This is a genomic window from Kitasatospora sp. NPDC086009, assembly GCF_044540385.1.
Taxonomy (GTDB): domain Bacteria; phylum Actinomycetota; class Actinomycetes; order Streptomycetales; family Streptomycetaceae; genus Kitasatospora.
Genome location: NZ_JBITSA010000003.1, coordinates 55,731 through 282,010, shown reverse-complemented (window position 1 = coordinate 282,010; position 226,280 = coordinate 55,731). Strand labels below are relative to the sequence as shown.

The 226,280-nt window shown below is 74.5% G+C and carries 196 protein-coding genes, 1 tRNA gene, 1 pseudogene and 3 riboswitches (2 of these 201 cut by a window edge); of the genes and pseudogenes, 120 read left to right on the top strand and 78 right to left on the bottom strand.

Annotation, left to right across the window (positions count from 1 at the left end):
- Positions 1–96, top strand: partial view of a YjbQ family protein gene (locus tag ACIF6L_RS10430; protein ID WP_329490552.1) — the 3' end only. 342 nt of this gene lie to the left of the window's left edge; 96 of the gene's 438 nt are visible here — the last part of the coding sequence; its start codon lies beyond the left edge, outside the window; the stop codon is at positions 94–96.
- A gap of 174 nt (positions 97–270) precedes the next feature.
- Here the strand turns inward: ACIF6L_RS10430 and ACIF6L_RS10425 are convergent, their stop codons facing one another.
- Complete coding sequence (locus ACIF6L_RS10425) at positions 271–873, bottom strand: DUF1990 family protein (RefSeq protein WP_396487824.1); 603 nt, start codon at positions 871–873, stop codon at positions 271–273.
- A gap of 251 nt (positions 874–1,124) precedes the next feature.
- On the opposite strand from ACIF6L_RS10425, the gene ACIF6L_RS10420 reads away from it, so the two are divergent.
- Entirely contained in the window at positions 1,125–1,346 is a 222-nt protein-coding gene (locus tag ACIF6L_RS10420; protein ID WP_396487822.1) for a hypothetical protein, read from the top strand.
- 67 nt (positions 1,347–1,413) lie between these two features.
- On the opposite strand, the gene ACIF6L_RS10415 is transcribed toward ACIF6L_RS10420, so the two are convergent.
- Both ACIF6L_RS10415 and ACIF6L_RS10410 read right to left on the bottom strand, forming a co-directional pair.
- Entirely contained in the window at positions 1,414–4,464 is a 3,051-nt protein-coding gene (locus ACIF6L_RS10415) for an AAA family ATPase (RefSeq protein ID WP_396487820.1), read from the bottom strand.
- Complete coding sequence (locus ACIF6L_RS10410) at positions 4,461–5,630, bottom strand: exonuclease SbcCD subunit D (protein ID WP_396487818.1); 1,170 nt, start codon at positions 5,628–5,630, stop codon at positions 4,461–4,463. The genes ACIF6L_RS10415 and ACIF6L_RS10410 overlap by 4 nt, the downstream gene beginning before the upstream one ends.
- A 570-nt stretch (positions 5,631–6,200) precedes the next feature.
- Here ACIF6L_RS10410 and ACIF6L_RS10405 point away from each other — a divergent pair.
- The 4 genes from ACIF6L_RS10405 (at position 6,201) to ACIF6L_RS10390 (ending at position 9,604) form a co-directional block, all read left to right on the top strand.
- Positions 6,201–7,130 carry a hypothetical protein gene (locus ACIF6L_RS10405; RefSeq protein ID WP_329490557.1) on the top strand — a complete coding sequence of 310 codons (930 nt, stop codon included), beginning with the start codon at positions 6,201–6,203 and terminating at the stop codon, positions 7,128–7,130.
- A 204-nt stretch (positions 7,131–7,334) separates the two neighbouring features.
- Positions 7,335–8,138, top strand: coding sequence for a hypothetical protein (locus tag ACIF6L_RS10400; protein ID WP_396487816.1), 804 nt, complete (start codon positions 7,335–7,337; stop codon positions 8,136–8,138).
- Positions 8,139–8,142: 4 nt separating this feature from the next.
- Positions 8,143–8,505, top strand: coding sequence for a glyoxalase (locus ACIF6L_RS10395; RefSeq protein ID WP_359804284.1), 363 nt, complete (start codon positions 8,143–8,145; stop codon positions 8,503–8,505).
- Between the two features lie 298 nt (positions 8,506–8,803).
- The gene (locus tag ACIF6L_RS10390; protein ID WP_380384441.1) at positions 8,804–9,604 is read left to right on the top strand and encodes an SGNH/GDSL hydrolase family protein; all 801 of its coding nucleotides are present in this window, start codon (positions 8,804–8,806) and stop codon (positions 9,602–9,604) included.
- Between the two features lie 132 nt (positions 9,605–9,736).
- On the opposite strand, the gene ACIF6L_RS10385 is transcribed toward ACIF6L_RS10390, so the two are convergent.
- From ACIF6L_RS10385 to ACIF6L_RS10375, 3 genes are all read right to left on the bottom strand, one after another.
- Complete coding sequence (locus ACIF6L_RS10385; protein WP_329490560.1) at positions 9,737–10,615, bottom strand: nitroreductase/quinone reductase family protein; 879 nt, start codon at positions 10,613–10,615, stop codon at positions 9,737–9,739.
- A 322-nt stretch (positions 10,616–10,937) separates the two neighbouring features.
- Entirely contained in the window at positions 10,938–12,086 is a 1,149-nt protein-coding gene (locus ACIF6L_RS10380; protein WP_396487813.1) for a polysaccharide deacetylase family protein, read from the bottom strand.
- Positions 12,087–12,299: 213 nt separating this feature from the next.
- Positions 12,300–14,129, bottom strand: coding sequence for an AMP-dependent synthetase/ligase (locus ACIF6L_RS10375; RefSeq protein WP_352291134.1), 1,830 nt, complete (start codon positions 14,127–14,129; stop codon positions 12,300–12,302).
- A gap of 590 nt (positions 14,130–14,719) precedes the next feature.
- Between ACIF6L_RS10375 and ACIF6L_RS10370 the strand changes: the two genes are divergently transcribed.
- The 6 genes from ACIF6L_RS10370 to ACIF6L_RS10345 all read left to right on the top strand — a co-directional run bounded on the left by ACIF6L_RS10370 (position 14,720) and on the right by ACIF6L_RS10345 (position 20,881).
- Positions 14,720–17,677 carry a nitrate- and nitrite sensing domain-containing protein gene (locus ACIF6L_RS10370; protein WP_396487811.1) on the top strand — a complete coding sequence of 986 codons (2,958 nt, stop codon included), beginning with the start codon at positions 14,720–14,722 and terminating at the stop codon, positions 17,675–17,677.
- Entirely contained in the window at positions 17,674–18,093 is a 420-nt protein-coding gene (locus ACIF6L_RS10365; protein ID WP_329490565.1) for a roadblock/LC7 domain-containing protein, read from the top strand. Before ACIF6L_RS10370 ends, ACIF6L_RS10365 begins: the two co-directional genes overlap by 4 nt.
- An 8-nt stretch (positions 18,094–18,101) precedes the next feature.
- Positions 18,102–18,569, top strand: a complete 468-nt coding sequence (locus ACIF6L_RS10360) for a DUF742 domain-containing protein (protein WP_396487808.1) — start codon at positions 18,102–18,104, stop codon at positions 18,567–18,569.
- 70 nt (positions 18,570–18,639) lie between these two features.
- Positions 18,640–19,188, top strand: a complete 549-nt coding sequence (locus tag ACIF6L_RS10355; RefSeq protein ID WP_329492336.1) for an ATP/GTP-binding protein — start codon at positions 18,640–18,642, stop codon at positions 19,186–19,188.
- 660 nt (positions 19,189–19,848) lie between these two features.
- Positions 19,849–19,977, top strand: a complete 129-nt coding sequence (locus tag ACIF6L_RS10350; protein WP_329490566.1) for a hypothetical protein — start codon at positions 19,849–19,851, stop codon at positions 19,975–19,977.
- An 82-nt stretch (positions 19,978–20,059) separates the two neighbouring features.
- Positions 20,060–20,881, top strand: a complete 822-nt coding sequence (locus tag ACIF6L_RS10345; RefSeq protein WP_396487806.1) for a winged helix-turn-helix domain-containing protein — start codon at positions 20,060–20,062, stop codon at positions 20,879–20,881.
- A 76-nt stretch (positions 20,882–20,957) separates the two neighbouring features.
- Here the strand turns inward: ACIF6L_RS10345 and ACIF6L_RS10340 are convergent, their stop codons facing one another.
- A complete protein-coding gene (locus ACIF6L_RS10340) occupies positions 20,958–21,740 on the bottom strand; it encodes an IclR family transcriptional regulator (RefSeq protein ID WP_359835623.1) in 783 nt (260 codons plus the stop codon).
- Between the two features lie 555 nt (positions 21,741–22,295).
- Between ACIF6L_RS10340 and ACIF6L_RS10335 the strand changes: the two genes are divergently transcribed.
- From ACIF6L_RS10335 to ACIF6L_RS10310, 6 genes are all read left to right on the top strand, one after another.
- Positions 22,296–23,378 carry an ABC transporter substrate-binding protein gene (locus tag ACIF6L_RS10335; RefSeq protein ID WP_359804291.1) on the top strand — a complete coding sequence of 361 codons (1,083 nt, stop codon included), beginning with the start codon at positions 22,296–22,298 and terminating at the stop codon, positions 23,376–23,378.
- Between the two features lie 127 nt (positions 23,379–23,505).
- The gene (locus tag ACIF6L_RS10330) at positions 23,506–24,534 is read left to right on the top strand and encodes an ABC transporter substrate-binding protein (RefSeq protein ID WP_396488180.1); all 1,029 of its coding nucleotides are present in this window, start codon (positions 23,506–23,508) and stop codon (positions 24,532–24,534) included.
- A gap of 128 nt (positions 24,535–24,662) precedes the next feature.
- Positions 24,663–25,469 carry an ABC transporter permease gene (locus tag ACIF6L_RS10325; protein WP_396488178.1) on the top strand — a complete coding sequence of 269 codons (807 nt, stop codon included), beginning with the start codon at positions 24,663–24,665 and terminating at the stop codon, positions 25,467–25,469.
- Positions 25,466–26,239 carry an ABC transporter ATP-binding protein gene (locus tag ACIF6L_RS10320; protein WP_396487803.1) on the top strand — a complete coding sequence of 258 codons (774 nt, stop codon included), beginning with the start codon at positions 25,466–25,468 and terminating at the stop codon, positions 26,237–26,239. Before ACIF6L_RS10325 ends, ACIF6L_RS10320 begins: the two co-directional genes overlap by 4 nt.
- A gap of 56 nt (positions 26,240–26,295) precedes the next feature.
- A complete protein-coding gene (locus tag ACIF6L_RS10315; protein ID WP_352291142.1) occupies positions 26,296–27,201 on the top strand; it encodes an ABC transporter substrate-binding protein in 906 nt (301 codons plus the stop codon).
- A gap of 4 nt (positions 27,202–27,205) precedes the next feature.
- Complete coding sequence (locus ACIF6L_RS10310) at positions 27,206–28,282, top strand: LLM class flavin-dependent oxidoreductase (protein ID WP_329490573.1); 1,077 nt, start codon at positions 27,206–27,208, stop codon at positions 28,280–28,282.
- Between the two features lie 249 nt (positions 28,283–28,531).
- Here the strand turns inward: ACIF6L_RS10310 and ACIF6L_RS10305 are convergent, their stop codons facing one another.
- The gene (locus ACIF6L_RS10305) at positions 28,532–29,521 is read right to left on the bottom strand and encodes an aldo/keto reductase (protein WP_396487801.1); all 990 of its coding nucleotides are present in this window, start codon (positions 29,519–29,521) and stop codon (positions 28,532–28,534) included.
- A 398-nt stretch (positions 29,522–29,919) separates the two neighbouring features.
- Between ACIF6L_RS10305 and ACIF6L_RS10300 the strand changes: the two genes are divergently transcribed.
- From ACIF6L_RS10300 to ACIF6L_RS10285, 4 genes are all read left to right on the top strand, one after another.
- Positions 29,920–30,939, top strand: coding sequence for an LLM class flavin-dependent oxidoreductase (locus tag ACIF6L_RS10300; protein ID WP_359835612.1), 1,020 nt, complete (start codon positions 29,920–29,922; stop codon positions 30,937–30,939).
- Between the two features lie 339 nt (positions 30,940–31,278).
- On the top strand, positions 31,279–31,899 hold the full coding sequence (locus ACIF6L_RS10295; protein WP_396487799.1) for a DUF4865 family protein: 621 nt from the start codon (positions 31,279–31,281) through the stop codon (positions 31,897–31,899).
- A 14-nt stretch (positions 31,900–31,913) separates the two neighbouring features.
- Positions 31,914–32,330, top strand: a complete 417-nt coding sequence (locus ACIF6L_RS10290) for a carboxymuconolactone decarboxylase family protein (protein ID WP_359804297.1) — start codon at positions 31,914–31,916, stop codon at positions 32,328–32,330.
- Positions 32,327–33,286, top strand: a complete 960-nt coding sequence (locus tag ACIF6L_RS10285; protein WP_396487797.1) for a phosphotriesterase — start codon at positions 32,327–32,329, stop codon at positions 33,284–33,286. The genes ACIF6L_RS10290 and ACIF6L_RS10285 overlap by 4 nt, the downstream gene beginning before the upstream one ends.
- A gap of 425 nt (positions 33,287–33,711) precedes the next feature.
- Here ACIF6L_RS10285 and ACIF6L_RS10280 read toward each other — a convergent pair whose 3' ends face one another.
- The 3 genes from ACIF6L_RS10280 to ACIF6L_RS10270 form a co-directional block, all read right to left on the bottom strand.
- A complete protein-coding gene (locus tag ACIF6L_RS10280) occupies positions 33,712–34,104 on the bottom strand; it encodes a hypothetical protein (RefSeq protein ID WP_329490579.1) in 393 nt (130 codons plus the stop codon).
- A gap of 41 nt (positions 34,105–34,145) precedes the next feature.
- The gene (locus ACIF6L_RS10275; protein ID WP_396487795.1) at positions 34,146–35,243 is read right to left on the bottom strand and encodes an FHA domain-containing protein; all 1,098 of its coding nucleotides are present in this window, start codon (positions 35,241–35,243) and stop codon (positions 34,146–34,148) included.
- A gap of 162 nt (positions 35,244–35,405) precedes the next feature.
- A complete protein-coding gene (locus ACIF6L_RS10270; RefSeq protein WP_396487794.1) occupies positions 35,406–36,170 on the bottom strand; it encodes an SDR family NAD(P)-dependent oxidoreductase in 765 nt (254 codons plus the stop codon).
- A gap of 336 nt (positions 36,171–36,506) precedes the next feature.
- Between ACIF6L_RS10270 and ACIF6L_RS10265 the strand changes: the two genes are divergently transcribed.
- Together ACIF6L_RS10265 and ACIF6L_RS10260 are read left to right on the top strand one after the other, a co-directional pair.
- Positions 36,507–37,127, top strand: coding sequence for a TetR family transcriptional regulator (locus ACIF6L_RS10265; protein ID WP_329490582.1), 621 nt, complete (start codon positions 36,507–36,509; stop codon positions 37,125–37,127).
- 299 nt (positions 37,128–37,426) lie between these two features.
- Positions 37,427–38,569, top strand: coding sequence for an alpha/beta hydrolase (locus ACIF6L_RS10260; RefSeq protein ID WP_396487792.1), 1,143 nt, complete (start codon positions 37,427–37,429; stop codon positions 38,567–38,569).
- Between the two features lie 91 nt (positions 38,570–38,660).
- On the opposite strand, the gene ACIF6L_RS10255 is transcribed toward ACIF6L_RS10260, so the two are convergent.
- Positions 38,661–38,990 carry a MoaF-related domain-containing protein gene (locus tag ACIF6L_RS10255; protein WP_329490584.1) on the bottom strand — a complete coding sequence of 110 codons (330 nt, stop codon included), beginning with the start codon at positions 38,988–38,990 and terminating at the stop codon, positions 38,661–38,663.
- A 468-nt stretch (positions 38,991–39,458) separates the two neighbouring features.
- A riboswitch (cyclic di-AMP (ydaO/yuaA leader) is annotated at positions 39,459–39,582 on the top strand.
- A 4-nt stretch (positions 39,583–39,586) separates the two neighbouring features.
- On the opposite strand from ACIF6L_RS10255, the gene ACIF6L_RS10250 reads away from it, so the two are divergent.
- Positions 39,587–40,861, top strand: coding sequence for a hypothetical protein (locus tag ACIF6L_RS10250; RefSeq protein ID WP_396487791.1), 1,275 nt, complete (start codon positions 39,587–39,589; stop codon positions 40,859–40,861).
- A gap of 66 nt (positions 40,862–40,927) precedes the next feature.
- On the opposite strand, the gene ACIF6L_RS10245 is transcribed toward ACIF6L_RS10250, so the two are convergent.
- Positions 40,928–41,428 (bottom strand): hypothetical protein, encoded by a 501-nt coding sequence (locus tag ACIF6L_RS10245; RefSeq protein ID WP_396487789.1) that lies wholly within the window; start codon positions 41,426–41,428, stop codon positions 40,928–40,930.
- Between the two features lie 224 nt (positions 41,429–41,652).
- Complete coding sequence (locus ACIF6L_RS10240; protein ID WP_329490588.1) at positions 41,653–42,450, bottom strand: IclR family transcriptional regulator; 798 nt, start codon at positions 42,448–42,450, stop codon at positions 41,653–41,655.
- A gap of 202 nt (positions 42,451–42,652) precedes the next feature.
- On the opposite strand from ACIF6L_RS10240, the gene aceB reads away from it, so the two are divergent.
- Positions 42,653–44,305, top strand: a complete 1,653-nt coding sequence (gene aceB / locus ACIF6L_RS10235) for a malate synthase A (protein ID WP_396487787.1) — start codon at positions 42,653–42,655, stop codon at positions 44,303–44,305.
- 145 nt (positions 44,306–44,450) lie between these two features.
- Positions 44,451–44,837, top strand: coding sequence for a gamma-glutamylcyclotransferase (locus ACIF6L_RS10230; protein ID WP_329490590.1), 387 nt, complete (start codon positions 44,451–44,453; stop codon positions 44,835–44,837).
- A gap of 226 nt (positions 44,838–45,063) precedes the next feature.
- On the opposite strand, the gene ACIF6L_RS10225 is transcribed toward ACIF6L_RS10230, so the two are convergent.
- The 7 genes from ACIF6L_RS10225 to ACIF6L_RS10195 form a co-directional block, all read right to left on the bottom strand.
- The gene (locus tag ACIF6L_RS10225) at positions 45,064–46,449 is read right to left on the bottom strand and encodes an 8-oxoguanine deaminase (RefSeq protein ID WP_396487785.1); all 1,386 of its coding nucleotides are present in this window, start codon (positions 46,447–46,449) and stop codon (positions 45,064–45,066) included.
- Between the two features lie 70 nt (positions 46,450–46,519).
- Positions 46,520–47,983, bottom strand: a complete 1,464-nt coding sequence (locus ACIF6L_RS10220) for a nucleobase:cation symporter-2 family protein (protein ID WP_380384500.1) — start codon at positions 47,981–47,983, stop codon at positions 46,520–46,522.
- 265 nt (positions 47,984–48,248) lie between these two features.
- Positions 48,249–49,163, bottom strand: coding sequence for a factor-independent urate hydroxylase (gene pucL, locus ACIF6L_RS10215; RefSeq protein ID WP_329490592.1), 915 nt, complete (start codon positions 49,161–49,163; stop codon positions 48,249–48,251).
- Positions 49,164–49,189: 26 nt separating this feature from the next.
- Positions 49,190–49,525, bottom strand: a complete 336-nt coding sequence (gene uraH / locus ACIF6L_RS10210) for a hydroxyisourate hydrolase (RefSeq protein WP_329490593.1) — start codon at positions 49,523–49,525, stop codon at positions 49,190–49,192.
- A gap of 76 nt (positions 49,526–49,601) precedes the next feature.
- Entirely contained in the window at positions 49,602–50,105 is a 504-nt protein-coding gene (uraD, locus tag ACIF6L_RS10205) for a 2-oxo-4-hydroxy-4-carboxy-5-ureidoimidazoline decarboxylase (protein ID WP_396487782.1), read from the bottom strand.
- Between the two features lie 225 nt (positions 50,106–50,330).
- A complete protein-coding gene (locus ACIF6L_RS10200; RefSeq protein ID WP_329490595.1) occupies positions 50,331–50,711 on the bottom strand; it encodes a helix-turn-helix domain-containing protein in 381 nt (126 codons plus the stop codon).
- Positions 50,708–50,953 (bottom strand): thiamine-binding protein, encoded by a 246-nt coding sequence (locus tag ACIF6L_RS10195; RefSeq protein ID WP_387887521.1) that lies wholly within the window; start codon positions 50,951–50,953, stop codon positions 50,708–50,710. Before ACIF6L_RS10195 ends, ACIF6L_RS10200 begins: the two co-directional genes overlap by 4 nt.
- Positions 50,954–51,190: 237 nt before the next feature.
- Here ACIF6L_RS10195 and ACIF6L_RS10190 point away from each other — a divergent pair, with 237 nt between their 5' ends.
- The 17 genes and pseudogenes from ACIF6L_RS10190 to ACIF6L_RS10110 all read left to right on the top strand — a co-directional run bounded on the left by ACIF6L_RS10190 (position 51,191) and on the right by ACIF6L_RS10110 (position 67,782).
- Positions 51,191–52,033, top strand: coding sequence for a TIM barrel protein (locus ACIF6L_RS10190; protein WP_329490597.1), 843 nt, complete (start codon positions 51,191–51,193; stop codon positions 52,031–52,033).
- A gap of 58 nt (positions 52,034–52,091) precedes the next feature.
- Positions 52,092–52,979, top strand: coding sequence for a 2-hydroxy-3-oxopropionate reductase (locus ACIF6L_RS10185; protein WP_329490598.1), 888 nt, complete (start codon positions 52,092–52,094; stop codon positions 52,977–52,979).
- Between the two features lie 349 nt (positions 52,980–53,328).
- Positions 53,329–54,471, top strand: coding sequence for a glycerate kinase (locus tag ACIF6L_RS10180; RefSeq protein WP_352295113.1), 1,143 nt, complete (start codon positions 53,329–53,331; stop codon positions 54,469–54,471).
- 114 nt (positions 54,472–54,585) lie between these two features.
- A complete protein-coding gene (gene allB / locus ACIF6L_RS10175) occupies positions 54,586–55,965 on the top strand; it encodes an allantoinase AllB (RefSeq protein ID WP_396487779.1) in 1,380 nt (459 codons plus the stop codon).
- Positions 55,962–57,014, top strand: a pseudogene (gene alc, locus ACIF6L_RS10170) (allantoicase); the annotation flags it as partial. The gene allB and the pseudogene alc, both read left to right, overlap by 4 nt.
- 267 nt (positions 57,015–57,281) lie before the next feature.
- Positions 57,282–58,742 carry a catalase gene (locus tag ACIF6L_RS10165; RefSeq protein ID WP_396487777.1) on the top strand — a complete coding sequence of 487 codons (1,461 nt, stop codon included), beginning with the start codon at positions 57,282–57,284 and terminating at the stop codon, positions 58,740–58,742.
- A 265-nt stretch (positions 58,743–59,007) separates the two neighbouring features.
- A complete protein-coding gene (locus ACIF6L_RS10160) occupies positions 59,008–59,787 on the top strand; it encodes an IclR family transcriptional regulator C-terminal domain-containing protein (RefSeq protein WP_329490603.1) in 780 nt (259 codons plus the stop codon).
- A gap of 204 nt (positions 59,788–59,991) precedes the next feature.
- A complete protein-coding gene (locus ACIF6L_RS10155) occupies positions 59,992–60,906 on the top strand; it encodes a metal-dependent hydrolase (RefSeq protein WP_329490604.1) in 915 nt (304 codons plus the stop codon).
- Positions 60,907–60,925: 19 nt separating this feature from the next.
- Positions 60,926–62,014 carry a PDR/VanB family oxidoreductase gene (locus tag ACIF6L_RS10150; protein WP_396487773.1) on the top strand — a complete coding sequence of 363 codons (1,089 nt, stop codon included), beginning with the start codon at positions 60,926–60,928 and terminating at the stop codon, positions 62,012–62,014.
- Between the two features lie 14 nt (positions 62,015–62,028).
- Entirely contained in the window at positions 62,029–62,913 is an 885-nt protein-coding gene (locus ACIF6L_RS10145; RefSeq protein WP_329490606.1) for a M24 family metallopeptidase, read from the top strand.
- On the top strand, positions 62,910–64,631 hold the full coding sequence (locus ACIF6L_RS10140; RefSeq protein WP_396487770.1) for an SDR family oxidoreductase: 1,722 nt from the start codon (positions 62,910–62,912) through the stop codon (positions 64,629–64,631). Before ACIF6L_RS10145 ends, ACIF6L_RS10140 begins: the two co-directional genes overlap by 4 nt.
- A 78-nt stretch (positions 64,632–64,709) precedes the next feature.
- Positions 64,710–64,907: a type II toxin-antitoxin system VapB family antitoxin gene (locus ACIF6L_RS10135; protein ID WP_359804315.1), complete on the top strand. Its 198-nt coding sequence runs from the start codon at positions 64,710–64,712 to the stop codon at positions 64,905–64,907.
- Positions 64,900–65,316, top strand: a complete 417-nt coding sequence (locus ACIF6L_RS10130; RefSeq protein ID WP_396487768.1) for a PIN domain nuclease — start codon at positions 64,900–64,902, stop codon at positions 65,314–65,316. The genes ACIF6L_RS10135 and ACIF6L_RS10130 overlap by 8 nt, the downstream gene beginning before the upstream one ends.
- A gap of 177 nt (positions 65,317–65,493) precedes the next feature.
- On the top strand, positions 65,494–66,408 hold the full coding sequence (locus tag ACIF6L_RS10125; protein ID WP_396487766.1) for an SDR family oxidoreductase: 915 nt from the start codon (positions 65,494–65,496) through the stop codon (positions 66,406–66,408).
- 98 nt (positions 66,409–66,506) lie between these two features.
- Positions 66,507–66,710, top strand: coding sequence for a cold-shock protein (locus ACIF6L_RS10120; RefSeq protein ID WP_396487765.1), 204 nt, complete (start codon positions 66,507–66,509; stop codon positions 66,708–66,710).
- 48 nt (positions 66,711–66,758) lie between these two features.
- Positions 66,759–67,379 (top strand): LysE family translocator, encoded by a 621-nt coding sequence (locus tag ACIF6L_RS10115; RefSeq protein ID WP_329490612.1) that lies wholly within the window; start codon positions 66,759–66,761, stop codon positions 67,377–67,379.
- Positions 67,380–67,488: 109 nt separating this feature from the next.
- Positions 67,489–67,782: a hypothetical protein gene (locus ACIF6L_RS10110; RefSeq protein ID WP_329490613.1), complete on the top strand. Its 294-nt coding sequence runs from the start codon at positions 67,489–67,491 to the stop codon at positions 67,780–67,782.
- 24 nt (positions 67,783–67,806) lie between these two features.
- On the opposite strand, the gene ACIF6L_RS10105 is transcribed toward ACIF6L_RS10110, so the two are convergent.
- The 5 genes from ACIF6L_RS10105 to ACIF6L_RS10085 form a co-directional block, all read right to left on the bottom strand.
- Positions 67,807–68,991 carry an XdhC family protein gene (locus ACIF6L_RS10105; protein WP_396487762.1) on the bottom strand — a complete coding sequence of 395 codons (1,185 nt, stop codon included), beginning with the start codon at positions 68,989–68,991 and terminating at the stop codon, positions 67,807–67,809.
- Positions 68,992–69,074: 83 nt separating this feature from the next.
- The gene (locus ACIF6L_RS10100) at positions 69,075–70,559 is read right to left on the bottom strand and encodes an NCS2 family permease (protein WP_359835590.1); all 1,485 of its coding nucleotides are present in this window, start codon (positions 70,557–70,559) and stop codon (positions 69,075–69,077) included.
- A 319-nt stretch (positions 70,560–70,878) separates the two neighbouring features.
- Complete coding sequence (gene pucD / locus ACIF6L_RS10095) at positions 70,879–73,251, bottom strand: xanthine dehydrogenase subunit D (RefSeq protein ID WP_396487760.1); 2,373 nt, start codon at positions 73,249–73,251, stop codon at positions 70,879–70,881.
- On the bottom strand, positions 73,248–73,733 hold the full coding sequence (locus ACIF6L_RS10090) for a (2Fe-2S)-binding protein (protein ID WP_396487758.1): 486 nt from the start codon (positions 73,731–73,733) through the stop codon (positions 73,248–73,250). The genes pucD and ACIF6L_RS10090 overlap by 4 nt, the downstream gene beginning before the upstream one ends.
- Positions 73,730–74,617, bottom strand: coding sequence for an FAD binding domain-containing protein (locus ACIF6L_RS10085; RefSeq protein ID WP_329490618.1), 888 nt, complete (start codon positions 74,615–74,617; stop codon positions 73,730–73,732). Before ACIF6L_RS10085 ends, ACIF6L_RS10090 begins: the two co-directional genes overlap by 4 nt.
- A 424-nt stretch (positions 74,618–75,041) precedes the next feature.
- Between ACIF6L_RS10085 and ACIF6L_RS10080 the strand changes: the two genes are divergently transcribed.
- Entirely contained in the window at positions 75,042–76,634 is a 1,593-nt protein-coding gene (locus tag ACIF6L_RS10080) for a PucR family transcriptional regulator (RefSeq protein WP_396487755.1), read from the top strand.
- Positions 76,635–76,697: 63 nt separating this feature from the next.
- On the opposite strand, the gene ACIF6L_RS10075 is transcribed toward ACIF6L_RS10080, so the two are convergent.
- Positions 76,698–77,789, bottom strand: a complete 1,092-nt coding sequence (locus ACIF6L_RS10075; RefSeq protein WP_329490621.1) for an alpha/beta hydrolase-fold protein — start codon at positions 77,787–77,789, stop codon at positions 76,698–76,700.
- A gap of 356 nt (positions 77,790–78,145) precedes the next feature.
- Here ACIF6L_RS10075 and ACIF6L_RS10070 point away from each other — a divergent pair, with 356 nt between their 5' ends.
- From ACIF6L_RS10070 to ACIF6L_RS10040, 7 genes are all read left to right on the top strand, one after another.
- Entirely contained in the window at positions 78,146–79,165 is a 1,020-nt protein-coding gene (locus ACIF6L_RS10070; protein WP_396487753.1) for a substrate-binding domain-containing protein, read from the top strand.
- On the top strand, positions 79,162–80,193 hold the full coding sequence (locus ACIF6L_RS10065; protein WP_359804323.1) for an ABC transporter permease: 1,032 nt from the start codon (positions 79,162–79,164) through the stop codon (positions 80,191–80,193). The genes ACIF6L_RS10070 and ACIF6L_RS10065 overlap by 4 nt, the downstream gene beginning before the upstream one ends.
- Positions 80,190–81,032, top strand: a complete 843-nt coding sequence (locus ACIF6L_RS10060; RefSeq protein ID WP_396487751.1) for an ATP-binding cassette domain-containing protein — start codon at positions 80,190–80,192, stop codon at positions 81,030–81,032. The genes ACIF6L_RS10065 and ACIF6L_RS10060 overlap by 4 nt, the downstream gene beginning before the upstream one ends.
- A 41-nt stretch (positions 81,033–81,073) precedes the next feature.
- Entirely contained in the window at positions 81,074–82,135 is a 1,062-nt protein-coding gene (locus tag ACIF6L_RS10055; RefSeq protein WP_329492339.1) for an ROK family glucokinase, read from the top strand.
- Between the two features lie 94 nt (positions 82,136–82,229).
- The gene (gene ggt / locus ACIF6L_RS10050; protein WP_396487749.1) at positions 82,230–84,017 is read left to right on the top strand and encodes a gamma-glutamyltransferase; all 1,788 of its coding nucleotides are present in this window, start codon (positions 82,230–82,232) and stop codon (positions 84,015–84,017) included.
- A gap of 131 nt (positions 84,018–84,148) precedes the next feature.
- Positions 84,149–84,952 carry an exodeoxyribonuclease III gene (locus tag ACIF6L_RS10045; RefSeq protein WP_359804325.1) on the top strand — a complete coding sequence of 268 codons (804 nt, stop codon included), beginning with the start codon at positions 84,149–84,151 and terminating at the stop codon, positions 84,950–84,952.
- Between the two features lie 170 nt (positions 84,953–85,122).
- Positions 85,123–85,737: a hypothetical protein gene (locus ACIF6L_RS10040; RefSeq protein WP_396487746.1), complete on the top strand. Its 615-nt coding sequence runs from the start codon at positions 85,123–85,125 to the stop codon at positions 85,735–85,737.
- Between the two features lie 80 nt (positions 85,738–85,817).
- Here ACIF6L_RS10040 and ACIF6L_RS10035 read toward each other — a convergent pair whose 3' ends face one another.
- On the bottom strand, positions 85,818–86,582 hold the full coding sequence (locus tag ACIF6L_RS10035; protein ID WP_396487745.1) for a lysoplasmalogenase: 765 nt from the start codon (positions 86,580–86,582) through the stop codon (positions 85,818–85,820).
- A gap of 225 nt (positions 86,583–86,807) precedes the next feature.
- On the opposite strand from ACIF6L_RS10035, the gene ACIF6L_RS10030 reads away from it, so the two are divergent.
- Complete coding sequence (locus ACIF6L_RS10030; protein ID WP_396487743.1) at positions 86,808–88,499, top strand: DUF2398 family protein; 1,692 nt, start codon at positions 86,808–86,810, stop codon at positions 88,497–88,499.
- 121 nt (positions 88,500–88,620) lie between these two features.
- On the opposite strand, the gene ACIF6L_RS10025 is transcribed toward ACIF6L_RS10030, so the two are convergent.
- From ACIF6L_RS10025 to ACIF6L_RS10010, 4 genes are all read right to left on the bottom strand, one after another.
- Positions 88,621–88,800, bottom strand: coding sequence for a hypothetical protein (locus tag ACIF6L_RS10025; RefSeq protein WP_352294182.1), 180 nt, complete (start codon positions 88,798–88,800; stop codon positions 88,621–88,623).
- Positions 88,801–88,920: 120 nt separating this feature from the next.
- A complete protein-coding gene (locus ACIF6L_RS10020; protein WP_396487741.1) occupies positions 88,921–90,558 on the bottom strand; it encodes a BCCT family transporter in 1,638 nt (545 codons plus the stop codon).
- A gap of 243 nt (positions 90,559–90,801) precedes the next feature.
- Positions 90,802–91,188, bottom strand: a complete 387-nt coding sequence (locus ACIF6L_RS10015; RefSeq protein WP_329490632.1) for a MerR family transcriptional regulator — start codon at positions 91,186–91,188, stop codon at positions 90,802–90,804.
- Between the two features lie 60 nt (positions 91,189–91,248).
- Positions 91,249–92,040: an alpha/beta fold hydrolase gene (locus ACIF6L_RS10010; protein WP_396487739.1), complete on the bottom strand. Its 792-nt coding sequence runs from the start codon at positions 92,038–92,040 to the stop codon at positions 91,249–91,251.
- 388 nt (positions 92,041–92,428) lie between these two features.
- Here ACIF6L_RS10010 and ACIF6L_RS10005 point away from each other — a divergent pair, with 388 nt between their 5' ends.
- A complete protein-coding gene (locus tag ACIF6L_RS10005; protein ID WP_396487737.1) occupies positions 92,429–93,814 on the top strand; it encodes a sulfite oxidase in 1,386 nt (461 codons plus the stop codon).
- A 6-nt stretch (positions 93,815–93,820) separates the two neighbouring features.
- Here ACIF6L_RS10005 and ACIF6L_RS10000 read toward each other — a convergent pair whose 3' ends face one another.
- Both ACIF6L_RS10000 and ACIF6L_RS09995 read right to left on the bottom strand, forming a co-directional pair.
- Positions 93,821–94,471: a TetR/AcrR family transcriptional regulator gene (locus ACIF6L_RS10000; RefSeq protein WP_396487735.1), complete on the bottom strand. Its 651-nt coding sequence runs from the start codon at positions 94,469–94,471 to the stop codon at positions 93,821–93,823.
- A 115-nt stretch (positions 94,472–94,586) separates the two neighbouring features.
- Complete coding sequence (locus tag ACIF6L_RS09995; RefSeq protein ID WP_329490636.1) at positions 94,587–95,498, bottom strand: acyl-CoA thioesterase II; 912 nt, start codon at positions 95,496–95,498, stop codon at positions 94,587–94,589.
- Between the two features lie 147 nt (positions 95,499–95,645).
- On the opposite strand from ACIF6L_RS09995, the gene ACIF6L_RS09990 reads away from it, so the two are divergent.
- The 3 genes from ACIF6L_RS09990 to ACIF6L_RS09980 all read left to right on the top strand — a co-directional run bounded on the left by ACIF6L_RS09990 (position 95,646) and on the right by ACIF6L_RS09980 (position 100,834).
- Positions 95,646–97,031 carry an SWIM zinc finger family protein gene (locus ACIF6L_RS09990; RefSeq protein ID WP_396487733.1) on the top strand — a complete coding sequence of 462 codons (1,386 nt, stop codon included), beginning with the start codon at positions 95,646–95,648 and terminating at the stop codon, positions 97,029–97,031.
- A complete protein-coding gene (locus ACIF6L_RS09985; protein ID WP_396487731.1) occupies positions 97,028–99,727 on the top strand; it encodes a DUF6493 family protein in 2,700 nt (899 codons plus the stop codon). The genes ACIF6L_RS09990 and ACIF6L_RS09985 overlap by 4 nt, the downstream gene beginning before the upstream one ends.
- Before the next feature lie 159 nt (positions 99,728–99,886).
- The gene (locus ACIF6L_RS09980; RefSeq protein ID WP_359809908.1) at positions 99,887–100,834 is read left to right on the top strand and encodes a DUF389 domain-containing protein; all 948 of its coding nucleotides are present in this window, start codon (positions 99,887–99,889) and stop codon (positions 100,832–100,834) included.
- A 51-nt stretch (positions 100,835–100,885) separates the two neighbouring features.
- On the opposite strand, the gene ACIF6L_RS09975 is transcribed toward ACIF6L_RS09980, so the two are convergent.
- The 3 genes from ACIF6L_RS09975 to ACIF6L_RS09965 all read right to left on the bottom strand — a co-directional run bounded on the left by ACIF6L_RS09975 (position 100,886) and on the right by ACIF6L_RS09965 (position 103,408).
- Positions 100,886–102,079, bottom strand: coding sequence for an MBL fold metallo-hydrolase (locus ACIF6L_RS09975; RefSeq protein ID WP_359809959.1), 1,194 nt, complete (start codon positions 102,077–102,079; stop codon positions 100,886–100,888).
- Positions 102,080–102,365: 286 nt separating this feature from the next.
- Positions 102,366–102,818, bottom strand: coding sequence for a MaoC family dehydratase (locus tag ACIF6L_RS09970; RefSeq protein ID WP_329490640.1), 453 nt, complete (start codon positions 102,816–102,818; stop codon positions 102,366–102,368).
- 158 nt (positions 102,819–102,976) lie between these two features.
- Positions 102,977–103,408 (bottom strand): pyridoxamine 5'-phosphate oxidase family protein, encoded by a 432-nt coding sequence (locus tag ACIF6L_RS09965; protein ID WP_329490641.1) that lies wholly within the window; start codon positions 103,406–103,408, stop codon positions 102,977–102,979.
- 259 nt (positions 103,409–103,667) lie between these two features.
- Between ACIF6L_RS09965 and ACIF6L_RS09960 the strand changes: the two genes are divergently transcribed.
- From ACIF6L_RS09960 to ACIF6L_RS09890, 15 genes are all read left to right on the top strand, one after another.
- Entirely contained in the window at positions 103,668–104,519 is an 852-nt protein-coding gene (locus tag ACIF6L_RS09960; RefSeq protein ID WP_396487729.1) for a hypothetical protein, read from the top strand.
- Positions 104,520–104,801: 282 nt separating this feature from the next.
- Positions 104,802–105,281 carry a hypothetical protein gene (locus tag ACIF6L_RS09955; RefSeq protein ID WP_329490643.1) on the top strand — a complete coding sequence of 160 codons (480 nt, stop codon included), beginning with the start codon at positions 104,802–104,804 and terminating at the stop codon, positions 105,279–105,281.
- Positions 105,282–105,352: 71 nt separating this feature from the next.
- Positions 105,353–106,216 (top strand): hypothetical protein, encoded by an 864-nt coding sequence (locus tag ACIF6L_RS09950; protein ID WP_359809913.1) that lies wholly within the window; start codon positions 105,353–105,355, stop codon positions 106,214–106,216.
- A gap of 134 nt (positions 106,217–106,350) precedes the next feature.
- A complete protein-coding gene (locus tag ACIF6L_RS09945; protein WP_396492500.1) occupies positions 106,351–107,094 on the top strand; it encodes an SAF domain-containing protein in 744 nt (247 codons plus the stop codon).
- A gap of 1 nt (position 107,095) precedes the next feature.
- A complete protein-coding gene (locus ACIF6L_RS09940) occupies positions 107,096–108,424 on the top strand; it encodes a hypothetical protein (RefSeq protein ID WP_396487725.1) in 1,329 nt (442 codons plus the stop codon).
- Positions 108,414–110,024, top strand: a complete 1,611-nt coding sequence (locus ACIF6L_RS09935; RefSeq protein WP_396487723.1) for an ATPase, T2SS/T4P/T4SS family — start codon at positions 108,414–108,416, stop codon at positions 110,022–110,024. Before ACIF6L_RS09940 ends, ACIF6L_RS09935 begins: the two co-directional genes overlap by 11 nt.
- A complete protein-coding gene (locus ACIF6L_RS09930) occupies positions 110,021–111,010 on the top strand; it encodes a type II secretion system F family protein (RefSeq protein WP_359809920.1) in 990 nt (329 codons plus the stop codon). The genes ACIF6L_RS09935 and ACIF6L_RS09930 overlap by 4 nt, the downstream gene beginning before the upstream one ends.
- Complete coding sequence (locus ACIF6L_RS09925; RefSeq protein WP_329490649.1) at positions 111,007–111,885, top strand: hypothetical protein; 879 nt, start codon at positions 111,007–111,009, stop codon at positions 111,883–111,885. The genes ACIF6L_RS09930 and ACIF6L_RS09925 overlap by 4 nt, the downstream gene beginning before the upstream one ends.
- A 57-nt stretch (positions 111,886–111,942) precedes the next feature.
- Positions 111,943–112,227 (top strand): hypothetical protein, encoded by a 285-nt coding sequence (locus ACIF6L_RS09920; protein ID WP_329490650.1) that lies wholly within the window; start codon positions 111,943–111,945, stop codon positions 112,225–112,227.
- Complete coding sequence (locus ACIF6L_RS09915) at positions 112,224–112,637, top strand: TadE/TadG family type IV pilus assembly protein (protein ID WP_329490651.1); 414 nt, start codon at positions 112,224–112,226, stop codon at positions 112,635–112,637. Before ACIF6L_RS09920 ends, ACIF6L_RS09915 begins: the two co-directional genes overlap by 4 nt.
- Positions 112,638–112,693: 56 nt before the next feature.
- Positions 112,694–113,140, top strand: coding sequence for a TadE/TadG family type IV pilus assembly protein (locus ACIF6L_RS09910; protein WP_396487720.1), 447 nt, complete (start codon positions 112,694–112,696; stop codon positions 113,138–113,140).
- 170 nt (positions 113,141–113,310) lie between these two features.
- Positions 113,311–113,805 carry a hypothetical protein gene (locus ACIF6L_RS09905; protein WP_352294152.1) on the top strand — a complete coding sequence of 165 codons (495 nt, stop codon included), beginning with the start codon at positions 113,311–113,313 and terminating at the stop codon, positions 113,803–113,805.
- Entirely contained in the window at positions 113,805–117,641 is a 3,837-nt protein-coding gene (locus ACIF6L_RS09900; RefSeq protein ID WP_396487717.1) for a BTAD domain-containing putative transcriptional regulator, read from the top strand. Before ACIF6L_RS09905 ends, ACIF6L_RS09900 begins: the two co-directional genes overlap by 1 nt.
- 159 nt (positions 117,642–117,800) lie before the next feature.
- A complete protein-coding gene (locus tag ACIF6L_RS09895) occupies positions 117,801–118,235 on the top strand; it encodes a VOC family protein (RefSeq protein ID WP_329490655.1) in 435 nt (144 codons plus the stop codon).
- A gap of 499 nt (positions 118,236–118,734) precedes the next feature.
- Entirely contained in the window at positions 118,735–120,867 is a 2,133-nt protein-coding gene (locus ACIF6L_RS09890; RefSeq protein ID WP_396487715.1) for a hypothetical protein, read from the top strand.
- A 112-nt stretch (positions 120,868–120,979) separates the two neighbouring features.
- Here ACIF6L_RS09890 and ACIF6L_RS09885 read toward each other — a convergent pair whose 3' ends face one another.
- The 4 genes from ACIF6L_RS09885 to ACIF6L_RS09870 form a co-directional block, all read right to left on the bottom strand.
- Positions 120,980–122,341, bottom strand: coding sequence for a S8 family serine peptidase (locus ACIF6L_RS09885; protein ID WP_396487713.1), 1,362 nt, complete (start codon positions 122,339–122,341; stop codon positions 120,980–120,982).
- 196 nt (positions 122,342–122,537) lie between these two features.
- Positions 122,538–123,296: a 3-oxoacyl-ACP reductase FabG gene (gene fabG, locus ACIF6L_RS09880; RefSeq protein WP_329490658.1), complete on the bottom strand. Its 759-nt coding sequence runs from the start codon at positions 123,294–123,296 to the stop codon at positions 122,538–122,540.
- A 119-nt stretch (positions 123,297–123,415) separates the two neighbouring features.
- A complete protein-coding gene (locus tag ACIF6L_RS09875; protein ID WP_396487711.1) occupies positions 123,416–124,603 on the bottom strand; it encodes a thiolase family protein in 1,188 nt (395 codons plus the stop codon).
- A 44-nt stretch (positions 124,604–124,647) separates the two neighbouring features.
- Positions 124,648–125,796 (bottom strand): acyl-CoA dehydrogenase family protein, encoded by a 1,149-nt coding sequence (locus ACIF6L_RS09870; RefSeq protein ID WP_359809935.1) that lies wholly within the window; start codon positions 125,794–125,796, stop codon positions 124,648–124,650.
- A gap of 133 nt (positions 125,797–125,929) precedes the next feature.
- Here ACIF6L_RS09870 and ACIF6L_RS09865 point away from each other — a divergent pair, with 133 nt between their 5' ends.
- Entirely contained in the window at positions 125,930–126,637 is a 708-nt protein-coding gene (locus ACIF6L_RS09865) for a TetR/AcrR family transcriptional regulator (protein ID WP_396487709.1), read from the top strand.
- On the opposite strand, the gene ACIF6L_RS09860 is transcribed toward ACIF6L_RS09865, so the two are convergent.
- The 7 genes from ACIF6L_RS09860 to ACIF6L_RS09830 form a co-directional block, all read right to left on the bottom strand.
- The gene (locus ACIF6L_RS09860) at positions 126,580–127,683 is read right to left on the bottom strand and encodes a nitric oxide synthase oxygenase (protein WP_396488175.1); all 1,104 of its coding nucleotides are present in this window, start codon (positions 127,681–127,683) and stop codon (positions 126,580–126,582) included. The genes ACIF6L_RS09865 and ACIF6L_RS09860 overlap by 58 nt on opposite strands.
- A 456-nt stretch (positions 127,684–128,139) precedes the next feature.
- The gene (locus ACIF6L_RS09855; protein ID WP_396487708.1) at positions 128,140–129,570 is read right to left on the bottom strand and encodes a sugar porter family MFS transporter; all 1,431 of its coding nucleotides are present in this window, start codon (positions 129,568–129,570) and stop codon (positions 128,140–128,142) included.
- 118 nt (positions 129,571–129,688) lie between these two features.
- Complete coding sequence (egtD, locus tag ACIF6L_RS09850) at positions 129,689–130,672, bottom strand: L-histidine N(alpha)-methyltransferase (RefSeq protein WP_329490663.1); 984 nt, start codon at positions 130,670–130,672, stop codon at positions 129,689–129,691.
- 52 nt (positions 130,673–130,724) lie between these two features.
- Entirely contained in the window at positions 130,725–131,462 is a 738-nt protein-coding gene (gene egtC / locus ACIF6L_RS09845) for an ergothioneine biosynthesis protein EgtC (protein ID WP_359809943.1), read from the bottom strand.
- Positions 131,462–132,880 (bottom strand): ergothioneine biosynthesis protein EgtB, encoded by a 1,419-nt coding sequence (gene egtB, locus ACIF6L_RS09840; RefSeq protein WP_396487705.1) that lies wholly within the window; start codon positions 132,878–132,880, stop codon positions 131,462–131,464. Before egtB ends, egtC begins: the two co-directional genes overlap by 1 nt.
- Positions 132,877–134,130, bottom strand: a complete 1,254-nt coding sequence (gene egtA / locus ACIF6L_RS09835; RefSeq protein ID WP_396488174.1) for an ergothioneine biosynthesis glutamate--cysteine ligase EgtA — start codon at positions 134,128–134,130, stop codon at positions 132,877–132,879. Before egtA ends, egtB begins: the two co-directional genes overlap by 4 nt.
- A gap of 219 nt (positions 134,131–134,349) precedes the next feature.
- Positions 134,350–135,558: an aminotransferase class I/II-fold pyridoxal phosphate-dependent enzyme gene (locus ACIF6L_RS09830; protein ID WP_396487703.1), complete on the bottom strand. Its 1,209-nt coding sequence runs from the start codon at positions 135,556–135,558 to the stop codon at positions 134,350–134,352.
- A gap of 211 nt (positions 135,559–135,769) precedes the next feature.
- Between ACIF6L_RS09830 and ACIF6L_RS09825 the strand changes: the two genes are divergently transcribed.
- Entirely contained in the window at positions 135,770–136,384 is a 615-nt protein-coding gene (locus ACIF6L_RS09825) for an antibiotic biosynthesis monooxygenase (protein WP_359809949.1), read from the top strand.
- A 3-nt stretch (positions 136,385–136,387) separates the two neighbouring features.
- On the opposite strand, the gene ACIF6L_RS09820 is transcribed toward ACIF6L_RS09825, so the two are convergent.
- Positions 136,388–136,879 carry an SRPBCC family protein gene (locus tag ACIF6L_RS09820; RefSeq protein ID WP_396487701.1) on the bottom strand — a complete coding sequence of 164 codons (492 nt, stop codon included), beginning with the start codon at positions 136,877–136,879 and terminating at the stop codon, positions 136,388–136,390.
- Positions 136,880–136,960: 81 nt separating this feature from the next.
- Positions 136,961–138,742 (bottom strand): glycoside hydrolase family 15 protein, encoded by a 1,782-nt coding sequence (locus tag ACIF6L_RS09815; RefSeq protein WP_359809953.1) that lies wholly within the window; start codon positions 138,740–138,742, stop codon positions 136,961–136,963.
- Between the two features lie 163 nt (positions 138,743–138,905).
- Between ACIF6L_RS09815 and ACIF6L_RS09810 the strand changes: the two genes are divergently transcribed.
- From ACIF6L_RS09810 to ACIF6L_RS09760, 11 genes are all read left to right on the top strand, one after another.
- Positions 138,906–139,712 (top strand): SAM-dependent methyltransferase, encoded by an 807-nt coding sequence (locus tag ACIF6L_RS09810; protein ID WP_396487699.1) that lies wholly within the window; start codon positions 138,906–138,908, stop codon positions 139,710–139,712.
- A complete protein-coding gene (locus tag ACIF6L_RS09805; RefSeq protein ID WP_329490672.1) occupies positions 139,709–141,820 on the top strand; it encodes an EAL domain-containing protein in 2,112 nt (703 codons plus the stop codon). The genes ACIF6L_RS09810 and ACIF6L_RS09805 overlap by 4 nt, the downstream gene beginning before the upstream one ends.
- A gap of 461 nt (positions 141,821–142,281) precedes the next feature.
- Entirely contained in the window at positions 142,282–143,154 is an 873-nt protein-coding gene (locus ACIF6L_RS09800) for a glycosyltransferase family 2 protein (protein WP_396487697.1), read from the top strand.
- Positions 143,151–144,473: a glycosyltransferase family 2 protein gene (locus ACIF6L_RS09795; protein WP_396487695.1), complete on the top strand. Its 1,323-nt coding sequence runs from the start codon at positions 143,151–143,153 to the stop codon at positions 144,471–144,473. Before ACIF6L_RS09800 ends, ACIF6L_RS09795 begins: the two co-directional genes overlap by 4 nt.
- Positions 144,470–145,762 carry a glycosyltransferase family 2 protein gene (locus ACIF6L_RS09790; RefSeq protein ID WP_396492498.1) on the top strand — a complete coding sequence of 431 codons (1,293 nt, stop codon included), beginning with the start codon at positions 144,470–144,472 and terminating at the stop codon, positions 145,760–145,762. Before ACIF6L_RS09795 ends, ACIF6L_RS09790 begins: the two co-directional genes overlap by 4 nt.
- Positions 145,762–147,132 carry a lipopolysaccharide biosynthesis protein gene (locus tag ACIF6L_RS09785; RefSeq protein WP_396488326.1) on the top strand — a complete coding sequence of 457 codons (1,371 nt, stop codon included), beginning with the start codon at positions 145,762–145,764 and terminating at the stop codon, positions 147,130–147,132. Before ACIF6L_RS09790 ends, ACIF6L_RS09785 begins: the two co-directional genes overlap by 1 nt.
- Entirely contained in the window at positions 147,132–148,163 is a 1,032-nt protein-coding gene (locus ACIF6L_RS09780) for a glycosyltransferase family 2 protein (RefSeq protein WP_396488325.1), read from the top strand. Before ACIF6L_RS09785 ends, ACIF6L_RS09780 begins: the two co-directional genes overlap by 1 nt.
- A complete protein-coding gene (locus ACIF6L_RS09775; protein WP_329490678.1) occupies positions 148,160–148,972 on the top strand; it encodes a polysaccharide deacetylase family protein in 813 nt (270 codons plus the stop codon). The genes ACIF6L_RS09780 and ACIF6L_RS09775 overlap by 4 nt, the downstream gene beginning before the upstream one ends.
- Entirely contained in the window at positions 148,965–151,052 is a 2,088-nt protein-coding gene (locus ACIF6L_RS09770; protein WP_396488323.1) for a glycosyltransferase, read from the top strand. The genes ACIF6L_RS09775 and ACIF6L_RS09770 overlap by 8 nt, the downstream gene beginning before the upstream one ends.
- Positions 151,052–152,332 carry a family 16 glycosylhydrolase gene (locus ACIF6L_RS09765; protein ID WP_396488321.1) on the top strand — a complete coding sequence of 427 codons (1,281 nt, stop codon included), beginning with the start codon at positions 151,052–151,054 and terminating at the stop codon, positions 152,330–152,332. The genes ACIF6L_RS09770 and ACIF6L_RS09765 overlap by 1 nt, the downstream gene beginning before the upstream one ends.
- A gap of 14 nt (positions 152,333–152,346) precedes the next feature.
- Positions 152,347–153,606, top strand: coding sequence for an ATP-grasp domain-containing protein (locus tag ACIF6L_RS09760; protein WP_396488319.1), 1,260 nt, complete (start codon positions 152,347–152,349; stop codon positions 153,604–153,606).
- Positions 153,607–153,697: 91 nt separating this feature from the next.
- Here ACIF6L_RS09760 and ACIF6L_RS09755 read toward each other — a convergent pair whose 3' ends face one another.
- The 5 genes from ACIF6L_RS09755 to ACIF6L_RS09735 all read right to left on the bottom strand — a co-directional run bounded on the left by ACIF6L_RS09755 (position 153,698) and on the right by ACIF6L_RS09735 (position 159,873).
- The gene (locus ACIF6L_RS09755) at positions 153,698–154,915 is read right to left on the bottom strand and encodes an FAD-dependent oxidoreductase (protein WP_396488318.1); all 1,218 of its coding nucleotides are present in this window, start codon (positions 154,913–154,915) and stop codon (positions 153,698–153,700) included.
- A 110-nt stretch (positions 154,916–155,025) separates the two neighbouring features.
- The gene (ribA, locus tag ACIF6L_RS09750) at positions 155,026–155,691 is read right to left on the bottom strand and encodes a GTP cyclohydrolase II (RefSeq protein WP_396488316.1); all 666 of its coding nucleotides are present in this window, start codon (positions 155,689–155,691) and stop codon (positions 155,026–155,028) included.
- A 208-nt stretch (positions 155,692–155,899) separates the two neighbouring features.
- Positions 155,900–157,567 carry a trypsin-like serine protease gene (locus ACIF6L_RS09745; RefSeq protein ID WP_396488314.1) on the bottom strand — a complete coding sequence of 556 codons (1,668 nt, stop codon included), beginning with the start codon at positions 157,565–157,567 and terminating at the stop codon, positions 155,900–155,902.
- A 98-nt stretch (positions 157,568–157,665) separates the two neighbouring features.
- Positions 157,666–159,294, bottom strand: coding sequence for a trypsin-like serine protease (locus ACIF6L_RS09740; protein ID WP_396488312.1), 1,629 nt, complete (start codon positions 159,292–159,294; stop codon positions 157,666–157,668).
- 90 nt (positions 159,295–159,384) lie between these two features.
- Positions 159,385–159,873: a hypothetical protein gene (locus ACIF6L_RS09735; protein ID WP_396488310.1), complete on the bottom strand. Its 489-nt coding sequence runs from the start codon at positions 159,871–159,873 to the stop codon at positions 159,385–159,387.
- 321 nt (positions 159,874–160,194) lie between these two features.
- On the opposite strand from ACIF6L_RS09735, the gene ACIF6L_RS09730 reads away from it, so the two are divergent.
- The 4 genes from ACIF6L_RS09730 to ACIF6L_RS09715 all read left to right on the top strand — a co-directional run bounded on the left by ACIF6L_RS09730 (position 160,195) and on the right by ACIF6L_RS09715 (position 165,885).
- Positions 160,195–163,752, top strand: a complete 3,558-nt coding sequence (locus tag ACIF6L_RS09730) for an ALF repeat-containing protein (RefSeq protein WP_396492496.1) — start codon at positions 160,195–160,197, stop codon at positions 163,750–163,752.
- Positions 163,725–164,186: a hypothetical protein gene (locus tag ACIF6L_RS09725; protein WP_396488306.1), complete on the top strand. Its 462-nt coding sequence runs from the start codon at positions 163,725–163,727 to the stop codon at positions 164,184–164,186. Before ACIF6L_RS09730 ends, ACIF6L_RS09725 begins: the two co-directional genes overlap by 28 nt.
- Positions 164,187–164,431: 245 nt before the next feature.
- Positions 164,432–165,301, top strand: a complete 870-nt coding sequence (locus ACIF6L_RS09720; protein WP_396488552.1) for a GyrI-like domain-containing protein — start codon at positions 164,432–164,434, stop codon at positions 165,299–165,301.
- Between the two features lie 80 nt (positions 165,302–165,381).
- Positions 165,382–165,885, top strand: a complete 504-nt coding sequence (locus ACIF6L_RS09715) for a DinB family protein (RefSeq protein ID WP_352292511.1) — start codon at positions 165,382–165,384, stop codon at positions 165,883–165,885.
- Positions 165,886–165,922: 37 nt separating this feature from the next.
- On the opposite strand, the gene ACIF6L_RS09710 is transcribed toward ACIF6L_RS09715, so the two are convergent.
- Positions 165,923–167,155 (bottom strand): amidohydrolase, encoded by a 1,233-nt coding sequence (locus tag ACIF6L_RS09710; protein WP_396488304.1) that lies wholly within the window; start codon positions 167,153–167,155, stop codon positions 165,923–165,925.
- A gap of 251 nt (positions 167,156–167,406) precedes the next feature.
- Between ACIF6L_RS09710 and ACIF6L_RS09705 the strand changes: the two genes are divergently transcribed.
- Positions 167,407–168,330, top strand: coding sequence for an NADP-dependent oxidoreductase (locus ACIF6L_RS09705; protein ID WP_396488302.1), 924 nt, complete (start codon positions 167,407–167,409; stop codon positions 168,328–168,330).
- A complete protein-coding gene (locus ACIF6L_RS09700) occupies positions 168,327–169,094 on the top strand; it encodes a VOC family protein (RefSeq protein ID WP_352292507.1) in 768 nt (255 codons plus the stop codon). Before ACIF6L_RS09705 ends, ACIF6L_RS09700 begins: the two co-directional genes overlap by 4 nt.
- A gap of 110 nt (positions 169,095–169,204) precedes the next feature.
- On the opposite strand, the gene lnt is transcribed toward ACIF6L_RS09700, so the two are convergent.
- Positions 169,205–170,767 (bottom strand): apolipoprotein N-acyltransferase, encoded by a 1,563-nt coding sequence (gene lnt, locus ACIF6L_RS09695; RefSeq protein ID WP_396488299.1) that lies wholly within the window; start codon positions 170,765–170,767, stop codon positions 169,205–169,207.
- A gap of 136 nt (positions 170,768–170,903) precedes the next feature.
- The gene (cobN, locus tag ACIF6L_RS09690) at positions 170,904–174,518 is read right to left on the bottom strand and encodes a cobaltochelatase subunit CobN (RefSeq protein ID WP_352292502.1); all 3,615 of its coding nucleotides are present in this window, start codon (positions 174,516–174,518) and stop codon (positions 170,904–170,906) included.
- Between the two features lie 161 nt (positions 174,519–174,679).
- Positions 174,680–174,750: riboswitch (cobalamin riboswitch) on the bottom strand.
- 144 nt (positions 174,751–174,894) lie between these two features.
- Here cobN and ACIF6L_RS09685 point away from each other — a divergent pair.
- The 5 genes from ACIF6L_RS09685 (at position 174,895) to ACIF6L_RS09665 (ending at position 181,133) form a co-directional block, all read left to right on the top strand.
- The gene (locus tag ACIF6L_RS09685; protein ID WP_396488297.1) at positions 174,895–176,106 is read left to right on the top strand and encodes a hypothetical protein; all 1,212 of its coding nucleotides are present in this window, start codon (positions 174,895–174,897) and stop codon (positions 176,104–176,106) included.
- Positions 176,103–176,729: a precorrin-8X methylmutase gene (locus ACIF6L_RS09680; protein WP_359806975.1), complete on the top strand. Its 627-nt coding sequence runs from the start codon at positions 176,103–176,105 to the stop codon at positions 176,727–176,729. The genes ACIF6L_RS09685 and ACIF6L_RS09680 overlap by 4 nt, the downstream gene beginning before the upstream one ends.
- The gene (locus ACIF6L_RS09675) at positions 176,726–178,240 is read left to right on the top strand and encodes a precorrin-2 C(20)-methyltransferase (protein WP_396488295.1); all 1,515 of its coding nucleotides are present in this window, start codon (positions 176,726–176,728) and stop codon (positions 178,238–178,240) included. Before ACIF6L_RS09680 ends, ACIF6L_RS09675 begins: the two co-directional genes overlap by 4 nt.
- 102 nt (positions 178,241–178,342) lie before the next feature.
- On the top strand, positions 178,343–179,461 hold the full coding sequence (locus ACIF6L_RS09670; RefSeq protein ID WP_396488293.1) for a cobalt-precorrin-5B (C(1))-methyltransferase: 1,119 nt from the start codon (positions 178,343–178,345) through the stop codon (positions 179,459–179,461).
- 142 nt (positions 179,462–179,603) lie between these two features.
- Positions 179,604–181,133: a UDP-N-acetylglucosamine 1-carboxyvinyltransferase gene (locus ACIF6L_RS09665; RefSeq protein WP_396488291.1), complete on the top strand. Its 1,530-nt coding sequence runs from the start codon at positions 179,604–179,606 to the stop codon at positions 181,131–181,133.
- A gap of 21 nt (positions 181,134–181,154) precedes the next feature.
- On the opposite strand, the gene ACIF6L_RS09660 is transcribed toward ACIF6L_RS09665, so the two are convergent.
- From ACIF6L_RS09660 to cbiE, 5 genes are read right to left on the bottom strand one after another with little or no spacing between them, the layout of a single operon-like run.
- Complete coding sequence (locus ACIF6L_RS09660; RefSeq protein WP_396488289.1) at positions 181,155–181,661, bottom strand: protein phosphatase; 507 nt, start codon at positions 181,659–181,661, stop codon at positions 181,155–181,157.
- A 28-nt stretch (positions 181,662–181,689) separates the two neighbouring features.
- Entirely contained in the window at positions 181,690–182,193 is a 504-nt protein-coding gene (locus ACIF6L_RS09655) for a DinB family protein (RefSeq protein ID WP_352292491.1), read from the bottom strand.
- Between the two features lie 40 nt (positions 182,194–182,233).
- The gene (locus ACIF6L_RS09650; protein WP_396488287.1) at positions 182,234–183,034 is read right to left on the bottom strand and encodes a cobalt-precorrin-6A reductase; all 801 of its coding nucleotides are present in this window, start codon (positions 183,032–183,034) and stop codon (positions 182,234–182,236) included.
- Complete coding sequence (gene cobM, locus ACIF6L_RS09645) at positions 183,031–183,792, bottom strand: precorrin-4 C(11)-methyltransferase (RefSeq protein WP_329490702.1); 762 nt, start codon at positions 183,790–183,792, stop codon at positions 183,031–183,033. Before cobM ends, ACIF6L_RS09650 begins: the two co-directional genes overlap by 4 nt.
- The gene (gene cbiE / locus ACIF6L_RS09640; protein ID WP_396488285.1) at positions 183,789–185,027 is read right to left on the bottom strand and encodes a precorrin-6y C5,15-methyltransferase (decarboxylating) subunit CbiE; all 1,239 of its coding nucleotides are present in this window, start codon (positions 185,025–185,027) and stop codon (positions 183,789–183,791) included. Before cbiE ends, cobM begins: the two co-directional genes overlap by 4 nt.
- Between cbiE and ACIF6L_RS09635 the strand changes: the two genes are divergently transcribed.
- A complete protein-coding gene (locus ACIF6L_RS09635) occupies positions 184,957–185,523 on the top strand; it encodes a catalase (protein WP_396488284.1) in 567 nt (188 codons plus the stop codon). The genes cbiE and ACIF6L_RS09635 overlap by 71 nt on opposite strands.
- Entirely contained in the window at positions 185,469–185,798 is a 330-nt protein-coding gene (locus ACIF6L_RS09630; RefSeq protein ID WP_396488282.1) for a catalase-related domain-containing protein, read from the top strand. Before ACIF6L_RS09635 ends, ACIF6L_RS09630 begins: the two co-directional genes overlap by 55 nt.
- Here ACIF6L_RS09630 and ACIF6L_RS09625 read toward each other — a convergent pair.
- Positions 185,708–186,199, bottom strand: a complete 492-nt coding sequence (locus ACIF6L_RS09625) for a gamma-glutamylcyclotransferase family protein (protein ID WP_396488280.1) — start codon at positions 186,197–186,199, stop codon at positions 185,708–185,710. The genes ACIF6L_RS09630 and ACIF6L_RS09625 overlap by 91 nt on opposite strands.
- A gap of 168 nt (positions 186,200–186,367) precedes the next feature.
- Here ACIF6L_RS09625 and ACIF6L_RS09620 point away from each other — a divergent pair, with 168 nt between their 5' ends.
- Entirely contained in the window at positions 186,368–187,357 is a 990-nt protein-coding gene (locus ACIF6L_RS09620) for an EamA family transporter (protein WP_396488278.1), read from the top strand.
- Here the strand turns inward: ACIF6L_RS09620 and ACIF6L_RS09615 are convergent.
- Positions 187,311–187,913 (bottom strand): dihydrofolate reductase family protein, encoded by a 603-nt coding sequence (locus ACIF6L_RS09615; RefSeq protein WP_396488276.1) that lies wholly within the window; start codon positions 187,911–187,913, stop codon positions 187,311–187,313. The two genes, ACIF6L_RS09620 and ACIF6L_RS09615, sit on opposite strands and share 47 nt — an antisense overlap.
- 105 nt (positions 187,914–188,018) lie before the next feature.
- Here ACIF6L_RS09615 and ACIF6L_RS09610 point away from each other — a divergent pair, with 105 nt between their 5' ends.
- On the top strand, positions 188,019–188,594 hold the full coding sequence (locus ACIF6L_RS09610) for a TetR/AcrR family transcriptional regulator (RefSeq protein ID WP_396488274.1): 576 nt from the start codon (positions 188,019–188,021) through the stop codon (positions 188,592–188,594).
- Positions 188,595–188,709: 115 nt separating this feature from the next.
- On the opposite strand, the gene ACIF6L_RS09605 is transcribed toward ACIF6L_RS09610, so the two are convergent.
- From ACIF6L_RS09605 to ACIF6L_RS09580, 6 genes are all read right to left on the bottom strand, one after another.
- On the bottom strand, positions 188,710–189,783 hold the full coding sequence (locus ACIF6L_RS09605; protein ID WP_329490708.1) for a PhlD: 1,074 nt from the start codon (positions 189,781–189,783) through the stop codon (positions 188,710–188,712).
- A gap of 318 nt (positions 189,784–190,101) precedes the next feature.
- Positions 190,102–190,626 (bottom strand): hypothetical protein, encoded by a 525-nt coding sequence (locus tag ACIF6L_RS09600; protein ID WP_329490709.1) that lies wholly within the window; start codon positions 190,624–190,626, stop codon positions 190,102–190,104.
- Positions 190,627–190,711: 85 nt separating this feature from the next.
- Positions 190,712–192,373, bottom strand: coding sequence for an ABC transporter ATP-binding protein (locus ACIF6L_RS09595; protein WP_359836455.1), 1,662 nt, complete (start codon positions 192,371–192,373; stop codon positions 190,712–190,714).
- Between the two features lie 16 nt (positions 192,374–192,389).
- Positions 192,390–193,382: an ABC transporter permease gene (locus tag ACIF6L_RS09590; protein WP_329490711.1), complete on the bottom strand. Its 993-nt coding sequence runs from the start codon at positions 193,380–193,382 to the stop codon at positions 192,390–192,392.
- Positions 193,383–193,498: 116 nt separating this feature from the next.
- Positions 193,499–195,253 carry an ABC transporter substrate-binding protein gene (locus ACIF6L_RS09585; RefSeq protein ID WP_396488270.1) on the bottom strand — a complete coding sequence of 585 codons (1,755 nt, stop codon included), beginning with the start codon at positions 195,251–195,253 and terminating at the stop codon, positions 193,499–193,501.
- A gap of 78 nt (positions 195,254–195,331) precedes the next feature.
- A complete protein-coding gene (locus ACIF6L_RS09580; RefSeq protein WP_396488268.1) occupies positions 195,332–196,315 on the bottom strand; it encodes an ABC transporter permease in 984 nt (327 codons plus the stop codon).
- Positions 196,316–196,610: 295 nt separating this feature from the next.
- A riboswitch (ZMP/ZTP riboswitch) is annotated at positions 196,611–196,707 on the top strand.
- Positions 196,708–196,736: 29 nt separating this feature from the next.
- Here ACIF6L_RS09580 and ACIF6L_RS09575 point away from each other — a divergent pair.
- Entirely contained in the window at positions 196,737–198,239 is a 1,503-nt protein-coding gene (locus ACIF6L_RS09575) for a glycine hydroxymethyltransferase (protein WP_396488267.1), read from the top strand.
- Positions 198,240–198,288: 49 nt separating this feature from the next.
- Here the strand turns inward: ACIF6L_RS09575 and ACIF6L_RS09570 are convergent, their stop codons facing one another.
- Entirely contained in the window at positions 198,289–199,728 is a 1,440-nt protein-coding gene (locus ACIF6L_RS09570) for an aldehyde dehydrogenase family protein (RefSeq protein WP_352292460.1), read from the bottom strand.
- Between the two features lie 534 nt (positions 199,729–200,262).
- Here ACIF6L_RS09570 and ACIF6L_RS09565 point away from each other — a divergent pair.
- Positions 200,263–201,252 carry a class I SAM-dependent methyltransferase gene (locus tag ACIF6L_RS09565; RefSeq protein WP_329490715.1) on the top strand — a complete coding sequence of 330 codons (990 nt, stop codon included), beginning with the start codon at positions 200,263–200,265 and terminating at the stop codon, positions 201,250–201,252.
- Positions 201,253–201,336: 84 nt separating this feature from the next.
- On the opposite strand, the gene ACIF6L_RS09560 is transcribed toward ACIF6L_RS09565, so the two are convergent.
- Together ACIF6L_RS09560 and ACIF6L_RS09555 are read right to left on the bottom strand one after the other, a co-directional pair.
- Entirely contained in the window at positions 201,337–203,007 is a 1,671-nt protein-coding gene (locus ACIF6L_RS09560; RefSeq protein ID WP_396488265.1) for an APC family permease, read from the bottom strand.
- A 308-nt stretch (positions 203,008–203,315) separates the two neighbouring features.
- Positions 203,316–203,403, bottom strand: a tRNA-Leu gene (locus tag ACIF6L_RS09555).
- A 373-nt stretch (positions 203,404–203,776) separates the two neighbouring features.
- Between ACIF6L_RS09555 and ACIF6L_RS09550 the strand changes: the two genes are divergently transcribed.
- The gene (locus ACIF6L_RS09550; protein WP_396488550.1) at positions 203,777–204,250 is read left to right on the top strand and encodes an ATP-binding protein; all 474 of its coding nucleotides are present in this window, start codon (positions 203,777–203,779) and stop codon (positions 204,248–204,250) included.
- 9 nt (positions 204,251–204,259) lie between these two features.
- On the opposite strand, the gene idi is transcribed toward ACIF6L_RS09550, so the two are convergent.
- Entirely contained in the window at positions 204,260–204,913 is a 654-nt protein-coding gene (idi, locus tag ACIF6L_RS09545; RefSeq protein ID WP_359806928.1) for an isopentenyl-diphosphate Delta-isomerase, read from the bottom strand.
- Between the two features lie 467 nt (positions 204,914–205,380).
- Here idi and ACIF6L_RS09540 point away from each other — a divergent pair, with 467 nt between their 5' ends.
- The 15 genes from ACIF6L_RS09540 to ACIF6L_RS09470 all read left to right on the top strand — a co-directional run bounded on the left by ACIF6L_RS09540 (position 205,381) and on the right by ACIF6L_RS09470 (position 223,062).
- Positions 205,381–206,136 carry a phosphocholine cytidylyltransferase family protein gene (locus tag ACIF6L_RS09540; RefSeq protein ID WP_329490718.1) on the top strand — a complete coding sequence of 252 codons (756 nt, stop codon included), beginning with the start codon at positions 205,381–205,383 and terminating at the stop codon, positions 206,134–206,136.
- Positions 206,124–207,185 carry an iron-containing alcohol dehydrogenase family protein gene (locus ACIF6L_RS09535; RefSeq protein ID WP_352292456.1) on the top strand — a complete coding sequence of 354 codons (1,062 nt, stop codon included), beginning with the start codon at positions 206,124–206,126 and terminating at the stop codon, positions 207,183–207,185. The genes ACIF6L_RS09540 and ACIF6L_RS09535 overlap by 13 nt, the downstream gene beginning before the upstream one ends.
- Before the next feature lie 91 nt (positions 207,186–207,276).
- Positions 207,277–208,014 carry a CDP-alcohol phosphatidyltransferase family protein gene (locus tag ACIF6L_RS09530; protein ID WP_396488549.1) on the top strand — a complete coding sequence of 246 codons (738 nt, stop codon included), beginning with the start codon at positions 207,277–207,279 and terminating at the stop codon, positions 208,012–208,014.
- Positions 208,015–208,079: 65 nt separating this feature from the next.
- Positions 208,080–208,925, top strand: a complete 846-nt coding sequence (locus tag ACIF6L_RS09525) for a glycosyltransferase family 2 protein (protein WP_396488547.1) — start codon at positions 208,080–208,082, stop codon at positions 208,923–208,925.
- Positions 208,926–209,113: 188 nt separating this feature from the next.
- On the top strand, positions 209,114–210,055 hold the full coding sequence (locus ACIF6L_RS09520) for an ABC transporter permease (RefSeq protein WP_396488262.1): 942 nt from the start codon (positions 209,114–209,116) through the stop codon (positions 210,053–210,055).
- Entirely contained in the window at positions 210,048–210,857 is an 810-nt protein-coding gene (locus tag ACIF6L_RS09515; protein ID WP_329490721.1) for an ABC transporter ATP-binding protein, read from the top strand. Before ACIF6L_RS09520 ends, ACIF6L_RS09515 begins: the two co-directional genes overlap by 8 nt.
- A gap of 360 nt (positions 210,858–211,217) precedes the next feature.
- Positions 211,218–212,150, top strand: coding sequence for a squalene synthase HpnC (gene hpnC / locus ACIF6L_RS09510; protein WP_396488260.1), 933 nt, complete (start codon positions 211,218–211,220; stop codon positions 212,148–212,150).
- A 41-nt stretch (positions 212,151–212,191) separates the two neighbouring features.
- On the top strand, positions 212,192–213,049 hold the full coding sequence (gene hpnD / locus ACIF6L_RS09505; RefSeq protein WP_329492348.1) for a presqualene diphosphate synthase HpnD: 858 nt from the start codon (positions 212,192–212,194) through the stop codon (positions 213,047–213,049).
- A gap of 145 nt (positions 213,050–213,194) precedes the next feature.
- Entirely contained in the window at positions 213,195–214,628 is a 1,434-nt protein-coding gene (hpnE, locus tag ACIF6L_RS09500; protein WP_396488259.1) for a hydroxysqualene dehydroxylase HpnE, read from the top strand.
- A 134-nt stretch (positions 214,629–214,762) separates the two neighbouring features.
- Positions 214,763–215,851, top strand: coding sequence for a polyprenyl synthetase family protein (locus ACIF6L_RS09495; protein ID WP_396488257.1), 1,089 nt, complete (start codon positions 214,763–214,765; stop codon positions 215,849–215,851).
- Positions 215,852–215,858: 7 nt separating this feature from the next.
- Positions 215,859–217,949: a squalene--hopene cyclase gene (gene shc, locus ACIF6L_RS09490; protein WP_380384649.1), complete on the top strand. Its 2,091-nt coding sequence runs from the start codon at positions 215,859–215,861 to the stop codon at positions 217,947–217,949.
- The gene (locus ACIF6L_RS09485) at positions 217,946–218,638 is read left to right on the top strand and encodes a 1-hydroxy-2-methyl-2-butenyl 4-diphosphate reductase (RefSeq protein WP_359806916.1); all 693 of its coding nucleotides are present in this window, start codon (positions 217,946–217,948) and stop codon (positions 218,636–218,638) included. Before shc ends, ACIF6L_RS09485 begins: the two co-directional genes overlap by 4 nt.
- A gap of 2 nt (positions 218,639–218,640) precedes the next feature.
- Positions 218,641–219,666, top strand: a complete 1,026-nt coding sequence (gene hpnH, locus ACIF6L_RS09480; RefSeq protein WP_329490725.1) for an adenosyl-hopene transferase HpnH — start codon at positions 218,641–218,643, stop codon at positions 219,664–219,666.
- 92 nt (positions 219,667–219,758) lie between these two features.
- Entirely contained in the window at positions 219,759–221,669 is a 1,911-nt protein-coding gene (dxs, locus tag ACIF6L_RS09475) for a 1-deoxy-D-xylulose-5-phosphate synthase (RefSeq protein ID WP_396488254.1), read from the top strand.
- Positions 221,659–223,062 (top strand): aspartate aminotransferase family protein, encoded by a 1,404-nt coding sequence (locus tag ACIF6L_RS09470; RefSeq protein ID WP_396488253.1) that lies wholly within the window; start codon positions 221,659–221,661, stop codon positions 223,060–223,062. The genes dxs and ACIF6L_RS09470 overlap by 11 nt, the downstream gene beginning before the upstream one ends.
- A 67-nt stretch (positions 223,063–223,129) precedes the next feature.
- On the opposite strand, the gene ACIF6L_RS09465 is transcribed toward ACIF6L_RS09470, so the two are convergent.
- Positions 223,130–223,402, bottom strand: a complete 273-nt coding sequence (locus ACIF6L_RS09465; RefSeq protein ID WP_329490728.1) for a DUF6343 family protein — start codon at positions 223,400–223,402, stop codon at positions 223,130–223,132.
- A gap of 75 nt (positions 223,403–223,477) precedes the next feature.
- On the opposite strand from ACIF6L_RS09465, the gene ACIF6L_RS09460 reads away from it, so the two are divergent.
- Entirely contained in the window at positions 223,478–223,666 is a 189-nt protein-coding gene (locus ACIF6L_RS09460) for an I78 family peptidase inhibitor (protein WP_329490729.1), read from the top strand.
- Here ACIF6L_RS09460 and ACIF6L_RS09455 read toward each other — a convergent pair.
- Positions 223,617–224,402: a phosphatase PAP2 family protein gene (locus tag ACIF6L_RS09455; RefSeq protein ID WP_329490730.1), complete on the bottom strand. Its 786-nt coding sequence runs from the start codon at positions 224,400–224,402 to the stop codon at positions 223,617–223,619. The two genes, ACIF6L_RS09460 and ACIF6L_RS09455, sit on opposite strands and share 50 nt — an antisense overlap.
- Before the next feature lie 232 nt (positions 224,403–224,634).
- Complete coding sequence (gene fabG, locus ACIF6L_RS09450) at positions 224,635–225,402, bottom strand: 3-oxoacyl-ACP reductase FabG (protein ID WP_329490731.1); 768 nt, start codon at positions 225,400–225,402, stop codon at positions 224,635–224,637.
- 393 nt (positions 225,403–225,795) lie between these two features.
- On the opposite strand from fabG (ACIF6L_RS09450), the gene ACIF6L_RS09445 reads away from it, so the two are divergent.
- Positions 225,796–226,280, top strand: partial view of a MarR family winged helix-turn-helix transcriptional regulator gene (locus ACIF6L_RS09445; protein ID WP_396488250.1) — the 5' portion only. 412 nt of this gene lie beyond the right edge of the window; the window shows 485 of its 897 coding nt (coding positions 1–485); its start codon is at positions 225,796–225,798; its stop codon lies beyond the right edge, outside the window.

Below are 226,280 nucleotides of genomic sequence, written 5' to 3'. Positions count from 1 at the left end.
GGCCAACTGGCGCTCGGCGTCTGGCAGTCCGTCGTCCTGATCGACACCAATCGAGACAACCCGCGCCGGACGGTCCGGCTCTCCTTCCTGGGATGACCGGCCCGTACCCCGGCCCGGCCGTCCCGCCGGGGGCCCGTGGCGTGGCTTCCGGTGGGGTGGCCGGCTGCGGTCGTGGTCGGCGGGTCGGCCATCGGGTGGCTGCGCGGTCGTCGGCCCGGCCGGGTGCGGGGAGGATCGGTGCGGTCGTCGGCCCGGCCGTCCTGCCGGGGCCTATGGCGTGGCTTGCGGTGGGGTGGCCGCCCCGGCGGGGGAGGCCGCCGTGGCGACGGCGGCGAGGTAGCGCTCGATGGCCAGGTACTGGCAGAGCACCGCCACCGGGCGGCCGAGCCGCGCGTACCAGGAGGCGAGCCGGGCGAACGCGGTCACCTCGAACCAGACCTCGCCCGCGGTGTCCATGGTCACCAGGAACGCCTCCTCGCCGCACTCCGGGTGCCCGGGGAGGGTGCCGTAGGCGAAGCCGATCCGGTCCGGCTCGTCCACCGTCCACACCACCCGGCAGGGGATCACCAGCCGGGGCCGCCGCAGCCCGGGCAGGCTCAGCCGCAGCAGGACGGTCGCGCCCTCCTCGGCCGGCGCGTACGGATGGACGGCGAAGCCGCTGCCCAGCTGGCAGCCCCAGCCGAGCACGTACCGCCCGGCCCGCTCCAGGACGTCGGGACCGTGCCCGAGGTGGATCCGCCGCCGCAGCTGGGCGTAGCCCTCGGGGAGCCGGGCCTCGCGGGTGGCGCCCACCTCCGGATAGGTCGGGGCGGCGGCGCGAGCGGCGAGCAACCGCCGGTGGAGCGAGGCGGGGGAGGCGGAGGAGGCGGGCATGGGCCTCACGGTAACCGGGCCCGGCCGTCGGGACGGGGGTGGGGTGGGCGGACGGGTCGCCCGTCGTGGCACTCGCGGCGCCTCGGGCCCGGCCGGCCGGGCCTGGGCGGCGCGGGTACTGGCTCGGTAGCTCCGCCCGCCCGGCCGCCGGTGCCTCGGCCTCGCCGGCGGGGCCGCCCGCCCAGCGCTCCGGGACCGTCCGGCCGGGGCCGGCCTTGCCGAGGGGTGGGGGCGCGGAGTATCAAGGCGGCATGAGCGAAGCGGTGAAGAACGAAACGGACCCGGTCTGCGTACTCGCCCCCGGTGGCGCCGGGCCGGAGGCCGCCCTGACGCACGACCCGGAGCTGACCGGGCCGCGCGCGGACTGCGTGCTGTGCGGGGAGCCGACCGAACTGCCCGCCGACCACCCCGGTGTCACGCTCTGCCCGGTCTGCACCTGGCAGCAGGCGCAGCGGATCGCCTGCTCCGGCTGACGGAGCGCACCCGACCGGGCCCGGCGCGGCCGTGGCGCCCCGGGCCCCGCGGCCCCCGGGCCTCCCCTCAGGCGTCCTCCCGCCCGGCGAGCGCGAGGGTGGAGCCCCGGCGGCCCTTGCGGACCATCAGCTGCGCCGGGATCCGGCTCCTCAGATCGGCGACGTGACTGACGATGCCGACCGCGCGGTCCCGCTCGCGCAGGCCGTCGAGGACGTCCATCACCTCTTCCAGTGCCTGCTCGTCCAGCGTGCCGAAGCCCTCGTCGATGAAGAGCGTGTCCAGCGGCATGCCACCGGCCTCGTCGGTGACCACGTCGGCGAGACCGAGCGCCAGGGCGAGCGAGGCGAAGAAGCTCTCGCCGCCGGAGAGCGTCGAGGTGTCCCGCTCGGTCCCGGTCCAGGCGTCCACCACCCGCAGTGCGAGGCCCGAGCGCTTGTTGCCGGTGCCCCGGCCGTCGCTGTGGACCAGGGTGTACCGGCCGCCCGACATCCGTACCAGGCGGGCGCTCGCCGCCGCCGCCACCTGCTCCAGCCGGGCCGCCAGGACGTACGACTCCAGCCGCATCCGCAGCCGGTTCTCGGTGGAGGTGCCGGCGGCGACGGAGGCCAGCCGGTTGATCCGGGCGTACCGGTCCAGGGCCGGGGCCAGTGACGCGGCCAGCTCCGCCAGCTGCCGCCCGATCCCGGCCAGTGCCGTGCAGCGCGCCTGCGCCGCCTCGTGGCCGGCGTGCGCCCGGCGGAGCCGGTCGGTGGCCGCCAGCAGCTCTGCCTGGGTGCCGGGCAGATCGGCCGGCGGGCGGCCGGCGGCCTCGGCCAGCTCGGGCCGGGCCAGCTCCCGCTCCGCCGCGGCCAGTGCCGAGCGGTGCCGGGTCAGCCGGGCCTCCAGCCGCTCGCGTTCCTCCCGGGGCAGCAGGACGGCCGTCGCCTCCTCCGGGCTCGGGAACCCGGCCGCGACGGCTGCCCTGGCCAGCTCGTCCTCGGCCTTCTTCCGTTGCAGCGCCGCGTCCGTGCAGGCCCGGGCCGCTCCGGCGAGTGCCGCCACGCTCCCGGCGAGGCCGGCCAGCGCCGAGGCCCGGGCGGACACCGACGCCGCGTCGCCCCGGGCCGCGGTCACCCGGCGGGTCAGCTCCTCCTGCTCGCTGCCGAGGGTCTGGATCCGGGCGGTCAGCGCGGCGGTGCGCTCACCGGCGTCGCGCAGTGCGGCGAGCTGGCGGGCCTGGTCCTGGGCCAGGCGTTCCAGCTCCCGGGTGACCGGGTCGAGGCCCTCCGCGGCCCGCAGCGCCTCGCGGTGCTCGCGCTCCAGCGCGCCCAGCGCCTCGGCCAGGGCCGCGACGCTCTCCGGCCCGGCCGCCCCGGCGGCGGTCGCCTCGCTCACCCGCAGGCCCGCCAGCTCCCGCTCGGCGGTGTCGGCCGCCTGCTCGGCCCGCGCCTGGGCGGCCCGGGCGGCGTCCTCCTCCTCCGCGCCGACCTGGCCGCTCGCCGGAAGGGCCGGCTCCGGGTGCTCGGGCGATCCGCAGACCCGGCAGGCCTCGCCCGACCGCAGCTGCGCCGCCAGCTCGGCGGCCATGCCGGTCAGTCGCCGCTCGCGGACGTTCTGGCTGTGCTCGCGGGCGTCGAGCGCCTCGGTGCGCAGGGCGAGCGCCCGGGGCTCGGCCACGGCGATCGATGCCCGCAGCTCGTCCCGGCGGCGGGCGGCGGCCAGCCGCCCGGCCAGCTCGGCCTGCCGGACGTCCAGCTGCTCGACCCGGGCACCCGCGGCCCGGGCGGCGGACTGCTCCTCCTGGAGCGTGGCGAGCCGGCCGTCGAAGTCGGCCAGCCAGTCGGCGGCCTCCTCGGCCAGCTCCTCGGCGCGCCGCCGGTCGGCCTCCAGCGACGCCTGCTCGCGGCGGAACTCCGCGCAGCGCCGCTCGTCGGCCCGGGCCGTCTCCAGCCGGACCACCTCGGCCCGCAGCCGGTGCTCGGCCGCCGCCAGCTCCTCGGCCTCCGCGCGGGCCAGCGCCGGGCCCTCGCCGTCCGGGGCGCCGGCCAGCGCGGCGCGCTGGCGGCGCTCCTCCTCGTGGGCCGCCCGGTGGGCGGCCTCGGCGGCCTCGCGCAGGTGCAGCAGCGACTCCACCCCGACGGCCGCCCGGGCGGCCGTCAGCCTGGCGGAGTCACGCTCCATCGCCGGTGCGCCCTCGGCGAGGCGGGCCGCCTCCAGGGCGGCCTCGCGGTGGCGGCGCTGCCGGCCGGCCAGCTCCTCCGCGTTCCCCCGGTCCGCCTGGGCCCGGCGATGGCCGGCCTCGGCGCCGGCCAGCGCGGACTCGGCGACGGCGAGCTGCTCGGCGGCGCCGCCGCGCAGGATCGCGGCCCAGCCGAGCACCCCGGCGGTGAGGTCCGCGGCGGGGTGCGCCGACTCCTCCTCGGTGGGCACCCAGCCGGCGGCGGGCTCGGCCTGCGGCCCGGCCGCCTGCTCGGCCTTGCTGGCCAAGTCCCGCAGGCGCCGGCGGCCGGACTGGACGGCGGCCTCCTGGGAGCGCCGCTGCTCGGCCAGCCAGGCCTCGACGTGCTGGAACCGCTCGGTGTCGAACAGTCGCCTGAGCAGCTTGCCGCGCTCCTCGGAGTCGCCGCGCAGGAAGCGGGCGAAGTCCCCCTGCGGGAGCAGCACCACCTGGCAGAACTGCTCCCGGCTCATCCCGATCAGCCGGTGGATCTCCTCCCCGGCCTCCTGGTGCGACTTGCTGACCGCCCGCCAGCCCGGCGTGCCGTCGCCGCTGTCGGCGGCCCACTCGCGCAGCAGCGTCTGGGCGCGTTCGACGGTCGTCCCCCGGCCGACCTTCTTGGGGCGCAGTTGCTCGGGCAGCCGGGTGATCTCCAACCGCCGCCCGCCGAGCGTCAGCTCCAGGTGGACCTGGGTGAGCCGCAGCGGTTCGGCGTGGTCGCTGCGCAGCCGGCTGGCCCGCCTGGCGCCGGGCACCTCGCCGTAGAGGGCGAAGCAGACGGCGTCCAGCACACTGCTCTTGCCCGCGCCGGTGGCCCCGCGCAGCAGGAAGAGACCGCCGGAGGCGAGCGCGTCGAAGTCCACCGTCTCGGTGCCGGCGAACGGTCCGAAGGCGGTGACGGTGAGGCTGTGGAGTCTCATCGGGGCAGCTCCGCCTTGCGGTCGTCGCTCTCCCGGACGGTCTCGAAGCCCTCGCGCAGCCAGCCGAGCTCGTCCGCGTCCGGCTCGGCGCCGGGGCGCACGTGCCGCAGGAAGCCCTCGGCGATCTCCAGGTCCGCCCGGCCGCTGACCCGGGCCGCGTACGAGGGGGAGGCGGTGGCCTCGCTCTCCTCGGGATCGAAGAGCAGCTGCAGGGTGTGCGGGAAGCGCCGGCGCAGCTGCTCCATCGGCTCGGCCGGGCGGCCGGGGTCGGTCAGGGTGGCCTGGACCCAGGACCGCTCGTGCTCGGCGTGCTCCGGGGCGGTCAGCAGCTGGTCGAGGCGGCCGCGCAGGCGGGCCAGCGGTCGCGGCTGCGGGCAGTCGATCCGCTCGGCGGCGACCGAGCCGTCCGCCGCGAGGTCGACCAGCCACATGGTCTTGCGGTGGGTGGCCTCGGAGAAGGAGTAGGCGAGCGGCGAGCCGCTGTAGCGCAGGTGCGGGGCGAGCGTCTGGCAGCCGTGCAGGTGGCCCAGCGCGGCGTAGTCCACACCGTCGAAGACGGACGCGGGGACGGAGGCGACTCCGCCGACCGCGATGTCCCGCTCGCTGTCGCTGGGTGCGCCGCCGGTGACGAAGGCGTGGGCCAGCACCACCGACCTGGTGCCCGCGGGGCGGCTCGCGAGGTCGGCCCGGACGGCGTCCATCGCCGCGCCGAGCACCGCCGCGTGGCCGCCGCGCGCGAGCCCGAAGCGCTCCCGGACCAGCGTCGGCTCCAGGTAGGGCAGCCCGTAGACGGCGACCGGCCCGTGCTCGTCGGCCAGCAGGACCGGCACCGCGCACTCGCCCGGGTCGGTCCGCAGGTGGACGCCGGCCCGGCCGATCAGGCCCGCGCCCACCCCGAGCCGGCGGGCCGAGTCGTGGTTGCCGCTGATGAACACCGTCGGCACGCCCAGGTCGGCCAGCCGGTGCAGCACGTCGTCGAACAGGGCGACCGCCTCCAGACCGGGCAGCGCGCGGTCGTACACGTCGCCGGCGACGAGCACGGCGTCGACGCGCTCGGCCCGGACCACCGCCACGAGGTGGTCCAGGAAGGCGCGCTGGGCGTCGTGCAGGCTCTCCCGGTGGAAGGAGCGCCCGAGATGCCAGTCGGAGGTATGCAGCAGTCGCATGGTCCCCGACCATAACGTCCGGCACTGACAACGCGGGCCGGATCGGACGTCACACCCGTCCTCGGGGGCTCCGGCCGATCGCTCAGGGTGCGTTGTCAGTGACGGTGTGTATGTTCTCGATCGCCGGCCGCTCCGAGCCCGGGGCGGCGGCACGAGCCCCTGGGAGGGCCCATGTCCGTGCAGTCCCCGAATGTCGACGGCCGCCGCGCGGTCGGGTCCGTCGTGCCCGGGTCCGTGCCCGTGCCTGTCGTGTCGGCGTCCGCCGTGCCCGAGCCGGTCGGGCGGGACCGGCCCGGGCGCCCGGCGGCCGGTGGGCGCGCCCGGCGCGCGATGCGGCGCGTGGCGGCTGCGGGAGCGCCGCCGCCGGCGCGTGTTCGGTCCGGGCCGGGGCCGGGCGGCCCGTTCGCCGGCGGCCCGCCCGGTGGTCCCTCCGGCGGTCCGCCGGGTGGCCCCTCGTCGGGCGGCCGGGGCGGTGGCCGCGGCCCGGGGGGTCGGGCGGCCGGTGGGGGAGGCGGGGCCGGGCCGGGCGGCCCCGGCGTCCGGGCGCGGCAGCGGGGCGGCTCGCGCGGTGTGCCGCCGCAGCCGGTGGCGCTGGCGCTGGCCGTCCACGCCGCCGACTTCGCCGAGCTGGCCCGGCTCGGGCTGTTCGGCCCGCTCGGCTTCCGGGACTACCTGTGGCGGACGCAGGCCCGGCTCCGGGCCCTGCGCGGGCAGGGCATCGAGGTGCACCTGAGGGTGTTCGAGCCGGCCGACTACCGGGACTACTGCGAGGCCTTCGGCCTCGACCCCGGATCGGCGGCGGCACGCGTCGCCTACGCGGCCGACCCCGAGCTGGCCGGCGAGCCCTTCGTCTACGGCGGGGAGCAGCTGACCGAGCTGCTCCCGGTCCTGGTCGACGACCACCTGGCCCGGGTGCGGATCTCGATCGCCTGCGCCGCGTTGCTGGACGCGGTCGGCGACGGCCCGTCCGGGCAGTCGCGGCTGGTGGCGGTGATGCACCACGTCACCGGGGTGTACCTGGCGCTGGCCGAGGGCGCCGGGGAGGGCGGCCACCTGCTGACCCTGCGCTGCCACGGCCCGGAGGACGGCGAGCACCTCACCGCGGCGGCGGACGTGCGCGGCGACGGCGGGCGGGTCCTCCTCGGCGGCCGGGACGCCGAGGCGTTCTGCGCCACCCTGGCGGCGGGGGTGGCACTCGGCGGCGCGGGCGCCCTCCTGCTGCACGGGGACCCTGCGGCGCCCGGTGGTCCGGTGGTGCGCGGCTGGGCCCTGGCGGCCGGCCGGCTGAGGCCGATGACCGCCCGGGAGGTGGTCGACGCGCTCGCCGACGATGCCGCGCTGGGGGTGCCGTTCCCGCCCGGAGCCGTACCGCTGCCCGGCTTCCCGCTGCCCGCCGCGCCGCCGCCGGGGGCCGCGCCGCCCTCCGGCGCGCCGCCGTGGCCCGGCGGGGCGTCGGACCCCGGCGACCGGGGTCCGGAGGGGGGTGGGCCGCTGGGCTGACCACCCGGGCGAGGCCTCCGTGTCCACCAAGCGGCGCTGGGGACTGTTCATCGACCGCCTGTTCGGGGAAGATTTCGGGGAAGATCAACAGGAGAAGCGCGCGGTGCCCCACACCGCCGCCTCCGCCGCTCCGCCCTGTACCGCGCACGCAGGTCCTCCCCGCGCACCGTCGGTCCGGCGAGCCCGACACCGAAAGGGGGACGCATGAGCCGGATCGAGTACAGCGCGGAGATCGCCGAGCTGCTGGGCAAGGTGCGGCGGCGTCCCACGGCAGGCTGGCCGTGGCGGCCGGGCGAGCGGGTGCCGGCCGGGCTGTCGGTGAAGCAGTCGTGGGGCTGGCTCTTCGCGCCCGACGGCCGGGTGCTGACCCTGGTCAACCCCAAGGACGGCATCGTCTCGCTCCCCGGCGGTTCGCTGGAGCCCGAGGACGACGGCGACCCGGGCTCCGCTTTGGCCCGCGAGGCGGCCGAGGAGGCCCAGGCGGTGATCGGCACGCCCCACTACCTCGGCTACCTCTACGACCGGGTCGGCTCGGCGAACGGTGGCCACGAGTGCGCCCGGGTCCGGATGGCGGCCGCTTTGCGGGCCGTCGGTCCCAGCGCGGCGGACCCGGCGTCGGGGCGGCACTACCGGCGGCTGCTCGTCGCGCCCGGTCTCGCGGTCGAGCTGCTCGGCTGGGGTGAACCGGGGCTGCGCCAGGCACGAGCGGCGGTCGCGGCGGGCGTCCGGTGGCTCGGGGTGCCCTCGGCCGCCAACGAGGCGATCGAGGAGCTGCCGGCCGAGGGTTGCGAGGTCTTCCCCGGCGCCGCCCACCCGGGCCCGGCGCCCCTCCGGCTGAGCGCCGCCACGGGTGACCCGGGCCCGGGCTCGGGGTTCGGGGCAGGCCCCTGCGCGGGCCCACGCCCCGGTCGGGGTGCCGGAGCCGCCCCCGCCGACGCCCCCGGCCCCGACGCCCCGGCCCCCCGCCCCGCCTCTCCCGCCCCCGGCCGTCGTGCGAGCGGGGGGTGACCGAGTGACGGTGCCGCATCCGGCAGGGCTCTTCCACCACGTCGAGCTCTGGGTGGACGACCTCGCCGCCGCCGAGGCGCAGTGGTCCCCGGTGCTGCTCGCCCTCGGCTGCGAGCCGTTCCAGCAGTGGCCCCGGGGCCGCAGCTGGCGTCTGGGCACCGCCTACCTGGTGATCGAGCAGTCGACCGCGCTGCTCCCCGGCGGTCATCAGCGCCTGCGCGCCGGGCTCAACCACCTCGCCGTGCACGGCTCGCGCGCGGCGGTGGCCGCCGCCCTCGCGGCCGGGTGGACGGTCCGGGTGGACACCGGCGAGGCGGTGCACCTGATCAACGGTCAGGGCTTCGAGCTGGAGATCGTCTGCGCCTAGCGGCAGGCCTCGGTGTCCGCTCCCGCGCGGCGTCCGGCGGCCGTCCGCCCCGGATTCCCGGCCCCGGCACCGGCGGGTGAGTGCGCGACGGCCTCGTGACCGTCCCTCGATCGGGGTACCCCGACACCGGCGCCGCCGACGGCGCCGCCGGGGCCTGACCAGCGCACTTGCCGTATCCCGCCGCCGAGTTCACTCCACCGTCGTCAGACTGCCCGTCAATTGTCTTGGCATGACCACTTACCGAGCACCCTACTGCCTGGTATCACAGATGTGACTCACGTCACTCCCTGGAGGTGTCATGCTACGCCCCACCCGTGCCATGTCCATGGCCGCCCTCGCGGCTCTCCTCACGATGACCACCCTCTTCACCGCCTCGTCCGCCCACGCGGCCGGCGTGAACTACGCCGCCCTCGGCGACTCCTACGCCTCCGGCCTCGGCTCCGGCAGCTACACGAGCGAGAGCGGTAGCTGCAAGCGCAGCACCAACGCCTACGCCTACCTCTGGAAGAACGCGCACGCGCCGTCGTCCTTCTCCTTCGTCGCCTGTTCCGGTGCCAGAACCGGTGACGTCCTCAACAACCAGCTCTCGGTCCTGAACTCCGGCACGACGCTCGTCAGCATCAGCGTCGGCGGCAACGACGCGGGCTTCGCCAGCACCATGCAGACCTGCGTGCTGGACTCGGAGAGCGCCTGCCTCAACGCCGTCGCCGCCGCGAAGACCTACGCCAACAACACCCTGCCCGGCCAGCTCGACCAGGTCTACGCGGCCATCCACGCCAAGGCGCCCAACGCCCGCGTGGTGGTGCTGGGCTACCCGCACCTCTACAAGGTCGGCGGCAGCTGCATCTTCGGCATCGGCGACACCAAGCGCGCCGCCATCAACAGCGCGGCGGACGTCCTCGACGGTGTCATCGCCAAGCGGGCGGCCGACGCCGGCTTCGCTTTCGGTGACGTCCGGAGCGCCTTCACCGGGCACGAGATCTGCGCTTCCGGCACCACCTGGCTGAACAGCACGACCCTGCCCATCGAGGAGAGCTACCACCCGAAGGCCGCCGGGCAGTCGGGCGGCTACCTCCCGGTGTTCTCCGCGCAGGTATAGCCGGCGCGGCAGCCGGTGCGCAGGCCGGTCCCGCCCACCTCCGGGGCGGGACCGGTCGGCGCCTCGCTCAGCGCACCGGCTCAGCGCACCGGCTCAGCGCACCGGCTCAGCGCACCGGCTCAGCGCACCTGCTCACCGCCCCGGTGGGAAAGGGATGCCGGCGAGCACCGGCAGCAGCTCCCGCTCCTCGTGGTCCAGGTGCGCCTCCAGCTCGGCCGACATCCGGGCCAGCTCCGCCCGGAACCGCTCGGGTTCGGCCACCCCGATCCCGGCGAGCAGCTTCACCAGCCCGTCCTTGATCCGGCCGACCGAACGGTGCTCCTCGCCCAGCCGGGCGAGCGTCTCCCGCAGGTGCGGGTGGCTCCGCGCCAGCGCGGGGAAGATCGCGGCGTCCTCCCCGGTGTGGTGGTGGGTCAGCCCCGCGCAGAGCGCGAGGCAGTGCTGCCGGATCTGCAGCCCGAGGCCCGGCGGCCGGCCGTCACCGGCGGGCCCGGCCGCGAAGTGGGCCTCCGTCTCGGCCCGGACGTGCCGCAGCTGGGCACGCAGCCAGGTGTGCACCTCCAGCAGTTTCCCCGCCAGGTCGGCCACCTCGCGCGGCTCGGCCCCGGACCGTTCCAGTGCCACCACCGGCAGCACCCGTGCGGTGTGCGCCTGGTAGTCGCCGTACCCGGGGGCCGCCCGGACCACCGCCTCGAACAGTCGGTCCCGCCGGGCGCCCTCGGCCGGCACCGCTACGGCCTCGAACACCTCGGTGCCGAGCTCCACCCGGACCACGGGGTGGGCGAGCAGATTGCGGTACCACTGGGGGTGGTCCGGCGCCCCGGCCGCCGAGGCGACGACCAGCAGCAGACCGTCCGCGCGGACGTACCCGAGCGGCACGGTGTGGTCCTGTCCGGTCCGTGCGCCGGTGGTGGTGAGCAGCAGCAGGTCGCCGCCCTCGAAGGGGCCGCCGACCTCGCCGCCGTTGGTTCGGAATTCCTCGATGATCGCTTGGTTGAAAGACATGGGCATACGCCTGTGGAGTCTCCGGTGCATGGGGAGTGGAGGCCACGGCGCCGCATCGCACGAGCGCAACGGACCGAAGCGGGCGTGCGGGCAGCGCCGCGGCCGCTTGGGTCAGATCAGGGAAGCGGAGTGAGAACTCATCGCGCATCGTCCCTCGGTCGAAGGTGCCCGCCCGGTCGCCGGCCGGCCCAGTTCTCTTTGGCCGACACCGCGCTGCACGCCCCCCATTACAGTCATCCGCCCACCCCGTGTCAACGAGCTCGATCAGGATCGAGGGCGGCGCGCGCCGCCGCTCTTCCCTCGGGGGAGCGGCGACGCGGGCTCGGGGCTAGCGCAGGTAGGAGGCCAGGCCGGCCGGCTTCAGCCCGGCGGTGTCGGCGGCGGCGAGGGCGCGCTGGAGGTCTCCGGCGAGGGTGTCGGTCCAGTGCATCAGGACGACGTCGCCGGGGGACAGGGTGCCCTCGTGCCAGATGTTCGAGGCACCCCAGCTGAAGTCGGCGTCGGCGGTCAGCACGTGCTGGATGCCGCAGTTGGCGGCGGCCTGCAGGGTGTCGGCGTTCCAGGCGAAGAACGGCGGGCGGAAGACGGTCGGGGCGGTGCCGAAGGTGCGGACCTGGGCGTCGCGGGCGTCGCAGATCTCGACCTGCTGCTCGGCCGGGCTGAGCGTGGTCAGATCCGGGTGGGAGACGCTGTGGTCCTGGATGGAGGAGCCGGGCACGGCGGTGACGCGGCGGAAGAAGTCGGGGTCGGTGGCGGCCGGCATGGGCAGCGGGAACGCGGTGATCGGCAGCTGGTGGTCGGCGATGAACCGCTCCGCCTCGGGGGTGCGCTGCCAGCCGTCGTCCACGGTGAAGAAGACGACCCGGTCGCTGGTCGGCACCGAGCCGGCGGCGGTGGCCGGAGCGGGCGCCGGACCGTCCACCCGGACGTCGTCGACGGCGAACGGACCCTGCTGGTACCAGCCGTGGACGTACAGCCGGACGGTGCGCGCGTCGGGACCGGTGGTGAACCGGGTGGTCAGCCTCTGCCAGCCGCCGTTGGTGGTCGCCGTCCAGGCCGGGGCGACATCGCGCCCGGTGCCGGTGACGCCGAGGTGGACGAAGGCGCCGCGGACCCAGGCCGAGGCGGTGTACGTGGTGCCGGGCCGGACGGAGACGGTCTGCGCGCACTCGCCGTTGGAGTCGTCGTTCGCCGGGGTGACGGCGAGGGCGGAGCCGCCGGAGTGCGGGGCAGTGGTGGTGGCGGACGCCTCGGCGGGGCCGCCGGTGCAGCGCCAGCCGGGGACGCTGCCCCAGTCGGCGAGCGAGGAGGCGGGGATCTCGAAGCCCGGGTTGGTGGCCAGGTTGACGGCGGGCGCCGCGGTCCCGGCGGGTCCGGCGGAATCGGCTGAGGTAGAGGTCGAGGCCGACGCCGGGGCCGCGAGACCGCAGACGGCGAGCAGCGTGCAGGCGGCGAGCGCCGACAGGCGTGAGGACATGGACACGTGAGGACTCCTGCGTGGGGGCAGTGGAGGACACGCCCGTGGGGAGGGCGTGTGGAACGGGGTGGAGCGCTCCCCGAGGGGCGGGAGCCGTGGGCGTGCCGCACTCAGACCGAGGCAAAACAATGGACTGGACCACTCGGATCGTCAAGGGAGTGACGTGCCGTGAGCACACTGTCATCCGTGCTGCAGACGGAACGAGACGGACCGTCAGGAGCTGTACAGCTCGTCGATGTCCGGCCGGTAGTACTCCGTGATCGCCGCCCGGCGCAGCTTCAGCGAGGGCGTCATCAGGCCCTGGTCGACGCCGAACTCGCGCGGCAGCAGCCGGAACGCGCGGATCGACTCGGCGCGGGAGACGGCGGTGTTCGCCGCGGCCACCGCCCGCTGGATCTCCGCGTGCAACTGCTCGTCGGAGAGCACCGCCCACGGGTCCAACTGCTCCCGGCCGTGCGACTTCAGCCAGTGCGCCAGGGCGGCCGGGTCGAGCGTGATCAGCGCGGCCACGTACGGGCGGTCGTCGCCGACCACCAGGCACTGCGAGACCAGCGGATGCGCCTGCACCCGCTCCTCCAGCGTGGCCGGGGCGAGGTTCTTGCCACTGCTGGTAACGATCAGGTCCTTCTTGCGCCCGGTGAGGGTGAGGTAGCCGTCCTCGTCCAGCCGGCCGAGGTCGCCGGTGCCGAACCAGCCGTCGTACAGCGACTCCTCGGTGCAGCTCGGGTGGTTGAGGTAGCCGCCGAAGACGCCGGAGCCGCGCACCCACACCTCGCCGTCGTCGGCGATGGCCACCGAGGCCCCCGGGACGGGGCGGCCGACCGTGCCGAGCTTCTGCCGGCCGGCCGGGTTGGCGGTGATCGCGGCGGAGGTCTCGGTGAGGCCGTAACCCTCGTACAGGCTGAGGCCGATGCCGGTGAAGAAGAGGGCGAGCTCCCGGTTGAGGGCCGAGCCGCCGCACATCACGCCGCGCACCCGGCCGCCGAGCACGGCCCGCAGTCGCGGGTAGACGGTCCGCTCGTACGCCAGGTGGCGCAGCCGCAGCCGGGGGCCCGGTCCGGGGCCGTGGCCCAGCGCGCGCTGCTCGCGGGCGGTGGCCCACTCGACGGCCACCTGCCGGGCCTGCTCGAAGAGTTCGCCCCGCCCGGCTTCCTCGGCCGCCCGCCGGGCCTGCTGGAACACCTTCTCGAAGACGTAGGGGACGAGGTGCAGGAAGGTCGGCCGGTACGCGGCGAGTGCGGGCAGCAGGGCCTCGGTGGAGACCTCGGGGATGTGCCCGATCCGGAAGCCGCCGCGGATCGCCGCGATCTGCACCATCCGGCCGTAGACGTGCGCCAGCGGGAGGAAGAGCAGGGTGGACGGCTGGCCGCCGCCGGTGTCCGCGAAGACCTCGGCCCAGCCGTCCAGCAGGGCGTCGGCCGCCGAGGCCAGGTTGGCGTGGGTGAGCATGCAGCCCTTGGGGCGGCCGGTCGTCCCGGAGGTGTAGACGATGGTGGCGACGTTCTCGGCCGCGACGCCGAGCCGCTGGCGGTGGACGAGCGAGTCGGGCACCCCGCGGCCGTCCTCGGTGATCGAGTCGACGCAGCCCCGGTCCAACTGCCAGATGCCGGTGAGGTCGGGGAGCGCGTCGCAGACCGCGCCGACCGTCATGGCGTGGTCCTCGTCCTCGACCAGGCAGGCCACCGCCTGGGTCTCGGCGAGGATCCAGCGGACCTGCTCGGGCGCCGCGGTCGGGTAGATCGGGACGGTGATCGCGCCGATCGACCAGAGCGCGTAGTCGAACAGCGTCCACTCGTAGCGGGTGCGGGACATCAGCGCGACCCGGTCGCCGTACCGGACGCCCCGGGTCAGCAGGCCCTTGGCGAGCGCCAGCACCTCGTCCCGGAAGGCGGTCGCGGTGACCTCGTGCCACTGCGGGTCGCCGTCCGTCCGGCGGGCCAGCTGGACCAGGCCGGACATGCGTTCGGCGGTGTCGTAGAGCGAGTCGGCCAGCCCGCCGGTGGCCGGTGGTCCGGTCGGTGCGGGGGAGCTGAACTCGCGCACATTGCCCCCGATCCCGTTGTGGCCCCTGCCTGCCGGGCCCGTACGGGCGTCCGGATCGGCGGCGCGCTGAACGGTCGGGCAGGTGGAGCGAAACTATCGGATTGCTCTGTCACTGCCCAGGGGTGTGACCGTGACGCGACGAGATCGGCACCGGCCCGTAGGGAAAGTGCCGCGGCGGGGGATGGCCGGGGGTGGGCGGCCGAGGGGTGAATCCGGGATGACACGGATCATTCGGACATCATCGGGCCGGGGGTCGGGAGAGGGCGGGTTCGACCCTCGAACGAGTGGTCAGGGCGTAGTAGGCTCTCGCAGACCTGCGGCCGAGGCCTCGCCGACCGGCCTGGTCCGACCGCCGGAAACCAGGACGAAAGCCCTGGTTGACAGCCGTGAGCCACCCTGGTCCACAGCCCCGAACAACGACCCCGAACGACAGCCCCACCCGAAGGCCTCGCCCGAGGTCGCGCCCGAGGTCGCGCACCACCCCGCACCACCGCCGCCGTACCGTCACCGCCACCCGCCAGCCCGCCTCTGCCGACCGCCCCTTCGAACCGCTCCCCGTCCGCGCCTGGCACTTCCCGACCGAGGACTCCATGCGTCTGCGCAGCAGCTCGATCCGCGCGAAGATCATCGCGCTGCTCCTGGTGCCCATCGTCGCGCTCACCGCCCTGTGGGTGTACGCGACGCTCGCCACCACCGGTGACGTCTGGAGCCAGTTGGCGGTCAGCAGTACGTACAAGGAGTTCGGCAAGCCGGTCGACCAGTACGCGTACGACCTGCAGAACGAGCGCCGCGCCGCCGTCCAGCGGCTGGCCGACCCGAGCTCGCGGGCTGCCCGGGACGCCTTCGAGCAGGCCCAGGCCGTCACCGACCGGGACCTCGTGACGCTGCGGCTGAAGAAGACCGACGACGGGGGCAAGCTCGACGCGGCGCAGCGCGGCCGGTACCTGCAGATCCTCGCGGCCGCCGACCAGCTGACCCCGCTCCGCAGCCAGATCAACCGCTCGTCGCTCAACTGGGAGTTCGCGCTCGGGCAGTACAGCGACCTCGTCAAGCCCACCTTCGGCTTCCGGTCCGCCTTCGTCGCCCGCCAGAGCGGCCAGCTGCCGCGCCAGGGGACGATCCTGATCGAGCTGGCCCGGGCCCGCGAGTACCTCTCCCAGGAGGACGCGGCGATGGAGGGCCTGAGCACCGCCTCCGGTCGGCCCACCGCCGAGCAGTACCAGGTCGCGATCGACGCCCTGCACAACCAGCAGGCGCTGTTCACCGTCTACATCGCCGAGCTCGACCCGGCCGACCAGAGCGACTACATCGCGCTGCGCGGCGGCGAGGCCTGGGCGGCGCTGTCCCGCGCCGAGGCCGACTTCGTGGGCGCGGGCGGGCCGGAGCGGGTGGTCCAGGCGATCAACGGCGACTCCTGGCGGGAGACCGCCGACCGGGCGCTGGGGGACCTCGCCGCCATCAACACCCGGCTGGCGGGGGCGATCGGCGACCGCGAGCGCTCGTACGCGATCGGGCTGCTCTGGCGCGGCGGCATCGCCGGTGCGATCGGCCTGGTCGCGGTGGTGCTGTCGGTGATGATCTCCTACCGAATAGGCCGGGGCCTGGCCCGCGAGCTGATCGGCCTGCGCAACGCGGCCAACGAGCTGGCCGGCACCCGGCTGCCCTCGGTGATGCTGCGGCTGCGCAAGGGCGAGGCGGTGGACGTCGCGACCGAGGCGCCGGAGCTGCAGTTCGGCTCGGCCGAGATCGGCCAGGTCGGGCGGGCGATCAACGCCGTCCAGCGGGCCGCCGTCGAGGCCGCCGTCGAACAGGCGGACCTGCGGCGCGGCGTCTCCGCGGTCTTCGTCAACCTGGCCCGCCGCAGCCAGGTGCTGCTGCACCGCCAGCTGACGCTGCTGGACACCATGGAGCGCCGCACCGAGGACCCGGCGGAGCTGGAGGACCTCTTCAAGGTCGACCACCTCACCACCCGCATGCGCCGCCACGCCGAGGGCCTGATCATCCTGGCGGGCGGTTCCCCGGGCCGGGCCTGGCGCAAGCCGGTGCGGATGGTGGACGTCGTCCGTGCCGCCGTCGGCGAGGTCGAGGACTACGCGCGGGTGATCGTCCGGCCGTTCCCCGGCACCGGGCTGCTCGGCAGCGCGGTCGCGGACGTCACCCACCTGATCGCCGAGCTGGTCGAGAACGCCGCGGTGTACTCCCCGCCGAGCACCCAGGTGACCGTTCAGGGCGAGGTGGTGGCCCACGGCTTCGCGCTGGAGATCGACGACCGGGGGCTCGGGCTGAGCGAACTCGCGCTCGCCGAGATCAACGAGCGCCTCGCGGTGGAGCAGGAGTTCGACCTCGCGGACACCGACCGCCTGGGCCTCTTCGTGGTCAGTCGGCTGGCCCGCCGGCACGGCATCCGGGTCCACCTGCGGCCGTCGCCGTACGGCGGGACGACCGCGGTGGTGCTGATCCCGCGCGAGCTGCTGGCGGAGGCGTCGGACGGGCCGCCGGCCGGGGCGGCTCCCGGCCGGCGTGCGGTGCCGGCCGGGCAGGGCGAGCGCGATCTGGTCGTGGTGCCGCCGCCGGGCGGCGCGGGTACGGCGGGCGGTGCGAGCGGCGCGGCCGACGGCGGGCCGGGGCCGGAGGCCCGCCGGGCCGCCGGGACCGCGTCCGACCAGGGCGGACGCCACCGGGGGAGCGGCGGCCCGCGGCCGTCGGCGCCCGACACCACCCGTACCCCGGGCGGTCTGCCGCGGCGGGCGCGGAACAGGACCGGGCCGACGCTGGTCACGGCCTCGCCGGACGAGGCGGTCCGGGGCCCGGGCCGTCACCGCCGGGAGGGCCTGGCCGCGCCGGAGGGCGCCGAGGCCGGACCGCAGGACGCCGGTGCCGCCGGTGGGCCGGACCGCACGCCGGTCGGGCAGCAGCCGCCGGCCGCCTTCCCCTCCGCCAGGCTGTCCTCGGTCGGTCGGCCCCCGGTCGGGCGGCCGGAAGCCGGGCTGCCCGAGGCCGGGCGATCCATGGCAGCGCAGCCCTCGGCGGAGCAGCCCTCCGCCGGGCAGGCGGCCGACGGTCCTCCCGCCGGCGGACCCGGTCCGCTGCCGCGCCGCGTCCGGCAGGCCAGCCTCGCGCCCCAGCTCCGGGAGCGCGCCGTCCAGGAGCCCGGGCGGTCGGCCGCCGAGACCGCCCGCGAGCGCTCGCCGGAGGAGGCGCGGGCGACGTTCGCCTCCTTCCAGCGCGGCTTCACCCGGGGCCGCGGTTCGGCCGCCCCCGTCCCGCCCGCCCGGCCGGCCGCCGTGCCCGCGTGGCAGCCGCCGGACCCGACCCGGCGCGCGATCGCACCGGCCCCGGCCCCGGCGGCCCTGCCCGCCCCGCCGCCCGGCGACCGGGCCCCGCTCGCCCGCTGGGTGCCGGGCGCGTCGCCCGCCCCGCGCTCCGCACAGACAGCACCCTCGACACCCGCGGTACCGGCACCACCTGCAGCATCCGCAGTGAAGGCACCACCCGCAGTGAAGGCACCACCCGCACCACCCGCTCCAGCGGAAGGAAGAGATTCATGACCACTTCGACGCAGTCGTCCGGGGACCTCAACTGGCTTCTCGACGATCTCGTGGGGCGCGTCGCGGCCCTGCGGCACGCGGTGATCCTGTCCAGTGACGGGCTGGCCACCGGGGCCTCCCGCGACCTCGACCGCGAGGACGCCGAGCACCTGGCCGCCGTCGCGGCCGGCTTCCACAGCCTGGCCAAGGGCGCCGGCGGGCACTTCAAGGTCGGCGGCGTCCGCCAGACCATGGTCGAGCTGGACGAGGCCTTCCTCTTCATCACCGCGGCCGGCGACGGCAGTTGCCTGGCGGTGCTGAGCGAGGCCGAGGCCGACATCGGCCAGATCGCCTACGAGATGGCCCTGCTGGTCAAGCGGGTCGGCGAGCACATGGCCGCCGAGCCGCGCACCGAAGCCGCCCCGCCGGGGAGATGAGCGGCCCGATGGCGGAGGAGGAGCCCGAGCTGGAACAGGACGACCCGGCCGGGGACGAGTCCGGGGTCGACCTGTTCCAGCCGCGCACCCCGGTCGACGACCGGTGGTTCGACGACGAGGCCGGTCCGGTGGTGCGGCTGTACTCGATGACCCGGGGCCGTACCCGCCCGGTCGAGGACGGCCTGTTCGACCTGATCTCGCTGATCACCGTCGCCGAACCCGGGCCCCGGGCCGGGGCGGTGCCCGCGCTGGTGCTCGACCCGGAGCACCAGACCATCCTGACCTGGTGCCGCCGCGAACCGCTGTCCGTCGCCGAGCTCGGCTCGTACACCGACCTGCCGGTCAGTGTGGTCCGCGTGCTGCTCGGCGACCTCTACGACGCCGAGCTGATCAGCGTCACCCGACCCGTTCCGCTCGCCGAGCTGCCGGACGAGCGCCTGCTGCGAGACGTGATCAATGGACTCCGTGCGCTCTGACCACCACGAGAACGCCGCCGCCGGTGCCACGGCCAACGACCCGCCCTGGCGGGGTGGTCCGGCGGTCGCGGTGAAGATCCTGGTCGCGGGCGGCTTCGGCGCGGGCAAGACCACGCTGGTCGGCTCGGTCAGCGAGATCCGCCCGCTGCGCACCGAGGAGGAGCTGAGCGAACTCGGCCGCCCGGTGGACGACACCGCGGGGGTGGAGGCCAAGCGGACCACCACCGTGGCGATGGACTTCGGCCGGATCGACCTGCGCGCCGGGCTGGCGCTCTACCTGTTCGGCACCCCGGGGCAGGACCGGTTCTGGTTCGTCTGGGACGAACTGGCGCGCGGTGCGCTCGGTGCGGTGGTGCTCGCCGACACCCGCCGACTGGCGGACTGCTTCCCCTCGGTGGACTTCTTCGAGCAGCGCGGCATCCCCTTCGTGGTGGCCGTCAACTGCTTCGACGGCACCGAGCTGTTCGCCGCCGAGGAGGTCCGGGACGCGCTCGACCTGGACCCGGGGATCCCGGTGCTGCTCTGCGACGCCCGCCGACGCGAGGACGGCAAGGACGTGCTGGTCGCCCTGGTCGAGCACGTCGGCGCACAGCGAAGGGGCGGCGCGGGCCGGTCCTGACCGGTGCACTGCCGATCAGGCCCGGCGCAGACGCCGGGGAGCCCGGGCGGTCGCCGGCGGCCGCCCGGAGCCGTCGTCTCATTCGGGCGTCCGCATGCCGGACGTCCACCGGTCGGAAGGTTGCCTAGACCGGGTCCGGCGTGGAAGGCTCTGGATGAAGGCCGCCCGGCCCTGCGGTTCGGGATGCCTCGGAGCACACCGGAACGCCGCGGGAAGCCCGGCGGCGCACCACGACGCACCGCTCACGCGACCGCGTCCAGGACCAGGGGGAGGGCAGTACCGTGACCGTCGACCACCGCCGCGCCGCGGCCGCGCCGGCCCCGGCCACGCCGGCCCTGACGATCCGCCGGTACATCGACCACGCGCTGATCTGCAGCGCCTGCTGTCGGTGACGGACCGGCCGGCCTCCCGGTAGCCCGACGGGCTTCGCGGCCCACCCGGTCGTGAAGCGCGCCTCTGACGCTTCGTCAATCCGTAGGCCCGGCCGCACCGGACGCCGGTGTCCGGCCGTGCCGCCGTTTCCCATGCCCGCTCTCGCGGAGACCACCAGTGAACCTCGCCAGCCACATCACCACCCCTGCTGCCGCCGTGACCGTCGGCGTGCCGGGAGCGTCGCACCGCGTGCGGTGCAACGGTCCGTTCACATGGTTGAATGGGCGCATGAGCAACGTCGTGGACAGCAGCCGAGGTCACCTCGACCTTGAGCCGTTCTGGCCGTCCCGGCAGCCGCACCTGTTCGACCAGACGTGTCCGGGCTCGCCCAGCGCGTCCCGGCCCGCCGTCCGCTGACCTCGGTTCAGCCCCCGGCAGTACACCCGGTCGACGCGCAGACGACTCCACCCCGTCCGTCACGCGCGAAATGAGCGGCACCATGTCTTCCTCCTCCACGGCCACCCTTCCCCTTCCCGCCGCGACCCCGCACCTGCGCGCGGTCCGCTCCGTCCCGTCGAGCGCCGAACGATGGCACGGCGCCACGATCCCGCCGCACCCCGCCGCCCCCCAGCACCAGTCGGGGCCGCACCACCAGGTCGGCCAGGCGCCGTCGCACTTCGTGGCGCCCGCCCCGGTCGCGGCCCCGGCGCCGCAGGGCGGCCAGGTCGCGCAGGCCCTGCTCGCCGCGCTGCCGGAGGGGGCCACCGTCGTCGCCGCGCTCCCGCAGGGGGCGCTGCCGCAGGCCCTGCTCGCCCAGTACGGCGCGCAGTTCGGCGCCTCGGCCGGCCATCCGATGGTCGGCTACCTGGTGCTGGTGCCCGCCGAGGGCGGCGCGCCGCTCGGCGGCGCTGCCGCCGCGGTCGGCCCCGGTCAGCACGTTCCGGGCGCCCCGCTCCTCGCCGCGCAGGCGCCGGACCCGACCCAGCCCCGCGCTCAGGTCCAGCCGCAGGCCGCCCGCCCGGTCCGGCCCGCCGGTCACGGCATCTCGGTCGACACCGAGCGGCGCAACGCCTATGTCGACGGGCGGTTGCTCGACCTCACCTACCTGGAGTTCGAGCTGCTGGCGCACCTGACCGAGCACCCGCAGCGGGTGCACACCCGTGACCACCTGGTCTCCGCCGTCTGGGGCTACGGCCACGTGGGCGACGGCCGCACGGTGGACGTGCACGTGGCGCGCCTGCGCCGCAAGCTCGGCGCGGCCTACCGCGACAGCATCGTCACGGTCCGCCGGGTCGGCTACAAGTACACCCCGGTGGCGTGACCCGCTGCTGAATCCCGTCGTCACGGGCCGGGCGTTCCTTGGAACGCCCGGCCCCTGACGCATGAATGACGGCCGATCAGGCTCGCTGGTCGGGCGGCAGCAGCAGGACGGCCAGTGCGGCGGCGCAGGTCCGCGCGTGCCCCAGGAACCAGTCCAGCCGGTCGTCGGTCAGGTGCGCCGGAGTCGAGCGGACGGCCAGTGCGAACCGGGCCTGCCCGGCGCCGTCCAGCACCGGGACGGCCACAGTGCGGACCCCGGCCGCCGACTCGCCGTCGTTGAGCGCGTAGCCGGCGGCCCGTACCTTCGCCAACTCCGCGTCCAGCCGGGCGGGTTCGGTGATCGTCCGGTCGGTGAACGGCAGCAGCGGGCCGATCGTCGAAGGCTGCGGCTCGCCGGGGCGCGGCCAGCCCAGCAGGACCTTGCCCAGCGCCGTCGAGTGCAGCGGGCGCCGCAGTCCGAGCCCGGTGTCCGGGCGCACGGAGGCGCCGACCAGGATGACCGCGTGCGGGCCGCTGCGGATCGCGAGGTCCGCGGTGGCCCCGGTGCGCTTGGCGAGCAGGTCCAGTTCGGGTGCTGCCAGGTGCAGCCCCCGCTGGTGGAAGCTGAGTTGGCCGAGTTCGGCGACGGCCGGGCCGAGCCGGTACCGGGCGGTCTGCTCGTCCTGCTCCAGGAAGCCGGCGCTGACCAGGGTGCGGGCCAGTCGGTGCGCGGTGGAGACCGAGAGGTCCATCCGGCGGGCCAGGTCCGAGGCGCTCAGGTCGGGGCCGTTGTCGTGGAAGCAGTGCAGGAGCCCGAGGGCCCGCTGGACGGCCTGTGCACCGGCCGGCGGGCTCTGGACGGCGGTGGCGGCCTCGGCCATGGCACCTCGCGTTCGGTCCGGCGCCCCGGCGGGTCCACCGGGGTCGGTTCCAGACTATGGCAGCCGCTGCTGCGGAATTGTGTCGGTGGCATTGCAATGGGATGGCGTTGATGAACAAGTGATCCCACGATGTGGCAAAAGCTTGCTTCGCGCTCCCTCGCCGTGGAACGCTCGGCACATCGCCCCGGACGGCCCCGTCCGGAGCCCGAGTTGTCGCCCGGGCCACCCAACCGGCAGGAAGGAGCAGCGCCGTGACGACCCACCGGAGCTCCGCCCCCTGCACCTGTTGTCGCTGACCCGCCGTAGCCCCCGAGCCGGTCGAACCGCCGCACCGCGCCCCGGGCCCTCCCGGGTCGGTGCCCTCCCGCACCGCCATGGGCCCGTCGCCCGGCCGCGTCACGGCCGGACCGCCCGCCCGCTCCCCACCCGCTTCCCCGGTCGGCCCCCGTGCAGCCCGCTGCTCAGCCCTCCGCTCAACCCTCTCCCTCCGACCGACCACGTCCGGTGCCGCGCCCCGCCGCTGCCCGCATCCGCCCAGCCAGAGGACCCGCCACCGTGCCCAGCCACGCCCGCTCCACCGCCGATGCCGCCCCCTCCGACGCCGCACCCGCCGCGGCGGCCGGTGTCGCAGCCGACGCCCCGGACACGCTCTGGTTCACCCGCTGCCCCGTCCCCACCGCCACCGGCATCGCCGCCGACCAGGGCCGCTTCGCCCGGGAGTTCGCCGCCGACGGCATCACCGTCCGCTCGCTCCAGGACGCCCCGCCGGAGGTGGCCGCCGACCACCACTACACCCACGCCCTCACCGGCCTGTTCCGCGAAGGCGGCAACGTGCCCGCGCTCTGGGCCCGTTCGCGCGGCGAGCGGACCCGGCTGATCGGTCTCACCTGGATCGAGGAGCGTCAGGTCGTCCTGGTCCGGGCCGGCAGCGGGATCGACTCGCCCGGGCAGCTGCGCGGGCTGCGACTGGCCGTCCCACGCCATGGGATCGGCATCGACTTCTGGCGGGCGATGGCCCTGGCCGGTCTGCACGGCGCCCTCGCCACGGCCGGACTCACCCTGGACGACGCCGAGTTGGTCGACGTCCCGGCCGCCCCGGGCGGGGGGCAGTGGGCCGCCGAACTGGCCGCGCTGCGCGACGGCGTGGTGGACGCGGTGTACGTCAAGGGTGCGCTGGCCGTCGAGGCGGCCCGCCGGTTCGGCGCCGAGGTCGCGATCGAGCTGGACGCCGTGCCGGACCGCCGCCGCCGGGTCAACAACGGCACACCGCGCCCGGTCACCGTCCACCAGCGGCTGCTGGACGAGCGTCCGGACCTGGTCGTCCGCTTCCTGGCCGTCCTGCTGGAGGCCGCCGACTGGGCCGCCGGGAACCCCGCCGAGGTGGCCCGGATCCTGCGGGCCGAGACCGGCGCCGGCGCCGAGGGCGTCGCCGGGGCCTACGCGGCGGGCGGTCACCGCACCCTGCACCTCGACCTCTCGCAGGAGCGCCTCGGCCTGTTGGAGCAGCAGGAGCGCTTCCTGCGCCACCAGGGCTTCCTCGCCGCCCCCGTCGACGTCGCCGCCTGGGCGGACCCCGAGCCGCTGCGCGCCGCCCGCGCCCTGCTCGCCGCCCGCCGCGCCGCGGCCGGGCCGGCCTGAGGCCGCTCACCCCCCCGCCGCCCCGCCCGCCGCGCCTGCTCTGTCCGCGTCGCTGTCCTGCCCCCCCGCCGCCCCCGCCGCTGTCCTGCCCCCCGCCGCGCCCGCCGGCCTGCCGATTCCCCTGGAGCTGACCGTGAAGACCCGCCGCCTCGCCCTCGCCGCCACCGCGCTGCTCACCACCACCGCCCTGGCCGCCTGCGGTTCGTCCGCCGGTGGCGCCAAGGCCTCCGCCGACGGGGGAGGCAGGGCCGAGGTGGTGCTGCGCCTGCCGGACCCGGGCAACAGCGGCTTCCTCGCCCTGGGCAAGAAGGACGGCTCGCTCGACCGGGCCCTCGCCGCCGTCCACGCCAAGGTCGCCTGGACGGGGAGCGCCGGCCCGTTCGCCCCCGCCGCCCAGGCGCTCTCCGCCGACCAGCTCGACGTCGCGCTGGGGTCGATCACCTCGGCCGTCGCCGCCCTGGCGCAGAAGCCAGGCTTCAAGCTGTTCGCCCAGACGGCGCCGGACGGCGTGGGCGAGGGCATCCTGGTGAAGAACGACTCGCCCATCAAGTCCGTCCAGGACCTGGCCGGCCGGAAGGTCGCGGTGAGCCAGGGCGGCACCAGCGAGTACCTGTTGCTCAAGGCCCTGGAGAAGAGCGGCGTGCCGGCCGACCGGGTCGAACGCGTCTACCTGCGCGCCGACCAGACCTCGGGCGTCTTCAACTCCGGCCAGGTGGACGCCTGGGCGACCTGGAACACCTTCTCCACCCCGTCGATCGCCAACTCCGGCGCGCACTTCCTGGTCAACGGCAAGGAGGTCGGCTCCGACAACTACGCGGTCTGGGCGGTGCGCAACGGCTTCGCCGAGAAGCACCCCGAGGTGGTCAAGGCCTTCTACGCCTACCTGCACGAGGGCGGCCTGAAGGAGAAGGCGGACCCGGCGGGCTACCTCAACGTGTTCACCGACTCCGGGCCGACCGCCGTCACCCCCGCCGAGAAGGAGATCGCGGTCGCCGTCACCCGGCAGAGCGCCACCGCCGACGTCATCACCGAGGCCGACACCGCCCGTTTCGCCACGGTGGCGGCGTTCTTCGCCGACCAGAAGGTCACCAAGCAGCTGGTCGACGTCAAGCCGTACCTGATCGACATCGCCACCCTCGCGGACGGTGCCAAGTGAGCACCGTGACCGACGCGCCCGCCGTCACCCGGGAAGCCACCGGGGACGCCACCGTAGGCGCCACCGGGGACGCCGCCACCGGGGCCGCCACCGCCGACGACGGCACCGTTGCGGCCCTCGAAGCCGGTCTGGTCGCCCCGCGCACCCGGCTGTCCGCGCCCCGCCCCCGCGCCGTCGCGCTGATCCTGCGCACCATCGGCCCGCTCGCCCTGCTCGGCGGCTGGGCGCTGGCCTCCGCCACCGGGGCGCTCACCCAGGACGTGCTGGCCTCGCCCGCCCAGGTCGCCGACGCGGTCGGCGAGCTCTGGGGCAACGGCCAGCTCACCGACGCGCTCACCGTCTCGCTCACCCGGGCCGGCCTCGGCCTGGTCTTCGGGGCCGGCGCCGGGCTGGTGCTCGGCGTCGTCACCGGGTTCTTCCGGCTGGGCGAGGAGCTGCTGGACTCCGCGGTGCAGGTCCTGCGCACGGTGCCGTTCCTCGCCCTGGTCCCGCTCTTCATGGTCTGGTTCGGCATCACCGAGACGGCGAAGATCGCCCTGATCGGGGTCGCGACCAGCTTCCCGATGTACGTCTCCACCTCCGGGGGCGTGCGCAACACCGACCGCAAGCTGATCGAGGCGATGCGCAGCTTCGGTCTCGGCCGCTGGGCGATCGTCCGCACCGTGGTGCTGCCCGGTGCGCTGCCCTCGCTGCTCTCCGGGCTGCGGCTCTCGATGACGCTCAGTGTGATCGCGCTGATCGCCGCCGAGGAGATCAACTCCACCGAGGGCATCGGCTATCTGATGGCCCAGGCGCAGAACTTCTCGCGCACCGACGTCCTCGCCGTCTGCATCCTGATCTACGGGCTGCTCGGCCTCACCGCGGACGGTGTGGTCCGCCTCCTGGAGCGCTTCCTGATGCCCTGGCGCAAGGCCACCCAAGGAGCAGGCCGATGAGCACCCCGACCACCACCGCGACCCCGACCGTCGCCGCCGTGCCCCCGACCACCGGCGCCGTCGCGGCCGGGGACGGCGCCCCCGCCGTCCACCTGCGCGGCCTGCGCCGGGTCTTCGGCACCCGGGCCGTCCTCGACGGGGTGGACCTGTCCATCGCCCGGGGCGAGTTCGTCGCCCTGCTCGGCGCCAGCGGAACCGGCAAGACCACCCTGCTGCGAATCCTCGGCGCCCTGGACAGGGCCGACGCCGGTACGGTGCTCGTTCCGCCGGTCCGCACGGTGGTCTTCCAGGAGCCCCGCCTGGTGCCGTCCAAGCGGGTGCTCGCCAACGTCACCGTCGGGCTGCCGCGCGGCGCCGCGACCCGGGAGACCGCCCTACGGGCACTCGCCGAGGTCGGGCTGGAGAAGCACGCCGACGCCTGGCCGGCCACCCTCTCCGGCGGTGAGGCGCAGCGGGCGGCGCTCGCCCGGGCGCTCGTCCGGGAGCCGCAACTCCTCCTCCTGGACGAGCCGTTCGCCGCCCTGGACGCCCTCACCCGGCTACGGATGCAGGACCTGGTCGGTGACCTCGTCCGCCGCCACCGCCCGGCCGTCCTGCTGGTCACCCATGACGTGGAGGAGGCCGTCCGGCTCGCCGACCGGGTCGCCGTCCTGCGGGGCGGCAGGCTGGTCCGCGACGAGCGGGTCGCCGTCGAGCGCCCGCGGGACCCGGCCGACCCGGCCTTCGCCGAGCTGCGCCGCCGCCTGCTCGCCGACCTCGGCGTCCACTGACCCCGTACTCCGCATTCCCCGCCCCCCAAGTCCCCGCCAGTACACCGGAGATCACCATGGCCATCACCCTCGGCGTCCATGCCAGCAACCCCTCGCTCTACTACCTCTCCCGGCTGGACCACCTGGCCGAGGAGCTGGCCCCGCTCGGTGAGACCGGCGTCTTCCACCACTACGCCGACGGCACCCGTACGGGCGCCCTGCTGGCCGACGGCACCATCGACTTCGGCGGCACCGGTTCCACCCCGCCGGTCACCGCCCAGGCCGCCGGCCACGACCTGGTGTACGCGGCGGTCTCCGCTCCCCGCCCCGACCACGGTGCGCTGCTGGTGCTCGCCGACGGCCCGGTGGCCTCCGTCGCCGACCTGAGGGGCGGCACCGTCGTGCTGGCCGTCGGCTCCTGGCAGACCCACCTGCTGGCCAAGGCGCTGCACGCCGAGGGCCTCTCCTACGCGACCGACATCACCCCGGTCCGCCCGGCCGCCGACGAGGACCAGGCGCAGCGGCTGCGCGACGGCGAGATCCTCGGCTGGATCGCCCAGGGCGCCGAACTGGCCGCCGCCCGCCGGAGCGGGCGGTTCCGCGAGCTGATCCGCACCGGTGACGTCATCACCGACCGCTCGGTGTTCTTCACCCGCCGGGACTTCGCCACCGAGCGCCCCGAGGTGGTGGCGGCGATCGCGGCCGCGCTGCGCCGGGCCGATGCCTGGGTGGCCGCCCACCCGGCCGAGGCGGCCGCGATCGCCGCCGCCGACCTGGGCGGGGCGGTGGAGGACTGGGAGCAGGCACTGACCGCCCTGCCGTGGCGGCTGGAGCCCGCCACCGCCGGGTTCGTCGCCGAGCAGCAGGAGGCCGCGGACATCTTCCACGGCGTCGGCTTCATCGACCGCGCGCTGACCGTCGCCGACGCCCATCTGCCCGCGCTGGAGGCCCCGGTGGCCGCCGCACTCGCCAAGGCGGTCTGAACCGATGGCCTCCGAAGTCCTCTGGTACATCATCCCGCGCGAGGGCCACTACCCCTGGGAGCCGGCCGGCCGACGCCCGGTCGACCTCCGCTACCTCCAGCAACTCGCGGGCAGCGTCGAGCGCCTGGGCTACACCGGCGCGCTGCTGGCGACCGACCTCTACGACGTCTGGGACCTCGGCAACGCGCTGGCCGCCGCCACCACCCCCGCGTTCAAGCCGCTGCTGGCCGTCCACCCCGGGCTCATCTCGCCCACCCTGCTGGCGAAGATGGCGCTCAGCTTCGACCATCTGCACGGCGGCCGGCTCCGGTTCAACGTCGTGAACGGCTCCACCGCGCAGCTGCGCGAGTACGGCCTGGACGTCGAGCACGACGACCGGTACCGGCTGAGTGCAGAGTACTGGTCGATCGTCCGGCGCCTCACCTCCGGTGAAGTCTTCGACCACAAAGGCGAGTTCTACGACCTGAAGAACGCCGGCGCGAGCCTGCGCGAACTCGCTCCGGTCCAGCCGGGCGGCATCCCGCTCTGGTTCGGCGGCAGTTCGGCGGCCGGTATCGAGATGGCCGCCGAGCACGTGGACGTCTACCTGACCTGGGGCGAACCGCCCCAGCAGCTCCGGGAGAAGCTGGACCTGGTCCGCGAGCGCGCCGCCGCGTACGGGCGCACCCTGCGGATCGGCCTGCGGCTGCACCTGATCGTCCGCGACACCGAGGACGAGGCCTGGGCCGCCGCCGACCGGCTGCTCGACGTCACCAGCGAGGCCACCTACGCCCGGCAGCTCGGCGGGGCGACCGGTGAGGACGGGGTCGGCTGGCAGCGCCAGTTCCGCCAGCACGGGGGCCGAGTGCCCGCGCGGGCAAGGGAGTTGGAGAGCCACCCGAACCTGTGGCCCGGAATGAGCCTGTTCCGCCCGGGCCCCGGTACGGCGGTGGTCGGTTCGACCGCCCAGGTGGTCGAGCGTCTCCAGGAGTTCGAATCGCTCGGTGTGGACACCTTCATTCTCTCCGGCAACCCGCTGCTCGAAGAGGCGCACCGGGTCGCCGAGACGGTGCTACCCGCGCTCGGCGTGGGCCGCCGTTAGCGGAGGGGCGAAGGTGCCCGGCAGCACGGGGAACGGCACCGGCGAGGTCAGTGCCAGCTGTCGGGCGAAGCGCGCGAGAGTGCGCAGGAGGAGCGTCCGCACGGGGACTCCAGGGTCTCGAAGGACGTGTGCGGACGGTACAACGCCCGAAGTCCCGGCAGGTCACGCGGTGTCGCCCGAGGAAGCTCGGGGCGGCACTGTACGGACTGCCGGGACTTCGGGCCGGCCGGATCAGGCGGCCGGGACGGCTCAGCGGCTGAGCGCGTCGATCTCCGCGAGGTCCTCGGCGGTCAGCGGGCCGCCGTTCAGCGCGTCGATGTTCTGGTCGAGCTGGGCGACGCTGCTCGCGCCGATGATCACCGATGCCACCCGGTCGTCGCGGAGCACCCAGGACAGCGCCATCTGGGCGAGGGTCTGCCCGCGCCGCTCGGCGACCTTGTTCAGCGAGCGCAGCTGCTCCAGCTTCGGGCCGGTCAGCGCCTCCTTGTTCAGGAACCGCCCGACCGACATCCGCGACCCGGCGGGCACCTCACCCGAGAGGTAGCGGTCCGTCAGCAGCCCCTGCGCGAGCGGGGAGTAGGCGATCAGACTGGTCCGGGTGTCGCCGACCGCGTCCAGCACCCCCTCCTCCACGGAGCGGTCGAGGATCGAGTAGGCGGACTGGTTCAGCAGGACCGGGGTGCCCAGCTCGCGCAGGATCGCGACGGCCTCCCGGTGCTGCTCGGCCGGGTAGTTGGAGATCCCCGCGTACAGGGCCTTCCCCGAGCGGACGGCCGAGTCCAGCGCGCCCATCGTCTCTTCGAGCGGGGTGTCCGGGTCGTGGCGGTGCGAGTAGAAGACGTCCACGTAGTCCAGGCCCATCCGGCCCAGCGACTGGTCCAGGCTGGCCAGCAGGTACTTGCGGCTGCCGCCGTCGCCGTACGGGCCGGGCCACATGTCCCAGCCCGCCTTGCTGGCGATGAACATCTCGTCCCGGTACGGGCGGAAGTCCTGCGCGAACAGGTAGCCGAAGTTGCGCTCGGCGCTGCCGTACGGCGGGCCGTAGTTGTTCGCCAGGTCGAAGTGGGTGACGCCCCGGTCGAAGGCGCGGCGCAGCACCGCCCGCTGCACCTCCAGCGGCTGGGCGTCACCGAAGTTGTGCCACAGGCCGAGCGAGACGGCGGGCAGCTGGACGCCACTGCGGCCGGCCCGGCGGTAGGTCATCGAGGCATAGCGGTCATCCGCGGCGAGGTACGTCATGCCGGACATCCTGCCAGGACCGTCGCCCCGATCAAGCTCTTGCCCCGCCCCTGACCGGTGCATATGCTCGCGGTGGATCGTGTGGGTGCGAGGCGAAGGGGAGCCGGTATGACCATCTGCGCAGCTCTCCCGCGCTGTTGTCGCCCCGTCCGCGGCTCGCGCTGACGCCGCCGCCCAAGCTCCCCTCCCGTCCCGCCGCCGCTCCCGTGTGAGCGCGATCGGCCCCTGGGCGCGGGGCCGCCGGGGCCCGGGTGCGCCGCGCCGCCGTTCCCCCCCGGGATCCCCGTTCCTCCCGGATCCCCGGTTCCCTCCGGATCCCCGGACCTCCCCGGTGGATCCCCGCCGAGCGCCGGCGCACCCCGCCGAGCGACCACCGAACGCCCCACAAGGAGACCGCCATGCGGTTCACCGTCTCGTCCCTCGTCTCCAACGGACCCGACCCCGTCACCGGAGTGCGGCGCACGACCTACGAGAAGCTGCACAACGTCATCGACCAGGCCGTCACCGCCGAACGGCTCGGCTACGACGGCTACGGCGTGGGGGAGCGGCACGGCGAACCGTTCCTCTCCCCGGCGCCCCCCGTGCTGCTCAGCGCCATCGCCGCCCGTACCTCCACGATCCGGCTCTTCACCACCGTCACGGTGCTCAGCATCCTGGACCCGGTCCGGGTCGCGGAGGACTACGCGGTGCTCGACCAACTCTCCGGCGGCCGCCTCGAACTGATCATCGGCAAGGGCAACGACCCGCGCCACTTCGACCTGTTCGGGCTGCCGGAGGACCGCCAGTGGGACGCACTGGCCGAGAACTACGGACTGCTGCACCGGCTCTGGCGGGAGGAGAAGGTCAGCTGGGAGGGGAGCACCCGCCCGCCGCTCAGGGAGGTCACCACCTCGCCGCGTCCGTACCAGGACCCGATCCCGGTCTGGCACGGCAGCGCGACCAGCGAACAGTCCACCGACCTCGCCGCCCGCTTCGGCGACCCGCTGTTCTCCGCCAACTCCTTCCATCCGCTGGCCAAGTACAAGGCGCTGGTCGACCACTACCGCGAGCGCTGGGAGCACTACGGCCGCGACCCCAAGGATGCCCGGGTCGGGACGAGCTTCGGCGGCCTGTTCGTCGCCAAGCGCTCGCAGGACGCGATCGAGGGCTTCCGCCCGTACTGGGACGCCCTGCTCGGCTCGGCGGCCGGCAGGCACAACAACTCGCCGTTCGAGTCGCTGGAGGACGCGCTGGAGCGCGGCTCGGCGCTGGTCGGCAGCCCGCAGCAGGTGATCGAGAAGATCCACCGCTATCACGAGGCGTTCGGCAACGAGGTGGTGGGCATCGGCGTGGACGCCCTCACCGAGGACGTCCAGCACGAGCAGCTGGAGCTGTTCGCCGCCGAGGTCGCCCCGGTGATCCGCCGCGAGCTGCCCTGACCGGCGACCCCGCGCGCACCACCGTCACCCGGTGAGGCTCCCGCTTCCCGGGGCTCCGGCAGCCGCCATCGCGGCTCTGTACCTACTGGTATGTACATTGGACGTACCAGTAGGTACAGTCGCCGCATGGCAACGGCAACCCGGCCGACACCGCCGCGGCCATGGTCGCCGTCGTCCAGGGCGGCTACGTGCTCGCCCGCGCCGCCGGTACGGCCGGGCCGGTCGAACGGCCCGGCCGGGACGCGCTCAGGCTGCTCGCCGCGTACCGCACCGGCCGAGACCGCCTACCGGCCGAGGTGAGCCGCCCCGCCCTGTCCGAAGCCCCACCAGGAGCCCGACGTGCACGCCATGCAGTACGAGATCACCCTCCCCGCCGACTACGACATGGGGATCATCCACCGGCGGGTCGCCGAGAAGGGCCACCTGCTCGACGCCTACCCCGGCCTCGGCCTCAAGGCGTACCTGGTGCGCGAGCGCGGCCGCGACGACTCGCCCGTCAACCAGTACGCCCCGCTCTACCTCTGGCGGACCGCCGAGGGCATGAACAGCTTCCTCTGGGGCCCGGGCTTCCGGGGCCTGAGTGCCGACTTCGGCCGTCCGGCCGTCCGGCACTGGCTCGGCGCCGGTCTGCGCCACGGAGGTCCGCGCCGGGACGGACCGCCGCGCGGCGGTCTGCTGCGCGGTGACGCGGACGGGTCCGCCGGCTTCGCCAGCCGCCACCTCGAACTACTCCCGGACGGCGCCGACCCGGCCGAGGCCGTCGAGGCCGCCCTCGCGTCCCTGCCCGACCACCCGGCGCTGCACACGGCGGCCGTCGCCGTCGACCCCGACCGCTGGGAACTGCTGCGTATCGCGCTCTGGAGCGGCCCGGTCCCGGAGGACGCCCCGGGCACCCGCTACCGGGTGCTGCACCTGTCGACCCCCGAACTCGACCGGCTGCCCGCCGGCCGCCACTGGTGAAAGGACCACACCCCGTGAACCCCGCCGACCTCGTCCCCGCCCCGCTCGACCGCGCCGCCGGCTACGCGCTCCTGGACGAACTCGCCGGGCCGCAGACCCAGGCCGCCACCCTGACCGGCCTGGACGCGCTGGCGCCCGGCTTCGCCGACTGGATCGTCACCAGCCTCTTCGGCGGCACCTACCAGCGGCCCGGGCTGGCGCTGCGCGACCGCCAGGTGGCCAACCTGGCCGCGCTCACCGCCCTCGGCGGGGTGGAGCCGCAGCTCGCCGACCACGTCCGCAACAGCCTGCGGGTCGGGCTGAGCAGAGAGGAGATCACCGAGGTGCTGGTCCACCTCGCGCCCTACGTCGGCGTGCCCAAGGCCCTGGCCGCCCTGCGGGTGGCGAAGACCGCCTTCGCCGAGGCGGAGACCGGGGGCCGGGCCGCGTGAGTGCTTCTGTCGACAGTGCCGCCGAGGTTGCCGCCGGCGCCGGGGGCGGTGCCGTCCGCACCGTTCTGGGTGACCTCGACCCGGCCGAGTTCGGCGTCTGTGACGCCCACGACCACCTGTTCCTGCGCAGCCCCCGGCTGCCCGGCGAGGAACTGGACGACCCGGCGGCCGCCGAGCGGGTGCTGCGCGACTTCGCGGCGGCCGGTGGCCGGGCGATGATCCAGTGGACCCCGCACGGCATGGGCCGCGGCGCCTTCGCGCTCCCCGGTCTCGCCCGCGCGACCGGCGTCCACCTGGTCGCGGCCACCGGCCTGCACCAGGACGTCCACTACGACCCGCAGTGGCTGGCCGAGCGCTACGAAGGGCTCGCCGAGCTGTTCACCGCCGAGCTGACCACCGGTCTGCGCGCCGCGCCCGCGGGCGTCCGGGCCGGACTGATCAAGGTGGCGGGCGACTACCACGGCCTCGGCCCGCACACCCGCCGGGTGATGGCGGCCGCGGCCGAGGCGCACCACGCCACCGGCGCGCCGATCGCCGTCCACCACGAACTCGGGACCGCCGCCTCGGACGTCCTCGACCTGCTCTGCGGGCAGCACGGCGTGCCGGCCCACCGGGTCATCCTCGGCCACCTCAACCGGCTGCCCGACCTGCGGCTGCACCGGCACCTCGCCGGCTCCGGCGCCTACCTGGCCCTGGACGGTCCCTCCCGGGCCCATCACGCCACCGACCACCACCTGTTCGACACCGTCGCCGCGCTGGTCGAGGCCGGCCACGCCGACCGGCTGCTCCTCGGCGGTGACACCACCACCCGCACCGCCCGGCACAGCCCCGGGCCCACCCACCTGCTCACGGCCCTCGCTCCGCGCCTGGACCGCGAGTTCGGCCCGGACCTGGCCCGACGCCTCCTCGTCACCAACCCCGCCCAGGCCCTGACCGTCCGCTGGGCGCCCCACTGAGCGCCCCACTGAGCGCTCTGCGCCGCCGGGCCGCAGTGGCCGCCACCCCGCCGGGGTGGGGCGGTCCGAGCCGATGACAGGTGCACCGGCTGTTCCGCGGGCTGCTCCCCGACCCGCTGCGTTGCCTGCCCGGCGGGGCCGCTCGACCGGGACTCGGGTGGGCTGCCCGGTGGGCCGGGCAAACCGATACCGGTCGCGGCGAGCGCGGCGGCCGGCTCGTGGGCGTTCGTCGAGGGCTTTGCTGCCGGGCCGGTGGGGTCGGCGCGTTCGGCACAGCCGTCCGCAGCGTCGAGCCGTTCGCCGGGGTGGAGCGCGGTCCGAGTAGGCCGGTCAGGGCTGCGGAGAGGGTACTGGTCGTCCCGTCGGCCCTGTGCTGCGGGCCACGCGGCGCCGCGTTGGCGGGCGTCCGCCCGGCCGGGGCCGGGTCAGCCGCCGAGTGCCCGGAGGATCGGCTGTCCCAGTGCGCCGAGCCAGCCCGCCAGGGCCGAGAGGGGCCCGAGCAGGCCGGTACCGGCGGCGACGAGTGCACCGGCCGAGCCGAGCAGGCGGGTGATCCTGGTGAGCCGGCCCGCGACCGCCTCGCGGTCCGGCTCCGGTCGCGCGACCTCCGTGTCCAGCGCGTCGAGCTCGGTCCGGACCTCGGGGGCGACCGCCGGGGGCAGCTGCGCCCGCTCGGCGGCGGAGCGGAGTTCGCCGACCAGCGCGCGGACGTCCTGCCCGGCCGCCGTGAAGTGGCCCGTCTGGCCGCCCCGGACCGTCTGGTCACCGGCGACGTTGTTGATCACGCCGCCCTGCTGGTTGCCGATGTTGAAGACCATGGCGTCCCTCCGGGGAGTCGGTCCTTGGACGCTGGGGAGTCTCAGCGGGGCGGTGGCGCCTGGAGCCGCTGCGCTTCCGCCGACTCGAAGCGCCGCCGACGGGAGGTGACCACGATGTGCAGGACGATTCCGACGAGGATCAGAACACTGCCGATCGCGGCCGCCCCGAAGCCGATGGCGCCCACCGGCATACCGCCGATCTCCGGGCCGAGGACATTGGGCACGGTCAGGTCGGGGCTGTCGGTGTTGGCCGCGTCGTTGGTCTCGGCGATGAAGCGGATGATCGCCCAGCCGTAGACCGCGCCGCCGACCACGAAGAGCAGGAAGCCCGCCACCACCAGGTGCCGTGCCCTGGTCCGGGTGGCCGCGATCTCGCGGAAGAAGCTCTCCCGCCGGGCCTGCGTGACGTAGTTGTACTGGTCGCCCGCGACGTTGCTGAGGTTGCCCGCCTGCTGCTGCCCCACCTCGAACCGGCGCTCCGCCCCGTACGGCGGTGCCGCCGGGCGGTCGGGCGGCCCGGGCGGGGGCGGCCGGCGGCCCGGCGGGGGCGGCCGCCCCGACGGGTACTGCGGCGGCGGAGGGTACTGCTGTGGTGGGTACTGCTGCTGCGGCGCCGACGGCGGCACGAGCGGACCCCGCAGCCCGCGCGGCTGCTCCTGCGGTTGCCGGTACTCCTGGCGTTCCTGGTACTCCTGGCGCTCCGACGGCTCCGGCTGGAGCGGCAGCGCGGCGGTCCGGGTGACATCGGCGGGCCGCTCCGCCGGGCTCTGCGCCGGGTCCCCCGTGCCGGGGCCGGGAAGGATGGCGGTGGCGGCCTCCCACGGGTCCTCGTAGTGCACCTCGAAGGGGCCGAAGTCCAGGACGTCCCCGGCGTGCAGCTCCTCCTGTCCGTGCACCGGGTGGCCGTTGAGCCGGGTGCCGTTGGTGGAGGCCAGGTCCTCGACGGTGGTGTGACCGGCCGACCGCTGCACCACGGCGTGGCGCCGGCTGACGCCGGGCTCGCCCACCCGGATCTGGCAGGTGGCGTCCCGGCCGACGAGCAGCGGCCGGTCGGTCAGTTCGAAGACCTCGCCCCGGAGCCGGCCGGGGGTGTCGACGACGAGACGGGGTAAGGCTTGTTCCCGCGACGGTGAGCTCATGGCACGGCCTCCTGCCGGGCGGGCTGCTGAACCACCGGCGGCGGCGACACGGTGCGGCGTCCGTCCGCCGGCTCGGGTGCCCTCACCTCCAGTAAAGGCCACCTCGGCGCCCCGGGACAGCCCCCGGGGCCCACCGGGTCGGCCAGCCGCCCGGTCGGGGGGTCACATGTGGGTGCCGCCGTCGATCCGGATCTCGGTGCCGGTGACGAAGGCGCCGTCGTCCGAGGCCAGCATGGCGATCACGCCGGCCACCGTCTCCGGCCCGGCGAAGCCCTGGCCGAGCGCGGGGGAGAGCTTGGCGAGCAGGCTGAAGTCGGCGTCGGCGGGCAGGCCCGGGTTGTTGGTCATGCCGCTGTCGATGCTGCCCGGGGCGACGCAGACCGCGCGCAGTCCCCGCTTGGCGTACTCCGAGGCGATCGCGTGGGTGAACGACTGGATGCCGCCCTTGGTCGCGGCGTACGCGGCCATGTAGGGGTGCGCGAAGGTCGCGGAGGTGGAGCTGAAGTTCACCACCACGCCCCGCCCGTCGGCGAGCAGGGCCGGCAGCGCCTCGCGGGTCATCAGGAAGGTGCCAGTCAGGTTGACCGCGATCAGCGTGTTCCAGAACTCCAGGCTGGTCTCGTGGGTGTGTGAGGAGCGCAGGATCCCGGCCGCGTTGACCAGGACGTCGAGCCCGCCGAGTCCGGCCACCGCCTCGGCCACGCCCGCGCGGACGGCGGCCTCGTCCGAGATGTCCACGACCGAGGTCGTCAGCCGGTCGGCGGTCCCGTCACCGGTCGCCCGGTGCAGGGTGGCCTTCAGGCCGTCCTCATTGACGTCGACCGCGACGACCCGCCCGCCCTCGGCGAGGATCCGGTGCACGGTGGCCTGGCCGATCCCCGAGCCGCCGCCGGTGATCAGGACGTTCCGTCCGCTGAAGCGCTCCATGGTGGTTCTCCGTTCGTTCGTGGTCTCGCGACCTCGATTGACACGGTACGACGAAGTGGCACATCGTGCCAATGAGTCGCGCCGGGCCAAAGTGGCACGATGTGCCATACGGATTCGGTTGGACGTCACACCGCTGACGACCGCCCGGCGCGGAACGGCGCCGAGGCACGCCGCGCCACCCGGGCGTGTCGCGCCACCCCGGCACAACACGCCACCCCGACACGCCGCGCCACCCCGACACGCCGCGCCACCCCGGCGTGTCGCGCCACCTCGGCACAACACGCCATCCCGGCACGTCGCGCCATCGCGTGCGTCGGTCCGCGTACGCTGAGTGCTGTGATCGGACGCCCCACCCTGAACCAGCGCCGCCGTGACACCACCCGGCTGGAGATCGCCCGTACCGCCGCCGCGCTCTTCGCCGAGCGCGGGGCCGAGGCGACCACCGCCGAGGAGATCGCGCTCGCCTCCGGCATCTCAGTGCGCACCTTCTACCGCTACTTCTCCGTGAAGGAAGACGCCGTCGCCCCGCTGCTGGCGGCCGGCGGCCGGCGGTGGGTGCTGCTCTTCGCGGAGAGCTCGGCCGATCTGCCGGTCCGCGAGGCGCTGGAGCGTTCGGCGGTCGAGTCGCTGACGCCCACCGACACCCCGGGCGTGGAGGCCATGCACTGGACCCGCGACCTGCTTCGCGATCCCCGGCTCGACTCGGTCTGGCAGCGCGTGCACGCCGACTCGGAGGAGCGGCTGCGCGCGGTGCTCACCGCCCGCTGCCCCCGGGGCACCGACGAGCTGGAGATCCGGCTCGCGGCCGCCGCCGCGACCACCGCCATCCGGGTGGCCCTGGAGGAGTGGGCCTTCTCCGACGCCCCCGCCGCCGGGCCGGGCTCGCCCCAGGAGCTGGGCGCCCGGTGCATGCGCGAACTGACGGCCGGCCTGCGCCTCTGGAGCAGCGTCAGCTGACGCGAGGTCAGCCCGGCCCGCCCGTCGCATCGCCCGCCACGCCGCCTGCCACGCCGCTCGTCACACTGCCCGTCACTCCGCTCGTGCCAGCCCGCTCTCCCGCGGTCCCGGCACCGCCCGGCCGCCATACCCGCTGGTCGGCGGGTCCACGGGGGCCCGGCGGGCCGCTAGGGTTGTTGATCGCGCCTCGGTGCTGGCTTCCGTGGTGGACGGGGGAACCGGGGCGGCCGTTCCGGTTGTCCTGACAGTTGTCCTGACAACGGGGACGGGGGAGTTCGAGGCGTGGGAGCAAGTAGGACATGGGTCTGACGAGCCACAAGGTGCTGGCGCTGACCGTATTGATCGCCGTCGTGATGATGGCCGGCACGGTCTGGCTGTGGCCGAGACTGTCGAAGACGACCTGGCAGGCGGTGCTCGGCCGGATCGGCGCGCTGCTCGCCACCCAGCTCACCGTGCTCGCCGCGCTGGGCCTGGTGGCCAACAACTACTTCGCCTTCTACAGCAGCTGGGACGATCTGCTCGGCACCGGCGACAACGGCCCGGTCGTCATCCAGAACAAGGCGGACGCCTCCGGGCGCCTCCAGGTGGAGACCATCGGGCACGCGTCGGTTCAGGGCGGCGGGGCGCTCGGTCGCGACCCCAAGCAGTCCGGCGAGATCCGCGAGGTCCGGATCGACGGCGCCGGCACCCGGCTCTCCACCGACGGGTACGTCTACCTGCCGCCGCAGTACTTCCAGCCGGAGTACGCGCAGAAGCAGTTCCCGGCGGTGATCGTGAGCACCGGCTTCCCCGGGATCGCCAAGAACCTGGTGACCCGGCTGAACTACCCGGGCGCGGCGCTCAAGCTGCTCCAGGAGGGTCGGATGCAGCCGACCGTGATGGTGCTGATGCGCCCCTCGCCCGCCCTCCCGCAGGACACCGAGTGCGAGGACATCCCGGGCGGCGCGCAGTCGGAGACGTACTTCACCAAGGACGTCCCGGCCGCGATCCAGGCGACCTACCGGGTCTCCTCGGATCCGCAGGCCTGGGGCTTCATGGGCAACTCGACCGGCGGCTACTGCGCCCTCAAGCTCGCCATGCGGCACCCGGAGGTCTTCCCGACCGCCGTCTCGCTCTCCGGCTACTACCAGGCCGCCGACGACCCGACCACCGGCGACCTCTTCCGGGGCAGCCAGCAGCGTCGCAACGAGGCGGACCTGATGTGGCGGCTGAAGAACCTGCCGCAGCCCGGGGTGTCCGTCCTGCTGGCCGGGACCAGGGAGGGCGACGGCGACTACCGCCGGGACACCGAGGCCTTCGTGGCCGCCGCGCACGCGCCCATGAAGGTCTCCTACAGCATGATGAAGACCGGCGGCCACAACTTCGAGACCTGGAGCAGGCTGCTGCCGTCCTCGCTGGAGTGGCTCTCCCAGCACCTCAAGGTGCCGAGCCACACGGTCTGACCACCGCCGGGCCCGCCCGCCCGGCCAGAACGCCCGGATACCAGCGCGCCCGGTCACCAGGACGCCAGGACACTGGCGCCCCGGACCGGTCTCAGGCCACCGGCTCCAGCGTCCCGGTGTGCAGCTCGCCGACCCGGCCGCCCTCGCCCTCGTACGTCCAGAACGCGCGCACCGTCAGCCTGCCGAGGTCCATCACGTGGCTGACGGTGATGCCGCTCTGCTCGGTCCAGCTGACGAAGTACAGCTCCGGCCCGATCTCGGCGATGTGCAGCGCGACGTCCTCCCACTGGCCCGCCGACTCGCCGAGGCCCTCCCAGCGCAGCCGCTTGCCGTCGGGCGAGTAGGCGTTGCGGAAGGCCGCGCCGTTGTCGACCTGGAAGAGGTAGGTACGGCCGGCGAAGGCGGGCAGGGGCGCGGTCATGGCGGAGCGGGTCCTCGTCTCTCGTCTGTGCGGTACGGCTGGACTCCCAACCTATCCGACCGGCCGACCTTCGCGGCGGACATGCGGGCACCCGGCCCCGGAGCGGACACCGGGCCGGCGCCGCGCCCACCCCGGCGCCGCGCCCACCCCGGCCGGACCTCCGCCACCCGCTCGCCGGCCCGCCGCCGACCCCGTCGGCCGCCCCGCGCCCGCCCCACGCCCGCCCCCACGCTCGCCCCACGCCCCGCCCCGTCTCCAACTGATCAACTTCCCCGGTGACTTGATCCACTCCGGACGGCTCGCACTGTGAGCTGCGCGACAACACCCCCCGTCGGCTTGTCGACATTCGAGCGGCCTGCCTAGCCTGCACGAGTCCGTCTTCGCGGACCCCGCCGTCGGGACGCCGAGTCCTGTCCACCCGCCGGTCGGCAGTCGAGCACCGCAGCGGACGGGAGCGGGGGACCCAGGTCAGTGCCCGGCCCACGCGCTCGCGCGTGCGGACCGAGGCTAGGGGTGAAGCCGCTCCCACAGGCGGCCGGGCAACCTCAGCCCGAACCCGACAGCTCACCTCGCAGGCGTCTACAGAGGACTCCGCCATGCAGAAGCCTGCCCGGCGCGCGACCCCGCGCCACGCCCGCCCCTCCCACCGAGGCCGCAAGGCCGCCTTCGCCGCCACCGGAGCGCTCGCCATCAGCGGCGCCGGCCTGCTCGGCGTCCCGGCGCTCACCGGCGCCCAGGCGGCCACCGCGCCGACCGTCACCCAGGACAGGCTCGCCCCGGCCACCATGGTCGCGGGCAAGGCCACCACGGCCGCGCTGACCGTCCACTCCTCGTCCTGCTTCACGGCCAAGACCGTCGGCGTCGGCGTCCGCGACGCGGCCGGGCGCAACCTCGACTTCCCCGGCAACGTCTCCAACGCGCAGATCTGCCCCAGCGGCCTGTCGATCACCACCGGTGCCCGCACCCTGCCCGCCGGGACGTACACCCAGTTCGGCTTCTGGCAGGACCTCGGCGGTACCTGGCACAACCTGCCCTCGCGCCAGCTCGCGGTCTCCGACGCGACCGTCGCCCCCGCCCCGAGCCCGACCGCCACCCCCAAGCCCACCCCGACGCCGTCACCCACCGCGACCGCCACGCCGTCGCCCACCGCCCCGGCCCCCACCGCGCCGGCGACCGGCGCCCCGGTCGCCGGGAAGTCGCTGACCTGGTCGGACGAGTTCAACGGCCCGATCGCCTACGGCTCGCGCTGGACGGGTGACAAGAGCAGCGCCTACCACTACGGCAACCACAACCCGGACGACAACAAGCTCGACTGGCTGAACAAGAACAACGTCTCGGTGGCCGGCGGCGTCGCCACGTTCACCGCCAAGCCGGGCGCCAACACGCTGGAGAACGGCAAGAAGTCCTGGGACACCGGGCTGCTCACCACCGAGTACTCCAGCGAGGGTTTCCAGGTGAAGACCGGCGACTACGCCGAGACCCGGGTCAAGCTCCCGGCCGGCACGGGCGCCTGGCCGGCCCTGTGGACCTGGAAGAACGGCAACGGGGAGATCGACTCCTTCGAGTACCACCCCGACAACCCGAACCTGCTGGAGCTGACCAACCACGTCAACCCGGGCCACCTGTACTACACCGACGCCAAGGCGATCGCGAAGGACGGCTGGGTCACCATCGGCACCCACTACGGCGCCACCTCGGTCGACTGGTACGTCAACGGTACGAAGGTGTTCTCGGACGGCAAGGGCGTCGGCGCCAACTGGTCCGCGTACCTGATCCTCAACCTGTCCCTGAGTGCAGGGCAGTACCACGCCGCGCCGCAGGGCACGGCCCCGATCACCTTCGCCGCGGACTACGTCCGGGTCTACCGCTAGGAAGCCACGCGCGGGGGCCGCCTGGACGGGATCCGGGCGACCCCCACGCGGCTCCGGTGGCCCCGCTCAGCCGCGGGTGCTCTCCACGACGTGGACCGTGAACGGCTGGCGGTTGTTCGCCTCGTTCCGGTCGTCGTCGCTGCGCACCGCCACGTAGCCGCCGTCCAGATCGCCGAGGGGGACGGTGGAGGCCACCCGGAGCGGGATCAGTGCGGTCGCGGTCCGGTACCGCTTCAGCCCGGCCGGGAAGGTGCAGCGCACCCGGTGGCCGTTCTGGAACTCGTAGCAGTTGTCCGGGAAGAACGGGGCCTCGGCCGTCACGCCCTCCGGCAGGGTGATCACCACGGTGAACGCGGAGGCGGTCCGGTCCGGCCCGTCGTTGGCGATGAAGGCGTGCAGCGTCGTGGTACCGCCGGGCGCGACGGGGTCCGGGTCCAGCCGGATCACCTCCAGGTCGGAGTCGGACGGCTTCGCCGCCGCGACCGCCGGTTCGGCGCTCGGTGCGGGCTCGTCGGTCGGACACGCCAGGGCGGTCCCGCCGACCATCGCCACCAGGGCGCATCCCACCGTCAGTGACCTGCCCAGAATTCCCCGTACGGACGTACTACGCGACATCGCGCTCACCCTGCCCTTGTCTTCCGGCGCCCCGCACCGTCGCGGGGCGCGCACGGACTCAGCGTGAGCGATCGGTACTCCCAGGCAGGTCCGACCCGCCCTCGGGCCGCCCGAACGGGCGAACTCCGGGCGAGCCGCGCCGGTGTCCCTTGCGGGGCGGTGGTGATGACGCCGCGTCAGGGGGCGAGGACCTGCCCCAGCCGGGCCGCGATCTGGTGCATCACGGGGACGAGCGAGGCCGCGCCGGCCTGCTCCTCCAGCGCCCGGATCCGGGCCTCCGGGCCGGAGACGGAGAGCGCCGTCGGCGTCGGCGCGCCGGGTACCGCGAGCGCGATGCAGCGCACCCCGATCTCCTGCTCCTGGTCGTCCACCACGTAGCCGCGCTCACGCGCCTGCGCCAACTGGACCAGCAGCTCCTGCGGGTCGGTCACGGTGTAGGAGGTGTGCGCCGGCAGCGGGTTCGGGCCGAGCACGGCCCGCGCCTCCTCCTCGGGCAGCTGGGCCAGCAGCGCCTTGCCGACGCCCGTGCAGTGCGGCTGCACCCGGCGGCCGACCTCGGTGAACATCCGCATCGAGCGCCGCGACTGCACCTGTCCGACGTACACCACCTCGCCGCCCTCCAGCACGGCCAGGTTCGCCGTCTCGCCGGTGGCCTCCATCAGTTCGGCCAGGTAGGGGCGGGCCCAGCTGCCGAGCAGTCGCCCGGCCGTCTCACCGAGCCGGATCAGCCGGGGGCCCAGGGTGTAGCGGCGCGCGGTGTCCTGGCGGACATAGCCCTGCTGCACGAGGGTACGAACCAGGCGGTGGATCGTGGGCATCGGCAGCCCGGAGGAGGTGGAGAGCTCACTGAGCGTCGCCACGCCGCCGGAGTCGGCCAGCGCCTCCAGCAGCAGGAAGGCGCGCTCGACGGACTGCACGCCGCCGCTCGCGCGGTCCGGACCCGTCGTCGATGCTGTGTCGGGGGTCGCAACCACCGGCGTTCCCTTCGCTGTCGGGGGAGGAGTAGAGTCCCAGCGATCACCTCAACAAACCGTTGAAATTCTGTATCGCGGAAACTAGTCTCCACCTTACAGAATCGAACCCTCCGACAGGTGGGGTTTCCCCTCGGTTCAGATCAAGGACGTTCCCACCGGAACTGCCTTCGCCATGCTCAACCGTCTTAGGAGTGTCCTGCTCATGGCTACAGATCAGGGACCCGCCGGCGCCTCCCCCGCCGCTCCGGTCGTCACTGTCGCCGGTCCGCGAGTCCACCGGGCCGAGGAGGTGCTCACTCCGGAGGCGGTCGCCTTCGTCGTCGGCCTCCACCGCGCGTTCGAGGACCGCCGGCAGGAGCTCCTGGTGCGCCGCAGGACCCGCCGTGCCGAGATCGCCGAAGCCGGCACCCTGGACTTCCTCCCCGAGACGGCCGCCGTGCGGGCGGGCGACTGGACGGTGGCCGAGGCCCCCCGCGCCCTCCAGGACCGCCGGGTCGAGATCACCGGCCCCACCGACCGCAAGATGGTCATCAACGCCCTCAACTCCGGCGCCCGGGTCTGGCTGGCGGACTTCGAGGACGCCACCTCGCCGACCTGGGAGAACGTGGTCGGCGGCCAGATCAACCTGATCGACGCCTTCGAGGGCCGGATCGACTTCACCTCCTCGGCCGGCAAGGCCTACACCCTCAGGCCGGCCGCCGAGCTGGCCACCGTGGTGGTCCGCCCGCGCGGCTGGCACCTGGACGAGAACCACCTGCTGGTCGACGGCCGGCCGGTCGCCGGGGCCTTCCTCGACTTCGGCCTCTACTTCTTCCACAACGCGGCGCGGCTGCTCGCGCGCGGCGCGGAGGACCCGAACTCCGGCCCCTACTTCTACCTCCCGAAGACGGAGAGCCACCTGGAGGCCCGGCTCTGGAACGACGTCTTCACCCACGCCCAGGCGGCGCTCGGCATCCCGCACGGCACCGTCCGGGCCACCGTGCTGATCGAGACCATCACCGCGGCGTTCGAGATGGAGGAGATCCTCTACGAGCTGCGGGACCACGCCGCCGGGCTCAACGCCGGCCGCTGGGACTACCTGTTCTCGATCGTCAAGAACTTCCGCGACGCCGGCGAGCACTACATCCTGCCGGACCGCAACTCCGTCACCATGGCCTCCCCGTTCATGGCCGCCTACACCCGGCTGCTGGTGCAGACCTGCCACCGGCGCGGCGCGCACGCGATCGGCGGGATGGCCGCCTTCATCCCCAGCCGCCGCGACCCCGAGGTCAACGCGGCCGCCCTGGAGAAGGTCAGGGCCGACAAGGACCGCGAGGCCGGCAACGGCTTCGACGGCTCCTGGGTCGCCCACCCGGACCTCGTCCCGGTCGCCCGTGCCTGCTTCGACGCCGTCCTCGGCGAGCGCCCGAACCAGAAGGACGACCCGGGCCCGGCCGAGCCCGTCACGCCCGCCCAGCTGCTCGACATCGCCGGCGCCGGCGGCCACTGCACCCACGCCGGCCTGCACAACGCCGTCCAGGTCGGGGTCCGCTACATCGAGGCGTGGCTGCGCGGCCTCGGTGCCGTCGCCATCTTCAACATGATGGAGGACGCCGCCACCGCCGAGATCTCCCGCTCGCAGATCTGGCAGTGGATCCACAACGGCGTGGTGCTCTCCGACACGGGCGAGAAGGCCACCGCCGACCTGGTGCGCCGTCTGGTGGCCGAGGAGCTCGCCGCGCTCCGGGCCGAGCTGGGCGACGAGGCCTACGCCGGTGGGCGCTGGCGCGAGGCCGCCAAGCTCTTCGAACAGGTCGCCCTGGCCGAGGAGTTCGCGGACTTCCTGACCCTGCCCGCGCTGCCCCTGCTGGGCTGAGTCCAATCTATCCGCGCGTGCGCCCGCTGCCGCCTGCCGGCTTGTAGCAGTCGCCGCGCCCCATTGCTCCGTTCCGTACGGCGACGAATCCAGCTGTCCTCATCGTCGCCGTGCGGAACGGCCGTTTCCGGAGGCATCGATCCCCGTGGCACGCATCTTCTTCAACGGCCAGGCCATGGTCGGCGGCCCCTTCCACCCCTCGGTGGCCGACGCGCTGGTCGGCCCGGTCCGCACCGCGCCGGGCTACCGCTTCTTCTCCATCGGGGACGTCTGCCCCGGACTGCTCGCCGACCCGTCCGTCGACACCGCCATCGAGGGCGAGCTGTACGACATCACCCTCGAACACCTGCGTGACGTGATCCTCCCCGGCGAGCCTCGTGAGCTCGAACTCGGCGTCATCACGCTGGCCGACGGCTCGCCCTGCCTCTCCATGCTGCTCGCCCGCGGCGAGGCCGACCGCGGCGTCCACCGCGAGATCACCCGCTACGGCGGCTGGCGCCGCTACCTCGCCACCCTGGGCCGCACGGCCTGACACCCCACCACGCCCGGAGGGCCTGCGCCGACCGGCGCAGGCCCTCCGTCGTGTCCGGATCCCGATCGGGCCGGCCCGCCGACGCGGAGGGGCCGCCTCCGCCCGGGCACGCCACAGCCCCGGACCCTCGCCGTGGGCCCGGGGCTGGGGTCCGTGCGCCGTCCTGAGCGGTGGCGCACGGAGTCCGGGTGACGCACCGTCCCTGGGCGGCCCGGAGTTCAGGGGGTTACACGGGGCGGGCGGCGAGCTCCTTGGCGGCGCGGGCGCAGGCCTGCGCGATCCGGTCCTCGTTCACCGTGGTCAGCTGCCCCTTCTCCACGACGGCGTTGCCGTTGACGAAGAGGGCGGCCAGCGGCGGCAGGGCGCCGAGGGTGAGCGCGGCGACCGGGTCGGCGATCGAGGAGTGCATGATGCCGTCGATCTTCCACAGCGCGAGGTCGGCCAGCTTGCCGGCCTCGATCGAGCCGATCTCGTTCTGCCGGCCGAGCACCCGGGCGCCGCCCATGGTGCCGAGGCGCAGCGCCTGGCGGCCGGTGAGCGCGGTCGGGTAGCCGTGCAGGCGGTTGATCAGCAGGGCGTTGCGCAGCTCGGTGCCCAGCTCGCCGGACTCGTTGGAGGCGGTGCCGTCCACCCCGAGGCCGACCGGGACGCCGGCCTTCAGCATGTCGGGGACGCGGGCGATGCCGGCGGCGAGGCGGGCGTTGGAGGACGGGCAGTGCGCGACACCGGTGCCGGTCTCGGCGAACTTGGCGATGTCCGAGTCGTTCATGTGGACGCAGTGCGCCATCCAGACGTCCTCGCCGAGCCAGCCCACCGACTCGAAGTAGTCGGTCGGGCCCATCCCGAACAGCTCCTTGCAGAACGCCTCCTCCTCGGCGGTCTCGGAGCCGTGGGTGTGCAGCCGGACGCCCTTGCGGCGGGCCAGCAGGGCGGCCTCGCGCATCAGCTCGGTGGAGACCGAGAAGGGCGAGCAGGGCGCGATGGCGATCTGCAGCATCGCGTCGGAGGAGGCGTCGTGGTACCTGTCCACGGCCGCCTCGGAGGCGATCAGGATCTCCTCGGTGTTCTCGACCGCGTGGTCCGGCGGCAGGCCGCCGTCCTTCTTGCTGCGGTCCATGGAGCCGCGCAGCGCGGTGAAGCGCATGCCGAGCTCCTGGACGGCCTCGATCTCGGCGCCGAGGATGTCGCCGCCGTCCTTCGGGAAGACGTAGTGGTGGTCGGCGGCGGTGGTGCAGCCGGACTTGAGCAGTGCGGCGGCCGAGCCCTGGGCGGCGGCGTGCACGAGCTTGTCGTCGATCCGGGCCCAGGTCGGGTAGAGGGCGACCAGCCAGTCGAAGAGGATGTTGTCCTGGGCGAGCCCGCGGGTGATCCACTGGTAGAAGTGGTGGTGGGTGTTGACCAGGCCGGGGGTGACGAGGTGACCCTCGCCGTTGATCCGGCGTACCACGTTGTCCAGCCACTGCGGGGCGGGGCCGTCGCCGACCGACTCGATCCTGTTGCCGAGGACGACCACGTGGCCGCGGGCGTACTCGGTGTCGTTGGCGTCGACCGTCGCGATCGCGACGTTCTCGATCACGATCCGCTGGTCGGCGGGTGGGGGCTGGACTGCCATGGTGTTACTCCTATGGGGGGAGGGTTGACGAGGAGCGCGCGATGAGCGGCACGCGCCCCCCGTCAACCGGTCAGGACGGTGTCGCCGTCGGCACCGTCGTGGCGGGGTTCCCGTCGGCCGGCGACCGGCGGGCGACCCCGACGTGGTGGAAGAGCAGGTTGAGCAGGACGGCCATCACGCTGCCGGCCGATATCCCGGAGTGCAGCAGGGTGCGGACGGCCTCCGGGAAAGCGTCGTAGAAGGTCGGTACCGCGATCGGGATGATTCCGACCCCGAGCGCGACCGACACCAGGATGGTGTTCGAGCTGGACTCCATGCCGGCCTCCGCGAGGGTGCGGATGCCGCTCGCCGCGACCGTGCCGAAGAGCACGATCCCGGCGCCGCCCAGGACGGGCTGCGGCACCAGCGAGACGACCGACCCGAGCACCGGGAAGAGCCCGAGCAGGATCAGGATCCCGCCGCCGGCCGCGACCACGAAGCGGCTGCGGATCTTCGTCAGCGCCACCAGCCCGATGTTCTGGGCGAAGGCACTGGCGGCGAAGCCGTTGAAGACCGGGCTCAGCGCGGTGGCCAGGCCGTCCGCCCGCAGGCCGGCGGCGAGGGTGGCCTCGTCGGCCTGACGGTCGACGATCTTGCCGAGCGCCAGCATGTCGGCGGTGGACTCGGTCATCGAGACCACCATGACGATGCAGAGCGACACGATCGCGGCCGCGTCGAACACGGGGGCGCCGAAGTGGAACGGGGAGGGGAGCGCGAAGACCTTCGCGTCCTGTACCGCGCCGAAGTCGGCCAGGCCCAGCGGGAAGGCGAGCAGGGTGCCGAACGCCAGCCCGACGAGCAGCGAGAGCTGCTGCCAGAAGCCGCGCAGCAGCCGGTTGCAGAGCACCACCGCGAGGAGGGTGATCGCGGCGAGGCCGATGGCCCGCATGGAACCGAATCCCGGGGCGCCCGGCGATCCGCCGCGCGCCCAGTTCACCGCCACCGGCAGCAGGGACACCCCGATGAGGGTGATCACGGTGCCCTGGACGACCGGTGGGAAGAACCTGATCAGCTTGCAGAAGTACGGCGCCGCGAGGAAGCACAGGAGCCCCGCGACGATCACCGCTCCGAAGATCACCGGGAGGGCGTCCTTCGGTCCGTGCTCCTTGGCTATGGCGATCATGGGCGCGACGCCCGCGAACGACACGCCGTTCACGAACGGGAGCCGCGCGCCGATCTTCCAGATGCCGAGGGTCTGCAGGAGGGTGGCCAGTCCGGCGGTGAACAGGCTGGCCGAGATGAGCAGGGCGAGTTCGGTGGGGGAGAGCCCCACGCCGGCGCCGACGATGAGTGGAGGAGCTACGACTCCCGCGTACATCGCGGCGACGTGCTGCAGACCGGTGGAGACCAGCTTCACCGTCGGCAGCATCTCGTCCACGGGGTGGACTCCCGGCCCGGAAGGGGTGTCGGGGAGGTGGGTTGACACACCGTCCGGACCGGGTGGTCTTTCTGGGGTGGAACCGCCGTCTGTGGTGCGGGTGGAACGGAGTGCCATGTCGAGCCCCTCTTGTGCCCTGGCTCTCGGCGCGCCCGCGGCGCTGGAGATCCCCCGAGGGCGGGACGGCGGAGCAAGGATCCCTCGGGACGCTTCTCCAGCACCCCGGGCCGGCCGCCGTGAGGCGGGCACGATCTCCGGTGGGTGGGGGGTGGAGAAACTGCTGGTGCAGGAGTTGCGGGTACTGCGAACCGCCCGGTGCCGGCCGGCCCTGGGAGGCCGGGGGGTGCGGTGGTGCCGGGCGGGGTCCATGGGTGGGGAACGGTCAGGCGACCGGGATCACCGGGACGACGCCCTCGCGGTGCACGGTGCCCTCGATCAGGCCGTACATCCGGTCGGCGGCGTAGTAGACCTCGTTGTCGTTCTTGAGGCCGAACGGCTCCAGGTCGACCAGGAAGTGGTGCTTGTTGGGCAGCTCCAGGCGGACCTCGTCCACCTCGGCGCGGTTGTTCAGGACCCGGGTGCCCATCGAGTGCAGGGTCTGCTGCAGCGAGTAGGAGTAGGTCTCGGCGAAGGCCTCCAGGAGGTGGCGCCGCACATGGGTGTAGGAGCGGTTCCAGTTGGGCTGGGGCTCCTCGTCCCGGCCGTCGAAGCCGTACTTCCAGCGGGCCGTCACCTGGGTGGCGAGGATCCGGTCGTACGCCTCCTGGAGGGTGGTGTACTTGTCCTTGATGTAGCCCCAGAACTCCGAGTTGGTGGAGTTCATCACCACGAGGTCCTTGAGGCCCGAGATCACCTGGACGGTCTCACCGTCGTAGACGACCTCGCAGGTGCGGGTCTCGCCGCCGTTGCGGACGAACGAGTGGCCGACCTCCTCCGAGCCGATGAAGCGCGCGGAGTTGTCCGGGGTCTTGATCCGGTCCCAGGTGTACTCCTCGATCCGGATCCGGGCCCGGTGGATCGGCTCGTTGTTGTCCACGAAGTGCTTCGCCAGCGTGATGCCGAACTGCTCCGCGGACTCGATCCCGTACTCCTTCGCGAAGGCGAAGACGGTGTTCTTGGTGGTGTCGGTGGGCAGGCAGTTGGCGTTGGAGCCGGTGAGGTGGACGTCGTCGAGGTCGCCGGAGAGGGCGACCGAGACGTTCAGGTCCTTGATCTCGTGACGGGTGCTGTCACGGTAGACGCGGACGATGCGGTTCTCCGCCTTGCCGTACTGGTTCTGACCGAGCACGTGGGCCATGACAGGCTCCCAATCAATCAAGCGGTCTAGCTTCCGCGGTAGACCGAGTATCCGAACGGGTTCAGCAGCAGCGGCACGTGGTAGTGGTGCTGCGCGGGTGCGACCGTGAAGACGATCGCGACCTCGGGGAAGAACGGCGGCTCCGCGGAGGTGCGCGCGTAGTACGCGGCGGTGTCGAAGAGCAGCCGGACGACCGAGCCCGCCTCCGCGGCCGGCAGGTCCTTGGCCCGGCCGTCGGAGTCCGTGGCGGAGGTGCCGAGCACCTTCCAGCCACCCTCGGTGTGCAGTGCGAGCTCGACCGGGACACCCTCGGCCGGGCGGCCGAGGCTGGTGTCGAGCACGTGGGTGGAGATGCCAGTCATGGGTGAAGTGACCTTACTGATGGCAGATGTGACGGTACGTCGGTACGTCGGTACGTCGAAGGTAACTGACGACGGGTCAGTTCTCGTCGAGCAGTCGGTTGATCCGAATGTCGTTGATCTTGCGCAGCTCGCCCCGGACGATCTCCGCCTCGGTGGCGGCGTCGTTCGGGAAGCGCTCCCGCAGGGCGGCGAGCATGGTGTCCGCGGTGCGGCCGGTCGCGCAGATCAGGAACACATGGCCGAACTTGGCCTCGTAGGCGGTGTTGGCCCGGTGTAGTTCGTCGAGGAGTGCGGTGTCCACTCCCCGGATGCCGGCCTGTTCGCGCTCGGAGGTGGCGTCGCCCGCCTTGGGCGTGCCGATCCGGGCGTGGCCGGCCATCGCGTCGTGCAGGTCGGCGGCCGTCAGTGCGGCCATGGCCGCCGCGTTGGCGTCGAGCAGGGCCGCGCGGTCCGGCCAGGGCCGGGCCGATGCCACGGCGTCGGCCCAGGTGGGGCTGGAGCAGACCTCCAGCAGGAGCTCTCTCAGCTCGGCGGCGTCGGCCGCCGCCAGGGCGTCAAGGGCGTGGGGGTGGTTGGTCACGGGTGGACCTCCTGAAGAGTGGTGCCACCCGCACAAGCTAGATCCACCCAACCGGGCCGTCAACACTTTGTTGAACGGTTGGTGGTTACGTTTTGAACCGGCCCCGGTTGCCGGGCCGTTTCGTGTGCGATGAGACAAGTGTGCCCCGCCGGGGGCTGATGAAGACTGGCCGGGCCGGCGGGGCACACCCGGTCGGCCGACGCGGCCGACCGGGGTGTCGCAGGCTCAGCCGGACTTCGTGCCGTCCTGGCGGTTGAGGTAGTTGTACACGGTGAAGCGGCTCACGCCGAGCGCCGAGGCGACCGTCTCCACCCCGTGGCGGACGGTGAAGGCGCCCCGCTCCTCCAGGAGGGCGACCACGCGCTGCTTCTCCCAGCGGTCCAGCTCGGCCAGCGGCCGGCCGTCGAACTGGCGGGCCATCTCGGTCAGCAGCCGGTCCAGCGCACTGCTCAGGTGGGGCAGCCGGACGGCCAGGGCCGGGGTGCCCTCCCACTCCAGCAGGACGTCCTCGGCCTTCGCCTCCGCCAGCGGCACGGGCGTCGCGCCGACGGCCTCCAGCAGCGGCTTTATCGCGGCGGCGAGGGGGTGGTCCACGTGCTCGGTCACGGCGTACCGCCCTCCTCGCCCAGCACGCTGACCTGGACCGAGATCCGGGTCGCGCCGGCGTCCAGGGTCTCCCGGAGCAGCTTGGTCACGGCGGCCAGGACCTGGTCGGCCTCGCCCTCGGCGCCGGTTCCGAAGGGGCCGACCGCGACGGCCAGGCCGGCCTCGTCGACCACCTTCCGGGCCGCCACGGCGTGCTCCGGGAACGTGTCCAGTTCGAACGGTTCTGTCGTGAACTCCACCATCAATCGCACCCGCTCACTGTAGCGAGCGGGAGCGCGGCCGGTCATCGGGCGGTGGGCCGCCGGGGGGCGGCTGGTCGATCGAACAGCGCGGACCCGGGGTGGGGGATCGGTTTCGGCCTCTTCAACAAATTGTTGCGACGGTCTTGACACTCGCTCGGCGCGGCGGACATGCTTCCACCAAGCAGAATCCCTCTTCCGGATCGTGGAAGTTGCGGATAGACGGAAGAGAGATGAGAGGTGATTGACGTGACTGCCGCCTCCGCGCACAGCTTCACCGTCAACCTGTCGATCCTGTTCGGCGAGCTCCCGCTCCTGGAGCGCCCGGCCGCTGCCGCCGCCGCCGGCTTCACCGCCGCCGAGCTGTGGTGGCCGTTCGGCGAGGAGCACGCCCCGTCCGAGGCCGAGCTGGACGCGCTCCGCAAGGCCTTCGGCGACGCCGGCGTGCGGCTGACCGGTCTCAACTTCCTGGACGACCTCAGCAAGGGCGCCCGCGGCACCGTCTCGGTCCCGGCCGAGAAGGAGCGCTTCCGGGCCAACGTGCCGGTCGCCGCCGGGCTGGCCGCCTCGCTCGGCACCACGGCGCTCAACGCGCTCTACGGCAACCGGATCGAGGGCGTGGACCCGGCCGAGCAGGACGCGCTCGCGCTGGAGAACCTCGTCGTCGCCGCGCGGGCCGCCCACGAGATCGGCGCCGTCCTGCTGATCGAGGCGCTGAACAAGCCCGAGTCCCCGGACTACCCGCTGGTCTCCGCGGCCGCCGCGGTCGAGGTGGTCGACAAGGTCAACGCCGCGACCGGCCTGGGCAACGCCAAGTTCCTCTGCGACCTCTACCACCTGGCCATGAACGGCGAGGACCTGGCGGCCGTGATCGACACCTACGCCGACCGCTTCGGCCACGTGCAGATCGCCGACAACCCCGGCCGCAACGAGCCGGGCACCGGCGGGCTGGACTTCGAGGACCTCTTCGCCCGGCTGACCGCCGCCGGCTACACCGGCCGGATCGGCCTGGAGTACCGCCCGGCGGGCGGCGTCAGCGCCGACAGCTTCGAGTGGCTCCCGCGCGAGCACCGCGCCGGCTAGCGCACCGCGCTCCGGCAGCCACCGCACCCCACCCCACCACGGACAAAGGAACGACGCGATGAGCCGCAAGATCGCCTTCATCGGCCTCGGCATCATGGGCAGCCCGATGGCCGCCAACCTCGTCAAGGCCGGCCACCACGTCACCGGCTACAACCTCACCCAGCCGCAGATCGACGCGCTGGTCGCGGTCGGCGGCCACGGTGCGAGCAGCATCGCGGACGCGGTGAAGGACGCCGAGGTCGTCATCACCATGGTCCCGGCCGACCCGCACGTCGAGCAGGCCGTCCTGGGGGAGGGCGGGGTGCTGGAGAACGTGCGGCCCGGCACGCTCGTCATCGACATGTCGAGCATCACCCCGCAGACCTCGATCAAGGTCGAGGCCGCCGCCAAGGAGAAGGGCGTCCGCACCCTGGACGCGCCGGTCTCCGGCGGCGAGGCCGGGGCCGTCGAGGCGGTGCTGTCGATCATGGTCGGCGGCGCGGCCGAGGACTTCGCCGAGGCGAAGCCGCTGTTCGACGTGCTGGGCACCACGGTCGTCCACGTCGGCCCGGCCGGCGCCGGCCAGACCGTCAAGGCCGCCAACCAGCTGATCGTCGCCGTCAACATCCAGGTGCTGGCCGAGGCCGTGGTGTTCCTGGAGAACGCCGGCGTCGACCTCGCGGCCGCGCTGGACGTGCTCGGCGGCGGCCTGGCCGGCTCGACGGTGCTGAACCGCAAGAAGGCGAACATGCTGAACCGCGAGTTCGCGCCGGGCTTCCGGATCGACCTGCACCACAAGGACATGGGCATCGTCACCGACGCCGCCCGTGCCGTGGGTGCCGCGCTGCCGGTCGGTGCGGTGGTGGCCCAGCTGGTCGCCTCCGCCCGCGCCAACGGCGACGGTTCGCTGGACCACTCGGCGCTGCTGCGCGGCGTCGAGCGGCTCTCCGGCCGCGAGCTCGCGTGACGCTCGCGGGACCGGCGGTACCCCCGCGGTACCTCTGAGACTCCTCCTGGTGGCGTGTACCTCACCGGTCGTGCCCGCGCCACCAGGAGGCCAGACCCGATCGGCAGGCGGGCCGGGGCTCATCCGCCTCCTGCCGATCGACCAAACCGGCGGCGCGCACTCCCTGTCGGGGGCACTTCGGTCGTGCCCGCGCGCCGCCCGGCCCCCTCCCTCGCCGAGGGGAGCCCCTCGTACGTCGGAAGCGGGACGAGGGGAACGGCGGGGAGGGGGCCGCACCCCGCGTCCCGGCCTCCCGGGGCACATGCTTGACGAACCAGCGCCAGAACCGTCCGGAAGTGAGGCCCGCACCATGCCCGCCACCCCCACCCAGGGCCATGTGGTCGTAGCTCCCGACAAGTTCAAGGGCACCCTGGAGGGCGCCGAGGTCGCCGCCCGGATCGCCGCCGGCATCCGCCGTGCCGCGCCCGGGGTCGAGGTCCGCGAACTGCCCGTCGCCGACGGCGGCGAGGGCACCCTGGCCGCCGCGCTGGCCGCCGGGTTCAGCAGGATCCCGGCCAAGGTGGCCGGCCCCACCGGCCTGCCGGTGGACGCCGCGCTCGCCGTCCGGGGCGACACCGCCGTGGTCGAGCTGGCGCAGTCCTCCGGGCTCGCCAGGCTCCCCGGCGGCCGGACCGCCCCGCTCGCGGCCGGCTCCTACGGGGTCGGCCAGCTGATCGGCCGGGCGGTGAGCCTGGGGGCCAAGCGGATCGTGCTCGGCCTGGGCGGCAGCGCCTGCACCGACGGCGGCGCGGGCATGGTCCAGGCGCTCGGCGCCGGGCTGCGGGACGCCGACGGCGCCGAACTGCCGCCGGGCGGCGCCGCACTGCGCAAGCTGGCCCGGCTCGACCTCGGACCGCTGGCCGACGTGCTCACCGGCGTCGAGGTCGTGGTGGCCTGCGACGTGGACAACCCGCTGCTCGGCCCGCGCGGCGCGACCGCCGTCTACGGGCCGCAGAAGGGCGCCGACGGTGACGACCTGGTCGTACTGGAGGAGGGGCTGACCCGCTTCGCCGACGTGGTCGGCGAAGCGGTCGGCCGCGACGTCCGGGAGGCCCCCGGCGCCGGGGCCGCGGGCGGGGTGGGCTTCGCCGCCCTCGCCCTGCTCGGCGCCACCATGCGACCCGGCATCGAGTTGATGCTCGAACTGCTGGGTTTCGACGAGGCCGTGCGTGGGGCACGCCTCGTCGTGACCGGCGAGGGCTGCCTGGACGCTCAGACGCTCCACGGCAAGGCGCCCGCCGGAGTTGCCGCGGCGGCCACCCGGGCGGGGGTTCGGGTGGCCGCTGTGGCCGGACGGCTGGAGCTGTCGGAGCGCGAGTGGCGGGCGGCCGGCTTCACCGCGGCCTACGCGCTCACGGACCTGGCGGAACAGCCGGGGGACAGCATGACCCGGGCCGGGGAGCTGGCCGAGGTCGCGGGGGAGCGCCTGGCGAGGGCGCTGCTGCGCGGCTGAGCGGTCCGTCCGGCTCTCGTACCTTCCTACATTGACGTTTTGTTGAAGGCGGCCCTAGGCTCCGGGCATTCCTTCGGCACACCCCACTCGTACCCAGGTTTTCGGAGGTCCCCCATGCCCCCCAGCGAGGCGTCCTTCAGCGAGACGGTGGTGATCCGCTCCCGCCGGGTCGTGCTGCCGGACGGCGAACGTCCCGCTGACGTGCTGATCCGCAACGGCACGATCGAGCGGATCGCCGGGCACGGCGCGCTCACGGCCGGCGGCGGCGGACTCACCGACCTCGGCGACACCGCCCTGCTCCCCGGTCTGGTCGACACCCACGTGCACGTCAACGAGCCCGGCCGGACCGAGTGGGAGGGGTTCGCCACCGCCACCCGGGCCGCCGCCGCCGGCGGGGTCACCACGATCATCGACATGCCGCTCAACTCCATCCCGCCCACCACCACGGTGGACGGCCTGGAGGCCAAGCGGAAGACCGCCGAGGGCCAGGCCTGGGTCGACCTCGGGTTCTGGGGCGGGGCCGTCCCCGGCAACGTGCCGGACCTCGAACCGCTGCACCGCGCGGGCGTGTTCGGCTTCAAGAGCTTCCTGGCGCCGTCCGGCGTGGACGAGTTCCCGCACGTCGAGCAGGCCGACCTGGAGGCCGCGCTGGCCGAGCAGGCCCGGATCGGCGCGCTGGCCATCATCCACGCCGAGGACCCGGCCGTGCTCGCCGCCGCCCCGCAGCAACCCGGCGTCCACTACCGCGACTTCCTCGCCTCCCGGCCCGCCGACGCGGAGACCGCGGCCGTCGCCCGGCTGCTCGACACCGCCCGCCGGACCGGCGCCCGGGTGCACATCCTGCACGTCTCCTCCGCCGCGGTGCTGCCGCTGCTGCGGCAGGCCCGCGCGGACGGCGTCCGGGTGACCGCCGAGACCTGCCCGCACTACCTCACGCTGGCCGCCGAGGAGGTGCCGGACGGCGACACCGCGTTCAAGTGCTGTCCGCCGATCCGCGACGAGGCCAACCGCGACGCGCTCTGGGCCGCGCTGGCCGCCGGCGAGTTCATCGCGATCGTCTCCGACCACTCGCCGTCCACCCCGGACCTCAAGCTGCTGCCCGAGTTCGGCGGCAGCGGCGACTTCGCGGCGGCCTGGGGCGGCATCGCCTCCCTCCAGCTCGGCCTGCCGGCGATCTGGACCGAGGCCCGTCGCCGCGGCCACACGCTGTCCGACGTGGTCCGCTGGATGGCGAGCGGGCCGGCCGCCCTGGTCGGCCTCACCGGCACCAAGGGCGCCATCGCCGTCGGCCACGACGCCGACCTGGTGGCCTTCGACCCGGACGGCGCGTTCGCGGTGCACGCCGCCGAGCTGCACCACCGCAATCCCGTCACCCCCTACGCGGGCCGCACGCTGACCGGCGCCGTCCGCACCACCTGGCTGCGCGGCCGGGTGGTCGACACCGCCGCCGAGCCCTTCGGCCGCCGGATCACCCGTCACCAGGAGACCCAGTGAGCACCGTCAACACCCCGAGCGCCCCGTTCACCGAGCTGGTCGACCTGGCCTCCCGGCGGCTCGGCGCGGGCGTCGTCGCCACCAACGAGGACACCTTCGCGGACGCGGAGAACCTGCTGGTCGCCAAGCCCGCGGAGTTCCGCGCGCACACCTTCGGCCACAAGGGCCAGATCATGGACGGCTGGGAGTCCAGGCGCCGCCGCGGCGCCGGCCCCGAGCAGCCGCACCCCACCGACGAGGACCACGACTGGGCGGTCGTCCGGCTCGGCGTCGGCGGAGTGATCCGCGGCCTCGTCGTGGACACCGCCCACTTCACCGGCAACTACCCGGAGAGCGCCTCGGTCGAGGCCGCCGCCGTTCCCGGGCACCCGTCGCCGGCGGAGCTCGCGGCCGCCGAGTGGGTCGAACTGCTGCCGCGCACCCCGCTCCGGGGCGACACCGCGCACGAGTTCGCGATAGCCGACGGCACCCGCTACACCCACGTACGCCTCAACATCTTCCCGGACGGCGGGGTCGCCCGGCTGCGGGTGCACGGCGAGGTGCTGCCCGACCCGCGCGAGCTGGACGGCCTCACCTTCGACCTGGCCGCCCAGGAGTTCGGCGGCGTGGCCGAGGCGGCGTCCGACCGCTACTTCTCCTCCCCGCACAACCTGAACGCTCCCGGCCGCGCCACCGTCATGGGCGAGGGCTGGGAGACCCGGCGTCGGCGCGACAAGGCCAACGACTGGGTGCAGATCGCCCTGGCCGGGGGCGGCGAGGTCCTTGCCGCCGAGGTGGATACCACCCACTTCGTCGCCAACGCCCCCGGCTGGGCCGACCTGACCGGCTACGACGCCACCGACGGCGGGGACCCGGCCACCGACCCCGACGGCTGGTTCGAGATCCTGCCCCGCACCCGACTCCAGCCTGACACCAGGCACCGCCTGCGGCTCGACGTCGGCCGCCCGGCGACCCACGTCCGGATCAACGTGTACCCGGACGGCGGCCTCGCCCGGCTGCGCCTCACCGGCCGGCTGACCGAGTCGGGCCGCGCGGCCCTCGCCCTGCGCTGGTTCAACGCCGTTCCCGCCGCCGAGGCCGCCGCCGCGCTCACCGAGGCCGGTCTCACCGGCGCGGAGGCCGCCGACCTGGCCGCCGCGCGCCCGTTGGCGGACCGGGCCGCGGCCACCGCCGCCGTGGCCGCGCTGCGGCCGGGTGACGGCCCGGACGGCGAGCACTCCTCCCGCCGCCGCTCGGCCGTCTGGCGCCTGCTCGGCGTCTGAGGCGCCGTCAACCTCCTCTCCACGCACGTCTTTGTCGACCCTGAAGGACCCTCCATGTCCAAGATCCTGACCACGGAGTCGGGCGCGCCCGTCGCCGACAACCAGAACTCGGCCTCGGCCGGCGAGTACGGCCCGCTGCTCATCCAGGACCAGCAGCTCCTGGAGAAGCTGGCCCGGTTCAACCGCGAGCGCATCCCGGAGCGCGTCGTGCACGCCCGGGGCTCCGGCGCCTACGGGTACTTCGAGGTCACCGACGAGGTGTCGCAGTACACCCGGGCGGCCTTCCTCTCCGAGGTCGGCAAGCGCACCGAACTGTTCCTGCGCTTCTCCACCGTGGCGGGCAACCTGGGTGCCAGCGACGCGGTGCGCGACCCGCGCGGCTTCGCGCTGAAGTTCTACACCGAGGAGGGCAACTACGACCTCGTCGGCAACAACACCCCGGTGTTCTTCATCAAGGACCCGATCAAGTTCCCGGACTTCATCCACTCGCAGAAGCGCGACCCGTACACGGGCGTCCAGGAGGCCGACAACGTCTGGGACTTCTGGGCCCACTCGCCGGCCTCCACCCACCAGATCACCTGGCTCTTCGGCGACCGCGGCATCCCGGCCTCGTACCGCCACATGAACGGCTACGGCTCGCACACCTACCAGTGGGTCAACGAGCAGGGCGACGCCTTCTGGGTGAAGTACCACTTCAAGACCAACCAGGGCATCCGCTCGCTGGACGGCGGCCAGTCCGCCGAGGTGCTCGGCGCCGACGCCGACAGCCACCAGCGCGACCTGCACCAGGCCATCGAGCGCGGCGTGTTCCCGAGCTGGACGCTGTACGTCCAGCTGATGCCGGTCGCCGAGGCCGCGGACTACCGCTTCAACCCCTTCGACCTGACCAAGGTGTGGCCGCACGCCGACTACCCGCTGGTCAAGGTCGGCCGCCTGGTGCTGAACAAGAACCCGGAGAACGTCTTCGCCGACGTCGAGCAGTCGGCGTTCTCGCCGAACAACTTCGTGCCCGGCATCGGCCCGTCCCCGGACAAGATGCTCCAGGGCCGGCTGTTCGCCTACGCGGACGCCCAGCGCTACCGCCTCGGCGTCAACCACACGCTGCTCGCCGTCAACGCCCCCCGGGCGACCGAGGCGAACAACTACGGCCGCGACGGCTTCGCGGCCGTCAACAAGTCCGGCCGCGGCAAGAACTACGAGCCCAACTCGTACGACGGCCCGGCCCAGACCGACAACGCGCTCGCCGCGCCGGTCGCGCTGAACGGCCACACCGGCACCTACACCACGCCGGCGCACACCAAGGACGACGACTTCTTCCAGGCCGGTGAGCTCTACCGGCTGATGTCGGCCGGCGAGAAGACCCGCCTGATCGACAACATCGCGGGCTTCCTGGCGCAGGTGACGCGCGACGACATCGTCGAGAAGAACCTCGCCCACTTCCACGCGGCCGACGAGGAGTACGGCAGCCGGCTGGAGGCCGCCGTGGCCAAGCTCCGCGCCGGCGACGAGGGCTGACCCGGCGTCCCTCCGGTCCGCTGTGAACCACCCTCACCGGCCGCCGGGGCCCGCACCCCGGCGGCCGCACACCGAGCCTCTCCCCCCAGGGCAGTGGGGGAGGGGCCGTTGTGCTGTCCGCGCAGAGCACCCGACACCGGCGCCGGTCAAGTTCTTTACCGTACCTGCACGAATATCCGCGGAGCGGCACCGGCCGACGTCCCGGGGTGGTTAGGCTGGAGAACACCCGCGGGTAACTCCCTGGGGGACATCGGAAGGGGACGACATGTCGACACCAGCCCCGGGTCGCCACGCCATGCTGGACGAGGGCGTGCCCGGTCCGTTCACCTCCCTGCAGCACGCCCTCAGACTGCTGGAGGCCGTCGACCGGCACCCCGGCGGTGCCACCCTGGTCTCCCTCGCCCGGGAGACGTCCCTGGCCCTGCCGACCGTCCGCCGGCTGGCCGAGATCCTGGAGATCGAGGGCTACCTCCAGTGCCAGGACGGCGGTTGGGTGCTCGGCGGCACCTTCGCGCTGCTCGGGCAGTACAACCGGGAGCAGCTGGTCCGGGCCCGGCTGGACCGCAAACTCGCGGAGCTGCGGGACGAGTTGGGCGCGGCGGTGTACTTCACCCGGTACCACGACGGCGAGCTGTCGGTCGAGGCGGTGGCGGCCGCCGAGCACGCCCCGGCGGTGCAGGAGTGGGTGGACTTCCGGGCCACCGCGCACGCCAGCGCGATCGGCAAGTGCCTGCTCAGCCAGCTCGACCACGACGCCCGCCGGGACCACCTGTCCCGCCACCCGGTGGCCCGGCTCACCTCGCGGACGGTCGTCGACGCCGACCAGTTGATGCACCGGCTGGAGCGCCAGCCGGCCACCGTGCCGGTGCTGGACATTCAGGAGTACGCGCTCGGCACCGTCTGCGCCGCCGTGCCGGTGACGGCGGGGAGCACGGTCGGCTGCCTGGCCACCTCGATGCCGCTCGACAACGTGCACCGGCTCAAGGCGGCCGCCGAGCTGCTGGCCGCCCGGGCCGCGCCGCTGATGCTCGCGATGGCGGTCTGACCCTTCGGGGCCGCCCCCGTCCACGAGCCCCGCCGGATCCCGGCGGGGCTCGCGGGTTTCCCGGGCCGCCGTCCGGTGCACACCGCCTATTAGACTCGATGTCGATAAGGGTTGCCGAAACCCTTGTAGCGGGCGCTACCCGCGAGTAAGTTGCCTGGTGCCGCGCGAGCCGAGCCGCCCCGCCCCCAGGTCAGGAGGGCCTCCATGCCCCGCACCACCACACCCGTTCCCGCCGTCGCCGCCCCGGCCGCCCGGGTCCACGACAGCCTCGTCCTGGAGCCCCGGGACGTCCGCTTCGACTGGTCCGGGCTGCCGCTGCACTGGATCCCCGACGAGCCGATGGCCACCCACGTCATCAACGTCCTGCACCTGCTGCTCCCGGAGGGCGAGCGCTGGTTCGTCAAGGTGTTCAAGGAGGCGCTGCCGCTGATCCGGGACGACCGGCTGCGCGAGGAGGTGCTGGGCTTCATCGGCCAGGAGGCCATCCACGCCGAGGCCCACCAGGAGGTGCTGGACCACCTGCTCGGCCAGGGCCTCGACCCGCGTCCCTACGTCCGCCAGGTCACCTGGCTGTTCCAGCGCGTCCTCGGGGACAAGCCCGGCCTCCCGCCCGTCCGGCGGCGCGAGAACATCGTCGAGCGGGTCGCCTTCGTCGCCGCGATCGAGCACTTCACCGCCTTCCTCGGCGACTGGGCGCTCAACTCCCCCGGCCTGGACCGGGCGAAGGCCGACCCGACGATGCTGGACCTGCTGCGCTGGCACGGCGCCGAGGAGGTCGAGCACCGCAGCGTCGCCTACGACCTGATGGTCCACCTCGACCCCGGCTACGCCCGCCGGATCCGCGGCATGGCCGTCTCCGGGCCGCTGCTGGTCCACCTCTGGGTGCGCGGCGCCCGCTTCCTGCTGGCCGCCGACCCCACCCTGGACGGCCGGATCCGGCCCAGCTGGCGGGAGGCCCGGCGGCTCGCCCGGCGCGGCCTGCTGCCCGACCCGGTCCGCTCGCTCCGCTCCGGCCTGCGCTACCTGCGCCCCGGCTACCACCCCACCCAGGAGGGCTCCTCCAGCCAGGCCCTCGGCTACCTCGCCACCTCCCCGGCCGCCCGCGCCGCCGCCCACTGACGCCAGGAGAGTCGCCCGGATGGACCTGCACAACCCGCCCCCGGACCTCTACGGCCGCCCCCGCGCGGACCGGTTCATGCGAGGCCTGACTGCCTTCGGCGACCGCTACACCCCCGCGCTGGGCGGCCCGCTGCTGCGCCGCAGCCCCCGGCGCCCGTTCGGCCGCCCCACCCCGGCGCTGCAGCTGGTGGTGACCGCCCGTCGGACGATCGCCACCGACGTCGTCGAGCTGCTGCTCGGCGACCCCTCCGGCGGGGCGCTCCCGCCCTGGCAGCCCGGCGCGCACCTGCGCCTCGCGCTGCCCTCGGGCCGCGAGCGGCACTACTCGCTCTGCGGCGACCCGGGCGACCGGCGGGCCTACCGGATCGCGGTCCGCCGGCTGCCCGGGGGAGGCGGCGGGTCGGAGGAGATCCACCGCGAGCTGCACCCCGGCACCCGGCTGACCGCCCGCCGCCCGCGCAACGGCTTCGCCTTCTGCGCCGAGCCGGCCGTCCTGCTGCTGGCCGGCGGCATCGGGATCACCCCGCTGCTGCCGATGGTCCACGAGGCCCGGCGGCACGGCCTGGACTGGCACCTCGTCCACGTCGGCCGCAGCGCCGACACCCTCCCCTACGCGGAGCTGCTGCGCGGCCTCGACCCGGGCCGGGTCCACCTGCGCACCGACGACGAGCACGGCGGGGTGCCCACCGGCGCCGAGCTGCTGGCCCACGCCCCGCGCGGCGCCGCCGTCTACTGCTGCGGCCCGGCCCCCATGCTGACCGCCGTCCAGCGCGCGCTGGACGGATCGCCGGCCCGGGCTCTGCACTTCGAGCGGTTCGGCGCCGCCCCGGTCACCGGCGGCGAGCCGTTCGCCGTCCAGCTCGGCACGGACGGCCCGGTGCTGGGCGTCCCCGCCGACCGGTCGGCCCTGGACGTGCTCCGCGAGGCCCGTCCGGACCTGCCGTACTCCTGCCACCAGGGCTTCTGCGGAACCTGCGAGGTCCGGCTGGTGGCCGGCGCCGCGGACCACCGCGACCGCCGCCTCACCCCCGAGCAGCGCGCCGCCGGCGCCCTGCTGCCCTGCGTCTCCCGGGCCGCCGGGGGCGAGACCCTCGTCCTGGACCTCTAGCACTGGAGCCCGCCGTGCTGCTTCGCCCCCCGGCCGTGCCCCGCACCCCGGCCTTCCCGTTCACCGACCACGACCTGGACCGCTTCCGCGAGGTCCAGCAACTCGCCTACCACTGCGCCGAACAGGTCGCCGCCTGGATCGAACCGGGGGTGACCGAGCGGCAGGCCACCGCCGAGCTGCGCCGGTGCCTGGTCGCCGCCGGCGTGCAGGACTTCTTCCACGTCCCCTTCGCCTGGTTCGGCGACCGCACCGCCTTCCGGCACTTCCGCACCCCGCTGCAGTTCTTCGCCGGCGACCGCCGGCTGGAGGACGGCATGCCGTACGTCCTGGACTGCGCGCCGATCGTGGACGGCTACACCGCCGACATCGGCTACGGCGGCAAGGTCGGCGAGAACCCGGTCTGGGACCGGCTGGCCGCCGACCTCCGGGTCTACCGCGAGCTGATCCTCACCGAGGTCCGCGCCCGCCGCCCGCTCGACGAGGTGTACGCGGCGGTGGACGCGCAGATCGCCGCGCACGGCTACGACAACCGCCACCGGGTCTACCCGGGCCGGGTGATCGGCCACCAGGTCACCCGGACCACCAGCCGCGGCCCGGCCGGGGTGAACGTCCTCGGCTTCGGGGTGCGTACACTCCAGACGCTCGGCCGCGAGCTGATCGGCGAGCGCCTCCAGGGCCGCTCCCCGCTCTGGGCGGACGGCCGGTCCTCCCGGCACGCGCCGACCCCGGGCCTGTGGGCGGTGGAGCCGCACATCGGGTTCCGCGCGGTGGGCATCAAGTTCGAGGAGCTGCTGGTGGTCACCGAGGACGACGCGTACTGGCTCGACGACGACCTGCCGCACGTGCGGCGCTGGACCGCTGCCCACGCCGAGGCGACCGCCCAGGAGGCGACCCGATGACCACCACCCGCCGCCGCACCGTCCACTCCGGCGGGCTGCCGCTCGCCGTCTTCGAGGACGGCGACCCCGACGCGCCCACCGTCCTGCTGGTGCACGGCTACCCGGACACCCACGTGGTCTGGGACGACATCGCCGCCGACCTCGCCCGCGACCACCACGTGGTCCGCTACGACGTACGCGGCGCCGGCGAGTCCGGAGCGCCCGCCTCGCGCGAGGGCTACCGGCTGGAGCACCTGGCCGCCGACCTCTTCGCGGTCGCCGACGCGGTCAGCCCGGACCGCCCGGTACACGTGGTCGCCCACGACTGGGGCTCGCTGCAGTCCTGGGAGGCCGTCACCTCGCCCGGCGCCGAGCGGCGGCTCGCCTCCTACACCACGATGTCCGGCCCCTGCCTGGACCACATCGGCCACTGGATGCGCGAGCGCTACCGCCGCCCCACCCCGCGCCACCTGCGGCAACTGCTCGCGCAGGGCGTGCACTCCTGGTACATCACGGCCTTCCACCTGCCCTACCTCGCCCCCGGCATCTGGCGGCTCGGCCTGGCCCGCGCCTGGCCCCGGGTGCTGCGCGACCTGGAGGCCGTCACCCCGCGGCCCGGCCACCCGCAGCCCACCCTGCGGCGGGACGCGGTGCGCGGCATCGAGCTCTACCGGGCCAACATGCGCCCCACCCTGCGCAATCCGCGCGAGCGGCCCACCGAGGTGCCGGTCCAGCTGATCACCCTCACCCGGGACCACTACGTCGGCGAGTACCTCTCCGAGGGGCTGGAGCGCTGGGTGCCCAGGCTGACCCGCCGCTCCCTGCACGCCACCCACTGGTCCGCCCTCCTGGAGACGGGAACCGCCGTGGCCGGGATGGTCCGCGAGTTCACCGCCGGTGTCGACGCCGGACAGGCCCCCGACCCGGCCGGCGACGGCCCGCTGGTCGTCATCACCGGCGGCGGCAGCGGCATCGGCCGGGCCACCGCGCTCGCCTTCGCCGAGGAGGGCGCCCGGGTGGTGGTCTGCGACCTCGACCACGACGCCGCCCGGCGCACCGCCGAACTCGCCTCCCTGCTCGGCCCCCAGGCGCACGCCTACCGGGTCGACGTCAGCGACGGCGCCGCCGTCGACGCCTTCGCCGAGGCGGTCGCCGCCGCGCACGGCGTCCCCGACGTGGTGGTCAACAACGCGGGCATCGGCCACTCCGGGACGTTCCTGGAGACCACCGAGAAGGAGTGGCAGCGCGTCCTGGACGTCAACCTCTGGGGCGTGATCCACGGCTGCCGCGCCTTCGGGTCGCTGATGGCCGACCGCGGCCGGGGCGGGCACATCGTCAACCTCGCCTCGGCCGCCGCCTACCTGCCGTCCAAGGCGCTCACCGCCTACGCCACCAGCAAGGCGGCCGTGTTCATGCTCTCCGACTGCCTGCGCGCCGAACTGGCCGGGCACGGCATCGGCGTCTCGACCATCTGCCCCGGCATCGTCAACACCAACATCACCCGCACCTCCACCTTCTCCGCCACCAGCGCCGACCAGCAGGCGGCCAAGCAGGCCCGCGCCGCGAAGCTCTACGCCCGCCGGGGCTTCCCGCCGGAGAAGGTCGCCACCGCGATCCTGCACGCCGTCCGCACCGGCAAGCCGGTCGTCCCGGTCACCCCCGAGGCCAAGGCCGCCCGCTTCCTCAGCCGCCTCTCCCCGGGCCTGCTGCGCCTGGCGGCCCGCCTCAACGTGACCTGAGGGACCGGCCGGTGGGCCTGTGATATCGGGTAGGCTGGAAATCGATATCACAGGCCCAGCTCGCTCGGGAGGCCCGCCATGGCTCGCACCGTGATAGACGTCAACGACACGCTCCTCGCCGAGGCCGCGGAGATCTTCGGGACGACCACCAAGGTCGCCACGGTCAACGCGGCCCTGGAGGACGCGATCAAGCGCCGCAAGCGCGAGTCCTTCTTCACCTGGCTCTCCGAGGGCGGACTGCCCGACCTCACCGGCCAGGCGCACCCGGGTGAGTGAGCGCTTCCTGATCGACAAGTCGGCCTTCGCCCGGTACCCGAAACCTGCCGTACGCGCCGCGATCGAGCCGCTGCACAACGCCGGACTCCTCGCCGTCTGCGGGGCCGTCGAGCTGGAGGTCATGCACAGCGCCCGCTCGAAGGCCGATGCCGAGCGCATTCGCGAAGGAATGCGCGGCTTCGACTGGCTTCCGACGCCGGACGAGGTCTGGGACCGGGCGATCGAGGTGCGGGCACGACTGACGGCCGCCGGCAACTGGCGGGCCCTGTCGGTCGCGGACCTCGTCATCGCCGCCACGGCCGAGCGTCACGGCGCGACCGTCCTGCACTACGACGGTGACTACGACATGATCGCCGCCGTGACCGGTCAATCCACCCGCTGGGTCGTTCCGCCGGGTACGGCCGACTGACCCGCCCCCCGCGGCGCCGGGAGCCTGCCGCGTGCGCTCGTACGTCGTCGCGGGTGGCCGCATCGACGGGCCGGCGGCGAAGACATGATGCCGCCGCCCGACGGCACGGCGCGGTAAGTCCCGGATTCCCGGGGCAGCATCCATGGTGTCGGAGGAAGCACGAGGGAAGGACGGGACATGGCGCAGCCGCTCACGGGCAAGGTCGCCCTGGTCGCCGGGGCGACCCGGGGGGCCGGGCGGGGGATCGCGGTGCAGCTGGGGGCCGCCGGGGCGACGGTCTACGCGACCGGGCGCAGTGCCGGCGGGCACCGCTCGGAGTACGGGCGGGCGGAGACCCTGGAGGAGACGGCGGCACTGGTCACCGCGGCCGGCGGCCGGGGGATCGCGGTCCGCGCGGACCACCTCGTCCCCGCCGAGGTCGAGGCCGTGGCGCGGCGGATCGAGGCCGAGCAGGGCGGGCTCGACGTCCTGGTGAACGACATCTGGGGCGGCGAGAACCTCTTCGAGTGGGAGAGCCCGGTCTGGGAGCACGACCTGGACAACGGGCTGCGCCTTCTGCGCCTGGCCGTCGAGACGCACGTGATCACCAACCACCACCTGCTGCCGCTGCTGCTGCGCCGCCCGGGCGGTCTGGTGGTGGAGATGACCGACGGCACCGCCGACTACAACGCCACCCGTTACCGGAACTCGCTCTGCTACGACCTCGCCAAGTCCTCGGTGCTGCGGATGGCCTTCGCGCTGGGCCACGAGCTGGCCCCGCGCGGGGCGACGGCGGTCGCGCTGACCCCCGGCTGGCTGCGCTCCGAGATGATGCTGGAGCACTTCGGCGTCACCGAGGAGAACTGGCGCGACGCGACCGCGAAGCAGCCCGGTTTCGGCGTTTCGGAGTCGCCCGGCTACGTCGGCCGCGCCGTGGTGGCGCTGGCCTGCGACCCCGGGGTGGCGCGCTTCAACGGCAGCTCGCTCTCCAGCGGCGCCCTGGCGAAGGAGTACGGCTTCACCGACCTGGACGGCAGCCGCCCGGACGCCTGGCGCTACCTGGTCGACCAGGAGACGGCGGACGGCCCGCTGGACCCGGCCGGCTACCGCTGAGCGAGGCCGCGGCGCGCGGCCGGGCGCGCCGTGGCCGCTCCGGGCCGGGCATTTGGTACCCAGGAGTTCCATCACCCAGCGGAAGCGAGGGAACCCCCATGGCCACCGGCACCGTGCAGTCCTACCACGCCGACCACGGCTACGGCCTGATCACCCCCGACGAGGACGGCCCCGCCCTCTTCGTCTACTTCGACTCGATCCTGGCCGAGGGCGACCGCGTCCTCACCGAGGGGCGGCGGGTGGAGTACGAGCCGATGGAGCAGGAGGGGCGCTGGGTGGCCGAGCGGGTGCGCCCGCTCTGACCCGCGGTCGGCCCGCTCCGGCCGGCCGAGGCCCTACGATCAGGGCCCATGGAGATGACGACCGCCCTGTGGTCCTTCGCCCTCGTGGTGGGACTGCTCACGCTCACGCCCGGGATCGACACCGCGCTGGTGCTGCGCACCTCCGCCCTGGGGGAGCGCCGGCAGGCCTGGGGCGTGGTGCTCGGCATCCAGACCGGGACCCTGATCTGGGGCACCCTCACCTCGGCCGGGGTGACCGCCCTGCTGACCGCCTCCCACCTGGCGTACGAGGTCCTGCGCTGGACCGGGGCCGCGTACCTGGTCTGGATGGGGATCGGCCTGCTGCGCAACCGGGGCGGCGGGGCCGAACCGGAGCGGCTGCCGACCGGCGGCGGGGTCCGGTCCGGCTGGCGGCGCGGCACGCTCACCAATCTGCTCAATCCCAAGGTCGGCGTCTTCTACGTCGCCGTGCTGCCGCAGTTCATCCCCGCGGGGGCCCCGCACTTCGCCGCCGGGGTGGCCCTGACCTGCGTCCACGTCGTGGAGGGGCTGCTCTGGTCGGCCGTGCTGGTGGGCTTCGCCAGGGCGGTGCGCGGCTGGCTGAGCCGGCCCGCCGCGCGCCGGCTGCTGGACCGGGTGACGGGTGCGGTGGTGGTGGGCTTCGGGGTGCGGCTGGCGCTCTCGGAGTAGCCCGCCCGGCGCGCTGCCCGACGTCACCCGGGTGGTGGCGCCGGATGGCCGGGCGGGCGGGGGCGGGGCTGCATGGGAGGCGACGGAGCCCATCCGACGGGAGCAGCGCATGGCCATCATCGTGATGTTCGAATTTCCCGGTACCACCCGGGACCAGTACGAGGAGGCGGTGGACCGGCTGACCGGCGGCACCGGGCTGAACGCGCCCTCGGACTGGCCGGTGCGCGGGCTGGTCCTGCACGTGTCCGGTCCGACGCCGGGCGGCGGCTGGCACGTCACCGAAGTGTGGGAGTCCCGGGAGGCCTTCGAGCACTTCTCGGCGGTGCTGCTGCCGATCCTCCAGGAGGTCGGCATCCCGGCCGCACCGCCGCTGATCCGCGAGGTCCACGACGTCGTGCGGTGACGGCGGGGCCGGGCCGCGCCGCGGTCAGGCCGCGTGGGACCGCGCGTCCCCGGTGGCCGGACCGGCCGCCCGCGCCAGGTCGTGGTGGATCGGCCCCTCGCCGCGGCTCAACGGCAGGCAGCTGCCGCCGCGCCGGTGGGCGACGATCTCGGCGGCGACCGAGACGGCGGTCTCCTCGGGGGTCCGGGCACCGAGGTCCAGGCCGATCGGCGAGCGCAGCCGGCCGATCTCGGCGTCGGTCAGGCCGACCTCGCGCAGCCGGGTGTCGCGGTCCCGGTGGGTGCGGCGCGAGCCCATCGCGCCGATGTAGCCGACCGGCAGCCGCAGCGCGCGCTCCAGCAGGGGGATGTCGAACTTGGCGTCGTGGGTGAGGACGCAGAGCACCGTCCGCCCGTCGATCCGGTCCAGCTGGGAGTCCAGGTAGCGGTGCGGCCAGTCGACCACCACCTGGTCGGCCTCGGGGAAGCGCCGCTCGGTGGCGAAGACCGGCCGGGCGTCGCAGACGGTGACGTGGTAGCCGAGGAACTTGCCGATCCGCACCACGGCGGCGGCGAAGTCGATCGCCCCGAAGACGATCATCCGCGGCGCGGGGACGTAGGACTCGACGAAGAAGGTGACGGTGCCCTGCTCCCGGTCGTCGCAGGGGCGTCCGTCGAGGCCGAGGACCAGGCGGCCGGTGCGCCCCGCGTCCAGCATGGCGCGGGCCTCGGCGACCACGGCGCGCTCCAGCGGGGCCACGGTGGTGGGCGCGGGGGAGAGGGCCCCGTGGTGGGTGTCGGCGGTGACGGCGACGGTGGCGCCGACCAGCGCGGCGGGGCCGTCGATCACCCGGGCCAGGGCGACCGGGGTGCCGGAGGCGAGGTAGGTGATGCCGGCGTCGAGTGCGGGGTCGGTGCCGGGGACGACCGGCTGGACGAAGACGTCCAGCACGCCGCCGCAGGTCAGGCCGACCGCGAAGGCGTCCTCGTCGCTGTAGCCGAAGCGTTCCAGCACCGGCCGGCCGGACTCGATGGCGGCCTGGCAGAGCTCGTAGACGGCTCCCTCGACGCAGCCGCCGGAGACGCTGCCGATCGCCTCGCCGGCCGCGTCGACGGCGAGCGCGGCACCCGGGTCGCGCGGCGCGCTGCCGGAGACCCCGACCACCGTGGCCACGGCGAAGGAACGCCCGGACGCGTGCCAGGCCTGCAGCTGCTCGGCGATGTCGTGCATGTCGGGGAGCTCCTTAACACCTCGGAAGACGGAACGGGAGGTGCCGCCGTACGGGAAACGATTCCTGTACGGCGGCGGTGCTGCTAGTGGACGCCCAGCCAGGACTTGATCGGAGTGAGCGCGAAGTAGACCACGAACACGCCGGTGAGGATCCACATCAGCGGGCCGGGCTCGCGCCACTTGCCGGTTCCGGCCTTGATGACGGTGTACGAGATGACGCCCGCGGCGACACCGGCGGTGATGCTGTAGGTGAACGGCATCAGGGTGCAGGTGAGGAAGGCCGGGATGGCGACCTCGCGGTCCGACCAGTCGATGTGCCGGGCCTGGCTCATCATCATCGAGCCGATGACGACCAGGGCCGCGGAGGCGACCTCGGTGGGGACGATCGCGGCGAGCGGCGAGAAGAACAGCATGAGGGCGAACACGCCGCCGGTGACGGTCGAGGCGAGGCCGGTCCGGGCGCCGTCGCCGACGCCGGTGGCCGACTCGACGAACACGGTCTGGCCGGAGGAGCCCGCGACGCCGCCGATGGCACCGCCGGCGCCGTCGATGAACAGCGCCTTGGACAGGCCGGGCATCCGGCCCTGCTTGTCGGCCAGGCCCGCCTCGGTGCCGACGCCGATGATGGTGGCCATCGCGTCGAAGAAGCCGGCCAGGACCAGGGTGAAGACGGCGACCGAGGCGCTGATCGCGCCGAGGCCGTGGCTGCCGAAGGCCCCGAAGACGTCGATGTGACCGAAGAGGCCGAAGTCGGGTGCGGAGACCGGGCCGCCGCTCGGCCACACCGGGGCGGAGCTGACCCAGGTCTTCGCCGGGAGGTCGGCGACCGCGTTGATGACGAAGGCCACCACGGTGCCGCCGGCGATGCCGATCAGGATCGCGCCGCGGACGTTGCGGGCCAGCAGGACGAAGATCGTCAGCACCGTGAGGCAGAAGACCAGCACGGGCCAGCCGGCGAGTTCGCCGAAGGGGCCGAGCGCGAGCGGGGTGGGACCGCCGGTGTGCACGAAGCCGGCCTTGACCAGGCCGATCAGCGAGACGAAGAGGCCGATGCCGATGGTGATGGCGTGCTTGAGCGGCAGGGGGATGCCGTTCATGATCTTCTCGCGCAGTCCGGAGACCACCAGCAGGACGATCAGCAGGCCGTAGACGACGCAGAGGCCCATCGCCTGGGGCCAGGTGGTGTGCGGTACCACCAGGGCGGATATCACGCCGGAGACGGAGAGGCCGGCGGCGACCGCGAGGGGGACGTTGCCGACCACGCCCATCAGGATCGTGGTGACGGCGGCGGCGAGCGCGGTGGCGGTCGTGAGCTGGGCGTGGTCCAGCTTGAGGCCGTTGACGTCGGCGCCGCTCAGGATGATCGGGTTGAGCAGGACGATGTAGGCCATCGCCATGAAGGTGGTGAGGCCGCCGCGGATCTCGTTGCCGAAGGTCGATCCCCGGGCCGTGATCTTGAAGTACGCGTCCATGGCGTTCTTCGGCGGTGTGACCGGGGCCGACGTGGGGGTGTCGTCCTCGGTGGGTCTGTCTTCAGTGGTGCCGGGCTCCGTGGGGATCCTGGTCATGTCCACTCCCAAGTGTCAAAGGGGGTTGGGGTGGGCGAGCCGACCTGACAGCCAGTCAACGAAGTTGGCACAGGGGGACGATTCGACTCACTGGGCGCACTCTGTGGCAGTGCTGCGGTGCAGTGCGTTCCACCGGCCGTCGGCCGGGGGTGGGTGGTGCGCACCGCTGCAGAACCCCGGCGTGGGAGAGGCAGCGGGAGGATGCGTTCGCTTTGCTTCGGCTGGTGCATGTGTGGTGCCCGTACTTCGGGGTGGAACTGCCCCGGGGCGGCGGGGAAGACGGTCGCCGCCCCGGGGAGGTGCGGGGGAGACCCGGTGGCTACGTCGGTCCGGGGGCCTCGGTGGTCAGGTGCTCGGGCCGGACGGGGATCCGGTTGAGCGCCAGACCGGTGGCGTTGCGGATGGCGGCCACGATCGACGGCGTCGCGGAGACGGTCGGGGCCTCGCCCACCCCGCGAAGCCCGTACGGGGCGTGCGGGTCGGGGAGTTCGAGGATCTCCACCGGGATCGGCGGGGTGTCCAGGATGGTGGGGATCAGGTAGTCGGTGAAGGACGCGTTGCGGACCTTCCCGTCCTTGACGATGATCTCCTCCATCACGGCCAGGCCGAGCGCCTGGGTGCAGCCGCCCTGGATCTGGCCCACCACCGAGAGCGGGTTGAGCGCCTTGCCGACGTCCTGGACGGCGGTCAGCTCGACCACCTTGACCAGGCCCAGCTCGACGTCCACGTCGACCACGGCGCGGTTGGCGCAGAAGGTGTACTGGACGTGGCCGAAGCCCTGCCCGGTCTCCTTGTCGAACGGGACGGTCGGGCGGTGGTGGTGCTCGCGGGTGAGGTCGATCGCCTCGTCGCCGAGCAGGTCGACCATGGAGACCAGGGCGCCCGTCGACGGCGAGACCACCTTGCCGCCGGCCAGCGTCAGGTCGTGCTGGGTCCAGCCGTAGCGCCGGCGGCCCTTCTCGATCAGCGCCTGCTTGACGGCCTCGGCGGCGAGCTTCACCGCACCGCCCGTCATGTAGGTCTGCCGGGAGGCCGAGGTCGAACCGGCCGAGCCGACCTCGGTGTTGGCCGGGTGGATGGTGACCTGCTCGACGCCCAGCTCGGTGCGCGCGATCTGGGCGTGCACGGTGACGCCGCCCTGGCCGACCTCGGCCATCGCGGTGTGCACCATGGCGACCGGCTCGCCGCCGATCACCTCCAGGCGCACCCGGGCGGTGGAGTAGTCGTCGAAGCCCTCGGAGAAGCCGACGTTCTTGATGCCGACCGAGTAGCCGACGCCGCGCACGATGCCCTCGCCGTGCGAGGTGTTGGAGAGCGCGCCGGGCAGCTGGCGGACGTCCAGCTGTTCGGTGTCCAGCGGCGGCGGGAGCGGCATGTCCTTGACCCGGCGCAGGAGTTCGGCGACGGGGGCGGGCGAGTCGATCTGCTGGCCGGTGGGCATGAAGTCGCCCTCCGACATCGCGTTCAGCTGGCGCAGCTCGACCGGGTCCATGCCCAGCTCGGCGGCGAGCCGGTCCATCTGGGTCTCGTAGCCGAACGCGGCCTGGACCGCGCCGAAGCCGCGCATCGCCCCGCAGGACGGGTTGTTGCTGTACAGCGCGATGGCGTGCATCTTGACGTTCGGGATCACGTACGGCCCGTTGCCGAGCGAGGCCGCGTTGCCGACCACGGCCGGCGAGGCGGAGGCGTACGCGCCGCCGTCCAGCACGATCCGGCAGTCGGCGAAGACCAGCTTGCCGTCCCGGGTGGCGCCGTGCTCGTAGGTCATCCTCGCCGGGTGGCGGTGCACGTGGCCGTAGAAGGACTCGTCACGGGCGTAGACGATCTTGACCGGCTTGCCGGTGTGCTGGGCGAGCAGGCAGGCGTGGATCTGCATCGAGATGTCCTCGCGGCCGCCGAAGGCGCCGCCGACACCGGCCAGCGTGAGGCGGACCTTCTCCTCCGGCAGGGCCAGCACGGGGGCCATCTGCTGGCGGTCCACGTGCAGCCACTGGGTGGCGATGTAGAGGTCGATGCCGCCGTCCTCGGCCGGCACGGCCAGGCCGGACTCCGGGCCGAGGAAGGCCTGGTCCTGCATGCCGACCTCGTAGCTGCCCTTGACGATGACGTCCGCCAGGGCCCGCACCTCGTCGGTCACGCCGAGGCCGGAGACCAGCTTCTGCTCGTGGCAGATGTTGCCGTAGCCGTGCGACTTGAACTCGTGCGGCTCGTGCACGTAGCCGTGGGTCTCCGGGTCGAGGCACTGCTCCTCGGTGGTGATCGGGGTGAGCACCTCGTACTCGACCTTGATCTTCTTCACCGCGCGGCGGGCCGTCTCCGGGTGGTCGGCCGCGACCAGCGCGATGGCCTCACCGTGGTAGCGGACCTTGTCGATCGCCAGGGCCGGCTGGTCCTGGATCTCCAGGCCGTAGTACTTGGTGCCGGGGATGTCCTCGTGCGTGAGGACGGCGTACACGCCGGGGACCTTCAGCGCGTCGGCGATGTCCACCGAGAGGATGTTCGCCCGGGGGTGCGGCGAGCGCAGCGCCATACCCCAGAGCATGTCCTCGTGCCACAGGTCGGACGAGTAGGCGAACTCGCCCTTGACCTTCAGGTTGCCGTCCGGGCGCAGCGGCGAGCCGCCGATGCCGTCCTTGCTGGCCTGGTTGATGTTCTGCAGGTTCTTCTGACCCTGGATGGTGCGAGTACTCATTCCGACGTCGCCTTCTCGCACGTGCGGGCGGAAGCCAGCCGCACCGCGTCCATGATCTTCTCGTAGCCGGTGCAGCGGCAGAGGTTGCCCGACAGCGCCTCACGGATGTCGTTGTCACTCGGCTGGGCGTCCTTCGCCAGCAGCGCGTCGGTCTGCACCAGCAGGCCGGGCGTGCAGAAGCCGCACTGGACGGCACCGGCGTCGATGAAGGCCTGCTGGACCAGGCTCAGCTCGCCCTGCTCGTCGCTCAGGCCCTCGACGGTGCGGACCTCGCGGTCCTGCACCTGGCCGGCCGCGACCAGACACGAACAGACCGGGACGCCGTCCAGGTAGACCGTGCAGGAGCCGCACTCGCCCTGCTCGCAGGCGTTCTTCGAGCCCGGGAGGCCGACCCGCTCGCGCAGCACGTAGAGCAGGCTCTCGCCCTCCCAGACGTCGTCGGCCTCGACCGGCTTGCCGTTGGCGGTGAAAGTGACCCTCATGCCGCGCTCCTGATCTGCTTGCTGTAGTCGTTCCACGTCCAGGTGAGCGTGCGGCGCGCCATCACGGCCAGCGAGTGCCGCCGGTAGTCGGCGGTGCCGCGGACGTCGTCGATGGGCGAGGCGGCGGCCTTCACCAGCTCGCCGAACCGCTGGATCACCTCGGCGCCCAGCAGCTCGCCGGACTCCCACAGGCCGCGCTCGGCGAGCACGCCCCGCAGGTACTCCTCGGCCTCGACGGCGCGGCGCGGCGTGGGGGCGGCCGAGCCGATCCCGGTGCCGACGGTGCCGTTCTTCGGGTGCAGCGCGAAGCCGAAGGCGCAGACCGCGATCACCATGGCGTTGCGGGTGCCGATCTTGGAGAACTGCTGCGGGCCGTCCGCGACGGGGATGTGCACGGCCCTGATCAGCTCGTCGGCCGCCAGGCTGTTGCGCTTGACGCCGACGTAGAACTCGTCGATCGGGATCATCCGGGTGCCGCGCACGGAGTCCGCCTCGACGAACACGTCGCGGCCGGCGGCCAGCAGCGCGGGGTGCGCGTCGCCGGCCGGGGAGGCACCGCCGAGGTTGCCGCCGACGCCGCCGCGGTTGCGGATCTGCGGCGAGCCGACGGTGTGGGCCGCCAGCGCGAGGCCGGGCAGCGGACCGGACAGCTCGTCGATGATCCGGGAGTAGGGGACGGAGGCGCCGAGCCGGACGACGTCGCCGTCGTTCGACCATTCGGTGAGCTCGGTGATGCGGTTCAGGTCGAGAATCGCGGATGGCCGGTGCACGTCGAAGTTCATCTCGACCATGACGTCCGTACCGCCCGAGATGGGCAGCGCGGTCGGGTACTCAGCCTTCGCCGCGAGTGCCTCGTCCCAGGTAGCGGGCCGAAGGAACTCCATGCGGGTGTCTCCTCAAGTCGTTGCCGGCCGGACGGGTGGGCACAGTGCCCGGAACTCGGTGTTCGGACCGCGCTGTCCGCTTCGTCGCCTCCGCGTCGGGTCCTGGTCACCGGGGTGTGTCCGGCGGCGTGTGGCCAGTGAACCTCTGTGACGGGGCCCACTGGCAGTCACCGATGGCATGAAGCCCCGGCTGTGGTCCCGCCCGGCATCCTGTACGTTCCTCTAAGGACGAGAATCTCGCAGCCCAGCTGATTTCCGGGTGCTGCCTACGACCGTAATCCGGCCGTGATTCCCAAGCTATGACCCCGTGATCCGGGCGTCCGTTGGGACGTAACACCGAGCACGGATGTTCGGGCACACTGTGACCCCCGGACCGCGCGCTCGGGCCCCCTCACCCCCACCCCAAGCCCGTAAGGAGTCCCGGATGCGTGTCCGCGACCTGCTCGCCCCCGGAGCCCCGAGACTGCGCCTGCTCGCGGCCGAGGAAGAGCTCGACCGGCAGGTCAGCGGCGTGATGACCACGGACCTGCACGACCCGGGCCGCTACCTGCACGGCGGCGAGCTGGTGCTCACCGGCATGCTCTGGCGCACCGGGCCGGCCGACTCCGAACGCTTCGTGCGGACCATCGTGGCCGGTGGCGCGGTCGCCCTCGCGGCCGGCGAGGCCGAGGTCGGCCCCGTCCCCGAGGACCTCGTCGACGCGTGTCGCCGGCACCGGATGCCCCTGTTGGCGGTACCCGACGACATCGCTTTCGGCACCGTCACCGAGTTCATCGGCCGACAGGTCTCCGCCGACCGCGCCGCCGACCTGGCCGCCCTGGTCGACCGCCACCGGCTGCTGGTCTCCGCGGCCGGCGGCGGCGGACTGGACGCCGTCCTCGACCTCCTCGGCGGCGACCTCGACCTCGACTGCTGGGTGCTCACGCCCACCGGCACGGTGATCGCCGGCCCGGCCGACCGGCTCTCCGCCGAGGACCGCGACCAGCTGGTCCGCGCCCACCTCGGCGCCCAGCGCCAGCGCCGCCGCCCCCCGCACCGGGCCCGGCTGGCCAACGGCTCCTACTCGCTGCTGCCCGCCCCGGCCCTCGACGACGTCCAGGCGCCGCTCGCCGACTGGGTGCTCGCGGTGGCCGGCGACGTCACCGAATGGACCACCAAGCGCCAGCAGCTCGCCGAGAACCTGGCCCGGCTGGTCGCCGCCGAGCGGCACCGCCGCGACGAGGGCCGCCGGCTGCGCCGCCGCCTCGCCGACGAGGTGCTGACGCTGCTCCAGCGCGACGCCGACCCGGGCGAGATCAGCCGCACCCTGTACGCCTCCTCGGCGATGGCCGCCCGGTACGAGAACCCCGAGCCCAAGCCGCAGTCGCCGGACGGCTCCTGGCTGGTGCTCAGCGCCGAGGGCACCGGCCTGCCCGAGGGCGCGGTGCGGCTGATCCTGGAGGAAGCTCTCAACGGCACCACCGACCGCGCCCTGGTCGCGGGGGCGGGCACCGGCGCGGTGGTGGTGCTGCCCGCGCTGGACAGCGCGGTGCCCGCCGACACCCTGCGGGAGCTGCTCGCCCCGCTGGAGGCGGGCCTCGGCTCGGAGGGCCGGATCACCCTCGGCGTGTCGGCCCCCGCCTCCGAGGCGGGCGGCCTGCGCGGCGCGCTGGAGGAGGCCCGGCACGCCCGCCGGATCGCCGCCGCCCGGGTCGGCCGGGTCTGCGTGGCCGGCCCGGAGGAGCTGGCCTCGCACGTGCTGCTGCTGGCCGCGGTGCCCGACGAGGTCCGCCGGGCGTTCCGCGGCCGGCTGCTGGACAAGGTGATCGCCTACGACATCGAGCACCAGGCGGACCTGGTCCGCACCCTGGAGGCGTTCCTGCGCTCGGACGGCTCGTGGACCCGCTGCGCCGCCCAGCTGCACGTGCACGTCAACACGCTGCGCTACCGGATCGGCCGGATCGAGGAGCTGACCGGCCGTGACCTCTCCCGGCTGGAGGACCGGGTGGACTTCTACCTGGCCCTCGAACTGGCCTGAGCCCGCACGGAAAGGGGTCCGCCCCGCACACCGTCGGTGTGCGGGGCGGACCCTTCCGCGTGACTACGGCTGCACGGGGATGATCGAGGTGAGCCACTGGAAGACGCCCGGCACCATGTTCTTCCAGACGTCGCTGGAGTGCGGCCCGGTGGTCTCCTGGACCTGGACGGTGGTCGGCGCCTTCGCGACGGCCGCGATCGCCTGGCCGTCCTCGTAGCCGTCGCCCTTGTTGCCGCTGATGTACAGGGCGACCTTCGGCGGCTGGGCGGCGGTCTTCACGATGGTGACCGGGTTGTTCGCCTCGCGCAGCTGGGCGTCCTTGCCGACCAGCGAGGACTTCTCGACCGCCGGGTCGTTGTAGCCCGAGAGGCTGATGCCGGCCCGGTAGCGGTTGGGGTGGGCCAGCGACAGCTTGGCGGCGCAGTGGGCACCGGCCGAGTAGCCGGCCACCGCCCAGCGGTCGGCCGACGGCTCGGCGCGGAAGTTGTCCAGCACCATCTGGGGGACGTCGCGGGTCAGCCAGGTGTCCGCGTTGACCTTGCCGGGCACGTCGGTGCAGCCGGCGTCGGTGCTGTTGCCCAGCAGCAGGGTGCGCGGCGAGACCAGGATGAACGGCGCCACCTTGCCCTCCTGCATCAGCGGCTTGAGCTGCTCGGAGACCTTGAGCGTGCCGTACCAGGTGGAGGAGGAGCCGGGGAAGCCCGGGATCAGCTCGACGACCGGGAACTTCTTGTCCTTGAACGCCGGGTCGTGGTACTGCGGCGGCAGCCAGACCAGCACCTCGCCGTCCACGCCGGACAGCTGGCCCTTGAGGTCGGTCTTCTGGACGTCGTTCGGCACCTTGGGGTCGTCCACGCTGCGGAACTGCTGGTGGACCTTGGGCGGCTGCTTGGCGGCGTCGCCGCCGGCCTGGGCCCCGCCGGCGCCCGCCTCCGCCGGGGGGACGGAGGGCACGGCCCGGACGTGGTTGCCGGTGCCCAGCAGGTCGTCCCAGTTGCCGTAGATCAGGTTGGCGTTGTTGACCATGACGAAGACCGTCGTCACGGCGGTGATCTGGCAAAAGACGATCATGGCAAGCCTGGAAAGGACCTGCACCGGCCTCGGCCCGCGCACCTTTCCCCAGAGCAGCAGGGCCGCCGCGATGGAGATCGGCACGAGGACGATCGTGCAGATGAGGAATGGCGTGCCTGTCAGTTGCATCAAATTCTCGTATCCGGGTTCAAAGCCGTCCGGGGCCCCACTCGCCCGGAACGCGCTCCAATGGCATCAGACGGTCGGGAACGCGGGATCGGTTGCCGTCCGAATCTGTAAGGAACCTGAGAGGAACATCACGTTTCGGCGCTGTTCCCTCTTGGGGCCCGCACCAGTCTGCCACCCTGACGGCCCGCACCCGGACGCTGCGCCCAGCGGACTCCCAGGAACGCCACCGGGGGCACGATACCGCCCGGGCGGATCCGGGCGGCGGGCGAGGCGGTGCGATGCCGCGCACGGCGGGCAGCGAGACTATGGGGATGAGCACAACCCGCTTTCGCCCCTTCCGCCGGTTCCGGCCCGCCTGCGCCGTCCTCGCCGTGCTGGCCGCCGTGGCCGGCTGCAGCAGTACCGGAGGCCTCCGCGCCGAGCACGCCCGCAGCCAGGCCGCGGCCGCCGGTGGCAGTGCCGTCACCACCCCGCGCTGGAAGATCGCCATGGTGACCCACGCCGGCGCCGGCGACGCCTTCTGGGACACCGTGCGCAAGGGCGCCGAGCAGGCCGCCGCCAAGGACAACATCACCTTCCTGTACTCCAACGACGCCCAGACCCAGAACCAGGTCCAGCTGGTCCAGGCCGCCATCGACCAGAAGGTCGACGGCCTGCTGGTCACCCTCGCCAAGGGCGACGCGCTCGGTGACGTGCTCGGCAAGGCCAAGGCGGCCGGCATCCCGGTGATCACCGTGAACTCCGGCCAGGAGTACTCCGCCCGGTTCGGCGCGGTGACCCACATCGGCCAGGACGAGTCCACCGCCGGCCAGGCGGCCGGCACCGAGCTCGCCGGCCGGGGTCGCAAGAACGTCCTCTGCGTGATCCACGAGCAGGGCAACGTCGGCCAGGAGCAGCGCTGCTCCGGCGCCCAGTCCAAGGCCGGCGGGGCCTTCCAGGTGCTCTACGTGGACGGCGTCAACATGCCCGACGCCCGGGCCGCCGTCTCCGCCAAGCTGCAGGCCGACCCGGCCATCGACACCGTGCTGACCCTCTCCGGGCCGATGGCCGCCACCGGACTGCAGGCGATCCAGGACGCCCGCCGCCCCGTCGAGCTCGACACCTTCGACCTGGGCACCCAGGTGGTGGCCGGCCTCAAGTCCGGCTCGGTCGGCTTCGCCGTCGACCAGCAGCCCTACCTCCAGGGCTACGAGGGCGTCGACCTGCTCTGGCTCTACCGCTCCAACCTGGACATGCTCGGCGGCGGCAAGCCCGTGCTGACCGGGCCGCAGATCCTCACCCGCGACGACGCCGACGCCCTCGCCGAGTACGTCGCGAGGGGGACGCGTTGAGCACCACCGACCTCCTCGTCCAGGACCGCCCGGCGGCGCTGCGGCGGGTGCTCGCCCGCCCCGAACTGGGGGCGCTGATCGCCGCCGCCGCGGTCTTCCTGGTCTTCGCCGCGGTCGCCGAACCGTTCCTGCGGGTCTCCTCGCTGGGCACCGTGCTGTACGCGGCCTCCACCATCGGGATCATGGCCGTCCCGGTCTCGCTGCTGATGATCGGCGGCGAGTTCGACCTGTCGGCCGGCGTGCTGGTCACCACCGCCGCGCTGACCTCGTCGATGGTGTCCTACCAGCTCACCGCGGTGACCTGGGTCGGCGTGCTGGTCTCGCTGCTGGTGACGCTGGCGGTCGGCGGCTTCAACGGCTGGATGCTCAGCCGGACGAAGCTGCCCAGTTTCATCGTCACCCTGGGCACCTTTCTGATGCTCACCGGCGCCAACCTCGGCGTCACCAAGCTGGTCTCCGGCACCGTCTCGACCAAGCCGATCTCCGACATGGAGGGCTTCGGCGCCTGCCGTTGGCTGTTCGCCTCCGAGGTCACCGTCGGCGGGCTGACGATCAAGGCCACCGTCTGGTGGTGGCTCGGCCTGCTGCTGGTCGGCAGCTGGGTGCTGCTGCGGACCCGCTTCGGCAACTGGATCTTCGCGGTCGGCGGCGACGCGGCCGCGGCGCGGGCGGTCGGCGTGCCCGTCGCCCGGACCAAGACGGTGCTCTACCTCGGCGTCGGCTTCGGCGCCTGGGTGCTCGGCCAGCACCTGCTGTTCTCCTTCGACACCGTGCAGTCCGGCGAGGGCGTCGGCAACGAGCTGATCTACATCGTGGCGGCCGTCATCGGCGGCTGCCTGATCACCGGCGGTTACGGCTCGGTGGTCGGCTCGGCGCTCGGCGCGCTGATCTTCGGCATGGCGAGCAAGGGCATCATCTACGCCCAGTGGAACCCCGACTGGTTCAAGTTCTTCCTGGGTGCGATGCTGCTGCTCGCCGCCCTGTTGAACACCTTCGTCAAGCGCCGCGCCGAACGGGGACCGCGATGACCGAGCTGCTCCGCCTCGAAGGCGTCGGCAAGACCTACGGCTCCGTCCGGGCGCTCCAGGACGTCTCGCTCACCCTGCGGGCCGGCGAGATCAGCTGCGTGCTCGGTGACAACGGCGCCGGCAAGTCCACCCTGATCAAGATCATCGCCGGGCTGCACCGGCACGACGAGGGCCGTTTCACCGTCGGCGGCGAGGAGGTCCGCTTCGGCTCCCCGCGCGAGGCGCTGGACCGCGGCATCGCCACCGTCTACCAGGACCTCGCGGTCGTCCCGCTGATGCCCGTCTGGCGGAACTTCTTCCTCGGCTCCGAACGGGGCCTGCGGCGCTGGGGCGGACTGCGCCTGGACGCCGACGGGATGCGCGCCACCACCCGGGAGGCGCTCGCCCGGATGGGCATCGACCTGCACGACGTCGACCGCCCGATCGGCACCCTCTCCGGCGGCCAGCGCCAGTGCGTGGCGATCGCCCGGGCCGTCCACTTCGGCGCCGAGGCGCTGATCCTGGACGAGCCGACCGCCGCGCTCGGCGTCAAGCAGTCGGGGGTGGTGCTCAAATACGTCACCGCCGCCCGCGACGCCGGCCTCGGGGTGGTGCTCATCACCCACAACCCGCACCACGCCTACCTGGTCGGCGACCACTTCACCCTGCTCAAGCGGGGCCGGATGGCCGGCAGCCACCCGCGGGCGGAGATCGGCCTGGAGGAGCTCACCACCGAGATGGCCGGCGGCTCCGACCTGGAGGAGCTCTCGCACGAGCTGGCCCGGCCGGGCACCGACACCCGTGAACCCCGTGACACCCGTGACTCCCGTGATCCCCGTGAGGAGCGTCCGCAGCCGTGACCACCCCCAACGCCGCCTCCCGGCCACCGGTCCTGCCCAGCCTGCTCGGCCTCGGCCCGCGGGCCGAGCGCCGCCGCCGGGCCCTGCCCGCCGGCCTCCTGCGGCTGCCCACCATCGGCGTCGACATCGGCGGCACCAAGGTGGTCGCGGGCGTGGTGGACGGCGAGGGCAAGGTGCTGGAGAAGCTGCGCACCGACACCCCCGACAAGAGCAAGAGCCCCCGGGTCGTCGAGGACGTCATCGTCGAGCTGGTGCTCGAACTCGCCGACCGCCACGACGTCCACGCGGTGGGCATCGGCGCGGCCGGCTGGGTGGACGCCGAGCGCTCCCGGGTGCTCTTCGCCCCGCACCTGAACTGGCGCAACGAACCGCTCCAGCAGGCGCTCAGCGAGCGGCTGCGGTTCCCGGTGATCGTCGAGAACGACGCCAACGCGGCCGCCTGGGCCGAATGGCGGTTCGGCGCCGGGCGCGGCGAGGACCTCATGGTGATGCTCACCCTCGGCACCGGCATCGGCGGCGCGGTGGTCCGCGACGGCTACGTCGACCGGGGCAAGTACGGGCTGGCGGGGGAGTTCGGGCACATGCAGGTGGTGCCCGGCGGCCACCGCTGCCCGTGCGGCAACCGGGGCTGCTGGGAGCAGTACTCCTCCGGGAACGCCCTGGTGCGCGACGCGCGCGAGCTGGTCGCCGAGGAGTCGCCGGTGGTCCAGCTGCTGCTGGCCAGGGCCGGCGGCGCGGTCGAGGGCATCACCGGCCCGCTGGTCACCGAGGCCGCCCGGGCCGGTGACGCGACCGCCGTCGAGCTGCTCTACGAGGTCGGCACCTGGCTCGGGGTCGGCATCGCGAACCTCGCGGCCGCCCTGGACCCGGGCCGCTTCGTGGTCGGCGGCGGCGTCTCCGAGGCCGGCGACCTCCTCCTCACCCCGGCCCGGGACGCCTTCCGCCGCACCCTCACCGGGCGCGGCTTCCGGCCGGAGGCGACCATCGCGCACGCGGCCCTGGGCAACGAGGCGGGCCTGGTCGGCGCCGCCGACCTCGCCCGCCAGGTCGCCCGCCGCTTCCGCACCATCAAGCGGCGCCGGGTGGAGCGCAGCGTGCTGTAGCGCCGGACTACCCGCCGGTAGTCGCGGCGCCCTGTTGTCCGGGCCATGCCTCCTGTGAAACAACGGAGTTGACGTCGACTCAGGAGGCCTCCGGATGAGAGCTCTGGCCCGAATCGCCCCGCCGCTCCTGCTTGCCACCGCCCTGGTCTGTTCCGCCGCCGGGCCGGCCGGGGCGGCAGCCCCGCCGCCGAAGGTGCCCGAGGCGGTGGGCTGGGGCGGCGCGGTGGCCAGCGTGGACGCCGACGCCACGGCGGCCGGCATCGAGGTGCTGCGCAAGGGCGGCAACGCGGTGGACGCCGCCGTCGCCGTCGCGGCGGCGCTCGGTGTCACCGAGCCGTACTCGGCCGGCATCGGCGGCGGCGGGTACTTCGTCTACTACGACCACGACAGCGGCCGGGTGTCCACCATCGACGGCCGCGAGACGGCCTCCCGGACGGCCGACGCGTCGCTCTTCCTGGAGGACGGCAAGCCGCTGGCCTTCGCGGACGCCGTCACCAGCGGGCTGTCGGTCGGCGTGCCCGGCTCCCCGGCGACCTGGGAGACGGCCGTGCGGCAGTGGGGCAAGCGCTCCTTCGCCGACGCGCTGAAGCCGGCCCGACGGATCGCCGAGCAGGGCTTCACCGTCGACCAGACCTTCCAGGACCAGACCGCGCTCAACCAGGACCGGTTCAAGGACTTCCCCGCCACCGCGAAGCTCTTCCTGCCCGGCGGCAAGCTCCCCGCGGTCGGCTCCACGTTCCGCAACCCCGAGCTCGCCGCCACCTACCGCCAGCTGGGCGAGCAGGGCACCGCGGCGCTCTACCGGGGCGACCTCGGCGCCGACATCGTCCGGACCATCCAGCACCCGCCGGTGGACCCGGCCTCCGGGCGCAACGCCCGCCCCGGCAAGGTGGACGCCGCCGACCTGGCCGCGTACCAGGTGCGCCGCCAGCAGCCCACCCACGTGGCCTACCGCGACTACGACCTCTACTCGATCGCCCCGTCCAGCTCAGGCGGCACCACCGTCGGCGAGGCGCTCGGCATCCTGGAGGACGGCGACGTCGGCCGGTACGACGACACGCAGTACTACCACCACTTCCTGGAGGCCTCCCGGATCTCCTTCGCCGACCGCAACCGCTGGGTAGGCGACCCGGCCTTCTCCGACGTCCCGGCCAAGGAACTGCTCTCCCCCCGGTACGTCGCCTCGCGGGCCTGCCTGATCAGCCCCGACCGGGCGCTCACCAGCCCGCTCGCCCCCGGCGACCCGCGCCACCCGGCCGACTGCGCGAACACCGGCGCGGCCCAGCCCGAGCCCTACGAGGGCCTGAGCACCAGTCACCTGACCGTGGCCGACCGCTGGGGCAACGTCGTCTCCTACACCCTCACCCTGGAGCAGACCGGCGGCAGCGGCATCACCGTCCCCGGCCGGGGCTTCCTGCTCAACAACGAGCTGACCGACTTCAACTTCACCCCGCTGACCCCCGGGGTGCCGGACCCGAACCTCGCCGGGCCGGGCAAGCGCCCGCGCTCCTCGCTCTCGCCGACCATCGTGCTGCGCGACGGCGAGCCGGTGCTGGCGGCCGGCTCGCCCGGCGGCGCGACCATCATCACCACCACCCTCCAGGTCCTGCTCGGACGCCTGGACCGGGGCCTCGGCCTGGAGCAGGCGATCGCCGCGCCGCGGGCCAGCCAGCGCAACACGGCCGCCACCCAGGCCGAGCCGGCCTTCCTGGACCTGCCCGAGCGGGCCCGGCTGGAGGCGCTCGGCCACGTGTTCACCAGCACGCCCGAGATCGGCGCCGCGACCGGCGTCGAGCGCCTGCCGGACGGCCGCTGGGTGGCGGCCGCCGAGCCGGTGCGGCGCGGCGGCGGCGCGGCGGCGGTGGTGCGCCCCGCGCCCTGACGCCCGACGCCTGACGGCGGTGGCCCCTGGGCCCGCGGACCCGCGGGCCTGTCGGTGCCGGGCGGTAGATTCGGGGTGGGCGTCCTGCCGGGCGCCCACCCTCGTCCGTACCACCGGGAAGGCCGCCCGCCGTGACCGTCCGCATCGCCACCTGGAACATCAACTCCGTCACCGCGCGGCTGCCCAAGCTGCTGGAATGGCTGGAGAGCGCCAAGCCGGACGTGCTCTGCCTCCAGGAGCTCAAGTGCTCCACCGACGCCTTCCCCTACGAGCCGGTCCGCGAGCTCGGTTACGAGACCGCCGCGTACGGCACCGGCCGGTGGAACGGCGTGGCCGTCGTCTCCCGGATCGGTCTGGAGGACGTGGTGCGAGACCTCCCCGGCCAGCCCGGCTTCCTCGCCGACGGCGCCCTGCTGCCCGACACCGAGCCGCGGGCCATCGCCGCCACCTGCGGCCCGGTCCGGGTCTGGTCGGTCTACGTGCCCAACGGCCGCGAGGTGGACCACGCCCACTATCGCTACAAGCTGGAGTGGCTGGAGGCCCTGCGCCTGGCCTCGCTGGAGGACGCCGCGGGGGAGCGCCCCTTCGCCGTCCTCGGGGACTTCAACATCGCCCCGACCGACGAGGACGTCTTCGACGTGGCGGCCTTCGAGGGCCTGACGCACGTCACCCCCGCCGAGCGCGCCGCCCTCGCCGCCCTGGGCGAGGCCGGTCTGCAGGACGTCGTGCCCCGCCCGCTGAAGTACGACCGCCCGTACACCTACTGGGACTACCGCCAGCTGGCATTCCCGAAGAACCGGGGCATGCGGATCGACCTCACCTACGCCAACAAGCCCTTCGCCGACGCCGTCACGGACAGCTATGTGGACCGCGAGGCCCGCAAGGGCAAGGGGACGTCGGACCACGCCCCGGTCGTGGTCGACCTGGACCTCTGAGCCCGGCCGGGCCCGGCGTCACGCCCCGTGGCGGCGGCTCGCCCGAACGGGCCAGAGCGGTGGCCGGGCGCCGGGTGTGTGCCTACCGTCGGTGAATGACTGGGTGTGGTTGTTCGATCACGTGGACTTCGGAGTCCCCGGCCGCGCCCGAGAATCCCGGAGGTTCCGGTATGCGCCCCACGCGTACGGCCGCCGCCGCCCTGATCGGCGCGACGGTGCTGACCGGCCTGACGGCCCCCCTCGCGCTGGCCAAGGACGGCGCCGCCACGGTCAGCCCGTCCCAGGCCGCACCGGGCCAGACCGTGACGGTCACGGTCTCCTGCGAGAAGTCCGACAAGCCCGACGCCAAGACCATCACCGCGAGCTCCCAGGCCTTCGAGGGCGGCCCGGCCACCCTCACCCTGGGGTCGGACGGCCGGCACACCGGCTCCGCGCGGCTGGCGGGCAAGGCCGGCGGCGACAGCAAGGTCGACGGCACCTGCCCCGACGGCGCCGCCTTCTCGACCAGCGTCACGGTGACCACCGTCGCCGCGTCCTCCGGAGCCTCCTCCTCGCCCGGCCAGAGCCTCGGCGAGTGGGGCAAGGCGGCCGGGGAGTGGGCCGGCTCGCTCGGCCAGTCCGGTGCGGGCAGCCAGCAGCTCGCTCCGCACGGCGCCGTGCAGACCGGTCTCGGCGGCTCGGTCGCGGCCGACCCCGCCGAGCTGGCGGGCGGCGCGGCGCTGGTGGTCGGCGGTATCGGCGGATTCTGGCTGTTGCGGCGACGCGGCGGCGCCGGGTCCGCCTGAAGGCGCGCCCCGCACCCGGGGGCCCTCGGGCCCGCCCCACGGTGCCGCCGGACCGGTCGGTCCGGCGGCACCGGCCCGTCTCAGGCCGTCGCGGCCCGGGCCGCGGAGCCCCCGGTGACCCCGGCCGCCGTGGACGCCCGGGGAGCCCGCGGGGTCTCCGGCGCCTCCGTGGCCCGCAGGAGGCCGGAGGCCAGCAGGTACTGGGCCAGGAGGTACGTCGCCATGATCCAGAACTGGTGCCCGGGCAGCTCGCGCCACTTCGCGAGCTTGGTGGCGATCAGGGTGTCGGAGAGCAGGAAGAGCGCCCCGCCGAGGCCGGTGCGCCACCCCAGCCCGGCCGAGGTGACGGCGGTCGAGGCGAGCAGCAGGCTGTACCCGGCCACCGGCGCCCGGAGGCCGCCGAGGTCCGGCCAGAGCCGGCCCACCATCACGGCCCAGGCCGTCGCGTACGCGGCCGTGACGATCAGCGCACGCCGCCGGTCCGTCAGCGCCCCCTGCCGGACGAACATCGTCACGTAGCAGACGTGCGCCGCCGCGAAGGAGCCCATCCCGGCCAGGAACGCGGTGTCGTCGCCGAGCTGGAGCAGGACGTCCCCGCCGCCGCTGAGCAGCAGCGCGGGCGCCAGCAGCTTCGGCGCTTCCCGCCCGGCCGCGGTGGCGGCCGTGACGCTGTGCGCGGCCAGCAGCGGCATCAGCGTCGGCTTGGTGGCGTGCCGCAGGGCGGGCGTGTCGGTGAGCAGCGCGCCCAGGTGGGCCGCCGAGGTGGCGGCGAAGCCGGTGAGCAGCCCGGTGGCGGAGCGCAGGCGCCCGCCGAGGACGGCGCGGGTGGTGGTGCGGATGCTCATGCGGCGGTGTCCTCCGGTGGGTGGGGGCGGGCGGCCCGTTCGTCCGCACCCTAGGCGACCGGGTCCGTCCGGGGAAGGCCGGGTTACCCGCGAGTACTACCCGGGCGTAGGCCAGCGCGCGCCGACGGCCGGGGCCGCTCCGGCGGGGTACGCGCGGACCAATTCGCCGCGAGCTCCGGTTGGGGCCACCGGCGGCCGCGCCCACCGTCTAGTCTGGTCCACGACATGGAGCAGCAGGAGTACGCGGCCGGCACCACGCGGGTGGCCGGCGGCACGTCGGACGGGCGCACGGGCGGGGCGGGGCAGGGCACCACCGTCGCCGTCGTCGCCGTACGCGAAGCCGGTCCTGACGCTCCGCAGGAGACCGGAGGGGCTGTCCTCTCGCCCGATCCGGGGCTGCTCCGGCTGGCGCACTGGTTCGCCGAGGCCGATCCCGGGACCGCCGACGACCTCTGCGTCGCCACCTTCGGCCTCTACCCGGCCCGCCACTTCGGCGTCCCGGCCGAGCCGGTGACCGGTCCGGAGGCGACGGCCGGTGACGCCGTCAGCTGGTGGCACGGTCCCACCGCGCACGCCCCCGCCGCGCTGCGGGTGCGCGAGCCGCGGCCGGCGCGCCGCCAGCGCCGGGCCCGGCGGGACGAGGGGGCGCTGCCCGTCGTCCGCTCAGGAGCCAAGCCGGGTCTGCCCGGAAAGCACCGCAAGCCCGAGCCGGCCCGCTCGGCCGCCGGTGCGCAGGACCGTTCCGCCGCCGCCGAGCGCCGGATCGCCGCCCGGCTGCTGCTCGCCCACCCGCTGGTCACCGCCTCCGGGCCGCACGCCGACGGGTTCCCGCTGATCCGGCGTCACCGCGACTGGCTGACCGGCCAGTTCGACACCCTGCTCGGCTACCGCCTGGTGGTCGGCCCCTGGCACGCCCGCCTCTACAAGGCCGGGCTCGGCCCCGGCGCCGCCCGCCGGCTCGAACACCCCGGCACCGGCGCGCCGTTCACCCCCGGCGGCTACGCCCAGCTCGCCCTCGCGCTGTCCCTGCTGGTGGACGCCCCCGAACGGCTCCCGCTCGGTCCCCTGCTGGCGGCGATGCGGGACGCCGCGCCCGGTCCGGCCGCCACGCCCGCCGACCTCGCGATGGCGCTCGCCGCACTGGCCGACTGGCAGGTGCTCGGCGAGATACCCGCCGACCGGAGCGCGGACGGCGTCGTCCTGACGGTCGACCGGGAGCTGGCCCGCGCCGTACCCGCGGGCCCGCCCGCCCTCGCCGACGACGCCGCCGACCTGATCCGCCGCGCCGCCGGGGCCGAGCCCGGCACCGCCGTGCGCCGCCGCCTCGCCGAGACCCCCGCCGTGCTCGCCGCCGACCTGCCCGCGGACCAACGCGACTGGCTCGACCTCCACCGCCGGACCGGCCCGGCGGCGCTCGCCGAGTTCCTCGGCCTGGAGGCCGAACTGCGGGCCGAGGGGGTCGCCCTGCTCGACCCCGCCGACGAACTCACCGACCTCGCCCTGCCCGGGGCCGGCACCCTCGCCCAGGCCGCCCTGCTGCTGGTCGAGCGCCTGGTCGAGGAGGTCCGGCCGCTCCCCGGCGAGGCCACCGGCGCGGACGTCCCGATCCCGGACGCGCTGATAGACGGCGTCCTCGGGGACATCGCCGACGAGTACGGGCTGCCGGCCGGCTGGCGGCGCGACTACCTCGCCGACCGCACCGCGCTGCGCCGCGACGCCCTCGACCTGCTGCACCGGATGGGCCTGATCACCCCCACGCCGCGCGGCACCCGGCCGCCGGGTTGGCTGCTGCGCGCCCCCGCCGCCCGCTTCGCTCCGGCGCCCGATCTGCGGCCGGCCCCGGGGACGGGCCGGCACTCCCGCCGGGAGACCCCGGTAACGGCCCCGTCAGGCCCCCGGGCGGAGCAGCGGGCCTGAGCGCCACCGGCCCGCCGTCGAGCGGGTCGCGCGCCGGGAACGACAGGGGCACCGCGTCCGTGGCCGTTGGGCCGGACGGCGGTGCCTGGGGTCGGGCGCGGAGGGCGGCGGGATCAGCGGGTCATCGTCGGGCGGTGGCCGCCGTGAGCGGGCCGTGCTGGGCGGCTTCGACGGTGGCTCCCACACCGAGCGTGCCGAGGGCGATGGAGGCGAGAACAGCGGCACAGGCCAGGAAGCGGCGGTGGCGCTGCGGGAGCGGGAAGCGCGGATCCTGGAGGGTCGCCGGAGGGTTGGCGTTCATGACAGGGAGCGTTCCAGGGCGGCGTGAACGAGCGGTACGCGCGGGTGAAGTCCGGATGGGGGCCAAGCGTCGGTTCGTGCCGGATCCGCCCCGCCCCGGGGCGGGGCGGATCCGGGGCGGTCACCGGGACGGCGGTCGCGGCCCCCGCCGGGCGTCGGCCATCGCCTCGCCGACGGCCACCCGGACGGCGTCCCGCAGGCCGTGCGCGGCGTGGAACCGCGAGGGCCCGGCCGCCGGATCCTCGCGCAGCTCCTTCACCAGGGCGACGCAGAGCAGCAGCATCACCACCACGAACGGCAGCGCGACCAGGATGGTGGCGTTCTGCAGCGCGGTGAGCCCGCCGGCCAGCAGCAGCGCGGCGGCGACCCCGCCCATCAGCACGCCCCAGACCACCACCAGCCAGGTGCGCGGGTGCAGCGAGCCCCGGCTGGAGAGCGAGCCGAGCACGAGCGAGGCGGAGTCGGCACTGGTGATGAAGAAGGTCATCACCAGCAGGACCGCGATCACGCTGGTCACCGAGCCGAGCGGGAGCGAGCGCAGCATCTCGAACAGCGAGGCCTCGGCGCCCTGGGGGATGGTGGCCACCAGGTCGGCCTCGCCGGTGGAGTTCAGCCGGATCGCCGTCCCGCCCATCACGCAGAACCAGACCACCGTCGCCCCACTGGGGACCAGCAGCACGCCGGTGAGGAACTGCCGGATGGTCCGGCCGCGCGAGATGCGGGCGATGAAGGTGCCGACGAACGGCGCCCAGGAGAGCCACCAGGCCCAGTAGAAGATCGTCCAGGAGCCGAGCCAGCTCTCGTCGGTGAAGGCGCCGGTCTGGGTCGACATGGCGACCAGGTCGGAGAGGTAGCCGCCGACGGTGGACGGGATCGCGTCCAGGACGAAGACCGACGGGCCGAACACGAAGACGAAGAGCATGATCAGCGAGGCCAGCACGACGTTCGAGGTGGAGAGCCACTTGACGCCCTTGTGCACGCCGGAGAAGGCGGAGAGGACGAAGGCGGCGGTCAGCGAGCCGATGATGACCAGCTGGGTGCGTTCGGTGTTCTCGACGGAGGAGATGAAGCCGAGGCCGTCCGCCACCTGGAGGGCGCCCAGGCCGAGGCTGGTCGCCGAGCCGAAGACGGTCGCGAACACCGCCAGCAGGTCGATCGCCCGGCCGGGCCAGCCGTTCGCGCCGCGTTCGCCGATCAGCGGGACGAAGGCGGCGGAGATCCGGTTGCCCCGGCCCTTGCGGAAGGTGGTGTAGGCGAGCGCCAGGCCGCCGACCGCGTAGATCGCCCAGGGGTGCAGGGTCCAGTGGAAGAGCGAGGACTCCAGCGCCTGCTGGGCGGCGGCCGGGCTCTGCGGCTCCAGGCCGGAGCCGGGCTGCGGCGCGGCGTAGAGCTGGAGCGGTTCGCCGACGCCGTAGAACATGAGGCCGATGCCCATGCCGGCGCTGAACATCATCGCGACCCAGGCGAGGGTGGAGAACTCCGGCTCGTCGTCGTCGCGGCCGAGCCGGATCCGGCCGAAGCGGCTGAACGCGAGCAGGACGGTGAGCACCAGGAAGACGTCGGCGGCGACCACGAACAGCCAGCCGAAGTTGTGCAGCACCCAGCCGAGCGCGGTGTCGGACGTCCGGCCGAGCGAGTCCTCGGCGAAGACGCCCCAGGCGACCACCCCCAGCACCAGCACGGCACTGACGCCGAACACCGTCCGGTCGACGGGGAGGGTCGCGGCGGGTTCGTCCGGGCCTGGTGGCTGGCTGCTCATGAAGGTCCCTCTCCTGGCGTACTGGACGGTCGGCGACACGATCGGAAAATGGATACATGTCGTACTATGTCCAGTCCTCGGGGATGCCGGGGGGAGGGCACGCCGGGGAGAGGGGACCGGACGGGCCGTCAGGGCGAGGATCGGCGCGCCGGGCCGCGGGTCGTCAGGCGGCGGCGTACGCGCGGGCGGAGGGCCCGGTGGTCGGGGCGGCGGGCGACGATCGGCGCGCCGGGCCGCGGGTCGTCAGGCGGCGGCGTACGCGCGGGCGGAGGGCCCGGTAGTCGGGGCGGCGGTGTCCAGGTACCCGGCCAGGGCCTGCCGGCTGCGGGTCAGCTCGGCGATCCGGGTGTCGAGTTCGGCCAGCTCGCCGCGGAGGGTGGCAAGCAGGTCGGGGCAGGCCTCCAGGGCCGGGACGGGGCCGCTCGCGCACGGCAGGATCTCGGCGATCACCCGGGTGGACAGGCCCGCCGCGAGCAGGCCGCGGATCTGCCGCACCCGGATCTGGTCGCCCTCGCGGTACTCGCGGTAGCCGGCGGCCGACCGGTCCGGTTCGAGCAGCCCCTGCTCCCCGTAGTACCGCAGCAGGCGGGTGGACACCCCGGTCAGGCGGGCGAGTTCTCCGATGCGCATGACCGGGCGAACGCCCGTCCGGGCCGGGCTGTTCCCGGCCCGGACGCGGCGGGGCCGTCGCTACGCCGGCCGACCGGTCACGAAGTTCAGCAGCAGCGCGCGCAGTTCGGGCAGGCGCTCGACCACCGGGAGGTGGCCACTGGCGAGTTCGACCAGCCGGGCGCCCGGGATGCCTTCGGCCAGGGCGCGGTGCTGGCTCGGCGCGACCAGCATGTCCTCGGTGGTGCTGATCACCAGCGTCGGCACGGTGACCCGGGCCAGGTCGCCGCGCACGTCCACCCGGCCGGCCAGGCCGAACTGCTGGCGGTAGCCGGCCGGGACGGGGGCGCGCAGGGCGGCGCGCAGGTCCGCGAGCTGCTCGGCGGTGAGCGCGTCGACCCAGGTCTCGCCGAAGGCGACCGCGAGCACGAAGCGGGCCAGCAGCTCCGGGTGGTCGGCCAGGCCGGCCGCCAGCTCGGCGGTGAGCCGGAGCCGGTGGTCGCCGCCGGCCACCCCGGCGAGCAGCAGCAGCGAGCGGACCCGGGCCGGGTGCCGGGTGGCGGCGCGGACGGCGACGGCGGCCCCGAGCGAGTACCCGGCCAGGTCGAAGCTCTCCAGGCCCTCCTCGACGGCGGCGGCGACCAGCCGGTCCGCCAGCTCGTCGAGCGAGGGCCCGGCCGGCTCGAACGGGGTGTCGCCGGAGCCGGGGAAGTCGGGTGCGACGACGGTGCGGTGGGTGGCGAGGTCGTCCAGCAGCGGCCCCCAGTTGTCCCGGGCGCTGCCGCCGGCGCCGTGCGCGAGCAGCAGGCCCGGGCCGGAGCCCCGGACGATCCGGGCCAGCGCGGGCGGGGTGGCGGGGGACGGCTCGGTCATGGCGGGGCTCCTGTTCACCTGGATGGCTCGGTGACCGGCACGCTAGGAGTTCACACCGGTGTGAAGGTCAAATCCGGTGCGGACCGAACCGTCCGCGCGGCGTCGATCGGCGGGATCGGCGGACGCGACACGGTTCGCGATCGTATGATCCGGGCGTGACCGGAGGCCCGAGCGCCGCGAGACCGACCGGGCGGACCGCCGCCCCGGTCCGGAGCGCCGCTGCCCGCCGGGCCGTCGCCCGCCGCGCCAGACGTACCGACCGCTGTCGCTGAGCCCCGCCCGCGCGCCCCGCGCCGGGCCGGAGCGGACCCGCGCCGTCGGCGCCCCCGTCCCCGCCCGGCCGCGCGGCCCGCCCGACCGTCCGCCGCAACCGAACGGAAGTGTGCCCGTGCCCACCGCGAACCCCCTTCGGACCACCCCCGCGAGCCCGATCCCCGGCGAGGCCGCCTACGACCGGCTCCGCCGCCGGCAGTGGTCGGCCGGCGAGGCCCGCGCCGACGGCGTCGAGCGCCGGACCCTGCTGCGGATGCTCACCGCCGCCGGGGTGCTCGCCGCGCCCGCCGCCGGCGGGCTGGTCGTCCCGGACCGCGCCCGGGCGCGGACCGCGACCGCCGCGCCGGGAGCGCTTGCCGAGCCGCCCACGGCCCTCGCGGGTACGGTGTCCCCCGTGCCCGGCATCGTGAAGCCGCTGCCCGCCGAGTGGTTCCTCCCGCGCGGGACCAACGCCGAGATGCGTTGGGACGCGCTGCGCGACGCGGAGGGCGCGATCGGCCGGCACGTCCCGGTGGAGCGGTTCTTCGTCCGTAACCACACCAGCACCCCGGTCATCGACGCCGACAGCTGGCGGCTGCGGCTCTTCGGCAGCGGCCTGCGCGGCGGCCCGGACGCCGGGCGGCCGGTCGAGTTCGGCCTGGCGGACCTGCGCGCCCTGCCCTCGACCAGGATCAGCGCCCTGATCGAGTGCGCCGGCAACGGCCGCAGCTTCTACGCCACCCAGCAGAACCAGCCCGTGCCCGGCACCCCCTGGACGCTCGGCGGGGTCGGCTCCGCCCAGTGGCGCGGCGTGCGGCTGGCCGAGGTGCTGCACCGGGCCGGGCTGACCCGGGACGCGGTGGACGTGCTGCCCAGCGGCCTCGACCCGGCGTACGTGAGCGGTGGCGTCGACTTCGGCCGGGTGCGCCGCCCGCTGCCGGTCGCGAAGGCGCTGGACGACGTGCTGCTCGCCTACGAGATGAACGGCGAACCGCTGACGCCCGACCACGGTGCGCCCCTGCGGCTGGTGGTGCCGGGCTGGATCGGGATCGCCTCGATCAAGTGGGTCGGCTCGATCGAGGTCGCCGACCAGCCGCTGTACTCGCCCTGGAACACCGACTTCTACCGGATGTTCGGTCCTGACTACCCGGCCGGCGGAAGTGCGCCGGTCACCACCCAGGTGGTGAAGAGCGCCTTCGAACTCGCCCGTGACGCGGTGCTGGCGGCGGGCCGCGAGCACCGCCTGTACGGACGCTCCTGGTCGGGCGCGGCGCCGGTCCGCCGGGTCGAGGTGAGCACCGACGGCGGCCGGCGCTGGCACCGCGCCGAGCTGCGGGACGAGCCGCGCGCCGACAACTGGACGCGCTGGAGCCTCGACTGGCGCCCGGACCGGACCGGCCCGTACGAGCTGCGGGCGCGCGCGACCGACCGCCGCGGCAACACCCAGCCCGCGACGTCCGTGTTCAACCGCGAGGGCTACCTGTTCGACGCGGTGGTGGTCCACCCGGTGACGGTCGCCTGACGCCGCTCAGCCGGTGGGGCTGGCCTCGTACGGCGTCTCGTACGGCGTCTCGTACGGGGTCAGCACCAGCCGCACCACGTCCTCCAGCCGCCGCCGGGCGTCGCCGAGCGTGGTGCGGCCGGTCACCCAGGCGGTCAGCTCGCCCTGCCAGGCGTGGCCGACGATGTGCCGCACCAGGTCGCTCGCGGCGGCCGGCACCTCGGCCATCACCGCCTGGAGCGCGGTGCTGTCGGCCCGGGCCATGCCCTGCAGCGCCTCGCTGGCGAAGGGGTCGGTGGAGGCGGCGACGGCCACCCGGAGCCGGGCCAGTTCGGGCTGGCGCTGGTAGGCGCGCATGCCTCCGCGCACGAAGCGCACCACCCGGTCGGTGGCCCCCAGCCCGGCCCGCGGTCCGCGCAGCTCCGCCACCAGGTCGGCCAGCAGCAGCCGGTGCCACTCGGCGATGGCCGCGGCCAGCAGGTGGTCCTTGGAGGAGAAGTAGCGGTACGCCGTCCCGAGGGCGACTCCGGACCGCTCGCAGACCTGTTTCATCTGCAGCCGCTCGACACCGATCTCGTTCACCAGGGCGAGCGCGGCCGCGATCAGGGACTCGCGGCGTTCGAGCTGACGTGGAGACATCGCCTCCACCGGTCGTGGTGACAGGTCAACCTTGGTCACCCGCACCATGATACGGCTCGGAACCGCTCAGGAGTATGACGCCGACCGGTCGCCCCGCGTTCGTCCGCCGTCCACCGGTGGACGGCGGACGGCGGACGGCGGCGCGGAACCGGGGTCAGTGCGCCCGGGGTGCCCGGTCGCGGATCAGGGCCTCCTGGACGGCGGAGGCGACCAGCCGGCCGTCCCGGTCGTAGAACTCGCCGAGCGACAGCCCCCGGCCGTCCGAGGAGGAGGGGCTGCGCTGGGCGAACAGCAGCCACTCGTCGGCCCGGAACGGGCGGTGGAACCACATCGCGTGGTCCAGCGAGGCCATGATCAGCCGGGGCGGCTCGGTGCGCTGGAAGAAGTTCGGCTGGACGTGCAGCCCGGCCGTCGAGGCCAGCGTGAGGTCCGAGAGGTAGGTCAGCGCGCAGACGTGCAGCAGCCGGTCCCCGGCGGGGAGCGGGGAGGCGGTGCGCAGCCAGACGAACTGCTGCGGCATGCCCGGGACGGCCGGCGGCACGCCGGGTGCGTCCGGCGGGACGAACCGCAGGTCCAGCGAGCCGAAGCCGCCCGTGCGGGTCAGCGCGGCGCGGGCCTCGGCGTCCCAGCCCGCCAGCGCGTCCGGCAGCTCCTCCGGGCCGGGCAGCGCCGGCATCTCCCGGTGGCGGTCGGCGGCGGGCTCGGGCCGCTTGAAGGAGGCGGAGAGCGTGAAGATCGCTTCGCCGCCCTGGACGGCGGTCACCCGGCGGGTGGCGTAGGACATCCCCTGGCGGACCCGGTCGACCTCGTAGCGGATCGGCCGGGACGGGTCCCCGGGGAGCAGGAAGTAGCTGTGCAGCGAGTGCACGTCCCGGTCGTCGCCGATGGTGTGCCCGGCGGCGGTCAGCGCCTGCGCGGCGACCTGGCCGCCGAAGGCGCGCATCGGGGCGCCGGCGTGGCAGCGCCCCCGGAACGTGTTCTCGTCCAGCCGCTCGATCCGCAGCAGCTCGGCGAACGAGCCGGCGGTGTCGGCGGCCGGTCTCTCCTTCTCGGTCAGGTCGGTCACGGGGACATAGTGGCAGAAGCCGCCGTCCGGCGGTGTGACCGGGGTAACCCGGGGACCGGAGGCAGCCTGATAGAACCTGTTCCAGTACCGGCCTCGGCCCGGGCGCTCTCCGACGGATTGTCAGTCGCCCCTCCTAGCGTGCTCCGCATGACGCAAGCCGCACACGCGTACGCCTATCTGCGCCCGTCCGCCGTTCTCGACGGGGCCGACGGCCCACGCCTCGCCCTGGAGACCTCCGGCGGCACCACGCCGCTCGGCGCGGTCGCCAACCCGCGCTTCTTCGCGGGCTTCCTGGCCGACCCGGCCCCGGCCGCCGCCGCGCTGCTCGCGGTCGCCGACGTGGCCGCCGCCCGCTACTACCAGCCGCTGCTGCGCGCCTCGCTCGACCCGGTGGTCACCGCCAACGGCGACCGGCTGCGCTTCGAGTCCTTCTCCGGCTGCTGCGGCGTCTACGCCCGACTCGACGTGCTCCGGGCCGGGCTCGACGGCGACGACATCGGCCACGGCACCACCAACGTCGACGTCAACAACCCGCTGCGGGAGGCGCTCACCCGGATCGGTCCGGCCGAGCCGCTGCACCTCGCGGTGGGGCCCGACGCACTGGAGGTCACCACCTTCGACGGACCGGTCGTCGAGAAGAAGGTCCCGCTGTCCGAGCGCTGGGTGCGCGGCTTCGCCGAGACCCAGGTGACGGCCGCCGCCTTCGACCTGCGCGCCGAGCTGCCCGCCGCCGAGGCGGTCCGCTTCCTGCGCTCGCTGCCGCGCGGCGGCGGGCGGGCCCGGTCCGCCGCCGGCTGGGTCGTCCCGGCCGGCCGGACGCTGCGCCCGACCACCCGGCCCGTCCCCGGCGCGGTCTGCCTGCCCGGCCCGGAGCGGCTGGTGGCGCTCCAGCGGGTGCTGCGGCACGCGCTGGCCCTGCGGGTGTACGGCCCGGTCGCGGGCGACGCCCCGGCGGCCTCCGCCTGGGAGGTGGTGCTGCCCGGCATGCGCCTCACCCTCACCCTCTCGCCGGACGCCTCACGCGGCTTCTCCGGGGAGGGCGGCGTGCTCGGCGCGCTGGCCACCGGCGCCGCCGAGCAGGACGCCGAGCTGGTCGCGGTGCTGCTGGCCTGGGAGCCGCGGATCGACGTCGCCGAACTCGCCGAGCAGTCCGGGCTCACTCCGGCCCGGGTCCGGGCCGCCCTCACCAGGCTCGGCACCGCCGGGCAGATCGGCTACGACACCGCCGAGGCCGCCTACTTCCACCGCCAGCTGCCGTACGACGCCGGCCGGGCCGAGGCGCGGAACCCGCGGCTGCGGGCCGCGCACGCGCTGGTCGCGGCGGGCGCGGTACGGCTGGAGCCGGGCGGCGCGCTCGCCGAGGTCACCGTGGACGACCACCACCAGCGGGTGCGCACGGACGAGGCGGGCCGGGTGAGCTGCACCTGCCTCTGGTGGGCCAAGTACCGGGGCGGGCGCGGTCCGTGCAAGCACGCGCTGGCGGTCGCCGTGGTGCGGGAGCGGGTCGCGAGCGGGCGGGAGGCGGGCGCGTGAGCGGCGTCGAGGAGTTGCTGCGGGCGGTTCGCGAAGGGCGGACCCCGCAGGTGCCGGCGCTGGTCGCGGCGCTCGGCCCGGCCGAGCGGCGGGCCTGTCTGCCGGCCCTCAAGGAGCTGCGCAAGGAGCTCCGCGGCGAGTGGTCGAACGCGGCGACCGCGCGGGCCGGGGCGGTGCTGGTGGCCGGCGCAGGCTGCCACGCCGGGCCGGCCGGCGCCGCCGCCTGGATCGGCGGGCGGGACTTCGCCGGCCGCTCCTGCGCCCGCCACCCGGCGCTCGGTACGGTCGTCGAGGCCCAGCCGGTCGAGTGGCAGATCGAGGTGGTCAACCGGCTGGCGGCCCGCCGCGGCTCGGGCTGGAGCTGGGACCTCTACCCGCTGATCGAGCGGACCGTCCGGCGGACCGGCTGCCCGGTGCCGGCCACCGAGGCCTTCACCGGCGAGTGGCTCGACCGGGTCGGGGCCGGCGACGGCCGCCGGGACCGCAGCCGGACGCTGCTGGAGTACCTCCGCGAGGACGCCTTCACTCCGCTGCTGGCGCCCCGGGTGTTCGAGCTCGCCGATGTCGGCTGGCGGTTCGAGCACCGGCGCACCGAGCGGCCCGGGGACTCCTGGCCCGCCGCCCTCACCGCGCTGGCGGCCGAGGGCCGGGTGGACCGCGCCGAGCTGATCGACCGCTGCCTGGCCCGCCTGGTGCGCGGCGGCAAGCCGGGTGACCAGCGGGCCTTCCTGGGCGTCCTGGCGGCGCTCGCGCCGAGCCCGGACGAGTACGCGAAGCAGGTCCGGAGTCTGGTCGCCATGCTGGACGCGCTCTCGGTGATCGCCGGCCACGCCCAGCAGGTGCTGTCCGAGCTGGACGCCGCCGGGCTGGTCGAGCCCGAGGTGCTGGCGGAGGCCTCGGCGGTGGTGCTGTTCCGGACCGAGAAGAAGCTGGTGCGCGCCCAACTGGGCTGGCTGGACAAGGCCGCGAAGCGCTCGCCCGAGCGCGCCGGCCCGGTGGTGCTGGCGGCCGCCGAGGCCTTCGGCCACCCCGACTCCGCCCTCCAGGAGCGGGCCCTCGCCGTGGTCGCCCGCCACCTCCGGGCGGCGGGCGAGGCGGTGCTGCCCGACCTGCGCCTCGCCGCCGAGGGGCTGAACCCGGCCCACCACGCCCGCGCGGGCGAGCTGTTGGGCGCGCCGGTCGGCGGCGACGACCCGGACACCGGCTGGAGCGAGCTGCTCCCGCCCGCTCCGGTGCCGAGGCCGCTGGGCGAGCCGATCGCGACGGCCGCCGAGGTCGCCGAGGAGCTGTCCGTGCTGCTGGCCGCCGCGCAGCCCGAGGTCGCGGACTTCGAGCGCACCCTGGACGGTCTCGTCCGGCACGCGCACCTGGACCGCGCGGCGCTCGCCGAGGCGCTGGCGCCGGTGCTGCGGGTGCACCCGTGGACCGGGTTCGGCCGCTGGCACGACTGCGGGCCGGAGGACGTGCTGTACGTCGCGGCCGTGATCGCCGGTGCGGCCGACCCGCGCCTGCGCGGCGCCGTCTTCCGGGACAAGAACTCGGTGCCGCTGCGCGGCGGGCACAACACGGTGTACGGCAACGTGTTCGCCGTCCGGCTGACCGAGGCGGCCGAGCGGGTCATGGCCGACCGGCCGCCGCTGCTGCTCGCCACCCCGACCGACACCACCGGCGCGCTGTCGGCGCAGGCCCTGGTCGACCGGCTGGGCCGCTACCAGGAGGCCGGGGTCGAGCCGGGGGAGGCCGATCTGCACGCGGCGCTGCTGCGGCTCACCGTGACCGCGGACGAGGCCGTGCTGGCCGCCGCCGACCGGCTGACCTCGCCGGCCGGGCGCTGGGCGGCCCGCTGGCTGCGCGAGGGCGGTCTGCCGGGCCAGCCCTCCGAACGGGTGCGGTTCGCGCCGCCCGCCCGGGACGCCGGCGCCCGGTCGTTCTTCTGGGAGCGCCGGCGGGAGCACCAGTGGGAGGGCGTCAAGCGGATCTGCGTCGCCCAGCCCGGCGTCGGGGCGGGCCCGCGGGGCCCGGCCGGCGAGCGGCTGGGCGCCGAGTTCCGGGCACTGCTGGCGGCCACCGAGCCCAGCGTGGTGCGGGCGTCGGCCCAGGACGAGTGGCTCTGGCAGCCGACCGCGCACTGGGCCGCCGTCCTGCCGCACCACCGGGAGGAGCTGGCCGCCCGCTGGCTCGACGGGTTCGCCGACGGCGCCGACCGGGAGCAGCGCGGCGCCGCCGGGCTGCTGCCCGTCCTCGCCGAGGCCGGCGGACCGGCCGGTCTCGCGCTCCACCTGGCGCTGGCGTACGGGCTGGGCGCCCGCTTCCCCGAGGACCGCACGGCCGCGGTGGACGCCCTGCTCGTCCTCGCCGCCCGCGGGTGCCTCGACGGCGGGCTGCTCGGCCGTGAGCTGGGGGAGCTGGTCACCGAGGGCACGGTGAAGCCCAACCGGCTGGCCCAGGCGCTGACCGCGGCCGCCGACACCGGCGCGTACGGCACGGTCTGGTCGGTCCTGGCGCCCGCGCTGCCGGCCGTGCTGGCGGGCGCCGCGGGCCGGGGCACCGGTGAGCTGGTCGCGCTGGCCGCCGACTGCGCCCGGCGCAGCTCGGCCCGGGGCCCGATCCCCGAGGTGACGGAGGCGGCGGCCCGGCCCGGTACCGCCCGCCTGGTGAAGGAGGCCCGCGCCCTGCGCGACATCCTGGCGGGGTGACGCCCCGGGTGACCCGTGGAGCCCCGGCCGCCCGCCCCGGGCCGCCGGGGCCCGGGCGGCAGGGGCCCGGGCGGCCGGGGCCCGGGCGGCCGGGGCCCGGGCGGCAGGCCCTAGGGTGAGCCGGTCCGTTCCTCGCCGAGACCACTGCCCGGAGCCCCCGTGCTGCATCTGCGCCTGATCGTCCCCCACGACCTGCGGAAGGCCGTCCTCGACAGCCTGGACGGCTTCGTCGGCGTGACCCATGTGGTGGTCCTGCCGGACGCCGCCGTCCGGCCCGCCGGGGACGTGGTGCTCTGCGACGTGGCGCGCGAGTCGGCGGACGAGGTGCTTGGGGCGCTGCGGGAGACCGGGCTCTCCGAGCGCGGGGCGATCAGCGCCGAGGAGGTCGCGCTGACCCTCTCGGCCGCCGCCGACGAGGCCGAGCGGCTCGCGCCGGGAGAGGGGGCGGACGCGCTGGTCTGGGAGGCGGTCTCCGAGATCACCCACGAGGAGTCCACCCTCACCGCCGTCTACCTGGCCTTCCTCACCGTCGCGACCATGCTGGCCGCGTGCGGGGCCGTGCTGGACAGCGCGATCCTGGTGGTCGGCGCGATGGCCGTCGGGCCGGAGTTCGGGCCGCTGGCCGGGTTCTGCGTCGCGCTGGTCCAGCGGCGGGCCCGGCCCGCCCTGCGGTCGCTGAACGCGCTGGTGGCCGGCTTCGCGGTCGCGATGGCGCTGACCGTCCTGTTCTCCCTGCTGATGGACGCCCTCGGGCTGTTCAGCCAGGCGGCTTTCGACGGAGCGCGGCCGAACACCTCGTTCATCTGGCAGCCGGACGCGACCTCCTTCGTGGTCGCCCTGCTCGCGGGGGTCGCCGGTCTGCTCTCGCTGACCTCGGCGAAGGCCGGGATGCTGGTCGGCGTGGCGATCTCGGTGACCACCGTACCGGCGGCCGCCAACGCGGCGGTCGCGCTCGGCTACGGCGACCTGAACCAGTTCTGGGGCTCCAGCTGGCAGCTGCTGGTGAACATGCTGGGCATCGTGGTGGCGGGGGTGCTGACGCTGCTGGTGCAGCAGGGTGCCTGGCGGGTGATCCGCCGCCGGGCGAAGCAGGAGGCGGCGAGCTGACGGCGGCAGCTGACGGCGCGGCGGGCTGACGGCACGCCGGGCCGCCGCGGCTCAGACGGGTACGCCGTCGTCCTCCGCGGCGCCCTGGGGGCGGACCGGGGGGTGGCCCGCCGCCCCGGCCAGGCCGTCCGGGACGAGCAGTTCGCGGTCGTCGCGGGGCAGCGCCGCGACCGCCCGCCACCAGAGCCGCGGGGCGGGCGGGTCCGCCGGCTCGAAGGGTTTGCCGGGGCGCGGCACCGCCAGCCGGGCACCGAGCGCCTGGGCGGCGGCGACCACCCGTTCGGCGGGCTCCTCCCAGGGGTGCGGCGCCAGGTTGAAGGTGCACCAGTGGATCGGCAGCAGCAGCTCGCCGCCGAGGTCGAGATGGGCCCGGACGCCCTCCTCGGGCGTCATGTGCACCTCGGGCCAGAAGTCGCTGTACGCGCCGACCTGCATCATCGTCGCGTCGAAGGGCCCGAACCGGCGGCCGATCTCGGCGAACCCGGGGAAGTAGCCGGTGTCGCCGCTGTGGAAGAGTCGGTGCCCGCCGCCGGACACCACCCAGGACGCCCAGAGGAACAGCGCGCTGGTGCGCGGGCCGCGGCTGCAGTAGTGCCGGGCCGGGGTGGCGGTCAGCGTCAGGCCCGCCACCTCGGCCGACTCCCACCAGTCCAGCTCGACGATCCGGTCGGCCGGCACGCCCCAGTGCTCCAGGTGCGCGCCGACCCCGAGCGGGACGGCGAAGACCGCGCCGGTGGCGGACAGCGCGCGGACGGCGGCCATCTCCAGGTGGTCGTAGTGGTCGTGGGAGACCACCACGACGTCCACCGGGCCGAGTTCGGCGAGCGGCAGCGGGACGGGGTGCAGCCGCTTGGGACCGGTCCAGCCGAACGGTGAGCAGCGCTCGCCCCAGACCGGGTCGAAGAGCACCCGGCGGCCGCCGATCTCGGCCAGCACGGTGGCGTGGCCGAGCCAGCTGAGCCGCAGTCCGGACGCGGGGGGCCGGGCCAGGTCGACCGGGAGCAGCCGGTGCAGCGGCACGGCGGCGGTCGGCACCCGGCGGGTCTTGTCGGCGGTGAGCTGGGCGCGGGTGATCTCCAGCGGGCTGCGCTCGTACACCAGTCGGCGGGTCGGCAGCGGGTTGCGGAACGCGCCGTCCGCGAACTGCGGGGAGCGGTGGATCCGGGCCAGCCGCTCGCCCCGCGGGTCGGCCCCGAAGGCGTCCGTCCGGACCCGCTGCCAGGCCGCGCGGGGGAGTCCGGCCAGGCCCGGGGCCGTCGTGGTCGCTGAGGGGACGGAGAACTGCGAGGCCAGAGCGGCGACGCGGGAGAACCACGGGACGGGGCGGGGCACGGCACCTCCAAGGGCGGCTGCGGCTACCGGGCATGCCGGGGCGCGTACCCACGGCGGTGAGACCGAAGCGGTACGACGACCATCTCGTCGGAGGTTACTCGCAGTGGGCGGTCCGGACCCGGTGGACGGCCCCACGCGTGCCGTTCGGCGTACGCCGGGCCGAACGGCACGCGCGGGAGGCCCGGGCCGGCCCCCGGGCTCAGGCGTAGAAGCGGGTGATCGTCTCGGCGACACAGTGCGGCTTCTCGCTCTCCGCGCTGGTGATGGTGAACCGGACGACCGCCTGGACGCCGCCGGGCACCTCGGTCGCGGAGACCAGCTCGGCGGTGGCCCGCAGCGCGGTGCCGACCGGCACCGGAGCCGGGAAGCGCACCTTCTCGGAGCCGTAGTTCAGCGCCATCCGGACGCCCTCCACGCTGTAGCACTCCTTGGCCAGCACCGGGATCATCGAGAGCGTGAGGTACCCGTGCGCGATGGTCGAGCCGAACCGGCTCTCCTTCGCCCGCTCCGGGTCGACGTGGATCCACTGGTGGTCGCCGGTGGCCTGGGCGAACAGGTCGATCCGCTCCTGCTCGACGGTGTGCCACCGGCTGGTGCCGAGTTCGGTGCCGACGGCGGCGGTCAGGTCGGCGAGGGAGGCGAAGGTCGTCACGGTGCGCTCCTGGTGGCAGGCGGAGGTGGGGGAACTCCGGGAGAGTATGCCTACTCGCCGGTCACCTGTCAGGGGGCCGTCCACGGCGGGCGCTCCGCCGTCCACGGCGGGCCGGTCACCGGTCCGGTGAGCTTCGGGCCGGTCGGACGAGCAGACCCCTAGGACCGCTGCACCGTGCGGCCGGCGGGCAGCAGTCGGCGGCCGCCCACGAGCTCGGGCACCAGTGCGACGAACATCGGGTCGGGATCGCCGACCCAGGGGCGCAGCCCGCTGCGCAGTGCCCGGCGGACCAGCTCCGGGTCGCGCACCACGTCCGCCCGGCCGTGCACCAGGACGCTCCAGCCGGTCCGGGTGACCGCGTCCAGCCGGTCGGCCTGGAAGGCGACGACGGTGCCGTCCAGCCCGCGCGCGGTGGTGCTGCTCCGGCGCACCGCCAGCAGCAGCCGCCCGTCCGGCGTGACGTCGAAGGAGACCGGCAGCACGGCCGGCAGCGCGTGCTCGGTGTACACCACGCGTCCGACGGGCACGGTGCTGAGCAGCCGAAGGCACTCGGCCTCGCACAGGGTCTCCACCCGGTCGTCACGGTCCATGGGTCCGATCGTGCCCCCGCCGGTGTGCGGCCGATAGGGCCCATGGTCCCGGAGCGGCCGGGCCGGGAGCCCCGTCGCCGCGGCCCGGGGCGGTAGCTTGTCCGGCGGCGGGTGGAACGTGCCGCCGGCACGGGCGGCACCCGGCGACCGGGGCCGGGCGGGCCCGGCGGCGCACGCAGGACAGGGCAGGACAGGGGCCGCGGCGGTACACGGGCGCGGCGGGCGGTCCCGGGTTCCCGGGGCCGGCGAGGAGGGGGCGGTGCGGGTGGCCAGTGGGGTCGACCTTGTGGTGATCGGGGCGGACGGCGGGCCGGACCGCGGCTTCGGCGGTTCGGCGCTCGCGGCGGACGGCGCCCGGCTGCTCGCCGACGTGCTGCCCGGGATGTGCTTCGACGCCGGATCGGCGGGCTGCCGGGTGGCCGTGGTGGAGCCGGGCGCGGACGCCAACACCATGCTCACGACGGTGCGGGAGGCGGCCGCGCGGCCGGGCCGGTGGCTGCTGGTCTGCCTGGTCGGCCAGTTGGTGGCGGATCCGCGCGGGCGGCGGCTGGCCCTGGTCACCGGCGGCAGCACCGCCGACAACGCGTACCGGCGCGGGCTCGCCTGGGACTGGGTGGTCAGCGCGATGGTCCACGGCGACCAGGAGGAGGCGCTGCTGCTGGTCGACGCCGTCGTGGACCGGGACACCTGGTCGGCCCTCGAACGCGGTGGCGGCGAGGACGGCGTCGGCGAGCTGCTCAGCTACTCGCGGGTCCCCCTCTGGGGCCGGATCGGCCGCTACACCCCCGGCAGACGCGGGCGGGACGCCGTACTGCCGGGCGGCGAGGGGTCGTTCAGCCGGGCCCTGACCGGGGTGCTCCGGCAGGGGCTCCCCGGAGCACCGGCCGCCGTCGCCCCGCTCGACCTCCAGCCGGCCGTCGCCGGTCTGCTCGACGGCGGTGATCCGGCCGGTGCGCCGGGCGCGCGCCTGCTCGTACCGCCGCCGGGCGGGCGCCTCCTGATGCGCAATCGGGCCGCGGTGCGGGGCGCATTGGCCGGATTGTCGCTTTCCGAAGAACTGTTGGCCGTCCTGTGGCGTGAAAGTGCCCCGACGGATCCACCTTCCACGTAAGGTCAGGTGGCCCGGGGTGTTGCCGTGAAGGGGTGGCTTGGCGAAGAATCGATGCTCTCGCGGCAACACCGGCGGGGCAGCGGAATTCTTCTGGCGACCACAGACCACGGACGGGGTCGGTCGCGACGAGGTGGGGCGATGCGGCGGCGCGGAAATGTATTGCGCCCTGGGGCGGTTGGGGTCGCTGGGCTGGTTTTGGCGATGCTTCTGACCGCCTGTGGGAGCGGTGGTGGCGCCGGTTCCGTCGATCGTCTCGGGACGGCTGCGCCCAGTGTTGCGGGAGTGAACCCGGTAACTCCTTCGGGTGGTTCGGCAAACGTCGGGATCGCGCCGACCGAAGGGCCCGAAGGCGCGGCGGGGCGCCTGGCGCTGAGCACCTATCAGGACTGGTGGCAGACCCAGGCGGCGGACTTCGCCCGGGCCGATTCGGACGGCTCCCAGTTGGAGACGTACTCGTCCGGGAAGGCACTGGCCGACGCCCTCGTCAATCTCCGTCAGCTCCATGACGCCAAACTGGTGATGATCGGCGCCCCGCGGAATTCACCCGTGGTGAAGAGCGTCGATCTGAAGGCGGACCCGCAGGCCGCCGTCATCGAGGACTGCCTCGATGTGACCGACTGGCACCAGGCCGATGCGACCACCCGCGCGGTAAAGGATCCACCGCGGCGGCTCACCCGGTACATCGCGACCGTTTCCCTGCGACAGTTCCAGACGCGCTGGCTGATCTACGAGTTCAAGCGGGAGGTGGACCGAACATGCTGAAACCGGTACGGCGATTCGTGATCCGCACGCTGTTGGTCGCGGGATTGCTGTTATCCCCGGCCGCGCCTGCGATGGCGGACGAACCACCGATCGGCGGGGACGTCACGCACTGCGCCGTCAACGTCATCTGCGAGGGCGGCACCATCCCCGGCGGCACGCCCTCCCCGGGCGGCGGCGGGACGGGCGGCGGGAGCACCGGCGGCCCGCAGATCTGCCGCTGGAACGGCCAGGACTGGCCCTGCCACGACCCGGAGCTGGGCTGGTTCAGCGGCTCGACCGGCTGCTACTACCGCGAGGTCTCCCCGCAGCCGCCGGCCGGCTCCGAGGCCTGGGAGGGGCACCAGCCCTCCGAGGGCACGGTCTACGCGGTGACCTGCCGCTTCACCGACGGCGGCATCGGCGCGCCCGCGCCCAAGTTCTTCGCCCAGGCGCCCGCCGGGCCGCCGCCGCTCAATCCGGTGGCGGAGGCGCGCAGGATCATGGACACCATCGTCCTGCCGTTCCCCGAGCCGGGTGTGGCGCCCAAGGACACGGCCGTGGTCGGGGTGCCGGTCTGGCTCTGGCTGGAGAACGCCAAGGCGCCGGCGGCGAAGTCGGTGAGCGGCGGCGGGATCACGGTCACCGTCACCCCGCGGCTGGACTCGGTGGTCTGGGACCTCGGGGACGGCCGGAAGGAGACCTGTGACAAGCCGGGCGCCGCGGCCGGCACGCCCTACGAGGCCAAGTACGGCGCCGCCAAGTCGCCCACCTGCGGCCACGAGTTCACCACCGGCTCGGGCGGCAAGCCGCGCGGCACCTTCGTCGGGAGCATCCAGGCCAACTGGGTCGGCGTGGTGACCGTCACCGGCAGCACCCAGAAGGTCGATCCGATCAAGGTCCCGCTCACCTTCGCTCCGCTGGAGCTGCGGGTGGGCGAGGTGCAGGTCCTCAACTGACGCGGGTGCGGCGGGGGCGACCCCCGCCGCACCGGCGCGCACGCAGCAATGTCCGAACGACGTGGGAAGGCCGGAACCCGGTGGAGAACCGTACATTTGCGACGCCCGGGGCCAGTCCGGCCGGGGCCGCGGCGGTGTCCGTGGCGGTGCCGGAGCAGGGGCGCGGGGCGCCGCACGCCCCCGGGCGGAACCTGCGGGCACGACGCCGGCGGCCGGCCGTGCTGGCGATGGCGGTGGCGCTGATAGCCGCCGGCGGGCTGGGCGGCGCGGTGCTCTACAACAGCACCGGCCAGCGGGTCGCCGTCCTGGCACTGGCCCGTGACGTGCCGTTCGGACAGGTGGTGACCGACGCGGACCTGGTGGTCGCGCGGATCGCGACCGATCCGGCGCTGAAACCGGTGGCGGCCTCGGAGCGCGGCAAGGCGGTCGGGATGCGGGCCGGCACCGATCTCAGGCGCGGCGCGCTGCTGCTGAAGGCGGACCTCGCGGAGGCCCTGACCGTCCAGCCGGGCCAGCTGCTGGTCGGCGTGTCGGCCAAGCGCACCCAGCTGCCGGCGGCCCGGCTGACCCCCGGCGTGTCGGTCGTCGTCGTCTACACGCCCGACAGCGGCCGGCCGGACTCGCTGTCCGCGCTCGTCGTCACGGTCGGCCGGGTGGACACCGACGGCAGCCAGGTGGTGGACGTGGCGGTGGCGGCGGCCGACGCGCCCCGGCTGGCCTCCTGGGTCGCCAGCGGGCGGATCCAGGTGGTGCTGGCGCCGCGCGGCGCGGCCGCGCCGGCCGGGGCGCCCTCGGGGGCGCCCTCGGGCACGGGCGCGCCGCCGGCCTCCGCCGCGCCGTCCGGCTCCGCGACGCCCTCCGGGGCGGGTGGGGGCTGAGATGGCGGTGATCGCGGTGGTGGGCGGCCCGGGAGCTCCGGGCGCGACCACGACGGCCCTGGCGCTGCTGCTGGCCTGGCCACTTCCGCCGGGGCGCCGGATCGTCCTGGTGGAGTGCGACCCGGACGGCGGAGCCGTGCTGGCCGGCGCCCTGGAGGGCCGGGTCGAGGCGGTCTACGGGCTGCGCAACCTGGCGGTCGCGGACCGGCGCGGCCTGCTCGCCCAGACGCTCTGGGAGCAGCTGATCGACCTCTCGCCCGAGGGCAACGCCGAACGGCTGCTGCTGCCCGGCCTGACCGATCCGACCCAGGCACCCGGGCTCGCCTACACCTGGGAGCCGCTGATGGAGGTGCTGCACGGGCTGGAACCTCAGGGCTACGACGTCATCCTGGACCTCGGGCGCTCCGGCGCCACCGGGACCAGCGCCGTGCTGGCCCGCCGGGCGGACGTGGTCGCGGTGACCGTGCGGACCACCCTGCGCGGGCTCAGCGCGGCCCGGCCGCGGCTGTCCGCGCTCGCCGAGGACCTCACGGCCGCCGGCACCGGGGCCGACGCGCTCGGGCTGCTGCTGGTCACCGAGGGCCCCTACTCCGGCGCGGAGGTCTCGCGCGAGTACGGCCTTCCGGTGCTCGGACTGCTGCCGTACGCGGCCCGCACCGCGCGGGTGCTCTCGGACGGCGGGGACATCACCGACCGGCGGTTCATCCGCTCGGAGCTGATGCGGACCGCCCGGTCGGCGGCCGACGAAGTGCAGCGACTGGTGCGCCGCCGCAGGCAGCGGCTGGCGCCCTCGGCGGCGCCCGCCCAGGTCGGTCCGGCGCCCGTGCCGGACGGGGAGGGCGCGGCCCCCGGGTACCCGTCGGCGCCCCAGCCGTACGGGCCGGTGCCGCAGGCTCCGGTCATCACCACCGGGCCGGTGGCCCCGCTCGCCGGGCTGGCGCCGCAGCCGGCCGCGCCCGCGCCGTTCCCGGCGCACGTCCAGCCGCCGCAGCAGGGGCCGTCGCCGCGGTCCGACGCCCCGGGGGCCCACGGCGGGGCGGAGCAGTACGGCCAGCAGCCGTACGGGCAGCAGCCGTACGGCGGGGCGGAGCAGTACGGCCAGGCGCCCTACGGGCAGCCGCAGTTCGGCGCGGCCGAGCCGTACGGGCAGCAGCCGTACGGGCAGGCCTCGTACGGGCCCCCGCCGTCGCAGCAGCCGCAGCCGCAGCCTCAACCGCAGTCGCAGCCTCGACCACCGCAGCCCCAGCAGCCGTTGGCCCAGGGGCCGCGGCACCCGTCCGCCGGTCCGGAGTCCCACGTCAGCTACGGGGAGGTGCTCCGTGCGCGGTAGCCCCCTGCACCAGCGTCCGGCGGCCGACCCGGCCGCACTGCCCTGGACGGCTCCCCAGCCGGAGCCCCCGTCGGCGCCCCGGCCCGGCCACGTCACCCCCGGCCCGGTCGGGCCGGCCGCCGCGCCGTACCCGGACGGGTACCAGGCCGGTGCGACCCCGACCGCCGTGCCCGCCCCGCTGCCCGCGCTCGACCTGCGCGGCGCCGGCACCCGGCCGGCCGTCGACCCGCAGGTGGCGCGCGAGCTGAAGCGCCAGGTGGCGGCCGAACTGCACCAGCAGATCGCCCGGTTGACCGCGACCTCCGGCGTCGAGCCGGACCGCGCCACCCGCCGCCAGCGCGGGCGGGCCCTGATCGAGGAGGCGGTCGCCCGCTGGTCCGACGCCTACGCGCAGACCCACGGCATCCCGCCGACCCGCGAGCAGGACCGCTCGCTCGCCGAGGCCGTCTTCGACCTGCTGTTCCGGGCCGGGCGGCTCCAGCCCTACCTGGACGACCCGGACATCGAGAACATCCTGATCAACGGCTGCGACGACGTCTGGGTCTCCAGGGTCCACCAACCCCTGCGCCAGGTGCCGCCGGTGGCCGACAGCGACGCCGAGCTGATCGAACTGCTCCAGGACCTCGCCCGCCAGCACGGCGGCGGCGAGCGCAGCCTCTCCACCTCCAGCCCGACCCTCGCGCTCCGGCTGGAGGGCGGGATGCGCCTCCAGGCGCTCACCGAGGTGACCCCGCGCCCGTACGTGGCGATCCGCCGCCACCGGGTGGCCTCGGCGACGCTGTCCGAGATGGTCCAACTCGGCACCCTGGACACCACCCTGGCCGCCTTCCTGGCCGCGGCGATCCGGGCCCGGAAGAACGTGATGATCACCGGCACCCAGGGCGTCGGCAAGACCAGCCTGCTGCGCGCGATGGCCGCCGAGATCCCGCCGGACGAGCGGATCGGCACCCTGGAGTCGGAGTTCGAGCTCTGGCTGCACACCCTCGGCCATCTGCGCCAGGTCGTCCCGATGGAGGCCCGGGAGGGCAACGGCGAGCGCGTCGAGGGCCGGCTGGCGGGCGAGTTGAGCATCGGCGACCTCATCCCCGCCGCGCTGCGGATGACGCTCTCCCGGATCATCGTCGGCGAGGTCCGCTCCGGCGAGGTCGTCCCGATGCTGCGCGTCATGACCAACGGCGAGGGCGGCTCGATGTGCACCCTGCACGCCCGCGGCCCGCACATGGTCGTCGACCGCATCGCCGAACTCTGCCTGGAGTACGGCTCGCACATGACCGACACGCTCGCCTACCGGCTCACCGCCAACGCGGTGGACCTCATCGTGCACGTCGCGATGGTCGACGAGACGGCCGTCGGCGGCCGCCGCCACCGCTTCGTCTCGCACGTCCTGGAGGTGGCCGGCCTCGGCGAGAGCGGCCGGCCCGCGCTGAACACCGTGTTCGGCCCGCGTCCCGAGCTCGGTGAGCCCCGCGCCGTCCCGCACACCCCGCCGAACTGCCTGGACGACCTGCGCCGGGCCGGTTTCGACGCCGCGCTGCTCGGCTCCCGTTACGGGAGCTGGGGCCAGCCGCTGCAACTGCGGATCGGCGGTGGGGCGCGATGACCCTGCTCTTCGTCCTCTGCGGCCTGCTGGTCACGGCCGGCCTGGTGACCCTGGTGTTCTGGGCGCTCGGCAGCGAGGAGACCGGCGACCCGGACGAGGACGGCCGGAGCCCGCTGGCCTCCCGGGGCCACGTCCTCTGGTACGGCGCGCCCGGCACCGCCTCCGCCCGGACGGCGCGGCTGCGCCGGATCCAGTTGCCGGTCGCGCTCGTCGCCGCGCCGCTGGGCTGGCTCTTCACCGGCATCCCGCTCACCGCGCTGCTGGTGCCGCTGGCCGTGTTCGGTCTGCCCTGGCTCTTCGACACCACCCGCTCGGACACCCACCGCATCGAACGGCTGGAGGCGCTCTCCGAGTGGACCCAGCGCATCGCCGACGTGCTGCTGCTCGGCGTCGGCCTCAACCAGGCCATCGTCACCAGCCGCCGCACCGCGCCCGCCGCCCTGGAGCAGGAGGTCGGCGAGCTGGCCGCCCGGCTGCAGGCCCGCTGGCGGCCGGAGGAGGCGCTGCGCGCCTTCGCCGACAGCCTCGCCGACGCCACCGCCGACAAGGTGCTCGCCGCCCTGCTGCTGCGCGCCGGGGACAGCGGCCCCGGCCTGGCCCGGGCGCTCTCGGACATGGCCGAGTCGGTCCGCGAGGAGGTCCGTCAGCGCCGCACGATCGAGGCCGACCGGGCCAAGCACCGCACCACCATCCGCTGGCTGGTCGGGATCATCGTGCTGGTCGTCGTGATCGGCTCGTTCAACACCGACTACACCCGGCCCTACAGCACCGCGCTGGGCCAGATCGTGCTCGCGGTGGTCGCCGCGCTCTTCGTGGCGATCATCGCCTGGATGCGCGCGCTCGCCGCGCACCCGCCGGTGCCGCGTCTGCTGGAGCCCGAACGGCGCGGCCGCGGCGGGGGCCGGCGGCGCGCCGCCGAGGCGTCGGCCGAGGGCGAGCCGCAGGAGACCGGGGACGACCGGCGACTCCTCGGGGAGGTCCGGTGATCTCCCCCTGGTCCGTGCTGGCCGGCGCGGTCGCGGCCGGCGGCGTCGCCCTGCTGATCTCCGAACTCCGGCCCGCGCCGCCCGACCTGAGCCAGGCCCTGGACCGGCTGCACCGCACGCCCGCCGACCGGGCGCCGGACCCGGACGAGCGGCCGCGCTGGTTCGACCGGATCGGCGAGCGCTCGATCGGGCTGCGCGGGGTGCGCGTCCCGCAGCGCGAGCTGTCGCTGATCGGTCGGGCCCCGGCCCGGTTCATGGCGCACAAGCTGCTGTTCGCCGTGATCGGCCTCGTGCTGCCGGCCTACCTGTCGGCGATGGCGGTGCTGCTGGACATGGGCCTGCCGTTCGCGCTGCCGCTGCTGGTCGGGCCGTTGCTCGGCGGGCTGCTCTGGTTCGTCCCGGACGCCATCGTGCGCGGCGAGGCCAAGGAGGCGCGGACGGAGTACCTGCACGGCATCGCCGCCTACCTGGAGCTGGTCGCGCTGGAGCGGGCCGCCGACCTCGGGCCCGCCGAGGCGCTGCGCCGGGCCGCCGCGGTCGGCCGCGGCCCCGTCTTCCGCCGGATCCGGGACGCCCTGGACCGCGCCGCGACCGACCGGCTGCCGCCCTGGGCGGGGCTGGACGCGCTCGCCGCCGAACTCGGGCTGACGCCGTTGCAGGACGTCGCCGACATCATGCGGCTCTCCGGTACCGACGGCGCCGCCGTGTACGACACCCTGCGTGCCCGGGCCAAGGGCCTGCGGGGCGAGTTGCTCGCCGAGGACCTCGCGCGGGCCAACGCCGACAGCGAACGGATGGTCGCGCCCGGGGCGGCGCTGACCCTGCTGATGACCGCCCTGATCGTCTTCCCCGCGCTCCACCAGATGCTCGCCTGACACCGTCCTGGTGCCGGTGAGCGCCTGTCACCACACCCAACCCCCGGGAGTCCTCCGATGTCCGACCAGCTCAAATCCCTGGCAGGCCGACTGATCCGGCCCACCCTGCTGCCCGTGCAGTTCGCCCTGCTGCTCTTCCAGTTCCGGGTCGGCCGGCTGAAGGCCGCCCGGGCGCGCGGCGACCGCGGCGCGATCAGCATCGAACTCGCGCTCGCCATCATCGCGCTGGTGTTCGTCGCCGGAGCGGTCGCGGTGGCGCTGTACGCGTTGAAGGACAAGGTCGTGAAGAAGGTCGAGCAGGACCCGAACCTGCCCGGCGGGGGCGGTGCGGCCACCCCGTGAGGCACCGACCCCGTCGCCGTCGCGACCGCGGAGCGATAAGCCTGAGCCTGGCCATCGTCTTCCCGGTCGTCCTGCTGCTCGTGCTGCTCGTCGTCCAGGGCTCGATCTGGTGGTACAACCGCCAACTCGCGCTCACCGCCGCCCGGGAGGGCGTGGACGCCGGCCGCGTACAGGGGAACCGGAGCGACGAGGTGAAGGACGCCGCGGCCAGGCGGCAGGCCGAGGACTTCCTGCGACGGCAGGACGGCCCCGGCTACCGGGTGCGGACCGACGGGAGTACGCCGGAGCTGATCCGGGTCACGGTGGAGCTCACGCCACCGGTCCTGATCCCCGGCATCACCCCGCCGACCATCACGCAGCACGCCGAGGCGCCGCGCGAGCGCTTCGTCCCGCCGGCGGCCGCGCCGTGAGGCGGGTCCCGCGCCCGGCCCGACCCCCGTGGCCCGTCCGTTGGGGGCGCGGGCTCGTGAGCCTGCGCCCGGCCCGGTCGGCGCGCGGGCGGGACCGCGGCGGGGTGGCGATCGAGGCCGCGATCGTCGCCCCCGGCGTCGTCGCGCTGGTGCTGGTCGCCATCGCCGCCGGGCGGGTGCAGACCGCGGCCGGCACGGTGGAGGCGGCCGCCCGCTCGGCGGCCCGGACGGCCTCGCTGGCGCGCAGCGTGGACGGAATGGACGAACTGGTCCGGAAGACCGCCGCCGAGACCCTGCGGCAGCAGGGCGTCAGCTGCCGGGACAGCGACACCGCGGTCAGGCACGGCGAGCTGACCAGCCACGGGGTGACGCTGGCGACGGTCGAGGTGACGGTCCGGTGCGACGTGGGTCTGAGCGACCTCCTGGCCGGGCCGGGCATGCCCGGGACGAAACGGCTGGTGGGCCGGTTCGTCTCGGTGGTCGACCACTACCGGGCCGGGTGAGCCGGCCGATGGCGGTGGGGCGGACGGCCGGTGCCGACGAGGGCTCCGGGCGGGGATTGGGGACGGCCCGCGCGGGGGAGACGCAAGCGGAGAGCTCCCGGGGGACGGCAGGACGAGGCGGAGCGGTCCCCGGTGGGACCGCCAGGGAGACGAAGGTGCGGGAGGGGGGCGTGACGGTGCGCAGACCCGGGGGGGAACGGTGGGGCGGCCAGGCCGTCCGACGGCGGACCGGGGGCCGGCGCGGCCGGGACCGGTCGGACCGCGGCGCGATCGCGATCTTCGTGGCGATCTGTGCGGCGTTCCTGGTCCTGGTCATCGCGCTCGTCGTGGACGCCGGCGGCCGGCTGCGCGTCGCCGAGCGCACCGACGGCTACGCCCAGGAGGCCGCCCGGGTGGGCGGCCAGCAGCTCGACGAGGCCGCCGTGCTCCGGGGCGAGGGGTACAAGGTCAAGCAGGACTACGTCAAGGACGCCGCCAACAGCTACCTCGCCCTGTACCACCTCGCCGTCCACGACGTGGCGTTCTCGGACGACGGTTCGTCCGTGACCGTCACGGTGCAGGCCGACTACAGGCCGGCCCTGTTGGGCGAGCTCGGCAAACAGAAGGTCACGGGCAAGGGCAGTGCCACCCTCGTCCACGGAGTCGAGAAAGCGGAGACCGACTGATGGTCGCGCCACGTGCCAAGGACCAAGCCCGCGCCGGACGCCCGGCCCGGGGCGTGCCCGCCGCGGCGGGAGCCCGCCACCGGCCGGCACCGCTGCCACCGCGCCGAGGGCGGGGCGGCGCGCTGCTCGGCGCCCTCGCCGCGCTGGCCACCCTGCTCGTCCTGCTGATCGGCGTACCCGCGCTGCTGGTGTACGGCACCGGGGCGGTCGCCGCGATGGGCGAGGTCGCGCCGGACGGCGTCGGACAGCTGCTGACCAGTCCCGACGACGGGCGGCTCTTCCTCTGGCTGCTCGTCGTGGTCGGCTGGCTGGGCTGGGCCTGCTTCGCGCTCTCCGTCCTACTGGAGGTCCCGGCCCAGCTGCGCGGGCGGATCGCCCGGCGGATCCCGGCCTTCGGCTGGAGCCAGCGGATGGCGGCCGGCCTGGTCGGCTCGGTGATCGCGCTGCTGCCGGTGGCCGGTTCGGCCTTCGCCGCGGTGCCCGACCGGGCGCCGGCCGTCGCGCAGCTCCAGCCGGCGGCCGGTGTGCAGCGGGCCGCGCTGCCCGCGGCCCAGGCCGCGCCCGCGCTCGCCCCCGCCGCCGACCAGCAGCCCACCTACACCGTCCGGGACAGCCGGCCGGCCGACAGCCTCTGGTCCATCGCCGAGCGCCAACTGGGCTCGGGGGAGCGGTGGGTGGAGATCGCCAAGCTCAACGACGGCCGGACGATGGGGGATTCGGGTCTGCGCTTCGACGCCGAGCGGCCCATCCAGCCCGGCTGGGAGCTGCTGATGCCCGGCGACGCCAAGGCCGACGAGGCCAAGGCGCCCGCGCCGGCGCCCGCGCCCGTGCCGCCGGCGCCGAGCGCGCCGCAGACGGGCACGGACGGGAGCGCCGGGAGCGGCCGCGGCACCGTCACGGTGGCGGCCGGTGACAGCCTGTCGGCCATCGCCGAGCGGGAGTTGGGGGACGCCGAGGCCTGGCCGAAGCTGTTCGAGGCCAACCAGGGCGCCCAGGCGCCGGACGGCGAACGGCTGACCGATCCGGACGTGGTCGTGCCGGGGATGGTGCTGACCCTGCCCGGTGCTCCGGCCCCGGCTCCGGCCCCGGCTCCGGCTCCCGCGCCGGCGCCGACCCCGGCTCCAGCCCCGGCCGACCAGGCGCCCGCGCCGGCTCCGCAGGCTCCGGCCCCACAGGCCCCGGCCACCCCGGCGCCCTCCACCCCGGCGCCGGTGCCCGCCGACGCCCAGGCCCCGGCCGCGCACGCCGAACAGGCCCAGGGCGACGACTACACCGTCGCCCTCACCGCCTCCACCGTCGGCGTGCTGCTCGCCGCGATGATGGTCGGCACCGTCGCCCACAAGCGCGGCACGCAGCTGCGCGCCCGCCGGCCGCGCCACCGCATCGCGCTCCCGGCCGCCCCCGCCGCCGCGTTCGAGGCCGAACTGAAGGTCCGCCAGGACGACCGCGGCCTGGACCTGCTCGACCGCGCCCTGCGCACCATGGCGCGCAACACCGTGCGCGGCGGCAAGCGCCTGCCCGCCATCGTCGCGGCCCGGATCACCCCCGGCCACACGGTCGAACTGCACCTCTCCGGGCCGGCCGCCCCGATCGCGCCGTTCCGGGCCGCCCACGCCCCCAACGTCTGGTGGTGCGCGGACGACTCCGGCGAACTCCTCTCGCCCTCCCAGGCGCGCAAGACCGCCTCGCCCTACCCGGCCCTGGTCACCCTCGGCGGCGCGCCGGACGGCTCGGTCGTCCTCGCCGACCTGGAGACCGTCCGGCTGCTCCACCTCTCCGGCCACCCGGACGACGCCCGGGACGTGCTGCGCACCCTGGCCATCGAGCTGGCCCACAGCCCGCTCGCCGACCGTCTCCACCTGCACCTGGTCGACCTCGCCGAGGAGTTGCCGATCAGCGGGCCGGCCGCCGAGCGGATCCACCGGCACGCCACGCTGGAGGCGGCGCTCGGCGCGCTCGGCCCGCGCACCGCCAAGGCCCGCGCCACGCTGGTCGCCGCCGAGGCCGCCAGCCCGCGGGACGCCCGCAGCCGCGGCCTGGCCGACGAGTCGTGGGTGCCGGAGATCGTGCTCTGCGCCCAGCAGCCCGGCGGCGACGTCCCGGCCGAGCTCGGCCGCCTGCTCGACGCCCGGCCGCGGACCTGCGTCGCCGTGGTCACCCGCGCGCCCGAGCGCGGCACCGGCCCGGTCGCCCGCTGGACGCTGCCCGCCACCGGCCAGGCCACGATTCCCGGCCTGCACGTCACGGTGGAACTCCAGCGCCTCAGCGACGGGCAGTACGAGCAGGTCTCCGAGCTGCTCCGGGCCGCCGACGACACCACCCAGCACCCCGCCCCCGCCTGGACGCTCGACGGCCCCGGCATCGACCTCGAACCGGCCGAACTCCCGGCGCCCGTACCGGTACTGGCGGCGGTCGGGGCCTCGGCACCGTTCGGTGACGGTGCCCTCGGCGGGTCGCTCGGGGGCGGCTTCGACAGCGCTTCCGCCGCCCGGTCCGACGGCACCGAAGCGGCCGGTCCGCGGCTGCTCGCCCGGGTGATCGGCACCGGTGCCAGCCCGTTCGCCGGCACCGACCCGGCCGCGCCCGCCGCCGGTGGACCGGGGTCCCGCTTCCTCGTCAACGGCCTCGGCCGGCAGGCGAGCAGCCCGGCCGCGTTGTCGGCGGCGCCGCCCGCGCTGCCGCCCACCCCGGCGGTCGCCGAGGAGGGCGAGGCCCCCGACGGGGACGCCGACGACACCACCCAGAACCTCCGGCTGCCGGCCGCGGCCGAGACCCGGGCCGTCGAGGTGGTCGTCCCGGTCCAGCCGGTGCCGCCGGCGGCTCCCGGACCGGAGCCGGCCGCGGAGCCCGCGCCGGTGCCGGAGCCGGTCCCGACGCACGAACCCGCGCCGGCGCCCAGCGGCGGCGCCCCCAGGGTCCCGGGCCGCCCGGAGCCGACCCCGGAGCCCGCCGCGGAGCCGGCCCCGGAGCCCGACGTCGAGCCGGAGCCCGCCCCGGTGGCGCGCACCACCCCGGTGCGCAGCGACAGCGACGACCTGCTCGCCATCCTCCGCTCCCCGGAGGCGCACGCCGTCCGCACCGCCCCGCGGATCCGGCTGCTCGGCCCGGTGGACGTGGCCGGCGCCGCCGGCACGGTCGAGCCCGCGAACCTGCCCCGGCTCACCGAGCTCGCCGCCTACCTGGCGCTGCGCTCCGGCGCCGACCACGCCGCGCTCGACCACGACCTCCACCCGGGCGCGGCCCACCTGGACACCCACCCCACCGTCGCCGACGCGAAGAGCCCGCTGCCCGGCAAACTCGCCGATCTGGCGGCCTGGTTCGGCTCCTCGGCGGAGGGCCGGGCCTTCCTGCCCACCGACACCACCGACGGCTACGCCTTCGCGCCGACCGTCACCTGCGACTGGGACGAGTTCCGCGGCCTGTACCGGCGCGGCATGCGCAGCACCAGTGCCACCGCGGACGCGGCGCTCGCCCACGCGCTCGCCCTGGTCCGGGGGGCGCCGTTCGCGGAGGCCCCGCCCGCCGCCTACGGCTGGGCCGAGGCCGAGCGGCAGGACATGATCGCGGCGATCGTCGACACCGCCCACGAACTCGCTGCCCGCCGCCTCCAGTACGGCGACCACCGCAGTGCCGAGGCCGCCGTCTTCCGCGGCCTCGCCGTCGCCCCGGACGTCGAACTCCTGCACCGCGACCTCTTCTACGCCTACGCCTCCGCCGGCGCCCGGGACCAGCTCCTGCGCGCCGTCAACCGGCTGGACGCACTGAGCCGGCGCACCGGCCGGGACCTCGACGCCGACACCGTCGCCCTGCTGCGGGACCTGCTCTCGGGGGCCTGAGTCCACTGCTGCCCCGGGCGGCACGGAACAGCCGTGCCGCCCGGGGCGGCAGTGCCGCCGGGGCGCCCGGTCCCGTGATCCCGTGACGGCCGGTGGCCGGTGACGGGCGCGGGTATCGGTGCGCCTGCGGGTGTCGGTGGCGGGCGGTACGGTCCTGTCATGGCAGCCAGAATCGACCTGACCCTCGATTGCGCGGACGCTCAGCTCCTCGCCGCCTTCTGGAAGACGGCGCTGGGCTACGTCGACGAGCCGCCGCCCGCCCCCTTCGCGACCAGGGCGGAGTGGCTCGCGCAGTTCGACCTGCCGGAGGACGAGTCCGAGGACGACGGGGCCTGGCTCTGCGACCCCGACGGGGTCGGCCCCCGGCTCACCCTGCTCAAGGTCCCCGAGCCCAAGACCGCGAAGAACCGGCTCCACGTCGACGTCCGGGTCCCGGGGCACGGCAGCCCCGAGGAGCGGTGGGCCCGGATCCGGGCGGAGGCCGGGCGGCTGGTGCGGGCGGGCGGGAGCGTCCTCGCGGAGTTCGACGGGCACCACGTGGTGATGGCCGACCCGGAGGGCAACGAGTTCTGCGTCGCCGCGGGCCCGGCCTGAGGCCCGCGGCTTCGCCGGGGCGGACGCCCCGTCACCGGGGCGGCCCGTTGCACGATGGGGTCGGATCACGGGGTCGGAAGGGCAGGCCCGCCGACCGGCGGCGGTTCGCGTCAGGGGCGGCGACCCTCCGGTCACCGGCCGTCAGAAGCCCCGGGGCGCAGGGCCGCCCGCGCGGCGGGCGGAGCGCCGACCGTGCCGTCCGCCCACGGCCGTTCGGGCGCGTACGTGCGTGCGGGCCCGCCCGGCGGACGCCCGGGCGCGGCGGCTGAGCAGCGGCGACGCGGCGGGCCCCGGCGGCGGGGCGGTGATCGCCCACCCGGCCTGGCTCGGGTGTGCCGGGATCTCGTAGGGTGGCGCTGACGGACGTGGTCGCAGGCGCCACGGGCAAGGGCAGCAGACGCCGCTCAGCGGCGGGGCGGGGCGGTGACCAGAGATGGCGGAGTCGACAGCTGTCCCAGGAGGCCCCGATCCCGGTGCGGACCAGGGCCCCGGGGATGCCGTGCCGCCGTGGCCGCCGCGCAATCCGTACGAGGAGCACCCGCCCGGTCCCGCGGCCCTCTACGAGCCGCCCGCGGCCGTCCCGGCCGCCGTGCAGACCGCCGCGCCGGTGTCCGTCCCGGCTCCGGCCCTGTACGAGCCGCCCGTCCCGGCCCCGGCCGCGCCGATGGCGCCGCCCACCGGCTGGACCATGACCGGGATGTCCGTCGTCGCCCCGCCGCCCGCCGCGGCGGCGCCCGCCGCACCGTCCACCGCCACCCCGCTGCCGTTCACCGTCCCGGGCGGCACCCCGGCGCACGGCACGACTCCCGCGCACGGCACGGCCCCCGCCCACGGCTTCGGCGCCGGACCGGGCGGTCTCGGGTCCGCGCCGCGCGGGCGGATCCTGGTGGTCGAGGGCGGCTACGGCAACGCCGGCCGCCGGACCTGGGGGCGCGGCGGACCCGCCCAGGCGCCCGTCCTCTCCGCGATGCTCGCCGCCGTCTCGCCCCAGGTGCTCCTCGCGGCCGACGCGGTGGACGCCGTCCACCTCCCCGGCGCCAGCGACCCGCACACCGTGCTCGCCCACCTGCGCGCCGCCGCCCGGCACCCCGGTCCGCTGCTCGTCCACCTCGGCGGCCACCTGCTCGCCGACAAGCGCGGCGGCCAACTCCACCTCACCCTGCGGGACTCGAAGTCGGGGAGCATCCGCCAGGACGGCATCGCCTGGCAGTCCGTCGCCGCCGAGCTGCGTCACCGGCCCGCCGACTGGCAGACACTCGTGATCGCCGACCTGAGCGCCGATCAGAACGCCTGGCCCTACCTGCAGGGCACCGTCTCGCCGCTCGCCGACGGCCTTCCGCTCTGGGCGGTGGTCAGCCCGGACCCGGAGCAGATCGGCACCTTCACCCGCGCGCTGATCGAGGCCCTGCACGGGGGACGCCCGGGTGCCGAGGCCGTCCTCGCGCCCGAACAGCTGCGCCAGCAGGTGTACTCGGTGCTGCGCCCGGACGTCGTCATCCTCGCCACCCACGCGCCGAACCGGCCGTTCTTCCGCAACACCGCCCGGCGGACGGACAGCGTGCTGCCGGAGGCCGTCCCGTACGAGGGCCCGCGCCCCGCCGCGCTGCTGCCCCGTCCGCCGGTCCAGCGCGACGCCGCCCCTGCCGCCCGTCCCGCCGTGACCCTCGACAAGGCCGCCGCTCCGGTCTTCCCGGCACCCGGCTCGGCACCCGCGGCCGGCTCGGCACCCGCGCCCGTGCCGCTGAGACCTGCCGCGGTGGCGCCGTCCGACGGACCGGTGAACCTGCTGAAGCCCGGCGTGCCGCCGACACCCCCGCCCCCGGCGCGGCCGGTCGACCTGCTGAAGGCCTACGCCTGGCGCCCGCCGGTGACGTCGGGCGTGACCCTGGGCAAGGCGCCGTCCACGGACGCGCGCCCGGCGGACGAGGCGGCCGCGCAGGCGGCACCCGCCGACGCGGCACCCGCCGACGCGGCACCCGCCGACGCGGCACCCGCCGACGCGGCACCCGCCGACGCGGCACCCGCCGCCGAGGTGCCCGCGGACCGCGGGCCGGCCGAGGTGCCGCCGGTGGACGGGCCCGCGGAGGCGCAGCCGAAGGACGCCGCGCCCGAGCCGGAGCCCGCGCCCGAGCCGGAGCCCGAACCGGCTCCCGCCCCCGAAGCCCCCGCCCTCGAGGCGCCCCGCCCCCGCGACGACTACCGCGAGGTGATCGGCCGCATCGTCCGCAGCGCCGACGCCGGGGACCACGCCGCCGCCACCGACCTCGCCTTCGCCCTGGAACTGGAGGCGATCGCCGAGCACGGCGCCGTCTCCGCGCCCGTGCTCCAGGTGCGGCAGGTCCGCGCGCACGTCTGCCGGCTGGCCGGGAAGTCGGTCGAGGCGGCGGACATCTACCGCGAGGTGGCCCTGACGCTGCTGCGCTCCCAGGGTCCGGACTACCCGGAGACCCAGCAGGCGGCCACCAACGCCGAGGCCTGCTGGCGGGCGATCGCGGACCGCGCGGAGGCGATCCGGATCGCCCCCGAGATCATCGAGATGCGGGCCCACCTCCCGGGCCCCGACGGACGCAAGCTGCGCGCCGCCGAACGCCACCTGGCCCAGCTCGCCGCCCCCCGCCCCGACCCCGCCTGAGCCGTCACCCGGCGCACCGCCGCACCGATGCCCCGGCACGGCGGAGCGGGCGGCCCACCCGGCCGCCCGCTCCGCCGCACCCGGCTCCAGGCTCCCGGCGCCCGGACCGGCGCTACCGGCCCGCGAGGGCGTGCACGAACCTGGCGGCGTCGATGGTGCCGAGCCCGCTGGCGAGGTCGTAGCCCTTGGCGGCCCGGTAACCCGTCACCGTGTCCCAGGAGTTGTCGCCCGCCGTCACGTCGACCAGGCCGCTCCACTGCTGCGGGAGCAGGGCGAGGCCGTAGAGCCGCCCGTTGAGCTGACCGAGCCGGCGCCCGGCGAGCTGGTCGGCGAGCGCGACGACGCCGGAGAAGATCGGGGTCGCCTCGCTGGTGCCGCCGGTGATGTGCCAGCCGGCCGTCGCCGGGTCGTAGGACTCGTACGTCCAGGCCGCGCCGTCGACCGCCGCGCTCATGCTGAGGTCGGGCGTGCCGCGGTGGTTGCCGGTGACGCGGGCGACGCCGGCCTGGTACCAGGGGCGTGCGAAGACGGCGGAGGTCCCGCCGCCGCCCGCGCCCCAGCTGTCGTGCCAGACCTGGTCGGGGGCGGTCCGCCGGCCCGCGTCGTCCAGGCTGAGCCGGGTGCCGCCGACGGAGGTGACCAGCGGGTCGGCGGAGGGCCAGGAGTTGACCCTGCCCGGGTAGAGGTCCTCACCGTTGGCCTGGTAGTCGGTGGCGCCGGTGTCGCCGGAGGCGGCGAGTACGGTCACGTCGTGTGCGGCGGCCTCCTGGAAGGCGTACCGCAGGCCGGTGAGCGAGCTGAAGTCGCCCTTGTCGAAGCCGGGGAAGGTGTTCTCGGTGGCGCCGAAGCTCTGCGAGATCACATCGGCGCGGCCGGACTTGATGAGGGCCTTCTCGGCGTCCATCATCTCGGGCAGCCCGGTCGTCCCCTCGGTCTCGGAGACGCCGGTCTCGACCAGGATGATGTGCGCGCCGGGGGCGACGGCGTGGGCGTACTCGACGTCGAGGGTACTCTCGCCGGCCCAGCCGGTGTGATCGGGGTTGGTCGGGTCGAAGACCGGGACGTCGCCCCACTTGACCACCTCGACCTGGGTGTCCGGGATTCCCCACTGCTTGTCGAAGACCTCCAGGTCGTGCTGGATGGTCGGGGAGCCGAAGGAGTCGACGATGACGATCGTGCGGCCCTTGCCGGTGATGCCCTCGCGGTACAGCGGGTCGAGGTTGTAGGCGGTCCGGTACTGGAGCGGGGAGTAGCAGTGGATGCCGATCTGGCTGACGCACTGGGAGGTGGGCAGGGGCGCGTCCCGGCCGGCGGCGCTGAGGTGGCCCGTCGAGGCGGGGCGGACGTGGACGCCCGCGAGGCCGGCGGCGGCCGCCGGGTGGACGGCCGGGACGCCGAGCGTGCCGGCCGTCAGGGCGGTGGCCCCGACGGCGAGCAGGGCCAGGGCACGGCGGAGGGTGGCGGGGCTGCCCATGGGACTCCTTGGGACGCAGGGCCCGACCTGGACCGGTCGGGTCGGTCCGGCCATCCCATCGACAGCAGCATGATCATGCCATAGTCATTCCGTACCCGTCGGCATGCTCGCGCAGGCCACCGGAAAGGGTAAAGGCCGTCCCAGGTGAAGGTAACCCACCACCCGGGACGGCCATCTGACGAAACGTCAGAAGATCTCAGCGTGCCCCACCGTTGACGTACAGCGTCTGCCCGCTGACGTAGGAGGCGTCCTCGCTGGCGAGGAAGGCGACCACCGAGGCGATCTCCTCCGGCCGGCCGACCCGCCGCAGCGGCGTCCGGGCGGAGACCTCCGCCTGGTGGTCCTCGGCCGTCGCGCCGACCCGCTCGGCGGTGGCGGCGGTCATCGCGGTGGCGATGTAGCCGGGGGCGACGGCGTTCACGTTGATGTTGAACGGACCCAGCTCGATCGCCAGCGTGGCGGTCAGGCCCTGGATGCCCGCCTTGGCGGCGGCGTAGTTGGCCTGGCCCCGGTTGCCGAGCGCCGAGCGCGAGCTGAGCGAGACGATCTTGCCGTACTTCTGGGCGGTCATGTACTTCTGCGCCACGTGGCTGCAGTTGTAGGCGCTGGTCAGATTGACCGTCAGCACCGCGTCCCAGTCGGGCCTGGTCATCTTGAAGAAGAGGTTGTCCCGGGTGATCCCGGCGTTGTTCACCAGGATGTGCACCCCGCCGAAGTCCCCGGCGACCTCGGCGAAGACCGCCTCCACCGCGTCGTAGTCGGCCACGTCGCAGCCGTACGCCCGCGCGGTGCCGCCCTTGGCGGTGATCTCCTCGACCGTGCCGGCGGCCCGCTCGGCGGTCAGGTCGACCACCGCGACGGCGGCCCCCTCCTCGGCCAGCAGCCGCGCGGTGGCCGCGCCGATGCCCTGGGCCGCACCGGTGACGACGGCGACCTTTCCTGCGAAACGGGTCACGACAACTCCTTCGACTTCGACTTCGGCTGCGATGGGAACTGCGCCTGCGACTGCGCCCGCGACCGCGAGGTCGGCCTCGCGGTCGGCCTGGATTCGGAGGACGGGACGGCGGCCGGCGCTCAGGGGGATTCGACCAGGACGGCGGTGCCCTGGCCGACTCCGACACACATGGTGGCCAGCCCGCGCCGGGTGCCGTTGCGGCGCATCCGGTGCAGCAGGGTGGTGAGGATCCGCGCGCCGGAGCCGCCCAGCGGGTGGCCGAGCGCGATCGCCCCGCCGGTCGGGTTGACCAGCTCGGGGTCGAGGCCCAACTGGTCGACGCTGGCGAGCACCTGCGCGGCGAAGGCCTCGTTGAGCTCGGCCTCCTCCAGGTCGGCGACGGACCAGCCGACCCGGCGGAGCGCCTTGCGGGTGGCGGGCACCGGGCCGATGCCCATCACGTCCGGGTGCACCCCGGCCGAGGCGCCGGCCACGTACCGGCCGAGCGGCCGCAGGCCCAGCTCGCCCAGGACCTCCTCGCTGACCAGCACCAGGCCGGCCGCCCCGTCGTTCATCGGCGAGGCGTTGCCCGCCGTCACCGTGCCGCCCGGGCGGAAGGCCGGCTTCAGCCGGGCGAGCTTCTCCGGGCCGGTGTCCTCCCGGATGCTCTCGTCCTGGTGGACGGTCACGCCGTCCGGCCGCTCGACCGGGACCAGCTCGGCGTCGAAGTGGCCGTCCTTGCGGGCGGCGGCGGCCAGCCGGTGGCTGCGGAGCGCGAAGGCGTCCTGGCGCTCCCGGGTGATGCCGTGGCGGGCGGCGACCTCCTCGGCGGTCTCGCCCATCGAGAGCACGCCGTGCAGCTCGGCCATCCGCGGGTTGGTGAGCCGCCAGCCGAGCCGGGTGTCGAAGGTCTCGATCCGGTGCGGCAGCGCCTCGTCGGGCCGGGGGAGGACGAAGGGGGCGCGGGTCATCGACTCGCAGCCGCCGGCCAGCACCACGTCGGCCTCGCCCGAGCCGATCGCCCGGGCGGCCTGGGTGACGGCCTCCAGGCCGGAGGCGCAGAGCCGGTTGACGGTGGCGCCGGGGACGCTGTCGGGCAGGCCGGCGAGCAGCACGGCCATCCGGGCGGCGTTGCGGTTGTCCTCGCCGGCCTGGTTCGCGGCGCCCCAGTAGACGTCGTCGATCCGGGCCGGGTCGAGGGTGGGGACATCGGCGAGCAGGGCGCGCAGCACGGTGGCCGAGAGGTCGTCCGGGCGGACCGTGGCGAGCGCTCCGCGCAGCCGGCCGATGGGTGTGCGGCGGGCTGCGGCGAAGTAGACAGGACGCACGTCGTCGGGCTCCTTATCCGGTGGGGTTGTCCGGTGAGTGGCGGTCAGAAGGCGTTGACGCCGGTGAGCGAACGCCCGATGAGCAGCTTGTGGATCTGGCTGGTGCCCTCGTAGAGGGTCATCACCCGCGCGTCGCGCAGGTACTTGCCGACCGGGTACTCGTCGATGAACCCGTAGCCGCCGAAGACCTGGAGCGCGTTGTTGGCGGCCCGGACGGCGGCCTCGCTCGCGTAGAGCTTGGCGACGGAGGACTCGGTGGCGAACGGCAGGCCGCGCTCGATGTGGTCGGCGACCTTCCAGGTGAGCAGCCGGGCGGCCTCGACGTCCACGGCGATGCCGGCGAGCAGCTCCTGGACCAGCTGGTGCGAGGCGATCGGCCGGCCGAACTGCTCGCGCTCGCCGGCGTAGTGGACGGCGGCCTCCAGGCAGGCCCGGGCGATGCCGACGCAGCCGGCCGCCACCGACATCCGGCCCTTGGCCAGGGCGGCCATCGCCACCGTGAAGCCCTTGCCGAGCTCGCCCAGCCGGGCCCCGTCGGGGACGCGGACGGCGTCGAAGGCGAGTTCGGCGGTGGCCTGGCCGCGCAGGCCGAGCTTGCCGTGGATCTCGGTGCGGGTGAAGCCGGGCAGGTCGGTGGGGACGAGGAAGGCGGTGATGCCCCGGTGGCCCGGTCCGCCCGTGCGGGCGAAGACCAGCGCGACATCGGCCCACGTCCCGTTGGTGATGAACATCTTGGCGCCGCTGATCAGCCAGTCGTCGCCGTCCCGGACCGCCCGGGTGGTCAGGTTGGCGGCGTCCGAGCCGGTGCCGGGTTCGGTGAGGGCGAAGCAGCCGAGCGACTCGCCGGAGGTGAGCCGGGGCAGCCAGTGCCGCTTCTGCTCCTCGGTGCCGTAGCCGTTCACCGACTTGGCGACCAGGCCGAGCGAGACCGAGACGATGCCGCGCACGGCGGAGTCGCCCCGGCCCAGCTCCTCCAGGGCCAGGCAGTACGCGAGGTGGTCGCCGCCGCTGCCGCCGTACTCCTCGGGGATGGTGAGGCCGAGCAGGCCGATGCCGGCGAGCTTGCCGATCACCGCCCGGTCGACGGACTCGGCCCGGTCCCAGGCGGCCGCGTGCGGGACGATCTCGCGGTCGGTGAAGGCCGCCGCGAGGTCCCGGAGGGCGGCCTGCTCCTCGGTCAGCTCCAGATTCATCGCGCCACCTCGTCGGGCTCCGGTAAACTAGCGGTGCAAGTTTTACCGGGACTGTAGCCCCGACCGGGCCGCGCTGGGAAGAGGCGCCTGCCAGAATCGGTCCTCACCCCACTCGACCGGAGGAACCGCGACGATGGCCCGCCCGCGCACACCCCTGCTCAGCCGCGAGCTCATCGTCGCCACCGCGCTGCGGCTGATCGACGCCGAGGGGCTGGACGCCCTCTCCACCCGCCGCCTGGCCACCGAGCTGTCGGTCAGCGGGCCGTCGCTCTACAACCACGTCGCGACCAAGGACGAGCTGCTGGACGCGGTGGTGGACAGCGTGATGGGGGAGGTCGACCTGTCGATGTTCACCGCCGGCGCGCCGTGGCCGCGGGCGCTGCGCGACTGGGCCCGCTCCTACCGCGCCGCGCTGGCCGCGCACCCCAACATCGTGCCGGTGCTGGCCCAGGGCCCCGGCCGCCGCCCGAACGCGCTGCGGCTGGCCGACGCCGTCTTCGGCTGCCTGGTCGAGGCCGGCTGGCCGCGCGGGCAGGCCACCCGGATCGGCGCGCTGATGCGGTACTTCGTCACCGGCTCGGCGCTGGCCTCCTTCGCGGCGGGCTTCCCCGAGGACGCCGGGCTGTACGACGCCGCCGACTACCCGCACCTCGGCGAGGCCCACCGGCTGGCCGAACACCGGGGCGCGATCGACGAGGGCGCCTTCGAGACCGGTCTCGAAGCGCTGCTCGACGGGCTGCTGCTCCGGTACGAGCGGACGGTCGGCGGGGCGGCGCCGCGGCCTCACCAGGGCTCGCGCGCCACGAAGGCGGGGCGCAGCGACGGGTCCACCGGGTCGTAGTAGCGGTGGTAGACCGGGGTCAGCCCGCCGGAGACCGGCGGCACGATCCAGCTCCAGTCGGCGGGGGTGGGCCGCCCGAGCCGCTTCTCCTGGGCGATGTGCTTCAGGAACCGCTCCGACTCGGTGTGGTGGTCGGCGATCGTCACTCCGGCCTCCTGGAACGAGTGCAGCACCGCGACGTTGAGCTCCACCAGCGCGCGGTCGCGCCAGAGCGTGCGGTCGCTGGAGGTGTCCAGGCCGAGCCGGTCGGCGACGGTCGCCAGCATGTCGTACCGGTCGGCGTCGGCGAGGTTGCGGGCGCCGATCTCGGTGCCCATGTACCAGCCGTTGAACGGGGCGGTGGGGTAGCGCACGCCGCCGATCTCCAGCGTCATGTCGCTGATCGCGGGCACCGTGTACCAGCGCAGGCCGAGCTCGGCGAACCACGGGTGGTCGGGGTGGCTGAGCTCGACCTCGGGGGTGGTGTCGTCCGGCAGTTCGTACCACTCGGGGCGGGCACCGGGCCGCTCCTGCACCAGTAGCGGCAGCACCTCGAAGCGCTCCTCGCCGCACTTCCAGCCGAGGTCCCGGGCGCGGGCCGCCAGCCGCGCGCCCGCCGGGTCCCCGACGAAGCCGTGCCCGGTGGGCCGGCCGGCGTAGCGGACCAGCTGCTGGTTGAGGATGCGGGCGGCCGGGCGGCCGGGCCGGTCGGGGGCGAACACCGAGATCACCGGGCGGATCCGGCCGCCGTTGGAGGCCACCCGCAGGTGTTCGAAGCACTCGGTGGCGATGTCGTCGGCCGAGGCCAGGTGCCGCAGGTCCCGCACCACCAGGCTGCGCCAGTACAGCCGGCCGATGCAGCGGGCCGCGTTGCGCCAGGCGAGCCGGGCGCCGTAGGCGAGTTCGGCAGGGGTGTGCTGGTAGGTGCCGGTGCGGTCGATCTCGTCCAGGACCGCCAGCACCCGCCCGGTCGGGTCGCCGGCGCCCGGCTGCTCGCGGTGGAACTGGCGGACGAAGTCGGCGGCCGCGTCGGGGTCGGTGAAGGGCTCGGCGAGCGGCTGGGCCACGGGTCCGGTGAACGCCTCGCCGAACGCCTCGCGGAACGGCTCGGTGCGGAGACCGGCGAACGGATCGGTGCCGGTGGGGCGGTCGGCCACGGTGGGCCGCCCCGGGGTGGTCCGCCCGGCCTCGGCGCGCCCCGGGTCGACGAGGTACCGGACGCCGGTGCCGTGCACGGTGGTGGGCAGGGGTTCGGGCCCGTGCGGCGGCTCGGCGGCCGGGTGGGCGTGGGCGAACGGGCAGCCGACGCTCGGGGCCGGCACCGCGGCCGGCGTCGGAGCCGGTGCGGGGCGACGGGTCGAGCGGGTGCTGCGGGTGCGAAGCCGGTTGAAGATCAAGGACACATCCCTCCTGCCGAACAGGAGTACCGGAGGTAGGCGCCCCGCCGCAGAGAGTGAACGATTCGGCCCCCGCACCCGCGCCGAGGGCGCTAGGGTGCGGGGGCCGAAGGTCCGACAGTCGGATCAGCCCATGTCCTCCAGGCGGACGCCCTTGGTCTCCTTCATGTACTTCGCCACGAAGACCAGCGACAGGGCCGCGAAGCCCGCGTAGACCAGGTAGGTCGCCGACAGGTTCCAGCGCGAGAGCGAGGGGAACGACACGGTGATCGCCCAGTTGGCGATCCACTGCGCCGAGGCGGCGACGGAGAGCGCGGCGGCCCGGATCCGGTTGGGGAACATCTCGCCGAGCATCACCCAGACCACCACGCCCCAGGACATCGCGAAGAACAGCACGAAGGCGTTGGCGGAGATCAGCGCGACGGTGCCCTGGAGGTCGGGCAGGGCGACGTCGTCGCCGGTGCCGGTGGCCGAGGAGAACGCCCAGCCGCAGGCGGCCAGCGCGACGGCCATCCCGGCCGAGCCGATCAGGGCGAGCGGCTTGCGGCCGATCCGGTCCACCAGCAGGATCGCGACCACGGTGCCGAGGATGTTGATGACCGAGCCGATGAAGCTGATCAGCAGCGAGTTGCTCTGGTCGATGCCGACGGACTGCCAGAGGATCGACGAGTAGTAGAAGATCACGTTGATGCCGACCAGCTGCTGGAAGACCGAGAGGCCGATGCCGACCCAGACGATCGGCAGCAGGCCGAACCGGCCGCCGAGCAGGTCGCCGAAGCGCGGCCGGTGGTCGGAGGCGATCAGGCCCTGGATCTCGGCGATCCGCGCGTCGGTGTCGGCGCCCTCGCCCTCGACCTCGGTGAGCACCGTGCGGGCCTCGTCCAGCTGGCCGGCCGAGATCAGGTAGCGCGGGGACTCGGGGATCATCGAGGCGAGCACGAAGTAGACGGCGGCCGGCACGACGCAGATGCCGAGCATCCACTGCCAGGCCTCCAGACCGAGGAGCCGGCCGCGGGTGTCGCCGCCGGCGGCGTCCGCCAGGACCCAGTTGACCAGCTGCGAGATCGCGATGCCGAGGACGATCGCGGCCTGCTGGAAGGAGGCCAGCCGGCCCCGGTAGCGGGTCGGCGCGACCTCGGCGATGTAGGTCGGGGCGATCACCGAGGCGATGCCGATGGCCGCGCCGCCGAGGACCCGCCAGCCGGCGAGGTCCCAGGCGGCGAACGGCAGCATCGAGCCGACCGCGCTCACCGCGAAGAGCAGCGCGCCCGCCTTCATCACCTTGATCCGGCCGTACCGGTCGGCGAAGCGGCCGGCCAGCGCGGCGCCCACCGCCGAGCCCAGCAGCGCGGACGAGACGATCAGACCGGTGACGCCGTCCCCGACGCCGAACTTCTCCTGGATGCCGGAGACGGCGCCGTTGATCACGGAGCTGTCGTAGCCGAACAGGAACCCGCCGAGGGCCGCGGCGGCGGTGATGAACACGACGAAGCCGAGGCGGTCGGAGGATCGAACCTCCGCCGCCACGGGCTCCGAGGGCTGCTGGGTGACGCTCACGATCTTGACTCCTGATACTCAACGCTGAGCTTGGTAGCCGCGATCGTAACCCGTCAATGTTCAAGTGTTGTACGTGGGATGCCCGACAAGTCCCCTTGCTTATTAGTAAAGTGAACTGTCAAACCTGTTCGGCCACCGGCGAGGCCAGGGACAGCCCGAACCGGCCCTCCTCGTCCGTCCACCAGTGGCTCAGCCGCAGGCCGGCCGCCGCCAGCTCCTCGGCCACCCGCTCCCGGCGGAACTTGGCCGACACCTCGGTGCGCAGCTCCTCGCCCTTCTCGAAGTGGATCGGCAGGTCCAGCGCGGGGATCTTCACGGTCTGCTCCTGCAGCGAGCGCAGCCGCATCTCGATCCACTCCCGCTCCCGGTCCCAGAGCGCCACGTGCTCGAACGCGGTCGGGTCGAAGTCGGCGGACAGCTCCCGGTTCAGCACGTTGAGCACGTTCCGGTTGAACTCCGCCGTCACCCCCGCCGCGTCGTCGTAGGCGGCCACCAGCACCTGCGGGTCCTTGACCAGGTCGGTGCCGAGCAGCAGGAAGTCACCGGGGTCGAGCGCGGCCCGCAGGCGGCGCAGGAAGACCGCCCGCTCGGCGGGGAGCAGGTTGCCGAGGGTGCCGCCGAGGAAGGCGACCAGGCGCGGCCCGCCCTCCGGCGGTAGGCCGAGCCGGGCGGTGAAGTCGGCGAGCACCGCGTGCACGGACAGTCCGGGGAAGTCCAGGGCCAGTGCCTCGCCCGCCCCGGTCAGGGCGCTCTCGCTGACGTCCACCGGGACGTAGCTGTCCAGCGTGCCGAGGTCGCGCAGCGCGTTCAGCAGCAGCCTGGTCTTCTCCGAGGAGCCCGAGCCCAGCTCCACCAGCGTGCGGGCCCGGGTGGCGGCGGCGATCTCGCCGGCCCGGTCGGTGAGGATGGCCCGTTCGGCGCGGGTCGGGTAGTACTCGGGCAGCCTGGTGATCTCCTCGAACAGCTCGCTGCCCCGGGCGTCATAGAACCACTTCGGCGGCAGCCACTTGGGATCGGCGGTCAGCCCCTCGCGCACGTCGTGCCGCAGCGCGGTGCTGAAGTGGTCGGCGGGCAGCAGTCGGGTGAGATCAAAGATGCTCATGGCAGATGGATCCTCTGTTCAAAAAGTGAAGGTGAGAGGAGCGAGGGAGCTTTCAGAGCGGGCGGACCACGACGCCGTCCGGGCCGGCCAGCAGCAGCGAGCGGTCCGGGACGACGGTCCAGTCCGGGTGGTCGTCGTAGGGCTCGGAGGCCACCAGGACGCCCGCACCCGGCAGGCTCCGGTGGTGCAGCGTGTCACCCCAGGCGGTGGCGGCGATCGCCCGGCCGTCGGTCAGCAGCAGGTTGAGCCGGCCGGTGGTGTGCGCGGTCACGTCCGCGACGGCGCCGGCCAGGGCCTCGCCGAGGCCCGCGCCCGCGCGCAGCCGGTGCAGCGCGAGGCCCCAGAGCAGCGCCGAGTCCGTCCGGGCCGGCAGCTCCAGCAGCTCGGCCGGGGAGAGCCGCCCGGCCGCCGCGTCCAGCTTGTCCGGCCAGCCGGCCACCGCGCCGTTGTGGCTGAACAGCCAGGGCCCGGCGGCGAACGGCGCGGCCGCGTCCTCGCCCGCCGCGCAGCCCTCGGTGGCCGAGCGGACGGCCGCCACCAGCGCCCGGGTGCGGATCACCCGGGCGAGGTCGGCGAAGGAGGCGTCCGCCCAGATCGGTCCCGCCCGCCGGTAGCGGGCCGGGGTCGGGTCGCCGTCCGCGTACCAGCCGAGGCCGAAGCCGTCGGCGTTGACCGTGCCGTACTGCTGCGCCCGGGGGGCCCAGGACTGCCGGTAGAGCCCGAACGGCGGCTCCACCAGCAGCTCCCCGGGCGTCACCGGGGCGCCGAGGTAGGCGAGGTGGCGGCACATCAGCCGGCCGCCACGTCGGCCGCGGTGCGGAACCCGGCGAAGATCTGCCGCCGGACCGGGTAGTCCCAGTTGCGGAACGTGCCGCGGCAGGCCACCGGCGCGACCGCGAAGCAGCCGCCGCGCAGCACCTTGTACTCGGGCCCGAAGAAGACCTCCGAGTACTCCCGGTACGGCCAGGCCCGGAAGCCGGGGTAGGGGTGGAGGTCACTGGCCGTCCACTCCCACACGTCGCCCATCAACTGCCGTACGCCGTAGGGGGACTCGCCGGCCGGGTAGCTGCCGGCCGGGGCCGGGCGCAGATGGCGCTGGCCGAGGTTGGCGTGCTCCGGGGCGGGCGGGCCGTCGCCCCACGGGTAGCGGCGGGAGCGGTCGGTGGCCGGGTCGTGCCGGGCGGCCTTCTCCCACTCCGCCTCGGTCGGCAGCCGCCGCCCCGCCCAGCGGGCGTAGGCGTCCGCCTCGTACCAGCTGACGTGCAGCACCGGCTCGTCCTCGGGGACGGGCTCGACCGTGCCGAAACGGCGCCGCAGCCACCGCGCGCCCTCGCGGTGCCAGAACAGCGGGGCGGTCAGCCCGGCCCGCTGCCGGTGCTCCCAGCTCTCGGCCGTCCACCAGCGCGGGTCGTCGTAGCCGCCGTCGGCGATGAACCGCAGATAGGCGCCGTTGGTGACCGGCGTGGTGTCCAGCCGGAAGGCCGGCAGGTCGATCCGGTGCGCCGGGCGCTCGTTGTCCAGCGCCCACGGCTCGGTGTCCGTCCCCATGGTGAACGGGCCCGCGGGGACGAGCACGTCGGCGGGCAGCGCCGCCGCGTCCGCCGGGGCGGGCGGCGGCGGGGGAGCGGCCAGCGCGGGCTCGCCGCGGCGCAGCTGGTGGGTGACCAGCATGGTCTCGTCGTGCTGCTGCTCGTGCTGGGCGATCATGCCGAAGGCGAAGCCGGCGTCGAGCAGCGGAGCGCCCTCCAGCGGGCTGGCCTCCAGCAGGTCGAACACCCGGCCGCGGACTTCGTGCGCGTAGGCGCGCGCCTCGGCCGGCGGCAGCAGCGGCAGGCTGGGGCGTTCGGCGCGTGGGTGCTCGAAGGCGTCGTAGAGCGGGTCGATCTCGGGGCGCATCGGCTCCCGGCCGCCGATGTTGCGCAGCAGCCAGAGCTCCTCCTGGTTGCCGATGTGCGCGAGGTCCCAGACCAGCGGGGACATCAGCGGGGAGTGCTGGGCGGTGAGGTCGTGGTCCTCGACGCAGTCGGTCAGCGCGGCGGTGCGGGTCCGGGCGGCCAGCAGCTCGGTGGCGATCGCCTCGCGCAGGGCCGCCGGGGGCAGGCCCTCGGGGGACGGGCCGGCCGGCGGGGCGGGGGAGGCCGCGGGCGGAGACCCGGGGCCGGTCGCCCCGGCGGTGCGGGAGCCGGTCGGGCGGGCGTCGTCGATCATGGTGCGGCCTCCTCCGGGGGAGTGCGTCGGGTGCCGGAGCGCAGGGCGTCCAGCTGGTCGTCGGCCGGGCAGCGGCCGCGCGCGGGGTAGCGCTCGGCGAACTCGGCGACGGCGGTGCGCAGTCGCTCGGCGCCGGGCAGGCGGCCCAGCGCGGCATCGGCGGCGGCGAAGCAGGCGAGGGTGGCGCGGCGCAGCGCGGGATCGGCGACCGCCAGGGTGGCGGCCCGGCGCCATGCGTCGCTGCGCGGCGGGAGCGGCCCGGTGGCGCTCTCCAGCGGCTCCAGCGCGGCCAGCGCCGCGTCGGCGGCCTTCGGGTCGTCCAGCAGCGCGGTCACCAGGGCCGCGGGGACGATCCAGCCGTCGCCCGGCTGGGCGTCGATCATCCGCAGCTCCAGGTGGCCGTGCGGGCGGACCGGCGGGAACAGCGTGGTGCGGTGGTAGTCCAGGTCGGCGAGGGTCGGCGGGCGTTCGCCGCCGCCGCGCAGCCAGTCGAGGAAGGTCAGGCCGGCCGGCGCCGTCCACGGCAGGCCCTCGGGGCGCCGGATGCAGAGCACCTCGGCGTCCAGCACGTACCTGGTCCAGGCCTCGCGCGGGTCGCCGTGGTCGGGCGCCGGGGCGAGCGTGCGGGTGGGATCCATCCGGGACCAGACGATCTGCCGGGTGGACCGGTGCCCGGTGGGCTTCCCGTCCAGCAAGGGGGAGTTGGCGAAGGCGGCGACCAGGACCGGACCGAGCTGGTGGGTCAGGCGCCAGCGCCGGTCGAGCGCGTGCGGGCCGTCGGCAGCCCCCGCGTCCAGGCAGACCTGCACGGAGGCGGTGCCGGTCATCATGATCCGGCCCCAGGGTCCGGCGGAGTCGAAGAACCGTTCCATCGCGAGATAGCGGGGGTGGTCCAGCACCATCGTGCGGGGACGGGCCAGGGGGTCGGTACCGGTGCCGGTGAGCCGCAGGCCCTGGGCCGCGAAGGCGGCCCGCAGGGTGGCGAGATCACGGCGGGTGTCGTCGACGCAGGCGACGATGCCGTCGGCGGGCGGGGAGCTGAGCTCGACCTGTCCACCGGGTTCGAGGGTGAGGCGGGCACCGGACGGCAGGACCGTCCCGTCGGCGCCGCCCAGTGGCAGTGACTCCAGTGCGGCGTGCAGCCGCTCCGGTAGCACGGGGCCGGTCGGACATCGGTCGTCGTGGACGAACCACTCGACCTCCACGCCGACCAGCCGGGGCGGCCCGATCTTGAAGCAGACGCCGGCCATGTGGCGGCGCGCCGTCGACTCGGTGAGCGGGGTGACGCTTCCGGTGGGCGGATCGGTGCCCTGGCGGTCGGTCGGGCTGGTCGGGCTGGTCGGGCGAACGGGTATCACCGGACTCACCATCCTCGGGATCACGATTGCGGCCCGGTCTACCCTGCCCAGTCTGCTACGGACCATGCCGGGGCGCTCCGCAAACATCTCGTGAAGAGATGTCGTCGCAGGTCAGAGGCGGTGCAATCGGGTGATACCGGGATTTCGGAGCCGTTCCAGCCGGCTCACGGCCGCCGCCAGCGCGGGCTCCGGCAGGGCGTAGTTCAGCCGCAGCGAGCCCTCGCCGCCGGGGCCGAAGTCGCCGCCGTCGGAGGCCTCCAGGCGGCACCGCTCCAGCAGCGCCGCCCGGGCGCCTACGGGCGGCAGGCCGAGCGCGGCGGCGTCCAGCCAGAGCAGGTAGGAGGCCTCCGGCGCGGAGCGGACGGCCTCTCCGAGCACGCCGGTCAGCCGGTCCCGGGCGGCGGCCAGGTGGTCCAGCAGCGCGTCCAGCCACGGGCCGCCGTCGCGCAGCGCCGCCTCCTGCACCACCTGCTCCAGCAGCCCGCCCTCCCACAGGCCGTACCCGGCCATCACCCCGGTGAGCCGCTCGCGCAGCGCCGCGTCCGGCACGAGCGCGAAGCAGCTGGGGATGCCGGAGGTGTTGAAGGTCTTGCCGACCGAGTTGAGGGTGACGGTCCGATCCCGGTAGGGGCCCGCGACCGCGACGGCCACCGGGTGGCGGTGGCCCGGGTGGGTGAGGTCGCCGTGCACCTCGTCCGAGAGCAGCACCCCGCCGCCCCGGGCCGCCGCCTCGGCCAGGGCGCGGACCTCCGCGGCGGTCCAGACCCGGCCGGACGGGTTGTGCGGGCTGCTCAGCAGCACCGCCCCGGCCCGGTGCCCGGCGAAGGCGTCCAGCGGCAGCCGGTAGCCGGCGGCGTCCCGGGCCAGCGGCAGCTCCCGGTGGGCCACTCCGGCGGCCCGGCAGACCTGGGCGAAGCCGCCCCACTCCGGCGCCGGGAACAGCACCGGCCCGGTCGGTCGCACCGCCTCCAGCAGCAGCCGGACGGCGGTGCGCGGTCCGAACGGCAGCAGCAGCACCCACGCCGGGTCGATCTCCACCCCGTGCCGGTCCCGGTACCAGCGGGCCACCAGCTCCCGGCCGGCCGGGTCGCACACCGTGTACCCGTACGCCGGGTGCCGCGCGCGCCGGCCCAGCGCCGCCGCGACGGCCGGCGGGCCGGGCAGGTCCATGTCGGCCAGCCCCATCGCGATCACGCCGGCCGCACCGGCCGTCCGGGCCCACTTGCTGCTCCCGGTACCGGTCCGGTCGAAGGCCCGCCCGAAGAGCCGGTCGGGGGCGTGGCCGGGGTCGTGGCCGGGGTCGTCCGACGGGGTCGTCATGGCGGGCGCCTCCCGGGCGGCGGTGGGGGTCGGTCCCGGGCCACGCTAACCGCCCGGGCGGGCCCGGTCACCAGGGCGCGGGCGGGCCGCCGCCGGCACCGGCCCGCGTCCCGAGGAGCGGTCGGCAGGGGCGCGGCCGCCCGGCGGGGCCGTACGCTGCGGGACGGCTGCGACCGGGGACGCACGGGGACATCCGGAAAGGGCGGGACCGATGGGACTGGTGGGACTGCGAGGACGGGCGGGCCGGGCGGCGCCCGCGGCGGACCGGGGAGGGCCGGACGACGAGGTCACGCTGTTCGTGGCCCGGCGGGTCGAGCCCGGTCACGAGGAGGCGTTCGAGCGGTGGGCGAAGGGGATCCTCGCCGCGGCCGCCGGGCACGAGGGCAACCTCGGCACCGGACTGCTGCGCCCGGCCGGGCCGGACGACCCCTGGCACCTGCTGCTGCACTTCCGTGACGGCGGGGCGTTCCGTTCCTGGCAGGCCTCGCCGGCCCGGGCGGCCTGCTTCGCCGCGGCGGACGGGCACCACCACGAGGTGCACCGGCACGAGATCCTCGGGATGGAGGGCTGGTTCGCCACCACCCGGTCGGCGGCGAAGGGCCGCCCGCCGGTGCGCTGGCGGATGGCGGTCGCCTCCACGGTGGCGATCGCGCCGCTCACCGTCACCTCCGGGCTGCTGCTCACCCCGCATCTGGCCGGCCTGCCGGTGGCGGTCCGCGCCCTGGTCACCGCACCGCTGATCAGCGCGCTGATGACGTACGCGGCCCTGCCGGTGGTCACCCGGCTGCTGCGCGGCTGGCTGTTCGGCCGCACCGACCGGGTCTAGATGTCACGCCGGGCGGTCGGCAGGTGTGCCGCCCGCCCGGCCGCCCGGGTCCCGGCGGGCCAGGTGGGCGGCCAGGCCGCGGCGGCCGCGGCGCATCATGACGGCGTGGTTGGCGCGGAACACCGGGTGCAGCGGCACGGCGAGGCGCCGGAGCAGCGGGCGTCCGGGCCGGGCGTCCTCCTCGAACAGGGCGCGGGCGCCGGTGCCGTCCGCCCCGACCGTCCAGCGGGACCAGCCGACCAGGTCGCCCCGCATCGCGACCTCCAGGACGCCGGCCACCGGGTCGCGCCGCACCACGGTCAGCCCGATCACCAGCCGGTACGGCAGCAGTGCCCGGACCACCGCCTCGCCGTCGTCCGGGCCGAACCGCCGCACCGCGCGGATCTCGGGCCACCAGAGCGGGTAGCCCGGGACGTCCTCCAGCGCGGCGTACACCGCGGCCGGCGGCGCGGCCAGCCGCCACACGTCGCGGAACCGGTAGTGGTTGAGGTCCACGGCCGAACTCTAGGGCCTCCGGCCCGGCCCCCGGGGGGCGGACCTCCGGTGACCGGCTCCCCCGACCCCGGGGCCGGGGCCCTAGGCGGGCTCGGACAGTTCGAAGGCGGTGTTGACCAGGGCGACGTGGGTGAACGCCTGCGGGGTGTTGCCGAGTTGGCGGCGGGCGCGCGGGTCCCACTGCTCGGAGAGCAGGCCGAGGTCGTTGGCGAGCCCGACCACCCGGGCGAACAGGTCGCGGGCCTCGGCCCGCCGCCCGGTGGCGACGAGCGCGTCGGCGAGCCAGAACGAGCAGGCCAGGAAGGCGCCCTCGCCGCCGGGCAGGCCGTCGGTGTGCCGGTGCGTCCGGTAGCGCAGGACGAGGCCGCCGTGGTCCAGGCCGTCCCGGACGGCGTCCACGGTGCGGACCACGCGCGGGTCGTCCGGCGGCAGGAAGCCGCACTTGACGACGAACAGCGTGGCCGCGTCCAGGCCCTGCCCGCCGTAGTGCTGGACGAAGACGCCGCGCCGCCGGTCGTAGCCGTGCTCGCAGACGTCGGCGTGCACGGCGTCGCGCATCGCCCGCCAGCGGGCCACGGGCGCGGGCAGCCCGGTGGCCTCGGCCATCCGCACCGCGCGGTCGGCGGCGACCCAGGACATCACCTTGGAGTGGACGAAGTGGCGCCGCTCGCCGCGTACCTCCCAGAGGCCCTCGTCGGGTTCGCGCCAGTGCTGCTCCAGGTAGGCCATCAGGGCCCGTAACAGCGTCCAGACGTGCCGCTCCATCGGCAGGCCGGCCAGCAGCGCCAGGTGCAGGGTGTCCACCACCTCGCCGTAGACGTCGAGTTGGAGCTGGTCGACGGCGGCGTTGCCGAACCGGACCGGCCGGGAGCCCTCGTAACCGGGCAGCCAGTCGGCGGAGATCTCGCCGAGGACGCGCTCCCCGGCGACGCCGTAGACGGTCTGCAGGTCGCCCGGGTCGCCGGCGATGGCGCGCAGCAGCCAGCGGCGCCAGGCGGCGGCCTCGTCGCGGAAGCCGCCGCGGAGCAGCGCCGAGAGCGTCATCGAGGAGTCACGCAGCCAGCAGAAGCGGTAGTCCCAGTTGCGGGTGCCGCCGATCCGCTCGGGCAGTGCGGCGGTGGGCGCGGCGACGATCCCGCCGGTGGGCGCGTAGGCGAGTGCCTTGAGGGTGAGCAGCGAGCGCAGCACGGCCTCCCGCCACTCGCCCCGGTAGCGGCAGCCGGCCGCCCAGTGCTGCCAGTCGCGCAGCGTGGCGAGCAGGGCCTCCTCCGGGTCGGTGCGCGGTGAGGTGGGCAGGTGGGAGGGCTGCCAGGTGAGGACGAAGGGCACCCGGCTGCCGGCGGTGACGGTGAAGTCGGAGACGGTGACGCCGTCCACTCCGTAGGTGTGGACCTCGGGCGGCACCCGCAGCCAGGCGGAGTCGGGCCCGGCGACGGCGACCCGGTGCCGGCCGGTGCGGCGCACCCACGGCTCGATCCGGCCGTAGTTGAACCGCAGCCGCAGCTCGCCGCGGACCGGGACGCTGCCCTCGACGCCCTCCACGATCCGGATCAGCTGCGGGGAGCGCTGCCCGCCCCGGCCGCGCTGGGGCATGAAGTCGGTCACCCGGACGGTGCCGTCGGCGGTGTGCCAGTCGCTCTCCAGGACGAGGCTGTCGCCCCGGTAGCGGCGCGCGGAGCACCGCGCGCCGCCGGCCGGGGCGAGCCGCCAGGCGCCGTGCTGCCGGTCGCCGAGCAGCCCGGCGAAGCAGCTGGGGGAGTCGAACCGGGGCAGGCAGAGCCAGTCGACCGACCCGTCCCGCCCGACCAGCGCGGCGGTCTGCAGGTCGCCGATCAGGGCGTAGTCCTCGATCCGTCCGGCCATCGGGTCCATTCTCCGGCCGGGGCGCGTCCTCGGCAGGACGGGGCGATTCCGCTTGCACGCGTTCGGCGTGCAGAGGAGGATCTTGTGTGCTTGTAGTCTCATCAGAACCAGCAGTCCCACGGGGCGACTGGTTCACCGGAACCGGAATGAAGGAGTCCCGAGGATGCGGCGACCGAACTGGGTACCGGAAGGTACGGACCTGGACAAACCGAACGCCGCCCGGGTCTACGACTACTACCTCGGCGGGTCGCACAACTTCGAGGTGGACCGGGAGATGGCCCGCCAGGCGATCGCGCTCTGGCCGGAGCTGCCGCAGATCATGCGCTCCAACCGGGCCTTCCTGCGCCGCGGCGTGCAGTTCGCCGCCGAGCGGGGCATCACCCGGTTCCTGGACATCGGCTCCGGCATCCCGACCTTCGGCACCGTGCACGAGATCGCCCGGGCGATCCGCCCCGAGGCCGAGGTGGTGTACATCGACCGCGACCCGGTCGCCGTCGCGCACAGCCGGCTGCTGCTGGCGGAGGACGAGGGCTGCTCCGTCGTCCAGGCCGACGTCCGGGACATCGACGACCTGCTGGGCCGCCCCGAGGTGACCGCGCTGCTCGCGCCCGGTGAGCCGGTGGCCGTGCTGCTGGTCGCCGTCATGCACTTCGTCAGCGACTCCGAGGATCCGTGGAAGCTGCTGGAGGTGCTGCGCGAGGCGCTCCCGCCGGGCAGCGCGCTGATCCTCTCGCACGCCTCCCTGGAGGGCCGGCCCGACCAGGCCGAGGACCACCAGAAGCTGTACCGGATGACACCCACCCCGCTGACCATGCGCACCCGCGAGCAGATCACCGCGATGTTCGCGGGGTTCGAGCTGGTCGAGCCCGGTGTGGTCTACCTCCCCGAGTGGCGCCCCGAGCAGCCGGAGGCGGTCGGCCGGCACCCCGAGCGGATGACCGGGATGGCGGGCGTGGGGTTCCGCCGGTGAACGAAGCGCCGGCACCCGGCAGCGCCGATCGGTTCCACGAGGACTGGGCGCGGCTGCTCTCCGGCGACCACGGCACGGCGGTCCACCCCGGCCTGCTCGGCAGGCTGGTCTCCCGGACCGCCGCGCTGCTCCACCGCGCCCAGCTGGGCGAGCCGTTCGACCCGGGGCTGGCCGCCCGGGCGGGCGCCGAACTCGTCGACGCCCACTTCACCGACCCGGTGGTGCTGGCCCGGGCCCTCGAACTGCTCCAGGAGCACCCCGCGGCCGACGACCGCGGGCCCGCGCTCTGCGGGGCCTTCGCGGCCGGCTGGGCGGCCGCCCTGCGCGAGCGGACCCTGCGCGAGCAGGAGGCCATCCGGACCGCCGCCGACAGCGCCCGGCGGGAGGCCGAGCGGGCGCTGCGCGCCTCCGAGGCGCGGTTCCGCGCGCTGTTCGAGAGCGCGGCGATCGGCATCGGCATCGGCGACACCGAGGGCAACATCCTCGCGGTGAACAAGGCGCTCCAGGAGCTGTTCGGGGCCGCGCCGGAGGACATGCGGGGCCGCCGGGTCGGCGACCTCGTGCACCCCGAGGACACTCCCGGCGTCTGGGAGGCGTACGAGGAGCTGATCAGCGGCAAGCGGGACTACTTCCAGGTCGACAAGCCGTACTACCGGCACGACGGCGAGGTGGTCTGGACCCACCTCACGGTCTCGCTGATCCGGGACGACGACGGCCGGCCGCAGTACCAGGTGGCCATGCTGGAGGACATCACCGACCGCTACCGGCTCCAGGAGCGGCTGCGCCACCAGGCCACCCACGACCCGCTGACCGGACTGCCCAACCGGGCCGCCTTCTTCGAGCGGCTGGAGAAGCTCTTCGAGGAGCCGGACCCGGGCGCCCGCTTCGGCCTCTGCTACGTCGACCTCGACGGCTTCAAGGTGGTCAACGACAGCCTCGGCCACGACACCGGTGACCAGCTGCTGGCCGCCGTCGCCGCCCGGCTGAAGGCCGCCCTCACCCCGCTCGGCCACCTGGTGGCCCGCCTCGGGGGCGACGAGTTCGTCGTCCTGCTGGAGAACTGCCGCGGCGAGCAGGAGGCCGTCGCCGCCGCCAAGACGGTGCTGAAGGCGCTCGCCGGGCCGGTCCTGATCGGTGATCACAAGCTCGCCGTCGGGGCCAGCGTGGGCGTGCTGGAGCGGCGCATCTCGACCACCACGCCGGGCGCCGCGGTCCGCGCCGCCGATCTGACGCTGTACCGGGCGAAGGAGGCCGGCCGCGGCCGCTGGACGCTCTTCGACCCCAAGGAGAACGCCCGCGCGGTCAGCCGCTACGCGGTCTCGGTCCGGATGCCGGCCGCCCTCGACCGCGGCGAGTTCTTCATCGACTACCAGCCCCTGTACGCGCTGGCCGACGGCCGGCTCGCCGCCGTCGAGGCGCTGGTGCGCTGGCGCCACCCGCAGCTGGGCGTGCTGGGCCCGGACGAGTTCGTCACCACTGCCGAGGAGACCGGCCTGATCATGCCGCTCGGCCGCTGGGTGCTGGAGCAGGCCTGCGGCCAGGCGGCCGACTGGATCAAGCGGTTCGGCGACGACGCGCCCCAGCTGAACGTCAACCTGGCGGTCCGTCAGGCCCGTAGCGCCGCACTGGTGACCGATCTCGGCCGGATCCTCGACTCCACCGGGCTGGACCCGGCCCGGCTCCAGCTGGAGATCACCGAGTCCACCGTGGTCGGCCCGGAGGACGAGGCGCTGCGCACCCTGCACGGGCTGGTCGACCAGGGCGTCTCGCTCGCCGTGGACGACTTCGGCACCGGCTGGTCCAACCTCGCCTACCTGCGTGACCTGCCGGTCTCCGGGCTGAAGATCGCCGGCTCCTTCGTCGGCGACCTGCACGACCCGGCCAAGGACGCGGCCACCGGCTGGCGGATCGTCAGCGGCCTTGTGTCGATGTCGCACGCGCTGGGCCTGACGGTCACGGCCGAAGGCGTGGAGACCCTCCGGGACGCCGAGCGGCTGCGCGGCATCGGCTGCGACTGGGCGCAGGGCTGGCACTTCGGGCGGCCGGTGCGACCGGCCGAGATCGCCCGCCGGATCGCCGAGGAGCCGGGCGGCCGGCCGGTCGGCTGACCGGCCGGCCCGGGCGGGTGCCGCCGGCACCGCCGGACGAACAGGCGAGCACCTCGGCCCGACGGACCAGGCGAGCACCTCGGCCCGACGGACCAGGCGAGCACCTCGGCCCGACGGGCCAGAAGAATCCGGCCCGACGAACCAGGCAAAATCCGGACAAACTACTTGACGTGACGGCGGTCACCTGGGCACGATGAGGCCCTGGCACACCCCGCACTCCGGTGCGGGAAGCACATTCGGCCAGTTCGACAGACCGGCGCTTCGGCGCCCGGGAGCCGGCGGCGCACCCCCCGACCGGGCCGCCCTCAGCCGCTCCCCACCGTTTCGGCAGTCCCCCCGGGGACTTCCCTCCGGGGCCCCGCCCCGCGCACCCCGTGTCGCGCACCGGGCCCGCCCCGTCACAGGGGCCGCGCCGTGCCCGGCGCCGCCCGCCGCCTCCTCCCTCCGAGAGGCCGCCCCCGATGAGCACCACCCTGCCCCCCCACGTCGTTCCGTCCCCGGACCACGACGGCCGGCCGCAGCGCCGGGCCGAGGACCGGGCCGCCCCCCGACGGCCGATGCGCCGCGCCGAGGACCGGGCCACGGCCCGTCGGCCGATGCGCCGGGCCGGGGACGGCGTCGCCAGTCGGCACAGCGTCACCCTGGTCGTCCCCGCCCAGAACGAGGCCCGCAACATCCCCTGGGTGTTCGAGCAGATCCCGCGCTGCGTGGACGAGGTCATCCTGGTCGACGGCTCCTCCGACGACGCCACCGTCCCGATGGCCCGGCACTGCCTGCCGACCGTCCGCAGCGTCCAGCAGAGCGGGCCCGGCAAGGGCAACGCGCTGCGCACCGGCTTCGCCGCCGCCAGTGGCGAGTACATCGTCATGATGGACGCCGACGGCTCGATGTGGCCCGGCGAGATCCCGCACTTCCTCCACTTCCTCGACCACGGCTTCGACTTCGTCAAGGGCTCCCGGTGCATCGCCGGCGGCGGCTCGCTGGACCTCACCAAGGTCCGCTCCTTCGGGAACCGCGCGCTGCTCGCCGTGGTCAACCACCTCTACGACGCGAGCCTCACCGACTTGTGCTACGGCTACTGCGCCTTCCGCCGCTCCTTCCTGGACGCGCTCGACCTGCGCTCCTCCGGCTTCGAGATCGAGGCCGAGATGATCGCGCACGCGCTGCGCTCCGGACTGCGGATGGCCGAGGTGCCGAGCCTGGAACTCCCCCGCCGCAGCGGTCGATCCCACCTGCACGCCGTCTCCGACGGCCGCCGGGTGCTGAGGACCCTGATCACCGAGCGTCCCGGCGCCCGGTCCTCGGCGGCAGCCTCCGCGGGGGAGCAACGATGAATGGCTCCGACCGGCGCACCGCAGCTGCCTGCCCGCGCTCCGCCGCCCGCGACTCGCTCTACACCCCCGTCCGCGTCGTCGACCTTGACCTGGACGATCCGAGCGAGCTGCGCTCGCCCGGTGGTCTCGGCACCGTCGACCCGGTCGGCCGCGTGTTGGCGTTGGTGCGGCTGCACGGACACCCGCTCGGCTTGGTCACGGCCACCGGAACAGCGGGCGACAGTGCCGCGCTGCGCCGGGCGCTGGTCGACGTCGCCCACCGGGAACTCCCGGTTCCCGCCCTGTCCACCGCGACACCCGCGGCGCGTCCCGGTCGGGTCGGCCGCGCCCGGGTGCCCGCGGGCCCGGTCACGGTCAGCGTGGTGGTCTGCACGCGCGACCGGACCGAGCAGCTGCGGAGCTGCCTCGACTCGCTCCTGCGGACCGGCTATCCGCACGTGGAGGTCCTGGTGGTCGACAACGCCCCGCGGAGCGACGCCACCGAACGCCTCGTCGCCACGCGGTACCGGGACCGCGTCCGGTACCTGCGCGAGCCGGTGCCGGGACTGGCCCGGGCCCGCAACCGCGGCCTGGCCGCGGTGCACGGCGAGGTGGTGGCGTTCGCCGACGACGACCTGATCATCGACACCGGCTGGGTCGGCGCGCTGGCCGGGGCGTTCGGCGCGGACGACCGGATCGGCTGCGTCACCGGCCTCGTGCTGCCCGCCGAACTCGACACCCCGGCCCAGGCCGCCCTCGAACAGTACGGCGGCTACTCCCGCGGGTTCGCGGCCCGCGACTGGTCGCTGCGCGACCGCCCGGACGACCCGCTGATGCGGTTCTCGGTCGGCCGGTTCGGCTCCGGGGCGAACATGGCCTTCCGGACCGCCCTGCTGCGCGGCATCGGCGGCTTCGACCCGGCGACCGGCGCCGGTACGCCCGCCCGCGGCGGCGAGGAACTGCTGGCCTTCTTCCAGATGCTCGACGCCGGCCACACCGTCGCCTACCAGCCGGACGCCATCGTCTGGCACCGCCACCCGCGCACCGGCGACGCGCTGACCCGGCAGGTCTTCAACTTCGGCGTCGGCTTCGGCGCCTACCTGACCGCCGCCGTCGCCCACCGGCCCGGGCTGCTCACCGCGCTCGTCCGGCGCGTCCCCTCCGGCCTGCGCCGCTGGCAGCGGGTGCGCCGGCACCGGGCCCGCTGCGGCCCGGCCGAGGGCGAGGCCGCGCTGCTGCGGCTGGGGCGCCGCGAGTTCCGCGGGCTGCTGGTCGGGCCGTTCGGCTATCTGATCAGCGTGTGGCGCCAGCGGAGCCCGCGCACCGGAGGTGCGTCATGACCACCGTCCTGCGGGCGCCCGCCCAGGTGGTGGAACTCGATCTCGACCGGCCCGGTGGGCCGTGGCGGCCCGGCTTCACGGCCCCGGTCCGCCCGCAGGGGCCCGTGGTGGCCCTGGTCCGCCGGGCCGGCCGACCGCTCGGCCTGGTCGCCGTCGACGCCGACCGGCCAGGTCCCGACGGTAGCGCCGGCCCGGACGCCGGCCCGGACGCCGGGCGGCTGCGCCGCCGGCTCGTCGAGGCGGCCGAACGCCACCTCGACACCGGGCCGGCGGCCCCCGCCCCGCCGCCCCCCGGCGCCCGCGCACCCCTGGTCAGCGTCATCGTCTGCACCCGCGGGCGGCCCACCCTGCTCGGCGACAGCCTGAGCGCGCTGCTGCGCACCGACTACCCGGCCACCGAGTTCCTGGTGGTCGACAACGCCCCCGAGGACGACGCCACCGAACGGCTGATCCGCACGCTCGGGCCGGACCGGCTGCGGTACCTGCGCGAGCCGGTGCCGGGCCTGGCCCGGGCCCGCAACCGCGGCCTGTCCGCCGCCCGGGGCGAGTACGTGGCCTTCACCGACGACGACGCGCTGGCCGACCCCGGCTGGGTGAGCGCCCTCGCCGGGGCCTTCCGGGCCGACCCCCGGGTCTCCTGCGTCACCGGTCTCGTGGTGCCCGCCGAACTCGACACCGAGGCCCAGGCCGTCTTCGAGCGGTACTGCGGCTTCGGCAAGGGCTTCGCCCCCCGGGACTGGTCGACGCGCACGGCCGGCCGCGACCCGCTCTTCCCCTTCGCCGCCGGCCGCTTCGGCACCGGCGCCAACATGGCCTTCCGCACCACCGTGATCCGCGACCTCGGCGGCTTCGACCCGGCGACCGGCGCCGGTACGCCGACCCGCGGCGGCGAGGACCTGCTCGCCTTCCTGCGCGTCCTGGTCGCCGGTCACACCCTCGCGTACCGGCCGGACGCCGTCGTCTGGCACCGGCACCGGCGCACCATGGCCGAGCTGGAGGCCCAGATCCAGGGCTTCGGCACCGGCCTCGGCGCCTATCTGACCGCCGCCGTCTCGCAGCGCCCCGGCCTGCTGGCCGAGCTGCTGCGCCGCCTCCCGGCCGGCACCCGGTACGCCCTGCGCCGGGCCGTCGCGCCCGCCCCGGTCGACCCCGGCCGGGGCGGGCGCGACGGCGATCCGGGACTGGCCCGGCTCGGCCGGCTCGAACTGCGCGGCCTGCTGCGCGGACCGTTCAGCTATCTGGTCAGCCGGCGGCAGGACCGCCGGTTCCGGGCGGAGGACTGGTCGTGATGCAGTCGCTCAGCACGCGTTCGGCCGCGCCCGCCCGGCCCTGCTCCTGCCCGCGCCCGCTGCCCTGCCAGTGCCCCTACCGCGACCTGCTGCGGGCCCGCGCCCGGGCCGGCCGGGCCCGGCTGGCCGGGGAACCGCTGCTGCGCAACGGCCACATCCTGCTGGCGAGTTCGATGGTGGCGGCCGCGCTCGGCGCGATCTTCTGGCTGTTCGCCACCCGCTGGTACAGCGCCGAAACGGTCGGCCTCAGCTACGCCGCCGTCTCCGCCGCCGGGCTGCTCTCCGCGGTCGGCCGGTTCAACCTCAGCAGCGTCCTGGTGCGCTTCCTCCCCGGCGCCGGGCAGCACACCCGGCGGCTGGTGGCCCGCTGCTACGCGGCGAGCATCGCCGCCAGCGCGTTCGCCGCGGTGCTCTTCCTGCTGCTGATCCCGTGGATCTCCCCGAGCCTCGGCTACCTGCGGCAGCCGGTGGTGGCGGTCGCCTTCGTGGTGGTCACGGCCGGCTACTCGCTCTTCGTCCTCCAGGACGGCGCGCTGACCGGACTGCGGCGCACCGGCTGGGTGCTCGGCGAGAACGCGCTGTTCGCCCTGGCGAAGGCGGGCGCGCTGGCCGTCTGCGCGGTCCTCGCGGTCGGCACCGGGATCCTGGTCTCCTGGGCGGCGGCGCTGCTCATCACCGTCCTGCTCACCAACGTCGTGCTCTTCCGCCGGGCGATCCCGGCCCACCAGCGGGCGGCCGGTGCCACCGCGTCCGCCCCGCCGCGGGTGGCCGGCTACGCCGTCGCGGACTACCTCGGCAACATCTCCGGCATCGCCGCCTGCAGCGTCGTACCGCTCATGGTGCTGGCCGTGCTCGGCGCGGAGCAGAACGCCTACTACTCGCTCGCCTGGGTGATCGCCGACAGCCTCTACATGGCCGCCTACAGCATGGGCAGCTCGCTGGTGGTCGAGGCCGCCCGGGCACCCGAGCGGCTCGCCGAACACGCCCGCCGGATGATGTGGCACACCGGACTGCTCGTCCTCGCGGCGGTGGCCGTGATCGTGGCCTTCGCCCCCTGGATGCTGCGCCTGTTCGGGCCCGGCTACGCCGAGCACGGCACCACCGTGCTGCGGCTGATGGCCCTCTCCGCCCTGCCCACCGTCGTGCTGAGCCTGGCCACCGACGTCGCCCGGGTGCGCCGCGCCCTGGGCTGGATGATCGGGCTCCAACTCGTCTACGCCGTCCTCGTGATCGCGCTCGTCGCCGGACTGCTGCCCGTGTTCGGCCTCACCGGGGTCGGGCTGGCGTGGCTGCTCGCCGCGACGGTCCTCGCCCTCCCGCTGCTGGTCGCCCTCCCGCGCTGGCTGCCGTCGTCCGATCGGAGATCGTGATGAACACCGTGCCGAACGCCGGACCGGTCACCGCACCGGGCCCCGGGCCCACCCTGTCCGTGGTCGTCTGCAGCTACACCCTCGACCGCTGGGACGACCTGTGCGCCGCCCTCGACTCGGTCCGCGCCCAGCGCCGGCAGCCCGACGAGACCGTCGTGGTGGTCGACCACTGCCCCGCCCTGACGGCCCGGCTGGCCGCCCGCCCCGGCCTGCGGCTGGTCGAGAGCCCCGAACGCCCGGGCGTCTCCGGCGCCCGCAACACCGGGGTCACGCTCGCCCGCGGCGAGTTGGTCGCCTTCCTGGACGACGACGCGGTGGCCGAACCCGACTGGACCGAACGGCTGCTGGCCGGCTTCCGCGACCCGCGGGTGCTCGGCGTCGGCGGCCGGGTCGACTCCTGGTGGGAGACCGGCCGCCCCGGCTGGTTCCCGCCCGAGTACGACTGGGTGGTCGGCTGCTCCTACCCCGGGGCCGCCGGGAGCACGGGCACGGTGCGCAACTTCATCGGCGCCAACATGTCCTTCCGCCGGGCCGCGGTGGTCGCCGCCGGCGGCTTCCGCGGCGACCTCGGCCGGATCGGCACCAGCCCGTTCGGCTGCGAGGAGACCGAGCTCTGCCTGCGGCTCACCGCCCGGCACCCCGGTACCGAGCTGCGCTACGAGCCCGCCGCCGTCGTCCGCCAGCACGTCCCGCCGGCCCGCACCACCTGGCGCTACTTCAGCTCCCGCTGCTACGCGGAGGGCCGCTCCAAGGCCGTCGTCGCCCGTTACGCGGGCAGCCGGTCGGCGCTGTCCACCGAGCGCCGCTACGTGCGCCGCACGCTGCCCGCCGCGATCCTCCGCGCGCTGGGCCGGCGACGGCTGCGGGCCGCCGGGGCGCTCGGCGCCGGCGCCTGCCTGGCGGCGGCCGGGTACACCGTCGGCCGGCTCGCCCGGGCGGACACCGCGGCCACCGCGGACGCCGGGGAGACCGGTGCGGCCCCCGCCGCCCGGCCCGGCGTCGCGGCCGCGTCCACCAGGAGCCGGCCATGAAGGAGGTCCCGGTGTTCCTGTACCACTCGGTCTCGGACGACCCGCCGCCGTGGATCGCTCCGTACACCGTGACCCCCGCGGCCTTCCGCCGCCAGATCGACCGGATCGTCGACAGCGGGCGGCCCGTGGTGCCGCTGCGTCGGCTGGTCTCGGCGATCCTCGGCGGCCCGCCGCTGCCGCCCCGCGCCGCCGTCCTGACCTTCGACGACGGGTTCGCCGACTTCTACTGGACGGTGGCCCCGCTGCTCGCCGAGCGGGGCCTGCCGGCCACCCTCTACGTCACCGTCGGCGCCGTCCACCCGCCGGGCGGCCCGCCCACCGGCAGCCTCTTCCCGCCGGCCGACATGCTGAACTGGCGGCAGATCAGCACCCTGGACGCGATGGGTGTCGAGATCGGCGGCCACTCCGTCACCCACGCCCAGCTGGACACCGTCTACGGGCGGCGCTGCACCGACGAGATCGTCGAGTGCAAGCGGCGCCTGGAGGACGCCCTCGGCCACGAGGTCGTCGCGTTCGCCTACCCGCACGGGTACTCCAGCCCGGCCGTCCGGCGCAAGGTCCGCGAGGCGGGCTGGACGTCGGCGACCGCGGTGGAGAACAAGTTCAGCTCCGCCTCCGACTCCGTGCTGCGGATCTGCCGGCTGATGGTCCGCAGCGACACCCCCGACCACGTCTTCGACGGCTGGATCGCCGGGCGGGGAGCCCGGGTCGGACCCGTCCCGGAGAGCCTCTACACGCGGCTCTGGCGCAACTACCGCCGGCTGCGCACCGCGGTCGGCAGTCCGGTCGGAAGGCCGTCCAATGGTTGACCAACTGGCCCCCGCCCAGCTCCCCACCGGCGGCCCGCCCCCGGAGCCCGACGGCGCGCGCCCCTTCGGGCGCCTGCGCTCGGGGCCGCTGCGCGCGCTGCGCGCCGGCTGCCGGGAGGCCGGGCCGCTCGGCGTCTTCGCCCGCCTGGCCCTGCCGGTGGCGCTCGCCCTGTGGCTGCTCGCGCTGCCCCGGGTGCGGCTCGGCGGCATGGGCGACCTCGGCCTGATCCAGGTGCTGCCGGCCCTGTACTGGACCGGCCTGGCCCTGCTGGTGGCCGGCTTCGTGGCCGTCCTGCGCGACCGGCGGATCCGCCAGCGCTGGGCGGCCGGGTACGTCCTCGCCCTGATCGCCTTCCTCCACGCCACGCCCACCCTGCTCTACCCGGAACTGCGGTACGCGTGGGCCTGGAAGCACGTGATGGTCGTGGACGCCATGCTGCGCCACGACGGCTCCGTGCCGAACGCCGGCGAGCTGGACATCTACAACCAGTGGCCCGGCTTCTTCCAGCTCAACGTGCTGCTGCTGCGCGCCACCGGCCTGCACTCCGCGCTCGGGTACGCGGCCTGGTTCCCGGTGCTCACCAACGTCCTGCTGCTCGGCCCGCTGCTGCTGATCTTCCGTACCGTCACCCGGGACCGGCGGCTGGTCTGGGGCGGCATCTGGATCTACTACAGCACCTCCTGGATCGGCCAGGACTACTTCTCCCCGCAGGCCTTCTCCTACCTGCTGTTCCTCGCGGTGCTCGCGCTGGTGCTGCGCCGGCTGGCGGCCACCCGCGTCGCGCAGGGACCGCCCGGCGGGGGAGCGTCCGCCGGCCGGGACGCCACGGCGGGTGGGGGAGGCCCGGCGGGTGGGGGATCCACGGCGGGTGGGGGAGGCCCGGCCGGCGCGCGGAGCGGGCCGGGCACCGGAGCCCGGGCGATGACCTGGGTGACCGACATCCCGCCCCGGGGCGGCTGGCGCCCGCTGCCGTTCGCCCTGGTGCTCGTCCTGACGGCCGCCATCGCCTGCTCGCACCAGCTCACCCCGCTGATGCTGATCAGCGCCCTGCTGATGCTCGCCCTCCCGCGGCGCAACCGCCGGGTGGTGCTGCCCGCCCTGGTCGGTGCCGTCGGCATCACCTTCGCCTGGGACGCCACGGTCGCGCGGCCCTACCTGGCCAAGAACATCGGCAACCTGGTCGCCGCGCTGGCCTCGCCCGACAACAACGCGCTGCCCGGCCTCCAGCGGCTCGCCCAGCCCGCCCCCGGACAGGTGTTCGCCTCCTGGGTCGACCGGGGCCTGACCGCCGCCGTCCTGCTGCTCGCGGTGACGGCGGTGGTGCACCACCGCTGGGTGCGCCGCACCCCCCTGCCGCTGCTCCTGATCGCGCCCGTCCCGCTGCTGCTCGCCAACAGCTACGGCGGCGAGATGATCTTCCGCGCCTACCTGTTCGCGCTGCCCGCGGCCGCTCTGCTCGCCGCGACCGTGCTGATCCCGTCCTCCCGTGCTCCGGCCGGCCCCGCCGCCCCGGCGGGCACCCCCGCCGGCGACCGGGCCCGCCGCCCGCGCCGGGCGCTGCCCGCCGTGCGCCGGGGGCTGACCCTGGTGGCACTGCTCGCCCTGCTGGGCGGCCTGGTCTTCGGCTACTACAGCAAGGAGGCCATGAACACCTTCAGCCCCGGCGAGGTCGCCGCACTGCGCTACGTCGCGCACACCGCGCCGCCGGGGTCGCGGATCGTCTCGGTCACCGCGGACCTGCCCGGCTCCGAGGAGCGCTACGACGAGCTCAGCCGGACGGCGCTCTCGGTGGGCACGCCCGACGACCGCCGGCAGCTGGTCGCCGACCCGGCCTCGGCCGTCGAGGCCGCACTCGCCGACCCCGCCGTCACCGGCCCCTCGTACCTCGTGCTGACCAAGGCCCAGACCGCCGAGTGCACGCTGACCGGCATCCTGCCCGCCGACACCGTCGACCGGGTCCGCGCGGCGGCCTCCGCCTCCCCGACGCTGCGGGTGGTGTTCACCGACGGTGACGCCACCGTCTACCGGCACTCCGCCCAGGTCGCCGTCGAGAGCCCGTTCGCGGAGAGTGGGCAGTGATGATGAGGCCGCCTCCCCGCACCGCCGCCCGGCCGGCGCTCGCCCTGCTCGGCTGGGCCGCGCTGGCGTCCACCGTGCCGGCGGCGGGCAGTCCGCTGCGCGTCGCGCTGACCGGCGGCTTCCTGGTGATCGGCCCGGGGGCGGCCGTCCTGCTGGCCCGGCCCACCGTCGCCCGGCCGGCCGGCGGGCCCGACCGGCTCGCCGCCGCCTCGCTCGCGGTGGCGCTGAGTACCGCGCCGGCCGCGCTGACCGCCGTCGCGCTGCTGGGCTACCACGTCTTCTCGGTGGGCGCCGCGCTCGCCGCCCTGGCGGCCGTCACCACGGTGCTCGCCCTGGTGCCGCACCGCACCCGGCGGGGCCGGCCGGCCGGGGCGCGGCCGAGGCACGGACGGTGGCGACCGGGCCGGGCCCGCCGGCCGGCCGGCGGGTTAGCGGCGGCCGCCCTGCTGGTGTCGGCCGCCGCCTGTTCCGGCACCCCCGGGACGGCCGGCGGCTCCGGGCCGGCGGGGTCGGGCACCGGGCTGCCGGCGGGCGCCGCCGCGAACCGGCCCCCGGCGCCCGGCACCTGGCGGCTGGTGTTCGACGACGAGTTCACCGGCTCCTCGCTCGACACGGCGAACTGGACCACCTGCTACGACTGGAACGACGGTGGCTGCACCAACGCCGGCAACGGCGAGGACCAGTGGTACCAGCCGGGCCAGGTCAAGGCCGGCGGCGGCCGCCTCACCCTGACCGCGCAGCCCCGGACGGTGAAGGGCAGCGACGGCCGGACGTACCCGTGGGTCTCCGGCATGGTCAGCACCGGCCGCGACTCCTGGAACGCCGAACCGCGCCACACCTTCACCTACGGCTACTTCGCGGCCTCGATCAAGGTCCCGGCCAACCCGCACGGCTTCTTCCCCGCCTTCTGGCTGATCCCGGCCGCGACCAGGGGCACCCCGCCGGAGGTGGACATCGCCGAGTTCCCCAACACCGACCAGTACGTCCACATGAACCTGCACTGGCGCGGCGCGGACGGCTCCGACCAGCACGTCGGCCAGAACTGGGGCCCCGCCGACTTCTCCGCCGGCTACCACGTCTTCGGCGTCGACTGGGAGCCCGCCGCGGTGACCTGGTACGTCGACGGCAAGGCCTGGTTCCAGGTCACCGACCCCTCGCGGATCCCGACCGTGGCGATGGAGATCGTGATCAACCTCGCCGTCGGGTACCTGGAGTCGCCACCCGCCGGGACGGACTCGGCGGCCCTGCAGGCGCAGTGGGTCCAGGTGTGGCAGCACTGAGAGGTGGGAGCGTTATGGCAGGAGGCCCGCTGGGCGTCGACCGCGGCGTCCCCGCGCTGCTGGTGAAGGTCGGTCACTACCCGCTGTCGCACAGCGCCGTCGGCGCGGTGCGCTCGCTCGGCCGGCTCGGCGTCCCGGTCTACGCGATGGTCGAGGACCGGCTGACGCCCACCGCTCTCTCCCGCTACCTGACCGGAGCGCTGGTCAGGCCGAGCACCGGCCGGGAACCGCCCGCCGAACTGGCGGCCGCCCTGCGGGGGGTGGCCCGCGAGGTGCGGCGGCGAAGCGGGCGGCGGGCCGTGGCGGTGGCCACCGACGACGAGGCCGCCGTGCTGCTCGCCGAGCACGCGAGCGAGCTGGCCGAGGACCTGCTGCTGCCGCCGGTGCCGCCCGGTCTGCCCCGGCGGCTCGCCGACAAGGGCGGCCTGCACGAGCTCTGCCGCGGTACCGGCACCCCCACCCCGGCCGCCCGGACGCCCGCCGACCGGGCCGGACTGCTGGCCGCCGCGGCCGAGCTCGGGTATCCGCTGGTGCTGAAGAACCTCGCCTCCTTCACCCGGCTGGAGCGCCCGGTGGTCGGCCACACGACCGTCGTCCGGAGCGAGGCGGAGCTGCTGTCCCACTGCCCGCCCAGGGCCTCCTGCGACGGGCCGCCGCTCGCGGTGCTCGTCCAGGAGTACCTGCCCGCCGAGCAGGCGCGGGACTGGATCACCCATCTGACCTGTGGCCCCGGCGGCGAGCCGCTGGCCGTCTTCACGGGCGTCAAACTGCGGTCCTGGCCCCCCGGGGCGGGCGTCACCACCCGGGCCGGGGCCGTCGCCAACCCCGAGCTGGCCGAGCTGGCCGTCCGGCTCTGCCGGCGGCTCGGCTACTGCGGGATCGCCGACCTCGACTGGCGGCTCGACCTGCGGGACGGCCGGTACAAGCTGGTGGACTTCAACCCGCGGACGGGCGCGCAGTTCCGGCTCTTCGAGACCACCGCGGGCGTCGACGTGGTGCGGGCGCTGCACCTGTCGCTCACCGGGCGGCCGGTGCCGCCCGGGCCGCAGCTGCGGCGCGGCTACGGGGTCGGCCAGCTCGACCTGCTCTCCCTCGGGTCCGCCGCGTGGCACGAGCACCGCCCGCCCGCCGACCCGTGGCCGCGCCGGGGCACCGAGCGGGCCTGGCTCTGCGCGGACGATCCGCTGCCCGCCGTGGCCGTCGCCGCCCGGTTCGGCGGCCGGGCCGCGCGGTACGCCGCCCGCCGCCTGGCGGCCGCGGCCCGGGGCGGGTGAGCGCGAGGGGCTGCGTGACGGGGCGCGCCGTGAGGGCGGCGGCGAGTGGGCGGCGGCGAGTGGGCGCGCGGGGGCGGGCGTTGACGGCCAATCAGTCGGGTGCGCCGCCGGTGACTGCGGCCGTGATCCGGCGGGCCGCGAAGTCCGTGCCGCAGACGAAGCGCAGCAGCGGGCCGAAGGAGTTCGCCGCGGCCAGCCCGGTGAAGTACAGCCCCGGCACCGAGGATTCGAAGCCGCCGGTCAGCCGGGGCGCCCCGTCCGCCGTGCGCCGCACCGCCCGCCGCAGGCCCGGGTCGAGCAGGTCCAGGCGTTCGACGTCCACCCGGTAGCCGGTGGCCGCCAGCACGTGGTCGACCTCCAGGGCGCCGGTGAGGCCGCGCAGCCGCAGCCGGACGGCGCCCGCCCGCTCCCGCGCGGACTCCACAGAACACCCGGTGAGCACCGGCACGCCCGCGTCCTCGACCCGTTCGCGCAGCCACCAGGCACCGGCCGGGCCGAGCACCGTCCGCACCCGGCCGGCCCGGACGTCGTCGGGGAGATGACGGAAGGCCCAGGGGGCGCGGCAGTAGCCGAAAAGGTTCCAGCCGGGCCCGAGTTCGGTGCCCGGGTACCGGGCGCGCACGGCCGCCGGCCGCTCACCCGGCAGGTCCGCCCCGGGCGCGGTCCCGAACCGCAGCCGGGCCGTCCGGGCCACCAGCGTGGGCCGCGCCCCGGCCTCGGCCAGCAGGGCGGCGCTCTCCAGCGCCGACTGCCCGGCGCCCACCACCGCGACCCGGCGCCCCGCGAAGCGGCCCAGGTCCGCGTGGTCCGAGGTGTGCGAGCCGAGGCCCGACTCCCGCAGCGCGGCGAGTTCGCCGGGGACGTGGGCGAAGGCCCGCAGCCCGGTGGCGAGTACCACGGCCCGGCTCCGGAGCTCCTCACCGGTGTCCAGCCGCAGCCGGAGGACACCGTGGTCGTAGCCGATGCCGAGTACCGAGCAGCGCTCGACCCCGGGCACGCACCGCTGCTGGAACCAGTCGCCGTAGGCGATGAACTCCGCGATCGGCACGGGGTAGCGGTCGCCGACCGGCGCCACGCCCAGGGCCGTCCGGTGGTCGGCCAGCCGGTGCCCGGGGGCGGGCGCGGAGATGTTCGAGGCACGCGGGGTGGACTTCAGGAACATCCCGGCGGGCATGTGGTCGCGCCACCCCGCCATCGGCTCCCCGAACACCCGCAGGTCGCTGCCCCGCGCCGCCAGGTGGGCGGCCGTCGCGAGCCCGTACGGCCCGGCCCCCACGACGGCGATCGGCAGTCGGCGATGCGTCGGCACGGACGCCTCCCGGAGTACTCGGACGTCCCTCCAGAATGCCCCTTCGGCCGGTCGGCGGCATCAGGTGCGTGGGCGAACCGGCCCGCCCGGGCGTGCGGACCTGCGCCGGCTCAGCCGACCAGCCGGGACAGCTCGATCGAGTGGCCGGTCCGCTCCACCTTGGCGCGGAGGTAGCGGACGTTGCTGGCCGACAGGTGCACCCCGGTCGGTACCCGGCGCTCGACCGTGATGCCGAGGCCGGCGAGTTGGTCCGCCTTGTCCGGGTTGTTGCTCAGCAGGTCGATGCCCGTGGTGCCGAGCGCCGCCAGCATCTGGGCGGCGGCGGTGTAGTCGCGCCCGTCCTCGGGCAGGCCCAGCGCGGTGTTGGCGTCATAGGTGTCGAGCCCGGCGTCCTGGAGGGCGTAGGCGTCCAGCTTGTTGTACAGCCCGATGCCCCGGCCCTCCTGCCGCAGGTACAGCAGGTAGCCGCCGGCCTCGGCGATCCGCTCCACCGACTCGCGCAGCTGGGGCCCGCAGTCGCAGCGGTCCGAGCCGAAGACGTCGCCGGTCAGGCACTCCGAGTGCAGCCGCACCAGCGGCGTCCCGCCCTCCGGGGTGCTGCCGAAGGCGAGTGCCAGGTGCTCCGCGCCGTCGGCCAGGCCGTGGAAGGTGAACACCTCGGCGTCCGCGCGGTACCCGTCCGGGAAGGTGAGCGGGATGCGCACCCGGGAGCGCACCGTGGCGGTGCCGGGCTGCGTCGGAGCGGTGCCAGGCTGCGTCGGGGCAGGCTGCGGCATGGGCGGGGCCTCCGTTACCGGGGTGATGGTCGGACCCCGACGGTACTCGGTAGTTCCAATTTGAACAACTGTCTTCCGAGCCGCCCGCACCGGGGTGGAGTGGGACGGCGCAGGCTCGCAACACCCCGTGGGGCTCGCCTGTTCCCACCGGTCACGACGGAGGGGGCGGGTGGCCCGTGCGGCCGCCCGCCCCCTCCGTCGTGGCGTGCTAGAGGGTGCCGGTGATGGCGGTGCCGGTGTGGTCGCCGTTCACGCCCTGGAGGTTCAGGGCCTGGGGGGCGGTCCAGTTGCCGTCCGCGAGGCGGGTGGTGGTCAGGACGCGGTTGTCGCCGGTGGTGATGGCGAACTGGGCGCCGGTGTCGACCGGGGCGGCGCTGACCGAGGTGGCCGTGACCTGCCCGATGACGCTGCTGACGGAGCCGAAGGGCTGCCAGGAGGCGTTGGCGTAGCGGATGGTGTGGAGCTGGGCGCCGGTGTCGGTGACGACGACGAGGTTCATGTCGTCGCCCTGGCGGGCCATCGCGAGCGAGGTGACCGGGGCGGTGGCGCCGGCGGCGCCGGCGACCGCGCCCCAGGCGCTCCAGCTGCCGGTGGAGCCGGAGCGGATGGTGTGGTAGACCTGCCCGCCCGCGACGGCGGCGACCTGGAGGTCCCCGCCGACTCCGGCCGTGGCGAGGGTGGTGACGCCGCTCAGGGGCCCGGCGGCCTCGAAGACCTTGCCGAAGCCGGTCCAGTACCCGCCGCTGGTGCGGACGCTGTGGAAGAGCTGGCCGTCGGCGAGGACGACGACCTCCAGGTTGGCGCCGGTGGAGGCGATGGCGACCTGGGTGATGTTGCCGAGGTCGCCGACGTTGGTGTTGAGGTCGCCGAAACCGGCCCAGGTGCCGTCGAGGTGGCGGATGGTGTGGTGCAGGTGGCCGTCGCCACCGAGGGCGACGACGTGGGTGTCGCCGTTGATGCCGGCGGTGGCGACGGCGCGCACGCCGCCGATGTCCCCGGCCTTGGCCTGGACGTCCTCGAACGGGGTCCAGGAGCCGTCGTAGAGGCGGGCGGCCTGGAAGAGGCCGGTGCCGCCCTTGACCAGGGCCTGGGTCTTCCAGCCGACCGAGGTGCCGCGCACCTGCTGGACCCAGGCGGTGAGGTCGTCGACGCGGGTGTTGGTGGCGCCGGTGCGGGTTTCGGTGCTGCCGAAGCAGCCGCCCTGCCAGGAGCGGGAGGCGATGGCGGCGAGTTCGGTCCTGCCGTTGACCTCGCGGACGGCGGGGGCGCCGGTGTCGCCCTGGCAGATCGAGGCGCCGTTGGTGCCGGTGGTGCTGACGGCGTTCGCGGTGACGGCGCCGACGTTGAAGACGCCGCTGTGGAGCTTGAGGGGCACCCACTCGGTCTTGGTGCGGCCGTAGGCGGGTACGCGCAGGTTCTCGCCGGCGGTGGGGGCGGTGGTGGCGAGGGTGAGCGGGGTGATGCCGTCGACGGGTGTGGCGAGGCGGGCCATCACGAGGTCGCGGTCCTGGCGGGGGACCAGCTCGACGATCTCGGTGGTCGTGCCGGTGGTGGTGGTGAGGTCGGTGCGGCCGACGGTGGCGGTGGTCTTCCACTTCGGTGCGCCGGCGGTCAGGGTCTGGGGCTGGGCGGGGTCGTCGGCGAAGCAGCTGGCGGCGGTGATGATCCAGTTGCGGTCGACGAGTGCGCCGGTGCAGGCGCGGACGTTGTCGCCGATGGCGAGCTTGGCGGTGTAGGCGTACGCGCCGTCCGACGCCGGGTCACCGACGACGGCCCCGGCGGGCGCGGCGGAGAAGGTGGCGAGCGCGCCGACGACGGCGGTCGCGGCGGCGAGCGCCCCCGCGCGACGGGTACGGGCGGAGGTGGTGCTGGACATGGAGGCCCCCCTGGGATCGGAATGGAGCAGGTAGGAGCGGTGGGGTGAGTGATCGGTCCGATCACTCACCCCACCGGGTCATGCGAGGTGACGCGAGGTCAGTTGGTGCTGGTGGCGGTGATGGCCTTGACGCCGCCCGCGTCGCCGGGAACCTCGCCCCAGCTGGTCCAGCGGCCGGCGTTGTAGTCGGCGTCGATGCCGTACACCTTGTCGTCCTCGTTCACGGCGTAGACGTGGACGACGTTGTTGGAGGTGCTGCTGGTGACGGCCTTCAGGCGGTTGTCACTGATCTTGGCCCACTGCGGGTCCCAGTAGCCGGTGTCGTAGTGACCGCTGGTGGTGTAGAAGGCGTTGGCACCGGCGATCGCCAGGTCGATCGTGGCGCCGTGGGTGCTGGCGCTGATCGACTTCACGTTCGGCAGGCTGCCGGGCAGCTCGGCCCAGTCACTCCAGCCGACGCCGTAGTCCGCGGAGCGGGTGTACACCTTGTCGTCCTCGTTGATGACGAAGACGTGGGTGGAGTTGTTGTAGTACGCGCTGGTGACGGCCTTCAGGTGGTTGTCACCGATCTTGTCCCAGTACGGGTTCCAGGCACCGGTGTCGTAGTTCCCGGTGGTCGCGTACAGCGAGCCGTCGCCGCCGATGATCATCAGGTCGGCGAGGTTGCCACGGGCACTGACGGAGATGTCCTTGACGCCCGAGGCGCCGCCGGGGACCTCGTTCCAGTTGCCCCAGGTGCCGCCAACCCGGCCGTCACGGCCGTAGACGTGACCGTCGCCGGCGACCGCGAAGACGTGGACGACGTCACCGATGGCGACGCTGTCGACCTTGAGGAGCCGGCTGTCGCCCATCGGGGTCCAGCTGCGGGTCCAGCGGCCGGCGTTGTAGTCCGCGACCGAGTCCGACAGGGCATCGTCGGAGCCGACGATCTGCACATGCGTACCCGCCTGCACGTCCGCGGTGCGGAACCGCAGCTCCTTCACCCAGGCGGTGAGGTCGTCGACGCGGGTGTTGGTGGCGCCGGTGCGGGTTTCGGTGCTGCCGAAGCAGCCGCCCTGCCAGGAGCGGGAGGCGATGGCGGCGAGTTCGGTCCTGCCGTTGACCTCGCGGAGGGCGGGGGCGCCGGTGTCGCCCTGGCAGATCGAGGCGCCGTTGGTGCCGGTGGTGCTGACGGCGTTCGCGGTGACGGCGCCGACGTTGAAGACGCCGCTGTGGAGCTTGAGGGGCACCCACTCGGTCTTGGTGCGGCCGTAGGCGGGTACGCGCAGGTTCTCGCCGGCGGTGGGGGCGGTGGTGGCGAGGGTGAGCGGGGCGATGCCGTCGACGGGTGTGGCGAGGCGGGCCATCACGAGATCGCGGTCCTGGCGGGGGACCAGCTCGACGATCTCGGTGGTGGCGCCGGTGGTGGTGGTGAGGTCGGTGCGGCCGACGGTGGCGGTGGTCTTCCACTTCGGTGCGCCGGCGGTCAGGGTCTGGGGCTGGGCGGGGTCGTCGGCGAAGCAGCTGGCGGCGGTGATGATCCAGTTGCGGTCGACGAGAGCGCCGGTGCAGGCGCGGACGTTGTCGCCGATGGCGAGCTTGGCGGTGTAGGCGTACGCGCCGTCCGCCGCCGGGTCACCGACGACGGCCCCGGCCACGCCGCTGAAGCCCGCAGTGAGAGCGCCGGCGGAGACGGCGGCCGAGCAGAGGACCGCCTTCAGTTTCGACCCGGAAAGACTACGAGGCATGTGTTCTCATCCAATGTGACGCAGGGGGGTGGGGTACCGGAGAGCAGCTTGGGGCAGGCGGTCGTGCGTCGACGCCGGCCGCCACGGCCGCTACTTGGTCGCCGTGATCTTGACGAGGCTGTGATCGCGCCGCTGCGGATCGGTGGGCTCCCCGACCTCCGTCCAGAGAGGACTCTTCGGCACGTTGAACGTCACGCCGGTGCCGTTGAGCGTCATGTCGGCCCGGACGTTGTACGCGGTGCTCTTGATGCTCGTCACCTTGGCCACATCCATCGTCAGGGAGCCGCTGTCCCCGGTGACCTGGAAGCAGAACTTGGCCCGGGTCCGAGCCGTCACCTCGATGAGGTCCGCCGGCCCGCAGTCGGCGAGGACGATGTGCCCGTCGCCGCCCTTGAGGGTGAGCCCGGTCAGTGCGAAGACCTTGTCCGCCTGAGGGTAGGAGAAGTCCTCGACGGCTACCGGCGGTATCTCCTGACCCCCGTCGTTACCGCTCGCCGCGAAGACTGTCGATGCCCCTGCGGCAACCGCGATAAGCGCGGCTGCGGCGCCGCCGGCGAGAAGTCGAATGGAAAGTCTCATCGGGTGTACATCCTCCGTCTACCAAAGGCCGAGTAAGCGCTCGCCACGAACCCTGGATGACGTCGGGAAGATCCGACGACTGTCCGTACGGAACGTTCCGAGCGTGAGTTATGTGTATTTAACCACCAGGGCTCGCGGGGCTGCACGCGAGGCTGACGCGGTGTCGGATATTTCTCCTTTGACGCCATATCTGTGGGGAGCGGATGTTTTAGGCGCCAAGGAAGTTCGACTAGGATCGGGCGGCCCGTGGTTTGCTGATGCGCCATGGATTTACGACTAGAGCTGACTCAAGCTCAGCGCAACGTACTGATGGGTCATTGAATGTTCGGTCAAATAGCCCGGAAAAGGCCGCGCACAGCGGCTCGCCCCCGGGCATTCGTTGTGGGAGCAGTGCTCCTTGGACTCTGTGGCGGAGCGCTCGCCACACCGGCTGCCGCAGGTGACACATCCCCCGGCGCCCAGTCGGAGGGCTCTCCTGCGCTCACCGATCGTGGCAAGGTGTTCGCGGCCTGGGTCGATGGCGGCCGTGCCACGAAGACCGCCGCGGAGAAGGCCCTCACGGGTTCGGACCTGGACGTGACCGCCTTCCTCAACGAGGGCCTCAAGGCCGCGTCCGCGGAGGACGACCGGACGGCCGTCCTCCGCATGGTCAACACGAGCGGCCCCGGGGTCCGAGTGGCCGCCGAGCAGGCGCTGAACGGCACTCCGCAGGACGTCCACGCCTTCCTGGAGTCGGGCTGGAAGGCACCGTACCGGGACGACGAGCACGTCGCCGTCCTCGCCGCCATCCACGTCGGAGGTCGGGGAGTGCGGGACGCGGGACAGGAGGCCCTCAACAGCAGTTCGCCGGACGCGCTGGCGGCCTTCCTCATGTCCGGCCGCCAGCAGGCCGAGGCCGACGACGAGCGCGTCGATGTCCTCGCGATGCTGAAGGATGCCGGTCCGGCGGTCCGGAAGGCCGCCCAGGAGGCCCTGAACGGCTCGGCGGCCGAGATCCACACCTTCATGACGCGTGACCTCCCCACCGCCCGGGCACGGGACCAGGAGACGATGAGCGTCTCCCAGCTCGTCAGCAGTGCCAAGCAGTCCGGGCAGGAGGCGCGCAAGGAGACCGCCTCGGCGCAGGAAGCCTCCCAGCGCGCACAGGACGCGGCACGGCTCGCCAAGGAGGCCGCCCAGCGGGCCGCCGAGGAAACCGCAGCCGCCAAGGACTCGACGAGTCGCGCGGCGGAAGCCGCCGGCCGGGCGGCGGATGCGGCGCTCGCCGCGGCCGACGCGGCACGGACCGCGTCCACCGCCGCGAGTTCGGCGAACCAGGCCGTGAGGGCCGCGGCCAACGCCGCATCCGCCGCCGCGTCGGCGGCCGCCGGCGCCGAGCGCGCGGCGAACCGCGCCAGGTCCGCGGCCGGGGCAGCGGCCCAGGACCGGAACCAGGCGGCGGCGGCACGCAAGGCGGCTCAGGACGCCCGGGACGCCGCCGGGGCGGCGAACACCGCCGCGGAGGCCGCTCAGAGCACGGAGACCGCCGCGCGCGAGGCGGAGTCCGCAGGCAGGGCGGCGTCGAGCGCGGGTACCCATGCCGCCGCGGCGGCCACCGCAGCGGCCACCGCGGGTGGCTACAGCCAGGCGTCCGGTGCGCAGGCACAGCGGGCGGCACAGGCTTCCGAGACGGCCCGGCGCTCCGCCGACACGGCCACCCGGGCCGCCAACTCGGCCGCGGCGCTGGCCAAGCAGGCCGGCGACGCAGCGAAGCAGGCCCAGCAGGCGGCCAAGGAGTCGGCCGAGCACGCCAACGCCTCGGCCCTGGCGGCCGACGACGCGGCCGACCATGCCGGCTCCGCCGGAAACTGGGCGGATGTGTCGGCCACCCACGCGGACGCCGCCGGAAAGGCCGCCGACGCCGCGACCCGCGCGGTCGATCAGGCCCGGTCCGTCGCGGAGATCGCTCGCGCTGCCGAGGCGGCGCAGCTCGAAGTGGACCGCGACCAGGCACTGCAGGACGCGGAGAAGCTCAGGAAGGACGGCGAGGACCGCACGACCGCTGCCGTCCTGGCACAGACCGAGGAAACCCGGCGCGACGCCGAGACCAAGCAGCTCATCGCCGACGTCACCGCCCCCGGCGTCGCTCAGGACACGGTCGTCACCAAGGGACGACAGGCGGCGCTGCGCCTCCAGTCCACCGGTGGCCCCTGGACGAGCAAGGCGGCCGAGACCGCGCTCACCGGGAACGAGTCCGACATCGTCGCCTGGGTGACGACCGGCAGGCTCGTCGCGGCCGAGCAGGACGACCGGGCCAGGGTCGCCGACATGGTCGACTCCGGCGCGCCGGATCTGAAGAAGGCCGCGGAGGCCGTGCTCTACGCCCCGCGGGGAGACGTCGAGCAATTCCTGCTCTCCGGGCAGCACCTCGCCCAGACGGACGACTACCGGGTTCGGGTGCTGGAGATCATGCACTCCGGGGGGCGTGCGGTGAAGGAGGCGGGTTCGGCCGCGATCGACGCCGGGACGCCGCAGGCGCTCCGGGACTTCCTCGATGCCGGACAGCACCGGGCCAGGGAGGAGGACGATCGTGTCGACACCCTGGCGATCATGAACACGGGGGGGCCGAACGTCAAGGCGACCGCCCAGGTGGCGCTCGCCGGTCCGCCGACCATGCTGCACGCGTTCGTCACGGAGGCCCAGTTCGACGCGACCAAGCGTGATCAGGAATCGACCGTCCATGTCTTGAGTATCAGCCGACTGTTGGAGGAGGCCTCCGCCGCCGCAGCCCAGGCCCATGAGGACGCCGCCCGCGCGAGCGAGGCATCCGCGACGGCCCAGGGCGCGGCGCAGGAGGCGGCCGGCTACGCCCAGCAAGCCCGTAACTCCGCTACGGAGGCCACGACCTATCGGGACAAGGCGGGCCAGTACTCGGCGCAGGCCGACAAGAGCGCGCAGTCGGCTGACGGATCGGCCCAGCGGGCCAAGGAGGCCGCCGTGGCAGCGAAGGCCTCTGCTGTGGCCGCCTCCAAGTACGCGTCCAGGGCCGGTGCCTCGGCGGCGCATGCGCGATCGAGTGCCGCGGACGCCTACGCGGCCGCTGCGTCCGCGCGTCAGAGCGCGCTCGCGGCGGGGAAGGACTCCGTCCAGGCGGCCGCTGCCGCGGCCGAGGCGGTCCTGATCCAGGCAGCCAAGAAGCAGGCCGAGGACGAGGCGCGTCGGAAGGCCGAGGCGACCACGCCGCCGCAGCCGGGTACCGGAGGGGGAACCGGGAGCGGAACCGGCGGGCCGTTGGTCACGGTGACGGGTTATCCGCGGCTGCTCTTCCAGAACCGGATGGGCCCCATGGACGTGTTCTGGGGCTGGGTCGGGGGTCAACTGCCCAACGACCTCTACTTCTTCGACGGCGACTACTTGATGGACGAGGTGAAGAAGCTCGATCACGTCAAGAACGTCCACAAGGGCCTGGCCTACGGCGACATCATCAATTTGCCGGTCGGCTTCCAGGTGCAGGCGCCCTACAGCATCGGAAGCTACTCCCAGCAGCAGATCAAGTCGCTCTTCTGGCAGGACATGACGTCCCTCGCCGGCATTCCCAAGGTGTCGAACCTCTGGGCCGACGACCGCAGCCGGACAAAGGTCCTGCTGGGTAGTTTCACTATGAACTACCGGGTCATCGAGCGGGACACCAAGCGCGGTAGCTCGAAAGTGCAGTTCGAGATCACCAACGCGACGACCGCGGAATCCGGGACCAGGCCTCCTGGTTCGGGAGGCTACTCTGGGTCCGACAGCAATTCATGGGCTGCGGGCACGCTGAGGTCGCTGGGTGTTCATGATGTCAACCAGCACTTCTTGTGGACCGAGGAGATCAAGTGGCCCAGTATCGAGCCTGGAAAGTAGCCGTTGTCGCGGTGGTGGCTCTCCTGTCGGCCACGGCGTGCGGTCAGTACGACGAGGCCCACAAGGTGGTCGTCGAAGAGTCGGCCGTGAAGGGCCAGTGGGCCAACGGCGAGGGCGGTACGATCGCTCTCAACACTGACGGTTCGTTCACCCTCTCGGGGATATCGGAACAGACCATGTTCGCCTCTGTCGCGGGTACGGTCAGGACTGCGGCGGGTTCGTGGAGCTTCTTCTCGCGCTCCAACGTCTCGGGCGTCCGGCTCGCCGGCGCCTGGAACGACGCCTCGCCGGCCCCGTTCACGGTCGACATGGCACTCGACTGTCATCAGGGGAAGGCCCAGCTGTTCTTCGACACGCAGCAGCCGGCCAGCCGGACCAACAACTTCGAGCGTACGGAGGGACCAGCGGCCTGTTCGGTCACCTCGGCCGACTGACGTCCGCTGGACGAGCAGTCCCACCTGGAGTGTCCATCGGCCGGTTGGTCGGGGAGCTGCCGGTAGGCCGGATTGCGGAAGGGGCGGGGGATATCCACCTGGATGTCCCCCGCCCCTTCCGCATGTCGGGCTTCCCCTGTGCCCGTTCCGCTCCCGGACCCGATCGGAGCGGGCACAGGATGTCGGGTGGGGGAGGGTGGGGGGTTCCTACGGTGGTGGCAGTGAGAGGGAAGGACGGGGTCGGGGTGCTGGAGCAGGTCAACCGGGCCATGGAGTACGTCGAGGAGCACCTGGACGGGGTGATCGACGTGGGTGAGCTGGCGCGGATCGCGCGGACGTCGGAGTACCACTTCCGGCGGATGTTCTCCGCGCTGGCCGGGATGCCGTTGTCGGAGTACGTGCGGCGCCGGCGGCTGACCGTGGCCGGGGCCGAGGTGCTGGCCGGTGAGCGGACGCTGCTCGACGTGGCGGTCCGGTACGGCTACACCTCGGGGGAGGCGTTCGCCCGGGCGTTCCGGGCGATGCACGGCGTCGGACCGGGCGAGGCCCGGCGCGGCGGCGTGGTGCTGCGGTCCCAGCCCCGGATGTCCTTCCGACTCGTCGTCGAAGGGAGCAGCAGTATGGAATACCGCATCGTGGAGAAGCCCGGGTTCCGGGTGGTCGGTCGGCGGGCCCGGGTCCCGCTCGTCCACGAGGGGGTGAATCCGGCCATCGCGGCGTTCATCCGGGGGATCGCACCGGAGGTCGTCGACCGGATCGCCGCCCTCTCGGACCAGGACCCGGACGGCGTCGTCTCGGTCACCGAGTTCTTCTCGGACAGCCGGGAGGAGGGCGTCGAACTCGACTACTACCACGCGGTGGTGGCGGGTGCGGACGTCGTCGTGCCGGAGGATCTGGACGTGCGGGAGGTGCCGGCCGGGACCTGGGCCGTCTTCTCCGTCACCGGGGCGTTCCCGCAGGCGCTCCAGGAGATGTGGCGGGACGTCTACACCCAGTGGTTCCCGTCCAACCCCTACGAGACCCGGCCGGGGCCGGAGATCCTGCGCACCCGCTTCCTGGCCGACGGCGTCGCCGAGGCGCAGCTGTGGACCGGCGTGGAGCGGGTCGCCCGGTGAACCCTGCCGCATGGTGAACTGGGCCGGGCCGATGGGACGTTGAAGGTCCCATCGGCCCGGCCGCCTGTTAGGGTCCGCGCATGACGAAGCGTGTGCCCTTCCAGGGGGCCGAGAAGGAGAGTCTGTTCGTTGCGCTCGACCGGCACCGCGACGCGGTGCTGTGGAAGCTGGAGGGGCTGGACGACGAGCAGCTGCGCCGGCCGATGACGGCGTCCGGGACGACGCTGCTGGGGCTGGTCAAGCACCTCGGTGGGGTCGAACTCGGCTGGTTCTGCCGGACGTTCGGCCGGGACACCGGCCCGCTGCCGTTCGACCTCGCCGAGGACGAGCAGTCCGACCTGCGGGTGCGCCCGGACGAGTCCACCGCCGATCTGCTGACCTTCTACGCCCGCGCCCGGGCCAGTGCCGACCAGGTCATCGAGGAGTTCGAGCTCGACGACCTGGGCCGGGCCTGGTTCGGCGACCAGGTGTCGCTGCGCTGGGTGCTGATCCACATGGCGACCGAGACCGCCCGGCACGCGGGCCACATGGACATCCTGCGCGAGCTGATCGACGGGCGGACGGGGGACCACAACCGGGGCTGACGGCCCGGGAGCGGGAGCCGGGAGCGTCGGCTCCGGGTCAGCCCAGGAAGCGGCCGTCCCGGGCCACCACCCGCCCGGCCCGGACGACCAGTTCGCGCTCGGGCAGGTCGACCACCACCTGGGGCAGGCACTCGCCCGTCACCAGCATGAAGTCGGCCGGCGAACCCGGGGCGAGGTCGGCGGCGGGCAGGCCCAGCAGGTCGGCGCCGCCGCCGGCCGCGAGGGCGAAGCACTCGGTGAGCTCCGCGTCGGTCCGCGCGTCGGTGGTCCAGCCGAGCAGGTGGGCCCGGTGCAGCATGTCGGCGTTGCCGAACGGGCTCCAGGAGTCCCGCACGCCGTCCGAGCCGAGCCCGACCCGCACGCCGTGCGCCGCCAACTCCCGGAAGGGCAGCACCTGGTGGGCGGACGGTGCGACGGTGGTGAGCCCGATGCCGGCCCCGGCCAGCAGCTCGGCCAGGGCGTCGAGCGGGCCGCCGGACAGCTCCGGCACGCAGAAGGCGTGGCTGACCACCACCCTGCCCTGCAGCCCGGCGGCCTTCGTCCGGGCGGCGATGTCGTGCAGCGGGGCGAGGCCGCGCTCGCCGGTGTCGTGCAGATGGATGTCGAGGGGGAGGCCGTACCGCTCGGCGAGGCCGAAGACCTGGTCGAGCTGCGACGGCCCCTCGCCCGCGAAGCCCTCGCCCCCGGCTCCGTCGAACCCGGCCGGGTCGATGCCGCCGACCGCGTCGATCAGCCCGCTTGCCGCCGCCTCCGCGAGCAGCGCCCCCGCGCCGGGCGTCCGGCGCACCCCGTGCTGCGGGAAGGCCACCACCTGGACGTCCAGCGCCGCGCCCAGTCGCTCCCGGGCAGCCACCAGCCCCTCCACGCCCGCCAGGCCGTATGCGGGTGCCACGTCCACATGGGCCCGTACCGCCCGGGTGCCCCGGGTCACCGCGTGCGCGAGGAGCCGCTCGGCCCGCTCGGCGAGCGGGGTGCGCTGGTGCTCGTACAGCTCGACGTCGCCCCGGACGTACTCCGGCAGGCCGCGCGCCGGGCGCCGGCTGTACCAGGGTTCGCCCCAGGCGGTCTTGTCGGGGTGGATGTGCGCGTCCACCAGGGTCGGCAGCGCGATCCGTCCGCGGCCCTCCACGACTTCGACCCGCGCGCCCTCGGGGAGCCGGTCGACCAGCAGTCCGCCGGCGGCGATCAGCTCGACGGGCGCGGCCGAGCCGTGCGGCCGGACGTCGCGGAAGACGGTGGCGGTGGTGTCGGCGCTGGTGGGGGTGGTCATGGGCCCTCCCGGTTCGGCGGGGTCGGTCGGCGACCCCAACCAACCCGACGGCGGCGCGACGCGTCAACTCCCGCTCGGCATGGTGACGGTGGTGCGCCGCCCGGCGGCCGGTCCCGGCACCGCTCGATCGGCGCGCACACGGGCTCCCGCCGGCGCCCCGCACGCCCGTTCGGCGCAGCAGCGGCGGACCGGGGCCGGGGCGGGCCGCATGCTGGGGCGGGGGAGGGGGTCAGCGGAGGAGTGGATCGAGGATGGTCAAGGCGTTCGGGTTCGTCGACTACGGCGGGCCGGAGACTCAGGAGTTCCTGGACCGGCCGGTGCTGGAGCCCGGCCCGGGCCAGCTGGCGGTCAGCGTCCGGGCGGCCGGGGTGAACCCGGTGGACTGGAAGATCCGCCGGGGACTCCTCGGGCGGGACCGCGAGCTGCCCGCCGTGCTGGGCCAGGAGGCGGCGGGCGTGGTCGAGCGGATCGGCCCGGACGTCACGGGGTTCACCCCCGGGGACGAGGTGTTCGGGATCGCGGCGGCGGGCGCCTTCGCGGAGCAGACCCTGCTGCTCGCGGCGATGAGCGCGGTCAAGCCCGCCGCGCTCGGGTTCGCCGAGGCGGCGACCCTCCCGGTGGCGGCCGCGACGGCCGACGACGGGCTCCGGGACGTCGGCGTGGGAGCCGGGCAGACGCTGCTGATCCTCGGCATCGCGGGCGGCGTGGGCAGCGTGGCCGCGCAGATCGCCCGCAGCCGGGGCATCCGGGTCGTCGGCACGGCGAGCGACGCCAACCGCGGCTACGTGGAGTCGCTGGGCGCGGTGCAGGTGCGGTACGGCGACGGCGTGGCGGAGCGGATCGCGGCGGCCGCCCCGGACGGTGTGGACGGCATCCTCGACCTGGTCGGCGGGGCCGACCTGCGAGCCGCGGCCGAGACGCTGGCCGACCGCTCGAAGCTGGTCTCCACCGTCGATCCGGGCACCGTCGCGGAGCTCGGGGGGCGTTTCGTCACCCGCGCCACCACCCCGGCGAGCCTCGCCGCCCTCGCCACGCTGGCGGCGACCGGCGAGCTCGACGTGCACCTCACCGGCCGGCAGCCGATGGCCCACGCGGCCGAGGCACTGGCGCTGGTGGAGTCCGGGCACGCGCGCGGCAAACTGATCCTCGACATCGGCTGGGAGCAGGCGGGATGAAGCAGCGGACGGTGACGGTCGGCGGGCCCTGCTGGGTGGAGCACGGCAGCTCCGACCCGGAGGGCGCCCAGCGGTTCTACGGCGAGCTGTTCGGCTGGCGGGCCGCCGACCTCGACGCACCGCCGGAGGCCGGCGACTACACCTTCATGAAGCTGGACGGCAGGATCGCCGCCGCCGTCGCCCCGCTCTACGGGGAGGGGCAGCCGACGGCCTGGACGGTCTCCTTCGCGGTCGACGACGCGGACGCGTCCGCCGCCCGGATCACCGGGGCCGGCGGGAGCGTCGTCATCGGACCGACGGAGGCGCTCGGTCTCGGCCGGTTCGTGATCGCCGCCGACCCGTCCGGCGCGGTGTTCGGGCTCTGGCAGGGCCACGCGCTGGCGGGCCTGGAGGTGCTCAACGACCCGGGCGCGCTCGGCTGGGTGGAACTGCTCACCCGGGACCCGGACGGCGCCCGGTCGTTCTACCCGGCGGTGTTCGGCTGGACGGTCCGCCCGTCCGAGGTCTACCCCCAGTGGGGCCTGGCCGGCGCCGACTTCGGCGGCATGCTGACGATGGACGACCGGTTCCCGCCGCAGGTGCCGCCGCACTGGCTGCCCTACTTCGCGGTCGCGGACGTGGACGTCACGGCCTTCCGGGCCGGGAACCTGGGCGCCGACGTCCTGCTGCCGCCCACCTCGATGCCGGACGGGCCCCGGGTCGCCGTGCTGCGCGACCCGCAGGGCGCGGCCTTCGCGGTGCACCTGGCGGGCGCGGAGGGCTGAACCCGCCCACCCGGCCGGCCTTCCGCGCCGGCCGGGTGTGGAACGAGGCCCCGCCCCGCTACCGCCCCGCCCCCCCGCTACCGCCCCGCTACCGCCCCGCGCCGCCCCCGCTACCGCGCCGCCCGGCGCACCCGGCCGCGCCCGGCGGCCAGCACCGCCCCGGCCGTCACCAGCAGGGCGGCGGCCGGCACCACGTCACCGATCCGGTCGTACCAGGTCAGCGTCGACGGCGCGGTGAGCGGCAGCCGCACCGTCAGCGCGCCGGTGCGGTCCGTCCCGAACCGGGCCAGCTCGCGGCCCTGCGCGTCGAAGGCGGCCGAGACCCCGGTGAGCGAGGCCTGGACGGCCGGCCGGCCGGTCTCGGCGGCGCGGATGGCGGCCAGCGAGACGTGCTGCTCGGGCGCCCAGGTGTCCTGGAAGGTCGAGGTCGAGGACTGGTAGACCAGCACCCGGGCGCCGTCCCGGGCGGCCGTCCGGGACATGTCGGGGAAGGCCGACTCGAAGCAGATCAGCGCCCCGACCGGTAGCGGCGCCCCCGTACGGTCGGTGGCGGGGAGGACGTGGAACGCGTTCCCCGGGGCCCGGTTCTCGCCCGCCGCCCGGCTGACTCCGGCGATCCAGCCCAGCAGCGGGCGCAGCGGGATGTACTCGCCGAACGGCACCAGCCGGATCTTGCGGTAGCGGTCGGCCGTCCCGGCGGGGGAGACCAGCACCGCGTCCTTGGAGATCCGCCCGTCGGCCTTGCGGGCGTCCTCCCCGGCCAGGATCTCGGCGCCGGTGACGGCGGAGAGCCGGCTCAGCCGGGCCGCGGCGGCCGGGTCGCGCTCCAGGTCGGCGGTGGTGCTGCTCTCGCCCCAGACGATCAGGTCGACCGGCCGCCCGCCCAGGGCGGCGGTGGCGGCGGCACTCGCCTCGAACCGGGCCTGCGGGTCCTCGACGATGCCGGGCTGGACCAGGGCCACGGTGACCGCTCCGGCGCCGGCGGGCGCGGCGCGCAGCGCGAACAGCAGCGGTCCGGCCGCCAGCACCAGCACGGTGGCCAGCGCCGCCAGGGCGCGCGGCCGCCACCCGGTGGCGGTCAGCACGATCAGCACACCGGTGTTCACGGCCACCACGGCCGCGCTGACCAGCCAGATCCCGCCGGCCGAGGCCAGCGCCAGGACGGCCGGGTGCCGCCACTGGGTGGCGCCGAGCAGCGCCCACGGGCCGCCGAGGGCGTGCCACGAGCGGGCGTACTCGGTGGTCAGCCAGACCGCGGGGACGACGGCCAGGGCGAGCAGCGCGCGCCGGGCGGTCAGCGGCGGGTGCAGCAGCCGGTGGACGGCGAGGCCGACCCCGGCCTGGAGCACACCGAAGACCACCGCGAGCAGCGGCAGCGCCGGGCCGATGGAGGGGATCAGCCAGTACATCCCGGTGAGGATGAACCCCGCGCCGAACCACCAGCCCCGGACGGCGGCCTCCCGGGCGCTCGGCGCCCGCTGCATCAGCAGGAGGCCGGGCACCAGGGCGACCCAGGCGAGCGCGGCCAGCCCGGGGGCCGGGAAGGCGAACACCGGCAGCGCCCCGGCGGCCAGGGCGGCCCCCCGCACGCGGTAGCGGTGGGCCCGGACGGCACGGTCCGGAGGGGTGGGCGCCCGGAGGGCGGGCCGGGGCAGCGTGAGGCGGCGGGACATGCCCCGTATTGTCCGCTTCAGCGGCGATCACTGCCAGGGTCCTGTCACCCGAATGGGTGAAGGACCCTGGCAGGACAGGCCCCGGGAGAAACCGGCCCGGGACTTCCGAGCGCCCGTCAGGCCTCGTCGGCGCCCGTCAGCCCTCGTCGCCCTCCAGGTCGCCCTCGGTCTCCAGGAAGGCGGCCTGGAGCTGCTCGATCAGCTCCGGGTCGGGCTGCTCCCAGAGACCGCGCTCGGCCGCCTCCAGCAGGCGCTCGCTGATGCCGTGCAGCGCCCAGGGGTTGGCGTCGGCCAGGAACTCGCGGTTCACCGGGTCGAGGACGTACTCCTGGGTCAGCTTCTCGTACATCCAGTCGGCGACCACGCCGGTGGTGGCGTCGTAGCCGAAGAGGTAGTCGACGGTGGCCGCCATCTCGAAGGCGCCCTTGTAGCCGTGGCGGCGCATCGCCTCCATCCAGCGCGGGTTGACGACCCGGGCGCGGAACACCCGGGCCGCCTCCTCGGTCAGGGTGCGGGTGCGGACGGTCTCCGGGCGGGTCGAGTCGCCGATGTAGGCGGTCGGGGCCTTGCCGGTGAGCGCCCGCACGGTGGCCACCATGCCGCCGTGGTACTGGAAGTAGTCGTCCGAGTCGGCGATGTCGTGCTCGCGGGTGTCGGTGTTCTTCGCGGCGACGGTGATCCGCTTGTACGCCGTCTCCATCTCCTCGCGGGCCGGCCGCCCGTCCAGGCCGCGACCGTACGCGTAGCCGCCCCAGACCGTGTACACCTCGGCGAGGTCGGCGTCGGTGCGCCAGTCGCGGCTGTCGATCAGCTGGAGCAGACCTGCGCCGTAGGTGCCCGGGCGGGAGCCGAAGACGCGGACGGTGGCCTTGCGCTCGTCGCCGTGCACGGCGAGGTCGGCCTGGACGTGGGCGCGGACGTAATTGTCCGCGGCGTCCTCCTCCTGGGCGGCGGCCAGGCGCACCGCGTCGTCCAGCAGGGCGACCACGTGCGGGAAGGCGTCCCGGAAGAAGCCGGAGATGCGCAGGGTGACGTCGATCCGCGGGCGGCCCAGCTCCTCCAGGGAGATCGCCTCCAGGCCGGTGACCCGGCGCGAGGCGTCGTCCCAGACCGGGCGCACGCCCAGCAGCGCGAAGGCCTCGGCGATGTCGTCGCCGGCGGTGCGCATCGCGCTGGTGCCCCAGAGCGAGAGCCCGACCGAGGGCGGGCAGGCGCCGTCGTTGTCGGCGCGGTAGCGCTCGACGAGGGAGGCCGCCAGCGCCTGGCCGGTCTCCCAGGCGAGCTTGCTGGGCACGGCCTTCGGGTCGACCGAGTAGAAGTTGCGGCCGGTCGGCAGCACGTTGACCAGGCCGCGCAGCGGCGAGCCCGAGGGCCCGGCCGGGACGAAGCCGCCACCGAGCGCGTGCAGCACGGCGTCGAGCTCGTCGGTGGTGGCCGCCAGGCGCGGCACCACCTGGGTGGCGGCGAAGGCGAGCACGTCGGCGACGGCGGCCGGCAGTCCGGCGGCGACCTTCTCGACGGCCTCCGGCGCCCAGTCCTCGGCCTCCATCGCCTCGACCAGCGCGCGCGCCTGGGCCTCGGCCGCGTCGGTGGCGCCCAGCGTCAGCGCGGCCTCGTCCAGGCCGAGCGCCTCGCGCAGGCCGGGCAGGGCGCTGACGCCGCCCCAGATCTGCCGGGCGCGCAGGATGGCGAGCACGATGTTGACCCGGTCGGTGCCGGCCGGCGCCTGGCCGAGGACGTGCAGGCCGTCCCGGATCTGGGCGTCCTTGATCTCGCAGAGCCAGCCGTCGACGTGCAGCAGGAAGTCGTCGAAGCCGTCGTCCTCGGGGCGCTCGTCCAGGCCGAGGTCGTGGTCGAGCTTGGCGGCCTGGATCAGCGTCCAGATCTGGGCCCGGATCGCGGGCAGCTTGGCCGGGTCCATCGCGGCGATGTTGGAGTGCTCGTCGAGCAGCTGCTCCAGCCGCGCGATGTCGCCGTAGGAGTCGGCGCGGGCCATCGGCGGGACGAGGTGGTCGACCAGGGTGGCGTGGGCGCGGCGCTTGGCCTGGGTGCCCTCGCCCGGGTCGTTGACCAGGAACGGGTAGATCAGCGGGAGGTCGCCGAGGACGGCGTCCGGTCCGCACTCGGCGGAGAGCGCGGCGGTCTTGCCGGGCAGCCACTCCAGGTTGCCGTGCTTGCCGAGGTGGATCACGGCGTCGGCGCCGAACCCGCCGTCCTGCCGCGCGGCCGCGATCCAGCGGTACGCGGCCAGGTAGTGGTGCGAGGGCGGGAGGTCGGGGTCGTGGTAGATCGCGACCGGGTTCTCGCCGAAGCCGCGCGGTGGCTGGATCAGCACCAGCAGGTTGCCGGAGCGGACCGCGGCCAGCACGATGTCGCCGTCCGGGTTCTGCGAGCGGTCGACGTAGAGCTCGCCGGGGGCCGGGCCCCAGTGCTCCTCGACGCGGGTGCGCAGGGCTTCGGGGAGGGTCGCGTACCAGCGGCGGTAGTCGGCGGCCGGGATGCGGACCGGGTTGCGGGCCAGCTGGTCCTCGGTGAGCCAGTCCTGGTCGTAGCCGCCGGCCGCGATCAGCGCGTGGATCAGCGCGTCGCCCTCGTGCATGTTCTCGGGGACGGTGTCCAGCCCCGGCAGGTCGGAGCCGAGGTCCATGCCCTCCGCGCGCAGCCGCGCCAGCAGGCGCATCGCGCTGGCCGGGGTGTCCAGGCCGACGGCGTTGCCGACCCGGGCGTGCTTGGTCGGGTACGCGGACAGCACCAGCGCCAGCCGCCGCTCGGCGGCCGGGATGTGCCGCAGCCGGGCGTGCCGGACGGCGGTGCCGGCGACCCGGGCGGCGCGCTCGGGGTCGGCCGCGTAGACGGTGAGGCCGTCCTCGTCCAGCTCCTTGAAGGAGAACGGGACGCTGATCAGCCGGCCGTCGAACTCCGGGACGGCGATCTGGGTGGCGGTGTCCAGCGGGGAGAGGCCGTCGTCGCTGGCCTCCCACTGCGCGCGCGACCAGGTGAGGCAGAGCGCCTGGAGGATCGGGCGGTCCAGCGCGGCCAGCGCGCCGGCGTCCCAGGCCTCCTCGTCGCCGCCGGCCTGCGCGTCGGCCGGGCGGGTGCCGCCGGCGGCCAGCACGGTGGTGACCAGCGCGTCGGCCTCGCCCAGCGCGGCCAGCAGCTCCGGCTCGGCGCCGCGCAGCGAGGCGCAGTAGTACGCCCTGGCGCGCGCGCCCTGGTCCTCGATCGCCCGGCAGAGGGTGTCGACGAAGGCGGTGTTCCCGCTCATGTGGTGGGCGCGGTAGTAGAGCACCGCGACGATCGGGCCCTCGGTCGTCCGGGCCTCGCGCTCCAGCGGTCCCCAGGCGGGGGCGGAGGCGGGCGGGGCGAAGCCGTGGCCGGTGAGCAGCACCGTGTCGGAGAGGAAGGCGCCCAGCTCGGCCAGGTTGGCGGCGCCGCCGTGGGCGAGGTAGGCGTGCGCCTCGGCCGCGATGCCGGCCGGGACGGTCGACAGCTCCATCAGCTGGGCGTCCGGCGCCTGCTCGCCGGTGAGCACGATCACCGGGCGGGGGCCGGCCAGCAGCGCGTCCAGGCCCTCCTGCCAGGCGCGGCGGCCGCCGAGCAGGCGCACCACGACCAGTTCGACGCCCTCCAGCAGGGCGGGCAGCTCCTCGGGCGAGAGCCGGGCCGGGTTGCCGAGGCGGTACGGGACGGGGCCCTCGGCGGCCCGGGCACTGAGCAGGTCGGTGTCTGACGTCGACAGCAGCAGGATCATGCGAAGGCCCTCCCGGCCTCGATGGCGGGCAAGGGCAAGGTCACGGGCGACGACGGGGTCGCCCGTGGAGGCACGTGCGACGACGGGGTCGCGGGCATGCGGCGGCGCATGGCGTCAAGCCTTCCTCGGGGTCCGCGCCCCGGGCCGGTGGAGGACGGCAGGAGTTCCTGGCTCCCACGGTTGAACCGTGGTCACAGTGGCGGGACCGCACCGGGTTTGCACCGGCTTCCTCCCCTGCGCCGTCGCTGGCGTGCGGACGGCCCCGCGGGGCCGCCCGGCAGCATCGTACGGGGTGCGGCTGACCAGGGGGAGAGCGGCCGAGAGTGTGACCCGCGGGACAGCGGCAAGCGATCGGATCATCTGTATGCTCGCGGCCATGCCACCCACACCCGACGCGACCGCGCCGGCCCCCGCCGTGACCGGCCGGGGCCGCGAGGACGCCTGCCCGGGGGCGCTTCGTCTGCACACCGCTGCCGACGGCGCCCTGGCCCGGGTCCGGCTGCCCGGCGGACTGCTGACGGAGGATCAGGCGCTGGCCCTGGCCGGGGCCGCCGAGTCGCTGGGCGACGGCCACCTGGAGATCACCTCGCGCGGCAACGTCCAGCTGCGGGGCCTGGCTTCGGAGTGCGGCGCCGAACTCGGCGGGCGGCTGCGGGCGGTCGGGCTGCTGCCCTCCGACACCCATGAGCGGGTCCGTAACATCGTCGCCTCGCCGGGCCCGGCCGGCGGCTTCGCCGACGTCCGGGCCTGGGCGCGCGAACTGGACGCGAAGCTGTGCGCGAGCCCCTGGGCGGCCGCCCTCTCCGGCAAGTTCCTGTTCGCCCTGGACGACGGACGCGGCGACGTGGCCACCCTGAACGCCGATGTGACGTTGATCGCAGGCCCGGACGGCAGCGCGCTGCTGCGCCTCGCCCGCGCGGACACCGCCCGGCCCGTCCCCGCCGAGCGGGCCGTCGACACGGCGCTGGCGGTCGCCCGGGACTTCGTGGCCGTGCTGCGCGCCACCGGCCGCGAGGCGTGGCACCTGCGGGACGTACCCGACCTGGTGCCGCCGGGTTCGGTGAAGCTGCCGGCGTTCGCCGGTACGCCGCCGCCGCTCGGCGCGGTGCCCGGCGGCCTCTCGGTCGCCCTGCGGTTCGGCTCCGCCTCCGGCGCGCAGTGGCGGGCGCTGGTCGACGCCGCCGAGGGGGAGCTGCGGCTCACCCCGTGGCGCGGTGCGGTGCTGCCCGGCGCCGCCCCCGGGCGGCTCGCCGGCCTGGCGGCGGCCGGCTTCCGGACCGCGCCCGGGGCCGCCTGGGAGCGGGCCACCGCCTGTACCGGGCTGCCCGGTTGCGGGTCGTCCCGGGCCGACGTCCGGGCCGACGCCGCGCGCGCCCTGGAGGCGGCCGGGACGGGGGGCCTGCCCGTGCACTGGTCGGGCTGTGAACGGCGCTGCGGCCACCCGGCCGGGCGGTGGGTGGACGTGCTCGCCACCGGGCAGGGCTACCGGGTGACGGTGAACGGTCCGGCAGCCGCCGGGGCGGCCGTGGACGTGACGAACGAGGAGACGGCCGAGGCGGTCGCCGAGGCCAGGAGGACCACGAAGTGATCGAGTACGAGAAGGACGGCGCGTCCATCTACCGCCAGTCCTTTGCCACCATCCGGGCCGAGGCCGACCTCGCCGCCCTGCCCGCCGACGTGGCCCAGGTCGCGGTGCGGATGATCCATGCCTGCGGCATGACCGACCTGGTCGAGGACCTGGTGTACTCGCCGGGCGCGGTCGCCTCCGCCCGCGCCGCGCTGCGCGCCGGGGCGCCGATCCTCTGCGACGTGAACATGGTCGCCAGCGGTGTCACCCGCAAGCGGCTGCCCGCCGACAACGAGGTCATCTGCACCCTCACCGACCCGTCGGTGCCCGAGCTGGCCCGGCGGATGGGCAACACCCGCAGCGCCGCCGCGATGGAGCTGTGGCTGCCCCGGCTGGAGGGCGCGGTGGTCGCCGTCGGCAACGCGCCGACCTCGCTGTTCCGGCTGCTGGAGCTGATCGAGGCGGGCGCGCCGCGCCCGGCCGCGGTGATCGGCGTCCCGGTGGGCTTCATCGGCGCCGCCGAGTCCAAGGAGGCCCTGGCGGCGCACCCGTCCGGCCTGGAGCACCTGGTGGTGCGCGGCCGGCGGGGCGGCAGTGCCATGGCCGCGGCGGCCATCAACGCGATTGCGAGTGAGGAAGAGTGACGGACGCTCAGCAGACGGGCCGGCTGTACGGGGTCGGGCTCGGCCCGGGGGACCCTTCGCTGGTCACCGTCCGCGCCGCCGAACTCATCGGCAAGGCCGACGTGGTGGCGTACCACAGCGCCCGGCACGGCCGGTCGATCGCCCGGTCCATCGCCGAGCGCTACCTGACGGGCGGTCAGATCGAGGAGAAGCTGGTCTACCCGCTCACCGTCGAGACCACCGACCACCCCGGCGGCTACCGGGGTGCGCTGGACGACTTCTACCAGGAGGCCGCCGACCGGCTGGCCGCCCACCTCGACGCCGGCCGCAGCGTGGTGGTGCTCGCCGAGGGGGACCCGCTCTTCTACGGCTCCTACCAGCACATGCACAAGCGCCTCGCGCACCGCTACCCCACCGAGGTGGTCCCCGGCGTGACCTCGGTCAGCGCCGCCGCCGCCCGGCTCGGGGTGCCGCTCACCGAGGCGGAGGAGACGCTCACCGTCATCCCGGGCACGCTGCCCGAGGAGGAGCTGACCGCGCGGATCGCCTCCGCCGACTCCGCCGTCATCATGAAGCTGGGCCGCACCTTCCCCGCCGTCCGCCGCGCCCTGGAGCGGGCCGGCCGGCTGGCCGACGCCCAGTACGTCGAGCGGGCCTTCATGGCGGGCGAGCGCACCGGCCCGCTGGCCGACGTCGACCCCGAGAGCGTCCCCTACTTCTCGGTCGCCGTGCTGCCCAGCAAGGTCGCGCCGCTGGAGCGGCCGGCCCCGCCGGCCGCGGGCCCCGGCAGTGTGACGGTCATCGGCACCGGCCCGGCCGGCCCGCTCTGGCTCACCCCCGAGGCACGCGGCGCCCTCGCCGCCGCCACCGACCTGGTCGGCTACACCACCTACCTGGACCGGGTGCCCGAGCGCCCCGGCCAGCAGCGCCACGGCTCCGACAACAAGGTGGAGTCCGAGCGGGCCGAGTTCGCGCTGGACCTCGCCCGGCGCGGGCACCACGTCGCGGTGGTCTCCTCCGGCGACCCGGGCGTCTTCGCGATGGCCACCGCCGTCCTGGAGGTCGCCTGCGAGGAGGCCTACGGCGATGTCCCGGTCCGGATCGTGCCGGGGATGACGGCCGCTCACGCCGCCGCCTCCCGGGCCGGCGCCCCGCTCGGCCACGACTACGCGGTGGTCTCGCTCTCCGACCGCCTCAAGCCCTGGGAGGTGGTCGCCAAGCGGCTGCGCGCGGCGGCCGAGGCCGACCTGGTGCTGGCCCTGTACAACCCCGGTTCGCAGTCCCGCACCACCCAGGTCGGCCTGACCCGGGACCTGCTGCTGGAGTACCGCGACCCCGGGACGCCGGTGGTGCTGGCCCGTGACGTCGGCGGCCCGACCGAGCGTGTGCGCACCGTCCGCCTCGGGGACCTCGACCCCGCCGAGGTCGACATGCGCACCATCCTGCTGATCGGCTCCTCCCAGACCCGGGCCGTCCGGCGCGGCAACGGCACCCAGGTGGTCTGGACGCCCCGCCGCTACCCGGAGGTGTGAGCCTCGCCCTCCTCCCCGCCCGCGGCGGGGAGGAGGGCGGCCGGGGACGATGGAGGCCGGCGGGCCGGTTCAAAGGTCCGCGCGAGGTGAGGAGCGGGCGGCGTGGCGGAGGTCGGTGGACGGGCCGGGCAGCTGAGGAGCAGCGGGCTGCGGCCCGGTTGGACGACGGGCGCCTGTGCGACGGCGGCGACCAAGGCGGCCTACCAGGCGCTGCTGACCGGGGCCTTCCCGGACCCTGTGGTGATCACCCTGCCGAAGGGGCAGCGGCCCGGCTTCGCGCTGGCGGCGGAGGAGCGGGCGGCCGGCCGGGCGATGGCCGCGGTGGTGAAGGACGCCGGGGACGATCCGGACGTGACGCACGGTGCGCTGATCCGCTCGACGGTGTGGGCGGGGGAGCCGGGCAGCGGGGTGGTGTTCCGGGCCGGTCCCGGCGTCGGGACGGTCACCAAGGCCGGACTGCCGCTGGCCGTCGGCGAGCCGGCCGTCAACCCGGTGCCCCGGCAGATGATCCGGGACGCGGTCGCCGAGGTGGCGGCCGAGTTCGGCGGCGGCGGGGACGTCGTGGTGGAGGTCTCGGTGGACCACGGCGAGGAGATCGCCCGCTCCACCTGGAACCCGCGCCTGGGCATCCTCGGCGGGCTCTCGATCCTCGGCACGACCGGGATCGTCGTCCCCTACTCCTGCTCCGCCTGGATCGACTCCATCCGGCGCGGGGTGGACGTGGCCCGGGCCGCCGGGCGCACCCATGTCGCGGGCTGCACCGGTTCGACCTCGGAGAAGGTGGCCGCCACCGTGCACGGCCTGCCCGAGGACGCGCTGCTCGACATGGGCGACTTCGCCGGGGCGGTGCTCAAGTACCTGAAGCGCCACCCGGTGCCGCGGCTGACGGTCGCGGGCGGCTTCGCCAAGCTCTCCAAGCTGGCCGCCGGTCACCTGGACCTGCACTCGGCCCGCTCCCAGGTCGACCAGGGCTACCTGTCGGACCTGGCCCGCACCGGCGGCGCCGGGCCCGAGCTGGTCGCGGCGGTCGCGGCCGCCAACACGGCCCTGGAGGCGATCCAGCTCTGCCGCGCGGCCGGCGTTCCGCTCGGTGATCTCGTCGCCGAGGCGGCCCGGGCCACCGCGCTCGGGGTGCTGGTCGGCTCGCCGGTCGCGGTGGACGTCATCTGCATCGACCGGGCCGGCACGATCGTGGGCCGGGCGGAACCGCTCGGCCCGTGAGGTCGCGGGGCGCCGGATCCGTAACAGGAGTGTGGCGGTGGTGTGCCGATGCCTCGTCAATCCGGAGCAGAAATGGACAAAGGTGACGCATTGCCCGCCCCCGACCCTGTTGCTATCTCAAGCATGAGATATGGTCTGGCGAGTGACAGGCGACTACCTCACCCGTATCGGCACCCTCATCCGCACCGCGCGTCAGCACCGTGGTTGGTCCCAGGCCCAGCTCGGCGAGGCCCTCGGCACCAGCCAGAGCGCGGTCAACCGCATCGAACAGGGCAAGCAGAACGTCAGTCTTGAGATGATCGCCCGCATCGGCGAAGCCCTCGACAGCGAGATCGTCTCCCTCGGCTACGCCGGCCCGATGCACCTTCGGGTCGCCGGCGGCACCCAGCTCTCCGGCGCGATCGACGTCCGCAGCAGCAAGAACGCCTGCGTCGCGATCCTCTGCGCCTCGCTGCTGACCACCGGCCGCACCACGATCCGTCAGGTCGCCCGGATCGAGGAGGTGTACCGGATCCTCGAAGTGCTCACCAGCATCGGCGTCAAGAGCCGCTGGACCAACGAGGGCCGCGACCTCGAACTCACCCCGCCCGCCGAGCTCGACCTCGCGGCGATGGACGTCGAGGCCGCCCGCCGCACCCGCAGCGTGCTGATGTTCCTCGGCCCGCTGATGCACCGCGCCGAGCGCTTCGCCATCCCGTACGCGGGCGGCTGCGACCTCGGCACCCGCACCGTCCAGCCGCACCTCACCGCGCTGCGCCGCTTCGGCCTGGAGGTCGCCACCACCTCCGGCGCCTACCACGCCTCCGTCCAGCCCGGCGTGCCGATGGACCGGCCGATCGTGCTGACCGAGCGCGGCGACACCGTCACCGAGAACGCCCTGCTCGCCGCCGCCCGGCACGACGGCGTCAGCGTCATCCGCAACGCCTCCCCCAACTACATGGTCCAGGACCTCTGCTTCTTCCTGGAGCGGCTGGGCGTGAAGATCGAGGGCATCGGCACCACCACCCTCACCGTGCACGGCGTCCCCGAGATCACCCGCGACGTCGACTACACCCCGGCCGAGGACCCGGTGGAGGCGATGAGCCTGCTCGCCGCCGCGGTGGTCACCTCCTCCGAGCTGACGATCCGCCGGGTGCCGATCGAGTTCCTGGAGATCGAGCTCGCGGTGCTGGAGGGGATGGGCCTCGACTACGACCGCACCCCCGAGTACCGGGCCCACAACGGCTACACCCGGCTGGTCGACCTCACCGTGCGCCCCTCCAAGCTGACCGCGCCGGTCGACACCATCCACCCGATGCCGTTCCCCGGCATCAACATCGACAACGTGCCGTTCTTCGCCGCGATCGCCGCGGCCGCCAACGGCACCACGATGATCCACGACTGGGTGTACGACAACCGCGCCATCTACCTGACCGAACTCACCCGGCTCGGCGCGGACATCAAGCTGCTCGACCCGCACCGGGTGCTCGTCCAGGGCCCGACCCGCTGGCGCGCCGCCGAGATGGTCTGCCCGCCGGCGCTGCGCCCGGCCGTGGTCATCCTGCTCGCGATGCTCGCCGCGAAGGGCACCTCGGTGCTGCGCAACGTGTACGTCATCAACCGCGGCTACGAGGACCTCGCCGAGCGCCTCAACTCGATCGGCGCCCAGATCGAGACCTTCCGCGACATCTGACGGACCGCCCGCCGGCCGGCCTCACCCGTCGAGGCCGGCCAGCAGGCCGGCGACGTCCAACCCGGCGGTCAGGTAGTCCACGAACACCGTGGTGTTCAGCGCCCACGGCGAGCGCCGCTCACGGATCAACTCCACCGCCCGCTCCGGCCGGTGGCCGAGCTCGACCAGGGCCTGCGCGACCACCAGTCCGGACCGGTTGTACCCGGAGTGGCAGCGCACCAGGACGCGGCGCCCCTGGCGGACGGCCGCCGCGGTATGCGCCGCCGCCTCCTGGACGGCCCGGAGCTGCCCGGGGCTGAGTGGCCCGTCGGGGATCTCCCGGACGAGGTGCTCGACCGCCGGCGCCGGCCCGTGCCCGGGCCGCGTGTACAGGCTGACCACCAGGTCGAACTCCCGCCCCACGACGACCGGCTCCAGGGCGCGGCCGGGCGGGGTGGTGAAGTGCCCGCCCATCCAGAGCCCGGGTGTGATCTCGTTCCACCGCCCCGTCGGGCCCGGGGTGTCGTGGTCCTTCCGGTGGGTCCGCATCGGTTCTCCGTCGCTGCTCGTGGCCCGGCTACTCGCCGGTCGCGCCGTCCAGGTGCTCGCGCAGCAGGTCGGCGTGGCCGTTGTGGCGGGCGTACTCCTCGATCATGTGGGTGAGGATCCAGCGGAGCGAGAAGGCCTCCTCGCCGTGGTGTCCGAGGGAGTCCAACGACTCGGCGGCGGCGACCAGTTCCCGGGCGTGGTCGCACTCGCCGCGCCAGACGGCGAAGGCCTCCGCCGGGTCGGCCGTGTCGACGTCGAACTCGGCGAAGCTGCCGTCGGGGTGCTTCCAGAATCCGGGCCTGGCCTCGTCGGCGAAGGTGTTGCGGAACCAGCCGCGCTCCACCTCGGCGAGGTGGCGGACCAGGCCGAGCAGCGAGAGCGCGGACGGCCGCAGGACGCGCGCGCGGAGCTGCTCGGTGCTCAGCCCGGCGCACTTCATCGCCAGCGTGTCCCGCTGGAAGTCCAGGAAGCTGACCAGGGTGGCGCGTTCGTCGGCGGTCTGTTCGGTCCGGGTGCGCTCTTCGGCTCTCATCGGCCCATCCTGGCAGGGCCGCCGCCGGCCGTCGCCCGGTTTACCGGGGAGCGAGACCGCGCGCCGCGAGCCAGTCCAGGGCGGCCGGCACCGATGCGGCGACCGGTACCCCGGCCGGCGGCGCCGGCCGCTCCACGACCACCACCGGCAGGCCGAGTTCGCGCGCCGCGGTGAGCTTGGGGGCGGTGGCGGCGCCGCCGCTGTCCTTGGTGACCACGACGTCGATCCGGTGCTCGCGCAGCAGCGCCCGCTCGCCGTCCAGGGTGAACGGGCCGCGGTCGAGCAGCACGTCGAGGGCGGCGGGCACCGGCGGCTCGGGCGGGTCGACCGAGCGGGCCAGGAAGCGCAGGCCGTCGAGGTGGGCGAAGGCGCCGATGCCCTGGCGGCCGGTGGTGAGGAAGACCCGCCGGCCCAGCCCGGGCAGCACGGCGGCGGCGGCGTCCAGCGACTCCACCGGATGCCAGCGGTCGCCGTCCACCGGCGACCAGCCGGGCCGGCGCAGCGCCAGCAGCGGGACGCCGGTGGCCGCGGCGGCCAGCGCGGCGTTGCGCGACATGACGGCCGCGAACGGGTGGGTGGCGTCGACCACCGCGTCCACCCGCTCCGCGCGCAGCCAGGCAGCGAGCCCGTCCGGTCCGCCGAAGCCGCCGATCCGGACCTCGCCCGCGGGCAGCCGCGGTGCGGCGACCCGCCCGGCGAGCGAGCTGGTGACCCTCGGCCCGGAGCCCTCCGGCCGGGTGACCCTCGGCCCGGAGCCCTCCGGCGCCGGGCCGGAGGCCAGGGCGGCGGCGAGGGCCCGCGCCTCGGTCGTGCCGCCGAGGACGAGCAGGTGGGCCCTCACGCGCCGCAGGGCTCGTGCGGGCGCTCGCGGTCCGCCGAGTAGAGGTGACTGTCCCGGAACTGCTCGGCGGTCAGCGTGCGGCCGATCAGGATGACGGCGGTGCGCACCACGCCCGCCGCCTTCACCTGCTCGGCGATGCTGGCGACGGTGCCCCGCAGCACCAGCTCGTCCGGGCGGCTCGCCATCGCCACGACGGCGACCGGGCAGTCGGCGCCGTAGTGCGGCAGCACCTGTTCGACCACGTCGTCGATGTACCCGGCGGCGAGGTGCAGCACCAGCAGCGCGCCGCTGCGGCCGAGCGTGGCGAGGTCCTCGCCCTCGGGCATCGGGGTGGCCCGCTTGGCGATCCGGGTGAGGATGACGGTCTGGCCGACGGTCGGCACCGTCAGTTCGCGCTTGAGCGCGGCCGCGGCGGCGGCGAAGGCGGGCACGCCGGGCACGATCTCGTAGGGCACGCCGGCCGCGTCGAGCCGGCGCATCTGCTCGGCGACGGCGCTGAACACGGACGGGTCGCCGGAGTGCAGCCGGGCCACGTCCTGCCCGGCCTCGTGGGCGGCTACCAGCTCGGCGACGATCCGGTCCAGGTCGAGCTGGGCCGTGTCGACCAGCCGGGCACCGGCCGGGCACTCGTCCAGCAGCTCGCGCGGCACCAGGCTGCCGGCGTACAGGCAGACCTCGGCGCGGGCCAGGATGCGCGCACCGCGCAGGGTGATCAGGTCGGCGGCGCCCGGGCCGGCCCCGATGAAGTAGACGGTCACGAGCTCGCTCCTGGATCGGTCGAAGGTTTGACGGCGGACCACTGGGTGACCGGCATCGCCTGCCGCCAGCCGGTGAAGCCGCCCACGGGCACGGCGTGCGCCACGGCGAGGCGCAGCAGCTCGCCGCCGTGCCGCCGGTACCAGCTGGTCAGCAGGGCCTCGGACTCCAGCGTCACGGTGTTGGCGACCAGCCGGCCGCCCGGCGGCAGCGCCGCCCAGCAGGCGTCCAGCAGGCCGGGCGCGGTGAGGCCGCCGCCGATGAACACGGCGTCGGGGGCGGGCAGCCCGGCGAGCGCGTCCGGCGCCGCGCCGGTGACCACCCGCAGCCGGGGCACGCCCAGCGCGGCGGCGTTGCGGCCGATCCGCTCGGCCCGGACGGCGCTCCGCTCGACGGTCACCGCCCGGTTGTCCCGGTGGGCGCGCAGCCACTCGATCGCGATCGAGCCGGAGCCGCCGCCGATGTCCCAGAGCAGCTCGCCGGGGGCGGGCGCGAGGGTGGCCAGGGTGGCGGCGCGCACGTGCCGCTTGGTCAGCTGGCCGTCGCTCTCGTAGGCGTTGTCGGGCAGGCCGGGCACCAGCGAGGTCCGGGGGCCGTCCGCCAGCTCGACGGCGATGACGTTCAGGGGGTCGCCCGCGGGGTGCGGCCAGCCGTCGGCCGGGCCGTCCAGCCGCCGCTCGCCGGGGGAGCCGAGCTGTTCCAGCACGTGCAGCCGGGCGGTGCCGAAGCCGCGTGCGGTGAGCAGCGCGGCGACGGCGGCGGGCGTCCGGGCGTCGGCGCCGAGGACGAGCAGCCGGCGGCCGGCGTGCAGGGCGAGCGTCAGGGTGTCCAGGGGGCGGCCGACCAGGCTGACCACCTCGGTGCCCTCCAGCGGCCAGCCGAGCCGGGCGCAGGCGTAGGAGACGGAGGAGGGGTGCGGCAGGACGCGCAGCCGTTCGGCGCCGACGGTCTCGGCGAGGGTGCGGCCGATGCCGAAGAACATCGGGTCGCCGCTGGCGAGCACGGCGACCCGGCGGCCGGCGTGCTCGGCGAGCAGCCCGGGGACGGCCGGGCGCAGCGGGGACGGCCACGGCACCCGTTCGGCGGCCACCTCGGCGGCGGGGAGCAGGGCCAGCTGGCGCGGGCCGCCGATCACCACCTCGGCCGTCCGCAGCGCCGCCCGGGAGGTGGTGGCGAGGCCGGGCCAGCCGTCGGCGCCGATCCCGACGACGGTGATCGGCGGTGGCAGCTCGGGCACCGGGGGCTCCTCGTTCGGTCAGTGTCGTGCGGGTCTGCGGGTCTGCGGGTCTGCGGTCCGTGTTCCACAGCCGGTCGGTCGGCCTGCCGGTCGGCGCCGCTCGGCCGACGAAGGCGTGGCCGGGGCAGCCTACCTGGCGGTACGCGGCCACCACCCGGTCAGGGTGCACGCCCCGGTGGCCGCGGTCAGTGCCGTCCGGGGGCAGTTCGGCGCGCAACGGAGGGCACCGTGTCCGAGTCAGCGGTTCCGCACACCACCGACGACACCGGGACCCGGGTGCCGAGCGACGACCACTCGCTCACGGCTGGCCGGACCGGATCCGGACCTCCACCGGCAGGACCTCTGGGAGGCCGTCGAGGGCGGCGACCACCCGTCCTGGACGCTGTACGTCCAGGCCATGCCGTTCGACGGAGCGCCCGGGTACCGGTTCAGGTCCGCGAGGTGCTGGACGACGCGCAGCGGGACCGGCTGGTGTCCAACATCGTCGGCCACCTGAAGGCCGGCGTCAGCGACCCGGTGCTGGCGCGGGCGGTGCAGTACTGGCGCAATGTCGACAAATCGCCCGGTGGCCGGGTCGCCTCCGGGGCGGGCAGCCCTGAGCGGGCCGTCGGCGGGGGTGCGGGACGCCGCGGTGTCCCGCGCCCCCGCGTGGATCCGGTCCCGGGCCAGGCCTGCCCCGTTCAGCGTTCGGTGCGGCGGGTCCAGTCCCCGGAGGGGACCAGCGCCGGGTGGACCCGCAGACGGGCGGCGACGGCGGGGCCGGCCAGGTAGACCCAGGCGTCCTCGGTGGACCCGGCCACCGTCCGGACGGCCAGCCGCTCGCGCACGTACTCTCCCGTCCCGTCGGCCCGGCAGTCCTCCAGCCGGTCGAGCGCCGCGAGCGCGGCGGCGTACCCGCCGGGGCGCACGGTGACCAGCTCGCCGAGGATCCGCCGGCCCGGTGTGCCGTCCGGCACCGCGTACGGGAAACCCGGGCCGTCGTGCAGCGCGGCGCCCTCCAGTACGGCCGGCCGGATGTCCGCGCAGCGCCCGGCCAGGTGCACGGCGTGGTTGCGGCCGCCGGTGCGGAGCGTGCCGTAGACGAAGAACGGCAGGGCGCCGGGCCGGGCGCCCGGCGGGCCGGCCGTCGGCCCGTCGGCTGTCGGTGCGTCGGCTGTCGGTGCGTCGGACAAGGGGCCTCCCGGTGCGTGCTCCCCCGGCCGGGGGAGCGCCTACCGTAGCGCCCGCCCCGCGCGCGCCCCCGGGGCGGCGGCGACCGTCTGGTGATACCCACTGGCGCGCGGGTGCGGTGATGCGCTGTCATGACGGTTGACCGCCAGTACCGTTCTAGGGGGACACCCATGACAGCGCCCGTCTCACGCACGCCCGCCAAGGCCCTGGCGGGCAGACCCGCCGACGCCGTCCCCGGTCCGGCCGGCCTGGGAAAGGCGGTCTGGCTGGCGCTCGCCGTGGTGTACGTGGTGTGGGGCTCGACGTATCTGGCGATCCGGATCGCCCTGGAGACGATGCCCTCCTTCCTCTCCGCCGGGGCGCGCTTCCTCGTCGCCGGGCTGCTGCTGGGCGGCTTCGTGCTGTTCCGCGAGGGGCGGGCCGGGCTCCGGCTGGACCGGCGGCAGTTCGGCTCCTCCGCGCTGGTCGGCCTGTTGCTGCTGACCGGCGGCAACGGGCTGGTGGTGCTCGGCGAGAACTCCATCCCGTCGGGGCTGACGGCGCTGCTGGTGGCGGCCGTCCCGCTCTGGATGGTGCTGCTCACGGCGGCCACCGGTGACCGGCCCAAGCCCGTGGAACTGTCCGGGGTGCTGCTCGGGCTGGCCGGGCTCGCGGTGCTCTCCGCGCCCGCGATCGGCGGGGACATCGCACCGGCCGGCGTGATCGTGGTCATCTGCGCCACGCTGACCTGGGCGGCCGGCTCGTTCGCCGCCAAGCGGATCCCGATGCCGGGCAACGTCTTCGCGGGGAGCGCGTACCAGATGATCGTGGGCGGGCTGGGCAACGTGGTGATCGGACTGGCCCGGGGGGAGCAGCACGGGCTGGACGTCGGCGCCTTCTCCACCCGGTCCTGGCTGGCGCTCGGCTACCTGGTGGTGGTCGGTTCGCTGGTCGGCTTCACCGCCTACGCCTGGCTGCTGCAGTCCGCGCCGCTGACCCTGGTCGCCACGTACGCGTACGTGAACCCGGTGGTGGCCGTGCTGCTCGGCTCGCTGGTGCTGGCCGAACCGCTGACCGGCCCCACCCTGGTGGGTGGGGCGATCGTGGTGGTCGGTGTCTGTCTGGTGGTCAGCGTCAGCCGGCTGCCGGCGCGGGCACCCCGGACGCCTTCGCGTAGGTGAGGACGAGCACGCCGTTGGCCAGCACCCGGGTGTCGACCAGGGTGAAGGCGTTCGGTGAGAACCCGGCCCGGAAGAGCGGGATGCCGGAGCCGACCGCGACGGGGTTGAGCTTGACGATCAACTCGTCGATCTCGGGCAGCAGTTGACCGGCGAGGTCGCCGCCGCCGCAGAGGTAGATGCCGAGGCCCTGCTCCTGCTTCAGCCGGCGCACCAGGTCGAGCGGCTCCTCCGCGGTGACCTCGACGGCCGGGTCCGGGCTGCTGGTGAGCGAGCGGGAGACCACGATCTGGCGCAGGTGGGCGTAGGGGCTGGAGAGGCCCGCGGCCAGGCCCGGCTCGTAGCTGGCGCGGCCCATCAGGACGGTGTCGAAGCGCTCGTTGGGCGCGTCCGCCAGGCCGAACGCGGCGCGGGCGGGGGTCGGCAGTGCGTCGCCCATCTCGCCGGTCAGGAAGGGGAGGGTCCCGGGGATGTAGGGGTCGAAGAACCCGAAGTCGCCGTCCGGGGCTGCGATGTAACCGTCGAGGGTGGCGGCGGCGTAGTAGGTGAGCTTGCGCATTCACGTCCTTGGAGACCCGGTCGAAGGCCCTGCGCCCTCAACCACTCCGGCTATAGTACTCAGTCTGTAGTGGTTGTCCAATGTTTCTGAAGGAGGATCAGGGCCGTGGTCCAGAACCCCGCTCGCCGTACCGCCCTCACCGACGCCGCGATCGACGTCCTCGCCCGCGAGGGCGCCCGGGGACTCACCTTCCGCGCGGTCGACGTACAGGCGGGCGTCCCCGCCGGCACCGCGTCCAACTACTTCGCCAACCGCGACGACCTGCTCCACCAGACCGCCCGTCACATCCACCACCGGCTCACCCCGGACCCGGCCGTCATCGCCGAGCTGCTGCGGGCCCCGCGCGACCGCGCCCTGGTCACGGCCCTGATGCACGACCTGCTGGGCCGGATCACCGCCGAGCGGGCCGGGTACCTGGCGCTGCTCGAACTGCGGCTGGAGGCCACCCGTCGGCCGGACCTGCGCGCCGAGCTCACCGGCACGATCCGCGAGCAACTGGAGGCGAACATCGCCTACCACGTGGGCGAGGGCCTCCCCGGCGACCGTGAGACGGTCGTCGTCCTCTACCTCGCGATGACCGGGCTGCTGGTCGAACACCTCACCCTTCCCGAGGTGCTGGGCGGCGACGGCCTCGCCGCGCTGGTCGGGACGATGGTCGAGCGGATCGTGCCGAGCGCCTAGCGGGAGCGGGCGGGCCGCCGCTCGGCGTCCCGTCGCTGCTCGCACTCCTGGAGAGCTGCTGGCGACCTCCTGTCGACGCCAAGAGGGGTGGCGGCGGCGCCCCGCCGCCGCCCGCTCAGACGGCGGGGCCGTCGGCCCAGGTGACGAGCAGGGCGCTGAGGGCGACCCCCGGCCCGAGGCCGAAGACCAGGCCCCGCGCACCGGCGGCCGGGGGCGTCCGGTGGGTCCGGGCCAGGACGGAGAAGACCGTCGCCCCACCCAGGTTGCCCTCCTCGGCGAGCACCGCCTTGGAGTGCCGGAGGAAGTCCTCGTCCACGCCGAGCAGGGTGCCGAGCCGGTCGAGGATCGCGGGGCCGCCCGGGTGCAGCACACCGAAGTCGAGCTCCCGGGCGTCGTGCCGGTCCAGCCAGTCGAGCAGGGCCGGCCCCAGGTCGGTGACCGAGCGGAGCGAGGCCCGGGTGGAGGCGAAGTGGTCGCCGCGGTCGTCGGTCAGCTTGCGGTACCGGTCGGTGGACCCCGGCACGGTGTACTCGAAGCGGTGGCCGAGGCGCAGCCCGGGCGTGCGCCGCTCGCCCGTGACGACGGCCGCGCCGACGAGGTCCCCCCAGAGCCCCTTGTAGATCTGGTCCTCGATCGACGTCCGGCTGTCCTGGTAGAGCGAGGAGAGCGACTCGCCCGCGACCACCAGGACGACGCCGCCCGGGTTTGCGGCCAGGTACTCCTGGGCCGCGATCAGGACGTGCGCGCCGCCCGCGCAGGCCAGCTGCGTCATCGGCCGGCGGCTGATGTCCGGGCGGAGTCCGAGCCGCTGCTGGAGCAGGATGTCCAGCCCCGGCACCCCGTCACCGGTGGCACTGCTGACGACGACGCAGTCGACGTCCGCGGTGCCCGCCCCCGCGTTCGCCAGCGCCTCGCGGGCGGCGCTCTCGGCGGCGGCCAGCAGGTCGGCCATGGTGGTGGTCTTGCGCTCGGCGGCGGTGCGGTCGGGCGAGGTGACGACCTCGTACGGCTGGAAGTACCGGCGGGTGCCGGGCAGGTTGCTCAGGGCCATCCGGACCGTCTGGGCCTGCCGGGGCGAGTAGCGGGGATTGCGGGCGAGGATGTCGTCGCGTATCCGTTCGGCGCGGACGAGGTGGGGGCCCGCGACCACGGCCGGTCGGCCGACGTACGCGGTGGTCGGGGTAGGCATGTCGCGGCGTCCTCGGAGCGTCCGTACCGCATCCGGGCGGGTGCGGCAGTCGGCACCCGTGCGGTGGCCGTACGGAGCGCGTCGACACGCTGTGACGTACCGTGACACTCACGGGATCCCCCCACCGGATACTGACGTCCCCACGCTACCTGTCCCGCTCCGGGATTTCCGCCGGATGGTGGGCCTGATGGGGGTCGGGTGACCGTGGGTGCGCACGGTACGGCCCCGGGCGGAGCATCGCCGCGACTACGCAGAGTCGCTGTCGTGGGGCGGGTCTCGGGGCACGGGACGGTCGGGGGCCCCGTGCACCGGGCCGGCTCAGCCGGCGTTCCCCAGCGCGGCCTCGCAGAGTCGCTCCGCCAGTTCGCCGAAGGCGGCGCCCAGTTCCTCGTCCGCGATCCCGCTCGCGTAGGCCTGGAAGGCGAGCGCCGCCTGGGCCTGGACGGCCGGCGTGGCGTAGCCCGGGTCGATCGGGAACGGCTCGCCGGGCGGCCAGGGGAGCGGCCAGTGCCGCGGCCACGGCAGCCGCCGGTCCGGCGGGGTCGGGCACCAGTCGTCCCCCACCTCGGTGAGGATGCCGCCTGGGTCTCCGCCGGACAGCCGGGCGGTGATGGCCGCGTTGGCCACCGCGTTGACCGTCCCGGCGACGGCCAGCCGCAGCTCGGTGGCGCCGGGCGGAAGCGGCTGGGGGTTGAGCCCGGCCTGGCCGCCGCCGTGCGCGGCCAGGTGGACGTGGCGGGTGGGCCCCAGGACGGGCAGGTGCGGGCGGATGCCGTCCAGGGCCTCGGGGTGGAGCCGGCCCAACAGCTGGAGCAGGGTGGCGGATTGGCTGACGAGGGTCATCGGGAACCCCTTCCGGGGTGACGGGGGTCGCTGCCGGTAGCCGATCGTATGCGGATCGTGCCGCCAGGCGGCCGCCGACACACCCTCAGTGCGCGGCGGCGAGCAGCTCCCGGGTGTAGTCGGTGTGCGGGGCGGCGAACAGCCGGTCGCGGTCGGCCGACTCCACCAGCCGGCCGCCGTGCATCACCGCGACACGGTCGCAGAAGTGCCGCACCACGGCGAGGTCGTGCGAGACGAAGAGGAAGGCGACGCCCAGGCGTTCGCGCAGCTCCATCAGCAGGTTGAGCACCTGGGCGCGGACCGAGACGTCCAGCGCGGAGACCGGTTCGTCGGCGATGATCAGGCGCGGTTCGGGGGCGAGTGCCCGGGCGATGCCGATCCGCTGGCGCTGGCCGCCGGAGAACTCGTGCGGATAGCGGTCCAGGTGGCCGGCCGCCAGCCCGACCTGCTCCAGCAACTCGGCGGACCGCTCGCGCCGTTCGGCGGGGCCGAGGGCGGTGTGCAGGCGCAGCGGCGTGTCCAGGGTCTGGGCGACGGTGCGGCGCGGGTTGAGCGAGGCGTACGGATCCTGGAAGACCAGCTGGATCTCGCGGGCGAGCCGGCGCCGCAGCGCCCGGTCGGGGGCGGTGACGTCGATCCCGTCGTAGCGCACCCGGCCGGCGGTCACCGGCTGCAGGCCGGCCAGCACGCGTGAGGTGGTGGACTTTCCGGAGCCGGATTCGCCGACCAGCCCGAGCGTCTCACCGGGCGCGATCCGCAGGCTCACGCCCTCCACCGCGCGGACGGGTTCGCCGCGCCGGCCGGTGGGGCGCCGCCGCCCGGGGAAGTGCACGGCGAGCTCCTCGACCTCCACCAGCGGGCGGTCGGGGGCGGCGCCCGCCCGTGGCGCGAAGGTGAAGGACGGCGACGGTTCGTCGACGGTGGCCAGCGGTGTGCCCGGCACGGTGTCCGCGGTCAGCGCCGCGCCCACCAGGGCCCGGGTGTAGGGCTGTCGCGGCGCCGCCAGCAGCTCGGCGGTCGGCGCGGACTCGACCTGCCGGCCGTCGCGCAGCACCAGTGTGCGGTCGGTCGTCCCGGCCACCACGCCGAGGTCGTGGCTGACCAGCAGCACCGCGGTGCCGTGCTCGCGCTGCAACTCGCCCAGCAGGTCGAGGACCTGCCGCTGGACGCGGGCGTCCAGCGCGGTGGTCGGCTCGTCGGCGATCAGCACGTCGGGGTCGTTCATCAGTGCCATGGCGATCATCACCCGCTGGCGCATGCCGCCCGAGAACCGGTGCGGGTGGTCGCCGGCCCGGGCGGCCGGGATGCCGACCCGGTCCAGCATGGCGACGGCCCGCCGCCGGGTCTCGGCACGCCCGGCGCCCGGGTGGTGCAGCCGGTACATCTCGGCCAGCTGCGCACCCACGCCGTGGAACGGACTGAGCGAGGTGAGCGCGTCCTGGAAGACCAGGGCGACCCGGCCGCCGCGCACCTCGCGCAGCACGGACTCACCGGCGCCGACCAGCTCCCGGCCGGCGAGCCGGATCGAGCCGGTGACGGTGGTGGTGCGCGGGTCGTGCAGGCCGAGCACGGCCAGGCCGGTCGCGGACTTGCCGGAGCCGGACTCGCCGACCAGGCCGAGGACTTCACCCCGGGCGAGGTCGAAGGAGAGGCCGCGGACGGCGTGCACGGGAGCGCCGCCGCGCGGGTCGGCGAAGGCGACGGAGAGGTCGCGGACGCTCAGCACCGCTTCGGTGGAGGGGGTCATCGGTACTCCAGAGGGGTCAGCTGAGACGGATGCGGGGATCGAGCCAGGCCACCGCGAGGTCGGCCAGGGCGACGAACAGCACCACGAAGCAGGCGGCGAGCAGGACGGCGCCGACCACGGCCGGCAGGTCCTGCCCGGAGACGGCCTCGGCGGCGAAGGTGCCCACGCCGTTCAGCCCGAACACCGTCTCGGTGATCACCGCGCCGCCGAGCAGCGCGCCGGCCTCCAGCCCGAGCAGCTGCACCAGCGGACCGGCGGCGCCGCGCGAGGTGTACTTGAGGTGGGTGCGCACCCGGCCGAGGCCCTTGCCGCGCGCGGTGCGGACGTACTCCTCGTTCATCGTCTCCAGCAGCTGGGAGCGCGAGAGCCGGGCGAAGACGGCCGAGTTGACGAAGCCGAGGACGAGCCAGGGCAGCAGCATGCCGCCCGCCCAGGCGGCCGGGTCCTCGGCCGGCGGGGTGTAGGAGGGCAGCGGCAGCAGGCCGGTCGAGTAGACCAGCGCCCACTGGGCGACGTACCCGAGGAAGTAGATCTGCACGCTGGCGCCGACCAGGGTGAAGCCGGAGAGCAGCCGGTCCGTCCTGGTCCCGTGGCGCAGGGCGGAGACGAAGCCGGTGCCGAGCCCGAACAGCACCAGGACGGCGAGCGCGCCGGCGGTGAGCGAGAAGGTCACCGGCAGGTGGTCGACCAGGGCCTCGGTGACGGGCTGGTGGAGCCGGTAGGAGTAACCGAGGCAGGGTGCGTCGCAGTGGATGACCGAGCCGTCGACGTCCGCGATGTCCCGTCCGGCCACGACTCCGGCGAGGTAGTCGGTGTACTGGGTGAGCAGCGGCTGGTCCAGGCCCATGCTCTGGCGGACGGCCGCGACCTGGCCGGAGTCGCAGCGCGGGCCGCAGGCCGCGCGGGCCGGGTCGGCGGGGGCGGCGTAGAAGAGGGCGAAGGCGGCGGCGGAGACCGCGACCAGGACGGCGAGGGCCTGGAGGGTCCGCCGCAGGGCGAAGGAGAGCATGGCCGGTCCGGGGTCGAGGGGGGACGGGGTCGAGGGGCACGGCGGGGGCGGTCTGGGCCGGGGGCCCGGCCCGTGGCACGGGCCGGGCCCCCGGGACGGCCCCGGGGCCGGGCGGGTCAGGACTTGAGGTAGAGCCAGGCCAGCCCGACCGAGCCGTAGATCGGGTGGACGAACGCCCCGCCGACGTTGCTGCCGCGCAGCTGGTTCACGGCCGGGTAGGCGAAGGGCAGCACCGGTACGTCCTTCATCACCGTCTGCTCCAGCGCGTACAGCTCCTTGGCCTTGGCGCGCGGCTCGCCGATCTGGTTGATCCGGTCGATCTCCTTGTCCACCTCGGCGTTGCGGTAGCGGGCGGAGTTGAGGTCGCCGTTGGCCCGGCCGTCGAAGGAGAACGGGACCAGCGTGGAGGGGGTCGGCCAGTCGACCGAGCTGGTCTCCTCGAACAGGTCGTACGGTGAGTCGGCGCGGTGCGCCTCGTCCAGCAGCGCCTTGGGGTCGACCGGCTTCGGCACGATGGTGATGCCGGCCTTGGCGAAGCCCTCCACCAGCACCTGGGCGACCCGCTGCCCGTTCGGGGTGGAGGCGTAGGCGTAGGTCAGCGCGGCCGGCGGCTGCTTGGCCCGGGCGAGTGCCTGCTTGGCGGCCTCCGGGTCGCCCTCCGGCTTGGCCGGGTACAGGTCGTACTTCTGCCAGTCGACCAGGGCGGGGGAGCTGAGCGTGGTGGCCAGCTCGCCGACCCGGGAGCCGCCCTGGACCTGGCGCGCCTGCTGGCGCGGGTAGGCCAGGTGCAGGGCCTTGCGGACCTCGACGTCCGGCACCCGCTCGTTGTTGATCACGAGCTGGGTGACGAAGGCGCCCTGGCGGCCGGAGACCACCAGCTCCTTGGCCTTCGGGTCGGTGTCCACGTTCTGGTAGAGCTCGGGGGAGAGCTGGGTCGCCACCGTGGTGGCGTCGGCGCCGCCGTCCCGGCCGGAGAGGATCTCCTGGTTGATGTTGAGCGCCTCCTTGCCGAAGGTGAAGACGAACCTCTCCGGGTACTGCGAGCGGATCGGGTCGGTCTCCGCCTTCCAGTGCGGATTGCGCTCCAGCACCAGCCGGGTGTTCTGGACGTGCTCGGCGATCCGGTACGGGCCGCTGGCGAACGGCAGCCGGTCGTAGTCCGTGCCGGTGTCCTTGTCCCTGCGCACCGGCGAGGAGGAGGACTGCGCGGCCATGTACGGCACGTCGGCCTGCGGCTGCGGGAAGTGCAGGACGAGGGTGCGGTCGTCCGGGGTCTCGATCGCGGCGAGGTCGCCGTCCTGCGGGCCGGCGTACTTCTTGCGCGCGTCGTCGTAGCTGGCCTCGCCGGTGAGCCACTGCGGCCAGTACGGCGGGCCGACCTCGTAGCCCTTGCCGAAGGAGCGCTCGATGCCGTACTTGACCTGCTGGGAGGTGATCGGCTGCCCGTCCTCCCAGGCCACGCCCTCCTTCAGCCGGTACGTCCAGGTGCGGCCGCCGTCGGCCGGGGTCCCGGTGTCGGTGGCGAGGTCGCCGACCAGCCTGGCCTTGCCGTCCACCACCTGGTACTGGGTCAGCTGGCGCCCCCAGAGCAGCGAGGTGTTGTACGCGGCGCCGGCGTAGACCTTCTGCGGGTCGAGGTGGCGGAAGTCGGTGGTGTTGTAGACGTTCACGGTGCCGCCAGGGCGGGCGCCGGGGACGGCGGGGGCCGGGCCGGCGCTCTCCTTCTCGGTGCCGAGCGCGGCGGTCAGCGGCGAGGACTCCCGGGCGGTGGCCCCGGCCCCGGTACCCGGGGTGGAGCCCGCGCCGGCCGAGCAGGAGGTCGCCAGCACCGCGGTGGCGACGACGGCGAGGGACGGTTTGATCCAGCGCATGGCGGAACTCTCCTTGCCCCGGAGACGGGGCGGTCGGGTGAAAAGGGAGGGGGAGGGAGGAGGAGGAGAAGGCGGCGCTCAGCGCGCGGCGCGCGGGTCGAGCGCGTCCCGGACGGCGTCGCCGAGCAGGTTGAAGGCGAGCACGAAGAGCAGCAGTGCCACGCCGGGGAAGAACATGTAGGTGGGGTCGGCCTGGAAGACCTCGGAGCCCCGCGCGATCATCCGGCCCCAGTCCGGGACGGGCTCGTTGATGCCCACGCCGAGGAAGGACAGCACCGCCTCGGAGGCGACGAACGTCGGCACCGCCATCGTGGCGTGCACCAGGAGCTGCGCCCGGACATTCGGCAGGAGTTCGCGGAACACGATATGGAATCCGCCCGCGCCGAGCGCCCGGGCGGACTGCACGAAATCCCTTTCCCGAAGTGACCGGACGGCGGCCCGGAGGGAAAGCGCGAGCGGAATCCAGCCGAACGCGGAGAAGACCAGGATCAGCACCAGGAACTGCATCCACTCGGGTTCGGCGGTGTCCGGGTCGACCAGCCGGGACTGGATGACGGGGCTGAGCGCGAGCAGCAGGAGCAGGGTCGGAAAGGCCAGCAGCACGTTGGAGAGGAAACCGAAGAGCCGGTCCGTGATCCCGCCGAGGTAGCCCACCGCGACGCCGGCCAGCACCCCGAGCGTGGTGGTGACGGCGGCCGAGGCGAAGGCGATCAGCAGTGAGGTGCGGATGCCGTAGAGCAGCTGGGTGAGGACGTCGCGGCCGAGCCCGGGCTCCAGGCCGAACCAGAAGTCGGCCGAGATGCCGCCGTTCGGCGCCATCGGCAGTCCGCCGTCGCTGAGCAGGCCGGGAGTGTTCTGGCCGTAGTGCTCGACCGGGTTCCTGCCGTAGAGGGCGGCGATCAGCGGGGCGGCGAGCGCGAGCAGCAGGAAGACCACGACGACCGCGAGCGCGGTGGCCGCGACCCGATCGCGGCGGATCCGGCGCAGCAGGCCCTGCGGGGCCCGCGCGGCGGCGGGCGCCGTCCCGGCGGACGGCTCTGCGACTGTCTCGACCACTGCCATGAGAGGCGTACTCCCCGAATTCTCCGCCGCCCCGTGGGTGAGGGTGCGCTGGTGTGCATGTGACGGCCGGCCTGCGGGGGTTTCCCGGCGGCCTGCCGAACGCCATCAGATCGGACGCCGCCGGATTTCCGCAAATCATTCCCGGCGGAGTTCGGGTGCAATGTTTCGGGAATTGTGACGGCTTCATTCCGCCGCAATACTGCCGTTGCAGAAGAACGGTCATACCGGGGCAAAGGAGGCGGCTCGTCCCGCATTCTGAGATCTCCGCCACAGCGGCCGGGGCATTGGTACGATCCGGGTGAGCCGCGACTGGCGCGCACGGATGGAACCGACCATCGGGAAGCGGCTCCGTGCACCCGCACGCCAAGTTGCCGAGCGCCTGGGCCGTCCGTACTCGTCCACCCGTCACGAGGAGACCGCCTTGGCCACCCCCGTCAGCCCTGCCGCGCCCGACGCCGCCGCACCGCACACCGCCGCACCGCACACCGCCGCGAGTGCCACCGCCAACACCGCCTTCCGCAGTGCCCTCGACGTCGTCCGCGAGGTGGAGCCGAGGATCGCCGCCGCCATCGGCCGGGAGATCGACGACCAGCGCGCCTCGCTCAAGCTGATCGCCAGCGAGAACTACGCCTCCCCGGCCGTCCTGCTCGCCATGGGCAACTGGCTCAGCGACAAGTACGCCGAGGGCACCGCCGGCCGCCGCTTCTACGCCGGCTGCCGCAACGTCGACACGGTCGAGACGATCGCCGCCGAGCACGCCCGCGCGCTCTTCGGCGCGGACCACGCCTACGTCCAGCCGCACTCCGGCATCGACGCCAACCTGACCGCCTTCTGGGCCGTCCTCTCCCAGCGCGTCGAGAGCCCCGCCCTGGAGCGCGCCGAGGTCCGCAACGTCAACGACCTCACCGAGCAGGACTGGGCCGAGCTGCGCCACGAGCTGGGCAACCAGCGGATGCTCGGCATGTCCCTGGACACCGGCGGCCACCTCACGCACGGCTTCCGGCCGAACATCTCCGGCAAGATGTTCGAGCAGCGCAGCTACGGCACCGACCCGGTCACCGGCCTGATCGACTACGACGCGCTGCGGGCCACCGCCCGCGAGTTCCGCCCGCTGATCCTGGTGGCCGGCTACTCCGCCTACCCGCGACTGGTGAACTTCCGCGTCATGCGCGAGATCGCCGACGAGGTCGGCGCGACCCTGATGGTCGACATGGCGCACTTCGCCGGCCTGGTCGCGGGCAAGGTGCTCACCGGCGACCACGATCCCGTCCCGCACGCCCACATTGTCACCACCACCACCCACAAGTCGCTGCGCGGTCCGCGCGGCGGCATGGTGCTCTGCACCGCCGAGCTGGCCGAGCACGTCGACCGCGGCTGCCCGCTGGTCCTCGGCGGCCCGCTCTCGCACGTGATGGCCGCCAAGGCGGTCGCCTTCGCCGAGGCCCTCCGCCCGGAGTTCCGCACGTACGCCCGCGGCGTCGTCGACAACGCGCGGGCCCTCGCCGAGGGCCTGCTGCGCCGGGGCGGCACGCTGGTCACCGGCGGCACGGACAACCACCTGGTGCTCGCCGACGTCTCCGGCTACGGCCTGACCGGCCGGCAGGCCGAGGCGGCGCTGCTGGACTCCGGCATCGTCACCAACCGCAACTCCGTCCCGCAGGACCGCAACGGCGCCTGGTACACCTCCGGCGTCCGGCTCGGCACCCCCGCGCTGACCACCCGGGGCCTGGGCACCGCCGAGATGGACGAGATCGCCGCCCTGATCGACACCGTCCTGCGCGCCACCACTCCCGTCGCGACCTCCGCCGGCGCGCCGTCCAAGGCCCAGTACACCCTGGACGACGCGGTCCGCGAGGGCGTCGCCAAGCGCGCCGCCGACCTGCTGGCGGGCTTCCCCCTCTACCCGGGCGTCGACCTGGTCTGAGACCCGCGCGGCCCGGTCCCCGCGGGGACCGGGCCGCGTGCCGGCGTGCTCAGTACTGCAGCGACTTGAGCTGCAGGAACTCCTCCAGGCCGGGGCGGCCCAGCTCGCGGCCGAGGCCCGAGTTCTTGTAGCCGCCGAACGGGGCGAGCGGGTTGAAGCGGCCGCCGTTGAGGTCGACCTGGCCGGTGTCGAGGCGGCGGGCGAAGGCGGCGGCGGTGTCGGTGTCCGCCGCCCAGACGCCGCCGGCCAGGCCGTACTGGGTGCCGTTGGCGAGTTCGGCGGCGTGGTCCTCGTCGCGGTAGGCGAGGACGGCCAGCACCGGGCCGAAGACCTCCTCCTGGGCGACCGTCATGTCATTGGTGACGTCGGCGAGGACGGTCGGCCGGACGTAGAAGCCGGTGTCCAGACCGGCCGGGGCGTCCGCCCCGCCGACGACCAGCCGGGCGCCCTCGGCGAGCGCGCCGGTGATGTAGCCGCGCACCCGCTCCCGCTGCCGGGCGCTGACCACCGGGCCGATCCGGGTCCGCGGATCGGCCGGATCGCCCGGGAGGTACTTGGCGGCGGCCTTCGCGGCGAGTCCGACCGCCTCCTCGTACTGGTCCTGGTGCACCAGCAGCCTGGTCCAGGCGCTGCACGTCTGACCGGAGTTGGCGAACACGTTGGCGACGTTGACGTTGACCGCCCGGGCCAGGTCGGCGCCGGGCAGCACCACGTTGGCCGACTTCCCGCCCAGCTCCAGCGCGACCCGCTTGATGCCCCGACCGGCGGTCTCGGCGACGGTCCGGCCCACGGCGGTGGAGCCGGTGAACGAGACCACGTCCACCTCCGGGTGCCCGACCAGGGCCGCGCCCGCCACCGCGCCGGTGCCGGTGACCAGGTTGAACACCCCGGCGGGGAAGCCCGCTTCGTGGACCAGCCGCGCGAACAGCCGGGCGACCAGCGGGGCGTCCTCGGCGGGCTTGAGCACCACCGGGCAGCCGGCCGCCAGGGCCGGCACGACCTTGGCCACGATCTGGTGCAGCGGGTAGTTCCACGGCGTGATCGCCGCGACCACCCCGGCCGGCTCGGCGAGCACCACCGAGTTCCCGATCCGCTCCTCGAAGGGGTACTCGGCGAGCAGCGCGAGGTAGGAACCGGCCACGGCCAGCGGCAGGCCGGCGTGCACGGCGGTCGCGAAGCCGACCGGCGCGCCCAGCTCGGCGACCACCGTGTCGGCTATCTCCTCCTGGCACCCGGCCAGGCCGTCCCGCAGCCGGGTGAGCAGCGCCAGCCGCTCCTCGCGGGAGGTGGCGGCCCAACTCCGGGCCGCCCGGCGGGCGGCGGCCACGGCAGCGGCGACGTCGGCCGTGCCGCCGGCGGGGACGGTGGCGAGCACCTGTTCGGTCGCCGGGTTCAGTACCGTGATCGACCCGGCGTCCAGCGAGGGCCGCCATTCGCCGTCGATGTACTGGTCGCCGTACTGGGTGCCCTGCTCCGCGTCCTGCTGCACCGGGTGGTCCTCTCATCGGATCGTCCGCCCGAGGAGCCGCGCGGGGCCGCCGCTGGGGGCCGCCGGAGGTCGCTCGGGGGTCGCTGGGGGTCGCTGGGGGTCGCTGGCCAAAGGGCCAGTCAAGGCCGCCCGGGCAGCCCGGCGCAAGAGCCGGCCCCCCTACTGCCCGGCCTCCTAGCCCTCCGGCCCCTACCGCCCCGGGGATGGTGACAAAACGGGCACGCGAGCGGCAGTATGGACGAACCGGTCCTCCCGGGCCGCCGTCCCGCCGAGTGCTCACAAACGCGCACCGGACGAAAACGTCCGTGCGACATCTCCTCAACTCCGGACAACGGACGGTAGATTGCGGCGCACTCCGGTGTGCGTCACTACCGTGGGCAGCGGGTTCGAACGGCGTCCGCCCACGCCGGTCCGCAGGCTGCTCCGGAAGGCCGGGCGGTGACGTCCGTCACCGGCCCGCGCACCCGTGCGGCGGGCGGGTCCGCGCCGGAGGTCGTTCCCAGTGGTCGTCCGCACCGTGTGAGGAGCAACTTCGTGACCGACGCCGCGCTGAGCGCCGAGCAGTACCGGCCCACCGAGCCGGGCCGGCTCGATGACGTCCCCGGCTGGTTCTGGGACCACGACCGCCACCTCTTCGAGTGGTTCCTCGACCGCCAGGAGAAGGCGGGCGTCACCGGGGACCTGCTGGAGATGGGCGCCTACCTGGGGCGCAGCGCGATCGTGATCGGCGACCACCGGCAGCCCACCGAGACCTTCACGGTCTGCGACCTCTTCGACTCGGACGCCCCGGACGACGAGAACGCCGCCGAGATGTCCATGTCCTACCGGAAGTCGCTCACCCGGAAGGCGTTCGAGTCCAACTACCTGTCCTTCCACGACGCACTGCCCGAGATCATCCAGGCGCCCACCTCGGCACTGGCCGACGGCCGCCTCCCGGCCGGCGCGTTCCGCTTCGTCCACATCGACGCCTCGCACCTCTACGAGCACGTGGTGGACGACCTCCGGGTGGCCCGGGCGGCGCTCCAGCCGGAGGGCGTGGTGGTCCTGGACGACTACCGCTCCGCGCACACCCCGGGCGTCGCCGCCGCCACCTGGGAGGCGGTCTTCAACGGGGGCCTCACCCCGATCGTGCTGAGCGAGAGCAAGTTCTACGGCACCTGGGGCGATCCGGAGCCCGCCCGGCGCGCCCTGCTGGACCGGACCGGGCTGGCCGAGGGCGTCCAGCTCGCCGTCGAGCACCTGAACGGCCAGCGGGTGGTCCGGGTCGGCGGCAGCTCCCACGGCATCGCCCCGTTCCGCCCCTCGCGCCACCACGACCGGCTGGCCGCCGAGGCCGCCCGCCGGGAGGCGGAACGGGCGGAGGCGGAGGCCCTGCGCGCCCAGCAGGAGGCCGACGTCGACCTCGCCGTCCGCCGCGCCCGCGCCGCCGAACGCCGCCGCCCCGCCAACGTCGCCAAACGCGTCGCGGGCGACCTCCTCCCCCCGGTCCTCACCGCCGCCATCCGCCGCGCCCGCCGCGGCTGACCACCCCGGCGCACGCGTCCGCACCACGCCGAAGGGGCGTGCCGGCGGGTCGGCACGCCCCTTCGGCGTGGTGCGGCGGGTCGGTCAGACCCGGGAGGCCTCGCCGGTCTGGCGGGGCAGGGTGGCCGCGGGGCCGGCGGCATCGGCTGCGGCCGTCTCGGCCAGTTCCCGCTTGACGGCGGCCAGCGAGGGGTTGGCCCAGGCGCTGGCCACGCCCCAGCGGTAGAAGGCGAGCCCGATCAGGGCGACGATCAGCAGGTCCCAGCCCTCGGGGAGGTAGCCCCGGCCGCCGAAGTCGGCGCTGCCGGCCCAGGAGACGGCGGCCATCACGAACAGGTAGGCGATCATCCAGGCGCCGGCCTTGAGGTGCGGCTTGAGCTCGGCCCACGGCTTGCGCAGCTCGTACCAGGCCCAGATCGGCAGGCCGGCGGCCATCAGCAGGATGACCTTGCCGGTCAGCGGCCAGCGGGCCCAGTAGAGCACCAGCGAGCCGAAGACCATCGCCACCGGGGCGATCACCGGCATCGCGCGCAGCCGGACCGGTCGCGGCAGCTCGGGGGCGAGGCGGCGCAGCGCCATCACCGCGACCGGGCCGGTGACGTACGAGATCACGGTGGCGACCGAGACGATCTCGGCGAGCGAGCCCCAGCCGCGGAAGACCGCCAGGAAGAGGAAGGCGATCAGCAGGTTGAGCAGCAGGGCCGGGCGCGGGATGCCGGTCCTGGGGTCGACCCGGCCGAAGATCCTGGGCAGGTGGCCGTTCTCCTGCACGCCGTGGATCATGCGCGAGGTGGTGGCGGCGTAGATCATGCCGGTGCCGCTGGGGGAGACGAAGGCGTCCGCGTACAGCAGCAGCGCGAGCCAATTGAGGCCCCAGGCGATCGACAGGTCGGCCAGCGGCGAGGTGTAGCCGAGCCCGCTCCAGCCGTTGCTGAGGTCCGCCGTCGGGACGGCGCCGAGGAAGGCCACCTGCAGCGCGACGTAGATCACCAGGGCGATCAGGATCGAGCCGATCACGGCCTTGGGCAGCGACTTGCCGGGGTCGCGGGCCTCCCCGGCCAGGTTCAGCGGGGACTGGAACCCGTTGAAGGCCCAGACGATGCCGGAGACGGCGACCGCCGTGAACACCGCGCTCCAGCCGTTCGGCGCGAAGCCGCCGTGGTCCGTGAAGTGGGCGGTGTCGAAGTGCGCCAGCAGCAGGGCGCCCGCGGTCAGCGTCGGCACGACCACCTTGAACACGGTGATCGCGGTGTTGGTCTTGGCGAACAGCGTGATCGCGAACCAGTTCAGCGCGAAGTAGCCGACCAGCAGCACGCTCGCCACGGCGACCCCGCTGACCGAGAGCTCCTCGCCGTCGAACAGGCCCTTCGCCCACCCGAAGTGCCAGGAGCTCATGTACTGCACCGAGGCGGTGGCCTCGCCGGGGATCACCGAGACGATGGCGATCCAGTTGGCCCAGGCCGCCAGGTACCCGGCGAGCGAGCCGTGCGAGTACTGCCCGTACCGCACCATCCCGCCGGCCTTGGGGAACATCGACCCGAGCTCGCTGTAGGTCAGCGCGATGGTGAGCGCGACCGCGGCGCCGATCACCCAGGCGACGATTGAGGCCGGTCCGGCGAGCCGGGCGGCCCGCTCGGCACCGAAGAGCCAGCCGGAGCCGATGATCGAGCCGAGGCCCACGGCGGTGAGGCTGATGGTGCCGAGCGAGCGGCGGTAGTGCTGATGGGAAGCCGTCGTCGACTCAGGCGCGCTCAACGTATCGGTCCTCTGTCTCCTGGGGTTCCGGACAAACGCACAGCAGACTATGGTGCTAAATAGGACGAAAACCTCAGATGAAGCTCAGATCATCCGATTGTTGCCATCTCGTGTCCGAAGATCGGACACGTACGGACCCCAGGCGGCCTTGATCCGCAGTGCCCCCTGTGCCCCTCTGCCCCCATGTACCTCGCGGCGCCCGTGCCGCCCCATTCCCGCAAAGCCACCGGCGCAGGCTTCCGCCGACCCGTCCGGGCAAAAAGAAATTCCCCGCAAGAACTCTTTCGAGTTCCTGCGGGGAATTGTTCTGGTGTCCGAGGGGGGACTTGAACCCCCACGCCCGATAAAGGGCACTAGCACCTCAAGCTAGCGCGTCTGCCATTCCGCCACCCGGACAGGGTGTGTGCTTCGGGGACTTTCTGCTCGCCCCCTCGGCGACAGAGAGAACATTACCAGGGTTCTGGAGTGCTTCTCACCTGCGTTTCCCCGGGTGGGGACCACCGGGGTGGCGGGGAGGGGTCGCAGGACTGAGCGAAGCGGTGGTTCAGGGGCGGGAAGCGGTCGGACTGTGACCGGCGGGCGGTCGGGAACGGGCGGGAGTGGTCCGACACGGGCAAGTTGTCGACGGTGCGGCCGTGCCGGGGGCGGCTCTCCTAGCCTCTGTGGACCGAGGGCGCCATGAGCGGAACGCCTGATTCCCGGGGTCGCGGACGAAGGGCGGCTGGACGTGGAGCAGATCAGCGGGGCGGCGGAGGCCGAGCCCAGACGTGTGGCGTCCGGATGCCCAACATCCGGACGCGCCGGGAGCGGGCCGGCCGAAGGGGTGTGGCGGTTCCCGGTGCCGGCGGTGGAGGCCTCGGTGCCGCGGACCAGGCACGCGGTGCGGGACCGGCTGCTGGCCCAGGGGATGGCGGGGGTGCGCTACCAGGAGCTGGTGGACGACCTGCTGCTGATCGTCTCGGAGCTGGTGGGCAACGCCGTGACGCACGCCGCCGAGCTGTCGCCGGAGGTGACCACCGAACTCGTGGTCGGAGCGGGCTGGGTCCGGGTGTCGGTCGAGGACGGCGACCCGTACCGGCCGAAGGCCCTGGAGAGCGACGCCGGGCGGACCGGCGGGCGGGGGCTGCTGCTGGTGAAGAGCGTCACCCTGCAGGCGGGCGGGGTCTGCGACGTGGAGCGGACGGGGGAGGGCGGCAAAGTGGTCTGGGCCTCGCTGCCCATCCCCCGGGAGGACGCGCGGTAGCGGGTGGTCCTACCAGTCCCGGCCGGCGATCTCGCGGATGCCGGGCAGCGCGGCCTCGAAGACGGTCCGGAACCACACCGAGAACGGCCGCTCCTCCTGGAGCTCGCGCAGCTCCTGCGCGGACACGAAGGCGAAGTCGTCCACCTCGTCCGGGTCGGGCACGACGTCGGCGGTGACCAGGCCGACGAACAGGTGGTTCCACTCCCGCTCGATCAGGCCGGAGGCCTCGTCCGGCAGGTCGTACCGGACGGTGCCGGCCTCGCAGAGAAGCGCGGGGGCGACGCCCAGCTCCTCGGCGGTGCGCCGGGCCGCGGCGACGAACGGCGGCTCGTCGGGGTACGGGTGGCCGCAGCAGGTGTTCGACCAGACGCCGGGGGAGTGGTACTTGCCGAGGGCCCGGCGCTGGAGCAGGAGCCGTCCCTGGCGGTCGAAGAGGAACACCGAGAACGCCCGGTGCAGCCGGCCCGGCTGCTGGTGGGCCCAGTGCTTCTCGGCGGTGCCGATCGTGACGCCCTCGTCGTCGACGAGCTCCAGCAGGATCTCGGTGCCGGCGGGCGCTCCGGCCGCGGCTCGGGGGTCGGCCGTCACGTCGGTCTCCACGTCGAGACCGGTGTCGATCTCCGAGGTGAAGTGCGTCGGGCTGGTCGGCGGACTCTGGGGCATGAGGCCTCTTTCGGGGGCAATGGGAGCACCGGTGGCGTCGTGCCCCAGTCTGCCGTACGGGTGGCGGTCCGCAGGCGTCCCACACACAACAGGGCGGATCATGACCGTTCCCGCACCATTCCCGGTATCGGAATGGGCGACGGATTAGGAGAGGCGTTCGGAACACGTTCGGCGCCCGTTCGATTCCGACGGCGTGCGGACGGTGAACGGACACCCCGACGGCACCCCTCCTTCACCGCCGCCGGACCCGGCGTCCGCCCGGGCCACCGGCCGCGTTCGGGCTGGTCGCCACGGTCGCCTACCATCACTGATGACACGGTGCCCGCATCCTCGCCGGCATCGGCGCGCCACCCCGACGGCCTGCGGCGGCGCACGGTCCGGCGGCTTGCGGCAGCGCACAGCCCGCCGGGCGGCTGCGGCGTTCGGCCCGACGGATCAGCACAGCACGACGGATCAGGAGACCCCGCATGATCGGCCTCGTTCTGGCAGCCGGCGCCGGCCGCCGGCTGCGCCCGTACACCGACACCCTGCCGAAGGCGCTGGTGCCGGTCGACGGGGAGCGGACCGTCCTGGACCTCACCCTCGGCAACTTCGCCGAGGTCGGCCTGCGCGAGGCGGCGATCGTCGTCGGCTACCGCAAGGAGGCGGTCCAGGACCGCAAGGCGGCCCTGGAGCAGAAGTACGGCGTGAAGCTCACCCTGGTCGAGAACGACAAGGCCGAGGAGTGGAACAACGCCTACTCCCTCTGGTGCGCGCGCGAGCTCTTCGGCGAGGGCCTGCTGCTGGCCAACGGGGACACCGTGCACCCGGCCTCCGTCCAGCGGACCATGCTGGAGGGCAACCGGCGCCTCACCGAGGAGGGCCGCGCCCCCGGCATCCTGCTCGCCCTCGACACGGTGAAGAAGCTCGCCGACGAGGAGATGAAGGTCGTCGTCGACCCGGCCACCGGCATGCGGCGCATCACCAAGCTGATGGAGCCGGCCGAGGCGACCGGGGAGTACATCGGCCTCACCGTGATCAACCCGTCGGCCGCCGCCGACCTCACCGACGCGCTGCGCGCCACCTACGAGCGCGACCCGCAGCTGTACTACGAGGACGGCTACCAGGAGATGGTCGACCGCGGTCTGCGGATCGACGTGCAGCCGATCGGCGAGGTCTCCTGGGTCGAGGTCGACAACCACGACGACCTGGCCAAGGCGCGGGAGATCGCGTGCCAGTACTGACGCGGCTGGTGCCGTCGCCGGTCTTCGTGGAGATCCGCTCGGGGGCGCTCGACGCCCTCGGGGGGATCCTCGCCGACCAGCGGCTCTCCACCTCGGGCCGGATCGCGGTGGCGATCAGCAACGGCTCCGGGGCGGTGCTGCGCGAGCGGCTGGAGCCGGCCCTGCCGGGCGCCGACTGGTACAACGTCGACGACGGCAGCCTCGACAGCGCGGTGCGCCTGGCGGACGCGATGCGCGGCGGCCACTACGACGCGATCGTCGGCCTCGGCGGCGGCAAGATCATCGATGCCGCCAAGTACGCCGCCGCGCGGGTCGGCCTGCCGGTGGTCGCGGTGGCCACCAACCTCGCGCACGACGGCATCTGCTCTCCCGTCTCCACCCTCGACAACGACGCCGGCCGGGGGTCCTACGGCGTGCCCGGCCCGATCGGCATCGTGGTCGACCTCGACGTGATCCGGCAGGCTCCGCCGCGCTTCGTGGCGGCCGGCATCGGCGACGTCATCTCCAACATCTCCGCCTGCGCGGACTGGGAGCTGTCCCAGGCCGAGACCGGCGAGCCGGTGGACGGACTGGCCGTGGCGATGGCCCGTTCGGCGGGCGAGAACCTGCTGCGGCACCCAGGAAACCTTCAGGATCAGGACCTCCTGACAGCGCTCGCGGAAGCCCTGGTACTGTCCGGCATCGCGATGAACATCGCCGGCAGCACCCGGCCCTCGTCGGGGGCCTGCCACGAGATCTCGCATGCCCTGGACGTGCTGTATCCCAAGCGATCCGCCCAGCACGGCGAACAGGTCGGCCTCGGGGCCGCCTTCGCCAGCTTCCTGCGGGGCGAGCGCGAGCTGACCGGTCTGATCGTGGAGCGCCTGTCGCGCCACGGCCTGCCGGTGACCGCAGCTCAGATCGGCTTCACCGAGGCGGAGTTCACCGAGGCGGTGCACTACGCTCCGAACACCCGCCCGGGCCGCTTCACCATTCTTGAGCACCTCGACCTCTCCCCCTCAGCGATCAGGGACGCGTACGCCGACTATGTCCAAGCCGTCAACAGCTGACCCCGCCACGAAGGGCTCGCCCCCGGCCCCGGTGGATCTGACCCGCCGCCCCTCCGTCGAGGAGCTGCGCGCGGTGATCCACCCGGAGGGCATGCTCCAGCGCCGCAGCGCGGAGCACTGGGCGGGCCGCCTCTACATGCGGCGGATCTCGCTGCGGATCACCCGCGTGCTCTCCACCGTGACGGCGATCACGCCCAACGGTCTGACCTACCTGATGATGCTCACCGGCATCCTGGCCGGTGCCGCGCTGATCGTCCCGGGCCTCACCGGCGCGGTCCTCGGCGCCCTGCTCATCCAGGTCTACCTGCTGCTGGACTGCGTGGACGGCGAGGTCGCCCGCTGGCGCCGGCAGACCTCGCTCACCGGCGTCTACCTGGACCGGGTCGGCCACTACATGTCCGAGGCGGCCCTCCTGACCGGTCTCGGCCTGCGCGGCTGCGACCTCTTCCACCGGAGCGGCACCGCCTCGCACTGGGAGTGGGCCTTCCTCGGCACGCTCGCCGCGCTCGGCGCCATCCTGATCAAGTCCGAGACGGACCTGGTGGACGTGGCCCGGGCCCGCAGCGGCCTCACGGCGGTCGAGGACAGCGCCTCGGTGCCGCGTTCCTCCGGCGTGGCCAGGGCCCGCCGGGCGGCCTCCTTCCTCAAGTTCCACCGGCTGGTGGGCGCGGTCGAGGCCTCGCTGCTCATCCTCGCCGCGGGCGTCGCGGACGCCGTGCACGGCGGGCTGCTCTTCACCCGGCTCGCGGTGGTCGTGCTGGCCGCGATCGCGACGCTGCAGACCGTGCTGCACCTGCTGAGCATCGTCCTCTCCAGCAGGCTCCGGTGAGCGCCGTGACGGAGCACCTCCCGGCCGCCGCCGACACCTTCCGGCTCGGCGCGGTCATCATCACCATGGGCAACCGCCCGGCCGAGCTGAACGCGCTGATCGAGTCGGTCCGCGCCCAGGAGGGCCCGACCGTCGAACTGGCCGTGGTCGCCAACGGCGCCCCGCTGCCGCCGCTGCCGCCGGGCGTGCGCAGCGTGGAGCTGCCGGAGAACCTCGGCATCCCGGGCGGCCGCAACGTCGGCATCGAGCTGTTCGGCAAGGACGGCCGGGAGGTCGACGCCGTCCTCTTCCTGGACGACGACGGCCGGCTCCCGGGCACCGACTCGGCCCGGCTGCTGCGCGAGGCCTTCAGCGCCGACCCGGAGCTGGGGATCGTCAGCTTCCGGATCGCCGACCCCGACACCGGCGTCACGCAGCGCCGGCACGTCCCCCGGCTGCGCGCCAGCGACCCGCTGCGCTCCTCCCGGGTGACCACCTTCCTGGGCGGCGCGAGCGCCGTGCGCTGCACGGTGTTCGCACAGGCCGGCCAGCTGCCCGCCGAGTTCTTCTACGCGCACGAGGAGACCGACCTCGCCTGGCGCGCGCTGGACGCCGGCTGGGCCATCGACTACCGGGCGGACGTGGTGCTCCACCACCCGACCACCTCGCCCGCCCGGCACGCCACGTACTTCCACAACGTGGCCCGCAACAGGGTGTGGCTCGCGAGACGGAACCTTCCGGCCCTGTTCGTGCCTCTCTATCTGGGAACCTGGTTCCTGCTGACCCTGGCCCGCCGCCCCTCCCCGGAGGCGCTGAAGGCCTGGTGGGGCGGGTTCCGGGCGGGCTGGCGCGAACCCTGCGGTACGCGGCGGCCCATGCGATGGCGTACCGTTTGGCGACTGACCAGGCTGGGCCGACCGCCGGTCATCTGATCGTACGGTCGGGCGGCCCCGCGATGATTTGAACCGTACGGTTCAGTCGTCGTACGGTCGTCCGATCGCAGCGGCCGGTGACCACGCACCGGCCGGACTCCCCCGTGATCCGAGTGGATCCCCCTCGGCGAAAGGCCGGCGGACCCCCGTCGACCGGCCTCCCCGACGATCCCGCGCGAAGGACGAATGTGTCGACAGTGAGTGAACCCGTCAGCCTCTCAGCCCCGAGGGGGGCGGACGCGGGCCTGACCCCCAAGCAGCTTGCGGACAAGTACGGTCTCGCGGTCAGCGGCAGACGACCCGGCCTCGTCGCCTACACCAAGCAGCTGTGGGCCCGCCGGCACTTCATCTGGGCCTTCGCCACCGCCCGCCTGGTGGCCCAGTACACCGACGCCAAGCTCGGCCAGCTCTGGCAGGTGGTGACCCCGCTGCTGAACTGCGCGGTGTTCTACCTGGTCTTCGGTGTGATCCTGCGGAACAAGGACGGCTTCCCCGAGGGCACCTACACCGCGTGGCTCTGCATCGGTGTCTTCGTCTTCCAGTTCACCCAGAACGCGGTGCAGTCCGGCACCCGGGCGATCTCCGACAACCTCGGGCTGATCCGCGCCCTGCACTTCCCGCGCGCCTCGCTGCCGATCGCCTTCACCGTGATCCAGCTCCAGCAGCTGCTGATCTCCATGGTGGTGCTGGTCGGCGTCGTGCTGGCCAGCGGGATCGCGCCCGGCCGGACCTGGCTCGCGGTGGCCCCGGCGCTCCTCCTGCAGTCGATGTTCAACACCGGGGTGGCCCTGGTGATGGCGCGGATCGGCTCCAAGACCAGTGACATCTCCCAGCTGATCCCGTTCGCCATGCGGGCCTGGATGTTCCTCTCCGGCGTGATGTTCAGCATCCAGGACAAGATCAACGGCTGGCCGGAGTTCTGGCAGAAGGTGATGCAGCTCAACCCGGCCTCGGTCTACATGGACCTGGTCCGGCACGCCTTCGCGCCGGTCATCTACAACAAGCACGTCCCCCAGCACCAGGTGTTCCCGCCGCACCAGTGGACGTACGGCATCGCCTGGGCGGTCGGGATGTTCGTGATCGGATACGTCTTCTTCTGGAAGGCCGAGGAGGAGTACGGCCGTGGCTGACACCGACCTGCGAAAGGGCCTGACCGTGCAGGACAGCGACGTCGCACGCGAGCCCACCGTCGTCGTCGACGACGTGCACATCGTCTACCGGGTGCACGGCGCCGGCTCCGGCAAGGGCAGCGCCACCTCCGCGATCAGCCGGATCATCAGCCGCAAGCGCTCCGCGGGCGTGCGCGAGGTGCACGCGGTGCGCGGGATCAGCTTCACCGCGTACAAGGGCGAGGCGATCGGCCTGATCGGCTCCAACGGCTCCGGCAAGTCGACCATGCTGGCCGCCATCGCGGGCCTGCTGCCGACCGAGAAGGGCGGCATCTACACCAACGGCCAGCCCTCGCTGCTGGGCGTCAACGCGGCGCTGATGAACGAGCTCACCGGCGAGCGCAACGTCGTCCTCGGCTGCCTGGCGATGGGGATGACCCCGGCCCAGGTGCGGGAGCGCTACCAGGACATCGTCGAGTTCTCGGGCATCAACGACAAGGGGGACTTCATCTCCCTGCCGATGCGCACCTACTCCTCCGGCATGGGCGCCCGCCTGCGGTTCTCCATCGCCGCGGCGAAGACCCACGACGTGCTGCTGATCGACGAGGCGCTGGCCACCGGCGACCAGGCGTTCCAGCAGCGCAGCAAGAAGCGGATCGACGAGCTGCGCGGCTCGGCCGGTACGGTCTTCCTGGTCAGCCACGACAACAGCTCGATCCGCGAGGTCTGCGAGCGGACCATCTGGATCGAGGCCGGCGAGCTGGTGATGGACGGCCCGACCGAGGAGGTCGTGAGCCGCTACGAGCGCGGCGACCGGCCGTAGGACCGCAAGGGCCCCGCACGGAGGGCCGGTGACCGGGGCACAGCCCGGCCGCCGGCCCTCCGTCGTTCCCCGGCCCGCCCGACCCCGGGTGGAACCCCGCCGTCCCCCGGGTGGCCCGCCGCTGCCCGGGTGAGCGCCCCGCGCGCCGGGTGGGGCGCCCTTTTCCGGCGCGGGCGGTGGTGTCAGGCTGTAAGGCGCGGGGGTGGTGTGTCGCAGGTGACCCCCGATATCGGACGCGTGTCCGACTCGGGCCGGTCGTACCGAGCGGTGTAGAACGGGGGAGTGACAGCAGTGTCGGCTTCGGCCCAGCCCAGTAGTGAGTCCCGGCCCGGCGACGGGACGGCGGACGGTCCAGCGGGAGTGACCCTGGACAAGGCGAGCGCGGAGAACTTCCCGGTCGCCCCGTTCTTCCTGCCCGCCGCCTGGCGCGACGACCTGATGGCCGTCTACGGCTTCGCCCGGCTGGTGGACGACGCCGGCGACGGCGACCTCGCCGACCCGGCCGGCGCCGCCCGGCTGCTCGGGGTGGCCGGGCGGCCCCCCGCCATCACCCCTTCGGCCCAGCCCGCCGCGCCGGGTCCGGACGAGGTCGTCTTCCGGCTCGCACTGCTCGACGGGCTGGAGCGGGACCTCGACCGGGTCTTCGAGACCGCCCTGCGCCCAGCGGCCGCCGAGGCGCCCCGCCACCCGCTGATGCGCGCGCTCGTCCCGCTGGTGGACCGGCACGCGCTGACCCCGGAGCCGTTCCGCCGTCTGATCGAGGCCAACCGGGTGGACCAGACCACCGCCCGCTACGCCACCTACCGGGACCTGGTCGGCTACTGCACGCTCTCCGCCGACCCGGTGGGCCGGCTGGTGCTGGCCATCGCGGGCGTCTCCACGCCCGAGCGGATCGAGCTCTCCGACGCCGTCTGCAGCGGCCTCCAGGTGGTCGAGCACCTCCAGGACGTCGCCGAGGACCTCGCCCGCGGCCGGATCTACCTCCCGGCCGAGGACCTGGCCCGCTTCGGCGTCACCGAGGCCGACCTCGCCGCCCCGTCCGCCGGCGGCGCGGTGCGTGAGCTGGTCGCCTTCGAGGTCGGACGGGCCCGCACCCTGCTGGACCGCGGCGCGCCGTTGGTAGGTACGGTTCGGGGGAGGCTTCGACTGCTCCTGGCGGGATTCACCGCCGGCGGGTACGCGGCCCTGGCCGCCATCGAGGGCGCCGGGTACGACGTGCTCGCCCAGCAGACGAAGCCCGACAAGCGCCGCCTCGCAGCGAAGGCGGCGGCCATCTTCGCGAAGGGAAGGTGAACGCCCGAGTGGCGGCATCACCACTGGCGTCGGCGCAGGTCATGGCGGCGTACCGGTACTGCGAGGCAGTCACCGGACTGCAGGCCCGCAACTTCAGCTACGGCATCCGCCTGCTGCCGGAGCCGAAGCGGCTGGCCATGTCGGCCCTGTACGCCCTGGCGCGGCGGGTCGACGACATCGGCGACGGCGAGCTCCCCGCGGACCGCAAGGCCGAGGCACTGCTGCGCACGCGGGAGCTGCTGGACGAGATCCGCGCGGGGTCGGTGTCGGAGGACGACACCGACCCGATCAAGGTCGCCCTGGCGGACACCGCCCGGCGCTTCCCGATCCCGCTCGGCGGCTTCGACGAGCTGATCGACGGCGTCGAGATGGACCTCAAGGGCGCCGAGTACCAGACGTACGAGGAGCTCAAGGTCTACTGCCGCTGCGTCGCCGGCGCGATCGGCCGGATCTCGCTCGGCGTGTACGGCTGCGACGACCCCGAGCGCGGGGCCCGGTACGCCGACACGCTGGGCCTGGCGCTCCAGCTCACCAACATCCTGCGCGACCTGCGCGAGGACGCCCTCAACGGCCGCACCTACCTGCCCGCCGAGGACCTCGTCCGGTTCGGCTGCGAGCGGGGCTTCGCGCTGCCCAGGCCGCCGGCCGGCGCCGACTTCACCGGTCTGGTCGCCTTCGAGGCCGCCCGGGCCCAGGCCGCCTTCGAGGAGGGCCTGCGGCTGCTGCCGATGCTCGACCGCCGCAGCCGCGCCTGCACCGCGGCGATGGCCGGGATCTACCACCGGCTGCTCGGCCGGATCGCGGCCGACCCGGAGTCGGTGCTGCGCGGCCGGGTCTCGCTGCCGGGCTGGGAGAAGGCGTACGTGGCGCTTTCCGGGCTCGCCGGGGGGCGTTCTTGATTCTCGCCGCACTTCTGTCACGCTGTGTCAGCGGGGAATCACTTATGGGTAGAGCCGTGTTGACCACCGTGTTGGGCACGACCGTGTTGACCACGAGCGCCCCGGACCGGACCAGGTCGGGCGCCGGATGCGAGGGGGAGGGCCGATGACCGGGCGAGCCGATGCCGCGCGCCCGGCCGCCGTCGTGGTCGGCGGCGGCCTGGCGGGCATCACCACCGCGCTCCGGCTGGCCGAGGCCGACCACCGGGTCACCCTCGTCGAGGGCCGTCCCCGACTGGGCGGCCTGGCCTTCTCGTTCCAGCGCGGCGAGCTGACCGTCGACAACGGCCAGCACGTCTACCTGCGCTGCTGCACCGCCTACCGGGGCCTGCTGGACCGGCTCGGCGCGAGCCGGCTGGTCCACCTCCAGGACCGGCTGGACGTCCCGGTGCTCGGCGTGTCCGGGCCCGCGGCCGCGCCGGTGCGCACGCTCGGCCGGCTCCGCCGGGCGGGCCTGCCCGTCCCGCTGCACCTGGCCGCCAGCCTGGCCACCTACCCGCACCTGGCGCCCGCCGACCGGGCCCGGGTGGTCCGCGGCGCGATCGCGCTCCAGGGCCTCGACCTCGCCGATCCGGCGCTGGACGCGGTCTCGTTCGGTGACTGGCTGCGCCGCAACGGGCAGAACGAGCGCACCATCGCCGCGCTCTGGGACCTGGTCGGCGTGGCCACCCTGAACGCCCGGGCCGACCAGGTGTCGCTGGCGCTGGCCGCGATGGTCTTCAAGACCGGCCTGCTCTCCGATCCGGGCGCCTCCGACATCGGCATGGCAGCCGTCCCGCTCGGCGTGATCCACCACGACCGGGCGCTCGCCGAGCTGGAGCGCGCCGGCGTGAAGGTACTGCTGCGAGCCCGGGCGACCGAGCTCAAGCCGTCCGCCCCGCAGCACGCCGTCCGGCTGGAGAGCGGCGAGCTGCTCATGGGCGACACGGTGGTGCTGGCCGGCGCCCAGGACGCCGCCGCCGCCCTGCTGCCGCCCGACGCCGTCGACGCCCAGCAGCGGCTGGCCGGCTTCGGCACCGCGCCGATCCTCAACGTGCACGTGGTCTACGACCGCAAGGTGCTGCGGCGCCCGTTCTTCGCCGCGCTCGGCTCGCCGGTGCAGTGGGTCTTCGACCGCACCGCGCACTCCGGGCTGGCCGCCACCGAGCTGGGCCGGGCCCACCCAGGGGCCCAGTACCTGGCGCTCTCCCAGTCCGCCGTCCAGGACGAGATCGACCTGCCGGTGGCCGAGCTGCGCCGCCGCTACCTGCCCGAGCTGGCCCGGCTGCTCCCCGCCGCCGGCGGGGCCGAGGTGCTGGACTTCTTCGTCACCCGCGAGCGCACCGCCACCTTCGACCCGGCCCCGGGCACGGCCGCCGTCCGCCCGACGGCCCGCACGCACGTCCCCGGCCTGCTGCTGGCCGGCGCGTGGACGGCCACCGGGTGGCCCGCGACCATGGAGGGCGCCGTCCGCAGCGGCCACGCCGCGGCCGACGCGGCGCTCGCCGGCGCCGGTACCCGGCTCCCGGTGGACCGCGGCGACGGGAGGTGGCCCCGGTGACCCAGGGCCCCGCCGCCGGTCCCGGCGACCCCGCGAGATCCGGCCGCCCCACCGCCGGCCGCACCGGTCTCATCGACATCGCAAGCGCCCGGCCGTCCCGCGCGGCCCGGCACCACCAGGGAGAGGGAACGCACGTGGAGTCACGCACCGGCACTGCCGTCGGAGGCACGGCGCACGCCGAACCGGTCTCGGTGCCGGAGCTGCTCGCCCGCAGCCGCACGCTCTGCACGCCGCCGTTGCGGGCCGCCGTCGCCCGTTTGGCCGCACCGATGGACACCGTCGGGGCCTACCACTTCGGCTGGATCGACCGGGACGGCACGCCGGCCGCGGGGGACGGCGGCAAGGCCGTGCGCCCCGCCCTGGCGCTGCTCTCGGCCCAGGCCGTCGGCGCCCCGGCGGAGGCCGGTGTGCCCGGTGGGGTGGCCGTTGAACTGGTGCACAACTTCTCCCTGCTCCATGATGATCTGATGGACGGTGACGAGACCAGACGGCACCGGGCCACCGCCTGGACGGTCTTCGGACCAGCCCAGGCGATCCTGGTGGGCGACGCCCTGGCGACGCTCGGTACCGAGGTGCTGCTCGACGCGGCCACCGCCGGTGGCACGAGCCCCACCGACGCCGCGCGCGCCGTCCGGCTCCTCACCACCGCCACCCGTCGGCTCATCGACGGCCAGGCCATGGACGTCGCCTTCGAACAGCGGGACAGCGTCACCGTCGCCGAGTGCCTGGAGATGGAGGGTGGCAAGACCGCCGCCCTGCTCGCCGCCGCCTCCGCGATCGGCGCCGTCCTGGCCGGCGCCGACGACCGGGTCTCGGACGCCCTCCAGCGCTACGGCCACCACCTCGGACTGGCCTTCCAGGCGGTGGACGACCTGCTCGGCATCTGGGGCGCCACCGAGGTCACCGGAAAGCCGCACTGGGGGGACCTCCGCCAGCGCAAGAAGTCCCTGCCGGTGGCCGCGGCCCTCGCCGAGGGCGGCTCGGCCTCGCGCCGGCTCGCCGAACAGCTGGCCGACCCCGCGGGGCGCGGCGAGGAGAGCGAGCCCGAGCTCGCCGCCCGCGCCGCGCTGATCGAGGAGGCCGGCGGCCGCGCCTGGACCCAGGAGGAGGCCCGCCGCCAGCACACGACTGCCCTCGCCGCTCTGGACGAGGTGCCCATGCCCGATGTGGTGCGCGAGCACTTCGTCGCACTCGCCGAATTCGTGGTGGTACGAGAGAGGTGACGTTACGTTGACAGCAACCGCGGACGGCCGGCTCGACCCTGAGTACGATTCCGAGCCGGTCGCGGTGGGCGACCGCCCCCCGGCGCTGCTGAGCGCCGGGCGGTCGGCCGACCGGCCCGACCAGGAGCAGGACGGTCCGCTCTCGGCCGAGGAGGCACTGGCGCGCGCCACCACCCACCTGCTCTCGCTGCAGAGCTCCGAGGGCTGGTGGAAGGGCGACCTGGAGACCAACGTCACCATGGACGCCGAGGACTTACTGCTCCGGCAGTTCCTCGGGATCCGGACGGAGGAGCAGACCAAGGCCACCGCCGAGTGGATCCGCTCCCAGCAACGGGAGGACGGCACCTGGTCCACCTTCCACGGCGGACCGGCGGAGCTCTCCACCACGGTCGAGGCCTACGTCGCCCTCAAGCTCGCCGGTGACGATCCCGACGCCCCGCACATGCTCGCCGCCGCCCGCTACGTCCGGTCCGCCGGCGGCATCGCGGCCGCCCGGGTCTTCACCCGGATCTGGCTGGCCCTCTTCGGCTGGTGGCCCTGGGCGCGGCTGCCCGAGATGCCACCGGAGATCATCTTCCTGCCCAAGTGGCTCCCGCTGAACATCTACGCCTTCGGATGCTGGGCCCGGCAGACCATCGTGCCGCTCACCATCGTCTCGGCGCACCGCCCGGTGCGCCCCGCGCCGTTCCCGCTGACCGAGTTGCACACCGACCCGGAGCACCCCTTCCCCGAGCGCCCGCTCGCCCCCGCCACCACCTGGGACGGCGTCTTCGAACGCCTGGACAAGGTGCTGCACGCCTACCACCGCCGGGCGCTGCGCCCACTGCGCCGGCTCGCCCTCTCGCAGGCCTGCCGCTGGATCGTCGAACGGCAGGAGGCGGACGGCTGCTGGGGCGGCATCCAGCCGCCCGCCGTCTACTCGCTGATCGCCCTGCACCTGGAGGGCTACGAACTCGACCATCCGGTGATGCAGGCCGGGCTCTCCTCCTTCGACCGCTTCACCGTGCACACCGAGGACGGCCGGCGCTGGCTGGAGGCCTGCCAGTCCCCGGTCTGGGACACCTGCCTGGCCACCATCGCGCTGGCCGACGCCGGGCTGCCGGCCGATCACCCCGCGCTGGTCTCGGCCGTCGACTGGATGCTCGCCGAGGAGATCACCCGGCGCGGCGACTGGTCCGTCCAGCGGCCCTCGCTCGCCCCCGGCGGCTGGGCGTTCGAATTCGAGAACGACACCTACCCCGACATCGACGACACCGCCGAGGTGGTGCTCGCCCTGCGCCGGGTGGCCCACCCCGATCCCGCCAAGGTGACCGGCGCGGTCGACCGCGGGGTCGGCTGGAACCTCGGCATGCAGTCCAAGAACGGCGCCTGGGGCGCCTTCGACGTCGACAACACCAGCACCCTGCCCAACAAGCTGCCGTTCTGCGACTTCGGCGAGGTGGTCGACCCGCCGTCCGCCGACGTCACCGCCCACGTGGTGGAGATGCTCGCCGAGGTCGGCAAGGGCAAGGACCCCCGCACCCGCCGGGGCGTGGAGTGGCTGCTGCGCAACCAGGAGGCCGACGGCTCCTGGTTCGGCCGCTGGGGCACCAACTACATCTACGGCACCGGCTCGGTGCTGCCCGCCCTGGTCGCGGCCGGCGTCCCGGACGAGCACCCGGCGATCCGCCGCGCCGTCCGCTGGCTGGAGGACCGGCAGAACACCGACGGCGGCTGGGGCGAGGACATGCGCTCCTACGAGGATCCGGCCCGCTGGGCCGGGCGCGGCGACTCCACCGCCTCGCAGACCGCGTGGGCGCTGATGGCGCTGCTCGCGGCCGGCGAGGGCCCGGACGGCCGGGCCAACCCGGCGGTCGTGCGCGGGGTCGACTGGCTGGCCCGCACCCAGCTGCCCGAGGGCACCTGGGACGAGCCGCAGTTCACCGGGACGGGCTTCCCGTGGGACTTCTCCATCAACTACCACCTCTACCGGCTGGTCTTCCCGGTCACCGCGCTCGGCCGGTACCTGCACGGCACTCCCGCCACCGGCCGGGACAGCGTCCCCGGCGCCAAGGGCGCCCCGGCCGGCGGCAGCCCGGTGATCGGGGCGGCCCGGTGAAGCCCGCTCCGCTGCTGGTGCTCTGCGCACTCGGCCCCGAGGTCTGGGCCCTGCGCGGAGGGGACTGGCGCGGCGCCGCCGGCGGGCCGCCGGTACTGGTCCGCACCGGTGTCGGTCGCCGCCGGGCCGCCCACACGGTCAGACGGCTGCTCACCTCGGCCCCCGGCGGCTACGGCGCCGTCGTGGTGGCCGGATTCGGCGCGGCCGTCGCGCCGGGAATCACACCCGGTGACGTGATTGTTGCGGACGGCGTGCGCGATGCCGAGGGGAACCTCTTCGCGGTCGACTCCGGGCCCGGGCTCAGCCGGGCGCTGAAGACGCGTGGGCTGACGGCCCACACCGGCGTGCACCACACCGCCGACCACGTGGTGCGCGGTCTGGAGCGGCGCGCCCTGCACCTGCAGGGCGCACTCGCCGTCGACATGGAGGCCGCGGCGGTCCTCGCCGCCCTCCAGGAGATCCGCCCGGCCCTGCCCGCCGCCGTCCTGCGGGTGGTGGTCGACACCCCCGAGCGCGAGCTGCTGCGCCCGGGCACCCTGCCGGCCGGCGTCCGCGCCTGGCGGACGCTGCGGGCCACCGTGCCCGCGCTCGTCGACTGGCACGAGCAGAACCGGCCGCGGCAGGCAGGCCCGCGGTCCGCAAGCCTCAACCACCCCACACCCTCGACGCTCCCTCAGGAGGCGAGCTAGCCATGGCCATGCCGTTGCGCCAAACCGTGCGGGTCGGCACCTACCTCATGCAGCAGAAGCTCAAGCGGCGGGACAAGTTCCCACTGATCGTCGAGCTGGAGCCGCTCTTCGCCTGCAACCTCGCCTGTGAGGGGTGCGGCAAGATCCAGCACCCGGCGGGTGTGCTGAAGCAGCGGATGCCGGTCGCCCAGGCGGTCGGCGCGGTGCTGGAGTCGGGCGCCCCGATGGTCTCGATCGCCGGCGGCGAGCCGCTGATGCACCCGCAGATCGACGAGATCGTCCGCCAGCTGGTGGCGCGCCGCAAGTACGTCTTCCTCTGCACCAACGCGCTGCTGCTGCGCAAGAAGCTGGACAAGTTCACCCCCTCGCCGTACTTCACCTTCACCGTGCACATCGACGGGCTGCGCGAGCGGCACGACGCCTCGGTGGCCAAGGAGGGGACCTTCGACGAGGCGGTGGAGGCGATCAAGGAGGCCAAGCGGCGCGGCTTCCGGGTCACCACCAACAGCACCTTCTTCAACACCGACACCCCGCAGACCATCATCGACGTGCTGGACTACCTCAACGACGACCTCAAGGTCGACGAGATGATGATCTCCCCGGCGTTCGCCTACGAGAAGGCGCCCGACCAGGAGCACTTCCTCGGCGTGGAGCAGACCAGGGAGCTCTTCCGCAAGACCTTCTCCGGCGGCAACCGGCGCCGCTGGCGGCTCAACCACAGCCCGCTCTTCCTGGACTTCCTGGAGGGCAAGGTCGACTTCGAGTGCACCGCCTGGGGCATCCCCAACTACTCGCTCTTCGGCTGGCAACGCCCCTGCTACCTGATGGCCGACGGGTACGTGCCCACCTACCGCGAACTGATCGAGAAGACCGACTGGTCGAAGTACGGCCGCGGCAAGGACGCGCGCTGCGCCAACTGCATGGCGCACTGCGGCTACGAGCCGACCGCCGTCCTCGCCACCATGGGCTCGCTCAAGGAGTCGCTGCGCGCGCTCACCGAGACCGTCGGCGCCAACCGCGGTCACTGACCGCGCCCCGCCCGGCACGGGGTCGCCCCCGTGCCGGGCGGTCCTGCCACAGGGGGGCACCACAGCACTGCTCCGAGTCGTGAGGTGAACACATGCCACTGCTCTCCGGCGTCACGTCCCCGGCCGACCTCAGAAAGATCCCGGCCGCCGACCTCCCACTCCTCGCCGACGAGATCCGCGCCTTCCTGATCGATGCCGTCACCCGGACCGGAGGCCACCTCGGCCCGAACCTCGGGGTCGTGGAGCTGACCATCGCGCTGCACCGGGTGTTCGACTCGCCCTACGACCGGATCGTCTGGGACACCGGCCATCAGAGCTACGTCCACAAACTGCTCACCGGGCGGCAGGACTTCTCGAAACTGCGTTCCAGGGGCGGCCTGTCCGGCTATCCCTCGCGCGCGGAGTCCGAGCACGACCTGGTCGAGAACTCGCACGCCTCCACCGCCCTCTCCTACGCCGACGGCCTCGCCAAGGCCGCCCAGCTGCTCGGCCAGCACGACCGGCAGACCGTCGCGGTGATCGGTGACGGCGCGCTCACCGGCGGGCTCGCCTGGGAGGCGCTCAACAACATCGCCGAGGCGCGGGACCGCCCGCTGGTGATCGTCGTCAACGACAACGAGCGCTCCTACGCCAGGACCGTCGGCGGCCTCGCCCACCACCTCGCCACGCTGCGCACCACCCAGGGGTACGAGCGCTTCCTCGCCCTCGGCAAGGAAGCGCTGCAGCGCACCCCGCTGGTCGGGCAGCCGATCTTCGACGCGCTGCACGGCGCCAAGAAGGGGTTCAAGGACGCCTTCGCCCCGCAGGGCATGTTCGAGGACCTCGGGCTCAAGTACCTCGGCCCGATCGACGGCCACGACCTGGGCGCCGTCGAGCAGGCGCTGCGCCAGGCTCGCGGCTTCGGCGGCCCGGTCATCGTCCACTGCCTGACCGTGAAGGGCCGCGGCTACGGTCCGGCCGAGCAGGACGAGGCGGACCGCTTCCACGCCGTCAACCCGATCGACCCGTACACCTGCCTGCCCATCGCGCCCAGTGCCGGGGTCTCCTGGACGTCGGTGTTCGGCGAGGAGATGCTCGCGCTGGGCGCCGAGCGGCCGGACGTGGTCGCGATCACCGCCGCGATGCTCCAGCCGGTCGGGCTGGCCAAGTTCGCCAAGGCCCACCCGGAGCGGACCTTCGACGTGGGGATCGCCGAGCAGCACGCCGTGACCAGTGCGGCGGGGCTGGCCACCGGCGGGCTGCACCCGGTGGTCGCGGTCTACGCGACCTTCCTCAACCGGGCCTTCGACCAGGTCCTGATGGACGTCGCCCTGCACCGGCTGGGCGTGACCTTCGTCCTCGACCGCTCCGGGGTGACCGGGCCGGACGGCGCCTCGCACAACGGCATGTGGGACATGTCGATCCTCCAGGTCGTCCCCGGCCTGCGGCTGGCGGCCCCGCGCGACGCCGACCAGCTGCGGGCCCAGCTGCGCGAGGCCGTGGAGGTGACGGACGCGCCGACGGTGGTCCGCTTCCCCAAGGGGAACATCGGGCCGGCCGTCCCGGCCGTGGAGCGGATCGGCGGCGTCGACGTGCTGCTGCGGACCGGAGAGCTGCCGGAGATCCTGCTGGTCGCGGTGGGCACCATGGCGGGCGCCGGGCTGGACGCGGCGCGCCTGCTGCTGGCCGAGGGGTTCACCGCGACGGTCGTCGACCCGCGCTGGGTCAAGCCGGTCGACCCGGCCCTGCCCGCGCTGGCCGCCGCGCACCGGCTGGTCGTCACGGTCGAGGACAACGGCCGGACCGGCGGCGTCGGCGCGGCGGTCGCCCAGGCGCTGCGGGACGCCGACGTGGACGTCCCGGTGCGGGTGCTCGGCCTGCCGCAGGAGTTCCTCGGCCACGCCGCCCGGGGCGAGATCCTGGAGGAGACCGGGCTGACCGGCACCGGGGTCGCCGCGCAGACCGCGGCCTTCGCCAAGAACCTGCTACCGACCCGAGGAGCGAACCAGCGCCATGCAGGCTGACCCCGGCAACGAACCCCGCTTCGACCTCGCCGCCCTGCTCGCCGAGCGCGGGGGCGAACGGTACGAGCTGCACAGCCGCCACCTGAATCCGCAGCTGCCGCGGATGCTGCACACCATCGGCTTCGACAAGTACTACGAGCGCGCCGAGGGCCCGTACTTCTACGACGCCGAGGGCCACGAGTACCTCGACATGCTCGCCGGGTTCGGCATCTTCGCGCTCGGCCGGCACCACCCGGTGGTGCGCGGGGCCGTCCAGCAGGTGATGGACCTCGACCTGCCGGACCTGGTCCGGTTCGACTGTTCGCCGCTGCCCGGCCTGCTCGCGGAGCGGCTGCTCTCGTACACGCCGGGGCTGGACCGGGTCTTCTTCGGCAACAGCGGCACCGAGGCGGTCGAGACGGCGCTGAAGTTCGCTCGCTACGCCACCGGGCGCCGGCGCGTGCTCTACGCCGACCACGCCTTCCACGGGCTGACCACCGGTTCGCTCTCGGTCAACGGCGAGAGCGGGTTCCGCAAGGGCTTCGATCCGCTGCTGCCGGACACCGCGATCCCGCTCGGCGACCTCGGGGCACTGGCCAAGGAGCTGAAGAAGGGCGACGTCGCGGCCCTGATCGTGGAGCCGATCCAGGGCAAGGGCGTGCTGGCCCCGCCGCCCGGCTGGCTGCGGGCGGCGCAGGAACTCCTGCACGAGCACAAGGCGCTGCTGATCTGCGACGAGGTGCAGACCGGCATCGGCCGGACCGGGGAGTTCTTCGCCTACCAGCACGAGGAGGGCGTGCTGCCCGACCTGGTCTGCGCGGCCAAGGCGCTCTCCGGCGGCTACGTCCCGGTCGGGGCGACGCTCGGCAAGGGCTGGATCTTCGAGAAGGTCTACTCCTCGATGGACCGGGTGTTGGTGCACTCGGCCAGCTTCGGCTCCAACGCGCAGGCGATGGCGGCGGGCCTGGCGACCCTGGAGGTGATGCGGGACGAGAAGGTGGTGGAGAACGCCCGCGCCGTCGGGGACCGGTTCCGGGAGCGGCTGGCGGCGCTGGTCGACCGGTACGAGCTGCTGGCCGAGGTCCGCGGCCGGGGCCTGATGATCGGTATCGAGTTCGGCCGACCGAAGTCGCTGAAGCTGCGGACCGGGTGGACGGCGCTGCAGGCGGCCCGCAAGGGCCTGTTCGCCCAGATGGTGGTCGTCCCGCTGCTGCAGCGGCACCGGATCCTCACCCAGGTCTCCGGCGACCACCTGGAGGTGATCAAGCTGATCCCGCCGCTGATCATCACCGACCGGGACGTGGACCGGTTCATCGACGCCTTCACCGACGTGATGGACGACGCGCACCGCGGGAGCGGCCTGATGTGGGACTTCGGGCGGACGCTGGTGAAGCAGGCGGTCGGCAACCGCTGAGCGGGCCGGGCCGCGGCGGGGTGGGAAGTCGGCCGGGCCGACTTCCCACCCCATGGGAGACACCGCGTCAGAGCTCGGTACGGCGGCGCCGGATGACGATGACGAGATCGACCACGGCGAACAGGGTGAGGAGCCCGCAGGCCACCGCGAATCCGGTGAGCGTGCCCCGGCCGGGCGCGCCGTACGCCGGGGCGTTGGCGGCCCATATCGCGAAAGCCACCGTCGCGACGGCGAACAGCGGGGTGAAGGTCAGGGAGAGCAGATAGCGCAGTTTGAGGTCGCTCCGGGCGGTACTGGGTTCGGTGCCGCTGCGCCAGCGCCGCGGCGTCGTCGCTCGCATACCCGCGCACCTCCCCTCGGACGGGATCCGGTCTACGATTCCAGCGTACGTCCGGGTACGAGTGGGGGAGGGGCGATGCCGGAAGCGGACGCGGAGGGCTACGCCGGCCTGCGGGTCGAGCGGGCGCGGGAGCTGGCCCACCGGGACGGCTGGACCTCGGTGCGGGTCCTCCAGCCGGGGGCGATGATGACCATGGACCACCGCGAGGGGCGGCTCAACCTCGCGGTGCGCGACGGGGTCGTGGAACGCAGCTGGGAGGGGTGAGCGCCGGCCCCCGGCGCCGGGCGGTCCGCTGTTCGAGGGCGGTCACCAGGGGCTCCAGCAGGGGCAGCGAGAGCAGCACCAGCAGGCCCGCGGCCCAGCCGGCCAGGACGTCGGTGACCCAGTGGGTGCCCAGGTAGATCGTGGTGAGCCCGACCGAAGTGGCGGTGGCGCCGGCGAGCACCGCGCCGCCGCGCCGCCACCGGACCGCCAGGTAGGCCAGGACGCCCCAGGTGACCACCGCGTTGGCGGTGTGTCCGGAGGGGAATACGGTGCCGCCGGAGAAGAGTTCGGGCGAGCCGACGTAGTGCGCGTAGTGCGGGCCCAGCCGGCCGGTGACGATCTTCACCGCGCCCACCGTGACGTTGAGCAGCAGCAGGGCCGCCCCCATCACCAGCAGCGGGCGCAGGCGCCGCAGCCGGAGGGCGCGCCAGCCGAGCCAGGCGAAGGCCGCGACGGCGGACGGGCCGCGCTGCCCGGCCACCACCCAGTTGTCGAGCAGCGGCTGCGGCCCGGGCCACCGTTCGTAGGGGCGGGCGAGGCGCACCGCCCAGTCGAGGTCGACCAGCGGGGTGTCGAGGAGGACGCCCGCCACCACCATCAGGTAGCCGAGCGAGGTGAGGGCCAGCAGCCCGGCGCGCCGTCGGCCGAGCGGGGGCCAGCCGGGTTCTCCGGAGGTGCGGCGGGAGCGCTTGCCGCGGGTGGTCGGGTTCTCCTGCAATTCACTCGGCGCTCGCACGCGGGTGACCCTACCCAGTGGACCGGCGTGACTCCCGGTGGAATTCGGAATTCTTCGGAGCGGCGTTTGAATGACCGGATCGCCCTCGCCCCGGTCCGATTTCCTGATATTCCCCTATCGAATGTGCAAGCGAACGCCGATCGCCCATTCCCAAGGGCGGGCAAAACACACGGAGTGGGAGACCGGCCGCGCCGGTTCCCACTCCGTGGTAACCCTGTGTAGGTTCGATGGCTCAGTCGAGGGGACCGCCGGCCACGTAGATGACCTGGCCGGAGACGAATCCGGCGCCCTCGCTCGCCAGGAACGAGATGGTGTGCGCGACGTCCTCGGGCACACCGACCCGCTGGACCGGGATCTGCGAAGCGGCGGCCTTCTTGAACTCCTCGAACTCCATCCCGACCCGGGCGGCGGTGGCCGCCGTCATGTCGGTGGCGATGAATCCGGGGGCGACCGCGTTGGCGGTGACGCCGAAGCGGCCGAGTTCGATGGCGAGGGTCTTGGTGAAGCCCTGCAGACCGGCCTTGGCGGCGGAGTAGTTGGCCTGGCCGCGGTTGCCCTGGGCCGAGGAGGAGGACAGGTTGATCACGCGGCCGAAGCCGGCGTCCACCATGTGCTTCTGCACCGCGCGGGTCATCAGGAAGGCGCCGCGGAGGTGAACGTTCATGACCGTGTCCCAGTCGGACTCGGACATCTTGAAGATCAGGTTGTCGCGCAGCACGCCCGCGTTGTTCACGAGGACGACCGGCGGGCCGAGTTCGGCGGCGATCCGGTCCACGGCGGCCTGCACCTGTCCGGCGTCCGAGACGTCCGCTCCGACGGCGATCGCCCGGCCGCCGGCGGCGGTGATCCGGTCGACGGCGTCCTGGCCGGCCGCCTCCTCCAGGTCCAGCACGGCGACGGCGTAGCCGTCGGCCGCCAGCCGCTCGGCGGTGGCGGCGCCCAGGCCGCGTGCGGCGCCGGTGACGACGGCGACCCTGGGGGCGGTGCTCTGCTCGGTCATGCTCGCTCTCGTCTCTCTCGGATCTCGCCGGGAGGCTCCCGCGGAGTCGCCCGGCGGAGGGTGGACCGCTGAGTGGGCCACACCCTACCGGCGAGTAGGGTGCGCGGCCAGGGCGGAAGGCGCAGGTGACCGAGGGTAAGGACCGGCCGGTCGGCTTTCTCCTGCGAACGGGTTACCCACGGGTCGGCACGGCGCGTAAATATGCCAATGTTGCCGAACCTGCGTCTACTATCCGCCCCCGCCTGCCAGCAAGGGCCAGCCGTTTGTATAGTGTCCGCCAGCAGCCACCGGCTGCACGGCTGGAGCGCCCTCCCTCACAGCGGGACGCCCACTCGCCGTTACTGCCCCACCCGGGTGTCCCACACACACCGGGTGTGACATCGGGACGGATACATGGTGCTGGGGGAGATCCCGACGACCCGCGTGTCCGCGCGACTGCAGCAGTCGCCCGGGCACCTGATCCGCGTTGCACAGCAGGTACACACCCGTCTGTGGTCCGAACACGTCGGAGCCGATCTCACGGCTCCGCAGTTCGCCGTTCTGCTGGTCCTCGCCCTCGAACCGGGTGCTGACCAGCGGACGGTCGGCGAGCGCGCCTCGCTGGACAAGGCCACGATGGCCGAGATGGTCGCCCGGCTCGTCCGGCGCGGCCTGGTGTTGCGACGCCGCGATCCGGCCGACGGCCGGCGCAAACTGCTCGCTCTCTCGCAGAGCGGCGCACAGGCGGTGCGCGAGGCCACCGGCGGAGTGGTCCGTGTGCAGCGCACGCTCTTCGAACCGCTCGCGGCCGAGGAGCAGCTGGAGATTGTCCGGGTGATGGCCAAGATAGCCAGGCTTGAACCCGCCGCGGTCGCCGTCCTCACCGACGCGCGGCCGAT

What these genes read in the sequence shown, in the direction of transcription:
- ACIF6L_RS10425 (WP_396487824.1), bottom strand. Translation starts at nt 873, where the DNA reads ATGCCCGCCTCCTCCGCCTCCCCCGCCTCGCTCCACCGGCGGTTGCTC.
- ACIF6L_RS10420 (WP_396487822.1), top strand. Translation starts at nt 1,125, where the DNA reads ATGAGCGAAGCGGTGAAGAACGAAACGGACCCGGTCTGCGTACTCGCC.
- ACIF6L_RS10415 (WP_396487820.1), bottom strand. Translation starts at nt 4,464, where the DNA reads ATGAGACTCCACAGCCTCACCGTCACCGCCTTCGGACCGTTCGCCGGC.
- ACIF6L_RS10410 (WP_396487818.1), bottom strand. Translation starts at nt 5,630, where the DNA reads ATGCGACTGCTGCATACCTCCGACTGGCATCTCGGGCGCTCCTTCCAC.
- ACIF6L_RS10400 (WP_396487816.1), top strand. Translation starts at nt 7,335, where the DNA reads ATGAGCCGGATCGAGTACAGCGCGGAGATCGCCGAGCTGCTGGGCAAG.
- ACIF6L_RS10390 (WP_380384441.1), top strand. Translation starts at nt 8,804, where the DNA reads ATGCTACGCCCCACCCGTGCCATGTCCATGGCCGCCCTCGCGGCTCTC.
- ACIF6L_RS10385 (WP_329490560.1), bottom strand. Translation starts at nt 10,615, where the DNA reads ATGCCCATGTCTTTCAACCAAGCGATCATCGAGGAATTCCGAACCAAC.
- ACIF6L_RS10380 (WP_396487813.1), bottom strand. Translation starts at nt 12,086, where the DNA reads ATGTCCTCACGCCTGTCGGCGCTCGCCGCCTGCACGCTGCTCGCCGTC.
- ACIF6L_RS10370 (WP_396487811.1), top strand. Translation starts at nt 14,720, where the DNA reads ATGCGTCTGCGCAGCAGCTCGATCCGCGCGAAGATCATCGCGCTGCTC.
- ACIF6L_RS10365 (WP_329490565.1), top strand. Translation starts at nt 17,674, where the DNA reads ATGACCACTTCGACGCAGTCGTCCGGGGACCTCAACTGGCTTCTCGAC.
- ACIF6L_RS10360 (WP_396487808.1), top strand. Translation starts at nt 18,102, where the DNA reads ATGGCGGAGGAGGAGCCCGAGCTGGAACAGGACGACCCGGCCGGGGAC.
- ACIF6L_RS10350 (WP_329490566.1), top strand. Translation starts at nt 19,849, where the DNA reads ATGAGCAACGTCGTGGACAGCAGCCGAGGTCACCTCGACCTTGAGCCG.
- ACIF6L_RS10345 (WP_396487806.1), top strand. Translation starts at nt 20,060, where the DNA reads ATGTCTTCCTCCTCCACGGCCACCCTTCCCCTTCCCGCCGCGACCCCG.
- ACIF6L_RS10340 (WP_359835623.1), bottom strand. Translation starts at nt 21,740, where the DNA reads ATGGCCGAGGCCGCCACCGCCGTCCAGAGCCCGCCGGCCGGTGCACAG.
- ACIF6L_RS10320 (WP_396487803.1), top strand. Translation starts at nt 25,466, where the DNA reads ATGAGCACCCCGACCACCACCGCGACCCCGACCGTCGCCGCCGTGCCC.
- ACIF6L_RS10315 (WP_352291142.1), top strand. Translation starts at nt 26,296, where the DNA reads ATGGCCATCACCCTCGGCGTCCATGCCAGCAACCCCTCGCTCTACTAC.
- ACIF6L_RS10310 (WP_329490573.1), top strand. Translation starts at nt 27,206, where the DNA reads ATGGCCTCCGAAGTCCTCTGGTACATCATCCCGCGCGAGGGCCACTAC.
- ACIF6L_RS10305 (WP_396487801.1), bottom strand. Translation starts at nt 29,521, where the DNA reads ATGACGTACCTCGCCGCGGATGACCGCTATGCCTCGATGACCTACCGC.
- ACIF6L_RS10300 (WP_359835612.1), top strand. Translation starts at nt 29,920, where the DNA reads ATGCGGTTCACCGTCTCGTCCCTCGTCTCCAACGGACCCGACCCCGTC.
- ACIF6L_RS10280 (WP_329490579.1), bottom strand. Translation starts at nt 34,104, where the DNA reads ATGGTCTTCAACATCGGCAACCAGCAGGGCGGCGTGATCAACAACGTC.
- ACIF6L_RS10275 (WP_396487795.1), bottom strand. Translation starts at nt 35,243, where the DNA reads ATGAGCTCACCGTCGCGGGAACAAGCCTTACCCCGTCTCGTCGTCGAC.
- ACIF6L_RS10270 (WP_396487794.1), bottom strand. Translation starts at nt 36,170, where the DNA reads ATGGAGCGCTTCAGCGGACGGAACGTCCTGATCACCGGCGGCGGCTCG.
- ACIF6L_RS10260 (WP_396487792.1), top strand. Translation starts at nt 37,427, where the DNA reads ATGGGTCTGACGAGCCACAAGGTGCTGGCGCTGACCGTATTGATCGCC.
- ACIF6L_RS10255 (WP_329490584.1), bottom strand. Translation starts at nt 38,990, where the DNA reads ATGACCGCGCCCCTGCCCGCCTTCGCCGGCCGTACCTACCTCTTCCAG.
- ACIF6L_RS10250 (WP_396487791.1), top strand. Translation starts at nt 39,587, where the DNA reads ATGCAGAAGCCTGCCCGGCGCGCGACCCCGCGCCACGCCCGCCCCTCC.
- aceB (WP_396487787.1), top strand. Translation starts at nt 42,653, where the DNA reads ATGGCTACAGATCAGGGACCCGCCGGCGCCTCCCCCGCCGCTCCGGTC.
- ACIF6L_RS10225 (WP_396487785.1), bottom strand. Translation starts at nt 46,449, where the DNA reads ATGGCAGTCCAGCCCCCACCCGCCGACCAGCGGATCGTGATCGAGAAC.
- ACIF6L_RS10220 (WP_380384500.1), bottom strand. Translation starts at nt 47,983, where the DNA reads ATGGCACTCCGTTCCACCCGCACCACAGACGGCGGTTCCACCCCAGAA.
- pucL (WP_329490592.1), bottom strand. Translation starts at nt 49,163, where the DNA reads ATGGCCCACGTGCTCGGTCAGAACCAGTACGGCAAGGCGGAGAACCGC.
- uraH (WP_329490593.1), bottom strand. Translation starts at nt 49,525, where the DNA reads ATGACTGGCATCTCCACCCACGTGCTCGACACCAGCCTCGGCCGCCCG.
- ACIF6L_RS10195 (WP_387887521.1), bottom strand. Translation starts at nt 50,953, where the DNA reads ATGGTGGAGTTCACGACAGAACCGTTCGAACTGGACACGTTCCCGGAG.
- ACIF6L_RS10185 (WP_329490598.1), top strand. Translation starts at nt 52,092, where the DNA reads ATGAGCCGCAAGATCGCCTTCATCGGCCTCGGCATCATGGGCAGCCCG.
- ACIF6L_RS10180 (WP_352295113.1), top strand. Translation starts at nt 53,329, where the DNA reads ATGCCCGCCACCCCCACCCAGGGCCATGTGGTCGTAGCTCCCGACAAG.
- allB (WP_396487779.1), top strand. Translation starts at nt 54,586, where the DNA reads ATGCCCCCCAGCGAGGCGTCCTTCAGCGAGACGGTGGTGATCCGCTCC.
- ACIF6L_RS10165 (WP_396487777.1), top strand. Translation starts at nt 57,282, where the DNA reads ATGTCCAAGATCCTGACCACGGAGTCGGGCGCGCCCGTCGCCGACAAC.
- ACIF6L_RS10160 (WP_329490603.1), top strand. Translation starts at nt 59,008, where the DNA reads ATGTCGACACCAGCCCCGGGTCGCCACGCCATGCTGGACGAGGGCGTG.
- ACIF6L_RS10155 (WP_329490604.1), top strand. Translation starts at nt 59,992, where the DNA reads ATGCCCCGCACCACCACACCCGTTCCCGCCGTCGCCGCCCCGGCCGCC.
- ACIF6L_RS10150 (WP_396487773.1), top strand. Translation starts at nt 60,926, where the DNA reads ATGGACCTGCACAACCCGCCCCCGGACCTCTACGGCCGCCCCCGCGCG.
- ACIF6L_RS10140 (WP_396487770.1), top strand. Translation starts at nt 62,910, where the DNA reads ATGACCACCACCCGCCGCCGCACCGTCCACTCCGGCGGGCTGCCGCTC.
- ACIF6L_RS10135 (WP_359804315.1), top strand. Translation starts at nt 64,710, where the DNA reads ATGGCTCGCACCGTGATAGACGTCAACGACACGCTCCTCGCCGAGGCC.
- ACIF6L_RS10125 (WP_396487766.1), top strand. Translation starts at nt 65,494, where the DNA reads ATGGCGCAGCCGCTCACGGGCAAGGTCGCCCTGGTCGCCGGGGCGACC.
- ACIF6L_RS10120 (WP_396487765.1), top strand. Translation starts at nt 66,507, where the DNA reads ATGGCCACCGGCACCGTGCAGTCCTACCACGCCGACCACGGCTACGGC.
- ACIF6L_RS10115 (WP_329490612.1), top strand. Translation starts at nt 66,759, where the DNA reads ATGGAGATGACGACCGCCCTGTGGTCCTTCGCCCTCGTGGTGGGACTG.
- ACIF6L_RS10110 (WP_329490613.1), top strand. Translation starts at nt 67,489, where the DNA reads ATGGCCATCATCGTGATGTTCGAATTTCCCGGTACCACCCGGGACCAG.
- ACIF6L_RS10105 (WP_396487762.1), bottom strand. Translation starts at nt 68,991, where the DNA reads ATGCACGACATCGCCGAGCAGCTGCAGGCCTGGCACGCGTCCGGGCGT.
- ACIF6L_RS10100 (WP_359835590.1), bottom strand. Translation starts at nt 70,559, where the DNA reads ATGACCAGGATCCCCACGGAGCCCGGCACCACTGAAGACAGACCCACC.
- pucD (WP_396487760.1), bottom strand. Translation starts at nt 73,251, where the DNA reads ATGAGTACTCGCACCATCCAGGGTCAGAAGAACCTGCAGAACATCAAC.
- ACIF6L_RS10090 (WP_396487758.1), bottom strand. Translation starts at nt 73,733, where the DNA reads ATGAGGGTCACTTTCACCGCCAACGGCAAGCCGGTCGAGGCCGACGAC.
- ACIF6L_RS10085 (WP_329490618.1), bottom strand. Translation starts at nt 74,617, where the DNA reads ATGGAGTTCCTTCGGCCCGCTACCTGGGACGAGGCACTCGCGGCGAAG.
- ACIF6L_RS10080 (WP_396487755.1), top strand. Translation starts at nt 75,042, where the DNA reads ATGCGTGTCCGCGACCTGCTCGCCCCCGGAGCCCCGAGACTGCGCCTG.
- ACIF6L_RS10070 (WP_396487753.1), top strand. Translation starts at nt 78,146, where the DNA reads ATGAGCACAACCCGCTTTCGCCCCTTCCGCCGGTTCCGGCCCGCCTGC.
- ACIF6L_RS10060 (WP_396487751.1), top strand. Translation starts at nt 80,190, where the DNA reads ATGACCGAGCTGCTCCGCCTCGAAGGCGTCGGCAAGACCTACGGCTCC.
- ggt (WP_396487749.1), top strand. Translation starts at nt 82,230, where the DNA reads ATGAGAGCTCTGGCCCGAATCGCCCCGCCGCTCCTGCTTGCCACCGCC.
- ACIF6L_RS10040 (WP_396487746.1), top strand. Translation starts at nt 85,123, where the DNA reads ATGCGCCCCACGCGTACGGCCGCCGCCGCCCTGATCGGCGCGACGGTG.
- ACIF6L_RS10035 (WP_396487745.1), bottom strand. Translation starts at nt 86,582, where the DNA reads ATGAGCATCCGCACCACCACCCGCGCCGTCCTCGGCGGGCGCCTGCGC.
- ACIF6L_RS10030 (WP_396487743.1), top strand. Translation starts at nt 86,808, where the DNA reads ATGGAGCAGCAGGAGTACGCGGCCGGCACCACGCGGGTGGCCGGCGGC.
- ACIF6L_RS10025 (WP_352294182.1), bottom strand. Translation starts at nt 88,800, where the DNA reads ATGAACGCCAACCCTCCGGCGACCCTCCAGGATCCGCGCTTCCCGCTC.
- ACIF6L_RS10020 (WP_396487741.1), bottom strand. Translation starts at nt 90,558, where the DNA reads ATGAGCAGCCAGCCACCAGGCCCGGACGAACCCGCCGCGACCCTCCCC.
- ACIF6L_RS10015 (WP_329490632.1), bottom strand. Translation starts at nt 91,188, where the DNA reads ATGCGCATCGGAGAACTCGCCCGCCTGACCGGGGTGTCCACCCGCCTG.
- ACIF6L_RS10010 (WP_396487739.1), bottom strand. Translation starts at nt 92,040, where the DNA reads ATGACCGAGCCGTCCCCCGCCACCCCGCCCGCGCTGGCCCGGATCGTC.
- ACIF6L_RS09990 (WP_396487733.1), top strand. Translation starts at nt 95,646, where the DNA reads ATGACGCAAGCCGCACACGCGTACGCCTATCTGCGCCCGTCCGCCGTT.
- ACIF6L_RS09965 (WP_329490641.1), bottom strand. Translation starts at nt 103,408, where the DNA reads ATGGACCGTGACGACCGGGTGGAGACCCTGTGCGAGGCCGAGTGCCTT.
- ACIF6L_RS09950 (WP_359809913.1), top strand. Translation starts at nt 105,353, where the DNA reads ATGGCGGACGAACCACCGATCGGCGGGGACGTCACGCACTGCGCCGTC.
- ACIF6L_RS09940 (WP_396487725.1), top strand. Translation starts at nt 107,096, where the DNA reads ATGGCGGTGATCGCGGTGGTGGGCGGCCCGGGAGCTCCGGGCGCGACC.
- ACIF6L_RS09930 (WP_359809920.1), top strand. Translation starts at nt 110,021, where the DNA reads ATGACCCTGCTCTTCGTCCTCTGCGGCCTGCTGGTCACGGCCGGCCTG.
- ACIF6L_RS09920 (WP_329490650.1), top strand. Translation starts at nt 111,943, where the DNA reads ATGTCCGACCAGCTCAAATCCCTGGCAGGCCGACTGATCCGGCCCACC.
- ACIF6L_RS09900 (WP_396487717.1), top strand. Translation starts at nt 113,805, where the DNA reads ATGGTCGCGCCACGTGCCAAGGACCAAGCCCGCGCCGGACGCCCGGCC.
- ACIF6L_RS09895 (WP_329490655.1), top strand. Translation starts at nt 117,801, where the DNA reads ATGGCAGCCAGAATCGACCTGACCCTCGATTGCGCGGACGCTCAGCTC.
- ACIF6L_RS09885 (WP_396487713.1), bottom strand. Translation starts at nt 122,341, where the DNA reads ATGGGCAGCCCCGCCACCCTCCGCCGTGCCCTGGCCCTGCTCGCCGTC.
- ACIF6L_RS09870 (WP_359809935.1), bottom strand. Translation starts at nt 125,796, where the DNA reads ATGAATCTGGAGCTGACCGAGGAGCAGGCCGCCCTCCGGGACCTCGCG.
- ACIF6L_RS09865 (WP_396487709.1), top strand. Translation starts at nt 125,930, where the DNA reads ATGGCCCGCCCGCGCACACCCCTGCTCAGCCGCGAGCTCATCGTCGCC.
- egtD (WP_329490663.1), bottom strand. Translation starts at nt 130,672, where the DNA reads ATGAGCATCTTTGATCTCACCCGACTGCTGCCCGCCGACCACTTCAGC.
- egtC (WP_359809943.1), bottom strand. Translation starts at nt 131,462, where the DNA reads ATGTGCCGCCACCTCGCCTACCTCGGCGCCCCGGTGACGCCCGGGGAG.
- egtB (WP_396487705.1), bottom strand. Translation starts at nt 132,880, where the DNA reads ATGATCGACGACGCCCGCCCGACCGGCTCCCGCACCGCCGGGGCGACC.
- egtA (WP_396488174.1), bottom strand. Translation starts at nt 134,130, where the DNA reads ATGGCCGGCGTCTGCTTCAAGATCGGGCCGCCCCGGCTGGTCGGCGTG.
- ACIF6L_RS09830 (WP_396487703.1), bottom strand. Translation starts at nt 135,558, where the DNA reads ATGACGACCCCGTCGGACGACCCCGGCCACGACCCCGGCCACGCCCCC.
- ACIF6L_RS09825 (WP_359809949.1), top strand. Translation starts at nt 135,770, where the DNA reads ATGGGACTGGTGGGACTGCGAGGACGGGCGGGCCGGGCGGCGCCCGCG.
- ACIF6L_RS09815 (WP_359809953.1), bottom strand. Translation starts at nt 138,742, where the DNA reads ATGGCCGGACGGATCGAGGACTACGCCCTGATCGGCGACCTGCAGACC.
- ACIF6L_RS09810 (WP_396487699.1), top strand. Translation starts at nt 138,906, where the DNA reads ATGCGGCGACCGAACTGGGTACCGGAAGGTACGGACCTGGACAAACCG.
- ACIF6L_RS09800 (WP_396487697.1), top strand. Translation starts at nt 142,282, where the DNA reads ATGAGCACCACCCTGCCCCCCCACGTCGTTCCGTCCCCGGACCACGAC.
- ACIF6L_RS09795 (WP_396487695.1), top strand. Translation starts at nt 143,151, where the DNA reads ATGAATGGCTCCGACCGGCGCACCGCAGCTGCCTGCCCGCGCTCCGCC.
- ACIF6L_RS09790 (WP_396492498.1), top strand. Translation starts at nt 144,470, where the DNA reads ATGACCACCGTCCTGCGGGCGCCCGCCCAGGTGGTGGAACTCGATCTC.
- ACIF6L_RS09785 (WP_396488326.1), top strand. Translation starts at nt 145,762, where the DNA reads ATGCAGTCGCTCAGCACGCGTTCGGCCGCGCCCGCCCGGCCCTGCTCC.
- ACIF6L_RS09780 (WP_396488325.1), top strand. Translation starts at nt 147,132, where the DNA reads ATGAACACCGTGCCGAACGCCGGACCGGTCACCGCACCGGGCCCCGGG.
- ACIF6L_RS09775 (WP_329490678.1), top strand. Translation starts at nt 148,160, where the DNA reads ATGAAGGAGGTCCCGGTGTTCCTGTACCACTCGGTCTCGGACGACCCG.
- ACIF6L_RS09770 (WP_396488323.1), top strand. Translation starts at nt 148,965, where the DNA reads ATGGTTGACCAACTGGCCCCCGCCCAGCTCCCCACCGGCGGCCCGCCC.
- ACIF6L_RS09765 (WP_396488321.1), top strand. Translation starts at nt 151,052, where the DNA reads ATGATGAGGCCGCCTCCCCGCACCGCCGCCCGGCCGGCGCTCGCCCTG.
- ACIF6L_RS09760 (WP_396488319.1), top strand. Translation starts at nt 152,347, where the DNA reads ATGGCAGGAGGCCCGCTGGGCGTCGACCGCGGCGTCCCCGCGCTGCTG.
- ribA (WP_396488316.1), bottom strand. Translation starts at nt 155,691, where the DNA reads ATGCCGCAGCCTGCCCCGACGCAGCCTGGCACCGCTCCGACGCAGCCC.
- ACIF6L_RS09745 (WP_396488314.1), bottom strand. Translation starts at nt 157,567, where the DNA reads ATGTCCAGCACCACCTCCGCCCGTACCCGTCGCGCGGGGGCGCTCGCC.
- ACIF6L_RS09740 (WP_396488312.1), bottom strand. Translation starts at nt 159,294, where the DNA reads ATGCCTCGTAGTCTTTCCGGGTCGAAACTGAAGGCGGTCCTCTGCTCG.
- ACIF6L_RS09735 (WP_396488310.1), bottom strand. Translation starts at nt 159,873, where the DNA reads ATGAGACTTTCCATTCGACTTCTCGCCGGCGGCGCCGCAGCCGCGCTT.
- ACIF6L_RS09730 (WP_396492496.1), top strand. Translation starts at nt 160,195, where the DNA reads ATGTTCGGTCAAATAGCCCGGAAAAGGCCGCGCACAGCGGCTCGCCCC.
- ACIF6L_RS09715 (WP_352292511.1), top strand. Translation starts at nt 165,382, where the DNA reads ATGACGAAGCGTGTGCCCTTCCAGGGGGCCGAGAAGGAGAGTCTGTTC.
- ACIF6L_RS09710 (WP_396488304.1), bottom strand. Translation starts at nt 167,155, where the DNA reads ATGACCACCCCCACCAGCGCCGACACCACCGCCACCGTCTTCCGCGAC.
- ACIF6L_RS09705 (WP_396488302.1), top strand. Translation starts at nt 167,407, where the DNA reads ATGGTCAAGGCGTTCGGGTTCGTCGACTACGGCGGGCCGGAGACTCAG.
- ACIF6L_RS09700 (WP_352292507.1), top strand. Translation starts at nt 168,327, where the DNA reads ATGAAGCAGCGGACGGTGACGGTCGGCGGGCCCTGCTGGGTGGAGCAC.
- lnt (WP_396488299.1), bottom strand. Translation starts at nt 170,767, where the DNA reads ATGTCCCGCCGCCTCACGCTGCCCCGGCCCGCCCTCCGGGCGCCCACC.
- cobN (WP_352292502.1), bottom strand. Translation starts at nt 174,518, where the DNA reads ATGATCCTGCTGCTGTCGACGTCAGACACCGACCTGCTCAGTGCCCGG.
- ACIF6L_RS09685 (WP_396488297.1), top strand. Translation starts at nt 174,895, where the DNA reads ATGCCACCCACACCCGACGCGACCGCGCCGGCCCCCGCCGTGACCGGC.
- ACIF6L_RS09660 (WP_396488289.1), bottom strand. Translation starts at nt 181,661, where the DNA reads ATGCGGACCCACCGGAAGGACCACGACACCCCGGGCCCGACGGGGCGG.
- ACIF6L_RS09655 (WP_352292491.1), bottom strand. Translation starts at nt 182,193, where the DNA reads ATGAGAGCCGAAGAGCGCACCCGGACCGAACAGACCGCCGACGAACGC.
- ACIF6L_RS09620 (WP_396488278.1), top strand. Translation starts at nt 186,368, where the DNA reads ATGACAGCGCCCGTCTCACGCACGCCCGCCAAGGCCCTGGCGGGCAGA.
- ACIF6L_RS09615 (WP_396488276.1), bottom strand. Translation starts at nt 187,913, where the DNA reads ATGCGCAAGCTCACCTACTACGCCGCCGCCACCCTCGACGGTTACATC.
- ACIF6L_RS09605 (WP_329490708.1), bottom strand. Translation starts at nt 189,783, where the DNA reads ATGCCTACCCCGACCACCGCGTACGTCGGCCGACCGGCCGTGGTCGCG.
- ACIF6L_RS09600 (WP_329490709.1), bottom strand. Translation starts at nt 190,626, where the DNA reads ATGACCCTCGTCAGCCAATCCGCCACCCTGCTCCAGCTGTTGGGCCGG.
- ACIF6L_RS09595 (WP_359836455.1), bottom strand. Translation starts at nt 192,373, where the DNA reads ATGACCCCCTCCACCGAAGCGGTGCTGAGCGTCCGCGACCTCTCCGTC.
- ACIF6L_RS09590 (WP_329490711.1), bottom strand. Translation starts at nt 193,382, where the DNA reads ATGCTCTCCTTCGCCCTGCGGCGGACCCTCCAGGCCCTCGCCGTCCTG.
- ACIF6L_RS09585 (WP_396488270.1), bottom strand. Translation starts at nt 195,253, where the DNA reads ATGCGCTGGATCAAACCGTCCCTCGCCGTCGTCGCCACCGCGGTGCTG.
- ACIF6L_RS09580 (WP_396488268.1), bottom strand. Translation starts at nt 196,315, where the DNA reads ATGGCAGTGGTCGAGACAGTCGCAGAGCCGTCCGCCGGGACGGCGCCC.
- idi (WP_359806928.1), bottom strand. Translation starts at nt 204,913, where the DNA reads ATGCCCCAGAGTCCGCCGACCAGCCCGACGCACTTCACCTCGGAGATC.
- ACIF6L_RS09540 (WP_329490718.1), top strand. Translation starts at nt 205,381, where the DNA reads ATGATCGGCCTCGTTCTGGCAGCCGGCGCCGGCCGCCGGCTGCGCCCG.
- ACIF6L_RS09530 (WP_396488549.1), top strand. Translation starts at nt 207,277, where the DNA reads ATGCTCCAGCGCCGCAGCGCGGAGCACTGGGCGGGCCGCCTCTACATG.
- ACIF6L_RS09525 (WP_396488547.1), top strand. Translation starts at nt 208,080, where the DNA reads ATGGGCAACCGCCCGGCCGAGCTGAACGCGCTGATCGAGTCGGTCCGC.
- hpnD (WP_329492348.1), top strand. Translation starts at nt 212,192, where the DNA reads ATGGCGGCGTACCGGTACTGCGAGGCAGTCACCGGACTGCAGGCCCGC.
- hpnE (WP_396488259.1), top strand. Translation starts at nt 213,195, where the DNA reads ATGACCGGGCGAGCCGATGCCGCGCGCCCGGCCGCCGTCGTGGTCGGC.
- hpnH (WP_329490725.1), top strand. Translation starts at nt 218,641, where the DNA reads ATGGCCATGCCGTTGCGCCAAACCGTGCGGGTCGGCACCTACCTCATG.
- dxs (WP_396488254.1), top strand. Translation starts at nt 219,759, where the DNA reads ATGCCACTGCTCTCCGGCGTCACGTCCCCGGCCGACCTCAGAAAGATC.
- ACIF6L_RS09470 (WP_396488253.1), top strand. Translation starts at nt 221,659, where the DNA reads ATGCAGGCTGACCCCGGCAACGAACCCCGCTTCGACCTCGCCGCCCTG.
- ACIF6L_RS09465 (WP_329490728.1), bottom strand. Translation starts at nt 223,402, where the DNA reads ATGCGAGCGACGACGCCGCGGCGCTGGCGCAGCGGCACCGAACCCAGT.
- ACIF6L_RS09460 (WP_329490729.1), top strand. Translation starts at nt 223,478, where the DNA reads ATGCCGGAAGCGGACGCGGAGGGCTACGCCGGCCTGCGGGTCGAGCGG.
- fabG (WP_329490731.1), bottom strand. Translation starts at nt 225,402, where the DNA reads ATGACCGAGCAGAGCACCGCCCCCAGGGTCGCCGTCGTCACCGGCGCC.